The organism is Salmonella sp. SAL04213 (genome assembly GCF_046550535.1).
GTDB classification, from domain to species: Bacteria; Pseudomonadota; Gammaproteobacteria; order Enterobacterales; family Enterobacteriaceae; genus Salmonella; species Salmonella enterica.
Map to the genome: position 1 here is coordinate 115192 of NZ_JBGDXS010000004.1, position 230686 is coordinate 345877.

Below are 230686 nucleotides of genomic sequence, written 5' to 3' on the forward strand. Positions count from 1 at the left end.
TGTAAGGTCATGAGACGATCCTTTTGAAGATGATTGTCTACACCATAGCGCAAAGCGTGAGGAGACTGAATCCATCCTGCCATAGAGCCGGATGCGGCGTTGCCTTTTCGGGCCTACAAAAGCAGATGCCTCAAGATCGGGCGTCGGCGTCGCGGTCAGTTTGTTCACGGCAAGCGCGCAGGGCCCGGAGCGTACTAAATGTACGTGAGGAGCACGAACACTTCCCGGGGACAAAATGACAAGTAAGCCAGGCTGAAACAAAACCAAAAAAAAGCCAGCAAAAGCTGGCCAAAATAATACTGGAAGCAATGTGAGCAATGTCGTGCTTTCAGGTTCTCCGTAGGGGTTCCCCTGAATGCAAGGCAATAATAATCATTCTCATTCGCAGTTGTCTACTTCTTTTTGCAAAAAAAATGCGGTTGACGGAATTTTCTTTCTCAGCGAGTGTAAATACACAATTAACCCTGCAGGAGATAAGGAATGAGTGAAATAGTGATACGCCACGCTGAACCGAAAGATTACGATGCCATTCGTCAGATCCACGCCCAGCCGGAGGTGTACCACAACACGCTACAGGTTCCTCATCCTTCCCTCGAAATGTGGCAGGCGCGGCTAACCGAGCAAGCCGGGGTTAAACAACTGGTTGCCTGCATTGACGATATTGTCGTTGGCCATCTTTCTATTCAGGTCACCCAACGTCCTCGCCGCAGCCACGTGGCCGATTTTGGCATCTGCGTGGATGCCCGGTGGCACAATCGCGGCATTGCCAGCGCGCTGATCCGCACGATGATCGACATGTGTGACAACTGGCTGCGCGTTGACCGTATCGAGTTAACGGTGTTTGTTGATAACGAGCCCGCCGTGGCGGTGTATAAGAAGTACGGCTTTGAAATCGAAGGCACCGGTAAGAAATACGGCCTGCGCAACGGCGAGTACGTTGATGCGTACTTTATGGCGCGCGTGAAATAGCGCTTCCCCGCCCCACCCTGTGGGGCGAAACGTCACAAACCTTCATCACATTCCTGTTATTGCAACCTACTTCCCCTATATCAAAACAATAACCATCTGAATTTCATGGTTATTACCACTTTAAGCTTTATCACCGTTTTTTCCGTAATTTTAGCAATATTAATATTACATTTTTGTTTTTTTTTGGTTTCTGCCATCACTTTATGGTGACAATCACAACAATATACTCCTCCCGGGACTAATTTAACCACGGTGAGGTAAAAAATGAAATTCGAACGCCATCATAGAATATTGAAGGAACTCAGTATTTCGGGAGTTGTAAAAGTTTCAAATCTGGCGAAAAGTCTCAAGGTAACAAAGGAAACTATTCGTTCAGATCTCAATGAACTTGCCGGACAGGGATATCTTACTCGCTGTCATGGTGGTGCATTTATTACCCTTGATTCTCTTGATAACGTCGCAAAAAATGAAATTGCTTATGTGCTGGAAAAATATGAATCAGCGCAGAAAATAAAAAAAGGTCTCTCTGCCATGAAAAATAATGTATGTGTTATTGGCTCGTTCAATGTTGATATTATCAGTTATCTACCGAGATTACCCTCAACGGGAGAATCATTGCTGGCCGATAAATTTATTTTTTCACCCGGCGGTAAGGGATGTAATCAGGCATTAGCAGCAAGCTATGCCGACTCTGATGTGCATTTTATTACTAAAGTCGGCTCAGATCATTTTAGTGATTACGCCATTAATTTTATAAACTCATCAAAAATCCATAAAAGTGTTATCTACCAGACCAAAGAAACACAAACAGGTACAGCAACTATCATGGTGAATGGAGATACCGGAGATAACGTCATCGCTATCTACCCTGGCGCCAACATGACAATTTCCCCTGATGAAATCACCATTCAGAAAGAAGCCATTGTTCATTCAGATATTGTTCTTGTCCAACTGGAGACGAATTACGAAGCGCTGCAGCAAACAATTCGTCTCGCACAAAAAAATGACATACCGGTCATTATCAATCCAGCGCCATACAATGACATGGTTAACACCATCATTGATAACATTGACTATATTACGCCAAATGAAACGGAAGCAGGCCTGCTGGCCAATATGGCGGTTAATGATATCGAATCAGCCAAATGCGCGGCCAAAATTATTCACCAGAAAGGCGTCAAAAATACCATTATTACGTTAGGTAGCAAAGGTTCGCTTGCTTATGACGGCACACAATTCATCTATTCCCCGGCATTTCCGGCAGTTGTAAAAAATACGGCGGGAGCGGGTGATGCTTTCAATGGCGCCCTCGCATCTGGTCTTGCAAAAGGAAAGTCACTGGCATCCGCATTGTGCTACGCCAGCGCATTTGCCTCACTTGCGGTTGAAACGCCTAATGCCTCTGATATGCCGGAAAACGACTCCGTTCTTCATCGTATTCAGGGTTCACATTACAAACAAACTATTTCTACTCACTAAATCAAGGAGCAGACTATGAACAATACGCAGAAAAAACTAAAGGTGCTCTTTATTGGAGAATCCTGGCATATTCATATGATTCATTCAAAAGGTTATGACAGTTTCACCTCCAGTAAATATGAAGAAGGCGCTACATGGTTACTGGAATGCTTGAGGAAAGGCGGCGTTGATATTGATTACATGCCTGCCCACACGGTACAAATTGCCTTTCCAGAGAGTATTGACGAATTAAACCGTTACGATGTGATTGTTATTAGCGACATTGGTAGTAATACCTTCCTGTTGCAAAACGAGACATTTTATCAGCTAAAAATAAAACCAAACGCTCTGGAGTCCATTAAAGAGTACGTCAAAAATGGCGGTGGACTACTCATGATTGGCGGTTATCTGTCATTTATGGGTATTGAGGCAAAAGCCAATTATAAGAACACCGTTCTTGCTGAGGTTCTGCCAGTTATTATGCTTGATGGCGATGACCGGGTAGAAAAGCCCGAGGGTATCTGTGCTGAGGCTGTCTCACCTGAACATCCTGTTGTTAACGGGTTCTCAGATTATCCGGTATTTCTTGGATATAACCAGGCCGTCGCCAGAGACGATGCCGATGTCGTATTAACAATAAATAATGACCCATTGTTAGTGTTCGGTGAATACCAACAGGGTAAAACCGCCTGCTTTATGAGTGACTGCTCCCCACACTGGGGAACCCAGCAGTTTATGTCATGGCCATTTTATACCGACCTGTGGGTCAACACGCTTCAATTCATCGCCAGGAAATAAAAAACAATGGAGTAACGAAAGTTACTCCTTTTATAAAATATAAGGATTGATGTATGAACAAGAATAAGTACTCAACCCCCTTACTGATGCTTGCCACCATCTTAGCCGGTATGCTTTCCCCGATGCAGTCTGCCGTTAATGGGCAGTTAGGACATTGGTTACAAGACGGTAATGCTTGCGCAGTAATCTCGTTTGCCAGCGGTCTGGTCTTCATGTTTTTTATTATTATTGCGCGCAAAGAAACACGCCAGCAATTCGCCTCAATCCCTACTCTGATTAAAAAGAGAAAAATCCCGCTATGGAATTGGTTTGCAGGATTATGCGGGGCGATGGTCGTATTTTCTGAAGGCGCATCCGCCAGCGCGCTGGGCGTTGCCACCTTTCAAACGGCATTAATTTCCGCTCTGCTTCTTTCCGGCCTGCTGTGCGACCGTTTTGGCGTCGGTGTGGAGGAGAAGAAATATTTTACGCCATGGCGCATTACTGGCGCATTGTTCGCCGTTATCGCCACCATTTTTGTCGTGTCGCCACAGTGGCACTCAACCTCGTTTATCCTGCTCGCTATCCTCCCCTTTTTGGCCGGGTTACTCGCTGGCTGGCAGCCTGCGGGGAATGCTAAAGTCGCCGAGGCAACGGGCTCCATGCTGGTGTCCATTACATGGAACTTCATCGTCGGCTTTTGTGTCCTGGGCGCAGCGCTGGCGATACGTATCGCATTAGGCCATGTCACCATCCAGTTACCCGATACATGGTGGATGTATCTCGGTGGTCCGCTGGGTCTGCTGTCCATCGGGCTAATGGCGATTCTGGTGAGAGGCTTAGGGCTATTGATGCTGGGCGTAGCGTCAACAGCAGGCCAACTGCTTGGCTCAGTGCTAATTGATGAATTGATCCCTTCATTAGGCAATACGGTCTACCTGGTCACCATCATCGGTACGCTGTTCGCGTTAGTCGGTGCGATTGTGACCACCATCCCTGAATACAGAGCATCCAAAATGGCGCAAAGAATGGAGGTGTCAGAATGAAAGGTTTCCTGCAAACCGTAACAGGCCCGGTGGCGCATACGGATATGGGGCTGACGCTACCGCATGAACATCTGTTTAACGATCTGTCTTCGGTCGTAGACGAGCCACATTATGCTTTTTCACAGCAACTGGTGGGAAAGAAAGTCAGTGCTGACCTGCAGTGGGGGCTGAAACACGACCCATACTGCTGCGCCGATAACATGGACCGCAAAGAGATTGATGATGTTATCTTCGAAATCAATAACTTTATGTCTTTGGGCGGCAGGACGATTGTCGACGCCACCGGATCAGAATCCATTGGACGGGACGCCTCAGCGCTGCGAGAAGTTGCCTTAAAAACGGGTTTGAATATCGTTGCGTCATCCGGACCTTATCTGGAGAAATTTGAAAGTACCCGGATCCATAAACCTGTTGAGCTGTTAGCCTCACTCATTGATAAAGAACTGAATCAGGGTATTGGCGAGACGGATATTCGCGCTGGCATGATCGGTGAAATCGGCGTATCTCCCGCGTTTACCCAAGCGGAGCGTAACAGCCTGCGGGCAGCGTCTCTGGCACAATGTAACAACCCCCATACGGCGATGAATATCCATATGCCAGGGTGGCTGCGACTGGGTGATGAGGTGCTGGATATCGTGCTGGAAGAAATGAACGTCTCTCCGGCAAAAGTCTCGCTGGCGCATTCGGACCCTTCAGGAAAAGATGTCGTCTATCAACGTAAAATGCTCGACCGTGGCGTATGGCTTGAATTTGACATGATTGGTCTGGACATCACCTTTCCAAAAGAAGGTGTCGCGCCGGGCGTTCAGGAGACCGCAGATGCAGTAGCGAATCTGATTGCACTGGGTTACGCCGACCAAATCGTTTTAAGCCATGATGTTTTTCTCAAACAGATGTGGGCGAAAAATGGCGGAAATGGCTGGGGGTTTGTCCCGAATGTCTTCCTCGCCTATCTGGCTGCTCGCGGAGTAGACAACGATACTCTGCGCAAGCTTTGTATTGATAATCCAGCCCGATTACTCACGGCATAATCTGCAAATAGCCCGGTGTCTGACACCGGGCCTGGAATTAAAAATCAGTATCCCGCCGTTAAATCATCCACCGAACGCGGGTCAGACGCACCGTACAGTTCGCCATCCGGTCCAACCATAATACTTTGGGTGCTGCCCATCGCTTCTTTCAGCGCGACTTTCTGCCCTTTCTGTTCCAGCAACTTTAGCGTATCGGGGCTGAAGCCCTTTTCTACCCGCAGTTCGTCCGGCAACCATTGATGATGGAAACGCGGCGCGTTGGTCGCTTCGGCGACGTTCATGCCAAAATCAATGCTGTTCACTACCATTTGCAGCACAGTAGTGATGATTCGACTCCCGCCAGGACTGCCGGTCACCAGCCAGGTTTTGCCGTCTTTTACCACGATAGTGGGCGACATCGACGACAGCGGACGCTTCTTCGGACCGACCGCGTTAGCATCGCCGCCTACCAGGCCATAAACATTAGGTACACCGGGTTTAGCAGAAAAATCATCCATTTGATTATTCAGCAGAATACCGGTATTTCCCGCCACAATTCCTGTGCCGAAGGTGGTATTCAGGGTATAGGTCACCGCCACAGCATTGCCGTCTTTATCCACCACCGAGAAGTGGGTGGTCTGGTTGCTTTCATACGGGGCGAGCTTGCCCGGTTTTATCTGGCTGGAAGGTTTGGCCTTGTTGATATCAATTTGATCGGCCAGCGTTTTCGCATAGGCTTTGTGGGTCAGCGCCTGCCACGGCACTTTCACAAAGTCCGGATCGCCCAGATACTCTGAGCGGTCAGCGTAGGCGTATTTTTCCGCTTCCGCCATGATTTGCATGGCATCGGCGCTGCCAAAGCCGTACTTCTTCATGTCGAAATTTTCGAGGATATTCAGGATCTGTACGATGTGAATACCGCCCGAGGACGGCGGCGGCATGGAGAAGACCTGATACCCGCGATAGTCACCGCTGATTGGCGTACGCTCAACGGCTTTATAGCTGGCTAAATCCTCTTTGGTCATCAGACCGCCGTTCTTCTGCATTTCTCCGGCAATCTGGTCAGCAATCGCCCCTTTATAAAACGCATCCGGGCCGTTTTCGGCAATCATTTCCAGGCTTTTCGCCAGATTCTTCTGGACCAGCTTATCGCCTTTTTTCAGCGGCTCGCCGTCTTTCCAGAAAATGGCTTTGCTGTTCTCATGATTAGGGATCACTTCGCTGCCGTAAGTTTTTAAGTCGTCGGCCAGCGCATCGTTAACCACAAAACCCTCTTCCGCCAGCTTCATCGCCGGACGCACCACTTTATTCAGCGGCATCGTGCCGTATTTCTCCAGCGCCAGCGAGAACCCCGCCACGGTACCCGGCGTACCGGATGCCAGATGCGACGTCAGCGACTTTTTCGCATCGGCGTTACCCTGCTCGTCGAGGAACATATCACGGGTCGCGCCAGCAGGCGCCATTTCACGAAAATCAATCGCCGTGGTAGCGCCATCTTTAGTGCGCAGCAGCATAAATCCTCCGCCGCCCAGATTCCCGGCTTGCGGATGCGTGACAGCCAGCGCATAGCCCACGGCGACGGCGGCATCCACGGCATTACCGCCCTGCTTTAAGATATCCACGCCAACCTGCGTCGCCATTGCATCCACGGACGCCACCATCCCTTGCGTCGCCCGCACAGGATGAAAGACATCTTCTTCAACACCATAGGAGACTGGCGGCGCGACGGGAGGATTGGCCACCGCGCTAAACGTCCCCCCGGCCAGCAGAGCGGCGATCGCCACCCAGCGCATAAACGTTGGTTTCATCGTTGTTTTTCTCCAGATAAATGGGTGTATGTCCCGTTTAATCCTGGTCCACAACGCTTAAAAAATCATCATCATGGCGAAATAGAGGTACACTTAAAAAGAGGCCTCATCGGGAGGAGACGACAATGAAACGCTTACTACTTATTACGGCTTTGTTACCCTTTGCTGTATTGGCCCAGCCAATTAACACTATGAATAATCCTAATCAGCCAGGTTATCAGATCCCCAGCCAACAGCGTATGCAGACGCAGATGCAAACGCAGCAGATTCAGCAGCAGGGTATGTTGAAACAACAGATGCAAACGCAGGCGCGCAGCCAGCAGCAAAATCTACAGTCGCAGTTGAATGCCAATACGCAGCGGGTTCAGCAGGGACAGCCGGGCAACGGTATGCTCGGTCAGCAAACGCTGCCCAATACGCAGGGCGGAATGCTCAGCGGCAGCGGAAATCCGGACCGGATGCTAAACCATTCCCAGCCAATGTTGCAGCAGGACAGCGGGACGCCGCAGCCTGACATCCCGCTGAAAACCATCAGCCCTTAAAACTGACAGCCCTTAAAACTGAAAGTGAGGGCCGATGTCATCAATGCGATCGGTGCAGATACAATCCACGCCCCAGCGCAGCAGCTCTGCCGCCCGCTGGGGCTGATTGACGGTATACACCAGAATCCGCAGACCCGCGGCCTTAATCTCTTGCACTCGCGTCTCATCGAGTAATTTATGGTTGAGATGGAGGGAAACACAGCCCAGACGGGTCGTCAGTTCACGCCAGTCTTCACGCCATTTATCCAGCAGTAACCCGCGCGGCAGTTCAGGTGCTGCCGCCTGAGCCGCTTCCAGCGCCTCTATCTCAAAGGAAGAAAGCAGCGGCGGCGTCATCCCGGCCCACAGTTCGCGGGCGGCCGACGCCACGACACGTCCTGTTAGCCTTCCGCTCCCCGTTGTCGGTTTGATCTCAATATTCGCCATCATGCCGTGTTTACGGCAGCGCTCCGCCACCTGCGAGAGCAACGGCAGCGGCTCGCCTTTAAATTCGCCGCTAAACCAACCGCCAGCGTCCACACGCAATAAATCCTGCCAGTTCAACTCGCCCGCCACGCCCCAACCGTTGCTGGTGCGCTCCAGGTTATCGTCATGCAGCAGGAAAATTTCGCCGTCTTTCGACAGCTTGGCATCAAACTCAATCATGGTGTGCCCGTATCGCGCGCCCACGTCAATCGCCGCCAGAGTGTTTTCCGGCGCCAGTTTACCGCCGCCGCGATGGGCGACAATGTGGGGATAAGGCCAGTTACTCATACACGTTGTCCTGTTTCGCCATCAAAAAGATGCCGCTGATGTTCCGGCAGATGCAGCCATAGCGTACTGCCCGCCGCCGGGCGCTGCTGATGCGCCAACCGCACCACCAGTTTCTGATCGCCCCAGCGCCCATGCGCCAGATTATCCGCGCCCAGAATCTCCAGCGTGTCTACCGTTAACGGCACGCCGCCTTCCGCCTGCGAGCTTAACGCAATATGCTCCGGGCGGATACCCAGCGTCATTTTACGTCCAGCATGACCCCGATAGCCCGCACCAATCGGCAACGCCAGACCGCCAGGCAATTCGAAACGGTCGCCGGAAGCGCTGATAACGCCGTCCAACAGGTTCATCGCCGGGCTGCCGATAAAGCTCGCCACGAAGCGACTGGCCGGTTTTTCATATACCTCTACCGGCGTGCCAATCTGTTCTGCGACACCTTTATTCATCACCATCACCCGCTGGGCCAGCGTCATCGCCTCTACCTGATCGTGAGTAACATAGAGCGAGGTGGTACGAAGGCGACGATGCAGATGTTGTAACTCCAGACGCATCTGCACGCGCAGCTTGGCGTCGAGATTAGAGAGCGGTTCGTCGAATAAAAAGACTGCTGGCTCGCGGACGATCGCGCGCCCCATTGCCACGCGCTGCCGTTGACCGCCGGAAAGCTCGCGTGGACGGCGTTTAAGCAGGCCGTCCAGCTCCAGAATGCGCGCCGCCTCCCGCACGCGTTCTTCAATATGCGCTTTGCTCATACCGCGAATTTTTAGTCCCCACGCCATGTTCTCCTCTACGCTCATATGGGGATAGAGAGCATAGTTCTGAAATACCATCGCGATGCCGCGATCTTTGGGCTCCATCTCGGTGACCCGTTTGCGATCAATCCAGATATCGCCGCTGGTCACGCGTTCCAGACCGGCCACCATCCGCAACAACGTTGATTTGCCGCAGCCGGACGGCCCGACCATCACAATAAATTCGCCATCCGCCACGTCCAGCGTCAGCGGTTGAATGACCTGGGTTTTGCCGTCCCAGCTTTTGGTTACTGCCTGTAGTTTTAAACCAGCCATTTTATTTCTCACTGTCCACTAAACCACGCACAAACGCCCGTTGCATGGCTAAAACGATAACGACCGGAGGGATAAGGGTAAGCAACATTGCCGCCATCACCTGGTTCCATTGCGTGGTACCTTCGCCGGTAGCGATCATCCCTTTGATACCCGCTACGGCAGTGCCAAGATTCACGTCGGTGATAATCAACAGCGGCCACAGATACTGGTTCCAGCCGTAGATAAAGGTGATGACGAATAACGCCGCCAGGTTGGTTTTTGACAGCGGCAACACGATGTCGCGGAAAAAGCGCATCGGCGACGCGCCGTCAATACGGGCCGCCTCCACCAGTTCATCCGGAAGCGTCATGAAGAACTGACGAAACAGGAAAGTGGCGGTAGCGGACGCCATCAGCGGTAGCGTCAGACCGGCATAGCTGTCGAGCATTTTCAGGTTGGCGATCACTTCCACCGTCGGGAAGATACGCACTTCAACCGGCAGCATCAGGGTGATAAAAATCATCCAGAAGAACAGGTTACGCAGGGGAAAACGAAACCAGACGATGGCGAATGCGGAAAGCATAGATACCGTGATTTTGCCTACCGTAATGCTGAACGCCATAATGAAACTGTTAAGCATCATCAGCCAGAATGGCGCGCTATTAACACCGACGCCGTTGACCCAAATAGTTTTGATATTCTCCAGTAACTGCGTGCCGGGAAGCAGCGTCATCGGCGTCTCAAACACCGCGCGGTCGTCCAGCGTCGCCGCGACAAACGCGACATACAGCGGAAACAAAATGACCGCGATCCCCAGAATCAGCATGGTATGGCTGAATATTGTCAGCCCGCGACGATTCTCTATCATTGGTAACGCACCTTACTTTCCACATAGCGGAACTGCACCACCGTCAGAATGATGACGAGGAACATCAACACTACCGACTGCGCGGCGGACGCCGAGAGATCCAGGCCGGTAAACCCTTCGCGATAAATCTTATAAATCAGCGTCGTAGTGGCTTGTACCGGCCCGCCGGCGGTCGCGGCGTCGATCACCGGGAAGGTGTCGAAAAAGGCGTACACCAGGTTGACCACCAGCAGGAAGAAACTGACCGGCGCAATAAGCGGCAAAGAAAGCCGGAAGAAACGACGAATCGGCCCGGCGCCGTCAATGGCCGCCGCTTCCACCAGCGAGCGGGGAATGGATTGCAGCGCGGCAAAGAAGAATAAAAAGTTGTAACTAATCTGCTTCCAGACTGACGCAAATACCACCAGGAACATCGCCTGACCGCTGTTTTGCGCGTGGTTCCAGTCATAGCCGAATTCGCCGAGGAAATGGGTGATTAATCCCCGCCCCGGGTTAAACAGGAAAATCCACAATACGGCGGCGACGGCGGGCGCGACGGCATAAGGCAGCAGCATCAGCGTCTGATAAAAACGGCTGCCGCGCACCACGTAATCCACCAGGGCGGCGAAAAACAGCGAGACCAGCAGGCCGCTAAACGTGACCAGCGCGCTGAATTTAATCGTCGTCCAGAAGGCGTCGAGATAATAGCTGTCGTGAAAAAGCGCGACGAAATTCTCCAGCCCGACAAATTGGCTGGAAAAACCAAACGGATCGACGCTTTGCAGCGAATACCACAGCGCTTCGCCCGCAGGCCAGATAAAGAAAATAACGGTGATAACCAACTGCGGGGCAACCAGTAAATACGGCAGCCAGCGCGAGCGGAACACCGGACGGAATGATGACATGAAGGTTCTTTTCCTGGAAGGTGCCGGATGGCGGTGCAAGCACCTTATCCGGCCTACAAACGCTGTAGGCCTGATAAGCGCAGCGCCACCAGGCACTTATACACTTAAGATTTGCTCGCTTTCTCAAAACGACGCAGCAACTGATTCCCGCGATCCACTGCGGTATCCAACGCCTGTTGTGGGGTTTTCTTCCCGGTCCAGACGCTTTCCAGCTCTTCGTCCACGATGGTACGAATCTGCGGCATATTGCCCAGACGCAAGCCTTTGGTGAAGGGTAACGGCGGCTTATTCAACATCTGGCGAGTGGCGATATCCGCACCGGGGTTTTTATCGTAATAACCCTGCTCGCGGGTCAGCTCGTAGGCGGCGGTGGTAATCGGCAGGTAGCCGGTTTTTTGATGCCATTCAGCAGCGTTTTCCGGTTTTGCCAGGAAGTCGAGGAATTTGGCGACGCCGGTATAGGTTTCTTTATCTTTACCCTGCATAACCCATAGGCTGGCTCCGCCGATAATGGCGTTTTGCGGCGCGCCCTTGATATCAGCGTCGTACGGCATCATACCCACGCCATAGTTAAATTTGGCATACTGGCGGATATTGGCGAGCGAGCCGGAGGACGCGGTTGTCATCGCGCAGTCACCGTTATAAAACTTCTCGGTAGACTCGTCCTTACGCCCAACATAGCTAAAATCGCCTTTTTTATTCATCTCTTCCAGCAGCGCGATATGTTTCACCTGCTCTGGCTTATTAAACTCCAGCACCGCATCTGTACCGTCAAAGCCATTGTTTTTACTGGCGAAGGGAAGACCGTTCCAGGCGCTGAAGTTTTCCAGTTGGATCCAGCCTTGCCAGCCGCTGGCGTAACCGCATTTCATGCCTGCCGCTCTCAGTTTCGCGGTATAGTCAGCCAGCTCCTGCCAGGTTTTCGGCGGCTGTTCCGGATCTAAACCGGCTTTCTTAAAGGCGTCTTTGTTGTAGTACAGTACCGGCGTGGAGCTGTTAAAGGGCTGGGAGAGCAGATGCCCGCTTTTAGCATCGGTGTAGTAGCCTGCAACGGTTGGTACAAACTGGGACTCGTCAAAGTTAATACCGGCGTCTTTAAACACTTCATAAACCGGCTTAATGGCTTTCGAGGCCATCATGGTCGCTGTCCCAACCTCATAAACCTGCAATATTGCCGGCGCGTTGCCGGTACGGAATGCCGCGATCCCGGCGCTCAGGTTCTGTTCATAGTTCCCCTTATAGACCGGAACGATTTTGTAATCCGGATTGGCCTGGTTGAAACGTTGCGCCAGTGAATCAACTTCTTTGCCTAACTCCCCTTCCATTGAATGCCAGAATGGAATAGTGGTGACGGCCAACGCCTGACCCGTAAATGCCAGACTCAGCGCCAGTCCTAAAGCTGTATGTCGTAACGATATCATCGGTTATCTCTCTTTTTGTGCCGGGATGCGCGATATCACGCGTTTTATGTTCGCGGGGGTAACATGACATGCTCGAATGACAGAAAAATAACTTTTTTATTACAAAAAAAAGATAGTAAGGCGACAGAGAGATGGCAAGGCAGTGAAAGCGCCGGAAAAGAAAAGTGGGAGCTACGGCACGGATAGGTACGACATTATTCCCGGGGGCGGCGCACATGCCGTAACTCAACCAGGCGGAGCGTCGCCGGGATTAACGTCTCAGGCGCGTAAGCGAACGACAATTTGCTCCAGCGTAAGCCGCCCTGCCGCCGCATCGACTGTCATATCGACAAAATCCGGATTCGCAGCGAGTGAGATCCCGTTACGCTTTAAAAACAGCAGCGTAATAAATAAGGCGGTACGTTTGTTACCATCATTGAAGATATGCCCACGGGATATAGCGAGCAAATGCATTGCCGCCAGCAGCCACACGTCGGTCACCCCTTCATATTCGATTTGATTGAGTACCCGGTACATTAGCGCTTCCGCGCGCCCAGGATCAGGCATGCCTGTTACACCAGGCGTAACGCGGAGAAGCCTGTCGTGAAACTGAATTATCTCTTCCGCTGAGATAAGTTGTAGGGTCATTTATCCGCCAGCTCCCTGAGCTCATTGCCATGAACCGCCATAATGGCAGCAAACTCATCATCCATTCGCGCCGTCTGATAACGCTCAAACTCCTCGGCGCTGATGATCACTGCGGACTTATGCCCACGACGCGTGATGGTGACAGGGCCCCCCGTCACCGCACTTTCCAGGACTTCGGCCAGATTTTGCCGCGCTTCGCTATAGTTAACCGTACGCATAAACACCTCCCCAGTTGTACATGTTTATTGTACAACAAACATGTACAAAAAAAGAGCCATCAGGCTCTTTTGAAAAATTTTACCGCTTGCCGTTACCGGGGGCGGCGCACGCGCTTCCCCCCTGGCACAGTCTAACCGCCCAGATAGGCGCTGCGCACCGCTTCGTTCGCCAGCAGCGCATCACCGGTATCGGATAGCACCACGTGGCCGTTTTCCAGCACATAACCGCGGTCGGCGAGCTTCAGCGCCTGGTTGGCGTTCTGCTCGACAAGGAAGATGGTCATACCCTGCTCGCGCAACTGCTCAATGGTGTCGAAGATCTGCTGGATGATGATCGGCGCCAGCCCCAGCGACGGTTCATCCAGCAGCAATAGCCTCGGCTGGCTCATCAGCGCGCGGCCAATCGCCAGCATCTGCTGTTCGCCGCCGGACATGGTGCCCGCTCGCTGGATACGGCGTTCATGCAGGCGCGGAAACAGCTCGTACACCCATTTGATACGCTCCTGAAACCGATCGCGCTCGGCAAAAAAACCGCCCATCGCCAGATTCTCTTCCACCGTCATCCGCGAGAAGACGCGCCGCCCTTCCGGCACTATCGCCACCGCTTCACGCATGATTTTCGCCGTCTGCCAGTCGGTGATGTCTTTACCGTCAAACACCACCCGTCCGCTGGAGGCGCGCGGATCGCCGCACAAGGTGCCAAGCAGCGTCGTTTTCCCCGCGCCGTTAGCGCCAATCAGGGTAACGATTTCCCCCTGGTTGATGTGCAGACTGACGTCGTGCAGCGCCTGAATCTTGCCGTAGTGGGCGCTGACTTTTTCAAACGTTAACATCGTTTTTTCCATCTTATGCCTCACCCAGATAAGCGCGGATGACGTCCGGGTTGTTGCGGATCTCTTCCGGCGTGCCGTTCGCCAGCGGCGTGCCCTGGTTCACCACGTAAATGCGATCGGAAATGCCCATCACCAGCTTCATATCGTGTTCAATCAGCAAGATAGTGGTGTTGTGATGGTTACGTAGTTCGGCAATCAGCTCATCCAGCTCTTTGGTCTCTTTCGGGTTAAGGCCGGCCGCCGGTTCGTCGAGCATCAGAATTTCTGGCTGCGTCACCATGCAGCGGGCAATCTCCAGCCGGCGCTGGTCGCCGTAGGCCAGATTACTGGCCTGGCGATTGGCATGTTCCAGCAGGCCAATACGCTCAAGCCAGGTCGCCGCGCGGTCCAGCGCTTCACTTTGCGCGCGGCGGAAAGCGGGCGTTTTCAACAGGCCGGAAAAGAGGCCCGTTTTCAATTGCTGGTGCTGCGCCACCAGCAGGTTTTCAATCACCGTCATTTCACGGAACAGACGCACATGCTGGAAAGTACGTACCACGCCCATGCGGGCGATCTGCTGACCCGGCAATCCTTCCAGATGCCGCTCGCGCAACATGATCGTACCGCCTGTCGGCTTATAAAAACCGGTCAGGCAGTTAAACACCGTCGTTTTACCCGCGCCGTTAGGGCCAATCAGCGACACAATTTCCCGCTCACGCAATTCCAGCGATACATTGTTGACCGCCAGCAAACCGCCAAAGCGCATCATCAGGCCGTTAACCGCTAATAATGGCTGACTCATGCCTGCTCTCCTTTCGCCTGACCACTTTTCAGCTTCAACTGCGGACGCGTCATCGGCAGCAATCCCTGCGGGCGCCAGATCATCATCAACACCATCAAACCGCCGAGCATCAACATGCTGTATTCGTTGAAGTCGCGCATCAATTCGCGCGACACCACCAGCAGAACCGCCGCCAGGATCACCGCAAACTGCGAGCCCATTCCGCCCAGCACCACAATCGCCAGCACGAAGGCGGATTCGGCGAAGGTGAAGGATTCCGGGCTGACAAAGCCCTGGCGGGCGGCAAACAACGTCCCGGCGAAACCGGCAAACGCGGCGCTGATAGTAAAAGCGGTCAGCTTGATGCGCGTCGGGCTTAAACCTAATGAGCGACAGGCGATCTCATCCTCACGCAACGCTTCCCACGCCCGGCCCAGCGGCATACGCAGCAGGCGGTTAATGACAAACAGCGACAGGATCACCAGCAACAGGGCCACCAGATAGAGGAAAATGACCCGGTCGGATGGGTCGTACTTCACGCCAAAGAAATTGCTGAAGGTATCCCAGCCGCCTTCTCGGGTGTTGCGGCTAAACTCCAGACCAAACAGCGTCGGTTTGGGGATCTGGCTGATGCCGTTCGGGCCGCCGGTAATTTCAGTGTTGTTGAGCAACAGGATACGGACGATTTCGCCGAAGCCGAGCGTCACAATCGCCAGATAGTCGCCGCGCAGGCGCAGTACCGGGAAGCCGAGCAGGAAACCGGCGGCGGCGGAGACCAGTCCCGCCAGTGGCAGGCAGGTCCAGAAACCCAAACCGTAATAGTGGTTGAGCAGCGCAAAGGTATAAGCGCCGATGGCGTAAAAGCCGCCGTAGCCCAATACCAGCAGGCCGGACAGCCCTACCACCACGTTCAGCCCCAGACCGAGGATGATATAAATCATGGTCATAGTGGCGATATCCACGCTACCGCGCGACACCATAAACGGCCACGCCACGGCGATAACCAGTAGCGCCATCAGAAACAGCTTTTGCTTAACGGTAGAGCCATCGATCGCTGGCAGAATAAACTTCGGTCCGGAGACGTGCTTCACCGCTTTCTGGAACATCGGACGCAGCAACTGAAAGAAAAAAACCACTGCCGTACCGATAAAGATCCACTGCCAGCGGATGTCGGCGGCGGTATCCACCACCAGTTTGGTGCCGTCCAGCTCCAGTTGTACGCCCATGAAGACGCCAGCCAGAACGAAGAACATCGCCGCAGAGAACAGAGCCATCGCAATATGCATCGGTTTCATACTTTCTCTACCTCCGGACGCCCCAGGATACCGGTCGGCATCACCAGCAGTACCAGAATCAGCAGAGCGAACGACACGACATCTTTATATTCGGTACTTAAATATGCAGACGAGAGCGCTTCGGCGACGCCCAAAATCAGACCGCCGATCATCGCGCCCGGAATGCTGCCAATCCCGCCCAGCACCGCCGCGGTGAACGCTTTCATCCCGGCCATAAAACCGATGTAGGGGTTAATTACGCCATAGAACTGACCGAGCAGCACGCCCGCCACCGCCGCCATTGCCGCGCCGATAACAAACGTTAGCGCAATGACGCGGTCGGTATTAATGCCGAGCAGGCTGGCCATTTTCAGATCCTCCGCGCAGGCGCGGCAGGCGCGGCCCATCCGGGAGTAGCGAATGAAAATGGTGAGCGCCAGCATAGCCAGAAAGGTGACTATCCAGATAACCGCCTGCATGGTGGTGATGGACGCGGCAAAGTTTTCGCTGCTGCCCACAATCCACTGGCCGTTAAACAGGCTGGGTAACGCCACGTCGCGCGAACCTTCCGTCAGGCTGACGTAGTTTTGCAGAAAGATGGACATCCCGATGGCGGAAATCAGGGCGATCAGGCGCTTGGAGTTGCGCACAGGCCGGTAAGCGACTCGCTCGATACTCCAGCCGTAGGCGCTGGCAATAATAATCGCGCCGATAAATCCGGCGGCCACCAGGAGCCAACTGGTGTCTATTCCCATCATCATTAGCGCGGCGATGATCATAAAAGAGACGTAGCTGCCGATCATATACACCTCGCCATGAGCGAAGTTGATCATGCCGATAATGCCGTACACCATCGTATAACCGATAGCAATCAGCGCGTAGGTGCTCCCCAGCGTGACGCCGTTAAACATCTGCTGCAAGAAATAGAGAAACTGCTCGGACATAAGGTAACCTTTTTAAACCCGCCCGGCGTGCGGGCGGTGGGATAACTTATCTTCTGGCATTACTTCGCGACGGTTGACGAGCCGTCGGCGTGCCACTGGAAGACGCCAAATTCAAATCCCTTAAGATCGCCTTTTTCATCCCATTTCAGCGGCCCAATAACGGTATCAGCCCCGTTCGCTTTAAGATCTTTCACCAGATCCAGCGGAGCATGGCTGGCGCTACGCGTCATTGCGGTCGCCAGCGACTGGACGGCGGCGTAGGTGATCCAGACATACGGACCGCTGGGATCTTTCTTGTCGGCTTTCAGCGCCTCGACAATCGCTTTATTCGCCGGGTCCTGGTCATAACGTTTTGGCATCGTCACCAACATGCCTTCCGCCGCACCACCCGCAATATTGGACAGCGACGCGTTACCCACGCCTTCCGGCCCCATAAATTGCGTTTTCAGGCCATTAGCCCGTGCCTGGCGCAGCATCTGCCCCATTTCCGGGTAGTAGCCGCCGTAATACACAAAGTCGATATTCTCTTTTTGCAAGCGAGCAATCAGGGCGGAGAAATCTTTTTCACCGGCGGTAATACCATCAAAAAAGACAATATTGGCATTGCCCTGCTTCAGGCCATCCTGCACGGAGCGCGCCAGTCCTTCGCCGTATTGCTGTTTATCGTGAATGATAGCGATGCGCTGCGGTTTCACCGTTTCCAGGATGTATTTCGCGGCCGTTGGCCCCTGGGAGGAGTCCAGGCCGGCGGTACGCATAATGTACTGATAGCCGCGCTGGGTCAGCTCCGGGTTAGTCGCCCCCGGGGAGATCATCAGAATACCTTCATCTTCATAGATATCGGATGCTGGCTGAGTAGAAGAAGAACACAAGTGACCAATAACGTACTGAATACCGTCGTTAACGATTTTGTTGGCCACCGCCACCGCCTGTTTTGGATCGCAGGCATCATCGTACTCTACGCCGACCAGCTTATCGCCTTTAATACCGCCTTTAGCGTTGATGTCTTTAATGGCCTGGCGCGCGCCGTTAAATTCCATATCGCCCCATTGCGCTACCGGGCCGGACATCGCCCCGACTATGGCGACTTTAATATCATCTGCCATTGCCCCCTGCGAGACTGCTAATGCAACAATCCCTGCGATTATTGTTTTCGCTTTCCGTTTCATGTGCCTGTATCCCCATTCGTGATGTTATATGTTTTGTTTTTTGCTGGTTAAAAAGCAGACTGTACTTTTTATAAATGGTGCGCTTTTTACTGACTCATTAATGAGTTAGCGCAGAATTTAAAGCATAATAAGATTAAAATCTCTATTTTTCAGTCTATTAAGAAAAGATAATATTCTGCTTTTCGCTATAGATAAACAAAAAAAAGCACGCTTGTCAGCATAAAATAACGGCATATTAAGCGGAATAATTCACTAGCATTCAGGGAATTATGCTGCCTGTTTTCCATTCTCTAATGCTTCAAACTGTAATTATCGTTGTTAAAAAATTAATAACCTGGTAAATGACACAAAAAAGAGAAAGCATCTGGCCTGCCTGTTTCGGTACACTGATCGCATCTTTTGAAATCGGGACAAGCCGTCGATGAAGCTGACCATTCTTCGTTTAGAACACTTTAGCGCTCAGGATCAGATCGATCTGGGCAAAATCTGGCCGGAATATTCCGCCTCCTCATTAAGCGTAGATGAAACGCACCGGATTTATGCCGCGCGGTTTAACGAGCGTTTGTTGGGCGCCGTAAGAGTGACGCTGAGCGGAACGCAGGGCGCGCTGGATTCCTTACGCGTGCGTGAAATCACCCGTCGTCGCGGCGTCGGACAATACCTGGTAGAAGAAGTCATCCGCGATAATCCCAACGTCTCGTCGTGGTGGATGGCAGATGTCGGTGTTGAAGACCGTAGCGTGATGGCCGCGTTTATGCAGGCGTTAGGCTTTACCGCACAGCATGACGGCTGGGAGAAGCGCTAAAAGAAAGCCGGATGGCGCTGACGCTTATCCGGCCTACATGCCGGGAGAAAAGATAAAAACCACCTCGCTATTTTCCAAGAATTTCGCGTTGCAGGCAGGCGGCAAGTTATGAAATCCCCGGGAGCTTACATAAGTAAGTGACCGGGGTTGAATAACGTAGCCAACGCACCTGCAGCGCGAAAGGCGCCAGGAAAATTACTTAGCGTCCGTCGCCGTACCATTCGCATGCCAGTCAAACACGCCGAACTCAAATCCTTTCAGATCGCCTTTCTCATCCCACGACAGCGGTCCCATTACGGTGTCGACCGTGGCGCCTTTCAGGTATTTGGCGATTTCCGCCGGATCGTCGGAGTGGTTCAGCCCCGCCTGCAACGATTGCAGCGCGGCGTAGGTGGTCCACACGAATGCGCCGCTAGGATCTTGTTTCTTGGCTTTGATGGCATCCACAATCGGTTTGTTCGCTGGGACCTGATCGTAGTTCTTCGGTTTGGTGACCAGTAAGCCTTCCGCCGACTCTCCGGCGATGTTAGACAGCGAGACGTTCGCGACCCCTTCCGGCCCCATAAACTGGGTTTTCAGCCCTGCGGCGCGGGACTGGCGCAAAATCTGCCCCATTTCCGGGTGATAACCGCCGTAGTAGACAAAGTCGATATTCTCTTTCTTCAGGCGCGCAACCAGAGTGGAGAAATCTTTTTCGCCAGCGGTGATGCCATCAAAGAATACGACGTTAACGCCGCCTTTCTTCAGACCGTCCTGCACCGCGCGCGCCAGCCCTTCGCCGTACTGCTGCTTATCGTGGATAATCGCGATGCGCTGCGGTTTTACCTTCTCCAGAATATACTTTGCCGCCGTTGGCCCCTGGTCAGAGTCCAGGCCGGTCGTGCGCAAAATCAGGTTATAGCCGCGTGCGGTCAGCTCCGGCGCGGTCGCCGCCGGGGTTATCATCAGGATGCCTTCGTCTTCGTAGATATCAGACGCTGGCTGTGTGGAAGAGGAGCATAAGTGACCGATAACATACCTGATGCCGTCGTTCACCACTTTGTTAGCGACCGCTACCGCCTGTTTCGGGTCACAGGCGTCGTCATATTTCACCGCGACGAGCTTATCGCCTTTAATACCGCCTTTCGCATTGATATCGGCAATTGCCTGCTCCGCACCGGTAAATTCCTGGTCGCCATACTGCGCCACCGGACCGGACATCGCGCCGACAACCGCGACTTTAATGTCCTCGGCGAATGCCATATGGCTTAATGACAGGGCGATACATCCTGCCAATAACGTTTTACCCTTCATATTCATCCTGATAATCCCCATTATTCTGGTTGTTACGTGTGTTGTGGTGTTATTGTTCAGCACTTTATTTCGATTATTGGCTAGCTACCCGTGCTTTAGCAGCATACTCTGCTAAAACATACCCGATTTTTATTATTTTGGAATAGCTAAATTTACATCCAGATAACAGATTTGTGTCGGTGGGGGAGAGGAAGGGCCCGTAGGCCCGATAAGCGAAGCGCCATCGGGCAAACGTGTTGCCGGATGGCAGGGTAAACGCCTTATCCGGCCTACAAAAAACAAAACCCCCGAATTCACATTCGAGGGTTCATTGGCAATTCGCGAAGGTTACGCTTCGATCGCAGCGCGAAGCTTTTTCATGGCGTTCTTTTCAAGCTGGCGCACACGCTCAGCGGAGACGCCGTAACGATCGGCCAGCTCCTGCAACGTAGACTTATTGTCTTCGTCCAGCCAGCGAGCGCGGATAATATCCTGGCTACGCTCGTCGAGCCCCTGCATCGCGTCGGTCAGTCGGTTGGCGGCCTGCTCTTCCCAGTTATCGTCTTCAATGCCGTCGGCAAAGTTAGACGATTTATCCTGCAGATACAGCACCGGCGCCATTGGCTGGCTGTCGGACTCATCGTCCGAAGACATGTCAAACGTCATGTCCTGCGCCGCCATACGCGACTCCATCTCACGCACGTCTTTACTGGAAACACCCAGTTCGCGCGCCACCATTTCAACCTCATCCTGATTAAACCAGCCCAGACGCTGCTTGGTTTTACGCAGATTAAAGAACAGCTTACGCTGCGCTTTCGTGGTTGCGACTTTAACGATACGCCAGTTACGCAGCACGTATTCGTGAATTTCTGCTTTAATCCAGTGTACGGCGAAGGAAACCAGGCGCACGCCTACTTCCGGGTTAAAACGACGTACGGCTTTCATCAGGCCGATGTTGCCTTCCTGGATCAAATCCGCCTGCGGCAGACCATAGCCCGCATAGTTACGAGCAATATGAACAACAAAGCGCAGGTGAGACAGGATCAGCGTTTTAGCTGCTTCCAGATCGCCCTGGTAATGCAGCCTTTCAGCCAATGCCCGCTCCTCGTCAGCCGATAACATCGGCCACGCGTTCGCCGCCCGGATATAAGATTCCAGGTTGCCAACAGGGGCTAAAGCTAAATTTTGCATTTCTTTGGTCATTCAAATCCTCTCAATCAGTATTGCCTGGCACCGTCAGCGAGCAACAACCGTGCCAAAGCCGATGAGCAACGAGAATATCACCCACTCTTTTATCAGACAGTGATTTTATCCACAAGTTCAATGTAACACTGTGCATAATTTGCACAAATCTTGTGACATAAAGATGACGCGCGGGGAAGAGACAACAGGGACTCTTTCCCTGCGAACGGAAGCCCATTGCAGGGAAAGATTATACCACGATTTTATCAATCGGGAGTAAAGTGACGTAAATGTTGCACCGTGGCCAGCCAGGCGGCGATCCAGCCAATCATGGAACAGACCAGCAGCAGCAACAGGCACTCATCGAACGATAAACCGTTGAGATCAAACTTCGTGCCGAAGACCTGCGCCACTTCAGTCACCGCCGATGATAAACGCATCACCAAAATTTCAGACAATATCAGTGAAAGAAACGCGCCGGAAAAACCGAGCAACGCGCCGCCGTAGAGGAACGGACGCAGGATAAAGCCATCGGTCGCGCCAATCAGCTTTTGCACGTTAATGGTGTCGCGACGGGCAAAAATGCTCAGGCGCACGCTGTTGCCGATAACGAGGAAGACCGCCGCGACCATCAGCACGCCGATCATCGCCGACACGCGGCCCACCAGCCCGGTGAGCGCCGCCAGGCGCGCAAACCAGCTATCATCCATGCGGACTTCGTCAATGCCGTTAATCTGCGAGATACGGTCGCGCAGCGTATTAAGCGAGGCGGTACTCTGGAAGTCCAGCTTGGGGATCACCACCGCCACCGCCGGTAGCGGGTTCTCTTCCAGCATATCCAGCGCGCCGCCAAAACCCGACCAGTTGCGGAATTCTCCCAGCGCGTCCTCACGGGACAGGTAGTTGACCTTCTCAACGCCCTGCTCGGCCTGAAGCTGCCCAACAACCCGTGCCGCCGCGTCATCATCCAGCGTTTTTTGCAGATAAACGGTGATCTGCGGCGACGGATAGTACTGAGTCGCCGCCTGGTTGACGTTCTTATAGACCATGTAACAGACGCTGGGCAGCGTCAGGGAGATGGCGATCACCATCACCGTCAGAAACGTCGCCAGCGGTTTGCTTTTCAGATCTTGCAGCGCGCCGTGCCAGGCATAGCGCACCTGCTCATTAAAGACGTTCGTTTTACGTGAGTTCGGTTTCGGCGTCGGCTTCTGGCGTCCTGGCGCGTTGCGCCCGCCGCCTGTTCCGCCGTGAGACTTACGCAGTCGATCCAGCCGTCCGCCGAACTGCCTGATTTGGTTAATCGCGTCGCGCCTATTCATTGGCCAGGCCTCCATGCAGATGTCCATCGCTCAGGACGAGCTGCCTATAGGAACGACGGGAGATAAGTCCAATATCGTGCGTCGCCATCAGTACCGTCACCCCTACGCGGTTAAACTCTTCAAACAGACGTAAAATCCCTTCCGACAACGCGTCGTCCAGGTTCCCGGTCGGTTCATCCGCCAGCAATACCGCTGGCTTATTGACCACCGCGCGGGCGATGCCCACGCGCTGTTGTTCGCCTCCGGAGAGTTGAATCGGGAAGTTTCTCGCTTTGTCCAGTAGTCCAACCTTATCCAGCGCCGCCGACACACGACGACGGATATCATCGCCGCTGGCGCCGGCAATGATTAACGGTATCGCCACATTGTCATAGACCGTGCGATCCATCAGCAGATGGTGATCCTGGAAAATCATCCCAATCTGGCGGCGCAAAAACGGCACTTCGCGGTTTTTCAGGCGCGTAATATCATGCCCGCTGAAGAAGATTTTGCCGGCGCTGGGCCGCTCAATCCCACAGATTAGCTTCAGCAGGGTACTTTTCCCCGCGCCGGAGTGGCCGGTCAGAAACGCCATCTCGCCTGGCCGCATATGGAATGTCACTCCCTGCAGCGCTTGTCTCCCGCCGAGATAGGCCTTGCTGACATGTTCAAAGCGAATCATTGTTAATCCTCTCGGGCAAAAAGTGCCTCAATAAAATCGTCCGCCTTAAACGGACGCAAATCCTCGATACGTTCGCCCACGCCAATGTAACGGATAGGAATGCCAAACTGGTCAGCTACCGAGAAAATCACCCCGCCTTTCGCCGTACCGTCCAGCTTGGTCAGGGTAATACCGGTTAAGCCTACCGCTTCATGGAACAGTTTGGCCTGGCTTACCGCGTTCTGTCCGGTGCTGGCGTCAATGGTCAGCATAACTTCATGTGGCGCTTCTTCGTCCAGCTTTTTCATGACGCGAACGATTTTTTTCAGCTCTTCCATCAGGTGCGACTTGTTCTGCAGACGCCCTGCCGTATCGGCAATTAACACATCCACATTACGCGCCTTCGCGGCCTGGATAGCGTCAAAAATCACCGAGGCGGAGTCCGCGCCGGTATGCTGGGCGATAACCGGAATGTTGTTACGCTGTCCCCAGACCTGTAGCTGTTCGACCGCCGCCGCGCGGAAAGTATCCCCCGCCGCCAGCATCACTGATTTACCCTGCTGCTCAAACTGGCGCGCCAGTTTACCGATAGTAGTGGTTTTACCCACGCCGTTCACGCCAACCATCAGAATAACAAAAGGCGTTTTACCTTCAATATTAAGCGGTTCGTCTACCTTCGCCAGAATCTCGCCCATCTCGTCTTTCAACAGACCATACAGCGCCTCGGCATCTTTAAGCTGTTTGCGGCTGGCGCCTTCCGTCAGATTAGCGATAATCTTACGCGTGGTTTCTACCCCGACATCAGCGATGAGCAACTGCTCTTCCAGCTCCTCGAACAAATCATCGTCGATTTTCTTGCCGCGGAACAGACTGATAAATCCGGAACCGAGATTTTCTTTGGTTTTCAGCAGGCTGCGTTTCAGGCGGGCAAAGAAACCTTCTTTAGTCGGTTTTTCCTGTTCCTGAACGATCGCTTCCACCGGCGCGTCTTCTTCCGCCGGCGGAACAACCATCACCGCCTCTTCCGCCGCCTGAGCGGCCAGCGCCTGCGCTTCCAGCTCTTCGTCGGTGAATTTCGCCGCGTTTTCGCCCTCTTCTTCTACCGCGGCAATGACCTCTACGGTTTCCGCTTCGGCCTGCCACTCTTCCGGCGAGACAGCCTCGTCTTTGACCTCTTCCGGCAGCGGCAATTCCTCGCGTTCCACCGCGATCTGCGGCGCTGCCATCTCAATGGCCGTCGCGGGCTCCGGCTCTACCGGCTGCGGTTTTTCGCTCTCCTGAACTTTCTCAGTAACGTCCACCACCTCTTCCGCAAAGGCTTCTGTTTCTGCTTTGCTGTGCGCGGGCGTTTGCGCGTCTACGTCTGCCGCCGTTTCAACAGGGGGCTCAACCGGTCGTTGTTCCTCAACAATCTGCTGTTCTTCGGTCTGTTCCTGCTTCTGCTCTTTATCACCGAAGCCCAACCAGGAAAAGAAGCCACGTTTTTTCTGTTTTGCCATCTGCGACTACACCCCTCGCGGCGCTATATACATGGAAGCTAAAAAAATGATGAAATAGTCTATCACTTAACTTAATTCACATCACCGCCTGGAATAACTTGCAACAGGCGGTTCGAGCAAGAGAAATGAAAAAACCGACTCACTCTGGCAGCGGCCAAATCCGCATTATTGGCGGGCAATGGCGTGGTCGTAAATTACCGGTTCCGGACAGCCCGGGTCTGCGTCCCACCACCGATCGCGTGCGCGAAACGTTATTTAACTGGCTGGCTCCGGTAATGGTAGACGCCCATTGTCTGGATTGCTTTGCCGGCAGCGGCGCGCTGGGTCTGGAGGCGCTATCGCGTTATGCGGCCCAGGCAACGTTACTGGAAATGGATCGCGCCGTATCGCAGCAGTTGCAAAAAAATCTGGCGACGCTGAAAGCCAACAATGCTCGCGTCGTCAATACCAATACTCTGGCCTTCCTCAGCCAGCCGGGGACGCCGCATCACGTCGTCTTTGTCGACCCGCCGTTTCGTAAAGGGCTGCTGGAAGAGACGTTACAATTGCTGGAAACCCAGGGATGGCTGGCCGACGACGCGCTAATTTATGTAGAAAGCGAGGTGGAAAACGGTCTGCCGCCCGTTCCGGCGAACTGGGCATTGTATCGAGAAAAGGTGGCCGGACAGGTCGCTTATCGTCTGTATCAGCGCGACGCGCAAGGAGAAAATGATGTTGATTAATCTGGGCCGCTTATTAATGCTCTTCGTGTGGGCATTTTTGATTCTTAATCTGGTGCATCCCTTCCCGCGCCCGCTCAATATCTTCGTCAACGTGGCGTTGGTGTTCATGGCGCTGATGCACGGTATGCAACTGGCGCTACTGAAATCAACGATACCGAAAGCGGGTCCGCAGATGACGACGGGAGAGAAAATCCGCATTTTCCTGTTCGGCGTGTTTGAGCTGCTGGTCTGGCAGAAGAAGTTTAAGAACAAAAAATAACGTTTGCTGCCGGATGACGGTTTATTCGTTATCCGGGGTACGGCTAACAAACCCGACGAACCGCGTTCCCTTATAGCTCAGCGTACCTTGATCGCCCACCGTCAAAGCGTGGTACTGCTGCGCTTGTAAACGGAACGTTTTTTCCAGACCGCCATTGAGCGGCTTAAAACTGACCTCATAGCGCATACTGGTTCCCGCCGGGCTCACTTCCTGCTGGCGAGAGCGTCGGTCGTTGACCGGCTTCTCCCGTTTATTGCTGACCACGACCAGCTTTTGCTGTAACGGCGCCGCCTCATTAACGGCTTTTTCCCGCCGTTGCTGAACGAAGCGAAACGACGCGGCAACTACGATTAATGCAATGATTATAATGAAGAAAAGCGGTGGCTTACTCATACTGTTAACCTGTCAGAAAATGCGGAAATAAGCATACCCTGCCCGTTATAGTGTTGTCATCTGACCGTCACGGCCTCTACACTGAATAATAGAGCCGCAAGCATACCGTTTGCGAAAAAATAACGAATTCAAGGAATTAAGATGCTTTGGTCGTTTATCGCTGTCTGCCTGTCCGCATGGCTGTATGTGGACGCCTCCTATCGCGGGCCAGCCTGGCAACGCTGGTTTTTTAAGCCCGTCACGTTATTACTATTACTGTTACTGGCCTGGCAAGCGCCGATGTTTGACGCCATCAGTTATCTTGTGTTGGCCGGGCTGTGCGCCTCGCTGGTCGGCGATGCGTTAACGCTCTTACCGCGTCAACGCCTGCTGTACGCCGTCGGGGCATTTTTCTTATCGCATCTGCTCTACACCATTTACTTTGCCAGCCAAATGACGTTGTCGTTCTTCTGGCCGCTGCCGCTGGCGTTACTGATAGTCGGCGCGTTGCTTATCGCCGTTATCTGGACGCGACTGGAGGAGCTACGCTGGCCGGTATGTACTTTTATCGCCATGACGCTGGTCATGGTCTGGCTGGCGGGCGAACTGTGGTTCTTCCGCCCAACGGCGCCAGCCCTTTCGGCCTTTACCGGCGCGACGCTGCTGTTCATCGGCAATATCGTCTGGCTGGGTAGCCATTACCGCCGCCGTTTCCGGGCGGATAACGCGATTGCCGCCGCCTGCTACTTTGCCGGACACTTCCTGATTGTTCGCTCGCTGTACCTGTAAATAATAGCGCTTGACTCTGGAGTCGACTCCAGAGTGTATCCTCCGGTTAATGAGAAAATTATCATCAACCGGAGGACGTTATGTCGACCCCTGATACCGATGGCAAAAAAGTCCCGCCCTTTACCTCCTTCAGATTAGCCCCGGCAATACAGAAGGCCGATAGCTGCTGCTGCGAAGAACATTGCGCGTCCAGCGCGCCTGTTTCTACTGCCGTGGCAGGCACGCGCTATACCTGGAAAATCTCCGGCATGGACTGCGCCGCCTGCGCCCGAAAAGTGGAGAATGCGGTACGCCAAATTCGCGGCGTCAACCAGGCGCAAGTGCTGTTCGCCACCGAAAAGTTAGTGGTCGATGCCGACACCGACCTCCGCGCGCAAATTGAACGCGCCGTACAGAAGGCGGGTTATACCTTGCGTAGCGAAGATTCTCGCGACGCCGCGCCTGAATCTCGTCTTAAAGAGAACCTGCCGCTTATTACGCTGATCATTATGATGGCGATAAGCTGGGGGCTGGAGCAATTTAACCACCCGTTCGGCCAACTGGCCTTTATCGCCACCACCCTGGTCGGTCTGTATCCTATTGCCCGCCAGGCGCTGCGGCTGATGAAAAGCGGCAGTTGGTTCGCTATTGAAACGCTGATGAGCGTCGCCGCCATTGGCGCGCTGTTTATTGGCGCGACGGCGGAGGCGGCAATGGTATTGCTGCTGTTCCTCATCGGCGAGCGCCTGGAAGGATGGGCCGCCAGCCGCGCCCGTAAAGGCGTCAGCGCGTTAATGGCGCTTAAACCGGAAACGGCGACCCGTCTGCGCGACGGCGTGCGGGAAGAGGTCGCGATTAATACCCTGCGACCGGGCGATATTATCGAAGTCGCCGCCGGGGGGCGTTTACCCGCCGACGGTAAACTGGTTTCCGGTTTCGCCAGCTTTGATGAAAGCGCGCTCACCGGCGAGTCTATCCCTGTGGAGCGCGCAACGGGCGACAAAGTCCCGGCAGGCGCGACCAGCGTTGACCGTCTCGTCACCCTGGAGGTGCTATCTGAACCTGGCGCCAGCGCGATTGACCGTATCCTGACGCTGATTGAAGAGGCGGAAGAGCGCCGTGCGCCCATTGAGCGGTTTATTGACCGTTTCAGCCGCATCTACACGCCAGTCATTATGGTCATCGCGCTGCTGGTGACGCTTATTCCGCCGCTGATGTTCGATGGCGGCTGGCAGGAGTGGATTTATAAAGGGCTGACGCTGCTGCTCATCGGTTGCCCGTGCGCACTGGTGATCTCCACGCCCGCGGCCATTACCTCTGGGCTGGCGGCGGCGGCACGGCGCGGCGCATTGATTAAAGGCGGCGCAGCGCTGGAGCAACTGGGCCGTATCACGCAGGTCGCCTTTGATAAAACCGGTACGTTGACCATTGGTAAACCACGGGTGACGGCGATTCATCCGGCAAGCGGTATCAGCGAAGCCGAACTGTTGGCGCTGGCGGCAGCCGTAGAACAAGGCGCTACGCACCCGCTGGCGCAGGCTATTGTCCGCGAAGCGCAGACACGCGATCTGGCGATCCCGACGGCGGAATCGCAGCGAACGCTGGCCGGCACCGGGATTGAAGCGCAGGTTAACGGCGAACGTATTCTGATTTGCGCGGCGGGAAAACAGCCTGCGGCAGCGTTTGCCGGGCAAATTAGCGAACTGGAAAACGCCGGGCAGACGGTGGTTCTGGTGCTGCGTAACGAGACCGTACTTGGCGTCCTCGCCCTCCAGGATACGTTGCGTGACGATGCGCGCGACGCCATCCGCGATCTGCATCAGTTAGGCGTTAACGGCGTGATTCTGACCGGCGATAACCCACGGGCGGCGGCAGCGATTGCCGGCGAGCTGGATCTGGCGTTTAAAGCCGGACTACTGCCGGAAGATAAGGTGCGGGCAGTCACCGCCCTTAACCAACAAGCGCCGCTGGCGATGGTGGGCGACGGCATTAATGATGCGCCCGCGATGAAAGCCGCCAGTATCGGAATTGCGATGGGCAGCGGTACTGACGTCGCGCTGGAAACGGCTGACGCCGCCCTTACTCATAACCGTCTGCGCGGGTTAGCGCAAATGATTACGCTGGCGCGCGCTACCCACGCGAATATCCGGCAGAACATCACCATTGCGCTGGGGCTGAAAGCCATTTTCCTGGTGACGACGCTACTGGGTTTTACCGGGCTATGGCTGGCAATCCTGGCGGATACGGGAGCCACGGTATTGGTGACCGCCAACGCGCTACGTTTGCTGCGTAAAAACTAATCTTCTCCCACCCGGCGGCATGTCGCCGGGTTATCCCGCGATATTCCTTTCTTTGTTCATATTATTCACGCGAAAATTATTTATTTTCTATTACTTATCAAACCATTAATCAGAAATAGCGTGATTTGATGTAAGGTTAATTTTTATCCAACCGATATTGATCATACCGTCTACAAAATAAGGAATGTTAGGCACTATGAAAAATATCAAAGTCATCACCGGCGTTATCGCGACGCTGGGCATATTTAGCGCCTTATTGTTGGTGACAGGAATACTGTTTTATTCCGCCGTCAGCAGCGATCGGCTGAATTTCCAGAATGCGAGCGCGCTGAGTTACCAACAACAGGAACTGGGCGGCAGTTTTCAGACATTGATCGAAACCCGCGTCACCATTAACCGCGTGGCGATACGCATGTTAAAAAATCAGCGCGATCCCGCCTCACTGGACGCCATGAACACGCTGTTAACCAACGCTGGCGCGTCGCTCAACGAAGCGGAAAAACATTTCAACAACTACGTGAACTCCGAAGCGATCGCGGGCAAAGATCCGGCGTTGGATGCCCAGGCCGAAGCCAGCTTTAAGCAGATGTATGACGTTTTGCAGCAGTCTATCCACTATCTTAAAGCCGATAATTACGCCGCCTATGGCAACCTTGACGCGCAAAAAGCGCAGGATGACATGGAGCAGGTATATGACCAGTGGCTCTCTCAAAATGCGCAATTAATAAAATTAGCCAGCGATCAGAATCAGAGCAGTTTTACCCAGATGCAATGGACGCTGGGGATAATTCTACTTATCGTACTCATCGTGCTGGCGTTTATCTGGCTGGGGCTGCAACGCGTTCTACTCCGCCCGCTGCAACGGATTATGGCGCACATTCAAACTATCGCCGACGGCGATCTTACCCATGAGATAGAGGCTGAAGGACGCAGTGAAATGGGCCAACTGGCTGCCGGTCTCAAAACGATGCAGCAGTCGTTAATCCGTACCGTCAGCGCGGTGCGCGATAACGCAGACTCTATCTATACTGGCGCAGGCGAAATTTCCGCCGGCAGCAGCGACCTCTCTTCCCGTACCGAACAGCAGGCCTCGGCGCTGGAGGAAACCGCCGCCAGCATGGAACAGTTAACCGCCACGGTACGGCAAAACACCGATAACGCACGACAGGCGACGGGTCTGGCGAAAACCGCATCAGAAACCGCGCGTAAAGGAGGACGCGTGGTGGATAACGTAGTGAGCACCATGAACGATATCGCCGAAAGCTCGGAAAAAATCGTGGACATCACCAGCGTGATTGACGGTATCGCCTTCCAGACTAATATTCTGGCGCTGAACGCCGCGGTAGAAGCCGCCCGCGCCGGCGAACAGGGGCGAGGATTCGCGGTCGTGGCCGGAGAGGTACGCACGTTGGCCAGCCGTAGCGCGCAGGCCGCCAAAGAGATCAAAGTACTGATTGAAAACTCCGTGTCGCGCATTGATACCGGCTCTACGCAGGTACGCGAAGCGGGAGAAACCATGAAAGAGATCGTCAACGCCGTGACTCGCGTGACCGATATTATGGGCGAAATCGCCTCTGCCTCCGATGAGCAAAGCAAAGGCATTGAGCAGGTGGCGCAGGCGGTATCTGAAATGGACAGCGTGACGCAGCAAAACGCCTCGCTGGTAGAAGAATCCGCAGCAGCGGCGGCGGCGCTGGAAGATCAGGCTAACGAACTTCGTCAGGCGGTCGCCGCGTTCCGCATCCAGAAACAGCCTCGTCGGGAGGCGTCGCCGACGCCGTTAAGCAAAGGCTTAACGCCACAGCCCGCCGCAGAACAGGCGAACTGGGAAAGCTTCTAATCAGAATGCTATCTGCCGTGCGGTTAATGCGCTTTACGCAATAAATAGCGGTACGGCAGACCCTCCGTCTCTTGCGCCAGCAAATCGTGTTCCATAAAGGTACAGAACCCCGGAATATCACGCGTCGTCGCCGGATCGTCGGCGATAATCAGCAATGTTTCGCCAGTTTGCATGTTGCGCACCGTTTTGCGCACCATCATTACCGGTTCAGGGCAACGCAGCCCCAGGGCGTCAAGCGTATGGTCAGGGGAGGAAAACAGATCGCTCATCTTCGTCTCAATGGTAGAAAAACGGCGATATTTTACGCCCATCTTCGTCAGTAAGCCAGGCAGGTTAACGATTGCGTGAAAATTAGCCATTGCAATGCCAGCGCAAAACAGTATTATGCGGCGGTTCTTTATTGGGTTCCCTCACCCCATCCAACAAAAAGGTCACAATATGACTCCGTTTACACAATCACAGCGCATAAAAGCGTTGTTCTGGCTATCGCTATTCCATTTACTGGTGATCATTTCCAGTAACTATCTGGTGCAGCTCCCCATCACTATTTTTGGTTTCCACACGACCTGGGGCGCGTTTAGTTTTCCTTTTATTTTTCTCGCCACCGATCTTACCGTGCGTATTTTTGGCGCACCGCTGGCGCGCCGCATTATCTTCGCCGTCATGATCCCTGCGCTGCTGGTGTCATATGTGGTGTCATCGCTGTTCTATATGGGCGCCTGGCAAGGTTTCGCCGCGTTGGCGAACTTTAATCTGTTCGTCGCCCGTATCGCCGCCGCCAGCTTTATGGCCTACGCGCTGGGACAGATCCTTGATGTCCATGTGTTTAACCGCCTGCGCCAAAATCGTCGCTGGTGGCTGGCGCCGACCGCTTCAACGCTGTTTGGCAATATCAGCGATACCCTTGCCTTTTTCTTTATTGCGTTCTGGCGAAGCCCCGATGCCTTTATGGCCGGGCACTGGATGGAAATTGCGCTGGTGGATTATTGCTTTAAGGTGCTCATCAGCATTATTTTCTTCCTGCCGATGTACGGCGTTCTACTGAATATGTTGCTGAAAAAGCTGGCAGATAAATCTGAAATTTCCCCATTACCGGCAAGTTAAAGGTTCGTTTTCCGAGTTGTGATAAGATGAGCGAATGAGCCGTTATGGCCGTTTATCGAAAGGAAGAAGTCAATGCGCAATTTGGTTAAATATGCCGGTATTGGCCTGCTGGTTATGGGGCTTGCGGCCTGTGATAACAACGATACAAAAGCGTCGGCAGAAAGCGCCGCCGCAGAAAGCCAGGCCTCCGGTCAGCCCATCAGCCTGATGGATGGCAAACTCAGTTTCTCACTGCCGGCGGATATGACCGATCAAAGCGGTAAGCTGGGCACCCAGGCGAATAATATGCACGTTTATTCTGACCCGACGGGCCAGAAAGCGGTGATTGTTATCGTCGGCGATAATACCGATGAAGCGTTGCCGGTGCTGGCGAACCGCCTGCTTGAGCAACAGCGTAGCCGCGACCCGCAGCTTCAGGTGGTCACCAATAAGTCTATTGAGCTCAAAGGCCATACGTTGCAACAACTGGACAGCATTATCTCCGCGAAAGGCCAGACGGCGTACTCTTCCATCGTGCTGGGCAAAGTGGATAACCAATTGCTGACGATTCAGGTCACGCTGCCTGCGGACAATCAGCAAAAAGCGCAAACCACGGCTGAAAACATCATCAATACGTTGGTTATTAAGTAACCTTTACGACGATGATGCGGCCTCCGGCAGTGCAGACGGAGGCCGTTTTTTTAAGCGCCAGGTCAGCAATAGCGCCATCGCTACCAGCCCGGCCGCCGCCAGATAAATCACCGGCACGCCCGCCCAGGTCATCACCAGCCCCGCCAGCGGGCCGGTAACCCCCAAAGACATATCCATAAAGACGGTATAGGTCGCCAGCGCCGCGCCCTGGTTCTGCGGCGGCACGGCTTTGACGGCCACCACGCCCAGCGCCGGAAAGACCAGCGAAAACCCCATCCCCGTGAGTAAAACGCCGATTTTTGCCATCCACGGCATGGCTGCCGTCCCCACCAGTAACAGACCAATAATCTCCACGCCAAAGCAGATCATGGCGACATTCAACCCGCCTAAACGATTGATGCCGTTAGGGAACAGCAAACGCGTGCCGACAAACGCGACGCTAAATAACGTGAGCGCAAAAGCGGCGCCATCCCAGCCTTTAGCATCATAAAATAAGGTAATAAACGTCGCGATGACGCCAAACCCTGCCGAGGCCAGCGCCAACGCCATACCATACAGCCAGACACGCCCCAGCACCGCGCGAAACGGCAGCGGCTTGCCTTTGTTCGCCTTCACCGACGGACGTGGAAGGGCTAACAGTACCGCCAACAGCGCCACGCCCATCACCGTTAGCGCCAGTCCCTGTAACCCGCCCCAGGCATAACACAGCACGCCCAGCGGCGCGCCCATCGCCATTGCGCCGTAGGTGACGATACCGTTCCAGGAGATGACCCGACCAATATGCAACGACCCGACGACGCCGACGCCCCACAGTGTCGAACCGGTGCCGGCAAAACTTTGCCCAATCCCCAAAATCACGCGACCCAGCCCCAGTAGCAACAAACTGATCATCGGCCAGGCGCTGGCGATATCCGCCAGCAGGTAGCCGAGTCCGCTTAAAAAACAGCCGCATAAGCCAAAGACAACGATTTTTTTCGGCCCTAATACATCCGCATACCGCCCGGCATGGGGACGGCTTAACAGAGTGGCGAAGTATTGCAGGCTGATAATAAGCCCCGCCCAGAACGCGCTGAATCCCATCGCATCATGCACATAGCCGGGCAAGACGGCGAGCGGCAGGCCGATGGTCAGATAGCTGGCAAAGTTAAACATCACAATGGAGACAATACGCAGATTGAGGCGCAATCCGTTTAGCGCCGGTTCAGCGACGGGTTCGGGCATGAGTATCACCGCATTTTTACAACATGTTTTCTTTTCTATCATGGCGCGCGGTGAAAATCAGTAGTGAGATTCAGATTATCGGTATCAGGGCAGCCGCTACACTTAGAAAAAAACACAACAAGGAAAACTTCATGGCAACCGCTCAACCCGACAAAACGGGTATGCATATTCTGCTGAAACTGGCCTCCCTGGTTATTATTCTCGCCGGGCTTCATGCCGCGGCGGATATTATTGTACAACTCTTGCTGGCGCTCTTTTTTGCCATCGTTCTTAATCCATTAGTGACCTGGTTTATTCGCCGGGGCGTGAAGCGACCGCTGGCGATTACTATCGTGGTGGTCGTCATGCTGATCGTGCTTACCGCGCTGGTGGGTGTGCTTGCCGCATCGCTTAATGAATTTATCGCTATGCTGCCTAAATACAGCAAGGAGCTGACGCGTAAAGTCTTACACCTTCAGGAGTTAATGCCCTTCCTGAATTTACATATGTCACCGGAACGTATGCTCCGCGGGATGGATTCCGATAAAATCATGCTCTTCACCACAACATTAATGACCGGCGTATCGGGCGCGATGGCAAGCATTGTGCTGCTGGTGATGACCGTGGTTTTTATGCTGTTTGAGGTGCGTCACGTGCCTTATAAATTACGTTTCGCGCTAAACAATCCACAAATCCATATTGCCGGCCTGCACCGCGCCCTGAAAGGCGTCTCGCATTATCTGGCGCTGAAAACGCTGCTCAGTTTATGGACGGGCGCGATTATCTGGCTGGGACTGGCGTTAATGGGTATTCAGTTTGCGCTAATGTGGGGCGTACTGGCCTTTTTGCTCAATTACGTTCCTAATATCGGCTCGGTGATTTCCGCCGTTCCCCCCATGATTCAGGCGCTGTTATTTAACGGTTTTTACGAGTGCGTACTGGTCGGCGCGCTCTTTTTGGTGGTCCATATGGTGATTGGCAACATTATGGAGCCACGCATGATGGGCCATCGTCTGGGAATGTCCACGCTGGTGGTATTTCTTTCGTTATTGGTCTGGGGATGGCTATTAGGCCCGGTCGGGATGCTCTTGTCCGTTCCTTTGACCAGCGTCTGCAAAATCTGGATGGAAACCACTAAAGGCGGCAGCAAACTGGCGATCTTACTGGGGCCAGGCCGACCGAAAAGCCGTTTACCGGGTTGAGGCGACAGATGCTACAATCTCCTCTTCTTCATAGGCAACGTTGGTCCTGATATGTACCAGGTCGTTCTGGGAAAAGTGTCAACATTAAGCGCAGGTCAATTGCCCGACGCGTTAATCGCTCAGGCGCCGCAGGGCGTTCGCCGGGCAAGCTGGCTGGCCGGGCGCGTGCTGCTTTCCCGTGCGCTCTCGCCGCTACCGGAGATGGTGTATGGCGAACAGGGTAAACCGGCTTTTTCCGCCGGAACGCCGCTGTGGTTTAACCTCAGCCATAGCGGCGACACTATTGCTCTGTTGCTTAGCGACGAAGGTGAAGTCGGCTGCGATATTGAAGTGATCCGCCCGCGCGATAACTGGCGTTCGCTGGCAAATGCGGTATTCAGCCTCGGCGAACATGCTGAAATGGAAGCGGAACGTCCGGAGCAACAACTGGCGGCATTCTGGCGTATCTGGACGCGTAAAGAAGCCATCGTAAAACAACGCGGCGGCAGCGCCTGGCAAATCGTCAGCGTGGACAGCACGTTGCCCTCTGCCTTGTCGGTCAGCCAGTGTCAGCTCGATACGCTCAGTCTGGCAGTCTGTACCCCCACACCGTTTACGCTGACGCCGCAGACGATAACGAAAGCGCTATGACACATTAATTTTTCCCTCTGGCGGCGGACGTGTGTTACAAAATGCGGAGCTTCCCATGCGCCGACGCGCCATACCAAAAGGTTTAAGTCAGATGCAACGTGTCACCATCACCCTCGATGACGATTTACTGGAAACGCTGGACAGCCTGAGCCAGCGACGCGGCTATAACAATCGCTCCGAAGCGATCCGTGATATTCTGCGCGGCGCTCTGGCGCAGGAGGCCACTCAGGAACACGGCACACAGGGTTTCGCGGTACTTTCATATGTTTATGAACATGAGAAACGGGATTTAGCCAGCCGCATCGTCTCCACCCAGCATCATCATCATGATTTATCCGTCGCCACGCTGCACGTCCATATCAACCACGATGACTGTCTGGAGATCGCCGTTCTGAAGGGCGATATGGGCGACGTACAGCATTTTGCCGATGATGTTATCGCCCAGCGCGGCGTGCGCCACGGCCACTTGCAGTGTTTGCCGAAAGAAGACTAACGCCCCAGCGCTTTGCCGGGGGCGCTTCGCTTGCCCGGCCTACGTTCGCACGTCGTCGTTTGTAGGCCGGATGAGGCGCAGCCGCCCTCCGGCAATAATGTTTACGCCATTGTGCCAATCGTTTTTCTGAAGCGTAACAGCGCTATCAGGAAGAACACGCCGCCTATCGCCAGCAGGGTCAGGAACTGCGGCCAGACGATACTCAAACCTGCGCCGCGATAAAGAATAGCCTGGGCAAGGCTGACAAAATGCGTCGTCGGCATGGTCAGCATAATATCCTGCACCGCCTGCGGCATACTTTCGCGCGGCGTGGAACCGCCGGAGAGCATTTGTAGCGGTAACAGTACCAGAATCATTAATAACCCCAGTTGCGGCATCGAACGGGCGATGGTGCCCATAAAAATCCCAATTGAAGTGGTGGCGAACAGGCTCAGCGCCACGCCCAACATAAACAATGGGATCGATCCTTCAATCGGTACGCCAAGTACGCCTTTCACCATCAGCATCAAAGACAAACCGGAAACCACCAGCACGACCAGCCCCATCGACCACACTTTTGCCATCATGATCTCAAAGGGCGTGACCGGCATCACCAACAGATGCTCTACCGTGCCGTGTTCTCGCTCGCGGATCAGCGCCGATCCGGTCAGCACTATCGCCAGCATGGTAATGTTGTTGATAATCGCCATCACGCCGCCAAACCACGCCGGGTCCAGATTCGGGTTAAAGCGCATCCGAATCTCCAGCGACACCGGCTGAACGTTATCTCCCCGCGCGCGCGCCACAAAGCTGTTGACCTCGCCGCTAATAATATTCTGGATATAACTGTTGCCGGTAAACGCCTGACTCATGCGCGTCGCATCGACGTTAACCTGAATATCAGGCTGACGTCCGGCCAGCACATCACGCTGGAAATTCGGCGGAATATTGACCGCAAAGGTATAGCGTCCGGCATCCAGTCCGGCATCCATTTCCGTTGCCGTAATCATCTCCGGCGGCAGAAACCACGGGCGGTAAAAACTATTCACAATACGGTTCGACAACTGTGACTGATCCATATCGGCGATGGCGATAGGGGCAAGATGCAACGAACCGGGCAGGACGGTAGCGGAGGAGTAAACCGAAATCGTAAAGGCGAAGACGATCAGCGACAGCATCGCTTTGTCGCCCAGCAGACTGCGCAGTTCTTTAACGCCGAGATTATAAATATTACGTAATCCGCGCATTACCCCTCCTGTTTTTTCAGCAGCAGAATGCTCAGACCCATCACCACCGGGACGGCAATCAGTAACGGCATAAATAACGGCCAGAGATCGGACAGATCCAACGCTTTGGAAAACGTCCCGCGCGCGATCGTCAGAAAATGGCTGGTCGGGTAGATCTCGCCGATCCATCTTCCCGGTCCTTCCAGCGAAGCCACCGGATCGATCATGCCGGAAAATTGTGTTGCCGGAATGAGGGTAATAATCGACGTCCCAAAAATAGCGGCGATTTGGCTCTTCATAAACGTGGAGATCAGCAGCCCCAGACCGGTGGCGATGATGACATAAAGCAGCGCCGCCAGGGTAAGCGTGAGAAAGCTGCCTTTCAGCGGCACGCCGAACACAAAGACCGACAGCGCGCACAGTAGCAAGAAGTTCAGCATACCCAGCGCGATATACGGCAGTTGTTTACCCAGCAAAAATTCGCTGCGCGTCGTCGGCGTTACGTACAGATTAATCATCGACCCCAGCTCTTTCTCCCGCACCACGCTCAGGGCGCTAAGCATTGACGGGATCATCATGAGCAGCAACGGAATGACCGCCGGAACGATAGCGGGCAGACTTTTCACATCCGGGTTATAGCGATAGCGCGTTTCAATGTTGAGCAGCCCGGTCTGTTTAACCGGGTTCGGCTGACGACTCGCCGCCTCCTGCAGCCAGCTTTGGTGCATCGCCTGAACGTACCCCTTCACCGTCTCGGCGCGGCTGGGCATGGCGCCATCCACCCAGACGCCAATCTGCGCTGGCGTACCGCGAGCAATATCGCGACCAAAATTAGGCGGGATCTCAATGGCAACCGCCAACTCTCCCGAACGCATCCGCCGGTCAAGCTCGTCATAGCTGGCGAGCGGCGGCTGTTCGATAAAATAGCGCGATCCCGCCAGATTGAGCGACCATGCCTGGCTGCTGACGGTTTGATCGCGGTCGAGTACGGCAAAACGCAGGTTCTCCACGTCCATACTGATGCCATAGCCCATAATCAGCATCAGAATTACCGTTCCCAGCAGCGCCAGCGTCGAGCGTACCGGATCGCGGCGTAGCTCCAGCGCTTCGCGGCGACTGTAGCTGAACAAACGCCGGAAGCTCAATCCCTGCCGCGACGGTTTACCTGACGCGGCGGGCGTCTGGGATGGCGGTATTGGGGTTTCAGGCGCCGCTCCCGCAGCTTCCTGTAGCCAGGAAATAAACGCCGCCTCCAGATTGGCCGCGCCCCGCTGTTGCACCAATTCCTGCGGCGTACCGCTGGCGAGCACTTTACCGGCGTGCATCAATGACATTCGGTCGCAACGTTCCGCTTCGTTCATAAAATGGGTCGAGATAAAAATCGTCACCTTATCCTGACGCGAAAGATCGACCATAAGCTGCCAGAACATATCCCTGGCGACCGGATCAACGCCGGACGTTGGCTCATCAAGAATCAGCATTTCCGGGCGATGGATCACCGCTACCGCCAGCGATAAACGCTGGCGGATACCGAGCGGCAACGAAGCGGGGAGCGTATCTTCCACCTCCGTTAGCATAAAGCGTTCGATCATCTGCGCGACGCGCGCCGGGAGCTCCGCTGGCGGAATATGAAACAGGCGGGCATGAAGTTCCAGATTCTGCCGCACGGTGAGTTCGTTATAGAGCGAAAAAGCCTGCGACATATACCCGACCCGGCGACGGGTATCGATGTCGTTCGGGTCTACCGGCTGGCCAAATAGCCAGGCCTGGCCTTCGCTGGCGGGAAGCAGACCGGTCAGCATTTTCATGGTGGTCGATTTGCCGCAACCGTTTGAACCGAGGAAGCCAAAAATCTCGCCGCGCGGAATGCGGAAATTAACATGGTCAACCGCGACGAACTTACCGAAGCGCATGGTCAGATCTTTCGCCTCAATGGCAATCTCTTCCTGCTCAGCGTGATACGGCGGGATCACCACTGGCTTATGCGCCTGGCGCTGCGCTTCTGGCAACAGGGCGATAAACGCCTGTTCCAGCGTCGCGCTATGGGTTTTTGTCCGCAGTTGCTGCGCGCTGCCGGTTGCCAGTATCTCGCCCGCATTCATCGCCACCAGCCAGTCAAAACGCTCCGCCTCTTCCATATAGGCCGTTGCGACCAACACGCTCATATTGGTCTGCCGTTGGCGGATACTGTCGATTAGGTCCCAGAACTGAGCGCGGGAGAGCGGGTCCACGCCGGTGGTAGGCTCATCAAGAATCAGCAATTCCGGGTCATGAATCAGCGCACAGCACAACCCCAGCTTTTGTTTCATCCCACCGGACAGCTTCCCGGCAGGACGGTCACGAAACGGCGCCAGGCCGGTGCTGTTCAGCAGCTCGGTAATACGCGCTTCGCGTTCAGCTTTGTCATGACCAAAGAGACGAGCAAAAAAATCGACGTTCTCATAAACCGATAACGTGTGATAAAGGTTTTTCCCCAGCCCCTGCGGCATCCAGGCGATGCGCGGACAGACGTCGCGGCGATGTTTCGCATCGCGCATATCGCCGCCCAGGACGATAACGTTCCCTTGCTCAATCACCCGCGCGCCAGAAATCAGCGACAGCAGGCTCGACTTACCCACCCCGTCCGGACCAATCAGCCCGACCATACTACGGGCGGGAATGTCCAGCGTGATATTGTTCAGCGCGACCGTTTTTCCGTAATGCTGGCTCACCCCCTCAAGCTGCGCCACGGGAGGAACAGGCACCAGCGTCAGCGACGTCATTGCGACAGCCTCACGCTTAGAGCGTCAGGCCAGGGCACGCGCTCATCCAGACGAACCCAGGCCATTCCCGGCAAACCGGTTTTGACATATTCCAGATGCTGTCGCAGCAGCTCTGGCGGAATACGCGCTTTGACACGGAACATCAGCTTCAGCCGTTCATCGTGGGTTTCCACGGTTTTGGGCGTGAACTGCGCCACGCTGGCGACAAAACTGATCGTCGCCGGAATACGCAGATCCGGCGCGGCGTCCAGCACCAGTCGCGCGTCGCCGCCGATCTTCAACAACCCCGCCTGTTCGGTCGGCAGGAAAAATGTCATATAAACGTCGCTGAGATCGACCATGTTCAACACCCGGCCGCCAGCCGATAACACTTCGCCCGGCTCCGCAACGCGGTACTGCACGCGTCCATCGCGCGGCGCTTTTAATTCGCTGTCGTCGATGTCGGCGACAATACGCCGCTCGGTCGCCTGCGCCGCTTCCACGCGCGTTTGCGCCTGGATAATACTGGTACGCGCCGCCTCAATCGCCGCTTTTGCCGCAGATACCTGCGCTTTGGCGGTCTCCAGGGCGGCGCGCGCGCTTTCCGCCGCCGCGCGATCGTCATCTAACTGTTGTACAGATACCGCGCCACGCTGCGACAGCGAACGGGAACGCACGTGACGTTTAGAGACGGAGTCCAGCTCAGCTTCCCGCTGTTTGACGACCGACTGCGCGGCGCGCATTTCACTCTGGCGTTGCTCCAGCAAAGCACGGGCGGCGGCAACCGCGCTCTCGGCCTCTTTAATCTGCGCAATCGCCTCCAGCCGCTGCTCCTGCAGCACGCGGGTATCCATTTTCGCCAGCACCTCGCCCTGACGAACGAACTGCCCTTCCGAAACGAGGATGGTATCAATACGCCCGGCAATCTTAGTGGCAATATCCACTTCGGTGGCTTCAATTCTGCCATTGCTGGCGGCAAACCCCTCCGGTATTCCCGCAGGGCGCAGCATCCACCAGGCTATCGCGGCCACCGCCACAAGAATCCCCGCTCCCCACCACACCAGATGACGCTTCATTTTGTCCATAATCGACCCGCCGTAATCCCTGTTGTCTAACCATGCGTGTCACAAAATCCGCCGGGCGTGCGCTCAGCGGGGGTTTCCATTCGGGATAAGAATGAAAAAAGAAAAGGGGCCAGACGACGAACAGACGCCGATGAAGCGCTCGCCGTCAAAGGGAGTGAATGATGTAGGTACCCGGAAAAGAGGGAGTAATGTTGTCATCATCAGCGTTCCTGGCCGTAAATGAAACACGCATACTCATAACTGCTATAAATCGATACTAACACCTCTGTCCGGGATGTCTATTCGCTTATTGTTTGTAATGGTACTTAGCGTTTTGCCGCCAAATCCTGCGCGCAGGCCCAGGCGCTCGACCACGCCCACTGGAAGTTATAGCCGCCCAACCAGCCGGTGACGTCCATCACTTCGCCGATAAAATAGAGACCCGGCACGCGGCGCGCTTCCATAGTCCGCGATGATAGTTCGTTTGTATCCACGCCGCCCAGCGTCACTTCCGCTGTCCGATAGCCTTCGGTGCCGTTAGGCTGCACTTGCCAGGCCGTAAGCGTGTCAACCAACGCCTGCTGGTCACGAACGTTCAACTGCCTGAGCGATACATCCGGGATCTGCCCCAACTGTTGTAAACACTCCACCAACCGTTTCGGCAGATGCATCGCCAGCGTGTTCTTCAGACTCTGGTTCGGGTGCGCGTTACGCTGTTCATTGAGAACGTCTTCCAGCGAGAGGTCCGGCAATAAGTTAATGCTCACTAACTCGCCCGGTTGCCAGTAGCTGGAAATCTGTAAAACGGCGGGGCCGGACAGCCCACGATGGGTAAAAAGTAGGTTTTCCCGAAATACCGTGCCATTGCGGGCGGTAATCACGCAGGGCACAGAGACGCCAGACAGCGTCTGGAGCTGTTCTAACAGCGGCTTATGCAGCGTAAAGGGCACCAGCCCGGCGCGCGTCGGCAACACCTTGAGACCAAACTGTTCGGCGATTTTATAGCCAAACGGCGATGCGCCAAGCCCCGGCATCGACAGACCGCCGCTGGCAATCACCAGCTTTTGCGTAGTCACCGTCTCGCCGTTCAACGCCAGTACGAAACCCGACTCATCACGCTCGACGCTCAATACCTCGCTACGCAGGCGCATCGTTACGCCGCCTTTGTCGCACTCGGCAACCAGCATATCGACAATGCGTTGGGCGGAATCATCGCAAAAAAGCTGTCCCAGCGTTTTCTCATGCCAGGCTATCCCATACCTGCCGACCAGATCGATAAAGTCCCACTGGGTATAGCGGGCTAACGCTGATTTACAAAAATGGGGGTTCTGGCTCAAATACGCAGCAGGCTCAACATAAAGATTAGTAAAGTTGCAGCGCCCACCGCCGGACATGAGGATTTTACGTCCTGGCTTCTTGCCATTATCGATGAGCAGCACGCGGCTACCCGCCTGTCCTGCCTGCGCGGCGCAAAACATGCCCGCTGCGCCAGCGCCTATAATAACGGCATCAAACCTTTCCACGTCGCCTTCCTCTCTCAAATTCGGGCGGGAATTGTAAAGTTTCCTCAGTGGTCGCACCAGCGCGAAAAGCGCCTGAAAATGGTATTTATCTGAAATATATAAGATAATTCTTTAGTGATATCAAACAAAGCACGAAGTACATCAAAAAAAGTCTATATTTCACTTTGCCCGCGCCGCCAAAGTCACTGATAATGCGCCGCGTTCATGTCCTCAAAATGGCGTAACGTCCTATGCTACATTTGTTTGCTGGCCTGGATTTACATACCGGGCTTTTATTATTGCTTGCTCTGGCTTTTGTGCTGTTCTACGAAGCGATTAACGGCTTCCATGACACAGCCAATGCAGTCGCAACCGTGATTTACACCCGTGCGATGCGTTCGCAGCTGGCGGTTGTCATGGCGGCGGTGTTTAACTTTTTTGGCGTTTTGCTGGGGGGTCTCAGCGTGGCGTATGCCATTGTGCATATGCTACCGACAGATCTCCTGCTCAACATGGGTTCCGCGCACGGCCTCGCTATGGTCTTTTCCATGTTGCTGGCGGCGATTATCTGGAACCTCGGCACCTGGTATTTCGGGTTGCCGGCGTCCAGTTCCCACACGCTGATTGGCGCCATTATCGGCATCGGTTTAACCAATGCGATGATGACCGGCACGTCAGTGGTGGATGCGCTTAACATCCCGAAAGTTATCAATATTTTCGGTTCACTCATTATCTCCCCTATTGTCGGTCTGGTATTCGCCGGCGGTCTGATTTTCTTGCTGCGCCGCTACTGGAGCGGTACTAAGAAACGCGCCCGTATCCACCTGACGCCAGCCGAACGTGAAAAGAAAGACGGCAAGAAAAAGCCGCCGTTCTGGACGCGTATCGCGCTAATCCTCTCAGCTATCGGCGTGGCGTTTTCGCATGGCGCGAACGATGGTCAGAAAGGCATTGGCCTGGTCATGCTGGTGCTGATTGGCGTCGCGCCTGCGGGTTTCGTGGTCAATATGAATGCCTCCAGCTACGAAATCACCCGTACGCGCGATGCTATCAACAATGTCGAAACGTACTTTGAGCAGCGTCCTGACCTGCTGAAAGCCGTCACCGGCGTTGACCAACTGATTCCCTCTCCGGAACCGGGCGCGACTGAACCGACTGAATTCCACTGCCATCCGGCTAACACCATTAACGCGCTTAACCGTGCGAAAGGGATGCTGGCAAACGTGGAAAGCTACGACAAGTTAAGCGTTGAACAGCGTAGTCAGTTGCGTCGCATTATGCTGTGCATTTCCGACACGACCGATAAAGTCGTGAAATTGCCTGGCGTAAGCAGCGATGACCAGCGCCTGCTGAAAAAGCTGAAGACCGATATGTTAAGCACCATTGAGTATGCGCCGGTGTGGATCATTATGGCAGTGGCGTTGGCGCTGGGTATTGGTACGATGATCGGCTGGCGTCGCGTGGCGACCACTATCGGCGAGAAAATTGGTAAAAAAGGCATGACGTATGCGCAGGGAATGTCGGCGCAGATGACGGCGGCAGTCTCTATCGGTCTTGCCAGCTACACCGGTATGCCAGTTTCTACCACTCACGTACTCTCCTCTTCAGTGGCGGGAACCATGGTCGTTGATGGCGGCGGGTTGCAGCGTAAAACCGTGACCAGCATTCTGATGGCCTGGGTATTTACGTTACCGGCGGCGATTATTCTTTCCGGCGTGCTGTACTGGCTTTCCCTGAAGATTATTTAAGCCAAATGGGCCGGATAGCGCTGTCGCTAATCCGGCCTGTCAGGATGAAACGACACAGGCCTGATAGGCCGCTACAAGCGGCGTCATCCGGGAGGCTTATCTAACACGAGCGGGTCAGGAAACTGGCCCGCTTTTTTTATTCAGTGCCAAATCATGAGCGCAATCAAGCTCACCACCACCAAACCGCATAACGCGCTGGTCAGCAGAAACTGGCGGCGCACGCGTTCACAACGGCGAATAAATTCTTCATCATGATGATCGCGATAGCGCTGAGCGTAGATATACCATACCAGGCGCACCTGTTTGTTGGGCTGACCATGCGTGGTAAAGAAGCCGCCGCCATCGACATATTGATAGAGCAAAGGATCGCAACCACGAAGTACCACTAACAGTGCGCGTAGCGATGAGAAATAGCGCGCCATATTAACAATGCAAACGACACATAAAGCCCAGAATAGTGAGACGGTGCTTATCATATCTCCTCCCCGGCGACCCGCCCACGGAGTTCCTCTCCGGGACTACCGCTCCCCGATACCCTGCCAGACAATCAGTGAAAGAGTACTACGAAAGCCGTCCATATTAGCGCTCCGCATTCGAACGGCTCTTATACACATTGTAGGAGATCAGTTAATTTTTTTACCAGAAGGTTAATCACTATCAATGCAATTCCCTGAAAATTTTGTTTAACTAACTGGCAAGCAAGGCAGATTGACGGATTATCCTGGTCGCTATAATGTAAGGATAGTTATGGTAAACGGCTGAGCTAGCCCCGCGCATAGAGTTCGCAGGACGCGGGTGACGCGGCGGCATAAGAAACGCCAGTAGCTCAATGGTCATCGACAACTTATGGAAGGAGTAACACTATGGCTTATAAACACATTCTTATCGCAGTTGATCTCTCCCCGGAAAGTAAAGTTCTGGTTGAAAAAGCGGTCTCTATGGCGCGCCCCTACAACGCGAAAATCTCCCTCATCCACGTTGACGTGAATTATTCAGACCTGTACACCGGTCTGATTGACGTCAATCTGGGCGATATGCAGAAACGTATCTCCGAAGAAACCCACCACGCGCTGACCGAGCTGTCTACCAACGCTGGCTACCCTATCACTGAAACCCTGAGCGGTAGCGGCGATTTGGGCCAGGTGCTGGTTGACGCCATCAAGAAATACGATATGGATCTGGTCGTTTGCGGTCATCACCAGGACTTCTGGAGCAAACTGATGTCTTCTGCGCGCCAACTGATCAACACCGTTCACGTTGACATGCTGATTGTTCCGCTGCGCGACGAAGAAGAGTAATAATTGCCGCGCCGGCTGGCGGCTAAGACCGCATCTGGTCTATAGTCAATCAGGTTGGCCTGAACCATCAGGCAAATTCCGGCTCTCAACAACAACGCCCGCTTATGTGGGCGTTTTGTTTATCCCTCCTTCTTCGCAGTACTCAGTACATCATTCCATCACACCAAACATAATTAGTGTGATCCACTAATTAGTTTGCGTATCATTTGTATAATAACCTATTGATCAGGCTAATAACCGCAGTCTATATCAGGGTAAGTCTTTTCGGCGCGTTTTGATATACGCGCTCATACGTTTCGGGATGGCATTAAAAGGCGAAGGAATATGAATACAACTGCACCTACGGGCTTGCTGCAGCAACCTCGTCCATTCTTCATGATCTTTTTTGTAGAGTTATGGGAACGATTTGGCTATTACGGCGTCCAGGGCATCCTGGCGGTCTTTTTCGTTAAACAATTGGGTTTTTCTCAGGAACAGGCCTTTATTACCTTTGGCGCTTTTGCGGCGCTGGTTTATGGCCTGATCTCCATCGGCGGCTATGTTGGCGACCATCTGTTAGGGACTAAACGCACCCTGGTCCTGGGCGCGATTGTGCTGGCGATTGGCTATTTTATGACCGGTATGTCGCTATTAAATCCCGATCTGATTTTTATCGCACTGGGTACGATTGCCGTGGGCAACGGGTTATTTAAAGCCAATCCCGCCAGCCTGCTCTCTAAATGCTATCAGCCTAAAGATCCCCGGCTGGATGGCGCTTTCACCCTGTTTTATATGTCGATTAACATCGGTTCTTTGTTATCGCTATCGCTGGCGCCGGTGATTGCCGATAAATTTGGCTATGCGGTGACCTATAATCTGTGCGGCGCTGGTTTAATTGTTGCGCTTCTGGTGTACTTCGCCTGCCGTGGCATGGTGAAAAATATCGGTTCTGAACCGGATCATAAACCGCTACGTTTTCGCAATTTGCTGCTGGTACTACTCGGCACCGTCGTCATGATTTTCCTCTGCGCCTGGCTGATGCACAACGTTAAGATTGCCAATCTGGTGCTCATCATCCTTTCTATCGTCGTCACTATTTTCTTCTTTCGCGAAGCGTTTCGTCTGGATAAAACCGGCCGCAATAAAATGTTCGTGGCGTTTATTCTGATGATTGAAGCCGTGCTGTTTTACATTCTGTATGCGCAGATGCCTACCTCGCTGAACTTCTTTGCGATTAATAACGTGCATCATGAAATTCTTGGATTCGCCATTAACCCGGTGAGTTTTCAGGCGCTGAACCCATTCTGGGTGGTCGTGGCCAGTCCGGTACTGGCAGCGATTTACACCCGACTGGGTAGCAAAGGCAAAGATCTGACTATGCCGATGAAGTTTACGCTCGGCATGTTCCTCTGCGCGCTGGGTTTTCTGACCGCCGCCGCCGCCGGGATGTGGTTTGCCGATGCGCAAGGATTGACGTCGCCGTGGTTTATCGTGCTGGTGTATCTGTTCCAGAGTCTGGGCGAGCTGCTGATTAGCGCGCTGGGACTGGCAATGGTCGCCGCTCTGGTGCCGCAGCATCTGATGGGCTTTATTCTGGGAATGTGGTTCCTGACCCAGGCCGCCGCCTTCCTGCTCGGCGGTTATGTGGCGACCTTCACTGCCGTACCGGAAAACATCACCGATCCGTTACAGACGCTGCCAATTTATACCGGCGTCTTTAGCAAAATTGGTCTGGTAACGCTGGCGGTCACCGTGGTGATGGCCATTATGGTGCCGTGGTTAAACCGGATGATTAATACGCCAGGTACCGAACAGTAATACTCAGTGCCGGATGCGGCTTACGCCTTATCCGGCCTACAAATAATTGAGAATCGTAGGCCCGATAAGCGCAACGCCATCGGGCAATCCGTTACTCCGTCAGAGGGGTTCCGGCATAAATATCAAACCGATGCCCTTTGGTGACGATGGCGTTGGGCGTCGCGACATCCGCCAGCGGCGGCGCATAATCGGGACGTTTGACCACCACGCGTTTGGTCGCCAACTGACGCGCCGGTTCCAGCAGTCCGTCGGCGTCGAGATCCGGCCCCACCAACGACTGAAACACCCGCATCTCTTTCTTCACCAGCGCGCTTTTCTGCCGGTGAGGAAACATCGGATCGAGGTAGACCACCTGCGGGCGCGGCGTGATATCGGTTAACGCCGTCAGGCTGGAAGCATGAATCAACTGCAAACGCTCCTGAAGCCAGCCGCCAATATCCGCATCGGCGTAGCCGCGCGTCAGACCGTCATCGAGCAGCGCGGCAACCACCGGATTACGCTCCAGCATCCGCACGCGGCAACCGACGGACGCCAGTACAAACGCATCGCGCCCCAGTCCGGCCGTGGCATCAACCACATCCGGCAGATAATCGCCTTTGATACTGACGGCTTTCGCCACCGCTTCGCCGCGCCCGCCGCCGAACTTACGTCGATGGGCCATCGCGCCGCCGACAAAATCGACGAAAATGCCGCCGAGCTTCGGTTCGTCGCGCTTGCGCAGCTCCAGATGTTGCGGCGTCATCACCAGCGCCATTAAATTGTCTTCGTCATGCTCCAGTCCCCAGCGGGCAGCCAGAACAGATAAGGCGCCGTCTGTGGCGCCCGTTTCATCCATTAAGCAGATTTGCACGTAAAATCAGCCTTTAATCCCGTAATGCTCCAGCATCGCGTCCAGCTGTGGTTCACGGCCACGGAAGCGTTTAAAGAGTTCCATCGGCTCTTCAGAACCACCGCGAGTCAGGATGTTATCAAGGAACGACTGACCGGTCTCACGGTTGAAAATGCCTTCCTCCTCAAAGCGGGAATAAGCGTCCGCCGCCAGTACGTCGGCCCACAGATAGCTGTAGTAGCCTGCCGCATAGCCGCCAGCAAAGATATGGCTGAATGCATGTGGGAAGCGGCCCCATGTCGGTGACGGCACCACGGCGACCTGTTTTTTAATTTCAAAGAGCGTCTCAAGAATTTTCGCTCCTTGCTGCGGGTTAAATTCCGCATGCAGACGGAAATCAAACAGACCGAACTCCAGCTGACGCAGAATAAACAGCGCCGCCTGATAGTTTTTCGCCGCCAGCATTTTATCCAGCAGTTCCTTCGGCAACGGCTCGCCGGTTTCATAGTGGCCGGAGATAAACGCCAGCGCTTCCGGCTCCCAGCACCAGTTTTCCATAAACTGGCTTGGCAGTTCGACCGCGTCCCACGGCACGCCGCTGATACCGGAGACCCCGGCGGTCTCAATGCGGGTCAGCATATGATGCAGGCCATGACCAAACTCGTGGAACAGGGTGATCACTTCGTCATGGGTAAACAGAGCGGGTTTACCGTTCACCGGACGGTTGAAATTACAGGTCAGATAAGCGACCGGCTTTTGCAATGTGCCGTCCGCCTTACGCATCTGGCCGACACAGTCGTCCATCCACGCCCCGCCGCGTTTGTGTTCGCGCGCGTACAGGTCAAGGTAGAAGCTGCCGCGCAGCTCGTTATTTTCGTCATACAGTTCAAAGAAACGCACTTCCGGGTGCCAGACATCAACGTCAGTACGCTCTTTGGCAGTGATGCCGTAAATACGTTTCACCACTTCAAACAGGCCATTCACGGCTTTGTTTTCCGGGAAGTACGGACGTAGCTGCTCATCGCTGATGCTGTACAGGTGCTGTTTTTGCTTTTCACTGTAGTACGCGATATCCCACGGTTGCAGCTCCTCAACGCCAAATTCGGCTTTGGCGAAGGCGCGCAGCTGGGCCAGCTCTTTTTCCCCCTGCGGACGGGCGCGTTTCGCCAGATCGGTTAAGAAATCGAGCACCTGCTGCGGATTTTCCGCCATTTTGGTGGCCAGCGATTCATGGGCATAATTTTCGAAGCCCAGCAGTTGCGCCAGTTCATGGCGCAGCGCAAGAATTTCTTCCATCACCGGGCTGTTATCCCACTTACCGGCGTTCGGCCCCTGGTCGGAGGCGCGAGTGGAATAGGCGCGATACATCTCTTCACGCAACGCCTGGTTGTCGCAGTAGGTCATCACTGGCAGATAGCTCGGGATATCCAGAGTCAGCAGGTAACCTTCCTGCTCTTTGGCTTCCGCCTGGGCTTTAGCGGCGGCGAGCGCGCTTTCCGGCATTCCCGCCAGCTCGGCTTCGTCGGTGATGAGCTTCGTCCAGCCCATGGTGGCATCGAGCACATTATTGCTGTACTGGTTGCCCAGCTCAGACAGGCGAGTGGCGATTTCGCCGTAACGCTGCTGTTTCTCTTTCGGCAGGCCAATGCCGGACAGTTCAAAATCACGCAGCGCGTTATCGACCGCTTTCTTCTGCGCGGTATTCAGAGTGGCGTAATGATCGCCGTCGCGCAGGTCGCGGTACGCGTTGTACAGTCCTTCATGCTGGCCAACCCAGGTGCTGTATTCAGACAGCAGCGGCAGCGTCTGTTCGTAGGCTTCACGCAGCTCCGGACTATTTTTCACCGAGTTTAAGTGGCTAATTGGCGAGAAAATACGCCCCAGAACATCGTCGGCTTCCGCCAACGGCTGGCAGAGGTTTTCCCAGCTATACGGCGCGCCATGCGCCACAACGCCTTCTACCGCCGCCCGGCAATCGGCCAACGCTTTGGTGACCGCAGGCACCACATGCTCCGGTTTAATTGCAGAAAAAGGCGGCAGTGAAAAAGACGTTAGTAATGGATTGGTCATATGCGCAGTCCTGGTCTAAAAAAGAAATGAAGCGCTCTATCGCGCTTTCGCTATGGATCTAGAATGGGGGATAGTTGGGGGAATTTCAATGATGGTGGGCGCTCATTTCACCCGTGCAGCAACGCCAGCATCCGAACGTAGGCATTGCTGCTGAATCCAATTTTAACGACTGAAGATCAGTAGCTGTAGCGGCATAGTGACAATATCCAGCGCCAAAGTTACCGGCAGCAACACTCTGCCAAATTTTGCCCCGGACATACTGCGCTGATACTGATAGAACTCAACGGTGAAAGGATGGTAGAACGATAGCTGCTGCGTAACGCTCTGATCTTTATTTTTCTGATGGATAGTCCCCTTCAGGTCCATGACGGATAGCGTGCAATTTACCGCGCCGTCTGCACAAATAAACCCATAGCCTACCGCCGCCAGTTTGTCTTTCTCGTCCACCCAGGCGTAAGTCACATTGACTTCACCCGTAAACTCCTTCTTATCTGTATCAATCAGGAATTTAACACCATCCTTTACTCGCATTTTATCCCGGCGAATAGTCGCATCTTTTAACAGCGCCACCACATTATCGCCGCCCTGGGTCAACAGGTAGTCAAAATGTTCGCCAACAAACACCCAGCCCGTTTTCCCGTTGCTATCTTTACCTAAGGAAAGCGCGGTAACGGTATCCGATTTCCAGGTAGACTGATGACGATTGCCATCTTTATCGGTGGCAAGTATCAGCCCAAATGAAAGACAGCCCGACAGCGAACAGCAAACCAGTAATAAAAACAGCGTGCGAACGACACATTTTCCATAATGGAACATCAATGAATCCTTTCTTTTCTATTATTAGCGCTATCGTTTTAATCAAATAAACAAGGTAAAACCAGCACTATCATCATAATAAAAACGATTTCAGAATAAGACCCGACAGGGGTAAGTCAGTGGACGCGTCGCGGCATGATTAGCGTTAAATTCAGATAGGCTTTTCATGGGTGTTTTTCTGAAAACAGGGCCGTGGCATCAATCGCTGTCATTTTTGCGCAAACTGCCCATGTATAATATTCTCAACTTTTTCGTTTCTGGAATACAAGGATTGTATATGACCACGTTATTACAGGTTATTGTACTGATATTTATTGTTTTCTTTATTTTCCCTGGGCGAAAAATTTTCCGTCGGAGTAAGCATCTGCAAGATGGCCGTAAATTAATTTCATCTTCTTCGCTGATGCTGCGAAAATTTGGCAGTTCTCGCGGCTATAACGCGGATTACTACTTTGACATGCAGTACCTCTATGAAGTCGCGGACGGTATCACCACCGCGATACCACTCACCAGCATTATTGAGGCGAAACCGGGAACAACGAGAGTCAGTGGTCGTTCAGTCTGGTCAGTCGACTGGATAACAGCGGAAGGGCAAAGAAAACAGACGCGCTTCCTTCATAATTACACCCTATTCAATCAAAGTTTTGCCACCTTCCTTAAGACCGTGAAACAGGCCAATCCAGACGCCTGCATCACTTCGTTGACGTTATTTACGCTCTGACGCCACAGCCTACTTGTTTTTCCTCCTGGCCAACGGCGATAAAAGCGCAAGAGCGGTAATCTCTACGGATCTGCGGTAAACTATCGGCTAACTTGTTTACTTCCCGGAATATCTGCATCCATGCTCAGTTATCGTCACAGCTTTCACGCTGGCAACCACGCCGACGTCCTTAAACATACCGTTCAGAGCCTGATCATCGAGTCGCTAAAAGAGAAAGAAAAACCGTTTCTCTATCTGGACACGCACGCGGGCGCGGGGCGTTATCAGTTGGGCAGCGAACATGCTGAACGTACCGGAGAGTATCTGGAAGGCATCGCCCGTATCTGGCAGCAGGACGACCTGCCCGCCGAACTGGAACCGTATATTAGCGTCGTAAAACATTTCAACCGCAGCGGGCAGTTACGCTACTATCCGGGCTCCCCGTTAATCGCCCGCCAGTTGCTGCGTGAGCAGGACAGTCTGCAACTCACGGAATTGCATCCCAGCGACTTCCCACTGTTGCGCGCGGAGTTTCAAAAAGACAACCGCGCCCGCGTGGAACGCGCTGACGGCTATCAGCAACTGAAAGCCAAATTACCGCCGGTTTCCCGCCGCGGTCTGATCCTCATTGACCCACCTTATGAAATGAAAACCGACTACCAGGCGGTAGTCAGCGGCATCAGCGAGGGTTATAAACGTTTCGCCACCGGGACATACGCGCTATGGTATCCGGTGGTGCTCCGCCAGCAAATTAAGCGCATGATTCATGATCTGGAGGCCACCGGCATCCGTAAAATCCTGCAAATTGAGCTGGCGATCCGCCCGGACAGCGATCAGCGCGGAATGACGGCGTCCGGTATGATCGTGGTTAACCCGCCGTGGAAACTGGAGCAGCAGATGAACAACGTGCTACCGTGGCTGCACAGCAGGTTGGCGCCAAACGGTCACGGACACACTTCGGTAAGCTGGATCGTGCCGGAGTAATCACAGCCATCGGTGGAACCTTTCACCTTCAGGTATACAATCGCGAATATTTTGGCGGGTAGCGCAGAATCTATCCGTCCGACAACGAACATAAAGGAGCGGTCATGACCAAACACTATGATTACATCGCTATCGGCGGCGGCAGCGGCGGTATCGCCTCGATTAACCGCGCCGCTATGTACGGCCAGAAATGCGCGCTCATCGAAGCCAAAGAGCTGGGCGGCACCTGTGTTAACGTGGGCTGCGTGCCGAAGAAAGTGATGTGGCATGCCGCGCAGATTCGTGAAGCGATTCATCTGTATGGCCCGGACTACGGTTTTGACACCACGATTAATCAGTTCGACTGGAGCAAGCTGATTGCCAGCCGTACCGCATATATTGACCGCATCCATACTTCATACGACAACGTGCTGGGCAAAAATAACGTGGATGTGATTAAAGGCTTTGCCCGCTTTGTCGATGCCAAAACCATTGAAGTGAACGGTGAAACCATCACCGCCGACCATATTTTGATCGCTACCGGCGGCCGTCCGAGCCATCCGAGCATTCCAGGCGTGGAATACGGCATTGATTCCGACGGTTTCTTTGCGCTGTCTGCCTTGCCGGAGCGCGTCGCAGTGGTAGGCGCAGGTTATATCGCCGTTGAACTGGCTGGCGTTATCAACGCGCTGGGGGCGAAAACGCATCTGTTTGTCCGTAAACATGCGCCGCTGCGCAGTTTTGACCCGATGATTAGCGAAACGCTGGTTGAGGTGATGAACGCCGAAGGCCCGCAACTGCATACTCACGCCGTGCCGAAAGCGGTGGTGAAAAACGCCGACGACAGTCTGACTCTGGAACTGGAAGATGGCCGCAGTGAAACCGTTGATTGCCTGATCTGGGCCATTGGTCGCGAACCGTCGACCGACAATATTAATCTGGCGGCAGCGGGCGTGAAAACCAATGAAAAAGGTTACATCATTGTCGATAAATTCCAGAATACCAACGTTGAAAGCATTTACGCCGTTGGCGACAATACTGGCGCGGTAGAACTAACGCCAGTCGCCGTCGCCGCCGGTCGCCGTCTCTCCGAGCGCCTGTTTAACAACAAGCCGGAAGAGCATCTGGACTACAGCAACATCCCGACCGTGGTCTTTAGCCATCCGCCTATCGGCACCGTCGGGTTAAGCGAGCCGCAGGCGCGCGAGCAGTACGGCGACGAGCAGGTGAAAGTCTATAAATCATCGTTTACCGCTATGTATACCGCGGTAACGACACACCGCCAGCCGTGCCGTATGAAGCTGGTCTGCGTCGGGCCGGAAGAAAAAATTGTGGGTATCCACGGTATCGGCTTCGGCATGGATGAAATGTTGCAGGGCTTCGCGGTAGCGCTGAAGATGGGCGCTACCAAGAAAGACTTCGATAATACCGTCGCCATTCACCCGACCGCATCGGAAGAGTTTGTGACCATGCGTTAATATCTTGTGCGCCCATCTTCGAGGGTGGGCGCACAGGCCTGCATGATTAATACGTACTGAAATAACTCTGGATCAGTTCCGGATTACGCGTCTGAGTTAGTGCCGTCATCAGCAACACCCGCGCCTTCGCGGGGTTGAGCGAGTCAGACACCAGCCCTGGCTGCCCTTGCGCCATCGGCGCTGATTGCCGACGCGGGCCGCATTGCAGCGGTAAACACCACCGGTTTGTCGCTTTTCACGGTCAAATTAAGAGCCTATCCCACCAGGCGTTATTGGCGCAGCCAGTTTGGACACGGACAGCGCGCAAAAACCGGAGCGTACACGTAGTACGTGAGGATTTTGAGCACTGCCCAGGACCAAAATGGCAAGTAAAATAGCCCTAATGGGATAGGCTCTAAGAAAGTAGGCGGTTTCATCGAGCGTGTCAGTGCCATGAGTAATAACCACACCGTCAACATCGTCCCGCGCCAATAACGCATTCACCTTCTGTGAAAGTTTCAGGATAATATCGCTGGTCATATTTTCGCTACCAATATTCGCCACCTGCTCGCCGTCAACGCGAGCGATATTATTCATTTCCGGCACGGCATTTATTAATGTTTGCACGCCAAGTTCACCAGATTTATATCCGGCGGTTTGCGTATTATTGGCTGCCGTCCCGGCGATAGTACCGCCTGTCGCGAGAATAACAATATGCGGTAGTGACGTTGTGCTAAATACACAGTGGCTGATGAGCAGCAACACGGTGGCCATGAAAACTCTAATTTTCATTTTCTTCCTCTGAATTAAAAATAATAAGTGGCGTGTGCTATAAAAACATGAATAACAATCAGGCCAGAACCATTTTTCCTATTAACAGCCCGACAATGACCGAGACAATCACGTTAACTAATCCCGGACGCATAAAACTATGGTTAAGCACATATTTGCCGATACGCGTCGTACCGGTGTCGTCAAACGCCAGCGCCGCCAGACACTGTCCCGCCACCGGAATAAAGAAATAGCCGTTAACGGCAGGCCAAGAACCGATTAATGCATAAGCGGGCAACCCTAACGCCAGCCCCAGCGGCAACAGAATTAACGTCGTTGCCGCCTGGCTGCTGACCATAGCGGACACGAAAAACATCATAATGGCGATAAGCCAGGTATGCTGTTGCAATAGAGTTTGCACTTCTGCCTTAATCAACGCGATATGACCATTCACGAACGTCTCACTCATCCAGGCCAGGCCGAAGGCGCAGACAATCGCCAGCGCGCCCGCCCGAAATACCGTACCGCTGATAATCTGATCGACCTGCGGCCGACATAACAACACAATCAGGCAGGCAAAAGAGAGCATCGTAATCTGGATAGCGGCGGACATCGAAAGCGGTTGTAGCCCTTTCGCTGTTTCCACCATGGGCCGCAGCGCCGGAATCAGTCCTAACAGAACGATAACGATCGCGCTGGTCAGAAATAACGCCACCGACAATTTGGCGCGCGAAGTGACCACCGTATTTTTACTTTCTTTCTGCGCAGGTTTAATTAACCCTTCAGCAAGCCGACGTTGATATTCCGGATCGTCTTTTAACTCTTTTCCTTTATTAAAGGTCGCTATTGCCCCCATCGCTACGCCGATTAACGTGGCGGGCACGCAAATCATCATAATGGTTGAAATAGAGACGCCCAACGGCGCCATTAAACCAATCATCGCCGCCATGGCGGCAGATATAGGACTGGCGGTGATCGCCTGTTGCGATGCGATAACGGAAATAGATAAAGGACGTTCCGGTCGAATACCTGAATCCCGTGCGACTTCAGAAATAACCGGTAGCAAGCTATAAACAACATGCCCCGTTCCTGACATGAAAGTGAAGATATAACAGATAAACGGCGCTAATAACGTAATGTAACGAGGGTGGCGACGCAGAATTTTTTCCGCCAGTTTGACCAGTAAATCCAGCCCGCCGGAGGCCTGTAAAGATGCGGCCGCCAGGACAACAGAAAGAATAATCAGAATAACATCAATCGGTGGCGTAGAAGGCGTCAGGCCAAAAATAAAAACCATCACGCCGACGCCTAACCCGCCGACCATCCCTAAAAATACGCCGCCGATCCTGGCGCCTATCATCAGGGCCACAAGGATAAAACATAATTCCGTCCAAAACATACTTCCTCCTGGGTTATCTGGAGTGAGTGTCGCTTTACATTGAGGGACGTAACCTATTGTGCAAACGGTTTACCAAAACCAAATGCGCCGTAATGAGATAATACCTGCGCCGCCGATTTCCCGCCCTGCCGCATGGCGCGCAGCACGCTTTCTTTATCGGGTTCCGCCATACCCGATTGCAAAATGGAAAGCAAAAAACCGGTTAAGAAGGCGTCGCCTGCGCCCAGCGTATCGACAGGTTCGATATAAGCAGGTTGCCACTCCAGATAATCCGCGCCGGAAAAATAATAAACTTTTTCATGCCCGCAGGTGGCAATAATATGCCGACAGCCATAACGATAAAGTTTATTGAGTTTTATTTTGATTTCATCTGGCGATAACCCGCTACAGGAGACAAATCCATAATCTACCCACGGGCATACCTTTTCAAAATAGTCGTCTGTACCGCGCCCGGAAAAATCAAAAGAGAGTAAGACGGTTTGTTGTTTAATTTTCTCCAGTTCCGATTCCAGGTGGCCGTTAATACTGGAATGGACTAAGGTAAATTGTGATATATAGCGAAGATCGTCGTCAGACAGACTAAAAGGATGTTCCCGCAATACGCCGTTTTTGTTGCTGGCGACAAATTGCCGATCGCCATGCGAGAGACGGATACAGGCATACCCATTTTCGCCGGTATAATGGCGGCTGTGAGAGATGTCTATCTGTAGCTGGTGTAATACATCCTGTACGTGCTGCGCGGCGTCGTCATTGCCAAACGCCCCCATAAACGCGCTGGGGATGTCTGCTAATTTCGCATAGACAGCAAAATTTAATGCATTACCGCCGGGGTACATGATGCCGGAATGCAGGTATTTATCGACAACGTTGTCGCCAATACCCAATACGCTGATGCTCATCATTATTCCTTGTTTGTCTTTACAATAAAAAGCGTCCCTGCTTTTTTATCCATCCTGATGTAATTAATATTCCACTTTCCACATATAGCGGCGCGTCGTTAACGGATGCTGACGCGCCTCAGCTAACGCCCGATTGTAAACGGGATAAACGTTATTAAAGAGAGAGTGGTTAAAGTAATCAATAACCGTGGTTTTAATGGTCGATAGCCCCAGCTCTTTCGCATCGACAACTTCAATCCGGCGGCCATACTTTTTCAGGAAGTTTAACGCGCGTTCATCCACCGCCCGCGTATTGCCCTCGGAAAACTGGAAGAAGAAAGGCGTATTCGCATCGGTAATTTCAAAGGGCCCGTGGAAAAACTCACCGCTATGAATACAGGCGGAATGTATCCATTGCATTTCCATAAAGATACAGATGCTCTGCAGGTAGGCTGCGCCATAGCCTGCGCCGCTGGCGACGGTGTAAATGACTTTATCGTCTTTATATTCCTGCGCGAACGCCTGCGCACGCTCCGCTACCTGCTCGCAAGCGCGCCAGACGATACGGTTGATTTTGCTGACGCCATCCTGAAAATCGTCGTAGTGCGCATACCCTTCCGTCTGCTGGAGCAGTTCGACCGCACTCAGCAGGCCTTTCATCGTTTTCTCTCCGGCAATATCTTTACCGTCGCCAAACGTGTACGTTTCCACATAGTCGCAATGCGCCACCAACGGTGAATCCATTATCCAGGTTAAACCAATGACCGGCGCGCCGTGCTGACGGGCGATTTCAGCCGCTTTAATTGTCTCTGGCGTATTACCTTTGTGGGAGGCGACAACCACAACGGCATTTTCTCCCAGCGCTACCGGCGGGTTGTTAATAAATTCTCCGCTGTTATACAGACCGACAGTCAACGCTTTCGCTTCTTTTTCTAAAAATGCTTTCGCCGGATAGAACGCCGCATAAGAACCGCCGCACGCCACGTAATAGACGTGTTTAACGCCCCCTTTCTCTGCCTGGCTGGTCACAATATTGCTAACTGTCTCTTTCATACCCATCATGCTTTCCTCTGGTTCCATCAATGATACAGGCGAGGATTCGCCATAAATGACTCATAATGTATTATTATTTTTATATGACATTTAAATACATTTGATCAAGATGGAAACCAAAAAAAATCGGGATCCGCGATCTGGATCCCGATTCAGCCTGCTCTTCGTTAGCGTAATGCTGACATTATACGGTAAACCGTATTTTATCGCCGACAATCAACTGTTGCGAAACGCAGGAGAGTTCTCCTTTGTTATCAATCATTTCACTTTTTATCAGGATCAGCGGATAACCCTCGTTGACGCCAAGATAATGGGCGACTTCAAAGCTGGCATAAACCAGTTCGATCATCTTACGGGAGTGGGTAAACCATAAGTGGTGTTTCTCGCGTAAGCATTCATACAAAGAGTGATTATTAAGATCTTCGTCCAGCAAAAACGCAAAACGTGGGGGAAGATGTACGGTTTCCAGCGATACCGCCACATCGTCGGCATAGCGGATACGTTCAATGACGACCGCTTTTTCGCCATCGTTCATATTCAGTAACGCTTTTGTCTCATCGTCTACCGATTCAAAAACGGATTTGATAGTGCGTGACCCCGGGCGACGTCCCTGGGACTGGCATAACTCGCTGAAACTCATGATGCCGGTCATGCTGCGCTGAAATTTCTCACCAGAGACAAAGGTGCCTTTGCCGGAGACACGGGTCAGCAAATTTTCACGCGTCAGCGCATCCAACGCCTTACGGACCGTGACCCTGCTCACCTGCCAGCGCGCGCTCAGTTCATTTTCCGTCGGGATCTGCTGGCCTGGTTTATACTCTCCACGCGCAATGGCCTCTTTTAAGGCGGCTTCAAGCTGCTTATAAAGCGGTTTGGCGCTTTTACTGTCGGGTTGCTCGATCATTTGTATCCATTTGTATTATCATGGTGCCATAGCTTGTATTATAACTATTTACGTTACCTTTGCTTGTGAATCCACGCCATGCGGTGACGTAGTGATACCGCTATGAAACGAATGTTCTGATTTTAGGTCTGGGGCGGGCGTCATGAAAATAGGATTTTCGCAATACTATTCAGCAAGTTATGAAGTGTTTTTCTTGAGAGGTAAATTGCAAAATGTGATCTATCGCACACTTTGCCACTCAGGTATCGAAGCGAATGTCTACGCTTAATAGACAGCCGGGCAACACCCGTATCTTTTACGACGCAAGCCGGAGGTCCTTGTCATTATGCTCAACCAGAAATTAAACCCCACGCCTTCTGAAGATCTGACTATTGATGTCGATCTGCTTTATGAAACAGACCCGTGCGAGTTAAAGCTGGATGAAATGATCGAGGCGGAACCGGAGCCGGAGATGATCGAGGGGCTTCCCGCCTCTGACGCCCTGACCCCTGCCGATCGGTATCTCGAACTGTTCGAGCATGTACAGTCAACAAAACTGTTTCCAGACAGTAAAACGTTCCCGGACTGCGCGCCGAAGATGGACCCGCTTGATATCCTGATCCGCTACCGTAAGGTCAGACGCCACCGTGATTTTGACTTACGCCGCTTCGTCGAGAACCATTTCTGGCTACCGGAAACCTTATCCAGCGAGTATGTCTCTAACCCCGAAAACTCGCTCAAAGAACATATTGACCAGCTTTGGCCGATACTGACGCGCGAACCGCAGGATCATATTCCGTGGTCTTCGCTGCTGGCGCTGCCGCAATCCTATATCGTGCCGGGAGGCCGCTTTAGCGAAACCTATTATTGGGACTCTTATTTTACCATGCTGGGTCTGGCGGAAAGCGGGCGCGAAGACTTACTTAAATGTATGGCGGATAATTTCGCCTGGATGATTGAAAACTATGGCCATATTCCCAACGGCAACCGGACCTATTATCTGAGCCGTTCGCAGCCGCCGGTTTTCGCCCTGATGGTTGAACTGTTCGAAGAAGATGGCGTACGCGGCGCGCGGCGTTATCTCGACCATCTCAAAATGGAATACGCCTTCTGGATGGACGGCGCCGAATCGCTGGCGCTCAACCAGGCTTATCGCCACGTTGTGCGGATGCCGGACGGTTCCCTGCTGAACCGCTACTGGGACGATCGCGACACGCCGCGCGACGAGTCCTGGCTGGAAGATGTCGAAACCGCAAAACACTCCGGTCGTCCGCCCAATGAAGTCTACCGGGATTTGCGCGCCGGGGCGGCGTCCGGCTGGGACTATTCTTCACGCTGGCTACGCGATGCGGGCCGGCTTGCCAGCATACGTACGACCCAGTTTATCCCTATCGATTTGAACGCTTTTCTGTATAAACTGGAGAGCGCTATCGCCAATATTTCAGCGCTGAAAGGCGAACGTGACACCGAGGCGCTATTTCGCCAGAAAGCCAGCGATCGACGCGCCGCCGTAAACCATTATCTGTGGGATGATGAAAACGGCTGTTATCGGGACTATGACTGGCGACGCGAAGAAATGGCGCTCTTTTCCGCCGCCAGTATCGTGCCGCTGTATGTCGGTATGGCGAACCACGAACAGGCCGACCGTCTGGCAAATGTGGTACGCAGCCGTCTGTTAACGCCCGGCGGGATTATGGCGACCGAATACGAAACCGGCGAACAGTGGGATAAACCGAACGGCTGGGCACCGCTGCAATGGATGGCGATCCAGGGCTTCAAACGGTATGGCGACGATATGCTGGGCGATGAAATCGCCCATAACTGGTTAAAAACGGTGAACCATTTTTATCAGGAGCACCATAAACTGATCGAGAAATACCATATTTCCGGCGGTACGCCCCGCGAAGGCGGCGGGGGCGAGTATCCGCTACAGGATGGGTTCGGCTGGACCAATGGCGTGGTGCGCCGCCTGATTGGCCTTTACGGAGAGCCTTAACCTGCTCCGGCCTCAGTGAATCGCATCATAAATGGCTGACTGAATTTTCAGCCATTTTTTATTGTCTGCGCTGGGCCGGGCCTGAGCGCGCAGTCGGGCCTGCTCCGTATCGTGCTGCTGGCGCGTCACAACAGCCGGAACGGTGCAAAACGTTTGCAAATAGGTTTTATGCATCGCGGTCAGCGGCGCGCCGCTCGACATGTCATGACTTAACGTTGTGATAAATCGTCGGCAGGGTTTGACCTCATCCATCAGCGCGGGATAACGCAATAACAGTTGCAGCACCTCGGTATGTCCTGCCGCAAACGCCTGCTCCGTCCACGCGAGCTGCCAGTTCATTCCGCCCTGGAGGAACAGCGCCGTCACCCGCGTATCATTGCGCTCTATCGCCGCCCGCATGGTAAACGCATCCCAGGTAATCCCCATATGATTGAGCGTTTCCCGCGCGGAAGGCGCCTCGCGCGGCGGTTCATCCTGCGCCATTGCGGGAGTTTGCCCGTTATCGGAGCCTGGCGACGGCGAACTAAATAGCCAGAACGCGCCCGCCAGTATCGCCAGCGTCATGACGCCAACCGCGCCCCACAAAGCGCCGGAAATAAGTTGCTCACGCTCTTCAGGCGTACGCGGAGGCCGCTTACGCGGTGGTTCTATGCTCTCGCTAATCTCATGCTTATCTCCCCCGGCCTGCCGATCTTTAAGCCGCGCGGTTTCCCAGAACTGGCGCAATTCACGTTCATCCGCCAGCAGAAACGAAGCGGGATTCACGCGGGTACGTTTTTCGGCATAGGCGCGCTGGATGGGCCGAACGATTTGCTGATACTGAACGTTTAGCAGCATAAGCTGCGCTGAGGTGAGCGGCTGCCTGGCGATAACCTCGTTTCGCGCGAGGCGGCAATCATCCAGAAACATACGCAGAGTGGTGCGCGACTCGGCGAACAGCGTTAACGCTGAGGCGTCATTAAAAATTCTGACGTAATGACGGGCAAACAATTTTTTATCGACCACCATAAGCGCCAGTTCGCTGAACAACATGCCCTCCAGCGCATGTTGATCTTCTCCCTGTTTTAACCACTGGCGCAAACGGTCCGGGCCAAAATGTTGCTTGAGGTAGTGATTCAGCGACGCCCGATCCGGCCATGCGCGCGCAATAAGCGCTTTTAACGTCAGTTCTATCGCCCGAAGCTGACGCTGCGCCTCAAGATGCGCCTCCTGGTCGGGGTCTTCCAGCTCAGTTTGATACGTCAGTAGCGGCTGCTGCTGACGTAGATGTTCCAGCGAGGTGACAAAACGCAACGCGGCAAGGAGTTGATTTTCGCTCACCTCTTGCCCGCTGTCATACTGGGGAACATGCTGCTGAAGGTGACGCAGTTGCAGCATAAACTGGCTCAACTGCGCGTCATTTATCCGCAATTTTTTCGCCACCGCGCCCCAACCGCCCAGGTTAAGACGCGCCTGCTCAAGTTGTTCCATGAACCACCGGGGCTCTTTTCCCTCGGTGGTATGAATACCCAGCAGCAGCAGGATTTCTATTGATGCCTGGCGGATAATCCCCAGGCTATGTTCAAAAGGCGCGCGTGTCGCCTGCGAAGCGCTATTCGTCATTATCTTCCCTAAAAAGACGATCCCGCGACGAGATCTTCGTTTTCTTTTAATTATGTTTTTTCATAGATATAACAGATTCAGCCACATTTCAGTGACTTAATCTTAATGATTGCAAATTTATAAGAAGATCGGTTACTAACCGAAAACATCAGTTTTTCATTCTGCCAACGCGGCGTGACGCTGAACGGCATAGACCTTTTCCCTGCCTGCGTTTGGCCGTCTGACCGCTAGCCACGCGTGCAGCACACTTTATAATCGCGCTTTTTATGAGAAAGATGCCATGCCGCACATTTCATCTCGCTTTAGCTCCGCCTGCATCGCGTTTATTAAACAGTGGCAGGGTCTGTCGCTGGAAAAGTATCGCGATCGGCAGGGTAACTGGGTGATTGGTTACGGGCATATGTTGACGCCGGATGAGACGCTGACGTTCATTACGCCCGAACAGGCGGAGGCATTCTTGCTGGATGACCTCAATAGCTGCGATATGCTGCTACAGAATTGTTTGCCGGAACTTAATGATCGGTTTCAACGCGAAACGCTTATTGCGCTGATGTTCAGCATCGGACATCAGCGTTTTTTATCATTAATCAATACGGGTGATATTTCACAGCCAGAAATAAGCGGGCTGCGAATTTAACGTCGCTAATTCGATTCATTTAACATCATGGCGGCCTGGGTACGATTTTTTACATCCAGCCGCCGGTAAAGCGACTCCAGATGCGCTTTAACCGTCCCGGTACTAATATTTAACGCCCGCCCAATTTGTTTATTTGATTCTCCTGCGGCAAGCATCTGTAAAATTTCCCGCTGGCGGGCGCTTAACGCTTTTATATCACGGGACTCCAGCTCCGTTGAATTTAACCAATCCCCCGGTAAAAACATCATCCCGCGAGCGACAGCATTGAGCGCAAGGACAAAGGTTTCGGCATCAGAATCGCGTGGCACCACGGCCTGAACGTTAAATTGCATGACTTCATGCAGCCACTTTTGACTGCCATCCATCGCCGTGATAATAATCTTCACCTCCGGAAATTGCTGCGCGATTCTTTGTAACACCTCGCGGCAAAATTCAGCATCCAGGCCGCTATCCAGCATGACCAGCGCATCCGGCGCGCTTTCTATTTTTTGCCAGAGTTCTTCTGCCTGACCGACACTCTGGATACTTATTCCTGGAATGTGCTGCTGCAAACTGATTTTCATTCCATGAATAAATATTGACTGCCTGTCAAACATGATTACCTGCATTACTTTTCTCCACCTGGGTAAGATAATAGTCTCAAGATGAGGAAGGGTATTACCCGTAGGGTAAAATAAGAAGTCGCCATTTGGTATAGGCCATTTTACCGATAGTCATTGGTTGAGGAAGGGAAAGGTTATGAATATTTACAGCTTCAACATCGGGATTACAGAATTCGCTAAAATTAGCCTTTTAAAGTAAGGAATATCTTATTAGCGCGAACAGCCAAGGCTAATTTGAATATTAATTTAATGAAGAGTACGCCTGGCGCGTCACAAAGGAAATATCTGCTTTTCGTCTGATGTGTTACAAAAAATAAAGTAGCACATTTTGTTAAAAATAGCCAATCCGCCTGAAAACCGCGACGATGGGTCAATGACAATACCGTATATGTACATGCATTTCTCTCTCCCACTACACCCGCGGCTATCAGCGTGTTTTACCGCTCTCGTCCCGTTTATCGGCTTTTTGGCGCTAAAATGCCTGGCCGGAAGGCGATAAATCCGCCGCGCAACGCGATCAGACGTATTCGTCACGCAAGCAATGATTGCGAAAGGGCTTATTAGGTGCTAGAAAATCAATAAAACCAGCCGCTTCAGCGTCACTGTTTCAATAAGAACAATAATAGAGCCTGATGATGGATAAAATATATGCAATGAAATTGTTTGTACGCGTGGCGGAACGGGAAAGTTTTTCCCGTGCAGCAGAGGATATCGGCCTTCCCAAAGGCAGCGTCTCACGGCAAATACAAGCGTTAGAACATCAACTGGGCATCCGCCTGCTCCACCGCACCACCCGGCGGGTACAGCTTACTCAGGACGGAATGGTTTACTACGAACGGGCAAAAGATCTGTTGAGTAACCTGGATGAACTGGAGGGTCTTTTCCAGCCTGATCCCGCCAGTATCAGCGGCAAAATACGGGTAGATATACCGCCATGTCTCGCAAACAGCCTTATCATGCCGCGCCTGCCCACTTTTTTGCATCAGTATCCCGGCATTGCGCTGGAACTTTGTAGTAGCGATCGACAGGTCGATTTACTACGGGAAGATTTCGACTGCGTGGTGCGTACAGAGCCGCTACATGCGCCAGGGATACTGACGCGCCCGCTTGGCAAACTGAGAAGAGTGAACTGCGCCAGCCCACAATACCTGGCGCGCTTTGGGTATCCAGAAAACCTTGACGATCTCGCCTCACATGCGGTGGTGCATTATTCATTGACCCCGGGAGTTTCTTCACCGGGTTTTGCCTTTGAAACTCCCCACGGTATGCAGTGGGTAAAAACCGGCGGAATGCTAACGGTAAACAGTACGGAGACCTGGCATACGGCCTGTCTGGCAGGATTAGGAATCATTCAGACGCCGCGCATTGCTGTACGGGAGGCGTTACGCGCCGGAACGCTTATTGAAATTTTACCGCAATATCGCGCCGCTCCACTGCCGGTGACGCTGCATTATCCCCATCGCCGTAATCTTTCCCGCCGGGTACACCTGTTTATGGTATGGCTGACTGAAACCATTAAAGAGGCCGCAGAATAGCCGCATTTTCAGCATCCACCGGGGAGAAGCTATACTGACATATTCTATTAATGATGAAGGACTACCGACCTGATGACGCAGGAAAATGACGTAAAACGCCCTATTCAGGAACTGGAGCACGACCCGATACAAAAAATAGAAACGCAGCCGCATGACGCCCTGGAAAAAAACGAAAAGGCAAATCAGGCGTTGCATTCCGTCACCACCCTGATGCAAAAAATTCAGCGTCAACCAATGGTGGCCCACCTCATTCGCGCGACCGAACGTTTTAACGATCGACTGGGTAATCAGTTTGGCGCGGCTATCACCTACTTTTCGTTTCTGTCGATGATCCCGATAATGATGGTGTCCTTTGCCGCGGCAGGTTTTATCCTCGCCTCGCACCCTAATCTACTGGAAGATATTTTCAGCAAGATATTGATGAATGTGAGCGATCCTACGCTGGCGTCCACGCTTAAAAATACGATTAATACGGCGGTTCAACAGCGTACCACGGTAGGGCTGGTCGGACTGGGTATCGCGCTCTATTCCGGCGTTAACTGGATGGGCAACCTGCGGGAAGCGATTCGCGCCCAGTCACGGGACGTCTGGGAGCGCAAGCCGCAGGATCAGGAGAAAATCTGGCTCAAATATCTGCGCGATTTTATCTCGCTGATTGGATTATTAATCGCTTTAATCATTACGCTGTCCATTACTTCCATCGCCGGTTCCGCCCAGCAGATGATCATCTCCGCCTTGTATCTCGACAGCATCGAATGGTTAAAACCGGCCTGGCATTTGATCGGTCTGGCCATCTCTATTTTTGCCAACTATCTACTTTTTTTCTGGATTTTCTGGCGACTGCCTCGCCATCGTCCCCGTAAAAAAGCGTTGATTCGCGGGACATTTATCGCCGCTATCGGTTTTGAGGTGATTAAAATCATTATGACCTATACGCTGCCGTCACTGGTGAAATCGCCTTCCGGCGCGGCGTTTGGCTCCGTACTCGGTCTGATGGCCTTCTTCTACTTTTTTGCCCGCCTGACGTTATTCTGCGCGGCCTGGATAGCCACCGCCGAATACAAGGACGACCCGCGAATGCCGGGTAAAACGCAACGCTAGTCTGCGGCTTGCTGCCGAATGGCACGCACGGCGTCGTCATTCGGCCTACTGATGTGTAGACCCAGGCCGGGCAAGCAAAGCGTACCCGGCGGTACAATCAGGCACGTCCTTCCGCCTCATCTCATTGTTTCAGCATATAAATCCAGTAATTAACTTTTATTTAACCCGAAACCAGTTTTATCCACCAATTCTAAAATTATGTGAAGCATTTCATAGACGCAAAATGGCTGGCTTAAACATTATCCCCTTTTTGCGCTTTTTTTGACCATTTTTGGCTTTTGTTACACATTGAAATATAACTTTTGCTGTGCGTAATATGGCTATTCGTTCGCTAAAAATAAGAAAATAGTATGCAAGCAACCGCCACAACACTCGACCATGAGCAGGAACATGTTCCGGTAAACTCACGCAATAAAGTCGTTATTGCCTCGCTTATCGGCACCGCGATTGAGTTCTTCGACTTCTATATTTACGCCACCGCTGCGGTGATCGTGTTCCCCCTTATCTTCTTCCCCCAGGGCGATCCCACTGCGGCAACGCTACAATCGCTCGCCACCTTCGCTATCGCGTTTGTGGCGCGTCCGGTTGGCTCTGCGCTATTCGGCCACTTCGGCGACCGGGTAGGCCGCAAAGTCACGCTGGTGGCTTCGCTGCTGACGATGGGGATCTCCACGGTCATTATCGGTCTGTTACCGGGCTACGCGACGATAGGTATTTTCGCGCCGCTGCTGCTGGCGCTGGCGCGTTTCGGTCAGGGACTGGGGCTGGGCGGCGAATGGGGCGGCGCAGCGTTATTAGCGACGGAGAATGCGCCGCCGCGCAAACGCGCGCTATATGGCTCCTTCCCGCAGTTGGGCGCGCCGATCGGCTTCTTTTTTGCCAATGGCACCTTCCTGTTGCTCTCCTGGCTGCTGACCGACGAGCAGTTTATGAGCTGGGGCTGGCGCGTGCCGTTTATCTTCTCGGCGGTGCTGGTGATTATCGGCCTGTATGTGCGCGTGTCTCTGCATGAAACGCCGGTGTTTGCGAAAGTCGCCGCAGCGAAAAAGCAGGTAAAAATACCGCTGGGCACGTTGCTGACGAAGCATGTCCGCGTAACCATTCTCGGCACGTTTATCATGCTGGCGACCTACACGCTGTTCTATATCATGACCGTCTATTCCATGACTTACAGCACTGCCGCCGCGCCGGTGGGGCTTGGCTTGCCGCGCAATGAAATACTGTGGATGCTGATGATGGCGGTGATTGGTTTCGGCGTGATGGTGCCCGTCGCCGGCCTGCTGGCGGACGCATTTGGTCGTCGGAAAAGCATGGTCATCATTACCACGCTCATCATTCTCTTCGCGTTGTTCGCCTTTACCCCGCTGCTGGGTTCAGGCAATCCAGCGCTGGTATTCGTGTTCCTGTTGTTAGGCCTGAGCCTGATGGGGCTGACCTTCGGCCCAATGGGAGCGCTGCTGCCGGAGCTATTTCCGACGGAAGTGCGCTATACCGGCGCATCGTTTTCCTACAATGTGTCATCGATTCTGGGCGCTTCCGTCGCGCCGTATATTGCCGCATGGCTGCAAAGCCACTACGGGCTGGCGGCGGTAGGGGTTTACCTGGCGTCAATGGCGGCGCTGACGCTGATTGCACTGCTATTAACCCATGAGACGCGTCATCAGGCGTTGTAATAGGGCGCCGGATGGCATCATCCGGCGCTACGTTTCACGTTACTGCTTCATCTGCGTTAAAATCGTCCGGCACTGATTGGCTTCGCCTTCAGAGGGCGAAATGAGCGCCAATAGCGCGGCGGCGGGCGTTACCAACGTCGCCAGCGCTGCCGCAACCGCGCCGCGCGCAATCAGCGGGCCGGGCTTGACGCCCGCCTGCGGATTTTTAAATGTCCCGCGCACGTACAGCGGCGATCGCAGCGTAATAATACGAATCCCTTTACTTTCCGGATCAATGGTTAAATCGAGCTGTTCAGAGGCGAAGCTCGCCGTACCGGTCACGTTAATCAACGCATTTTCTGTATCAAAAGCAAAAATTTGCGGTCGCGCCACGCCGTTCGCAATATTGAGATTCGCCGCCGCGCAGTTAACCCGCACTTCGTCATCGCCAAAAATCTGCCCGACAATATAGTTGCCGACGTTCAGCCCCACGATTTCCATCAGGTTGCGGCTAATCAATCCATCATTCATCAATAATTTCAGATTGCCGTTACTGTTGCCAAGCAGCGCGGCGACCGAGTTGCCCGTCCCGCGAATATCCGCATCGCCGTTCAGCTCGCCCAGCGTTTTCTGCATCAGTTCCACATCCGGCATCAGTTCTTTAAGCTTCAGCCGACGCGCCTGTATATCCGCCCGCCCCTGCATTGGCTTTTTATCCCCTTCCAGATGGATGTTGGAGACAATACTGCCGCCTGCCAGACCAAACTTCAGCGGCTGTAGACGTAAGTCGGCGTTTTTCAGGATGATATGGGTCGAAAGATCGCTAATCGGTAGACTGCCGCCATGCTCAATACGTCGGCCTTTAAACCGGACATCGGCGTCCATGACGTCCCATTTGTCGGTTTCAAAGCGATCGTAAGGCAACACTTTATCCGCCGGCTGAACATTCTTCTCGCCTTTGCGCTGTTCAGACCGTTTCGACTGCTCAACGTCTTTCCCGGAATCCACGCCAATCAGCGGCCCAAGATCGGCCAGTCGTAACTGGCGCGATTCGACATCGCCTTCCAGTTTAGGGCGCGGTTTACCGGTGGTATAAGTGAGGGAGCCGTGGATATCACTGTCGCCAATGCGCCCGTTAAAACCGCGATAATCAAATACCGATGACTTTTCGGCGTCAATTTTCGCCACCAGTCGCCCATCGGTCTCAAACGGCGGCGTATCCGGCAGCAGCACGCCGGTTAAATCATATAAATCGCCCAGTGAATCGCCAGAGAATTTAAGCCGCAGATCGACGCCGCCCATTTTCATCGGCTCGTTCACCACGCCGCTAAAAGCCACCCGCGTGTTGCCAGAGCGGAAATCGGCCTGCACAGGAAAAGGCGTACTTTCGCTGCGTAGCGCCAGCATACCGCCTATTTTGCCCGTACCGGTCAACGGTTCCCCGTTATAACGCCCCTGCGCTTTCAGGCCGAAGACATAGTCGCCCACGGTGGATTTGTCTGCTTTGCCTTTCGTTCCCGTCACTTCGCTGAACGGCAACGGTTTGCCTAACGGATCGATCAGAATAGTGATATCCGCCTTGCTGACCTTATCATCGATCGCGATTCGCCCCTGGTCGAAGAGAATATTATCCAGCCGGAAGGACCAGGCGGAAGGTTTAGCATTGGGGTCCGTATTCTTGTCTTGCGCGAGGTTAAAGGTCCAGTTATTGGTTTTCTCGGACAGACGAATAAGACGCGCGTCGGGTTTCACCAGTTTGATCCACGGCAGCCAGACGGTTTTGGTCAGGAGCGCCAGCGGAGCAAGCGTCGCCTCAACGCGTGGCAGATGTACCATCGTAACTTCCGGAATATCCGGCGGATTGCCGAGAATGACATCTTCCGCGTGAACATGCGGCCACGGTACCCAGCTTCGCCAGCCAGTCTCCTGTTTTTGGCGTTCCCACACCACGCCTAAATCGCCGCGAATAGCGAAAGGCCGGTTCAATTCGGTAGAGACTTTCTGGTTGATGGTCGGTTTGAGGCGGTTCCAGTCAAATGTTGCGATCAACAAAATCACTATGACGATCAACAACAAGAAAGTCCCTGTGATGGCGGCGGTTATTTTGCCTGCTTTAGTCATGTGTTATTTCCTCACTTCTTCCCTTGCCTGTCCTAAAGATAGTTCAGCCAGACGAAAAAGGAGGATGACCGCGCCTCGTAATACCACGTATTACGGGAACAGTCTGGCGTTACAGGGTCAGAATCACCTCTTCGAGCGATATCAGCGGCACGGGTCGAGAAAGAAAATAGCCCTGGGCGGCAAAGGCGGGCGAACGCTGCACATCACGCCACTCTTCCAGCGTCTCCACGCCCTCGACAATAACGCCGCGGCAGTAGCGGTTCATCAGTTGCAGCAGCAGAGTGAACAGGTTGCGTCCCTCCGCGGACTGACGCAGCATGACGAACAGCTCGCGCGCCACTTTAATGTAGTCATAACGCACTTCGCTCAGCGCTGAAAAATTGGCCATGCCTGTACCAAAATCATCCAGCCACAGCGGGCCGAACTCACACATCGAGGCGAAAGAGGAGTCTTTCGGCAAACGAATATGTTCCACCAGTTCGAAACGCAGCCAGGGTAAGCGCTCCATCGCTGCCAGAATGTCCGGCTGTCGTCGCATGGCAATCAGCGTAGGGCCGTCGACATTGACCGATGCCAATAAGTGATGGCGAGTGAAAAAATCCGCTTTTTGTTCAAGCTGATGAAGTTGTTCTTTCACTACGTCAATGCGGTGTCGAACCGCTAACTCCGCGAAATAACGATCCGGGGCAATACGTCTGGAAGGGTTATCAGGATGGGTGACGACAGTGAGAAGTTCAACCGCCATCAGACGGCCATTCGTCTGGTATATCGGCTGGTAAGTATAGGCACGCTCGCATTGCAGCCAATAGCGCCGTTCCTGCAAATTCTCTATACCTGCATCAGGAACGCGTAGCTGCTGGATAACCTGCTTTATCATCTCAGTTGTCCTGTTAATGGGAGTGTGACTGTCCGGACTCGTCAAAGGTTATCGGCGTTCAGGCAGAGAACTTTACCCTCGGTCCCTGGCAAAATAAAAACAGACCCCGAAACTTGTCAAAAATACGCACTTGCTCAAAAAAATAATGGACCGATGTTTTAATATTATTGACCACTAAACATCCACAGCGCACACTAACGCTAATTTTTACAGATCAGGTTCACGACTATGTCTAAAAAGATTGCCGTGATTGGCGAATGCATGATTGAGCTGTCGCAGAAAGGCGCTGATGTTCAGCGCGGCTTCGGCGGCGACACGCTGAATACCTCCGTTTATATTGCCCGTCAGGTCGATTCTGCCGCTCTGGCCGTTCACTATGTGACGGCGCTGGGTACCGACAGTTTCAGCCAACAGATGCTGGAGGCGTGGCAGCATGAAAATGTGGATACCTCGCTAACGCAGCGGATGGAAAATCGCCTGCCAGGCCTCTATTACATCGAAACCGATGATACTGGCGAGCGTACCTTCTACTACTGGCGTAACGAAGCGGCAGCGAAATTCTGGCTGGAGAGCGAGCAGTCAGCGGCTATCTGCGAGGCGCTGGCGACCTTCGATTATCTCTACCTGAGCGGCATTAGCCTCGCGATTTTAAGCCCGACCAGCCGTGATAAGCTGCTGTCTTTATTGCGTGAATGCCGGGCCAACGGCGGGAAAGTTATTTTTGATAATAACTATCGCCCGCGTTTATGGACAAGTCGCGAAGAAACGCAGCAGGTCTATCAAAAGATGCTGGAATGTACTGATATCGCCTTCCTGACACTGGACGATGAAGACGCGCTATGGGGTCAACAACCGGTGGAAAAGGTCATTGCCCGCACCCATGTGGCAGGCGTGCAGGAAGTGGTGGTAAAACGCGGGGCGGACTCTTGCCTGGTCTCGATTCAGGGCGAGGCGCTCATTGACGTTCCGGCAGTGAAACTGCCGAAAGAGAAAGTGATAGACACCACTGCCGCAGGCGACTCCTTCAGCGCCGGTTATCTGGCCGTTCGTTTGACGGGCGGCAGCGCGACGGATGCAGCGAAGCGCGGACACCTGACGGCCAGCACGGTGATTCAGTACCGTGGGGCCATTATTCCGCACGACGCGATGCCGCAGTAAGTCATTCGCTCTTGCCCGGTGGCGCTGCGCTTACCGGGCCGACAGGCGGCAGCTTACTGTGCCGCCGGTGTCTCCGTCACTTCCGGATGCGCCTCATCTGCTTCAACAGCGGCGGCAGTAGTCGGGATCATGATTTCATCCCACGTCGCCTTTAACGCCTTCATATTAAATTCCGGCTCGCCTTGCGGTTGCAGCAAAATTAATGCCATCTCCTGCGATAGCTGCTGACGTAGATTCTGATTGAGCATATCGACGGTCAGGCTGTTGAGGAAATTCTGGCGCAGCTTCTGATACTGCTCCGGCGCGATATCCACCACCTGATTCTGCAGCGAGCGCATACGCTGTCCAGTCAAAATGTCAGTATCGGTACGCGCGTAGGTCGCGAACAGCTTTTGCAATTCGAGATTTTTCTGCGCCACCAGCGCAGTAAACTCCTCTTCCGACAAACCTTTATCGCGTACTTTCGCCAGTTCATTCGCCACCAGACTCAAATTGGTATTGAGCTTATCATTAGGTGATTCAATGTTGATGGCGCACTGCGCGCGCAGAAACAGAACCCGGCAGTCAAACCCCAGACCAATATCTTTCGCGTTATTTTTAGTAAGCTCTTGCTGGATATGCCAGAACAGCGCTTCGCGCGCCAGATCCGCCTGCCAGTAGCGCAACAGCGCCACCGACTCGCGAATCGGTTGCCACGGCGTATCCCACATAATGGAGAGACGATCCTGGCGCACCGCATCGGTCATAATGCTCACTGATTCCGCCCGCAGCGGCGAAAGCGTCGGCACCGGGGCGGGCGTTTCGCGTTTACCTTTCAGCGTACCGAACGTTTTATTGATCTGCTCGGCGACGGAGCGCGCATCAATGTTGCCGACAACAATCAGCGTCATGGCATCCGGGGTGTACCATTTTTCATAGAAAGCCTGAATTTTGGCTGCGTCTACCGGCTGCTTTAACGGTTCCGCGGGATCGTGCCCCAATAACGCCGACCCTTTCAGCCGATAACGCCACCAGCCCTCTTTAGTATCTGCTGGCCACGTCGCAACCATATCTTCGCTGCTTAACGCATGATTCACCGTCTCTGGCGTAATGGTTAATTTACCGGAGACGTTAGCCAGATAGGTCAGCGCTTCTTTCAGCAGATCGTTACGGTTATTGGGTAAACTGAGGTTATAGAGCGTGGAATCATAAGAAACAATAACGGGCGGCATGGGACGTTTCGGATCAAACCCTTGCTGCCATAAAGAACGTGCCTGTGCGGCATCCAGACCACCGCTTTGCGTCAGCGCGATACGGGGAATCGCATGGCTGAACCCGCTCTGTTGCGTACTTTCGGTGAGCGAACCGGTATTAACCTGTAGACGAACTTCAATACGATCGCTGGGGCGCTGAGGCGTAGCCAACACTTGCCACTGTAACCCATTAGCCAGCGTCCCCTGTTGCCATGCCGGATCGGGCTGGAGCGCATCTGCCTGCACATAGCCGGCAGAGGCCAACATCAACAGACTGCCCGCTAAGAGTCGAATTTTTGTGCCCTGCATGTGAACCCCTGATCAACAATCCTGGTAATAAAAAGACAGCCCCGGCAGGGATGCCTGAATATGACGTAAAAACACTTCGTGTTAGACCGCGAGAACCTAAAAATGTCACGGAAGAAGTGAAATAATCCCTAAGCATCATGCTGTATGCTTTGGGCGCAGGGGTCAATTATGCGCAAACACCCGCAGTCCTGGAAGGGACTACGGGCATAAGTGGCGAGATTAGGAGGAAATTTCGTGCGTTTTGCCATCCGGCGCACGATTATTAAGCACATCGTCCAGCTTTTGGTGATCTAACTCTTTCACCCATTTGGCAACCACCACCGTCGCCACGCCGTTACCCACCAGGTTAGTCAGCGCGCGCGCTTCGGACATAAAGCGGTCGATACCAAGGATTAACGCCAGTCCCGCAACCGGTAAATGGCCCACGGCGGAGATAGTGGCCGCCAGCACAATAAAGCCGCTTCCGGTCACGCCTGCGGCGCCTTTTGACGAGAGCAGCAGCACGACCAGCAGCGTTATCTGGTGGAAGATATCCATATGGCTGTTGGTCGCCTGGGCGATAAACACCGCCGCCATCGTCAGGTAGATAGAGGTGCCATCGAGGTTGAACGAATACCCCGTCGGGATCACCAGCCCTACCACCGACTTACGGCACCCCAGTTTTTCCATCTTATCGAGCATACGCGGCAACGCTGACTCGGAAGAGGAGGTGCCGAGCACAATGAGTAATTCTTCCCGGATATAGCGAATAAATTTAAAAATGCTAAAGCCCGTTACCCGTGCAATCGTCCCCAGCACCACCACCACGAAGAGAATACAGGTGATATAGAAGCAGATAATGAGCTGCCCCAGTTGCACCAGAGAACCGACGCCGTATTTACCGATGGTGAAGGCCATCGCGCCGAATGCGCCAATCGGCGCCAGGCGCATGATCATATTGATGATGCCGAAAATGACCTGCGAAAAACTCTCAATCACATTGAAAATGAGCTGGCCTTTGCTGCCCAAACGGTGCAGCGCAAAACCAAACAACACCGCAAACAATAAGACCTGCAGAATGTTGCCGCTGGCAAACGCGCCGATCACGCTGCCCGGTATGACATCCATCAGGAAGGCAATAATGCCCTGCTCCTTGGCTTGTGCGGCATAAACGGCCACCGCCTGCGCATCCAGCGTTGCCGGATCGACGTTCATCCCGGCGCCAGGTTGCACAACGTTGACGATGATAAGACCGATAATCAGCGCAATCGTACTGACAATTTCAAAGTAAAGCAGCGCGACCGCGCCGGTACGGCCCACCGCCTTCATGCTTTCCATGCCTGCGATGCCCGTCACGACAGTACAGAAAATGACAGGAGCGATGATCATCTTAATGAGCTTAACGAACGCGTCGCCAAGCGGTTTCATTTGTGCGCCCAGTTCAGGATAGTAATGGCCAAGGAGAATACCAATGGCGATTGCTGTCAGGACCTGAAAATAAAGACTTTTGAACAGAGAGGTTTTCATAGGGTGTCCTTGAAGTAAAAACCACAGGTCTTGTAAGGTTATGAGTAACCTGCGGCCTTAAAATAACACCCACACAACATGACAGAAATGCGCCAGGATCATAATTGAAACAAAAATGTTAAAAAGTTTGAGCTGGCTCGCACAAGCGCGACCTTTTTTAACTTTTGTAATCAGGATTTTCGTGCGACAGATACCGTTCTTCAAAGATATCCGCGGGAACGGGCCGAGCAAACAGGAAGCCTTGCGCGACGTTGACTCCAGCCTGTTCCAGCCACGCGCGTTGCGCCTCGTTCTCCACGCCCTCGGCAATCAATTGTAAATTAAGACTGCGGGCCATCAGGATAATCGCCGTCACCATACTGTGATCATCTGGTAACCCATCGACAAACATTTTATCAATTTTAAGGATATCGACCGGTAGCGACTTCATATGCTGTAACTGGCGCAGCCCCGCGTAACCCATGCCAAAATCATCCAGTGCGATACGCACGCCAGCATTACGTAACGGACGTAAGATAGCGACGGCAGCGTGCGGATCGTCGATACGGCGGCTTTCAGTGACCTCAAGAATCAGCGTACCCGGTTGAATACGATAGCGGTTTAACAATTCCAGCAGCTCCGACACCATGCCAGGGTGCATGAGCTGTAATGCGGAAAGATTGACGGAGAGCGGCAATGTCACGCCGCGCTCCTGCCAGGCGGCAAGCTGGCGGCAGGACTCTTCCAGCACCCAATGGCCCACCGTGACCATCAGGCCGCAGGATTCAATGCGCTCAATCAGCCCATCTGGTAATTCCCAGCTACCGTCCGGCTGTTGCATACGTAACAAGGCTTCGGCGCTTAATACGTTGCCGCTGCGCATCTCGACCTGCGGCTGCAGCCAAATGGCAAACTGATGGTTATCCAGCGCGGTAAGGATATCGCTCTCTTCGGTAAGGCGCTGTTGAGCGGCCTCCATCTGCGCCGGGTCAAAGAACTGGATCTGATTTTTACCTTTTCGGCGCGCGGTAAAGGCGGCGGAGACGGCGCGACCATAGAGCTCTTCGGCGGTCAGATCGCCATAATACATCGCAATGCCAATACTGCAGCTTGGGCGCAGTTGAATACCCTGGATGGGCAGTCGTTCATTAATGATAGTGAGTATTTGCTGACCTAATGTAATGGCGTGCCACGGCTCTTTAACGCCGTGGGCGATAATGGCGAAGTCATACCCGCTGACCTGCGTAAGCACCATGCGCGGCGCCAGCACCGACTTCAGCTTCTCAACCAGCGTCAGTAATAGAATCTCCCGCTGCGTTTCTTGCAGCACGCCTGCCGTGTCACGCAACGTTTCGCACGTCACGATGATAAGCGCGGTGGTCTGTTGGCGGGTGATAACCTGTTCCAGCAGCGCCATTAAAAAGGCTTTATTGGGCAGCTCGGAAACCGGAAAACGCATCGCGTTGTCCGTTTGCTCCTCGCGTTGACGCTGCATAAGCTGCTGGTTGAGGTTATAGCTGCGCACCAGCATCCCAATTTCATCATCCTGATGCAGACGCGGCAACGCCAGCTGATGTCCGATCAGCTCCTGCTGCGGAATGTCGTTCAGCTCGCGGGCGATTTTGCGCAGCGGATGCACAATCAGGCGGTTTACGCACCAGGCGATGGCCACCGTCAGGATCAGCGATAGAAGTAAGTAAATGGTCACTAACGTAGAGAGCGCGCTCATGACGAACTTGTACATACGGTACGAATCCGCCTGCAATACAAGGTAGGCCAGCGGTTGCGGATTGGCGGGACGCTCCAGCGAATAAACCGGTAAAGAAATTTGTACCGGCAGTTCGAAGAGACGCGTCACCATAACCGGGACGGGGCGTTCAGGAATGAAGCGCTTACGCAACGCCTGGAACTGATTCGGCAATACCACATCGGCGCGACTCACCACGCCCGCAGGTTTAATACTTTCCAGAATGGTTTCCGCGCCGGGGAGATCCGCTTTTAGAATCGCGGAAGAAAGAGGTTCCCGAACAGATCGCGCGATACTTTCCAGTTGCGTAGCCGTGTTGTAGCGGTTCTGCTGTACCAGATGGAACAACAAAACGGTGCAAAAGACAAAAACAAACACCATGACAACGGCCGCAACCATTGCCATCTGTTTAATTGTTAACGAGCGGCTGACGCGCAAATTGACTCTCCCTGGATATCCCGGACTGCCGCCTGAGTATACCCGATTGCAGCGGCATTAAGAGAGGCTGTATCTGAAAAGGACTTTTCTGAATAACGGTTAATGATAGCGTCTGATGGCGCTGCGCTTCTCAGGCCTACGACGCCTGTCAATTCGTAGGCCTGACGCAATGATTACCAGTCAGCGTAAGGCACCAGAGGCTGCGGCGGTAAATCCATATCCCCCTGCCAGCCCGCCGCGGAATAACGGACATACAGCAGCAGATGACTGGGGGTATAATCTTTCGCCTGCTGAATATCGACAGCCGTACCCACAAACCAGTTGGCAGTGACCCGGCGTTCAATGAGCGCCCGCGCGGTATAGCCAAATCCCTGGCTGCTGCCGCCGCCGTTGGTCTGGTCACGCGCATCCTCCTGATAATCCGCCGGAATCAAATTCATCAGCGGATAACGCGGCATGGTACGGTTGCGGGAGTGCGACCAGGATACCGAGCCGCCTAGCTCCCACGACCAGTTTTCCGTACGCTGCCGCCACATCACCGGCACCGCAAACGACAGGTATTCCTGCGGGCTATAATAACCGCCCTGACCCAGTGAATAACCGCTCAAATCTTTGTCGTAATGCCAGATCATGTTATTCAGCCCGACGGTAACGCGGCGGTTATTCTCGTTAATCACCTTATAGTAATAACCGGTCATCCAGCGCACGCGCCAGTTATCTTCCACATTTTTACCGCTCAACTGGTCGCCGCTGAGCGACGCCCAGACACCGTTTGCTTCGCCTTTATCATAGCTGAGACTGACGCCGCCGCCGTTGGCCCGCACGCCGCCCCATTTGGTGCCGGTATTGCTGCTGGCGTCCTTTTGCCCGCCAAACGCCAGCAGCGAACTGGAGATCGGGCGACGATGCGCGTTCAGGGTATAACCCAACGGCCCGATATCGTCGCTATAGCTGACGCCGCCGACCACATCAACGACATTAAAGCCCATCGGCGTCGTGCCGATATCCCAGCGCCAGGTCTCATTCTGCCAGCCGACCGCCACGCTCGCGCCCGTATCGGCCTGGCTACGATGTCCGCTGCATTTCTCCAGCGTACAGGTACCCCAGTTATTATCGTATTTTCCGTCCGCATCCGTAGAGAAACGGCCAACATCCATATTCACCATATCAGTACGAAAGAACGCCCGTCCGTCCGACCAGGGCGCATCCACCTGAAGCATCGTGGTATGCGCCTTCAGATCGGAGTAACCGCCAGTCCCGCTCGATCCCCAATAATCGTGCGCCAACGTGACATTGAGATCCTGCTGACGGTACAACTCCGCCGCATCGCTACGCACGCCGCGTTTTAGCCAGTCATCTTTTTCATCATTGCGCGTCAGGCGGGTAAAGGTATCGTTATCCAGGGGACGAACCGGCGTAATCGCCGCGGCGACCATTGCCTCTTTGTAGGTCTCCAGCGCCCGCTGCGGCTCGCCCGTTTGCGCCTGAAAAGCGGCGGCGTCACGCAATACCATTGCGCTTTCCATTGATGGCGGCTGTGCTTTTGCCTGCGGCGTAATGCGGTTAAAGGTCCGCGCCGCCGCCGTGATATCGCCAAGCTGGAGCTGCGCCAGCGCGACGCGGCGCTGCATGTTAAGAGAGGTGATTTGCGACGCAGGCAGCGCCGCCAGTTGAGCGCGCGCCGCGGCGTTATCGCCCTGTGCGATGTCGATTTCCAACCGCCCCAGCATGGCATCGACATTACCCGGTTCCCGCGCCAGAACGGCGTCATAAGCGGCGCGGGCCGCCGCATTATCGCCACGCTGCTGCGCCCAGTCCGCCAACGTTAACGCAATGCGCGTAGAGGGCGGCTGCTGACGTAACAACGCTTCCGCTTCGCGTTCTTTGCCGCTATCGCGCAAGCGGTTAGCGCTTTCCAGCACCTGGTTACTTTGCAATCGGCCCGCCAGTTCCTGAATATTGCTGTTCCACTGGCTGGTCGGTAGGGTATTGAGATGCGCCAGCGCCGCCCGGTCCCGATCGCTGCCGGAAAGATAAAGCCCATAAGCATAGACCTGTTCCGGATCGTTTGGCTTCTGCTGCGCCAGAGAGCGCATTTGCGCATCGGCCTGGGCGTGCTGCCCGGCCTGCCACAGATCGCGTGACAGTCGGTACGTCACCCACACGCTCCCCGGATCTAATGCCAGCCGACGACGGTGCAGTTCTGCGGCCTGCGCCCATTTGCCCTCGCTTTCCAGCGTTTCCGCCTGCTGCGCCAGACGGTCATTTTCCAGACTGCGTTCGATATCGTCGATACTGCGCCGCTGGCTGGCGGAAAGAGAAGCGATAAACGCGGCGGCTTTTTGCGGCGACTGCTGGCGATAAAGATTCGCCAGCCCGCGTACAGCATTGGTATTACCGCTGTCCATACGCAGCGTCTGCTGATAATAACGTTCGGCGGCGGCATTATCTTTGCGCGCCATCGCCACATCCCCCAGCCCCAGCACCGCGTAGCTGTCGGTGTTATCCACCGCTCGCGCCTGCTGATAGAAACGCTCCGCCTGGGCCAGATTATTCGCTTTTAAGGCCGCGTCGCCCTGCTGAATTAACAGCCAGTAGCGATTGACCTTCAGCAGACTCTCCCACTTATCGCGGCTGCTGCTGTGCGGCGCCATCGCCAGCGCCTTTTCAAACTGCGCGACGGCGCGGGCGCGATCGCCACGCTGTGAGTATGCCTGCCCCAGCGCGCCGACCGCCTCGCTGTCGTCCTGCCGGGCGCTCACCGCCTGCTGCAATTGCGCAATGGCCTTACCGCCTTCTCCGGCATTAACCGCCGCGATGCCCTGCGAGCGCGCACGGAACGCCGGATCGGCTAACTGTTTTTGCTGCTCGCTAAGCTGGGCGCGGGCGGCAGACACGCTATCGCCTTCGCTAAACTGCGTCAGATAGTCTTGCAACGCTTTTACGCTGGCGTCGCTCACCGGGAGATCTTTTATCTGCTGGTACCAGATGGCGGAGGCCGCGCTGCGTCCCGTACTGGATTTCGCCATCTGTTTTAGCACCGCAAATCCCTCATCGCGCCGCCCGCTGGCGAACAACAGTTGCGCCAGCGCATTTTGCAGAGCGTTATTACCCGGACTGACGGCATTGATTTTCTGTAGCTGGTTAATCGCTTCGTGACGGCGGGCGGGCAATTTCGCCACGGTCGTCCAGTATTCGACCGCCAGTTCGCCCTCCGGCGGATAACCTTTAAACAGCTTGTCGTAGCTGGCGATCGCTTGTTCAGTATGGCCGGTCGTCGCCAGTAAACGCGCCTCCTGCAAAGACTGACGTCCTTGTGGCGTGGAGAGCAGCATCGCGGTGCGGGAAGATTGATACGCCGTCGACTCCGGCGCCAGTTGCGCCAGCCGGTCAAGTAGCTTCTGCGCCCCGTCGCTGTCCCCCTGGCGCAACAGATAGCGGAAACGGGCGGCGATAACCTGTGGATCATTGGGGTCGATCAGCTCCAGGCGATAGAGCGACTGACGGACTAAGTCCTCACGGTGCGTGGCCTCGCCCAGCCGAACCTGCTCCAGCAACTGTTGCTGCGCGGAGGTCGCTGCGCCGGCAAGCGGTGTTATCGCCATACCAAGCGATAAACCCAACAATGCCCGAGAAACGCCCCTTTTGCCAGGTAAGGCGTTTCGACCGCCAGCCGGCAAAAAAGCGTGCATGAGACTTAACGTGAACTTACGCATTCCTGGCCCCAGTCAGGTAATAATTCACCTTTGACGGTGAAGCGAAAACGGTGCTGATCCCAGCCTTGGCCAAAGAGAGTCAGCACATAGTTGTAATAGGCATCGCTGCCAGGAAAATGGTCTGCGACCCGCTGTCGCTGCACGGCCTGGGCGTCGCGATTTTGCAGGAAAGGCAGTAAGGCGGCGGAAAACCCGACCGGCCCCGTCCCTTGCGCGTTCCCGCTGACGACATCCACTTTCTCCGGTGGAACGCCGTTTTTCATCGTTAACGTCGCCATCGGTTTAAATCGCGCCAGTAAACGCGCTTTTTGCGGATCGCCATCATGCATCATTCCCGCCCATAAATAGACGCGAATCGCATCGTAGCTACTGATCAGCGTCTTTTCCGCTTTCAACTGCCAGCCTTGCTTGCTTTCATAACGCACCCAGTCCGGCGAGAAACCTTTCGGCGCGGTTTCCAGCAAAAGCCGCAAATTGGTTTCCCGTAACGTCGACCACGGCGCGCCAAAACGGCTAAAGTATTGCGCCAACTGCGGCGGCAGATAGCTTGGGTTAAAACGCCAGCTATTCGCCTCGGCAAAGCCGATTTTGCCAGGTAGCAGCATTGAGCCCAGCCCCGGCACATTCACGACCTCTTCGCGGGCGATGCGTTTTAGCAACGCCGTGCCCACCTCGGTATAACGCGTCTCTTTCCACAGACGACCGGCCTCCAGCAGCGACCATGCCATCCAGATATCGCCGTCGGACGCGGAGTTGCTGTCCAGCACCGACCAGGTGTCGGGATTTTTTTGCCCCCACAGCCAGGCGGGCAGATGTTCGCGCAGCGATCCCTGCGCCAGATTGTTTTGCGTCCAGTTAAACAGTTGCGCGAACGCCGGTCGATCGTTCGCTGCCAGGGCAAAGAACATGGCGTAGCTTTGCCCTTCGGAGGTGGTAATTTTTCGCGCATCGCCCGGATCGATAACGCGTCCCTGCTGGCTAATGTAATCTTTCTTGAACTGTTCCCACGCAGGCCAGCTACAGGCCGCCTGCGCATTTATTGCCGTCAGCATGACGATCATCGTTATCCATCCGCGCAGCATAGTCATCATGCGTTACTCATGGTCAGGGTCGAGACGACGGCGACTGAGAATACGTAGCAGACGCCACAATACCCACGCCAGTAATACCACACTGAGGGCCGCCAGTACCGCCAGCAGCACCGGGTGATTCGCCAGCGCATACCACAGCCGCTCAAACCACGGCAGATGTCCGACGTAATAGATATCGCCAACGCGCAGACTGTGAACGCCGGACTCGCGGATCACCGCCACGGAACCAAACATCGCGGCGCGTTTACCGCTGTCGTTCACGGCGTCGTTCAGTAGCTGGTAGCCGCGCGGGCTGTCAGCCAGCAGAGCAATCACGCTGCGCTGATCATTAAACGGCGACTGGAAGCCCACCACCGCCGCCATCGGGCCGCTGGCGGTGACGGTGGACTGCGCATCCGCCGCGCGATCGGCCTCATCCGGCATAATCGACGGGAAAGCGGTCTGCCGCATCGGGGTTTTTACCCAGCTTTGTGTCGCCTGCACCAACAGATCGATACGCTTATCGTCTTTTAGCTTGCCCGGAATAGCGCCAATAATCAGCAGATCGGCGTCTTTGTCGGCTATCTGAGCGCTATCATCGGTGATGGTCAGATTAATTGCCGGGAAACCGGTCTGCCCGCCAATGGCGCCGACCGTATTCAGCAGCGTTTCCATTTGCGCTTCGGTTGGGGTCTTCGGCATCACCGCCAGCGTGTCAGACAAGTCGGCCATCCGGCTGAACGGGAAACCCGCATTGGCGAACGCGCGTAAATCCGGCATCGCGATAAAGTGGTAATATTTCGAAAAATCGATAGTGGAGTCATCCCCTATCACCACATGATTCGGTACCGGCTGGAAGGTAATACAGTTGTCCACCGACCCGCCCGGCATCGGGTTCATGTAGCGGAAGTCAAAACGTAGTTGGTTCATCGCCCCCAGTTTGAGCGCCGGAATAGACACATCCGTTTTACCATCCAGCAGTCCCTGAAGTACCGGCAGGCGCAACAGGAGTCGATTAGTTTCCTGCGTGCTGTTAAGACTAAAGGCTTGCAGGAACTGGTTATTCAGACTGATGTCCAGCCGTGAACTGTCTTTGGTCGGCGGCGAGGTATAACGGTAGTTGAGATCCATATCAATACCGTTGCTACGCAGCAAATAGAGGTCCGGCGGCAGATTCAAAGAAACGTTGATGGGCGCCGGCTCCAGCCCACTCGACTGGAGCTGCTCTTCATAGGTTTTCAGCTCGCCAAAAGTGACCGGGCGATCGGTACGCACCCAGTTCGGCGCATCATACGGTTTGCGCGCCAGCAGCGGTTTTACATCGTTGACCACCACGCTGGAACCACGGAAGAGAATATTCCCTTGCGCGATACCTTTTGCCGCCTGCAACAGGTCTTTATCATCACGGCCAAACACGACCAGCAACTTCACATACGGATTATCCGGATGGCTCATCATCTCGATAACCGGCGCGTTAACCGCAGGATGATCGCGCAGGAAATCGGGGCGTCGATCGTTGGTGGCGAACACGATCGCATTGCGATCCGGCAGGTGATTATACAACACCGGGAAGCGCTGACCGCGCCAGCCCGCCCGCGAGCCAAACCAGGACGCGACAATAGAAGCCGCCTGCTGCTGCGCCAGATCAGGCATATCAGCAAACACTATCGGCAACGTCACCGGACGGTTATCCCGCGGATCAAAAAACGGCACCGGGAAGTGGGACAGATCGTTATTCACCGCCAGCATGTTATAGGTCAGATCCAGGGCGCTATTTCGCCCGATGTCTAACCACAGAGTACTGCTGGCCGGGTTTTCACACACGTCGCGATAGTGGCCGACAAACTCCAGCCGCACCCGGTTAAAGTCGGTGATAAATAGCGGATTGATAGGTACCTGCGCCAGCGTCTTTTTCCCCAACTGCTCTTTTGTCACCGGCAGTACGCCCATCAGTTCATCATTGAGATAAACCTTGAGCTGCGACTGAACCGGCAGGAGCGACGGCGAGGGCGTATATTCCAGATTCAGCACCGCTTTCGACGCCACTTCATCGCTGCGCATACCAAATTCAATGCCGCCGTTAGGGTTAACGCCACGCAGCGCCATACTGCCCGGCGGCGGCGCGATTTGCGCAAAGGTCAGCTTGACCTCGCGCGAAGGCGCGGTTTGCGCCACGACGGGCGCCTCAGTTGCGGGCGACGGCGCAGGCTCGGTGGGTTCAGCATTTATCAATGGCGGCGTAGCAGGCGCCGCCGCCGTCATGAAAGCAGGAAACGCGCTTAATCCTATTACCGCCGCACACATCCAGGACAATTTTCTTTTCATCGCATTATCATCATTGTTGAGCCTGAGCCATAACCCGATCCGACGGCTGTATCGCCGCTTGCCGCTCCGGGCGACGCGGAATAAACGATACAATCCAGGCAATTAACGCCGTCAACGATCGGAAAATTACTTTTACTGAAGGCGGCGCGAACTCCGCGAGGTGGCGATATCCGCGGAAGCCCAGCTTCAGAATATCCAGCAAGCTTTCCAGCGGTTTATCTTCCGGGAAGCTATCTTGCCAAAGCGCCCACGTATCGGCGCGCGCGAAGGTACACTGCACAAAATCAATATGTTGTTTGGTGGTGAGCGGCATCAGTTGTAGCCCGACCTCATTGCCCGTTACGCGCACCACCTGCGTTGGAAAGACATATTCCTGCTGCCCGCGTTTAAGCAACAGATTCACTTTCTGCCCTTCCAGCACCTGCGCCTGACCGTTGATCTTGATGCCTAACCCGCCGTCGGAGAAGTCATGTACGGTACAGGAGAACAAATGTCCATCTTCGCGGGCGATGGCCCCCGGCATGGCAATCTCGACCCGATGCGCGCGCCTGACCTGTTTACTCTCTACCGAAACCGCAACCGCGCCGCCGAGAATGACCAGGTTATAGAAGACCCACACCAGGCTAACGATGACGGTCAGCGTTTCATTTTCCGGCCCGTAATAGTATCGCCATACGCCCGCCGCCACGCCGAGCAGGTTAAGCAAGACAAGGAAGATATACGGACGCGAGATTACCCAGTCGACGTACTTCTCCTCCACCAGCCCGCCTTTCGCCGTGACGTTAAATTTCCCTTTGTGCGGATTGATCAACGCGACCAGAGTCGGCGGTGCGATATACCATGCCAGTACCGTTTCATAGATTTCACTCCAGAAAGAGTGACGATACTTGCCCTGAATCTTCGAGTTAGTCAGGCTGGCGTGGACCATGTGCGGTATCACAAATAGCGCAATCATCAACGCAGGCGCATAAATGATATAGGCGTGCAGCAGCAGAAAAGCCAGCGGCGCGGTCAGAAAGATCAGGCGCGGAATGCCGGACAAGAAATGGAACATCGCGTTGAGGTAGCACAGCCGCTGCGCCAGTTTTAAGCCTTTACCAAACAGAGGGTTATCGAGGCGGAAAATTTGCACCATGCCCCGCGCCCAACGAATACGCTGCCCGATATGCGCCGACAGGCTTTCCGTCGCCAGCCCCGCCGCCTGCGGAATGCGCATATACGCTGAGGTATAACCTCGCCGGTGCAGCCGGAGCGAAGTATGCGCATCTTCCGTCACCGTCTCAACGGCGATACCGCCAATCTCATCCAGCGGCTTACGGCGAATCACCGCGCACGATCCGCAAAAGAAAGTGGCGTCCCACATATCGTTACCGTCCTGCACCAGTCCGTAAAACAGCGTGCCTTCGTTAGGCGTTTTACGAAAACGTCCCAGGTTGCGCTCAAACGGGTCCGGGGAGAAGAAATGATGCGGCGTCTGCATCATCGCCAGCTGTTTTTCTTTCAGGAACCAGCCCATTGTCATTTGCAGAAACGAGCGTGTCGGCACATGGTCGCAATCGAAGATCGCCACAAACTCGCCTTTCGCGTGTTTTAGCGCATTGTTGATGTTGCCGGCTTTGGCATGTTCGTGCGTGGCGCGGGCAATGTAATGCACGCCAACATGCCGGGCAAACTGACGAAATGATTCGCGCCCGCCGTCATCAAGGATCCAGATATTCAGCTTGTCCTTCGGCCAGTCAATGCCAAGCGAAGCGTAAATGGTATTTTTGACCACATTAAGGTCTTCGTTATAGGTCGGTACAAAAATATCCACCGTCGGCCACTGCGACATCTCTTTCGGCAACGGCACCGGTTGACGATTTAACGGCCACACCACCTGGAAGTACCCCAGCACCAGCACAATCCAGGCGTAGGTTTCCGCAAACAGCAGAATCAGCCCGCACACCAGACTGACCGGGTCGTCCCAATTTAGCGTCGAGGTATAGCGCCACCAGATATAACGACAGGAGACCGTTAACGACAGCACGATGAGCATCAGCGCGGAAAAGCGTCCCGGCATACGTCGTACCAACAGCGCAACGCCCCACAGCAACAGCAGAAAGATAAATTGCGATAGCGGGTTAAATGGCTGCGTAATACAGATCAGCGCCAGTATCAGTGAAAAGGTCACGATAACGCCCAGAATAAAACGCCGGGCGCCGTTGCTAAGATGTCCCAGCTCTTTTTCCTTTTCCAGATGCGTTGTCTTTTGGCGCACCCGTTCCGGTAAGGTATCCATCCATTGATGGTAACGTCCACGAACGTCCTTCAGGCGCGCAAATGACCGCCAGCGCGGTTCATGACGTTCTTTAGCCGACGAGATCATCACCAGCCAGAGGGTCTGAATGAGGTAGCGGGCCGGGTCCAGCGGGCGCGGGCGGGCGGCGTTAATATGCGGGTAAAGCGCTTTATGCCCGTCGCGAATACGCTGCCAGCGCGGATGCTCAAGCGGAAACACTATCCACGCCAGAATCATCCACAGGCAGCCGAGCGCTGCGCTAAACGGCGACGCGCCGTGGCGGCGGTAACCCTGATAGCGCTCGCTCAAACGCGCGCTAACCGGCGGGATAAGCAGCCACCGGGAAAGGGCGCTCATCGCAGGCTCCCGGCGGACGTTTTGTCGCCCGCATCATGCAGCAGGCACCAGTTCGCCAGCGTTAACACCTCTTCGGCAGCTAACGAATCGCTGCGATATTCGCCTAACGGCTGTTTCGACGCCATGCACTCCGCCATCGCCTCATCGCGATGGATCACAATGGGCAGCAACCGGCGCTGGCTTTGCAGCCAGACCTGGTACAGATCGTCCTGTAACTGACTGCCAATGCGTAAGTCATTGATCAGAATATGCGCTCCGGCAGGCAACGCCTGCTGATGAAGGCGAATATGGCAGTTAGCGTCAACCTGGGCTATCGCCAGCGTATGGTCGCAGAGGCTCACCAGCTGCCCTGTCAGCGGTGACGCGCCGTAGGGCAAGTCCAGTAAAATCCAGCTATAACGCCCGCTCGCTTTCAGCGCCTGGATAGCCGATCCGATCTCTCCCAGCGTCTCCTGCCAGGACTGCGGATTTTCCCGCTCTTGCGCGGTGAGCTGTCCAAACGGCAGTAGATCAAGCTGCGAGGTATAACGTAATCCGGCATCGCGCCAGTCCTGGCCGTCCAGCAACGATCGCGCCCAACCGCCCTGATGGACGAAGTCGACGTTAAACGACATGCGCAGCAGGTTATCGGGGCTGGCGTCAATCACCAGGACATTTTCCCCTAAGATTTGTAACGCCCAGGCGAGTGCTGCGGTGAGAGATGTGGTTCCCACCCCGCCGCGCACGCCCTGCAGTCCCAGAATCGCCATTCATGGCTTCCTTAATGAATGTGGTTGCGCAAATTCAGCCAGGAGCGGCCATCTTTTAATCGCCGCCGCCAACTGTTCGCGTTGGGAAATATCGGTGTAATCTATTTCGGGTAGTGAAAACGCCTGGCTTAATGCCAGAAAATCATTTTGAAAAGTGTAGCCCAACGTTGGATCGGACTGAGCGCCAGGTTCATTGTTATACATTCTGGTTGCTCCTTTTTAAATATTTCTCACTGGCAGCATTACGCCCCGTCGTCAATACGGGAGAACGCACATTTTTCATCTTTCCGTGACATCATTTATAATGTGTAAAAATGCAAAGCGCAGAGTTACAGGGCATCCTGCCGGACAAATTGATTCACATGCTAAATCTGATGCGTTTTAATTTCAATGTTAGGTTTATTTCTGTGCTTTCGCTAGTAAACTGATAAACAGTTAAAATAGTGACATGAGGGACACTGTGGACCCCGTATTTTCTCTCGGCATCTCATCATTATGGGATGAACTGCGCCATATGCCAACCGGCGGCGTCTGGTGGGTTAACGCCGATCGCCAGCAAGATGCCATCAGCCTGGTGAATCAAACGATTGCGTCACAAACGGAGAATGCAAATGTCGCCGTCATCGGCATGGAAGGCGATCCTGGCAAAGTAATCAAATTAGATGAATCTCACGGTCCGGAGAAAATCCGCTTATTTACCATGCCGGATTCAGAAAAAGGGCTATACTCTTTGCCCCACGATTTGCTTTGTTCTGTTAACCCGACGCATTACTTTTTCATTCTTATTTGTGCAAATAACACGTGGCGGAATATAACGTCAGAAAGCCTGCATAAATGGCTGGAAAAAATGAATAAATGGACTCGTTTTCATCACTGTTCATTGTTGGTTATTAACCCTTGTAATAATAGCGATAAACAGTCCTCGTTGTTGATGGGCGAGTATCGCTCACTTTTCGGCCTCGCCAGTTTACGTTTTCAGGGCGACCAACATTTGTTCGATATTGCCTTCTGGTGTAACGAAAAAGGCGTCAGCGCCCGACAGCAGTTATTGCTGTGTCAGCAGGACGAACGCTGGACGCTATCCCATCAGGAGGAGACGGCAATTCAGCCGCGTAGCGATGAAAAACGCATTCTTAGCCACGTCGCCGTCCTTGAAGGCGCGCCGCCGCTCTCGGAACACTGGACGCTTTTCGACAATAACGAAGCGCTATTCAACGACGCGCGCACGGCGCAGGCCGCGACAATTATTTTTTCGCTTACACAGAACAACCAAATCGAGCCGCTTGCTCGTCGCATTCATACTTTGCGACGCCAGCGGGGAAGCGCGCTGAAAATTGTCGTGCGCGAAAATATCGCCAGTTTGCGCGCCACCGATGAGCGCCTGCTGCTGGGCTGCGGCGCGAATATGATCATTCCCTGGAACGCCCCGCTTTCACGCTGCCTGACGCTTATTGAAAGCGTGCAGGGACAGCAGTTCAGCCGTTACGTACCGGAAGACATCACCACGCTACTGTCAATGACGCAGCCGTTGAAACTGCGCGGTTTTCAGCCGTGGGATATCTTCTGCGATGCCATCCATACGATGATGAGCAACACCCTGCTCCCCGCCGACGGGAAAGGCGTTCTGGTCGCGCTGCGCCCGGTGCCGGGCATTCGGGTTGAGCAGGCGTTAACATTATGTCGGCCAAGCCGAACCGGCGATATTATGACCATCGGCGGCAACCGTCTGGTGCTGTTTTTATCATTCTGCCGGGTCAACGATCTGGATACCGCGTTAAACCATATTTTCCCTTTGCCGACGGGCGATATTTTCTCTAATCGTATGGTCTGGTTCGAAGATAAACAAATCAGCGCCGAGCTGGTGCAGATGCGCTTATTGTCGCCGGAACTGTGGGGAACGCCGCTACCGCTGGCAAAACGCGCCGACCCGGTAATAAATGCCGAACACGATGGCCGCATCTGGCGTCGTATTCCTGAACCCCTGCGATTGCTCGACGACACCGCGGAGCGTGCATCATGATGACCATCAGCGATATCGTGCAAATTATTCTTTTTTGCGCGCTGATTTTCTTTCCGCTGGGGTATCTGGCGCGTCATTCGCTACGCCGTATCAGTGATACAACCCGGCTGCTATTTGCCAAACCTCGTTATGTAAAACCAGCCGGAACTCTGCGCCGCGCTACGAAAGTCAAGGCAGACAAAAAATGACTCAGCATACTCAAACTCCTTCAATGCCTTCTCCGCTCTGGCAGTACTGGCGCGGTCTTTCCGGCTGGAACTTCTATTTTCTGGTCAAGTTTGGCCTGCTGTGGGCAGGCTATCTGAATTTTCATCCTTTACTGAATTTGGTATTCATGGCGTTTCTGCTCATGCCAATACCAAAGTATCGCCTTCACCGGTTGCGCCACTGGATTGCCATTCCCGTCGGCTTCGCGCTGTTCTGGCATGATACCTGGCTGCCCGGCCCGCAAAGCATTATGAGCCAGGGGACGCAGGTGGCGGAATTCAGCTCCGGTTATCTGCTCGATCTGATCGCCCGTTTTATTAACTGGCAAATGATCGGCGCCATCTTCGTACTGCTGGTTGCCTGGCTTTTTTTATCACAGTGGATTCGGGTCACGGTGTTTGTGGTCGCCATCATGGTATGGCTGAATGTCCTGACATTAACCGGCCCGGTTTTTACGCTGTGGCCGGCAGGCCAGCCAACCGATACGGTGACGACGACTGGCGGTAATGCGGCCGCTACCGTCGCGACAGCGGGCGATAAGCCGGTCATCGGCGATATGCCTGCGCAAACCGCGCCGCCGACGACCGCGAATCTGAACGCCTGGTTGAACACCTTCTATGCCGCGGAAGAAAAGCGGAAAACGACGTTCCCGGCGCAGCTTCCGCCTGATGCGCAGCCGTTCGACCTATTGGTCATCAATATTTGTTCGCTCTCCTGGTCGGATGTCGAAGCGGCAGGCTTGATGTCACATCCGCTATGGTCGCACTTTGACATTTTGTTTAAACACTTTAATTCCGGTACGTCTTACAGCGGCCCGGCGGCCATTCGTCTGCTGCGCGCCAGCTGCGGTCAACCATCGCATACCCGACTTTATCAACCAGCCGATAATGAATGTTATCTGTTTGATAATCTGGCGAAACTGGGCTTTACTCAGCATCTGATGATGGATCATAACGGTGAATTTGGCGGCTTCCTGAAAGAAGTTCGCGAAAACGGCGGTATGCAGAGCGAACTGATGAACCAGTCCGGCCTGCCAACCGCCCTGCTGTCATTCGACGGCTCGCCGGTATATGACGATCTGGCGGTCCTGAACCGCTGGTTAACAGGGGAAGAACGTGAAGCCAATTCCCGTTCCGCGACGTTCTTTAACCTGCTGCCGCTGCACGATGGCAACCATTTCCCCGGCGTCAGCAAAACGGCGGATTATAAAATCCGCGCGCAGAAACTGTTCGATGAACTGGACGCCTTCTTTACCGAACTGGAGAAATCCGGGCGTAAGGTGATGGTAGTCGTCGTACCGGAGCACGGCGGCGCGCTGAAGGGCGACAGAATGCAGATCTCAGGCCTGCGCGATATTCCCAGCCCCTCCATCACTAACGTCCCGGCGGGCGTGAAATTTTTTGGCATGAAAGCCCCGCATGAGGGCGCGCCGATTGATATTAACCAGCCGAGCAGCTACCTGGCTATTTCCGAACTGGTCGTACGCGCCGTGGACGGTAAGCTCTTTACCGAAGACAGTGTGAACTGGAACAAGCTGACCAGCAATCTGCCGCAAACCGCGCCGGTTTCAGAAAACGCTAATGCGGTGGTGATTCAGTACCAGGGTAAGCCCTACGTTCGTCTGAATGGCGGCGACTGGGTGCCTTACCCGCAGTAAACCGAAAAAGGCCGCAAGGTTTCCCCTGCGGCCTGGTTCGGGCGCATGTTGCCATTACGGCGGACAGACGCTCAAAACGCGTTACTTCCTGTCACGTAGCCAGTTGACGATCACACTGGCGATAATGCCAGCAATGATCGGCGCCGCCAGATCGTGCCAGAAGGCCACGCCCAACTGCGTAAGCGTCATATAGCCGCCTTGTTGCAATGGCAACCGTTCGCGGCTATCCTTGATGTGTTGAGGTTCAAGTTAGCCCCCGTCAGGTTGCCAGGTTTATACCAGTCAACGTGCGGGGGTTTTCTCTATCCAGCAACCTATGCCGCCGGGGATCAAGCCCCCGCAACATTGCGCCTCACCGGGTAAACCCGGCTTGCTGCTGATATTACGGCAAAATCCCCGTCCCGGCACGGCGCTAACGTGCAATCTGCGTGACGCTTCGCAGACGATTACTTTTATTTGCCAGAATACATTCAGCATTTCTGAGGCTGGCAGTCAGCCGCTCAATTCTGTAAATTATGCCTCCTCGCGGCCAGTCCCGGTGATACCGAAACCCTCGTTCAGCATCCTGCGTCTATGACATATTCGCCTGTTGCGCCAGAGGAATGGCTAAAAGCAGGTATTACCGACGAACTTATCCGTCTTTCAGCGGGACCTGAAGATCCCGACGATATTATTCATGACCTTGAACGCGCCAGCAGAAAAGCAGCATTCTGACGATTGCTCGGCGAACCGCTGTCACCGGTTTGCCGCATCGGGTATCAAGGCACTATAGCCTGGTTATAGGCAGCATTCTTTATGAAAGAGCTGCGTATATTTTGGGCAGGGGGCTCTATGCAGGACGACACATTACCATTAAATAACAGTAACGCTACGACCACACCGCTTTCAACGAGATTACCGTTTACAAAATATGATTTTGGCTGGGTGCTCTTGTGTATCGGTATGGCGATCGGCGCCGGTACCGTCTTAATGCCAGTGCAAATCGGTCTCAAGGGGATCTGGGTATTTATTACCGCTTTTATCATCGCCTATCCCGCTACCTATATTGTGCAGGATATTTATCTAAAAACGTTATCTGAAAGCGAAACCTGTGACGATTATACGGATATTATCAGTCACTATCTTGGCAAAAACTGGGGCATTTTTCTCGGTGTAATCTATTTTCTTATGATTATCCACGGGGTGTTTATTTATTCCCTGTCGGTGGTGTTTGATAGCGCCTCCTATATCAAAACCTTCGGCCTTACTGAGGCCGATCTTTCGCAGTCTATTATCTATAAAGTCGCGATTTTCGCCGTGCTGGTGGCGATTGCCTCCGGCGGGGAAAAGTTATTATTTAAAATTTCCGGCCCGATGGTGGTGGTAAAAGTCGGGATCATTCTGATATTCGGTTTCGCTATGATCCCACACTGGAATCTTGATAATATTTCCGCCTTTCCCGCCGCATCGGTTTTCTTTCGCGACGTACTGCTCACTATCCCATTTTGCTTCTTTTCTGCGGTCTTCATTCAGGTGCTAAACCCAATGAACATCGCCTATCGTAAGCGCGAACCTGACCGTGTGCTGGCCACCCGGATGGCGATTCGCACGCATCGCATTAGCTATATTACGCTGATTGCCATTATTCTCTTTTTCTCGTTCTCGTTTACCTTTTCGATTAGCCATGAAGAGGCGGTATCAGCGTTCGAGCAGAATATTTCCGCCCTTGCACTGGCAGCTCAGGTAATCCCTGGCCATATCATCCACATTACCTCTACCATCCTCAATATTTTTGCCGTACTTACCGCGTTCTTTGGTATTTATTTAGGTTTTCACGAAGCGCTTAAAGGTATTGTACTGAATGTATTGAGTCGTATTATGGATGTCAAAAACGTCAACCCACTGTTACTGACATCTGGAATCTGTGTCTTTATCGTGGTTACTCTGGTTATTTGGGTTTCGTTTCGCGTCTCAGTATTGGTCTTTTTCCAGTTAGGCAGTCCGCTTTATGGCATTGTCGCGTGTATTATTCCCTTTTTCCTGATTTATAAAGTAGCGCAACTGGAAAAATTACGCGGCCTGAAAACCTGGCTTATTCTGTTATATGGAATATTGTTGTGCCTGTCGCCGTTATTAAAATTGATTGAATAAGTCGTACCGGAGAGCCATGCCCGGTGGCGCTACGCTTACCAGGCCTACAGGTACGGTGTAGGCTTGATAAGGCGCAGCCGCCATCCGGCATAAAACGCAATTAACTCAGCGGTTTCTGCGGATTTTCATCCTGATCGACGGCAAAGCAGGCCACCAACTGGCCGTCGTACTCTTTAAGCTGCGGCTGTAACTGCGTACAGGGTCCGAAGCGACGGCTGCAGCGAGCGTTGAAGGCGCAGCCCGGCGGCGGGTTCAGCGGACTCGGCAACTCGCCGGTCAGCTTAATCCGCTCACGGCGATCGTCCGGATTCAGCCGCGGCGTGGCGGAGAGTAACGCCTGGGTATAGGGATGACGTGGATTGTTAAAAATCTGCTCTTTGGTCCCTTTCTCCACGCAGCGGCCTAAGTACATGACCATCACTTCATCGGCGATGTGTTCCACCACCGACAGGTCGTGCGAGATAAAGACATAAGACAGCCCCATATCCTGTTGCAAATCCATCATCAGGTTCAGCACCTGGGCGCGCACCGACACGTCGAGCGCGGAGACCGGTTCGTCGGCAATCACTACGTCCGGATCAAGCATCAGACCGCGGGCGATAGCGATACGCTGACGCTGGCCGCCGGAGAACATATGCGGATAGCGGTCGTAGTGCTCGGTTTTCAGCCCCACCTTCGCCATCATCGCCAGCGCTTTTTCACGACGCTGCGCTTTACTCAGGCTGGTATTGATCAACAACGGCTCTTCCAGAATTTGCCCCACTTTCTTGCGTGGGTTCAGGGAACCGTAGGGGTTCTGAAACACAATCTGAATTTTCTGCCGCCGTAGTTTCTGCGCGTGCGGATCGTGTTTGAGCAGATCCTGCCCCTGGTAATAAAGCTCGCCGCCGGTTGGCGTTTCAATCATCGTCAGCAGGCGACCCAGTGTGGATTTTCCACAACCGGACTCCCCCACTACGGCCAGCGTTTTACCGCGTTCGAGATTAAACGACACGCCGTCCAGCGCTTTTACCAGCCGTTCCGGAGAAAAGATCCCCTTCTTCACCGGATAGTGTTTTTTCAGGTCGATAGCCCGCAACAGCGGCTGTTGCAAGGTGGCCTCATGCGTGCTCATAGTGTGGGCCTCCCGGCATCATCGAGTGGGTAATGACATTTTGACTGACGTCCATCGTCCAGTTGGTTGAGAGCAGGTTCTTCCGCACGACATCTGTCCGTGGCGTAGGGGCAGCGCGGGTTAAGCAGACAACCCGTCGGTCGGTCATATTTCCCCGGCACCACGCCCGGCAGCGACGCCAGACGCGCTTTATCTTGCGCAAACTCTGGTAACGCACGTAGCAATGCCTGGGTATACGGATGACGCGGCGCGCGGAAAATATCCTGCGCAGCGCCGGTTTCGACGACCTGCCCGGCGTACATGACGATAATTTTGTGCGCCGCTTCCGCCACCAGCGCCAGGTCATGGGTAATCAGCACCAGCGCCATGTTCTCTTTTTGCTGCAACTCCAGCAGCAGCTCAATGATTTGCGCCTGAATGGTCACATCCAGCGCCGTGGTCGGTTCATCAGCAATTAACAGCTTTGGTCGACAGGCTATGGCCATCGCAATCATCACGCGCTGACTCATGCCGCCAGAAAGCTGGTGCGGATAGACATCCAGACGAGAAGCCGGATCGGGAATACCCACCTGGTTCAACAGGTCAATCGCTCGCTGACGACGGGTTTTCTTGTTCCCGCCCTGATGTACCTTGATGGCTTCCATAATCTGAAAGCCAACGGTATAGCAAGGATTGAGGCTGGTCATCGGGTCCTGGAAAATCATCGCCACTTCAGCGCCCACCAGGTTGCGACGTTCCTTCTCGGAAATGCGCTTCAGATCCTGTCCGTTAAAGAGCAGGTTTTCCGCCATCACGCGGCCTGGGTAATCGATAAGCCCCATAATCGCCAGCGAGCTGACGGATTTGCCGGAACCAGACTCGCCGACAATACCGACCACCTCACCCTGCTTCACGCTGTAGCTAATGCGGTCGACGGCTTTGAACGGTGTCCCTTCGTCGCCGAAGTGCACCGATAATTGATCTACATTTAATAACGCCATCTCGAACCTCTTACTGCTTCAGTTTGGGATCGAGCGCGTCACGCAGACCGTCACCCATCAGGTTAAATGCCAGTACCGTCAGCAGAATCGCCAGCCCCGGGAAGGTCACGACCCACCAGGCGCTTTGCGCGAACTGCAATACGTCAGAGAGCATGGTGCCCCATTCGGGCGTTGGCGGCTGTGCGCCCATCCCCAGGAAGCCGAGGGCGGCCATATCGAGAATGGCGTTAGAGAAACCGAGCGATGCCTGAACGATCAGCGGCGCAAGGCAGTTCGGGAAAATATTGACGAACATCTGACGCATCGCGCCTGCGCCCGCCACGCGGGAGGCAGTCACATAATCGCGGTTCACCTCTACCAGAACCGCCGCACGGGTTAAGCGGACATAGTGCGGCAGCGCCACAAACGTCAACGCCAGCGCAGCGTTGCCGATGGAGGGGCCGAAGATCGCTACCAGCACCAGCGCCAGCAGCAGGCTCGGCAGGGCCAGCATAATATCGACCACGCGCATGATGATGTTATCGACCAGACCGCCGAAGTAGCCCGCGACCAGGCCGAGAATAATCCCCATTACCAGCGACAGGACGACCACCAGACAGCCGACCAGCAGTGACAAACGCGCGCCATACATCAGGCGCGAGAGGACATCGCGACCAACATCATCCGTTCCCAGAATATGCGCCCAACTGCCGCCTTCCTGCCAGACCGGCGGCGCCAGCAGCGCATCGCGGAACTGCTCTGCCGGGTTGTACGGCGCAATAAAGTTGGCAAACACCGCAATCAGGATCACGATGAGAACATACGCCAGCCCGACGACCGCGCCTTTATTGCGTTTGAAATAGTGCCAGAACTCCCGCAATGGCGTCATGGGCGCCGGTGCGGCATTAACATTATTTTCAGTAACCTGTGACATGATGGCCCCTTACTTCTTATGCCGAATACGCGGGTTCACCACGCCGTACAGCAGGTCTACCAGCAGGTTAACGAGAATAATCATCGTCGCTACCAGTAACACGCCGCCCTGCACTACCGGATAATCGCGGCGTTGCAGCGCATCGATCAGCCAGCGCCCCAGACCGGGCCACGAGAAGATAGTTTCTGTCAGAATCGCGCCCGCCAGCAGCGTCCCGACCTGCAGGCCGATCACGGTAACGACTGGCAGCATGGCGTTACGCAGAGCATGGACGATAATGACGCGCATCCTGGTCAACCCTTTGGCGCGTGCGGTACGGATGTAATCCTCCCCCAGCACTTCCAGCATCGACGAACGGGTCATACGCACAATGACGGCCAGCGGGATTGTGCCGAGCACCATCGCAGGCAGGATCATATGCACCAGCGCATCAATAAAGTTACCCTCTTCGCCCCAGATAGCGGTGTCGATCAGCATAAAGCCCGTCAACGGATTGGTATCATCAAGGAACACCATATCGCTCACGCGCCCGGAAACCGGCGTCAGGTTCCAGTGGACGGAGACCAGCATGATCAGCATCATGCCCCACCAGAAGATAGGCATAGAGTAACCGGTCAGCGCCAGGCCAACGGCAGTGTGATCGAAGATAGAACCGCGCTTCACTGCGGCCAGCACGCCCACCGGAATCCCCACGGCGACGGCAAAAATCATGGCGCAGACGCCAAGTTCCAGCGTCGCTTTAAAGCGAGGTACGAACTCCTCCCACACGGGAATTCGGCTTTTCAGCGAGATGCCTAAATCGCCATGCATCACCCCCCAGATATAATGGAGGTACTGCTGCCACATCGGTTTATCAAGACCGAGTTCAGCCAGCAGTTGAGCATGACGCTCAGGGGAAATACCTCGCTCACCCGCCATGATCATCACCGGATCGCCGGGGATCATGTGGACAAAGGCAAAGGTGAGAAGGGTAATACCGATAAACGTCGGGATAACGAGTCCCAAACGTCGGAGAATGAACTGCAACATAACCCGAATTCTCTCTCATGACGCACGGCCTGGAACCGTGAGTCTGTATTGCTCACAAATCTTATCCCACGCAAACTGCATCGCGGATAAAGCATTACGCCGGATGGCGCTGCGCTTATCCGGCCTACACAACACCGGGGCGCAGCGCTCTTTTAATTATTCGACAGAGACGTTTTCGAAGTGATGTTTGCCTAATGGATCAACCACATAGCCTTTAACTTCTTTACGCACTGGCTCATAAACCGTGGAGTGAGCGATGATTAGCGCTGGCGCCTGGTCATGCATCACAACCTGGGCCTGTTTATAGAGCTCAATACGCTTGTTATGGTCGTCGGTCGCACGCGCAGGCTGAATCAGGTCTTCAAACGGCTTATAACACCATTTTGAATAGTTGGAGCCTTGCTGGGCGGCATCGCAGCTGAACAGCGTGGCGAAGAAGTTATCCGGATCGCCATTATCGCCGGTCCAGCCCATCATCACCGTCTGGTGCTCGCCATCTTTAGCGCGCTTGAGGTATTCGCCCCATTCATAGGTGACAATTTTGGCCTGAACGCCAATCTTCGCCCAGTCCGCCTGGATCATTTCCGCCATACGACGCGCATTCGGGTTATAGGGACGCTGTACCGGCATCGCCCACAGATCGATGGTGAAGCCTTTTTCCAGACCGGCTTCTTTCAGCAGCGCCTTCGCTTTTTCCGGATCGTAGCCGTAGTCTTTAATATCGTCGTTGTAGCCCCACATTGTCGGCGGGATCAGGTTTTTCGCCGCAACGCCCGCGCCCTGATAAACGGCTTTGATGATGGCCTCTTTATTCACGGCATAGGTCAACGCCTGGCGAACTTTGACATCATCCAGCGGTTTTTTCTGTACGTTATAGGAGAGATAACCCACGTTCAGACCAGCCTGCTCCATCAGGTTGATGTTTTTATCTTCTTTCATGCGCGCAATATCCGCCGGGTTCGGATACGGCATCACCTGACATTCGTTCTTCTGCAGCTTGGCGTAACGCACAGAGGCGTCAGGGGTGATGGAGAAGACCAGACGGTCGATCTGCGGCTTCGTGCCCCAGTAGCCGTCAAAAGCTTTGTAGAGAATGCGGGAATCTTTCTGATATTGCACCAGTTGGAACGGGCCAGTGCCGACCGGGTTCAGATCCACTTTTTCCGGCGTACCGGCTTTCAGCATGTTGTCAGCATATTCTTTGGAAAGAATAGAGGCGAAGTCCATGGCTAAATCGGCAAGGAACGGCGCTTCCGGACGCGTCAGCACAAACTGCACCGTGTGATCGTCTACCTTCTTCACTTCGCTAATCAGATCCGGCAGCCCCATGCCTTCAAAGTATTCATAGCTGCCGCCAGACACTTTATGGTACGGGTTCTGCTCGTTTTTCTGCCGGTCAAAAGAGAACACGACATCATCGGCGTTCAGCTCGCGCGTGGGTTTGAAATCCTTGCTGGATTGCCATTTCACCCCTTTACGTAGGTGGAACGTATAGGTTTTACCGTCTTCGCTGATATCCCACTTCTCAGCAAGACCCGGGATCACTTCCGTGGTGCCGGTTTTGAATTCAACCAGACGGTTATAGATAGGTACGGAGCTGGCATCATAGGTGGTGCCAGACGTAAAGAGCTGTGGGTTAAAGCCTTCCGGCGAGCCTTCTGAACAATAAACCAGGGTTTTGGCCTGCACGCTTGCTGCAACGGTCATGGCCACCAGGCTCAAACCAAGCTTCAGCATCCCTGACTTCTTCAAGGAAATACTCATTCTTCTGCTCCAATTGTGATGTATGTTGTTTTGCCCTTTGCAAAGGCTTTTACCGCCCGGCCTTTTTTGTTTTTTACCTGGTCAGGTCAGTAGTGAGAGGTGGGGATTCCGTTCGCATAATCGACTGAGTTGCAGTGCGGATTCTCCATAAAATGCCCCTCATTCCCTACAATCTGTCAATAGAATGTCAAAACGTCAATACAGGTAACCAGCTTTTACAACAACGGTGAGAATTAACAAACAAAGATTAAAAAAAGTTCAGAAGGGTATTTTCAGCAGGGAAATTTGTGCTATGGGCAGAAAGGCAGAGTTATTCACTTAATATTTTGCAACAGTTAGTGATTAACAATTAGCCATTAATTGAAAAATTTCTTTCGATATGTTGATTATCTGAGCGATTAATACCACTAACGCTAAAACGCACAGGCGAAAATGCTGAGGTTATCCATAAGCCGTGTGCAAAAAAGAGTTATACGGACATTGAAAAACACCATCGAATATGTCACAAAATTGTAAATAAGTAGGCCGTCGTGCGGCCTACCGCGATCACAAAAACTAACTTTTGACCCTGGCCTGCGTGCGCTTTTCGCTCCAGTTAAACAACGAGTTCACCAGAATCGCCGTCAACGTCCCCGCTGCCATGCCGTTGCCAAAGACCATCTGTACGCCCGCCGGGAAATTCTGATACAGGCCGGGAACCAGTATAGGTAGCATTCCCATGGCCAGCCCCATCGCCAGCGCGTAGGTTTTACCCGGCGTATGCAGTGGCTCACGCGCAATCATATCAATGCCGATAACCCCGATAATGCTGAAGACAATCACCGCCGTACCGCACACCACCGAACCTGGCAGACAGGTCGCCAGACGTACCAGCGGCGCGAATATGGCAATCAGGATTAACAATCCTCCGGCAGCCGCAGTCACGAAACGCGATTTCACATTAGTGGTGCGTACCACCCCAATATTTTCGCCGGAAGTGATAATTAAGGAGGTGCCAAAAATCCCCCCCAGCAGCGACATTACCGCATCACCACGAATGGTACGTGGAATCGCCTGTTGTACATTTTGCGTGGAATTGACTATTTCCGCGGTCGCAATCGTTTGCCCGGTTGCTTCAGCCATAGAGATGACCGCGTAAATCAGTAAAGGCAGCGAGGCGGAGAGATCAAAAATCGGCCAGCCGAACGGCAAAAGCTGTGGGAAACTAAACAGCGGCCCGTGACTAACACCGCTAAAATCGGTGCTGCCCAGCGCCATTCCCAGCAACGTTCCCGCTAAAAGGCCGAACATCACCGCCAGCTGGCGCAAAATACCGCTAAACGCCAGCGCGAAAATCAGCGTTATCAGGATAGTCCCCAGCGATAAAATGATACTGGTTGGATGAGCGAAGTCGGCGCTCCCTGGCTGGCCAATGATCAACCCGCCGTACAGGCGAATAAGGTTAATCGACACCATTAGCAGCATGATGCCGATGATAAAGGGGGGAAAATGGTGCAGGCAGCGGCGGAAAATCGGCAACGCGATAAAGTAGAACAGCGAGGTCAGAATTACGGCGCCAATCGCGGTCTGGATATTGGTCTGTAAAGCGATCGCAACGAAAATCGCAATCGGCGCGCCCCCCGGTACCATAATAAACGGCAAACGCGCGCCCACCCCTTTCACACCCAGGCTTTGCAAAATAGCGCCCAGACCGCACATCAGAAAGGTCGCGCTAAGTACCGAGGCGGTCACCGTATCGGTAAAGTGGAGCGCTTTGGCGATCAGAAAGACGGAGGTAATGGGGGTGGCGGCAACGACCAGCACATGCTGAAGCGCCAAAAGTAAGGTGGTTTGCCAGGGTAATGCATCGTTATCCGGCGTAGTAAGGCCAGGTTGCGGCATGATTAACTCCCATAAAACATCAAAAAAATAACCGCCAGCGCGGGCTGGCGGTCTGTATTATTTTAACCAACTAATGGCATCAGCGGCATAGCGATGCGCACGGAAGGCGCTGTTCTGTTTTCCAGGAATAATGCCTTTACTGAGGTGCTCCGGATATTCATTAAAGAACGGAATGATATATTCCCATACCGTTTCGCCTTCCGGAGTAACTTCAAACAGGCGGCCAAACGCCGATTCACAGATAAAGGTGTTGCCGTTCGCCAGCCGCTGCGCGCTCCCCATATACGGCGAGAAAAACGCCGGCGGGAAGATATCGCGATACTGCCAGGTAATCGCTTTGGTCTGCGGATCGAACTCCAGCACCGTGGAATGCGGCGAGGTGACGCCGGGACGCAGGTTGCCGTTATCGAAAACCAGAATCGACCCGTTCTCCATCTCAACCGGCGTGTGCTGCTGCGCTACGACTTCCGGCCCTGCATGCCAGATAACCTTCCCGCTCTCTTTATCCACGGCAATGACGCCGGAAGTGGTACGCAGGCTCATCAGCACCAAGCCATCACGGGTGACGGACAGGCCGTTAATCATCGGCCAGTGGCGGCGGTCGAAAATATCATGAATCGGGAAATCTTCCGGATTCAAATGCTCCCAGGCGCGCCATTCCCAGACCACTTCACCGTCGCGATTGACCTCTTTGACGACGTCGCTCTGAATGATGCCGTCCGGCGCATCGCGGCGCGGGTCGCCGCCGGTAACACGGGCGGCGATATCGGCAGGCAACGGCGACGCGGCGGTATACAGCAGATTACCGTTCGCCAACCATTGCGCATCATGGTGATGGTAAATATCTTCGTAATGCCAGACGATTTCGTTATCCGGCGTCACTTCGTAGAAGTCGCCGCCGTGCCAGAGATCCCACGCCTGATAGAGGTTCGCTGAAGTGCGGTGGCTGCCGTTATAACCCAGATTACCGTTCGGCAGCAGCACCGCATCACGCCCGGCGCGAACCGGAAGCTGCCACTGATGCGCGACTTCGCCCTGCTCGTCCACCAGGTAAACCCGCCCTTCGGCGGTTTGCGGCGCAAAAAGCGTATAGCCGCCAAAGCTCTTCGCATTATCAGCGTAGATAAGGCCCGCCGGACGGCGTCCAAGGGTGAAAGTCGAATCCTGAGTTAAGTGTGCCACATCGCCTCCTGAGGAATAAATTTGCGCCAAAATACCCCATTAAAACGTTTTAATGAAGAGTTTTTTACGATCCTCACCGAAAAAAAGCAAACGTTACCGTCTGGTAAATATGCTACCCTGTGCGCAAATTTTCGCAGGTCAGGAAGCAGATGGCTGTTCAAAATAAAAAACGAGCAAAGTTGATTGATGTTGCCCGCCATGCAGGCGTGTCGCCAGGGACGGTATCCAATGCCTTGCACAACACCCGCTTTGTTGAGCCGCAGACGCGACGGCGTATTGAAGAGGCCATTGTTGCGCTCAACTACACGCCGAATATTCGCGCCCGCCAGTTACGAACCGGCAAAACCAATACCATTGCCTTGCTCTCTTCGGTGCCGCTGGCGATTGCCTCCGGCGCATCACGACTGGGATTTATGATGGAGGTGGCGTTAACGTCCGCGATGATGGCGCTGGAAAAACAGCATGCGCTGATTCTGGTGCCGCCGGGGGCAAATCCACTGGATGCCGTCAGCTTTGACGCGGCGATCCTGATTGAGCCGGCGGAGAACGACCCGCAGCTCCAGGCGCTGGCGCAAGCGGGCATTCCCTGCGTCACCATTGGCCGCACGCCGGGCACCGACACGCCTGTGCCGTGGGTTGAGCTGCACTCGGCGGCAACAGCACAGCTTCTGCTCGCTCATCTGGAGGCCTCCGGCGCCAGCAAATGTGCGTTATTTGTCGGTAACACACGGCGAACATCAGTTCTGGAGAGCGAAGCGGCTTACCAGCGCTGGTGCGCGGGGCGCCAGGACCCCGTCGTCTACTCTCTCAATGAAAGCGAGGGTGAAAATGCCGGCTACCAGGCCGCGCAGCAGCTATTACAGGCGCATCCCGACGTTGACGGCGTGCTGGTGCTGATCGACACCTTTGCCAGCGGCGCGGTACGCGCTTTTCAGGAACAGGCAGTCGCTATCCCAGAGAGGATGCGCGTGGTCACCCGCTATGATGGTATCCGCGCGCGCGAATCGCTGCCGCCGCTGACGGCAGTGAATATGCATCTTGATGAGGTGGCCCGACAGGCAATCACGCTATTATTTGATTTGCTGGCGGGCAAGAAGGTCAGCCACAGCGACGGGATCATGCCTGAACTGGTGGTGCGAGCGTCAACCTGCCGGTGATAGAGGATGGCTCGCCCTGCGGGCCGTTGCTGACGCAACGTTTTCTCGCTTCGCTCGGGTCGAACCTCTTGCCCCCGGAGGTTCTCATCCTCGTCAGGCTTCAGATACAAAAAAACCCTGCTCGTTGAGCAGGGTTTCTGAATTTGGTCGGTGATAGAGGATTCGAACCTCCGACCCCTTCGTCCCGAACGAAGTGCGCTACCAGGCTGCGCCAATCACCGAATGCGGGCGCATCTTACTGCTCAGGCGCACGCCCGTCAATCCCTTAGTCGCAAAATACAATTCAATCGGCGAGAAAGTCGGCAGACAACCTACTTCGCGGCGACTTTCTGCGCATCGGGAATATGGCACCAGTTGTTGTTCTGGTTAATGCCGCCATCCGGCGATGTATACCCCAGGCAGCCCATTATCGTATCGTACAGCTCCACATGACGACGCGGCACTTTGATCTCCGCCTGTTGTTTCAGGTGAGCGAACATCTGCGCATGTTGCGGACTGGCAAGATATTTATCCGACATCCATACCAGCATCGGAACACGGAATTGCTCCGGCGGCGCCATATTGCGCGGCGTACCGTGCAAATGTTCGCGTTCGTTAATCGACTCGCCGTGGTCAGCCGCGTAGAACACAATCGCTTTTTTATCACGTAGCTGATCGAACACACTGGTAATAAAGTGATCCACATAGGTCACGGAGTTATCGTAAGAGTTGATCATCTGCGCTTTCGTGCAGCCGCTATCGACCCCAATACATTCGGGCTTCCACTGAGCGTAGCTGCGCGGATAACGTTGCGTATAGTTAAAATGCGACCCCTTAGTATGCAGGATAATCAGATGCTTACCCTCCGGGTTCTGGGCAAGCGAGTTCTGCATCTCATCAATCAACAGCATGTCATCAACCGTTTTACCACGGTTACGCGGCTCGGCGCCGATCTGCTCGCGGTAGGAGATATTATCCGCCATGGTATTGCTATAGAACCACATCTCGCTCTGCATGGCGTACAGATCGGAACTGAATCCGAGCTGTTTGAGAACGGCAAACACATTCTGCTCTTTTAAGGTACGCTGCGGGTTATTATCCGCCCCGCCTTCCCGTACAAACATACAGCGTAAAGAAAGCTTCGTCGCGGTATCGCAAGAATAGCCGCGGAACGCCGCCAGATTTTTTTCCTGCGCCAGCTTCGGCGTGGTATTACGCTCGTAGCCGAAAATCCCCATGTGATCCCAACGGGTCGTCTCACCGATAATGAAAACGACGTAGGTGTCATCCCCATCCTTCGGCGCAACATAGGTAAATTTCCTGGCCGGGTTTATTAACGAATTATTGTCCGACGACTCATCTACCTGCGCCCAGGCATACAGCCCTAACGCAGATAACCAGTTTGAAGGCAGATAGGAGTTCGCCACCACGCCGCCATAGCTGGGTAAGTCGATACCTGTCGCCCGTTCAACCTTTTTTTGCTGTACATCCAGCAGGCGGATAGGCGCCCACACCATTACGCCTGCGAGTACCACTACAGCGGCGCTGCGAAAACGCTGCCCCGGCGTACGTAGCTGGCGCAACAACGTGTAGCGACAGTGGTTACTCCAGATAAAGATGAGCGGAAGCACGCTCACGGCAATTAGCCACAATACGAAGTGCAGCCCCACCACCTCTTTCGAGAGATCGATATCGGTGGTCATAACAGACGCAATAATGCCGTAGCCAATCACCACGTTCAGGAAGGTCATGTAATAACTGGCGCCAGCGGAAAACAGCACCACCAGCGTGGCCAGCACGCGCCAGACGCGTCGGCCAAACAGTGAAAGAAGACGAAGTAAGAAGAAAGTGACCAGCACCGTGGCGCCAAGTTCGACAACTGCGGAGAGGCCTTTCCAAATGGTAAATTCTTGCGCATAACTGCCGAAACGGCGGTAAAACACGGCGCAATTCATAAACAGACCGATATAGAGCGCAAGCAAGAAACTAAGTTTCTGTTGCGTCATCGATTTAATGTATCTCATGCAAACAAACCCTGGGAATCGGGATAAAAACGACCTGTACAACGATTCTTTAATCAAACAGGTAAATATGCGGCTAACGCAGATGTAAGAAAGTCTACAAGCACGGTTAAGTAGACCACAAGCAGAGGGGAAAGTGGCAACGGAGAGTGTGATCGGAGAAGATTTTTACAAAAAATCACTAAAAATGGAAAAGGGCCAGCGAACTGGCCCTCAGTGATTATTCGTATGTGACGCTAAAATTCACCGTCGCATTCGCTGGGCCAACGGTGGCATCCGGCTTAACAGGCACATAGCTGGCGATATAGTTCAGCTTGTTCGTACCATCAAACCAGACAGTGTGTTCGACAGGCGTAGAGTCGGTACTGGAGGGGTATTGTTGCTCCCCACCAGATGTTTTAATTTTTAACGCCACGCCCGTCGCGCCGCCGCTATCCAGGGCAAAAAGCGAGGGGTCAGTCGGGTCTGGAGAACCGTCCATCGTAACGCTGGCCTTTGTGGCATACGCGCAATCTTTTAAGCCGATGCTAAAGTTTTTCTGGTTCAGCTCTTTACCCACTTTTACCGGGCGCTGAAGCACCACAGTCTCCATATTGACGTCGATACTGTCGTTTTCCAGTTCACAGGTAGCCGCCTTAATAGTAATGGTAAAGTGGATATCACCAGCAGAACCGATATTCGACGGTGCCGCCATCGCGGAAGTGGTAAGCAGTAAACACGCTGGCATCAAAGCATGAAGGTTTTTCATCCTGCTTACTCCACATCAATACGCATGGTGGCAATTCCCTCGAAATCCCCGGCGGCCGGCAATTTGCCGGTGGTACTGATGGGGTAAGCCGAAATGGTTGTTGAGGCGGTACGGTGCGTGTCGTCAACAAGACCCGATACGCTCAGCTCCTGATTAACACTGGCGTCATTTGGCACCAAAATTTTACCGTTAGCACCCTCAATGATGGCACCGATATCCGGGTTGCCCATGTCGATGGCATTCGAATCATTAGCGTTTGGCATTCCCTCAATACGCAGGAAGATCTTTACGCCATCGGAAATATTGGTGCATTTAAACTGCAGCTCTTTGGTGAATTTCGTGGCGTTCTTTGCAACTTGTCCTTTGCGATCTTTAAAATCAGTGGCCTTAAATTCCCCAAACGGAATTTCCAGCGTGCTGCCGCTGGAGAGCTCACAGCCCTGTGGAACAATGATGCTCCCACTTAAATATACGGATGCCAACGGACTGGCATTATAAACGTCTACTTTGTGGGTTCCAAACAAGTCCAGTATCTTTGTACTCGGTATTTGCAGTTCACCGACAAATGGATGATTAATATAAAGAGATAATTTTCCTTTGCTTCCTGTTGTAAACCGTACATCACCCACAGTGCAGCCTGCTCTGGCGGCGGACAGATTATCTAAATTAGAAAATGGCGCTGTTTTATAATCCTGATAGTGTCCCTGAACCCAAACATCGACTGAAATCTGGATATTATTATTGATAATAAAATATTGGCGTTCGCCTTCGCTGTGGCCAGGAGCGAGGGGGGAAGTAGCTTTATAATATGTCGATGCCGTAGCAGTCCCCTCTGGACATTCACAAACAGCATCGTAATCCCCCCCTAAATCCCACGACCAAAAATCACGGAAAACCATACCTGAGGCATTCTTGGACGTATCGGTGATGGTTTTGTTCAGCGTGGCCGAAAAAACATGAGTCCCGCCGTCAGGCGTACACGCCCCCCAATCCGCTGCCGCCAGCGCCTGGCCAGAAAACAGCACCGACCCGCCCAGCAGGCCCGCAAACATCATCAACTTTTTCAACATAATCGTTTCCTTCCCTGTTACCGGCAGACGGCATTCGCCATCACCACGCCGGTATTATCCTGTTGTTCCGGCAGCGTAAACGCCACGCGGCATTGCTGTGCCTGGTCTTTACCCCAGTTCACCTGAAGGGCACCTTTCTCCGGCATCCCGCTGATATAAAGCTGACCGTCTTCACCCACAATGCTGCTGGACTCTTTTGTGGTATCCAGCAGCGTGGCGGTAGCACCAAACGGCACCGCTTTGCCATTGGCCTGCGTCAGGTTCATCAGCACGCGATAGCCCACTCGGGTATCGAAGCGGGCACGAACAATCGCGCCGCGCGTCGGCACTACGTTGACGGAGGCGGTATCCAGGTCAACCTGGTTGTTCAGGCTGTCGCTTCGCAGTGAGACTTCCGTTTCACGGTACGGAGTGAGATAAGGCACGACCGCATTACCCATCCAGTCCACTTCCACACCACCGTTGTTGATCACGTGCGCGCCGCGCGCCCCCGGCGCGGAGATAATGGCCATAGATTCACCCAGCGGTTGAGAAAGAGTGATACCTTCGCTATGGGCTATTACACCGCCGCGCAAACCGTAGTTCACCTGCTGGCCGTCACGGTTGTAGTTGTAACCCAGACTGGCGCTACCCACGCCGCCCTGGTAATCCAGGTTCACGCTGCCGCTGTTACCCACGCCGTTGCTGCCGTAGCCTTCCTGCACGCTATAGTTCAGGTTGTGGTCTTCCAGCGCGGTGCCGCTCACCCCTAACTGCTGGTTGGTTCGACCATGCTGATCGGTCGTGAGGTGGTAGTTACTCCACACGCGTCCCAGTGGAATCGACATGGAGAATGACAGTAAACGATCGCTCTCATCCCACTCCGGGCTTTTCGTCCAGGTGTAAGCAATGCTGTAGTTCACGCGGCCAATACGGCCGTTATAACCGGCATTCAGCGAACGCTGTTTACCTTCATCGTTCCAGTAGTCCTGCTGCGTGACGTTAAAATAGACCGAGCCCCAGGCGCCCAGTTGCTGCGTTACGTTGCCCTGAATCTGACTACGTTTGTGATACTGGCTATAAGAGCTGTCCGCATCGCTGCGCACATCCGTCGCTTCCTGGAAGGTGTAATAGCCGCTGGTCGAATACTTGTAACCCAGCAGACGGAAATCGGTACCGCTGTTAAAGCTCTTGGAGTAGAGGAAACGATAAGACTGACCTTCCGAATTCTCCTCATTTGCCAGCTTGCTTTTTGCCTGGGTTACATCGATGGAGATCGCGCCGATATAGCCGAAGTTTTTACCTAATCCTCCCGCCAGCGAGTAATAGTCGTCAGAGAAGATCGCACCACCGTAAACGGTAAAGCCATATGGCAGACCGTACATGGCATCAAGCTGCCCGAATTTCGGCTCGGCGCTGTTATAGTTCCCGGCACGGTATTCCCCAGCGGAAAGGCTGTACTTGAGATGGCCTTCACGCTGGAGGAGCGCCACCGAGGAGAACGGCTGAACGAACTTCTGCTCACTGCCGTCCGATTCTTTAATGGTGACCGTCAGGTCGCCGCTGTTTGAGGTTGGATACAGGTCGTTAATTTCAAACGCACCCGGCTGAACAAACGTACGGTAAATAACGTAGTTGTTCTGCTCAACGGTGACTTCGGCGTTACTTTTGGCAATACCCCGGATGACGGGCGCAAACCCGCGCTGGCTGTCAGGCAGCATCTCTTCGTCAGAAGTTAACTGCACCCCGCGCATCTGAACGCTGTCAAAAATATCACCGGCGGTGGAGGTATCCCCCAACGTCAGCTGTGATTTCAGCGGCACAATGGCGCGGCTTAGGGATGTGCCAATGTTATCCCATGTGTTGTTACCGTCGTTTCGCGTCCAGGTACTATAGTTACGTAATCGCCATGCCCCCAGGTTCATACCGCTGCGCAGGTTCAGATAGTAGCTGTCGCTGTTGTAGTTGGTCTCACTGTCGTGCGCGTCATAGCTGGCGTTGCTGCCGGAGAAGTTATAATCCACCAGCAGGGCATTCACCCCTTCGTCCCACTGCGATTCTGGCACCGTACCGCGCGCTGTCTGCTTCATCGCAGCCTGCGGGAAGCTCATGATCAGGGTCTGGTCTGCAAAATCGAAATGGCTGGCGGCCTGGGGAATAATGTCGTCAAAAGCAACACAGGCTTCAGGCGGGGCCATTTTCAGCGCCGGGAAGCTATCAATACGCACGCCCATATCTTCAAGCTGCACGCGGCTTAAGCACGGCACCAGGGATTCACCCATTTTTGCGCGCTGCGCCTCTGTCGCTGCCTTAAACTCCAGGGTGCGAGACTCCATTTTTTTTTCGTTGACCACCACCGAGACGCGGTATTTACCTGGCAGGTGTTCAGCTTTATTGGATTCATACATTGAAAGGTCAACGTGCTGATCAATACCCGGCACATCCTCCAGAAAGCGCGGGTTAAATGTTCCCGCATACGCGGGGAGCGTACTCGCTATCATCAGCGCAAGCGCAGACTGCGTAAAACGCGAGGTCTTATTGCCCAGAGGAAGATGCGTCCATGTCATAGTAATAATCCTTTAAAACGTGTTAGTTAACGCGCTGTGTCAACATGTCGCCAGCCGTGCCAAAGTCATTAATAATGTTGTATTTAACTTCGCTTACCTTGCCGGTGCCGGCTGGCAATTCAATATTCAATGAGCCTTTTGCCGGAACCATTCCCGTTTTTTCAATATCACGGCCGTTGGCATAAAATTTATTAAACGTCAGGTTAAAGGCAGATGGATTTTCCACTTTGATCTGGTTAGCCCCTGCGCTGGTGAACTGCAGTTTGTTCCAGCCGTCCATGCTATTGCCTTTCAGGCCCGCCGGACGATAGAACAGTTTTAAGCGGGTACGTACGGCGATCTGCAGTACGTTTTTAGCTTCCGCGTCTTCACTTTTGGCAGGAATAGCTTTTACGTTAATCCAATAAACGGACTCGCGATCCTGCGGTAACGTGCTCGTCGTATTAACAATACGTAAAACGTTATTTTTAGTCGGGCTTAATTTAAATAACGGCGGAGTGATAATAAAGGGCGTCTTTTTATTACCGTTAGCATCATCAATCCATGACTGAATGAGAAATTCATCCGTGGTGCTTTTATTATTTACCGTAAGAGAAGCTTCCTTTCTACTACCGTCATAAATAACACGTGTGCTGCTTAATGCCACGCCACCGGCAAAACTGTTTTGAGCAATCAGCGCCAGCACCAGTGCTGTGCAAGATATCAAACGTGAGCGGTTCATGATTCTCTTCCTGAGCCTCCGCTGGAAAAAATGGCAACGGGATTTCCGTTGCCATTATGATTGACTGTATTAACGAAAATTCGATTATTCGTAGGACAGGTTGAAGTCCACTTCTGCGTTACCGTAACCAGTGGTTACAGTATCTTTTGTTGCAACGTAGTTAGCGGTGTAGTACAGCACTGTCTGACCAGCAGCCAGCGTAGTGGTGGATTTACCGGTGTTCATTTCAACAAGCTTGTTAGCGTTGTCGTAGATACCGATGCCCACGCCAGTTGCCGCACCTGCTTCAGTGTTAACAGAAACCAGTGTCGCGTCGTCTGCATCTCCAACGCCAGCGAAGCTCACGTTAACTTTGGTTTGAGAGGTGATGTCACAGTCTTCCAGTTTGATTTGGAAAGGCTTGGAAACAGATTTATCGCCAATGGCTTTGAAGATATTTTTCTTCACCTGACCCAGCACAACTTCCTGGTTCTGAGAGTCAGTAGAAACAACGCATGGCGCGTCAACGATTTCACCGGTGAATTTAATGGTGCCGTCACCAGATTCAGCAGCGAAAGCAGAAGTGGAAACTACAGCGAGAGCAGACAGAGCAAAAACAACTTTTTTCATTAAAAACTCCATTTATGACGGTAGATAACAGAACGCATCCTTAGGGTTATCTGCATTCTGTGAGGAAATGGAGTGTATAGAGGTGGGTATTGGATACTATAATTAGTATATATAAAAATATTTTTTAGTTAAGCTTAAAAAAAATAGAAATCAATATGTTACAAATGTAACGTACATAAATGTAAATTTTTATTAAGAATAAATTAATATAAATAATATATTATTTCTTCCTATTCATAAATAAGTTAAATGCATTCCTTATTTATTAGACGTTTTTTTAACTCCAATTGATTAGGTATTTGTGCTAAATAAAAATAAAGAGCACCAAATGGGTGCGCTGTACGCCTGGTGTTGCATGTGTTACGCAGACGCTTCGCTAACCCCCTCCCGCTGCGGCTGGCGAATAGTGGTGGAAACTGCCAGCAAGATGATTAACAGCGCAAAGATAACGCAGAAGGTTAGCACCCTACTTCCGCCACAAGCTCTGTTATCACAGCGTTTCGATGGTAATTTTTAAGTTAAAACCTGGCGCTCACCCCCAGGGTATACAAATAATCGCTATCCGTAGCGCTATTTTCCGCCTGGGAAAACGCCGCATACGCCGCCATGTGTGGGTTAAGTAACACGTCCGCGCCTACGGTGACATCCAGCCAGTTTCCCGCCTGATTTCCTGCGGTCATACGACTCAACCCGGACTGCGCTTTCCAGATATTTTCCCCAAACTGTTGGTTATAGCTGATTTGCGCCCAGGGACGGACATCGCCGAACTGCGAGTTTACCCGCCAGCCTAACGTACTGACGCTGGCGTGCCATAACGGATCGGTAAGTGCTAATGTCGTCGCGCTATCGCCATATTCGTTATACATTGATGACGTCGAACCGTCGTAATGCAACGCCGCGACCGGCCCAGTGGTCACGCGTCGGGAAAGCGGAAAATTCCAGCCCATACTGATACCGCTGGTCGCATCAAGCGGGGTTTCATCCGCCAGGCTAAGCACCGGACCCACCGTATTTTGCGTAGACTGAATACGTTCGGCCAGTATGTCGTTGTAATTCGGTTGGTGATCGCTGTCCCAGGTATAGCGTTCCGTCGTATGCCCCGGAGCCGCTTCAGCGATATATTCTTGTTGCCAGGCATACGTGGTATTGATAAAAAACGAGCAGGCCATAAGGCCCGCCAGACAACGCAATGTCCGGCGACCACGGCGTTTTCTTACAATCATCAACGCGACTCCAGAGTAGAGCCGAATTCGGCGATATTATTGTCATTGAATGAAGGATGTCGGGCATCAGCCCTGTATTAACTATTGTCCTTTTAGCGGGCCCGTCAAGGCGGGTTGAAGGAAATTTTCGCGGTAACCACAATAACGAGGAAGTCTATGCAGCGTTGCGGCTGGGTCAGCCAGGACCCCCTTTATATTGCCTATCATGATAACGAGTGGGGCGTACCGGAAACTGACAGCAGAAAGCTGTTTGAAATGATCTGTCTTGAAGGTCAACAGGCCGGTTTATCCTGGATCACCGTGCTTAAAAAGAGAGAGAACTATCGCGCCTGTTTTCATCAGTTTGACCCGGTACGCATCGCAGCTATGCAGGAGGAGGATGTTGAACGCCTGCTGCAGAACACGGGCATCATACGACATCGCGGTAAAATTCAGGCCATTATCAGTAACGCCCGCGCCTGGCTTGCGATGGAGCAAAACGGCGAGTCTTTCGCCGATTTTGTCTGGTCATTCGTTGATGGCCAGCCGCAGATCACCCAGGCGGCCAGCCTGGATGAGATCCCTACCTCAACACCTGCGTCCGATGCGCTTGCTAAGGCATTGAAAAAACGCGGTTTCAAGTTTGTCGGTACGACTATCTGTTACTCCTTTATGCAGGCGTGCGGACTGGTCAACGACCATATTACCGGCTGTTTTTGCCATCCGGGAGAAAAACATGATTCGCAAATCCCAGAGTGAAGACATGGCGTCTATTCTGGCGCTGTGGATGAAAAGTACCATTTATGCCCATCCCTTTATCGAAGAACGTTACTGGCACGAGAGCGAAGCAATCGTACGCGACGTCTATTTACCCGCCGCGCAAACCTGGGTATGGGAGGAAAATGGACAACTGAAAGGCTTCGTCAGCGTACTGGAAGCCCGTTTTGTCGGGGCGCTGTTTGTCGCCCCCGACGCGTTAAGACACGGCATTGGCAAAGCGCTTCTGGAATATGTCCAGCAACGTTTTCCTCTGCTGAGCCTTGAGGTTTACCAGAAAAATCAATCCGCCGTAAACTTCTACCATGCGCTTGGTTTTCGTATTGAAGATAGCGCCTGGCAGGAGGATACCGCCCACCCCACCTGGATTATGAGTTGGCAGGCGGATCAAACGCCGTAAGCGGCAGCGCCGGGCCGGTATATTTCTCAAACCAGACCAGCGCGGTGTTGCCCGCACAACCGTTCCCCAGCCGGGAACTGGGAAGATCTTTTGTCAGGACGTTTACCGCGCCGTTTTTGCATATGCCGCCTGCGGTAGGTTCAGGGTCCGGCCATGCGCCTTCGTGAATACAGATCACGCCAGGCCGAATTCCGTCGGTAACGACCGCGCCCGCCAGAACCTGCCCGCGATGATTCCAGACGCGTACCGTATCGCCATCGACGATTCCGCGCGTTGTCGCATCCTGCGGATGAATCGTCACCGGTTCGCGTCCGGCTACCGCATACCGCTCCCGTAATGAACTGTAGTTGAGCTGGCTATGCAGACGATGCGCCGGATGCGCGGAAAGTAGCTGAACCTGCCCCGCATCGGCGTTCCCGTGCCACTCATCCGGCACCAGCCACATCGGATGACCGGGACAATCCGCGTAACCATAGCTGGCAATGCGCGTAGAATAGATTTCGATTTTGCCGCTGGCCGTTTTTAGCGGATGGTTATCAGGATCGCGGCGAAAATCCGCGAAGCGCACAAACTGCGCGTTGGCGGGATTTTCCGGCATCTCCAGTAAACGGTTAGCCTGCCAGAATGCGGCAAACGGCGGCAGCGTCACCCCCTGGCTGGCGCCACGCTGGGCGGCAATATTGTAGAAAGTCTCCAGCCACGCCAGCTCGCTTTTTCCTTCGGTGAACCGAGCGTAACCACCGTCTTCCCACCGTTCGCTCAGTTCAGCAAAAACGTCAAAATCATTCCGCGCCTCCCACCGGGGCGACACGACCTGCTTCATCGGCGCCAAATGTTGATTGCTATAGTCGCCGGTCATGGTTAAATCGTTACGCTCATAGCTGGTGGTCGCAGGCAGAACAATATCCGCGTGTTTCGCGGCGGCCGTCCAGAAACATTCCGAGATAACGACCAGTTCCGGTTTTTGCCACGCGCGAATCAGACGGTTGGTATCCTGATGATGAGTAAAGTTCGCGCCGCCCGCCCACCAGATAAAACGAATATCCGGGAAGCGGCGATCCATCCCATTGTGTTGGTAAAACCCACCGGGGTTTTCCAGCGCCTCGACAATACGCGCCACCGGTATTTTATCTACCGCATCGACCCCGCCAGGGATACTTCCCTGCATCGAGGCTAACACGGCGGCGCGGCGCGTCGGGTTTCCGCCGTTAGCAAAATGATAAGAAAAACCAAACCCGCCGCCAGGCGTACCAATTTGCCCCAGCATTGCGGCCAGCGTAACGATCATCCAGTGCTTTTGCTCGCCGAACTGCTGACGCTGCATTCCCCAACCGGCCATCAACATGGTGGTGTGATGATGAAATATTTCCGCCAGTTCACGAATTTTCACCGCAGAAACGCCGCAAATTTCTGCCGCCCATTCCGCTGTTTTGGCCGTACCGTCGGTCGTGCCCAAAAGATAGTCGGCGAAGCGGTCATAACCCGTCGTGCAGCGGGCAAGGAACGTTTCATCCTGCCAACCGTTTTCCACCAGCGTATGGGCGATCCCCAACATTAACGCCACATCGGTGCCCATATGTGGGGCGATCCACTCCATCTTATCGCCAAAAAAGTCGACGCTTTCCGATCGCATCGGATCGATGCAGATCAGGCGCTTGCCGCTTTGTCGCAACGCCGCAAAATAGTCGAGCCCCTGTTCATCCGAGGCATTCCAGGCAATTTTCAGAGTATTCAGCGGATTCGCGCTCCAGAGCACCACCACCTCGCTGTGTTCCAGCACCACCGGCCAGCTAGTCTGCTGCTGGTAAACCTCGTTGCCACCCACCACATAAGGCATGATAGCCTGCGCCGCGCCGGTGGAATAATCGCCAAGATGGCCGGTATACCCTCCCGCCAGCGCCATGTAACGCTGCAATAGCGTAGCCGCTTTATGCAATACGCCGTTCGAACGCCAACCGTAGGAGCCGGCGAAGATGGACGATGGCCCATAACTTTCGCGAATACGTTTGTGCTGAGCGTGGATCAGATCCAGCGCGTCATCCCAACTTACGCGAACAAACTCATCCTGCCCGCGTATGCCTTGCGGCTTATCGGGAGAAGCCAGGAACCCTTTACGCACCATCGGGAAGCGAACCCGCGTTTTACTGTGCACCTGGTCATGCACAACGGTTTGCAGGGAATTTTGGTGTGCCGTCGGGAGTTCGCCATACGAGGCAAAAATGCGTTCTCCGTCGGTTTCAACGCGGACTGGCCCCCAGTGTGCGGCGGTCAATACCGAATGACGCGATGGTGCGTGGGTCAAGGTTCGCTCCTGAATTATTGGGATTATTTATTTTGCCGATCAATGTTACTTACAAATTTCAGAGTTTTCCCTGGAATTTTCTTCATGTGCAGACGTCATAATCAACCGCCACGGTCGCTGTGGTAAAAATAAAAAAGTGATAAGGATTTAAGATGAAAAAACGTGTATTTGTGATTGCTGCCATCGTGAGCGGCGCCCTGGCAGTATCTGGCTGCACAACAAACCCTTACACCGGCGAACGCGAAGCAGGTAAATCCGGCATTGGCGCGGGTATTGGATCGCTGGTCGGCGCAGGCATCGGCGCACTCTCCTCCTCCAAAAAAGATCGCGGTAAAGGCGCGCTGATTGGCGCGGCGGCTGGCGCGGCGCTGGGCGGCGGCGTGGGTTACTACATGGACGTACAGGAAGCGAAACTGCGTGACAAAATGCGGGGCACAGGCGTTAGCGTGACGCGAAGCGGCGATAATATCATTCTGAATATGCCGAATAATGTCACCTTCGACAGCAGCAGCGCGACGCTGAAACCGGCAGGCGCTAACACGCTGACCGGCGTGGCAATGGTGCTGAAAGAGTATCCCAAGACCGCCGTCAATGTGGTGGGCTACACCGACAGCACCGGTAGCCACGATCTGAATATGCGTCTGTCGCAGCAACGTGCTGACTCCGTCGCCAGTTCGCTGATCACCCAGGGCGTCGACGCCAGCCGTATCCGTACCAGCGGAATGGGTCCGGCGAACCCGATCGCCAGCAACAGTACGGCAGAAGGTAAGGCGCAAAACCGCCGCGTCGAAATTACCTTGAGTCCATTGCAGTAAACTACCGTACCGGGTAAAGCGGTATGCTTTACCCGGCCTGCACTATTCCCTCTCCAGACCGGATACACGTCGCATCATTCGGTATTCATTCATCATTTACCACGACACGGCTGCCGACAGCGGGGAAATTGGCTGGTCGATGATGGCTAAACGGGTTAATAATAAGCCTGTTCCGGTTGGCGCATGCCGCGCTTACCTTTTGATTTACGGAGAGTCGCATGAAGCCGTCCATCATTCTCTACAAAACCCTGCCTGATGATTTGCTGCATCGCCTGGAGGCGCATTTTACCGTCACCCAGGTACCGAACCTGCATCCGGAAACGGTAGCGCGACACGCGCAGGCATTTGCCAGCGCGCAAGGCCTTCTGGGCGCCAGCGAAACCGTTAACCGCGCGCTGCTGGAAAAAATGCCGGCGCTACGCGCGGCGTCGACCATCTCGGTGGGATACGATAATGTCGAAGTGGACGCCCTTACTGCCCGCAAAATAGTCCTGATGCACACGCCTGCCGTTTTGACGGAAACCGTTGCCGATACAGTGATGGCGTTGATGCTGACCACTGCCCGCCGCGTGGTGGACGTCGCAGAACGGGTTAAAGCGGGTGAATGGACGGAAAGCATTGGCCCGGCGTGGTTTGGCGTCGATGTGCATCACAAAACACTCGGTATCGTTGGGATGGGGCGTATCGGGATGGCGCTGGCGCAGCGAGCGCACTTTGGGTTTACCATGCCGGTTCTCTATCACGCTCGTCGGCGGCATCAGGAGGCGGAAGACCGGTTTAACGCCCGCTACTGCGATCTGGATACGCTGTTGCAGGAGGCTGATTTTGTCTGCGTGATCCTGCCGCTAACGGCAGAAACGCGACATCTGTTTGGCGCAACACAGTTTGCCAGAATGAAATCGTCCGCCATTTTTATTAATGCCGGACGCGGTCCGGTGGTCGATGAAAACGCGCTGATTGCCGCGCTGCAAAACGGTGAAATATATGCGGCAGGTCTGGATGTCTTTGAGCATGAACCGCTATCCGTGGATTCGCCCCTGCTGAACATGCCTAATGTCGTCGCGGTGCCGCATATTGGCTCGGCAACGCATGAGACGCGCTACAACATGATGGCCTGTGCGGTGGATAATTTGATTGATGCGCTGCAGGGAAAAATAGAGAAGAACTGCGTCAACCCGCAGGCGGCGGGATAACGCTACAGGCCCGATAAGCGCTGGCTTGCGCTTATCGGGCAGACTGTCATTACTGGGTCGCGTTTACCGCCGCCGTCCAGGCCTGATTAAACGCCTGATGCTGCGAGGCCAACGGCCCAATCAGCGCATTATATTGGCTGGCCTGCTGTGAGGTCGGGAACTGAATGCCGTTCGCGACAAAGCTCACCTGCTCGCCCTGTTGCGCAATATAATCGCCCACTTGTACCAACTGCTGCGTAAAGATCTGCGCCGCCGGGATCAGCGGCTGCAAAGCATCTGCCGGCACGGTGACCACTTTTTTGTAGACCTGATCAAACACAGGTTTCAGGTCATCGGCCTGCTTTAACGCGCCATGCGCGGCATCAGCCTGCAGTTTTGCATTCTGCAACTGTTGCGCCAGCACGCCTAACGAACCATTTGCCTGCCGCAGCGGCTCGCGTTGCGTCATATAATCCTGCGGAACGCGGATGGCGTTAACGCTATCGACCACCGGGCGCAGACCGGAATCCATCGCCTGGTTTACCTGCTGCGAGTAGCCATACAGTATCGCGTAATCAGACACGAACGGACCAAACTGTTTTTTCTGATCGGCCGTCAGCGTTGGTAAACGCTCTCCGCTACGCATTGCTGTATTCTGCAGGAAATCGACAAACGCTTTGCGCTGATCGCCTTCTTTATCAAAACACCCGCTCAGGCTAAACACCATTAATAACGCCACAACAGGCGCAAACCAGCGAGAGCAGGACTTACCTGTCGCCATTGTTAATACTCCTTTCACCCAAAAATGCGCACAACGACACCTGCGTGCCTGACGGCTTACAAGGATAGTCCAGGTCAGGCTTGCAGGATACCCTTTCCACGCGATCTTGTAGCGGAAAATTATGTTTATCTGCATCAATGCTTAATTTGTTATTTTATTGTTAATTTTTGGCCTGACACTGCGATAAAAAACGCGGCAAGAAAGCTTTCCAGCGGGGGATGTAATATTTTTTTAATCTTTACAATTATTTTCTGAAAGACGGATATACCTTCCTGGATCAAATTGTTAGCGTCCTAAAAGTCGCGTAGCGTAAGGCATCGAAACGAATCGATAGCGCTTCCTGGCGGCGCGTCGCCCCCCACCCGCAAGTTTCCCGACTATTCTTAAGAGGCTTCGATGCACTTCACGATCCCGCTGTGTGATTTACAGGAGTTCTCAATGGAATATAAAGATCCGATGTTTGAGCTGCTGAGCAGCCTGGAACAAATTGTTTTTAAAGATGAAACGCGAAAGATCACCCTGACGCAAAAACCCAATCCTTTTACCGAATTTGAACAGTTACGGAGAGGGACGGGACTAAAAACAGATGAATTCGCCAGAGCGCTGGGCGTAACGGTTGCCATGGTTCAGGAATGGGAATCGAAACGCGAAAAACCCACGCCAGCAGAGCTTAAATTGATGCGCCTGATACAGGCAAACCCACGTTTAAGTAAGCAATTGATGGAGTAATTTTTACCCCTTTCTGTTTTAACGGTCCTGCGTAAGGACCGTTTTCCCCGCCCGATTCCTGACCTGGAGAAATAAAGTAAAATAAAAGTTGCATCGTCCGGCATTACATGAGTTAATGTGCTCAACGGTTTGACGTACAGACCATTAAAGCAGTTTAGTAAGGCAAGTCCCTTCAAGAGTTATCCATTAGATACCCCTCGTAGTGCGCATTTCCTTAACGCTTAAAAAATCTGTAAAGCACGCCATAACGCCGAAAGGCACACTTATTTTTTAAAAGGTAATACACTATGTCCGGTAAAATGACTGGTATCGTAAAATGGTTCAACGCTGATAAAGGCTTCGGCTTTATTACTCCTGATGACGGTTCTAAAGACGTGTTCGTACACTTCTCCGCTATTCAGAACGATGGTTACAAATCTCTGGACGAAGGTCAGAAAGTTTCCTTCACCATCGAAAGCGGCGCTAAAGGCCCGGCAGCTGGCAACGTAACCAGCCTGTAAGCTTAAAAAGCTCAGAATTTTGAATCCCTGCCTGATGGCGGGGATTTTTTTTATTCCAATTCCCCCCTCTCCCCCCAGCATAACTTTGCATTACTTTACCCTGTGTCCCTTTGACCTTTCCCTTAGGGGAACCCCTATAGTAGGCAAGGAGATTGTTCACAAGGAATTGAAGTTATGTCGAAATCATCATGGTTATTATTTTTGGGTTTATGCGCCAGCGGCTCCGCGCTTGCGGCATCCTCAGAATCCGCTTTTCTGGCGCAACATGGGCTGGCGGGAAAAACGGTTGAGCAGATCGTGGATTCGATTGATCAGACGCCGCAGAGCCGTCCTTTGCCTTACTCCGCGTCGATTACCAGTACCGAACTCAAATTATCTGACGGAGAGCAGATTTATACGCTGCCGTTAGGCGACAAATTCTATCTCTCTTTTGCGCCCTATGAATGGCGGACACACCCCTGTTTTAACCACAGCCTTTCCGGCTGTCAGGGAGAAATGCCGAATAAACCGTTCACTGTAAAAGTGACAGACAGTAAAGGCGCTGTCATCGTACAAAAAGAGATGCAAAGCTATCGAAACGGATTTATCGGTGTTTGGCTACCGCGCAATATGGAAGGAACGCTCGAAGTAAGCTACAACGGTAAAACGGCGTCACATGCCATTGCCACCAAAGATGACAGCCAGACCTGTCTGACGGAATTACCATTACGTTAAAAAAATGCCCGATAACATAATGGGTTATCGGGCCTATAAAACGCCAACAAGATAAAATTAACAGGGTGCCTTGAGAATGCATAACGCCACAAGAATGGCAGAGGTGGGCTCACTTTGTACTGACCCCAAAACCTGGACAGATTAACCGAAGCATCAGCGAAAGAGTCCATTTAATACATGGGCTCTTTTTTGTTTCTGGCTATAACTAAATAACATTGTCCGCAATCGGATTATCCATTCCGTTGCTTTCTTGCATCACGCGGATTCCTGTCTCATCAATATCTTGTTCGTCGTATTCTTCCTGAATTTAACCTTAGACGTTCTATCAAATTATCGCTTATAGCGATTTGAACATAACAGTCTTTGCATTCTATTGAGGGAGCCTAAGGAACAGTGTTCGCTGCTGAGTTTGTGATGATTTGAAACCATGGTGAATGTAGAAATTTTTGACTTCTTCGGTAAGTGCATGAACCATGATTGCACGTACACCAATATTCTCGGCAACCCGATAGCAACGAAGCACTGCATCATGAAGTAAATCAGCCCCAAGCCCTTTTCCATGGAATGAGAGATCGACAGCAAGACGGGCAAGTATAATGACAGGGATGGGATCTGGCATGTTACGCCGAAGGTTGCCTGTCGCTTCTGTATGGTTGACGCTACCGGTGGCCAGAGAGTAAAAACCGGCTACTTGCTTCGTGTCTTTCTTGCACACCACAAATGTTCTGGCCGCTCCGAGAGCCTGGTTTTTGAGGCCCTTTTGCTTCAACCAGTCATCGAGCACAGCTTCACCGCTGACGAACTCAGCTACCTGATGAAAAGCGGACAAAGGTTCTGGTGCTGTTACACGTCCCACTGAGGTTTCCTTGCCAGCAGTTTTTCGATAACGGGATCATCTGCGACCGGTGCATCAAGCAGATTAATGAACTCCTCATATTGCTCATCGTTAAAGTTAAATACACGGCGGTCAAGGATCACATTCTCGGCAGCCCGGCAGGCCGTTTCCAGAATGAAATCTGTACGTGACTTGTGAAGGATTTCCGCAGCTGCATCAATGAGCGCCCGCTGCGATTCCTTAGCTCTAAGGTTAAGTTGAACATCTGATTTCATGAGACACCCCTTGTATAGCATTTGCTTTACAATGATAGCACAACCACCATGTATAGCAAACGGTATACATCAAGTCGTCGTTTTTCATTTTTTGAATACTGATGTTCGCTTTGTGCCAGAAGCGGACGTTTGTGACCAGTTAATCATGCCAGCAAGATCTTAACGAAGGCATCCCAGCGGCCTTCGATATTGTCTTTGTTGATAGGGAGCAGCGTTTTGCGCATCGTTATCCCATCAATGGCCGCGAGATCTGCGTCTTTTTTTACCAGGTCTGGCGCGAACCAGAGTTTAAGCGTGTGTGGATCGATGGCGCATAGTCCCGCGTCAAAGAGCTTGTGGATATCAGCGCGCAGCAGCAGACCGTTTTTAAAGCTCGCGCCACCTTTGCGAGCGTGGGCTTTAAGGTGCGCGGCTTCACAGCGTACCGCAATGGCATTCGTGTAGACGCAACGGCCACCGCAGTTAAGCATCACATCTTCACGGAATTTCCCCTGATCACGACGGCGACGGCCATAGAACGGTACATCTTCTTTGTGTTCGCGTTCTTCAGCCAGCGACCGTTCGGCTTGCGGTTCTTCAGCCTGGGGTTCTTCGACCACCACGGGTTCAGGTTCGACCGCTTTCGGTTCTTCCCAAGTTCCCAAGAACATGGCAACGCGCTGGGGCATTTTGACACGATTCAAAATCCCAAGGTGCGCTTTTTCCCAGGCCAGGAATTCTTCCAAGCGACTCGCTGGGCAACCATGTTTAAGCGCCGGATGGGGGGATTCCTTTTTGACTGGAGCGGGCGCGGGAGCAGATACAGTCGTGCTGCTACTGCCTGTGCTGTAGCTGCTACGGCCACCCACATGGCGTTTAACCGAATTTCCTTCAACCAGGATTTGCTTGCCCTCGTCGATCTGACGCTGGAAGAACGCCTCAATTTGGGTGTAGTTCAGCTTGAAGTGGCGCATAACTGCGCCACGGAAAGCCAAACGAACTTCTTCGTTACGATTTGGCGGGCAGGCACGGTCAACGCGCTGGGAAGCATAGGTATCATTCCCCCAGGCTTGCGTACCGTAACGGCTAAATATGACCGTCCAGTTTTTCCCCGATTGGCTGCGATAAACCTTACCATCGCAGACGAACACGAACGGAGACGAAATAATAAACCCGTGAACTTCCATAGTCATTTTAATCCACCTCAACCAGCTTTTTTTCCAGTCCACCCCTTCGAGATCGACCTTGCCAACTTATTCCTGCCAACAATTGCCGTAAGGATAAATGTAGTGACCTGTATTTGAAATCGGTTCGACCTGCATTTACGATTAGCTGATCGCCCACCCGCAATATCTGCAACTGAAAATCGTGGCTGTTGGGTTCCACAAAACGTTCGATTTCTGGATACTTTGCCAGTCGGCGAGCGGGGCTGATGGGCGCTGGTGCTCTGAGTGCAGTTAGTCATTACAGGAATCAAAGACCAGAAACAACGATGACCGCTGAGTTAATGGAACAACCGCTGGTCACAAATAAAGTGGGTTCGTCAAAATGAAATGCAGGTCGAAGTGTTCGAATGTAGGTTCATTTGTAGTTAATCCGGGTTTGGTCACCCGGATAGATGCAGGTATTGTGGGCAAAAATGACGCGATAAATGCGGGCCTGAGCATTTATAAATGCAGGTCACTACAGTTACTCGCTCAAAGCAGCTTGTAAAATTCTGGCTCCCTAAAAAACAGGCTTGACGCGGGATAACTTTCGTTTTCCAAGCGGCCCCTTATAGGCCGCAGAAAAATCTGGGGTGCCGGCGTAGAACCCCTATTGCGTGATAGCATGTACCTAGAGTTATACGTCAGCGAGACATCTCCTTTACGGCAAGTTGCAGAGATCTTCTTTTCTGATATTACTCACGAATTATTTTTGACCTGTTACGAAGAGAACATTCCTCTGGAAGTAATTGAAAAATTGATTTCGAAGGCAAGAACATCTCTTCCACCAGTGGCGTCAGAACAATAAACAGCCACATAGTGCTGTGCTGCTTGCATATCAACTTTTACTCCTCGCTCATATAAGACCTTCGTCCTGCCCGTCAAGTGCCGTGAGTAGATTGTGCGAGCGTATGGATACACTAGATACCTAAAGGCTCTTGAGTAGACCCACAAACATTGTCTGTCGCTTGGGTTGAGCATAAAATACCCATTTAATTTTATGTGGGTATTTGTATGGAATACGTGGCTTTTGGTGATGAGAGTGGTACGACAGGGAGTGACCGCTGTTATGGCATTGGTTTGCTGTGTGTGCGTAAAGACACGTTACACATCTTCAATGAGCGCGTCCAGAAATTAAAAGATAAGTACGGGATTGTCGGTGAGTTGAAGTGGTCCAAGATTAAGAACAGTGCAGGGCAGGCAAACATCTGCATTGAGCTGCTGGCTATGGTGCTCAAGAACTCGTGCTGCTTCCACTCAATTGTTGTAGTTAAGAACATTTACAACAACTGGCAGACGGACAGGGAGTTGGCTTTTTACCAGACGTACACAATGCTCGTTAAGAACGTTGCTAAGCAGATTAAGAGTGACGTTGAGGTGATCATCGACCAGAAGATTGATAAATACAAAAAGAACGATGAAGTGACAGGTATTGTTGCTAACAACATGCTGGCTAGGGCAGGGATGAAGAAGCTGATTAAGTCTGTGACGATGCACGACTCTAAGCATCATCTTGGATTACAGGTTGTCGACATTCTGACCGGAGCTGTGAATTCTGGGTACTTAAAGTACCTTAATCCTCGGCTAGAACTATCAGTGGCTAAGGAGCTTGCCTTTGAACGTATGGCTGCTCTGCTTGGCTGGGATTTTTTCCATTACGATACATTCCCGAATAAGGATTTTAATATCTGGCATTTCCCGCAAGAAATGCGAGCTATGCCGGGTTCAAAGAGTATTCGACCTGATTACAGCGTTCCATTGGTTAAGCGGGAAGAGCTGTCCTAACCTTGACTTCAAAAATCGATTGTTTATGCATAGGCCGACCAGATTTAAAGGATAGGTGTCAACCGATACTGTAGTAGTGCACTAAATTTGGCCACTGGAACAAATATTTAAATGTCCGCTTCACGCCCTGAGACATTTGCGTGAGCGTATCTACCGACGTTCAGGTTTCCTGATAGCATCCCTGTACAGACCTTGTTAATTTCTGCCTGGATAGCTCGTTAGGTGGTATTCAACCGGGCTGAGTCCGTTAAATCTAAGGCTAATTCGTCGGGGATTGTAGTATCGTATGTAATCCTCAATAGCTATCTTAAGTTCATCAATATCCTTAAATTTACTGGTGTAAAAACTTTCTGATTTTAAAGTCCCGAAAAAACATTCTGCACAGGCATTATCAAGGCAGTTGCCTTTGCGGGACATACTTTGGATGATGCCAAACTCTCGTAACTGATACTGGTACCATCAATGACGGTATTGCCAGCCCTGATCTGAATGAAGAACCGGATTGGTACCCGCATCAAGTCTGGCAAATGCCTTCATGAGTATGTCATCGATCATCGGCATGGTTGGACATTCTGAAATACTGCAGGAGATCGCTTCGTTATTGAAGAGATCAATAATGGGCGCAGTGCACTTTTGATTTATATACCCTTCATACTTCAAGTTGCTTATGTGTTGGCTACGGATTACTCGGCCCATCCATGGGCCTCGCCCTGACGGGCCGTCGCACGCGACGTTCAAATCTGCTCCCGGCAGATTTGTCGCTCACCCCAGTCACATAGTTATCTATGCTCCTGGGGACTCACTCCCTTGCCGCCTTTAAGCAACTCGAATTATTTTGGGTATAGTCAGGTGGGGATTTTCTCTGTCTGCCTTTTGGTGAATACCTGAGACAAACAGTCTCAAGCACCCGCAGCTATTCTAACGCCAATATCCGTACCGCCAGCGTTAATGTATTCCTGAAATATTTTTTGCCAATCAATAGAAATAACCGCGTCTATGAGTTACAGAATTATTAGCGAATCGACTGATACTATTTATGTTATAAAAAAACCTGCCCGAAAGCAGGTTTTTTTTTAATTAACTGAACGCTTATTGTAGTAACGAAATATCCGCAACCTGCAGGAACAGTTCGCGTAGTTTCGACAACAGCGTCAGGCGGTTGATACGGATATCTTTCTCTTCCGCGTTAACCATGACATTTTCGAAGAATTCATCCACCGGCGCGCGCAGAGCAGCCAGCTCAATCAACGCTTCCTGATAACGACCATCGGCAAAGTACGGCTGAAGCTTATCACGCAGCACAACCAGATGTCTGGCCAACTCAATTTCCGCCGCTTCTTTCAGTACGGAGGCGTGGACGATATCGTTCAGCGGCTCAGTGGCTTTCGCCAGGATGTTGGAGACGCGCTTGTTCGCCGCCGCCAGCGTAGAGGCTTCTTCCAGGGTGCGGAAATGAGACACCGCCTTCATGCGGGCATCAAAATCTGCCGGACGGGTCGGACGACGCGCCAGTACCGCCTGGATGGTGTCGACGGTGTAACCTTCATCCTGATACCAGGCGCGGAAACGACCCAGCATAAAGTCGATCACATCATCGACTACGTTGGCATTGGTCAGCTTGTCGCCATACAGACGCGCCGCTTCTTCAGTCAGCGTTTGCAGATCAAGGTTGAGGTTCTTCTCAACGATAATACGCAGCACGCCCAGCGCGGCACGACGCAGCGCAAACGGGTCTTTGTCGCCTTTCGGATGCTGGCCGATACCGAAGATACCCGCCAGAGTATCCATCTTGTCAGCGATCGCCAACGCACAGGCTACCGGGTTAGACGGCAGGTCATCACCGGCAAAGCGCGGCTGATACTGTTCGTTCAGCGCCACAGCCACATCTTCCGCTTCACCATCGTGACGCGCGTAGTGCATCCCCATCACGCCCTGGGTGTCGGTAAACTCGAAGACCATGTTGGTCATCAGGTCGCACTTGGAGAGCAGGCCCGCACGAGTGGCGTGGTTGACGTCAGCGCCAATCTGACCAGCAATCCAGCCCGCCAGCGCCTGAATACGGTCGGTCTTGTCGCGCAGCGTGCCCAGCTGTTGCTGGAACAGCACGGTTTGCAGACGCGGCAGATGGTCTTCCAGACGTTTTTTACGGTCGGTATTGAAGAAGAATTCAGCATCTGCCAGACGCGGACGCACCACTTTCTCGTTACCGGAGATAATTTGTTGCGGATCCTTCGACTCGATGTTGGCGACGAAGATAAAGTTCGGCAGCAGCTTGCCCGCGTTGTCATAAACCGGGAAATACTTCTGGTCGCCCTTCATGGTGTACACCAGCGCTTCGGCAGGCACGGCGAGGAATTTCTCTTCGAATTTTGCCGTCAATACCACCGGCCATTCCACCAGCGAGGCCACTTCTTCCAGCAGGCTTTCGCTCAGGTCGGCATTACCGCCAATCTTGCGTGCTGCTTCTTCGGCGTCCGCTTTGATTTTGGCTTTACGCGCTTCGTAGTCCGCAATGACTTTACCGCGCTCCAGCAGAATTTGCGGGTACTGGTCAGCATTGTCGATAGTAAACTCCGGCTCACCCATAAAGCGGTGGCCGCGAATGACGCGGTCAGACTGAATGCCCAGGATGGTCGCCGGAATCACTTTATCGCCCAGCAGCAGAGTCACAGTGTGCACCGGACGCACGAAGTGGACGTCAGACGCGCCCCAGCGCATCAGTTTCGGGATCGGTAGTTTCGCCAGCGAGGTGGCTACCATGTTCGGCACCAGCGCTTCGGTACTTTCGCCCTTCACGTGGGCGCGATACAGCAGCCATTCGCCTTTGTCGGTCTTCAGACGCTCGGCCTGATCAACGGTGATCCCGCAGCCGCGCGCCCAGCCTTCTGCCGCTTTGCTCGGTTTGCCTTCGGCGTCAAACGCCTGAGCAATCGCCGGACCACGTTTTTCGACTTCGCGATCGGGCTGAGATTCAGCAAGATTCGCCACTTTCAGCGCCAGACGGCGCGGGGCGGCAAACCATTCAACGTTACCGTGCGCGAGGCCGGCGTTATCCAGCTCCGCAGTGAAGTTCGCAGCAAAGGACTCAGCCAAACTGCGCAGTGCTTTTGGTGGCAGCTCTTCAGTGCCGATTTCCACCAGAAAAGTTTTCTCAGACATGGCCGCCTCTTACTTGTCTTTGTTGCACATCGGGAAGCCGAGGGCTTCACGGGAAGCATAATAAGCCTCTGCCACTGCTTTGGTCAGGGTGCGAATACGCAAAATGTAGCGCTGACGTTCGGTGACGGAGATAGCTTTACGCGCATCCAGCAGGTTGAAGCTATGGGCGGCTTTCAGAATACGCTCGTAGGCCGGCAACGGCAGCGGGTTTTCCAGCGCCAGCAGCTGCTGGGCTTCTTTCTCATACTGCTCGAAGCAGGTGAATAAGAAATCCACATCGGCGTATTCAAAGTTATAGGTGGACTGCTCCACTTCGTTTTGATGGAACACGTCACCGTAGGTGGTTTTACCCAGCGGGCCATCGCTCCAGACCAGGTCGTAAACGCTGTCCACGCCCTGGATATACATCGCCAGACGTTCCAGACCGTAGGTGATTTCACCGGTCACCGGCTTGCACTCCAGGCCGCCGACCTGCTGGAAGTAGGTGAACTGCGTCACTTCCATGCCATTCAGCCACACTTCCCAGCCGAGTCCCCAGGCGCCCAGCGTCGGGTTTTCCCAGTTATCTTCCACGAAACGGATGTCGTGAATGGTCGGGTCCATACCCAGCTCTTTCAGAGAACCGAGGTACAGCTCCTGAATGTTGTCCGGAGACGGCTTAATCACTACCTGGAACTGATAGTAGTGCTGTAAGCGGTTCGGGTTTTCGCCGTAGCGGCCATCGGTCGGACGACGAGAAGGCTGCACATAGGCAGTCGCCATCGGCTCTGGCCCCAGCGCGCGCAGGCAGGTCATTGGATGAGAAGTTCCCGCGCCGACTTCCATGTCCAATGGTTGAACAATGGTGCAGCCCTGGCGAGCCCAGTAATCCTGTAAGGTCAGGATCAAGCCCTGGAAGGTCCTGGTATCAAACTTTTGCATATTATTTCGTGCTGGATACGTGTGGATTTAAAGGAAGGAGCCAGTATACCCGCTGGATGCGAGATATACAGTATGAAACCGGTTTGTTTAGCGAAAATTGCCGGATTTCGCGGCATCACACCTCACCAGGCGCGGCTTTTACCGCATAGAAAGATGTAAAAACTGCCCATCTGCATCAAAAGAGCAGACAAAACTCTCTTTACGGAAGGTATTACCACGCATCTCATAGCTCCCCTGAAACTGCTCGAAGCCGGTAACAGCAATTTTCTGTGCGCCAGTGTTGTAACGCTGCGCCGCCTGGGCTTTACACAATGCTTCCATATCCAGCGTGCGTGTTGGGCTCACTTTACTCTGCTGGGCTTTTTGCGTCGGTGGCGGTGTCGCTGTGCATCCCACCAGAGCGATGGCTATCATCACAGAACAGAAATACTTCATTATCATTTTTATTACCGTCTGGTTTGCTGGTCAGTCTTATTATTAAGGTTTGTGGGTAGCAGACACATTGTGCGAATCTCCTTACGCCATCACAAGATGTAGCGTAGAAAGTCGGATTTTTCCAGTGAGCCACCGCGCTGGAACTCTATTGAAACGGAAGCTGAGGAACTGATGCAGCCTAAAATTAACTGGATTGATAACCTGCGAGGGATCGCCTGTTTAATGGTAGTGATGATCCATACTACAACGTGGTACATCACCAACGCCCACAGCGTCAGCCCGCTAAACTGGGATATTGCGAATGTCCTGAATTCGGCTTCGCGCGTTAGCGTTCCCCTGTTTTTTATGATTTCAGGCTATCTTTTTTTTGGCGAGCGCTGCGCGCAACCGCGGCATTTTTTACGTATCGCCCTCTGCCTTATCTTTTACAGCGTTGTCGCCCTGGCTTACATTTCACTTTTTACTTCGATCAACGTCGAGCTTTCGCTAAAAAATGCGCTGCAAAAACCCGTGTTTTACCACCTGTGGTTTTTCTTTGCGATTGCGGTGATCTACCTGGTATCGCCATTAATCCAGGTAAAAAACGTGAGCGGCAAAATGCTCCTGATGCTGATGGTGATCATTGGTATTATTGCTAACCCAAATACTGTGCCGCAAAAAATCGGCGGCGTTGAATGGTTGCCCATCAATCTGTATATCAACGGCGACACGTTCTACTACATTCTCTACGGTATCCTGGGCCGCGCCATTGGAATGATGGAGACGCAAAAGTCATCGCTGACGCTTATCTGCGCTGCCCTGTTCATCATCGCGGTATTTGTTATTTCTCGCGGCACATTGCATGAATTACGCTGGCGCGGAAATTTTGCCGATACCTGGTATCTGTATTGCGGTCCCATGGTGTTTATTTGCGCCGTCTCACTGTTCACGATAGTTAAAAATAAGCTGAATGCGCGGACGTTACCTGGACTGGGACTTATCTCCCGCCACTCGCTGGGTATTTATGGTTTCCACGCGCTGATTATCCATGCGCTACGTACTAATGGTCTGGAGTTAAAACGTTGGCCGCCGTTAGACATCGTGTGGGTTTTTGCCGCGACGGTGACAGGAAGCCTGCTACTTTCCATGCTGTTACAGCGTATCGATAAACGGAAATGGGTTAGCTAAACGACAATGATGGCTCCGGCCATCATTCATCATCACTGTAGGAAGCGTAAAGATCGGTTCCATATATACTGACCCCCAGCGCCACCAGACACAGTATTTTCAGCGCGCCCGCCAGCGCCAGGTTAAATACGCCGACCGCGACCATGCCGATGCCAAGCAACAGCAAAGATTTGCAACGAGAAAGCAAGCGGCCATTTCCCGTGTGTTCCTGGCGAATTAAGACTGGAAAACCACACATGACGATTGCCGCAAAAAAATATCCCTTTTCGCTTAATGTATGACAGCCTGGCCACAGTCCCACCAGGTATACCACTGCACCGACAACTAACATTCCCAGGCCGAATATCCGTTTCCTGCGCGCAACGTGATCGTCCATCTCACTCTCCTTGTGGTTGTGTGAGACACATTAAGCGAAGAAATAGCGATGAAAAAGGCGCCTGCTCAGCAATAATATAAAAATCAGAAAACACACATACTTACTTCGATATAATTCAATAGAATTAATATTTACGGGAAATGCCTTTCAGCCAAAACCGAAAGGCATTCTGACTTATGACATCAACGGCAACAGCTGCTGATAGAGTCGACGGAAGGTTTCACGACGTTGTTGATAAACCGCATGACGCTGCGCATCGGGATAATGCGCCTGCTCCAGCGGCAACTGCGGCAATACATCGGCGAGCGGAGTCTGTTTATTCACCGCAATTTGCGCCAGACGCGCCGCGCCCAGCGCTGGCCCCACATCGCCGCCAGTACGATAATCAAGCTGTAGCCCGCTAATATCAGATAGCATCTGACGCCAGTATTCGCTGCGCGCCCCGCCGCCGATAAGCGTCACGCTGGCGGATTTGACGCCGCAGGCGTGAACCACATCCATGCCATCCGCCAGAGCATATCCCACGCCTTCCAGTACCGCCCGCGCCAGTTCCGCCGGGCCATGCTGATGGGTTAAACCAAAGAAAACGCCTTTTGCCTGCGGATTATTGTGCGGCGTGCGCTCGCCGGACAGGTACGGCAAAAACCAGATCGGATCGGTATGCTCATCCGCCAGCTGCGCGGCGGCAATCAGCGTCGGGACGTTCTTCTGCCCGGTGAGTTTAGCCGCCCAGTCCAGACAAGAGGCGGCGCTCAACATTACAGACATTAAATGCCAGCGTTCCGGCAGCGCATGGCAAAAACTGTGTACTGCGCTCTCCGGTTTACTCAGAAAGCCGTCGCTGACGGCAAAATAGACGCCCGATGTTCCAAGTGAGAGCATCGCCTGTCCGGCATCGATCATTCCTACGCCGACCGCGCCAGCCGCATTGTCGCCGCCGCCCGCCACCACAGGTACTGCTGGCATTCCCCATGCGCTGGCTACCTCTGGCAGCAACGTTCCGGTAATGTCACTACCTTCAAATAACGCTGGCATCTGCTGTCGGGTTAAATGACAGGCGTTGAGCATAACGTCGCTCCAGTCGCGCTTTTTCACGTCCAGCCACATCGTTCCCGCCGCATCCGACATATCGCTGGCAAAGACGCCCGTCATTCGCAGCCGCAGAAAATCTTTCGGCAGCAGAACTTTGTCTATCTGGCGGAAAATATCCGGTTCGTGGCGCTGCACCCAGACTAATTTGGGCGCGGTAAAACCGGGCATCATCAGATTACCGGTTATCGCACGCGACTGCGGCACCTGTTTTTCCAGCCAGGCGCACTCTTCGCTACAGCGTCCGTCATTCCATAAAATCGCTGGTCGCAGGACCTGCTGACGGCTATCAAGCAATGTCGCGCCATGCATTTGTCCGGCGATGCCCAACGCCCGGACGCCACTTAACGACTGTTGCCGACCTAAACCTTTAACCGCACGATCCGTCGCCTGCCACCACTGCTCTGGTTCCTGTTCCGACCATAAGGGATGCGGACGCGATACGGTCAGTTTTTCAGTATGCGTAGCCAGCACATCGCCCTGCTCATTCAACAGGATAGCTTTTACACCCGATGTACCAAGATCGATCCCGATATACATAGTGTGGGTTCCTTTACTGAAAGCGCCCGGCAGCGCTACGCTTACCGGGCTAATCACGACTACAGGCCGGGCTAACGCGGAGTCGCCCGGTAGATAGGGTTATTTATCAAACAGATAACGGTTAACCAGATTTTCTAACAGCTCCTGATGACCGCTTTGATGTACTGGCGCCAGATTATGCTGCTCCGCATACTGCGCCAGTTCGCCTAAGGAGAGTTGTCCTTTCAGAATCTGCTGCCCCAGCTCGCCATTCCAGCCGGCATAGCGCTTCGCCACGCGTTTATCCAGCTCGCCGTCTTCAACCATACGCGCGGCGATTTTCAGCGACAACGCCATCGTATCCATCGCGCCGATATGACCGTAGAACAGATCGTATTTATCGGTGCTCTGGCGACGAACTTTGGCGTCGAAGTTGAGACCGCCCGTCGTGAATCCGCCCGCTTTCAGGATTTCGTACATCACCAGCGCGTTCTCTTCAACGCTAATCGGGAACTGATCGGTATCCCAGCCCAGTTGCGCATCGCCGCGGTTGGCGTCAACGGAGCCAAAAATACCCAGCGCGATAGCGGTCGCGATTTCATGGTGGAACGAATGGCCCGCCAGCGTCGCGTGGTTCGCCTCAATGTTCACTTTGATCTCTTTTTCCAGGCCGAACTGTTTGAGGAAGCCATAGACCGTTGCAACGTCATAATCATACTGATGTTTTGTCGGTTCCTGCGGTTTCGGTTCAATCAGCAGCGTGCCCTGGAAACCCATTTTATGTTTGTGCTCGACCACCATTTGCATAAAGCGGCCAATCTGTTCGCGTTCCTGGCGCAGATCGGTATTCAGCAACGTTTCATAACCTTCGCGCCCGCCCCACAGGACGTAATTTTCGCCGCCCAGTTTATGCGTGGCGTTCATTGCCGTAACCACTTGCGTCGCTGCCCAGCTAAAGACTTCCGGATCCGGGTTAGTGGCGGCGCCTGCGCCATAGCGCGGGTTGGTAAAGCAGTTCGCCGTTCCCCACAGCAGTTTTACGCCGCTCTGTTCCTGTTTCGCCGCCAGCACATCCACCATCTGCGCGAAGTTGTTTTTATATTCTTTCAGCGACGCGCCTTCCGGCGACACATCCACGTCATGGAAGCAATAAAAAGGCACATTCAGTTTGTGGAAAAATTCAAACGCCACGTCCGCTTTGCGTTTCGCCAGCTCCAGCGCTTCGCCCGGTTGCTGCCACGGACGATTAAACGCGCCTACACCAAACATATCCGCGCCGTTCCAGCAGAAGGTATGCCAGTAACAGGCCGCGAAACGCAGGTGATCTTCCATACGTTTACCTAAAACCAGCTCGTCGGGATTGTAATGACGAAATGCCAGCGGGTTAGTCGATTGAGGGCCTTCATAGCGAACACGATCGAGTTGGTCAAAATAAGCCTGCATAGTGAGCTCCATAATCAGATAAGACGGCAAGTAAACGACATAACGTCATACTGGAATTTCCTGATTTATTGCTCAATTACGTTATTTCACACCGCTATTAAGAGAATCCCCAAATGTGCTCTGGCTCTCAAAAAAACGCTGAAAACCACAGAAGAAAAAAGCGATCGCGATCGAATCCTGGCAAATAAACAAAAAACCGTAATATATAGATAAGAAATGACAATTGTCATCCGCCGTTTGCTGTGATGAATTTCGCATAACGTTTCAGGCGCAAAATAATTTGTCATCATTCGCCAGACCGTTATGTCAGCCGTTTTGATAGTATCCATGAGTCCAGGTTCACTTTTGCAGGATATATCCTCATGTTTGATAAACGTCACCGCATCACTCTGTTATTTAACGCGAATAAAGCCTATGACCGTCAGGTAGTGGAGGGGGTGGGTGAATATTTACAAGCCTCGCAATCCGAATGGGATATATTTATTGAGGAAGATTTCCGTGCCCGTATCGATAACATTAAAGAGTGGTTAGGCGACGGCGTTATTGCCGATTACGATGATGACGATATCGCGCAATTATTAGCCGATGTCGACGTACCCATTGTCGGGGTCGGCGGTTCTTACCATCTTGCTGAAAATTATCCCGCCGTTCATTACATCGCCACCGATAATCATGCGCTCGTTGAAAGCGCTTTCCTGCATTTAAAAGAAAAAGGCGTTAACCGCTTCGCGTTTTACGGTTTGCCCGACTCCAGCCGCAAACATTGGGCGGCGGAACGGGAATACGCCTTTCGCCAGCTGGTCGCCGAGGAAAAATACCGCGGCGTAGTCTATCAGGGACTGGAAACCGCGCCGGAAAACTGGCAGCACGCGCAAAATCGCCTCGCCGACTGGCTTCAGACGCTGCCGCCGCAAACCGGCATCATTGCCGTAACGGATGCCCGTGCCCGCCACGTATTGCAGGCCTGTGAACATCTGCATATTCCGGTGCCGGAAAAACTTTGCGTTATCGGTATTGATAACGAAGAGTTAACCCGTTATCTGTCACGCGTGGCGCTTTCCTCCGTCGCGCAGGGGGCGCGGCAAATGGGCTATCAGGCGGCGAAACTGCTGCACCGTTTGCTGGCGCGCGAAGAGATGCCGTTACAGCGCATTCTGGTGCCGCCGGTGCGCGTCATTGCGCGCCGCTCGACAGACTATCGCTCCCTGACCGATCCGGCGGTTATCCAGGCGATGCACTTTATTCGTAACCATGCCTGTAAGGGCATTAAAGTCGAGCAGGTGCTGGACGCGGTTGGGATTTCACGTTCAAACCTGGAAAAACGTTTTAAGGAAGAAGTTGGCGAGACGATACATGCGCTGATCCACGCCGAAAAGCTGGAAAAAGCGCGTAGTTTGTTGATTTCCACCACGTTGGCGATAAACGAAATTTCGCAAATGTGCGGCTACCCGTCGCTGCAATATTTCTATTCGGTGTTTAAAAAGGAGTACGTCACTACGCCTAAGGAGTATCGCGACCAGCATAGTGAAGCGTTGTTGTAGTTTATCCAGCCTACAGACGCCTTGTAAGCCGGATAGCGTAGCGCCATCCGGCACACAGAATTACATATGCGCGGCGATCAGACGCTGGTTGTCCTGGTACATCGCGAACAAGTAGTTGTTATAGCGCGACCCCTGGGTAGAGTAACCCTTCAGCTTATGAATCATCGCCGTGGCGGTGACTTCCTGATCCGCCTTACGCAGTTGGGCGCGCGACTTGCGGAAAGAAGAATAAGCCGGATGCGTGTTCAGGTTGGCGACATACGCGCTCACCGACTCCTCAACCGACGCGAATTGCGAGTAACCTTTCACCTTACCCGGCGTATTGGTACAACGCCCTTTCGTGCACTTCATGCCGAACAGGTTATTGTTGCTACGCGCCAGTTTAGAGGTTCCCCAGCCGCTTTCCGCCGCCGCCATCGTCGCCACCATGCTGGTTGGGATAATGTCGACGCGCTCCAGCAACGTATTCCACGGAATACGACGCGTGTTGCCGGACCAGCTCACTTTATAGCGCTTCGCGATATCTTTCATACGCGCGCGCTCAGACGGCGACCAGCGGTTCTGGTACTGTTTTGAGATCAGCCAATTACGGTCCGCGGTAATCGCGGCATTTTGGCTGGTGATGTAAGGCATAACGGTCCGGAGAAACGCTTTTTTTCTGGGGGTTCCGGAAGGGTATTTTCGCAAATCAGGAAGTGAACTGCTCTTTGCACTATTGCGAGAATACTCTTGTTTACTGCTAACCTGTTTATAACTTGTCTCAGTTATGTGGGACTTTTGACTCGTTTGTGTTGCGTGCGTCTTTGCCAGCACCTCACCCGAAAATGCGATGGTGAGTAACATAAGAATCATTGCCCCATATCGTCGCATGGGAGTCAATATCATTAGGTCTCCTGGTCGGATTGATACATTCCAACACCTTTTATTTTTCACGAAGTTAAGGTTTGAACCCCAAATTCTAGCAAAAATAGGCTTAAAAAGCACCTCAGGGAATAGTCTTAATCCGAAACTATGTCAACTATTAACGATAACAGGCAGCAATAATGCCAATAAAATGTGGTGCTTATCGCAAATAGAGGCGTTTTTTTGCGCCTCGTCGCTCACCCTCGCGCCTCCTCCTGCGCGACTCTCTGCTGGGGAGGAGTTCATTCGCCTAAAAACCAGGCAAGCTGATGAATATTGCCCACAAAGGATAGCGTGATGAAACTTGCCGCCTTCGCTCTGACGCTGATACCCGGTATCGCGATCGCCTCATCATGGACCTCGCCCGGTTTTCCGACGTTCTCGACGCAGGAAACCGGGCGCTTTACCAGCCATGCTGCATTAACAAAAGGTACACGCGCGTTAACGCTCCATATTGACCAGCAGTGCTGGCAGCCCTCCGGCGCCATAAAACTCAACCAGATGTTGTCGTTAAAACCCTGCGAAGGCGCGCCGCCGCAATGGCGTTTGTTTAAAGATGGCGACTATACGATAACGGTAGATACCCGCTCCGGTACGCCGACCCTGCTGTTATCGATAAAAACTGAACCTGAACGCACCGCGCAGCTCGCCCGTCAGTGTCCCGTCTGGGATGGTTCGCCGCTCACGCTGGATGTCCACCAGACCTTTCCGGAAGGGACGGTAGTGCGCGATTATTACAGTGGTCAAACCGATACCGTCCAAAACGGGCAAATCACGCTGCGACCTGCCGACAGCCACGGGCTTTTATTGCTGGAACGCGCGGAAACCCATGCATCAGCGCCTTTTAACTGGCGCAACGCCACCGTTTATTTTGTGCTTACGGATCGCTTTCGCAATGGCGAGCCAACCAACGACCACAGCTATGGTCGCCATAAGGATGGTATGCAAGAGATTGGCACTTTCCACGGCGGCGATTTACGTGGGTTGACGAGTCAACTGGACTATCTACAGCAATTAGGCGTGAACGCCTTGTGGATAAGCTCGCCGTTTGAACAGATCCACGGCTGGGTCGGCGGCGGAGCAAAAGGCGATTTTCCTCATTACGCCTATCACGGCTATTACACTCAGGACTGGACGACGCTGGATGCCAATATGGGCAGCGAAGCCGATCTCCGCGCGCTGGTCGACGGCGCGCACCAGCGCGGCATCCGTATTTTATTTGACGTAGTAATGAATCATGCCGGTTACGCCACGCTGGCGGATATGCAGGAGTATCAGTTCGGCGCGCTCTATTTATCCGGCGCGGAACGGCAAAAAATTCTCGGCGATCGCTGGACAAACTGGCGACCCGCCGCCGGACAAAGCTGGCACAGCTTTAACGACTACATCAACTTCAGCGACAGCGCCGCCTGGGAAAAATGGTGGGGGAAAAAGTGGATTCGTACCGATATTGGCGACTACGACAGTCCGGGATTTGACGATTTAACCCTGTCGCTGGCCTTCCTGCCGGATATAAAAACGGAATCTACCACGCCTTCCGGCCTACCCGTGTTCTATGCCAACAAACCCGATACTAAAGCAAAGTTCATTGAGGGCTATACGCCACGGGATTATCTGACTCACTGGTTAAGCCAGTGGGTGCATGATTACGGCATTGACGGGTTCCGGGTCGATACTGCCAAAAACGTTGAGCTTCCTGCCTGGCAACAGCTAAAAACCCAGGCCAGCGCGGCGTTACGTGAATGGAAGCAGGCCAATCCGGACAAAGCGCTGGATGATAGCCCGTTCTGGATGACTGGCGAAGCGTGGGGCCACGGCGTCATGAAAAGTGATTATTATCGCTATGGTTTCGACGCGATGATCAATTTTGATTATCAGGAGCAGGCGGCGAAAGCGGTCGATTGCCTGGCTGAAATGGGGCCAGTCTGGCAGCAGATGGCGGATAAAATGCAGGATTTCAACGTATTAAGTTACCTCTCCTCGCATGATACGCGCCTTTTCCGTGAGGGCGGTGATAAGGCGGCGGAACTGCTGCTGCTTTCGCCGGGCGCGGTGCAGATCTTTTACGGCGATGAATCCGCTCGTCCCTTCGGCCCCACCGGCTCCGACCCGCTGCAAGGCACCCGTTCAGATATGAACTGGCAGGACGTGAGCGGAAAGTCAGCCGCAGCCGTCGCGCACTGGCAGCGTATTAGCCAGTTCCGCGCCAGACATCCCGCCATCGGCGCAGGCCAACAAACCACGCTGACGCTAAAACACGGGTACGGTTTTGTACGCCAGTACGGCGACGATACGGTGATGGTCGTCTGGGCGGGCCGCCGCTAATCGTGGCGCTACCGGTCTCCTCGCGTACCGGTAGCCCCTTCAAAATAAAAAACTAACCTGATAAAAATTTGTAGCATAAAACATCAACACTACCGCCTGACCCCCATTTGCGCCCCGCCATTTGTAGCGTTATGGTTATCCACTTTGACAGACAGTTCGATAGATCACCCGTTATGACATTTTCACTTTTCGGCGATAAATTTACCCGCCATTCAGGCATTACCCGCCTGATGGAGGATCTCAACGACGGCTTACGCACGCCAGGCGCCATCATGCTTGGCGGCGGTAACCCGGCACATATCCCTGCAATGCAGGATTATTTCCAGACGCTACTGACAGATATGGTAGAAAGCGGCAAAGCCGCTGATGCGCTTTGTAATTATGACGGTCCCCAGGGAAAAACGGCGCTACTGAATGCACTGGCCGTACTGCTACGTGAAACGCTGGGATGGGATATCGAACCACAGAATATTGCGCTGACAAATGGCAGTCAGAGCGCGTTTTTCTACTTATTTAATCTCTTCGCCGGACGTCGCGCCGACGGCAGTACGAAAAAGGTACTATTCCCGCTTGCGCCGGAATACATCGGCTATGCGGATTCCGGTCTGGAAGACGACCTCTTCGTTTCGGCGCGCCCGAATATTGAGCTGCTGCCGGAAGGCCAGTTTAAGTATCACGTCGATTTTGAGCATCTGCACATCGGCGAAGAAACGGGGATGATTTGCGTCTCGCGCCCGACCAACCCAACCGGTAACGTTATCACCGACGAAGAGCTGATGAAGCTGGACAGACTGGCGAATCAGCACAACATCCCACTGGTGATTGATAACGCTTACGGCGTACCGTTTCCGGGCATTATCTTTAGCGAGGCGCGCCCGCTGTGGAATCCCAATATTATCCTATGCATGAGCCTCTCGAAGCTGGGGCTGCCCGGTTCCCGCTGCGGGATTATCATCGCCAATGATAAGACGATTTCCGCCATTGCCAACATGAACGGCATCATCAGCCTTGCGCCCGGCGGCATGGGTCCGGCGATGATGTGCGAAATGATTAAGCGTAACGATCTGCTGCGGCTGTCGGAAACGGTTATCAAACCTTTCTACTATCAGCGCGTTCAACAGACTATCGCGATCATTCGTCGCTATTTATCCGAAGAACGCTGCCTGATTCATAAACCGGAAGGCGCAATATTTTTGTGGCTGTGGTTTAAAGATCTGCCGATTACCACCGAGCTACTCTATCAACGCTTGAAAGCGCGCGGCGTGCTGATGGTGCCGGGCCACTATTTCTTTCCCGGACTGGATAAACCCTGGCCGCACACACACCAGTGTATGCGGATGAACTACGTGCCTGAACCGGATAAAATCGAGGCGGGCGTAAAAATTCTGGCAGAAGAGATAGAACGCGCCTGGCGTGAAGGCTGACGGCTATTCCGGCCATCATGCAGGCCGGAACGACGTTCAGAAAGGTTGAGAATAGAGGCGCTGGCGCTGCACGTGTGCTGCGTCAACGCACTGTAACGCACTGGTCGGGCAGGCTTCCACGCACGCCGGCCCCGCTTCCCGATGCCAGCAAAGATCGCATTTAATCGCCTGCGCGCCTGACGCGGACGCCACCACGGTCATCGCACCAAACGGGCAAGCCAGCATACAGCTTTTACAACCAATGCAGCGCGATGGCGTCACGAAGATATGCCCCCGGTCACGGCGAATCGCCTGTACCGGGCAGACATTCGCGCACGGCGCGTCCTCACACTGATGGCAGACCGTGGCCGTGGTGAAGCTATCCTCTTTTATCACCCGGATACGCGGCACAAAGTCCGCCGTCATCACCGCCGCGCTATTCTGCTGTTCCTGATGCGACACCACGCAGGCGACCTCGCAGGTACGACACCCGATACACGCCGACGCATCCGCCATAATAAACCGGTTCATTGTTCTCCCCCTGCGTTAAAACGCCAGAATGCCAGAGAGCCATTCCCCGCCGCTTTGATCCCACTACGCAAACGGACAAATTTTGTCAGATGCCTGATAAAACCTGGCGAGCTGTCTTATTCGCGAACGGTAAATCCCAGCTCATTAGAGATAGCCTGTGCGGTTTCACGCAACGGTTTGAGCAGATTTTTCTCGCCGATCTGTTTTAGCCGTGACGTCGACAGTGAAATAGAAATGGCGTAAGGCACTCGATGGTGAATATCAAACACAGGCACAGCAATACAGGAAACGCCCAGTTCATTTTCTTCGCGATCCATCGCCATGCTGGTTTCACGAATTTGCGCCAGCTCATCGTACATTGCTGGTAAATCGGTAATGGTATTACGAGTCAGCGGCTGGATCTGATCTTTATGGCTTTCCCAGTAAGACGCCACATAATCCGGCTGACCAAACGCCATATAAATTTTCCCCATCGCCGAGCAGTACAGCGGCATATGCTGGCCAATGTAGGCACGCGTGCGCAGCATACCGGTGGTCGGTTCCAGCTTATAAATCAGGATAGCGTGGTCATCTTCACGGCTGGAAAAATTCACCGTCTCGCCGGTGGCCAGGTTGAGCGCCTCAAGGTGCGGTGCCGCAACGTGGATGATATTCAGCGATGACAGGGCTTTTTGGCCGACGGCAATAAACTTTGTCGTCAGACGGTAGCTCCCGGCCGCCGGCGCTGGCGTCACGTATCCGCAGGATTGAAGCCCCTGCAACAAACGATGGACGGTACTCTTGTTCAACCCCGCCAGCTCCGACAGGTGCGCCAGTGGGCAACCGTTCGGGTAGTTACTCAAAATTTCTATCAACATCAGGCCACGAAACAGGCTCTGACTCCCCGCAGGCTTCTCTTTATCGTTGTTCTGGCTCATCAGAAAACTCTCTCCTTTCTTGGGCGATCAGATGGTAGCTCAAAGTGTGTTGCAGTTCACGATATCAGCATAAAAAACATAACCCAATGATTTTAATCGTTTTTAAAAACCTTCTCTGGCGTTGCCATGTCAATTTTTGATCTATATATTTGGAACTAGATTTCGCATTATGAAATTTATCGACAAAAAAACATACTAAAATTTCTAACAATCGACCAGGAGAACAGGGATGAAAGTAACTTTCGAAGAGTTAAAAGGGGCCTTCTACCGCGTCTTGCGGTCGCGGAATATTGCGGAAGATACCGCCGACGCCTGCGCGGAAATGTTCGCTCGCACCACTGAGTCCGGTGTCTATTCCCACGGCGTGAACCGCTTTCCCCGCTTCATTCAGCAACTGGATAACGGCGACATTATTCCTGATGCTAAACCGCAGCGAGTTACCAGCCTCGGCGCCATCGAACAGTGGGATGCTCAGCGCGCTATCGGCAACCTGACGGCGAAAAAGATGATGGACCGGGCCATCGAGCTGGCTTCCGATCATGGTATTGGCCTGGTGGCGTTACGTAATGCTAACCACTGGATGCGCGGCGGCAGCTACGGCTGGCAGGCGGCGGAAAAAGGCTATATCGGCATTTGCTGGACCAACTCCATCGCCGTCATGCCGCCGTGGGGGGCGAAAGAGTGCCGTATCGGTACCAATCCGCTGATCGTCGCCATCCCGTCTACGCCGATCACGATGGTGGATATGTCGATGTCGATGTTCTCCTACGGAATGTTAGAAGTTAACCGTCTGGCGGGCCGCGAACTGCCGGTGGATGGCGGTTTCGACGATAACGGTCAGTTGACCAAAGAACCGGGCGTTATCGAGAAAAATCGCCGCATTTTACCGATGGGTTACTGGAAAGGATCTGGTCTGTCGATTGTGCTGGACATGATTGCCACCCTGCTTTCCAACGGCTCTTCCGTTGCCGAAGTGACCCAGGAAAACAGCGATGAATATGGCGTTTCGCAGATTTTCATCGCCATAGAAGTGGATAAGCTGATCGATGGTGCAACCCGCGACGCCAAACTGCAGCGGATTATGGATTTCATCACCACCGCTGAACGCGCCGACGACAACGTCGCGATTCGGCTGCCCGGCCACGAATTTACCAAACTGCTGGATGACAACCGCCGTCACGGTATCACCATTGACGACAGCGTCTGGGCTAAAATTCAGGCGCTGTAAGGAGCCACATCATGATTTTTGGACATATCGCGCAGCCTGATCCGTGCCGGTTACCGTCGGCCATAGAGCAGGCGCTCGATTTCCTGCGCAATACGGACTTTCGCACGCTGGAACCTGGCGTAGTGGAAATCGACGGCAAAAATATCTTCGCGCAGATTATCGATATGACCACCCGCGATGCTGCTGAAAATCGTCCGGAAGTCCATCGCCGCTATCTGGATATTCAGTTTCTGGCATGGGGTGAAGAGAAAATTGGGGTTGCCATTGATACCGGTAATAATCAAATCAGCGAGTCATTATTAGAACAGCGCGATATTATTTTTTATCACGACAGTGAACATGAATCATTCATTGAAATGATACCGGGAAGTTATGCCCTGTTTTTCCCGCAGGATGTTCATCGTCCAGGTTGTAATAAAAGCATTGCTACGCCGATACGGAAAATAGTCGTAAAAGTCGCCATAGACGTTTTATAAAATAGAGTTTACTGGAGCACAAAATGAAAAATAATACCGGTTATATTATCGGTGCGTACCCTTGTGCACCCTCATTTCACCAGAAGAGTGAAGAGGAAGAGACGGAATTCTGGCGGCAACTCTCTGATACTCCGGATATCCGGGGGCTGGAGCAGCCTTGTCTTGAACATCTTCACCCGCTCGGCGACGAGTGGTTATTGCGCCATACACCGGGAAACTGGCAAATCGTGGTCACCGCGATAATGGAAACCATGCGCCGCCGTAGCGAAAACGGCGGTTTTGGATTAGCGTCCAGTGACGAGGAACAGCGTAAAGCCTGCGTGGAGTACTATCGTCATCTGCATCAGAAGATCAATAAAATCAATGGGAACAATACCGGCAAAGTTATAGCCCTTGAGCTTCATGCCGCTCCTCTGGCGGGCAATCCGAACGTGGCGCAGGCAACCGACGCCTTTGCGCGCTCATTAAAAGAGATTGCCAACTGGGACTGGTCCTGCGACCTGGTGCTTGAACACTGCGACGCGATGACCGGCCCCGCACCGCGCAAAGGATTCTTACCGTTAGTAAACGTACTGGAAACTATTGCCGACTATGACATAAGCGTCTGCATTAACTGGGCGCGCTCCGCTATTGAAGGGCGGGATACCTCTCTACCGCTGATCCACACGCAGCAGGCCAAACAGGCTGGAAAACTCGGGGCGCTGATGTTCTCCGGTACAACGCTGGATGGAGAATACGGCGAATGGCAGGACCTCCATGCTCCGTTTGCACCTTTCTGTCCACAAAGCCTGATGACGGAGAAACATGTTCAAGAACTGATTACCGCCGCCGCTCCCGAACTGTTGCAGTTTACCGGTATTAAATTGTTGGAAATCAATGCCAGCGCCGATATTAATCACCGCATAAATATATTACGCGATGGTATTAACATGATGAAAAAGGCCACACGCCGCTAACCTGAATTAAACATCATCACCTTAATTCTCGGCCTGCAACTCAACGTTGCGCCGACCTAATATAAACCAAACATAAGAAATTAAGTTCCACTATTCAGCATCGAAAGAAATAAGTTTCTATAACCTGATGGAGTCGTTATGAAGCGGGTACTTGAGGGCATACTTGCGGTATTAATTGCCGTACTTTCCTGCATTGTATTTATTAACGTTATTTTACGTTACGGTTTTGAGAGCAGTATTTTGTCGGTAGATGAACTATCACGTTATCTATTTGTATGGCTGACGTTTATTGGCGCCATCGTTGCATTTATGGATAACGCTCACGTTCAGGTCACTTTTGTGGTGGAAAAACTTTCGCCAACGAATCAGCGTCGTCTCTCGCTGCTGACGCATTCACTGATTTTATTGTTATGCATCGCATTAGGCTGGGGCAGCCTGCAAAAAGCGTTGCAGGACTGGAGCGATCACTCGCCAATCCTCGGTTTACCGATCGGCCTGATGTATATCGCCTGTCTGCCCACAAGCGTTGCTATCGCGTTAATCGAGCTGCGTCGGCTTTATCACTTAATAACGCGTAACGATTCCTTTCAACAACCACAGCAAGGAGCCTAATCATGGCCGTGGTGATATTTCTCTGCTGCCTGCTCGGCGGGATCGCGATAGGTTTACCCATCGCCTGGTCGCTGCTGCTTTGCGGCGCTGCTCTGATGGCATACCTGGATATGTTTGACGTGCAGATTATGGCGCAAACTCTGGTTAACGGCGCGGACAGTTTCTCCCTGCTGGCCATTCCCTTTTTTGTTTTGGCCGGTGAAATCATGAACGCGGGCGGCCTGTCAAAGCGAATTGTCGACCTGCCGATGAAGCTGGTCGGCCATAAGCCCGGCGGCCTGGGCTACGTGGGCGTCATTGCGGCAATGATTATGGCCAGCCTTTCCGGCTCTGCGGTAGCAGATACCGCTGCGGTCGCCGCGCTGCTGGTGCCGATGATGCGCTCCGCAAACTATCCGATCAACCGCTCCGTTGGGTTAATCGCTTCCGGCGGGATCATTGCGCCAATTATTCCCCCCTCGATTCCTTTTATTATCTTCGGCGTTTCCAGCGGCTTGTCGATCAGCAAGCTGTTTATGGCCGGGATCGCACCGGGCATCATGATGGGCGCGGCGCTTATGCTCACCTGGTGGTGGCAGGCCGGGCGATTAAATCTCCCTTCTCAGCCTAAAGCAACACCGCGTGAAATCTGGCAATCATTGGTTTCAGGTATCTGGGCGCTGTTTTTACCGGTGATTATCATCGGCGGCTTCCGTTCCGGACTTTTCACGCCAACGGAGGCAGGGGCGGTCGCCGCGTTTTACGCCCTCTTTGTCGCCGTGGTTATCTATCGGGAATTAACGTTTTCCAGTCTCTACCACGTGCTGGTCAATGCCGCCAAAACGACGTCAGTCGTCATGTTTCTGGTGGCCGCGGCCCAGGTATCCGCCTGGCTGATTACGATCGCGGAATTACCCATGATGGTGTCAGATTTGCTGCAGCCGCTGGTCGACTCTCCGCGACTCTTATTTATCGTCATTATGATCTCAATTATGGTCGTCGGTATGGTGATGGATTTGACGCCAACGGTGTTAATTCTTACCCCTGTATTATTGCCATTAGTTAAAGAAGCCAATATTGACCCGATTTATTTCGGCGTCATGTTCATTATTAACTGCTCTATTGGATTAATCACACCGCCCGTTGGCAACGTCCTCAACGTTATTTCCGGGGTAGCAAAATTGAAATTTGATGACGCGGTAAGAGGCGTATTCCCTTACGTTGTCGTCCTGATGTCGCTGCTGGTTTTATTTATTTTTATTCCCGAGCTAATTATCACACCGCTTAAATGGATTAATTAAAGGATAATATTATGAAATTACACGTTATTGCTCGTTCATTATTGATAGCTGGTCTGACGGTTTTCAGCGTGTCGTCTCTGGCGGCGCAATCTTTACGTTTTGGTTATGAAACACCGCAAACTGACTCCCAACATATTGCCGCGAAAAAATTTAACGAACTATTAAAAGAAAAAACTAACGGCGAATTAACGCTAAAACTCTTTCCTGACAGCACATTAGGTAACGCCCAGGCAATGATCAGCGGGGTGCGCGGCGGAACCATTGATATGGAAATGTCCGGTTCGAACAATTTCACCGGCCTGGCCCCTGTATTCAACTTACTTGATGTCCCCTTCCTGTTTCGCGATACCGCGCATGCGCATAAAACGCTCGACGGCAAAGTCGGCGATGAACTGAAAAAATCACTCGATTCAAAAGGGTTAAAAGTCCTCGCCTACTGGGAAAACGGTTGGCGCGACGTCACCAACTCCCGCGCGCCGGTAAAAACGCCGGGCGATTTGAAAGGCTTAAAAATCCGCACTAACAACAGCCCAATGAATATCGCGGCCTTTAAAATCTTCGGCGCGAACCCTATTCCGATGCCATTCTCCGAAGTCTATACCGGCCTCGAAACCCGTACGATTGATGCCCAGGAGCACCCTATCAACGTCGTGTGGTCAGCGAAATTCTATGAGGTACAGAAATACCTCTCCCTCACTCATCACGCCTATTCGCCTCTGCTGCTGGTGATCAATAAAGCCAAATTCGACGCTTTAAGCCCGCAGTTCCAGGAGGCACTGCTGAGTTCCGCCAAAGAAGCGGGTGACTACCAGCGCAAACTGGTCGCCGAAGATCAGCAAAAAATTATCGATGGCATGAAAGAAGCCGGAGTTGAAGTCCTGACCGATATCGACCGTAAAGCCTTCAGCGATGCGCTGGGCAGCCAGGTGCGCGATATGTTCCTGAAAGACAACCCGCAGGGCGCCGATCTCCTGAAAGCCGTGGACGAGGTGCAATAAGTCATGAGCAACTACTGGCTGGGGTTAGATTGTGGTGGGAGTTGGCTAAAAGCCGGGTTGTACGATGGCGCAGGCCGGGAAGTAGCGGTGCAACGCCTGCCGCTGCACGCTTTAAGCCCGCAGCCAGGCTGGGTTGAACGCGATATGACCGAACTGTGGCAACAGTGCGGCTCGGTCATCAGCAAACTGCTGACGCACACGGGGGTGAGCGGCTCACAAATCCGCGGTCTGGGTATTTCCGCTCAGGGTAAGGGCCTGTTCCTGTTAGATAAAAGCGATCGGCCATTAGGTAAAGCGATACTCTCTTCCGACCGTCGCGCCATGGAAATTGTCCAGCGCTGGCAAAAAGAAGCGGTTCCGCAAAAACTCTACCCGCTGACCCGGCAAACCCTGTGGACCGGGCATCCAGTCTCCCTTTTACGCTGGGTAAAAGAGAATGAGCCGCAGCGCTACGCGCAGATAGGCTGCGTCATGATGACGCATGACTATCTGCGCTGGTGCTTAACCGGCGTGAAAGGCTGTGAGGAGAGCAACATCTCCGAGTCCAACCTCTACAACATGGCGACGGGCCAGTACGACCTGCGTCTGACCGAGTGGCTGGGCATCAGTGAAATCGACAGCGCGCTGCCCCCCGTGGTGGGTTCAGCCGAAATATGCGGGGAGATCACCGCTCAGGCAGCCGCCATCACCGGTCTGGCGGCGGGTACCCCCGTCGTCGGCGGCCTGTTTGACGTGGTTTCCACCGCCCTTTGCGCCGGTATTGAGGATGAATCAACGCTCAATGCGGTGATGGGTACCTGGGCCGTCACCAGCGGCATCGCTCACGGTCTGCGCGACCATGAGGCCCATCCTTACGTCTATGGCCGCTACGTCAATGACGGGCAGTATATCGTTCACGAAGCCAGCCCGACCTCCTCCGGCAACCTTGAATGGTTTACCGCCCAGTGGGGCTACCTCTCTTTTGACGAGATCAATCAGGCGGTCGCCAGCCTGCCGAAAGCCGGTAGCGACCTCTTTTTTCTGCCGTTTCTCTACGGCAGCAATGCCGGACTGGAGATGACCTGCGGTTTTTACGGCATGCAGGCGCTGCACACCCGCGCGCACCTGCTGCAGGCGATTTATGAAGGCGTGGTCTTCAGCCATATGACCCACCTCAACCGCATGCGTGAACGTTTTACCGACGTTTGCGCCCTGCGCGTTACCGGCGGCCCGGCCCACTCCGACGTCTGGATGCAGATGCTGGCGGACGTCAGCGGTTTACGCATCGAGCTGCCGCAGGTGGAGGAGACCGGCTGCTTCGGCGCGGCGCTGGCAGCCCGCGTCGGCACCGGCGTATATCGCGATTTCCGCGAGGCCCAACGCGACCTGCAGCACCCGGTGCGCACGCTGCTGCCGGACATGACCGCACACGCCCTCTACCAGCGCAAATACCGCCAATACCAGGATTTGATTGAAGCACTACAGGGCTATCACGCCCGTATTAAGGAGCACGCATTATGAGCCGACCATTACTGCAACTGGCGCTCGACCACACCAGTCTGGAAGCAGCCCAACGCGATGTCGCCCTGCTACAGGATCATGTCGATATCGTTGAGGCCGGAACCATCCTTTGTTTAACCGAAGGCCTTAGCGCGGTGAAAGCCCTGCGAGCGCAGTGCCCGGAAAAAATCATCGTCGCCGACTGGAAAGTGGCCGATGCCGGTGAAACCCTGGCGCAGCAGGCTTTTAGCGCTGGCGCTAACTGGATGACTATCATCTGCGCTGCGCCACTCGCGACCGTCGAGAAAGGCCATGCCGTCGCGCAATCCTGCGGCGGTGAAATTCAAATGGAACTGTTCGGCAACTGGACGCTGGACGACGCCCGAGACTGGTATCGCGTCGGGGTTCGCCAGGCGATTTACCACCGCGGACGCGATGCGCAGGCCAGCGGGCAGCAGTGGGGCGAAGCGGACCTGACGCGTATGAAAGCGTTGTCCGACATCGGCCTTGAACTATCGATTACCGGCGGCATTACCCCAGCGGATCTGCCGCTGTTCCGCGACGTTAACGTTAAGGCATTTATCGCCGGACGTGCGCTGGCAGGTGCCGCCCATCCGGCGCAGGTCGCCGCCGAATTCCACGCCCAAATTGACGCCATTTGGGGAGAAAAGCATGCGTAATCATCCATTAGGTATTTACGAGAAAGCACTGGCGAAAGATCTCAGTTGGCCAGAGCGGCTGGTGCTGGCAAAAAGCTGCGGTTTTGATTTTGTCGAGATGTCGGTGGACGAAACGGATGAACGCCTTTCGCGCCTCGAATGGACCTCGGCTCAGCGCGCATCTCTGGTGAGCGCGATGCTGGAAAGCGGCGTCGCCATCCCGTCGATGTGCCTCTCCGCCCATCGTCGATTCCCTTTTGGCAGCCGCGACGAAGCGGTACGCCAGCGGGCGCGTGAAATCATGACCAAAGCCATTCGCCTGGCGCGCGATCTCGGTATCCGCACCATCCAGTTGGCAGGTTACGACGTCTATTACGAAGAGCACGACGAAGGCACCCAGCAACGTTTCGCCGAAGGGCTGGCGTGGGCGGTGGAACAGGCCGCAGCGGCGCAGGTGATGCTGGCGGTGGAAATCATGGATACCGCGTTTATGAACTCCATCAGCAAGTGGAAAAAGTGGGACGAGATGCTTTCGTCACCGTGGTTCACCGTTTATCCAGACGTCGGCAACCTCAGCGCCTGGGGGAACGACGTGACCGCCGAGCTGAAGCTGGGGATTGACCGTATCGCCGCAATTCATCTGAAAGATACGCTGCCGGTGACCGGCGATAGCCCCGGCCAGTTCCGCGACGTGCCGTTTGGCGAAGGATGCGTTGATTTTGTGGGCATCTTCAAAACGCTGCATGAGCTGAACTATCGCGGTTCATTTCTGATTGAGATGTGGACAGAGAAAGCCAGCGAGCCGGTGCTGGAAATTATCCAGGCCCGCCGCTGGATTGAATCACGGATGCAGGAAGGAGGTTTCACATGTTAGAGCAACTGAAAGCCGAGGTGCTGGCGGCAAACCTGGCCCTCCCGGCGCACGGGCTGGTCACCTTTACCTGGGGCAACGTCAGCGCGGTCGATGAGACGCGCAAACTGATGGTCATCAAGCCTTCCGGCGTTGAATATGAGGTGATGACCGCCGACGATATGGTGGTGGTAGAGATCGCCAGCGGTAAGGTCGTTGAAGGCCATAAAAAACCGTCGTCCGATACCGCGACCCATCTGGCGCTCTATCGCCGCTATCCGCAGATCGGTGGGATCGTGCATACCCATTCCCGCCATGCGACGATCTGGTCGCAGGCCGGGCTCGATCTGCCCGCCTGGGGCACCACCCACGCCGACTATTTCTATGGCGCGATCCCCTGTACCCGACTGATGACCGTTGAGGAAATTAACGGCGAGTACGAGTATCAGACCGGCGAGGTGATTATTAAAACCTTTGAAGAGCGCGGTCTGGATCCGGCGCAAATCCCGGCGGTATTGGTTCATTCACACGGCCCGTTTGCCTGGGGTAAAAATGCCGCCGATGCCGTCCACAACGCCGTGGTGCTTGAGGAGTGCGCCTATATGGGGCTGTTCTCGCGCCAGCTGGCTCCGCAGTTGCCGGATATGCAGCCGGAATTGCTCGATAAACACTATCTGCGTAAACACGGCGCGAATGCCTATTACGGGCAGTAATGCCGGCAGCCACAGCCTGTGTCAGATGGCGGCTGCGCCTTATCCGACCTACAAGATTTGCAATATCAATACGTTGTGATGAACTCTTGTAAGCCCGATAAGCAAAGCGCCATCGGACATTCAGTTTGCAACCGCTTTGTCAGAGGGCCAAAGATTATACTCAAGAATTAACGTGTTCCTTACTGTAGCGCCGCTTCCAGGCGGTAGGCGTCAGGCCGGTGTGCTTGCGGAAGATCTGGCGAAAGTAACCAACGTCATTAAAACCGCACCGCTCCGCCACCTCTTTTAACGAACGCGCGTCGCTAATCAGCAACTTTTCCGCCTCGCGCACCCGCTGGCGGTGGATGGCTTCCGTTAGCGTAAGGTGAAATACCCGCCGATAAACGCGTCCCAGATAATCCACATTGCAATGCAGTTCTTTCGCCAGAACCGAGCTGGAAAGCGGCAGGTGATAGTGCGTTCGAATCAGCTGCTGCACTTTCCAGGCCAGCGACACGCCAGCGGCCTCGGCGTTTTCATTCTGCCGGGCGTCAACAGTGAGCTGCTGCAAAATCAGCAGCACGATGAACTCCAGCGCCGGGCTGCGCTGGTGCTTTTCCTGCTCGTTCATAAACTGGCGAAAAAGCGCAATCAGCGCCTGCGGATCGGCAACCTGGGTATGCTGCGGCACGGAAAGATGCGTCAGCCAGCGCGGGTCGCTGTCAGGCGCTTTGACCTCAAAATGGAGCCAGTAAAATTTAAGATCGGCGGGAAACTCCTCAACGCCAATATGGCGGCGATGCGGCCAAAGCAACAGGCTTTCCCCGGCTTCGACACAGAAAACACATTCTTCTTCCTGAATTTTCAGGCAGCCTTTTTCCACAAATATAATTTCCCACGATTGCAGACGCCTGGCAGGATGACGCCCAATGCCGCGAGAAATAAATAATCCGCCGTTTTGGACTTTAATCGGTAATGTCATGGATAATTCGAGCATTAATAGGTCATTTCCCGCTCATTTAGCACCGTATTTCATATTAGCTTTTGATTATTAACTAAAAATAGTCATTTCACTCGATCCATCTCACATTTTTAAATACGGGTCGGAATCGTCATCTTTTTTTACTCTTTTATCGCCTTGTCGCTCACCGCTATCCGGGCAAAATGAATCAAGTCATAACGCGAAAATAAAAATTACTGCCATAAAATACCCCGTCAGCGAGGAATATCTATGACCTCTACAGCCTTAAGGAGCACGAAATGAACGTACTGGAAGTCGATCTGCATAAACTGACGGTCAGCGATCCGTTCCTCGGACAGTATCAACAACTGGTTCGCGATGTGGTTATTCCTTACCAGTGGGATGCGTTAAACGATCGTATTCCAGAGGCTGAACCCAGCCATGCCATTGAAAATTTCCGCATTGCCGCAGGCCAGCAGACGGGCGACTTTTACGGCATGGTCTTTCAGGACAGCGACGTGGCGAAATGGCTGGAAGCGGTTGCCTGGTCACTGTGCCAGAAGCCCGATCCCGCGCTTGAGAAAACCGCCGATGAGGTGATTGAACTGGTGACCGCCGCGCAGTGTGACGATGGCTATCTCAATACGTACTTTACGGCAAAAGCCCCGCAAGAACGCTGGAGCAACCTGGCGGAGTGCCACGAGCTTTATTGCGCCGGGCATCTGATTGAAGCGGGCGTCGCCTTCTTTCAGGCCACCGGCAAGCGTCGGCTGCTAGACGTCGTTTGTCGCCTGGCCGATCATATCGACAGCACTTTCGGCCCTGGCGAAAATCAGCTGCACGGCTATCCGGGCCACCCGGAAATTGAGCTGGCGCTGATGCGTCTGTATGAGGTAACAGAGCAGCCGCGCTATATGACGCTGGCAAGCTACTTTATCGGGCAGCGCGGCGCCCAACCGCACTTCTACGACGAAGAGTACGAAAAACGCGGCCAAACCTCTTACTGGCATACCTACGGCCCGGCGTGGATGGTCAAAGACAAAGCCTACAGCCAGGCGCATCTGCCAATTTCGCAGCAGCAGACGGCCATTGGCCACGCGGTACGTTTTGTCTATCTGATGACTGGCGTGGCGCATCTCGCTCGCCTGAGCAACGATGAAGGCAAACGCCAGGACTGCCTGCGCCTGTGGAAAAATATGGCGCAGCGTCAGCTGTATATCACCGGAGGCATCGGTTCCCAGAGCAGCGGCGAAGCCTTTAGCAGCGATTACGATTTACCGAATGATTCGGTCTATGCGGAAAGCTGCGCTTCAATCGGCCTGATGATGTTCGCCCGCCGGATGCTGGAAATGGAAGCCGATAGCCAGTACGCCGACGTGATGGAGCGCGCGCTGTACAACACCGTCCTCGGCGGTATGGCGCTGGATGGCAAGCATTTCTTCTACGTCAACCCGCTGGAAGTGCATCCAAAATCGTTAAAATTCAACCATATTTACGATCACGTTAAGCCCATCCGCCAGCGCTGGTTTGGCTGCGCCTGCTGCCCGCCGAACATCGCCCGCGTGCTCACCTCCCTTGGTCACTACATCTACACGCCGCGTGCGGATGCGCTGTACATCAATATGTACGTGGGTAACAGCATGGAAATACCGGTTGAAAATGGCGCGCTCAAACTGCGAATCAGCGGGAACTACCCGTGGCATGAGCAGGTGAAGATCGCCATCGACTCTGTGCAGCCGGTACGTCACACGCTGGCGCTACGTCTGCCGGACTGGTGCCCTGAGGCAAAAGTGACGCTCAACGGGCTGGAAGTGGAGCAGGATATTCGCAAAGGTTATCTGCATATCCGTCGGACCTGGCAGGAGGGCGATACGATAACCCTGACGCTGCCGATGCCGGTTCGCCGCGTGTATGGCAATCCGCTGGCGCGTCACGTCGCCGGTAAGGTCGCCATTCAGCGCGGGCCGCTGGTCTATTGCCTTGAGCAGGCCGATAACGGCGAAGAACTGCATAATCTGTGGCTACCGAAAGAGAGTGAATTCCGGGTCTTTGAGGGCAAAGGGCTTTTTGCGCATAAGATGCTGATTCAGGCTGAAGGCGAGAAGCAAAGCGCCCCAGATGCGCAGCATCAGGCGTTGTGGCACTACGATAACGCGCCGTCATCGCGCCAGCCGCAGACGCTAACCTTCATTCCGTGGTTTAGCTGGGCCAACCGTGGCGAGGGCGAAATGCGGATTTGGGTTAACGAGCGGTAATACTGTGCCGGATGGCGGCTGCGCCTTATCCGGCCTACAAGATTTGCAATATCAGTATATTGCGATGAATTTTTGTAGGCCTGATAAGCGAAGCGCCATCAGACATTACCACCAGGCTAATATCAACGCGGTAGGCCCGATAAGCGCAGCGCCATCAGACATTACCACCAAGCTGATATCAATGCGGTAGGCCCGATAAGCGCAGCGCCATCGGGCATTACCACCAGGCTGATATCAATGCGGTAGGCCCGATAAGCGCAGCGCCATCGGGCATTACCTCTTGCGTCAGAACAGCCCCAGCGGCTTATCGGAATAGCTCACCAGCAGGCACTTGGTTTGCTGGTAGTGTTCCAGCATCATCTTATGCGTTTCGCGCCCGATGCCCGACTGCTTATAGCCGCCGAACGCCGCATGTGCCGGATAGGCGTGATAGCAGTTGGTCCATACGCGCCCGGCCTGAATGCCGCGCCCCATCTTATAGGCCAGATTGCCGTTGCGGCTCCAGACGCCAGCGCCCAGGCCGTATTGGGTATCGTTAGCGATTTCCAGCGCCTCCTCCATGGTTTTAAAGGTGGTTACCGCCAGCACCGGGCCAAAGATCTCCTCCTGAAAGACGCGCATATTATTCTTACCAAACAGAATGGTAGGCTCAAGGTAATAGCCCTCTTTAAGTTCGCCATCCAGTTCCTTGCGTCGCCCACCGGTCAGAATATCGGCCCCCTCTTTTTTACCGATATCGATATAATTGAGGATAGTCTCAAGCTGGCCGTGGGAAACCTGCGCCCCCATCTGTGTACCGCTATCTAGCGGGTTCCCGCTGCGAATGCTCTCTACCCGGCGAATAGCGCGCTCCATAAAGCGCTCATAGATGGACTCCTGGACCAGCGCACGGCTTGGACAGGTACACACCTCGCCCTGGTTAAAGGCAAACAGGGCAAATCCCTCCAGCGCTTTATCAAAGAACGCATCTTCCTCATCCATCACGTCAGCGAAGAAGATATTGGGCGATTTACCGCCTAACTCCAGCGTCACCGGAATAATATTCTGCGTGGCGTACTGCATGATCTGTTGACCCACTTCCGTCGAACCGGTAAACGCCACCTTCGCGATACGTTTCGAGGTCGCCAGATATTCGCCGATCTCGCCGCCCGCGCCGTTCACGACGTTGACGACGCCCGGCGGTAACAGATCGCCAATGACTTCCATTAACAGCAGAACGGAAAGCGGCGTCAGGCGTGCCGGTTTAAGCACCACGCAGTTACCCGCCGCCAGCGCTGGCGCCATTTTCCAGCTTGCCATCAACAACGGAAAGTTCCACGGGATTATCTGCCCCACGACGCCAAGCGGTTCGTGAAAATGGTAGGCCACGGTTTCGCTATCAACTTCGCTGATCCCGCCCTCCTGCGCACGTATACAGGAGGCGAAATAGCGGAAATGATCGATCGCCAGCGGTACGTCGGCGGCGCTGGTTTCACGAATCGGTTTACCGTTATCCCAGGTTTCCGCTGTCGCCAACAGTTCGAGGTTTTGTTCCATCCGATCGGCGATCTTAAACAAGATAGCGGCACGGTCTTGTACTGACGTATGCGCCCACTTATCTTTCGCCTTATGCGCGGCGTCGAGCGCTAAATCGATATCTTTTTTACCGGAGGAAGCGACTTCACATAGCGGCTGGCCGGTCACTGGCGTCAGGTTTTGATAATATTCGCCGTCGGCGGGCGCAACCCAGTCACCGCCAATAAAATTGTCATAGCGGGCTTTTAACTTCAGTGGGTACCCGTATTCACCTGGCTGAATACGTGTTGAAGGGGGATTGTTCGTCATGACCAACTCCTTATTGTAAAGGTACTCCACAAGGGTAGACGGTACTGGTGAATTTTTCGCCAATGGTTTCCCGCTTTACGACAGCAATCACGAATTACTTTCCTTTACGTTTCTCCGTCTGGTTTTAGCCATACTAAACAGGTGCCTGTTTAACGTACGGAGAACACTATGCAGCAATATATCGGTATTGATGTGGGAGGAACTCACGTCAAATATGGCGTGATTAACAGTGACGGCGAAGAATTAACCCATCATCAATTCGATACGCCAGAGGACGCCTCCACGTTTACCCGCAAATGGCAGGATGTGGTGGCGCGTTGCCAACAGGACTATGACATTGCGGCAATCGGGGTCAGTTTCCCCGGCCATATTAATCCCCATAACGGTCATGCGGCAAAAGCGGGCGCGCTGGCTTACCTGGATGACGTCAACCTGATGGAGTTGTTCAGCGGGCTGACCGCTCTGCCGCTGGTCGTGGAGAACGACGCGAACTGCGCGGCGCTGGGCGAAATGTGGCGAGGCGCCGGGCAGCATTATGACAATCTGGTCTGTATTACCATTGGAACCGGCATTGGCGGCGGTATTATCGTCGGACGAGAACTGTATCGCGGCGCGCATTTTCACGCCGGTGAATTCGGCGTCATGCCGGTCGGGAATAATGGCGAAAGTATGCATAAAATCGCGTCAACCAGCGGATTAATGGCGTCGTGCCGCCAGGCGCTGGCGCTGCCCGCCGAAGAGATGCCGCCTGCGGATGTGATCTTCGAACGAATGGCGACCGATGTTCATCTGCGTGAGGCGGTCAATGACTGGGCGCGTTATCTGTCACGCGGCGTTTACAGCGTGATCTCTATGTTTGATCCGGGCGTGGTGCTGATCGGCGGAGGAATAAGCGAACAGGAAAAGCTCTACCCGCTCCTGACGCGGCATCTTGAAACGTTTGAAATGTGGGAGGCGCTCCAGGTACCGATTCAGCCCTGCCAACTGGGAAATCAGGCGGGCAGGCTGGGCGCCGTCTGGCTGGCGCAGCAACAGCTCGCTCGAAGCTAACGAGTTACGCCTTATCCGGCCTGCATCGTCTACGCAGGCCCGGTAAGCGTCCGCGCCACCGGGCAAAGACGTTACATCGCCGCGCGATAAATTTCCACAATCTCATCGTGAGTCGCCTGAATAAGGCGCAAAGAATACGGGTGAAATTATCCTGATAACAGGTTCACGCTGGCTATTTTAAGAAGCCAGAAAAATAAAAAGCACATCTGGTTCATTTCCTGATGTGCTTTTTATAAAGCAACGCAATAATTGTATTGCTTCATTTGTTATTTAATTTAACCATTTCATTCTTTTTGCGGAAATAATAACGCATCACGTAATAAATGATCATTCCCACGACGTCGTGTAAATCCAATCCGGTCAAAATATTCAAGGATCTGAATGGCCAGTTTCCGCCCTACATTCAGCCTGTCGCGAAAATCCGCCGCACACGTTGATCCTCTCTCTTGATCCAGCTCGCGGATCATATTGGCGAAAGCGACTATCCGATCGTTACGATAGTACCGATCTTTTACGATCGCGGTAATGATGCCTTGCTGTGCCGCCTGCCGCAGCACCAGCCGCATCAATTGTTCTTCCGTTCCGGTCTCTTTCGCCAGATCGCGTACCCACCAGGGCTCATCGCCAAATAGCGGTTCGACTTTTTGCCAGACGGCCTGCTGCTCATCGCTAAATCCTGCTTTATGATCCGGCAGATGCAACCAACCGTGATGGCTATGAATCAGGCCGTCGTCGCGCATCCGCTCGATCAGCATCAGGACCAGCGCTTCATCCTCCATTGGCAGGGCCATGCGACGTAAACGCTCGCGTCCCGGCCCCGGTTCATCGCGGTGCTGTTCGTGGTAGGTCGCCAGCGTATCAAGAATCTTACGCTGCCAGCGGGCGGCGACGGGCGCGCTTAACAGATTGTCTCCGGCCTGGATAAAACCATGTTGCTCAATAAGCTGACGCATACCGAGAGGATTAAGCTGACGCGCCCAACCGAAATCCGGCAGGTTGACGGCGCCGCGTTCCAGATGAATGGCCAACGCCGCGCTATCGTCCTGCGCGGCGGCAAGCGTTGAAAGCCAGTGCAAATAATCTGGCTTACGTTTACCGCGACGTGGCGCCTTAAGCGTCACCACGAGTGCGCCGGCAAGGGTGGCGCGTGCGGAAATATCACGCAGCACCAGTCTGTCATTATCGGCCAGCCACAACGGCGTATCAAAGATCAGCTCGGCCAGCCCGCCTTCCAGCAAAGAGACGCGACCGGTCACATGGCTGGCGGCATGGTGAATATGTAGCGGCTGCCATTGGGAAAGCGGCGCATGAAGCGCCAGAGAAACGATCACCCGGGAAAAAGCCTCCCCCACCGGCGCATCGGAAAGCAGCCAGTCGCCGCGGTTAAGCTGCTCCTTCTCCGCATCGCCCGCAATATTGAGCGCAATACGTTGCCCGGCATACGCATGGTCAGTGGGCTGATTTTGCGCGTGTAGACTTCGTACGCGCATCGGCGTATTTACTCCGGTTAACCACAGCGTATCACCTACCTTTACCTCTCCGCTCAGCGCCGTTCCGGTCACCACCAGTCCCGCCCCTTTCACCGTAAACGCACGGTCGATAGCCAGACGGAAACGATGCTGCGCGGCGTGCAAACGTGCAGGAAGCTGCTGTAAATGAGCGCGAAGTTCTGCAATACCGCGTCCTTCATTGGCGGCGGTGACAAATACAACGGTATCGGCGAAGCCATAGTTGTCGAGCGCCGCCAGTACCTCTTCACGTACTTCACCGATACGCGCCTCATCCACGCGATCGGCTTTGGTCAGCGCGACGGTGAGCTGGAGATTGCCCGTCAGTTGCAGGATCTGTAAATGCTCGCGCGTTTGCGCCATGACGCCGTCATCACAGGCGACCACCAGCAAAGCGTGATCAATACCGCCTACGCCCGCCAGCATGTTAGAGAGGAATTTTTCATGTCCAGGCACATCGATAAAGCCCAGCACACGACCATCCGGCTGCGGCCAATAGGCGTAGCCCAGATCGATAGTCATCCCGCGTTTTTTCTCTTCCGGCAGGCGATCGGCATTGACTCCGGTAATCGCCTGGAGCAACGTCGTTTTACCGTGGTCTACGTGTCCGGCAGTTGCAATAATCATTTCAGCATCATCTCCATAAACCGGCTTTCGTCTTCAAGACAGCGCATATCCAGCCATAAACGGCCATCATAAATTCGGCCAATGACCGGTACAGGCAGCGTGCGCCAGCGGGCCGCCAGTGCCTCCAGCCGACTACCACGCCCGTCGTGCGGGGTAAAGGTCATGGCGGCGCTGGGAAGGCGGTCTACTGGTAATGAACCGCTGCCGATTTGCGACAGGCAGGGTTTAACCTCCAGCGCAAATTCATCGCCGTAACGTGCCGCCAGCCGCGCCTGTAACCGCTGCGCTTGTTCGCGAATCGACGCTTCATTGCGGGTTAACAGACGCAGGGTGGGTAATTTCTCCGCCAACGCTTCCGGGTGCAGATACAGACGTAACGTTGCCTCCAGCGCCGCCAGCGTCATTTTATCCGCGCGCAGAGCGCGTTTCAGCGGATGGCTTTGCAGTTGGGCAATCATCGCTTTTTTGCCGACGATAATCCCGGCCTGCGGCCCGCCCAGCAACTTATCGCCGGAGAAGCTTACCAGGCTGACGCCTGCGGCAATGAGCTGCTGCGGCATCGGCTCTTTGGGTAAGCCATATTGACTTAAATCCACCAGCGAACCGCTGCCCAGATCCGCCACCACCGGAATATCCAGCTCTCGCCCGATTTCCGCCAGTTCCGCTTCCTCTACCGTTTTGGTAAAGCCCTCAATGCTGTAATTACTGGTATGCACCTTCATCAACAGCCCGGTATTTTCATTTACCGCCTGACGGTAATCTTTCGCGTGCGTCCGGTTGGTGGTGCCCACTTCATGCAGCGTACAGCCCGCCTGGCGCATAACATCCGGAATACGAAACGCGCCGCCGATTTCGACCAGCTCGCCACGCGAAACCACCACCTCTTTGCCGCTGGCGGTCGCCGCCAGCATCAGCAATACCGCCGCCGCATTGTTATTGACGATACAGGCGTCCTCCGCCCCGGTGATACGGCATAACAGCGTCGCCAGCGCCCGGTCGCGATGCCCCCGCCCGGCGCCATCTAAATCGTATTCCAGCGTCACCGGCGCGCGCATCGCCTGCGTTACCGCCTCAATCGCTTCTTGCGCCTGCAATGCGCGGCCAAGATTGGTGTGCAACACCGTCCCCGTCAGGTTAATCACCGGGCGCAGCGCGCTTTGCGCCGCATTTTCCAGCCGGAGTTTCGCCTCTTGCGCCCAGTCTGCGTACCAGTCGGGAAGCGTTTGCGTATTCCGGATGACGTCGCGCGCGTCGTCAAGCATCCGCCTAAGCAGATCAACCACCTGGGTATGGCCATACCGATCGCGCAGAGAAAGAAAAGCGCTATCGTGCAATAAGCGATCGATAGCAGGAAGCTGGCTGTAGAGTGTACGCGTTTCGCTTGTCATGAAAATGCCTGGCTGTTGGTGGCCCTCTCCTGGCGGGAGAGGGATATCGACATAAGGGGGATTGTAACGTGAGTTTGCTCAGGCGGACATAATGCGCGTCAAGCCTTTGGCGCTTCGGTGCGGGCAAAGCTTTCGCGTTGAAAAAGCGTTTCGACCAGTTTGACCAGGTGGGGGCGGCTAACACACCAGCCAGGCGCGACCCGGCGGAAGTTGAGATAGCCTACCGCACAGGCAATCGCGATAGTCGCCAGATTGACCGTATCCGTTTTTAGCGTCCCGTCGCTCAGATAACTTTCGAGCATATCCAGGCTGCGGTTGATTTTTTCCCGCTGGCGCAGCAGTTCCGTTTCCGATTGTTGCGCCGCCGGACGCGCCTGTTCGCGTACAGAAACCAACGCTGCATCCATAATGCCGTCAGCCAACGCTTCAAGCTGGCGAACTTTAAGCGCTGCCATCGGGTCACGCGGGAGCATCGCTGGCGCGATATCCAGCAGCTCAATATATTCCGCGATGATCGGCGAATCGAACCAATACTCGCCTTTCTCCGTCACCAGCGCTGGCACCTTACCCAGAGGGTTGTATTGCGCCACGCCGTTATCCGCCTCGTAGGGTAGTTCATTAATAAATTCGAAGGTAATGCCTTTTTCGAGCAGCAGAACAGAGATTTTGCGCACAAAAGGGCTGGTGTAGCTACCGATGAGTTTCATGCCGTGTCCTTTTTGCCAACCAGTAAAAATCATAGTATGGCTCAAATAAGACGAAAAGAGACGCAAAAGGAGGTTGCTGAATGACATAACGTGAGTGAGCTCGCGACAAAATGTTTGCCGGATCGTATTGGCGTTACCCGGGCTTAAAATTTCTTGTGAAGAGGATCACAAAAATTCAACAAAGCACCAAAATAAAAATGTGAAATATCTCACATAAAATGGTCTTTTAAGGGCTAAAAATTAGATTCGTTGTTTTTTTACACAGCCACTTTGTGATCAATATCACATCAATTACCTCTCTACCCCCTATATTTATGTGACACAAATCACATAAATTGTCCCTGTCTGGACAGTTGAACGATTCAGTGCCAGATTGCGCAGTATCTACACTACAGGGTCCGGCTACCTCTGCCGCTACATTAACAAACCTCGGGCTTTCAGCCTGCGCGACAGCAACATAAGAAGGGGTGTTTTTATGTCATCCGATATTAAGATCAAAGTGCAAAGCTTTGGTCGATTCCTCAGCAATATGGTGATGCCTAATATCGGCGCGTTTATCGCGTGGGGTATTATCACCGCATTATTTATTCCAACAGGGTGGTTGCCTAACGAAACGCTGGCGAAACTGGTTGGTCCGATGATCACCTACCTGCTGCCGCTGCTCATCGGTTATACCGGCGGTCGTCTGGTTGGCGGCGAGCGCGGCGGCGTGGTGGGAGCTATCACTACCATGGGCGTTATTGTCGGCGCGGATATGCCGATGTTCCTCGGCTCAATGATCGCCGGTCCATTAGGCGGCTACTGCATTAAGAAATTCGACAGTTGGGTAGACGGTAAGATCAAATCCGGTTTTGAGATGCTGGTGAACAACTTCTCCGCTGGCATTATCGGTATGATCCTCGCCATCCTGGCGTTCCTCGGTATTGGTCCGGCGGTTGAAGTCCTGTCCAAAATTCTGGCGGCGGGCGTTAACTTCATGGTGGCGCACGATATGCTGCCGCTGGCGTCCATTTTTGTTGAACCGGCGAAAATCCTGTTCCTCAATAACGCGATTAACCACGGCATCTTCTCACCACTGGGTATCCAGCAGTCCCATGAGATGGGTAAATCCATCTTCTTCCTGATTGAAGCTAACCCGGGTCCGGGGATGGGCGTCCTGCTGGCGTACATGTTCTTCGGTCGCGGCAGCGCTAAACAGTCTGCGGGCGGCGCGGCAATTATCCACTTCCTGGGCGGTATCCATGAGATCTACTTCCCGTACGTGCTGATGAACCCACGTCTGATCCTGGCCGTTATCCTTGGCGGTATGACCGGCGTATTCACCCTGACCATCCTGAACGGCGGTCTGGTTTCTCCGGCTTCTCCTGGCTCGATTCTGGCGGTACTGGCGATGACGCCAAAAGGCGCTTACTTCGCTAACATCGCTGCCATCGTGGCGGCAATGGCAGTCTCCTTCGTGGTTTCTGCAATTCTGCTGAAAACCAGCAAAGTGAAAGAAGAAGATGACATTGAAGCGGCCACCCGTCGTATGCAGGACATGAAAGCGGAATCTAAAGGCGCCTCTCCGCTGGCGGCTGGCGACGTGACCAACGACCTGAGCCATGTGCGTAAAATCATCGTGGCTTGCGATGCCGGTATGGGTTCCAGCGCGATGGGCGCAGGGGTACTGCGTAAGAAAGTACAGGATGCGGGCCTGAGCCAGATCTCCGTCACCAACAGCGCCATTAACAATCTGCCGCCGGATGTGGATCTGGTCATTACTCACCGTGACCTTACCGAGCGCGCGATGCGTCAGGTACCGCAGGCGCAGCATATTTCGCTGACCAACTTCCTGGATAGCGGCCTGTACACCAGCCTGACCGAACGTCTGGTTGCCGCACAGCGCCACAATACTAATGAAGAGAAAGTACGCGACCATCTGAAAGACAGCTTTGAGGAGGGTGATAACAACCTGTTCAAACTGGGTGCGGAGAATATCTTCCTGGGCCGTAAAGCCGCTAACAAAGAAGAGGCGATTCGCTTTGCCGGTGAACAACTGGTGAAAGGCGGCTATGTTGAGCCGGAATACGTCGAGGCGATGCTGGACCGCGAAAAGCTGACGCCGACTTACCTCGGTGAATCCATCGCAGTACCGCACGGTACAGTGGAAGCGAAAGATCGCGTGCTGAAAACCGGCGTGGTGTTCTGCCAGTATCCGGAAGGCGTACGCTTCGGTGAAGAAGAAGACGATATTGCCCGTCTGGTCATTGGTATCGCCGCACGTAACAATGAGCACATCCAGGTCATCACCAGCCTGACCAACGCGCTGGATGATGAATCCGTAATCGAACGTCTGGCGCACACCACCAGCGTGGATGAAGTGCTGGAACTGCTGGCAGGTAAAAAAGCTTAACAGTTAAGTATCCCCAAAATAGTTCGAGCTGCAGGAAGGCGGCAACGCAGTGAATCCCCAGGAGCGTACATAAGTACGTGACTGGGGTGAGCGAGGAGAGCCAACGCATCTGCAGTTCGAAATATGAAGGCGATACCCTCTCCCTTGTGGAGAGGGTTAGGTTGAGGGAAAAGCCTCACCCCAGCCCTCTCGGGTAAAAACATTAATGAAGGTTAATACTATGAAAGCATTACATTTTGGCGCAGGTAATATCGGTCGTGGCTTTATCGGCAAACTGCTGGCTGACGCGGGGATACAACTGACGTTTGCGGATGTAAACCAGGTCGTACTCGATGCCCTGAATGCCCGTCATAGCTATCAGGTTCATGTTGTGGGTGAAAATGAGCAGGTGGATACGGTTTCCGGCGTCAACGCTGTCAGCAGCATCGGCGATGATGTTGTCGACCTGATTGCCCACGTTGATTTAATCACTACTGCCGTGGGTCCGGTTGTGCTTGAGCGTATCGCTCCGGCCATCGCTAAAGGGCTGGTAAAACGTAAGGCGCAGGGCGTGGATGCCCCGCTGAATATCATCGCCTGTGAAAATATGGTGCGCGGCACCACGCAGCTGAAAGGCCACGTAATGAACGCGCTGGCGGATGGCGATAAAGCCTGGGTTGAACAGCACGTCGGTTTTGTCGATTCCGCCGTTGACCGTATTGTGCCGCCATCTGCTTCTGCGACCAACGATCCGCTGGAAGTGACGGTAGAAACCTTCAGCGAGTGGATCGTCGATAAAACTCAGTTCAAAGGCACACTGCCAAACATCCCGGGGATGGAGTTAACGGATAACCTGATGGCATTTGTCGAACGTAAACTCTTCACGCTGAACACAGGTCATGCTATAACCGCGTACCTCGGCAAATTAGCCGGTCATCAAACCATTCGCGACGCCATTCTCGATGAGAGTATTCGCGCGGTGGTGAAAGGCGCGATGGAAGAAAGCGGCGCGGTGCTGATCAAACGCTACGGTTTTGATGCCGACAAACATGCGGCATACATTCAGAAAATCCTCGGTCGTTTTGAAAACCCGTATCTGAAAGATGACGTCGAACGCGTAGGTCGTCAGCCGCTACGCAAACTCAGCGCGGGCGACCGTCTGATCAAACCACTGCTTGGCACCCTGGAATATGGTCTGCCGCATGTGAATCTGGTCAAAGGGATCGCGGCGGCGATGCATTTCCGTAGTGATGAAGATCCGCAGGCGCAGGAGTTGGCGGCTCTGATTACCGAAAAAGGCCCGCAGGCCGCGCTGGCGCAAATTTCCGGGCTGGATGCCAATAGCGATGTGGTGGCGGAGGCGGTTAACGCATATAACGCGACCAAATGACGCAGAATCCGGCGCAGGTTAGCCTGCGCCCAAATAACAGATTGTCAGATATGCAGGCAATAATGGAACAAACCCAGGCCTTTGAAAATCGTGTGCTTGAGCGTCTGAATGCTGGCAAAACCGTACGGAGCTTCCTGATTACCGCCGTCGAGTTATTGACCGAGGCGGTGAATATTCTGGTGCTCCAGGTGTTTCGCAAAGACGACTATGCGGTGAAATACGCTGTGGAACCGTTGCTGGACGGCGACGGGCCGCTGGGCGATCTTTCGGTACGTCTGAAACTTATCTATGGTCTGGGCGTACTCAGCCGCACCGAATATGAAGATGCGGAGCTGTTAATGGCGCTGCGCGAAGAGCTGAATCACGACGGCAATGAGTACGCCTTTACCGACGATGAAATCCTCGGGCCGTTTGGCGAACTGCACTGCGTCATGGCGCTACCGCCGCCGCCGCATTTTGATACGTCCGACGCGGCGCTATACGCCATGCAAATTCAGCGCTACCAGCAGGCGGTGCGTTCGACGATGGTTCTCTCTCTGACCGAGCTGATTTCTAAAATCAGCTTAAAAAAGGCCTTTCAAAAGTAAATCCCGCCGTTAACCTCTTTCTTCTTCTTTTGGTCGGTACAGCCGTCGGTAATATTCCAGACGCTGCAAATAAATGGGCGCGCTCTCCGACGGCACTTCGGAAGGAACATAATCACGCGGCGGCGTTTTATTCAGGTATTCACGGAACGCCTGGCTGGACGCCATAAAATCGACGGCTTTATCAATAAGAAGTGGTACGTTCTCACCTATTTTTGCCATGATAGATCCTCCATGTGGGACCCGCGTCTGACTCCCGCGGTCGCTTATTTGAGTTTAGGATCAATTTAGCGTTGTCATTGAGGAAAATGTGCTTAATCGCTTTTCTTGCCGACAAAAGGGCGCTTCATCTTTTCTTTCGACAAAAAGGATTTTATTCTCAACGAGATAATTAAATAGTGAGCAGTGTAATACTTGCCATAATTGATTATCTTTACGTCATGAGTTGTGAAGAATCACTCACTGCGCGCATACTATAAGGTATCTATCCCATTTCTATCAGAAGCTATCCCATGAAAGAAGTCGAAAAAAACGAAATTAAACGCCTGAGCGATCGTCTTGACGCTATTCGCCACCAGCAGGCAGGTCTCTCTCTGGTTGAATCCGCCGATAAATACGCGGAGCTGGAAAAAGAAAAAGAGACGCTGGAAGCAGAAATTATCCGTCTGCGCGAAGTACACAGCCAGAAACTGAGTAAAGAAGCGCAGAAGCTGATGAACCTGCCGTTTCGCCGCGCGATCACTAAAAAAGAGCAGGCCGATATGGGCAAACTCAAAAAAAGCGTACGCGGCCTGATCGTGGTCCACCCGATGACGGCGCTGGGCCGGGAAATGGGGCTCAAAGAGATGACAGGCTTCGCGAAGAGCGAGTTCTAAACCTTCCGCATCACAGGCTCTCAGGACACCCGTTGTACGGAGGGTGTCTTGAGAGCATCGGGCTATATTCCGAATTTTTCCTGGAAGTATTTACACCGCTTATATACAAGTTCATTTTTAACGGTAGTCCCTGCTTTTTCAGGATGAAAAATTCCACTATCATGCCTGTTTGTATTTATACAATGAATTTTTTTTCATCCTCTTTTCTTATATCCCGCAGAATATGATTGACCCGCAAAATTAAATAACATTATCATCCCTGAAAAAAATCCCCATACATAAATATTATAATTATATTTTTATAAAGCATTGCTATGAGTAATTGATAAACAACGTCGGGTATTTGCGCATTTCTATAGAAACAATGAATGTTTTAATTATAACCATATATTAATGGCTATTGGCAATGCTCGCAAAATGATAAGTTAGCTGTATAAATAACAGGTTAACTATTTATATTATATAAATTATTAACAAGGATATTTTATATGCACAAAAATGGAAAATTTATCCCCCTGCTTGCTTTGGGATTCACATTCTTTTTATCTGGTTGTGACTACTTTGCAGATAAACACCTTGTTGAAGAGCTGAAAAAACAACAAAAAGAACAAGAAACAAAGATAAACCTGTTAGAAAAACAACAAAAAGAACAAGAAGCAAAGATGAATTTGCTAGAAAAACAACAAGCTACGGTTATCAACACGACTCAAAAGGTCGCCGAAGTCGTTGGCCGCGTTGAACGCAAACAACGGCTATTCGACTATACAGAACTGGACCCATCACAAACGCACTATTTTATTATTAACAACGGCAATATCGGATTAGCCGGGCGTATTCTATCTATTGAACCAATAGATAATGGAAGTGTTATTCATCTTGATTTAGTTAACTTACTCAGCATTCCCGTATCAAACCTTGCGTTTAATATGACATGGGGTACGAAAAAACCTTCCGAGGCAAAAGATCTGCCTCGCTGGCGACAACTCCTGCTCAACACAAAAATGGATTCGACAATCGAACTCTTACCGGGAGCATGGACAAACGTCACGCTAACATTAAAAGGCGTATCGCCCAATAATCTTAAGTATCTAAAAATAGGTATTAACATGGAGAATGTCATATTCGACAGCATACAGCCTATTAATGATACGAAAAAGAAGCCAAAAAAATAATAGCCATTGATACAATTATTTTAGAAAAGGAAAGCATTTATTCATGAACAGAATATTTAGAGTCCTCTGGAATGCCGCTACGGGAACATTTGTTGTCACCAGCGAAACCGCAAAAAGCCGCGGCAAAAAAAGCGGCCGCAGAAAGCTGGCGGTTTCCGCACTCATCAGTCTTAGCAGCATTATGGTTTCTGCGGACGCACTGGCCAATGCTGGGAACGATACAGGGAAAGGGATCGGCACTGAGAATGGATGGATAGCCATTGGCGAAGGCGCCGAAGCTGATTCAACAATAACAACTAAAGAAAAGGTCGCAGAAGATCCGTCCAAAGGATATGTAGCGGGTGCCGGTATTGCAATAGGTTACTATAGTAAGGCATCTGGGGCTTCCAGCACTGCGTTGGGCGGATATAGCCTTGCTGAGAGTATAGGCTCAGTGGCGCTAGGGGCAGGTGCACATACCACTTCTACGGCTAAATACTCTATGGCAGTAGGTACAAACGCAGTTGCCTCAAATCTTTACGCCATCGCACTGGGAACAAATGCAAATGCCTCAGGGAAAAATTCAATAGCGCTTGGACGCGATACCGTATCATCAGCAGAAAGAAGCCTGACGGTAGGATTAGGGGCGAATGCCGCATCTCTGGATAGCATGGCTTTCGGTTACAATACATCCGTAACGTCAGATGCGGCAAATGGCATTGCCTTCGGTAGTGGGGCGGTAACCTCTGCAAAAAATTCCGTCGCGATAGGGAGCAATTCTACAGCGACCGAAGAAAACGTAGTTTCTGTAGGGAGTGATGCCCTAAAGCGCAAAATTGTCAACGTTGGTAACGGAGCCATATCAGAAAGCAGCACCGACGCCGTTAACGGCTCTCAGCTATTTGCAACCAACGCCAATGTGACGCAGAACACCACTGATATTGCTGCCAATACCGACAGCATTAACCAAAACACAACCGATATCGCCACCAACACCACCAATATCAACAGCCTGAGCGACTCCGTCACCACGCTCACCGACGATGCCCTGTTGTGGGATGCAGCCTCTGGCGCATTCAGCGCTAACCACAACGGAAGCGACAGCAAAATCACCAATCTGGCGGCGGGTACCCTGGCCGCAGACAGCACCGACGCCGTTAACGGCTCTCAGTTGTTTGATACAAATGAGAAAGTGGATAAGAACACTGCTGATATCGCCACCAATACCGACAGCATCAACCAAAACACTGCCGATATTACCGCTAATACCGACAGCATTAACCAGAACACAACCGATATCGCCGCCAATACGACCAGCATCAATCAGAACACCACTGATATTGCCACCAACACTACCAATATCAACAATCTGAGCGATTCCATCACCGGCCTTACCGATGATGCCCTGCTTTGGGATGCTGACACTGGCGCATTCAGCGCTAAGCACAACGGAAGCGACAGTAAAATCACCAATCTGGCGGCGGGTACCCTGGCTGCTGACAGCACCGACGCCGTTAACGGCTCTCAGTTGTTTGCCACCAACGAAAATGTGTCGCAGAACACCACTGACATCGCTGCCAACACCACCAGCATCAATCAGAACACCACTGATATCGCCACCAACACCACCAGTATCAACAGTCTGAGCGACTCCGTCACCACGCTCACCGATGATGCCCTGCTTTGGGATGCGACCTCTGGCGCATTCAGCGCTAACCACAACGGAAGCGACAGCAAAATCACCAATCTGGCGGCGGGTACCCTGGCTTCGGACAGCACCGACGCCGTTAACGGCTCACAATTGTTTGCCACCAATGAAAATGTGTCTCAGAACACCACTGATATCGCTGCCAACACCACCAGCATCAATCAGAACACCACTGATATCGCCACCAACACCACCAGTATCAACAACCTGAGCAACTCAGTTACCACGCTCACCGACGATGCCCTGTTGTGGGATGCAGTCTCTGGCGCATTCAACGCTAACCACAACGGAAGCGCCAGTAAAATCATCAATGTCGCCGCCGGGGACCTTTCTGAGGACAGTACAGACGCGGTGAACGGCTCCCAGTTGTATGAAACCAACCAGAGGGTGGATCAAAACACCTCTGCTATCGCAGATATTAATACGTCCATCACCAATCTTAGCTCTGACAACCTGAGCTGGAATGAGACAACGAGTTCGTTCTCTGCCAGCCACGGAAGTAGTACGACAAACAAAATCACCAACGTTGCTGCCGGAGAGCTGTCTGAAGAAAGTACCGACGCGGTTAACGGATCGCAGCTGTTCGAAACCAATGAAAAAGTGGATCAGAACACGACCGATATCGCCGCCAATACCACTAACATCACTCAGAACAGCACCGCGATTGAGAACCTGAATACTTCTGTCTCCGACATTAATACGTCCATTACCGGCCTCACTGATAACGCTCTGTTATGGGACGAAGACATCGGCGCTTTCAGCGCAAACCACGGTGGAAGCACCAGTAAAATAACCAATGTCGCCGCCGGGGCGCTTTCTGAGGACAGTACAGACGCGGTAAACGGCTCACAGTTGTATGAAACCAACCAGAAGGTGGATCAAAACACCTCTGCTATCGCGGATATCAATACGTCCATCACCAATCTTGGTACCGATGCACTGAGCTGGGATGACGAAGAAGGCGCGTTCAGCGCCAGCCACGGTACCAGCGGCACCAATAAGATAACCAATGTAGCAGCAGGTGAAATCGCCAGTGACAGTACTGACGCCGTTAATGGCTCTCAGCTTTATGAAACTAACATGCTGATTTCTCAGTATAATGAATCTATTAGCCAACTAGCCGGCGATACCAGCGAAACCTATATCACGGAAAATGGTACCGGCGTGAAATACATCCGTACGAATGATAACGGGCTTGAAGGCCAGGATGCATACGCAACGGGTAACGGCGCAACGGCAGTAGGTTACGACGCCGTCGCCTCTGGCGCTGGCAGCCTGGCTCTTGGCCAAAACAGCAGCAGCACCATTGATGGCAGTATCGCTTTGGGCAGTGGCTCCACCTCTAACCGCGCTATTACAACCGGTATACGAGAAACGAGCGTAACAAGCGATGGCGTCGTCATTGGCTACAATACAACAGACAGAGAGTTGCTGGGCGCGTTGTCATTGGGGACGGATGGAGAAAGCTATCGTCAAATTACCAACGTTGCTGACGGCTCTGAAGCGCAAGATGCGGTAACAGTTCGTCAGTTACAAAATGCCATTGGTGCGGTCACTACTACACCGACCAAGTACTACCACGCAAACTCAACGGAAGAAGATTCACTGGCTGTCGGAACTGACTCACTGGCAATGGGTGCGAAGACCATCGTCAATGCTGATGCAGGTATTGGTATTGGTCTGAATACACTGGTGATGGCTGATGCCATCAACGGTATTGCTATCGGTTCTAACGCACGCGCCTACCATGCAAACAGTATTGCAATGGGTAATGGTTCTCAGACCACTCGCGGCGCACAGACTGACTACACCGCCTACAACATGGACACACCGCAGAACTCTGTCGGTGAGTTCTCTGTCGGCAGTGAAGACGGTCAACGTCAGATCACTAACGTCGCGGCGGGTTCGGCAGATACCGATGCCGTTAACGTTGGTCAATTGAAAGTCACCGACAGCCGTGTTGCCGCGAATACCGAAAGCATCAATAACCTGAACACGCAGGTGAGTAGTCTTGATACTCGCGTCACCAATATTGAAAACGGTATTGGCGATATCGTCACTACCGGTAGCACCAAGTACTTCAAGACCAACACCGATGGCGTAGATGCAAATGCCCAGGGTGCGGACAGCGTCGCGATTGGCTCTGGCTCTATTGCTGCCGCTGAAAACAGCGTGGCGTTAGGCACAAATTCCGTCGCAGATGAAGCTAATACTGTGTCTGTCGGCTCTTCTACTCAACAACGCCGTATTACCAACGTTGCCGCAGGGGTGAACAACACTGACGCGGTTAATGTGGCGCAACTGAAAGCCTCAGAAGCAGGCTCCGTGCGTTATGAAACCAATGCAGATGGCTCGGTTAACTATAGCGTGCTCAACCTGGGAGACGGGAGTGGCGGTACCACTCGGATCGGCAATGTTTCAGCGGCGGTGAATGATACGGATGCGGTTAACTATGCGCAATTGAAACGCAGCGTCGAAGAAGCAAACACCTATACCGACCAGAAAATGGGTGAAATGAACAGCAAAATCAAAGGCGTAGAAAACAAGATGAGCGGCGGTATCGCTTCAGCGATGGCGATGGCCGGTCTGCCACAAGCCTACGCCCCGGGCGCCAACATGACCTCGATTGCTGGCGGTACGTTTAATGGTGAAAGTGCCGTCGCCATTGGTGTCTCCATGGTAAGTGAAAGCGGGGGCTGGGTGTATAAATTGCAAGGAACCAGCAACAGCCAGGGCGATTACTCTGCGGCCATTGGCGCGGGCTTCCAGTGGTAATGAAGTAACAACACTCCCGACATCAAAGGCAATGGCATAATGCCATTGCCTTTTCACTTCCCTTTGCTGTCCTCTCCCCTCAATTGGCCCTACCAATTTTAGCCCGTTACCACAGCCTACTCACATTTCACTAAATTAACTCTACAATACCGTTGCCAATAAATAACATCTGGTTAACTATTTGTTGTCATTATCCATACACAACAATATTGGCAGGACCACTTTTACACATAATGTGACTTCAACGAGATGAGCAAAGATTCATCCCATTATGCGTGTGGTTCTCAGGAGACCTGCAATGAACCTCTGGCAACAAAACTATGACCCGGCGGGTAATATCTGGCTTTCCAGCCTGATCGCATCGCTCCCAATCCTGTTCTTCTTTTTCGCCCTGATTAAACTCAAGCTGAAAGGCTACGTTGCCGCTTCGTGGACGGTGGTTATCGCGCTCGCCGTTGCGCTGCTGTTCTATAAAATGCCGGTCGATCACGCGCTGGCATCGGTCGTGTATGGCTTCTTCTACGGGCTATGGCCGATTGCCTGGATAATCATCGCCGCGGTCTTCGTCTATAAAATTTCGGTCAAGACCGGGCAGTTTGACATTATTCGCTCGTCAATTCTGTCGATTACCCCCGATCAACGTCTGCAAATGCTGATTGTCGGCTTCTGCTTCGGCGCGTTCCTTGAAGGCGCGGCGGGTTTCGGCGCGCCGGTGGCGATAACCGCCGCGCTGCTGGTGGGTCTGGGCTTTAATCCGCTGTATGCGGCAGGGTTGTGCCTGATTGTAAACACCGCGCCTGTCGCCTTTGGCGCGATGGGGATCCCGATTCTGGTTGCCGGACAGGTCACGGGCCTGGACAGCTTTGAGATTGGCCAGATGGTCGGTCGTCAGTTGCCGTTCCTGACGATTATCGTGCTGTTCTGGATTATGGCTATTATGGATGGCTGGCGCGGCGTGAAAGAAACCTGGCCTGCGGTGATGGTCGCTGGCGGCTCGTTTGCTATCGCCCAGTATCTCAGCTCCAACTTTATCGGGCCGGAACTGCCGGACATTATCTCTTCGCTGGTGTCTCTGGTGTGCCTGACGCTGTTCCTCAAACGTTGGCAGCCGGTGCGCATCTTCCGCTTCGGCGATATGGGCGCGTCACAGGTCGATCAGACGCTGGCCCGTACCCGCTATACGACAGGACAAATTGTTCGCGCCTGGTCGCCGTTCCTGTTCCTGACCGCCACGGTCACTCTCTGGAGCATACCGCCGTTCAAAGCGCTGTTTGCCCCCGGCGGCGCGCTGTATGACTGGGTAATTAACGTTCCGGTACCGTATCTCGATAAACTGGTCGCCCGTATGCCGCCGGTCGTACACGAAGCGACCGCTTACGCGGCGGTGTATAAATTTGACTGGTTCTCCGCCACCGGCACGGCGATCCTGTTTGCCGCGCTGTTGTCTATCGTCTGGCTGAAAATGAAACCCTCAGCCGCAATCCAGACCTTTGGCAGCACGCTGAAAGAGCTGGCGTTGCCGATTTACTCCATCGGCATGGTGCTGGCGTTCGCGTTTATCTCGAACTATTCCGGGCTTTCCTCCACGCTGGCGTTAGCGCTGGCGCACACCGGCAGCGCCTTCACGTTCTTCTCGCCGTTCCTCGGCTGGCTGGGGGTCTTCCTGACCGGCTCGGATACCTCATCTAACGCGCTGTTTGCCTCTCTACAGGCTACCGCGGCGCAGCAAATCGGCGTCTCTGATGTGCTGATGGTGGCGGCGAATACCACTGGAGGCGTAACCGGGAAGATGATCTCACCGCAGTCTATCGCCATCGCCTGCGCGGCGGTGGGGCTGGTAGGGAAAGAGTCCGATCTGTTCCGTTTTACCGTCAAACACAGCCTGATCTTCACCTGTATGGTGGGCGTGATCACTACGCTTCAGGCCTATGTTTTAACCTGGATGATTCCGTGATTGTGATGCCAAAACGCCTGTCAGACGAGATTGCCTCTCGCGTGCGGGCGCTGATTGAAGAACAAAACCTGGAAGCGGGCATGAAATTGCCCGCCGAGCGCCAGTTGGCTCTACAGCTTGGCGTATCACGCAACTCTTTACGCGAAGCGCTGGCGAAGCTGGTCAGCGAAGGCGTGCTGGTGAGCCGTCGCGGCGGCGGGACATTTGTCCGCTGGCAGCACGAAACCTGGTCTGAACAGAATATCGTACAACCGCTGAAAACCCTGCTGGCGGACGATCCGGACTACAGTTTCGACATTCTGGAAGCCCGCCACGCCATTGAAGCCAGTACGGCCTGGCACGCCGCCATGCGTGCCACCGCTGCCGACAAAGAGAAAATCAGACTCTGCTTTGATGCGACGCTCAGCGAAGACCCGGATCTCGCCTCCCAGGCCGACGTGCGCTTTCATCTGGCGATCGCGGAAGCCTCGCACAATGTGGTGCTGTTGCAAACCATGCGCGGTTTCTTCGACGTCCTGCAATCCTCCGTCAAACAGAGTCGCCAGCGTATGTATCTCGTTCCGCCCGTATTCTCAAAGCTGACGGAACAACACCAGGCGGTGATGGACGCCATTCTGGACGGTAACGCCGAGGGTGCGCGTAAAGCGATGATGGCGCACCTCAGTTTTGTCCACACTACGATTAAACGATTTGATGAAGACCAGGCCCGCCAGGCGCGTATTACCCGCCTGCCCGGCGACCATAATGAGATGACCAGGGAGAATAAATCATGATTATTTCAGCAGCCAGCGATTATCGCGCCGCAGCTCAGCGCACGTTGCCTCCTTTCCTCTTCCACTACATCGACGGCGGCGCGTATGCGGAATATACCCTGCGCCGAAATGTGGAAGACCTGTCGCAAGTCGCTCTGCGCCAGCGCGTGCTGAAAAATATGTCCGATTTAAGCCTGGAAACGACCCTGTTTAACGAAACGTTGTCGATGCCGGTGGCATTAGCGCCGGTAGGCCTGTGCGGCATGTACGCCCGTCGCGGCGAAGTACAGGCCGCCGCCGCCGCAGACGCAAAGGGCATTCCGTTCACCCTTTCCACCGTCTCCGTCTGTCCGATTGAAGAAGTTGCACCAACCATTAAGCGCCCGATGTGGTTCCAGCTTTATGTACTGCGTGACCGGGGCTTTATGCGCAACGCGCTTGAACGTGCGAAAGCGGCGGGCTGCTCCACGCTGGTCTTTACCGTGGATATGCCGACGCCGGGCGCGCGCTACCGTGACGCCCACTCCGGGATGAGCGGCCCAAACGCGGCCATGCGCCGTTACTGGCAGGCGGTGATGCACCCTAAATGGGCGTGGGATGTCGGCCTGAACGGTCGCCCGCATGATTTAGGCAATATTTCCGCCTATCTGGGTAAACCGACCGGCCTTGAGGACTATATCGGCTGGCTGGCAAATAACTTCGATCCGTCCATCTCCTGGAAAGATCTGGAGTGGATACGCGAATTCTGGGACGGCCCAATGGTGATCAAAGGGATCCTCGATCCAGAAGATGCCCGCGATGCGGTACGTTTCGGCGCTGACGGTATCGTGGTGTCGAATCACGGCGGCCGCCAGCTCGATGGCGTGCTCTCTTCCGCCCGCGCCCTGCCCGCCATTGCCGATGCGGTGAAAGGCGATATCGCCATTCTGGCGGATAGCGGGATTCGTAACGGGCTGGATGTCGTGCGTATGATTGCGTTGGGGGCCGATACCGTACTGCTGGGTCGGGCCTATCTCTACGCGCTGGCGACGGCAGGAAAAGCGGGTGTCGCCAATCTGCTGGACCTGATCGAGAAAGAGATGAAAGTCGCCATGACCCTGACCGGCGCGAAATCCATTAGCGAAATCAGTGGCGATTCACTGGTGCAGGAACTGGGGAAAAGTTTGCCCGCCGCGCTGGCGCCAATGAGCAAAGGCGATGCCGCCTGAACGCCTGGCGCGTGAGAGCCCGGTAAATTTCTGCTATTCTGCCCCCCGCATTTAAGGGGGCATCATGCTTAACATCGTACTCTTCGAACCAGAAATCCCGCCGAATACCGGCAACATCATTCGTCTTTGCGCCAATACCGGCTTTCGTCTGCACATCATCGAACCGATGGGGTTTACCTGGGATGATAAGCGCTTACGCCGCGCAGGGCTGGACTATCACGAATTCGCCGCGGTTCAGCGCCATCACGATTATGCCGCCTTTGTCGCCGCCGAAAACCCGCAGCGCCTGTTTGCGTTGACGACAAAGGGCACGCCCGCCCATAGCGCCGTAAGCTATCAGGATGGCGATTATTTGATGTTTGGCCCGGAAACGCGCGGCCTGCCCGCCAGCATTCTCGATGCGTTGCCTAAAGAGCAGAAGATTCGCATTCCGATGATGCCGGATAGCCGTAGCATGAACCTGTCGAATGCGGTGTCGGTGGTGGTGTATGAAGCGTGGCGCCAGTTAGGATATCCCGGCGCGGTATTGCGGTCGTAATATATTCAATGCCGGATGGCGGCTAACGCCTGATCCGGCCTGGCCGATCCCGATGGCATGTTCCCGTTTATGCGGACTCTCGCTCAATCAAATGAAAGCCAATATCCACAATAGCTTCTGCGCACGGTTTCTGTTCAATACGATCGGCCAACAGCGTAGCGGCGCGCTGGCCAATGGCGCGTCTGTCAACGCTTACGGTAGTAATTGATGGTCGATTGCTGGCGGCAAAATCAAGGTCGCCAAAACCAATAACCGCTAAATCATGCGGAATGCGCATACCACGGCTTTCCGCCTCCATCATCGCCCCCTGTGCCAGGGTATCAGAACTGCAAACAATGACATCAAACGTCCCTTCGTCAAAAAGCTGGCTTAAACCGCTGCGCCCCAGCGAAAGCGATGCCGGAAGGGGGACATCTACCTGCGGTACGGCATGAATAGCGTGGCGTTGAAGAACACTACATAACCCCTGCTTACGTTGCGCGGCTCGGCGATCGGCGGTCCACAACAAGCCGGGACGACGATAGCCCTTACTCAGAAGATACTCCCCCGTCGCCTGCCCGACTTTTTCATGGGAAAAACCGACCAGCATATCAAGCGGCGTGGGCGTTAAGTCCCAAATTTCCACCACCGGAATAGCCGCGTTCAGGATGACCTTTTTCAGTTCTATCGTGTGATGGATCCCGGTAAGCACCACGCCATCGGGGCGGCGGGAAAGCAGTGTCGCCACCAACTCCGCTTCCGTTTGTTCGGTATATCCCGCCACGCACAGCAATATGTGATATCCGCGTCGGGCCAGTTCATCGCTCAGCGACTGGATGGTATCGACAAACATGTTGTTGTTAATTTGCGGCACGACGACAGCGATTAATTTACTCCGTCGCGACGCCAGACCACCGGCTAACGCGTTGGGTATGTAGCCTGTGACGCGAACCGCCTGCATGACTTTCTCAACCGTTTTGGGGCGAACCAGTTGTGGCGAATTCAATGCCCGGCTGACTGTCATCGGAGACAGCCCGGCGCTACGTGCTACATCTTCCAGCGTCGGCGCACGAGGTGATTTGGTTCTCTTCACGTCTGATGCCCCTGCAAAGATTGGCTGATTTATCCGCGCATTATTCATCATGCCTGCGGCTATTGCCAGCTTCGCATCAGGAAAGGCCGTAAATACAGTAGCTTATCAAGCTCAGTCATTACAAAATGATAGCGACATCATTTTGTATTATGCATTTCCCCAGATATTTTTGGATCGTGATCCATTTTGCAATAAATCCTGCTTTTTATACGACATATGTGATCAAATGTTCAAATCAACATCAACTTTCTGGATCCTGCGTTCGCTTAATAATAAAAATGTTAGCGCAATCATTTTGTGATCATCAGGAGAAAAAAAATGGCTTTAAGCGCGAATTCCGACGCCGTAACGTATGCAAAAGCGGCGAATACCAGAACCGCGGCAGAAACCGGCGATCGTATCGAATGGGTGAAGCTATCACTGGCTTTTCTACCGCTGGCGACGCCAGTGAGTGACGCGAAGGTACTGACCGGTCGCCAGAAACCTTTGACCGAAGTGGCAATCATCATTGCCGAAATCCGCAGTCGCGATGGCTTTGAAGGCGTTGGTTTTAGCTACTCCAAACGTGCTGGCGGCCAGGGTATTTATGCTCACGCCAAAGAGATAGCCGATAATCTACTGGGCGAAGATCCCAATGATATCGACAAAATATACACCAAGCTGCTGTGGGCCGGAGCCTCGGTGGGGCGTAGCGGGATGGCGGTACAGGCTATCTCCCCTATCGATATCGCCTTATGGGATATGAAGGCTAAACGTGCCGGTCTGCCCCTGGCAAAACTGTTAGGCGCGCACCGCGACTCCGTTCAGTGTTACAACACCTCGGGGGGGTTCTTACATACACCGCTCGATCAAGTGCTGAAAAATGTGGTGATTTCCCGCGAAAATGGCATTGGCGGTATTAAGTTGAAAGTCGGACAACCCAACTGCGCTGAGGATATTCGCCGCTTAACCGCAGTACGTGAAGCGCTTGGGGATGAGTTCCCGTTAATGGTTGACGCTAACCAGCAGTGGGATCGCGAAACGGCTATCCGCATGGGGCGTAAAATGGAACAGTTCAATCTTATCTGGATTGAAGAACCATTAGATGCTTACGACATCGAAGGCCACGCCCAGCTTGCTGCCGCGCTGGATACGCCTATCGCCACCGGGGAAATGCTGACCAGTTTCCGGGAACACGAGCAGTTGATTCTGGGCAATGCCAGCGATTTCGTTCAGCCAGATGCGCCGCGTGTCGGCGGTATCTCTCCGTTCCTGAAGATTATGGATCTGGCGGCGAAACACGGGCGTAAGCTGGCGCCGCACTTTGCGATGGAAGTACACCTGCACCTTTCCGCAGCGTATCCCCTGGAGCCGTGGCTGGAACATTTCGAGTGGCTGAACCCATTATTCAACGAGCAACTTGAGCTGCGCGATGGCCGCATGTGGATTTCCGATCGTCATGGTCTGGGTTTCACGCTCAGTGAACAAGCGCGCCGCTGGACACAATTAACATGTGAATTTGGCAAACGCCCTTAACCCGACTGGCGGGAATCCGTCCCGCCTCTCTTACCTTACAGGATGCATTCTGCCCTTATCTGAGGAGTAGATAATGAACACAATAATAAAGCGCACAAAAGTGCGTCATACCATTCTTATATTTTTATTTCTTGCTACCGTATTTAATTATGCGGATCGCGCAACTCTATCCGTAGTTGCCCCAATAATGAGTAAAGAATTAGGTTTTGATCCGGAAGCGATGGGCCTGGCCTTCTCCTCATTTGGTATTGCCTATGTCATTATGCAACTACCCGGCGGTTGGCTATTAGACCGCTACGGTTCACGACTGGTTTACGGTTGCGCATTGATTGGCTGGTCGTTAGTAACCATGTTTCAGGGAACGATCTATTTGTATGGCAGCCCATTAATTGTACTGGTTATTCTACGTCTGCTGATGGGCGCGATTGAAGCGCCTGCCTTTCCGGCGAACAGTCGTTTAAGCGTACAATGGTTTCCCAATAATGAACGAGGTTTCGTTACTTCAGTTTATCAGGCTGCGCAATATATCTCGCTGGGCATTATCACCCCGCTAATGACGATCATTCTGCATAATTTAAGCTGGCATTTTGTCTTCTATTATATTGGCGCTATTGGTGTGATGCTCGGTATATTCTGGTTAATGAAAGTCAAAGATCCGATGCACCACCCAAAAGTTAATCAAGCGGAAATTGACTATATTCGTAGCGGTGGTGGCGAGCCCTCTCTGGGCTGTAAAAAGGAGCCGCAGAAAATAACGTTCGCGCAGATTAAAACCGTCTGTGTTAACCGGATGATGATCGGTGTTTACATCGGGCAATTCTGCGTCACCTCTATCACCTGGTTCTTCCTGACCTGGTTCCCGACCTACCTGTACCAGGCGAAAGGCATGTCGATTCTGAAAGTCGGTTTTGTGGCCAGTATTCCAGCCATTGCCGGTTTTATTGGCGGCCTGCTCGGCGGCGTGTTCTCCGACTGGCTACTCAAACGCGGCTATAGCCTTACCGTCGCGCGGAAACTGCCTGTTATCTGCGGTATGTTGCTCTCTTGCGTAATTGTGATCGCCAACTACACCTCTTCAGAATTTGTGGTCATTGCGGCGATGAGTCTGGCCTTTTTTGCCAAAGGGTTTGGTAACCTGGGCTGGTGCGTACTCAGCGACACCTCGCCAAAGGAAGTTCTGGGTATTGCCGGCGGCGTATTTAACATGTGCGGCAATATGGCAAGCATCGTTACGCCGCTGGTCATCGGCGTGATTCTTGCCAATACTCAGTCGTTCGACTTTGCCATTTTATACGTTGGCTCGATGGGACTTATTGGTCTCATTTCATATCTGTTTATCGTCGGCCCGCTGGATCGCATCACGCTGACATCATCCGCAGCCTGATTGTCCACATTGCGAATTCTTCGCTCCGCTGTTCCGGGATTGCACTCCATCGGAACAGCGTTTTTTAGTTGTACCGCGCAATTCAGATGCCGTCGCCATACTCAAACGTATGGTGTAGCCCGTTGAAATGCTGGTCCATATCCATCGACGGCTTATCGCTGCCCGGCTTGCCGACAATACGCGCCGGAACGCCTGCGGCGGTAGTGTGCGGCGGGACAGGCTGTAAAACGACGGAACCTGCGCCAATTTTCGCGCCGCGCCCCACCTCGATATTGCCGAGAATTTTCGCGCCCGCGCCAATCATCACGCCTTCGCGGATTTTAGGATGACGATCGCCGCTCGTTTTCCCGGTACCGCCCAGGGTGACGGATTGCAGGATCGACACATCATCCTCAATAACCGCCGTCTCCCCCACCACAATACCGGTGGCATGGTCGAGCATAATCCCGCGGCCAATTTTCGCTGCCGGGTGAATATCCACCTGAAACGAGACCGAAACCTGATTTTGCAGGAAGATAGCCAGCGCGCGGCGACCTTTATTCCACAACCAGTGACCAATGCGGTAGGCCTGTAGCGCATGAAAGCCTTTCAGATATAACAGCGGCGTGGAGTATTTATCCACCGCCGGATCGCGAGTGCGCACGGCCTGAATATCGCAGGCTGCCGACGCGATCATTTCCGGGTCGGCGGCATAGGCTTCTTCAACTACTTCACGGATAGCGATAGCGGGCATGATGGGCGAAGCCAGTTTATTTGCCAGCATATAGCTCAGCGCACTGCCCAGATTTTCATGCTTGAGTAGCGTGGCGTGATAAAAACTGGCCAACATAGGCTCACAGTCAGCTAAAGCGCGGGCTTCAGCTTTAATATTCTTCCAGACGATTTCCAGTTCTTCACACGGCATGGCTTACTCCAGACGGGCAGAAAACGACCAACCCGTTCTGTGCGGGTTGGGTCGTTTATGCAAACAGTTCCTTACGGCTAGTGGCGACTCAGCTCTTCCTTGCGGGCGCGACCTAATAACGTTAATGCTGCCTCGCGCGCGTTTTTTCCGCAATACAATACTTGATAAATTTCCTCGGTTATTGGCATTTCAACACCAAAACGGTGCGCCAATTCACGAACTTCTTTCGTATTGCGATAGCCTTCGACCACCTGGCCAATCTTATCCTGCGCGCCTTTAACGTCCATGCCCTGGCCAAGCATCATGCCAAAACGACGGTTGCGCGACTGGTTGTCGGTACAGGTCAGCACCAGATCGCCTAAACCCGCCATCCCCATAAAGGTGGCGGGATCGGCGCCAAGCGCTGCGCCAAGCCGCGACATTTCGGTCAGCCCACGCGTGATTAGCGCCGTGCGGGCGTTCGCGCCGAAGCCGATGCCGTCAGACATCCCCGCGCCAATCGCAATCACGTTTTTCACCGCGCCGCCAAGCTGCACGCCGATAAAATCCGCATTGATATAGACGCGAAAACTTTTTCCGCAGTGCAACAGTTGCTGGAGATCGTCGGCAAAGGTCTCATCGGTTGAGGCCAGCGAGATTGCCGTCGGCAAACCCGCCGCCAGCTCTTTAGCGAACGTCGGGCCGGAAATCACCGCCAGCGGGATTTGATCGCCTAACGCCTCGCGAGCGACATCCTGCAACAGGCGCCCCGTTTCCGCTTCCAGGCCTTTGGTCGCCCATACCAGACGCGCATCCGGACGCATCAGCGGTTTAATCTGCCGCAGCACGTCGCTGAAAACATGGCTTGGCACCACCACCAGAATGTTACGACTGGCCGCCAGCGCGGTTGCTAAGTCGCTTTCCAGGTGTAACGTATCGGGAAAAGGCACATCGGGAAGGAACGCGACGTTGCAGCGATCGTGCTCCAGGGTCGCGATATGTTTTGGGTCGTGGCCCCACAGGACAACCTGGTGGCCGTTTCTCGCCAGAGTGATGGCAAGAGCGGTGCCGTACGAGCCGGCACCGATGACTGTCATTGACGCATTACTTTGGTTCATCAGGCATCCTGATGTTCTTCAGTACCTTCGCCAGCCTGCTGCTGCAAATAGTTCATGAACAGCGCATCAAAGTTGACCGGCGCAAGGTTCAGTTGCGGGAACGTACCGCGTGAAACCAGGCTGGTGATGCACTCGCGAGCATACGGGAACAGAATGTTCGGGCAGTATGCGCCCAGGCAATGCGCCATCTGAGTACCTTCAATACCGCTGATGGAGAAAATACCGGCCTGCTGAACTTCGCACAGGAACGCGGTTTCTTCCCCCAGGGAAGCCGTTACGGTAACACGCAGCACAACTTCATAAACGTCATCCGCCAGTTGGGAAGATGCCGTATCAAGATCCAGTTTAACCTCTGGCTGCCAATCTTTCTGGAAAACATGCGGTGCGTTTGGCGCTTCGAAAGAAACATCCTTGGTATAGATACGTTGGATCTGGAAAGCCATTTCAGTGTTATTTTGTTCTGACATGTGTAAAACCCTTTAGTGTTGTCCTTAAATACTTGAGTACGCCTTAACGCAACAGCGGATCCAGTCCACCACGCGCATCCAGCGCATACAAGTCGTCACAACCGCCAATGTGCTGTGCATCAATAAAAATTTGCGGAACCGTCGTTCGGCCACTACGTTTGATCATCTCTTCACGCTTCACGGCGTCGCCGTCAATCGCAATTTCCTGGAAACTCACGCCCTTGCTGTTTAACAGCGCCTTTGCACGATGGCAAAACGGACAGGTTGCTTTGGTGTAGATTTCAATATTGGCCATGACTTCGCTCCTGTTTTTTACCCGATGGATTTCATGTCGACGCAAGGGCAAGTCATTCCCCTTACGTCATGAAAACGACGGGTAATCACTTACCGCGCACCAGAGGCAGATTCTCGCCGCTCCAGCCTGCTACGCCTTCTTTCAACACAAAGACCTTTTCAAAGCCGGCTTTTGTCAGCGCGTTAGCGGATTCCTGGCACTGCATACCTGAACCGTCGACCACGATAATCGGCTTGTCTTTGTGCTTTTCCAGTTCGCCAACATTGTTGGCTTTGATTTCGCTCGGCAGCAAATTGGTCGCGCCAGCGATATGGCCTTTACGGAAATCGTCACGTTGACGTAAATCCACAACAACGGCGTCCTCTTTGTTGATAAGGCGCGTGGCTTCGCCGCGTGTAATCACCTTAACTTTTGAAGTCAGACCTTTGAACGTGGTAAATAAAACCGCCACCAGTAACGCAATCCAGGCGATACTCAGTATGGGATGACGGCCAACAAATTGCATAATTTCTTGCATGGGGGGTAACAACTCCCGACGTAGTGATTAAAAAACCAGGAAAGGAGTATACCTGTGCAGTGGCGCAAATACAGCCAGAGCGTGCACTGGAATGCATTTTTGCGGGGCGCTACGAAAAAAAATCACGCTATTACTTGCCTTCTCACGCCAGCGCGATCCCTTTCTTTGATCTTCTGAGGCTATTTTATCGATTCAGCTGTAGTAAAATTACGCAATTATTTTGTCTATTGAGTATGAGGTTGTCGCAATGTCGGTTTCTAAAAAACCTATGGTACTGGTGATTCTGGATGGCTACGGCTACCGTGAAGAACAGCAGGATAACGCTATCTTAAACGCCAAAACCCCGGTGATGGATGCTCTGTGGGCAAAACGTCCGCATACCCTGATCGATGCATCCGGTCTGGAAGTGGGTCTGCCTGACCGCCAGATGGGCAACTCCGAAGTGGGCCACGTTAACCTGGGCGCAGGCCGCATCGTTTATCAGGACCTGACGCGTCTGGACGTTGAAATTAAAGAACGTACTTTCTTTGCTAACCCAGTCCTGACCAATGCGGTAGACCAGGCGAAAAACGCCGGTAAAGCGGTTCATATTATGGGTCTGCTGTCCGCGGGCGGCGTCCACAGCCACGAAGATCACATTATGGCGATGGTGGAACTGGCCGCAGAGCGCGGCGCAGAAAAAATCTATCTGCACGCCTTCCTCGACGGTCGCGACACGCCGCCGCGCAGCGCTGAAGCCTCGCTGAAAAAATTCGAAGACAAATTCGCCGCGCTGGGCAAAGGCCGCGTGGCGTCTATCGTCGGTCGTTACTACGCTATGGACCGCGACAACCGTTGGGATCGCGTGGAAAAAGCGTATGATCTGATGACCCTGGCCCAGGGCGAATTCCAGGCGGATACCGCTGTGGCTGGCCTGCAGGCCGCTTACGCTCGTGATGAAAACGATGAGTTTGTCAAAGCGACCGTTATCCGCGCCGAGGGCCAGGCTGATGCGGCGATGGAAGACGGCGACACGCTGATTTTCATGAACTTCCGCGCTGACCGCGCGCGCGAAATTACCCGCGCTTTCGTTAACGCTGATTTCGACGGCTTTGCGCGTAAGAAAGTGGTTAATCTGAACTTCGTGATGCTGACCGAATACGCCGCCGACATCAAAACTGCCGTTGCCTACCCACCAGCGTCGCTGGCGAATACCTTTGGCGAATGGATGGCGAAAAACGACAAAACCCAACTGCGTATTTCCGAAACGGAAAAATATGCGCACGTAACCTTTTTCTTTAACGGCGGCGTAGAAGAACCGTTTGCTGGTGAAGAGCGCATTCTGATCAACTCCCCGAAAGTGGCCACTTATGACCTGCAACCGGAAATGAGCTCTGCAGAATTGACTGAAAAATTGGTCGCGGCGATCGAAAGCGGTAAGTACGACACCATCATTTGTAACTATCCAAACGGCGATATGGTCGGTCATACCGGCGTGATGGAAGCCGCCATCAAAGCGGTGGAAGCGTTGGATAACTGCATTGAACAGGTAACAAAAGCGGTTGAGTCCGTTGGTGGACAACTGTTGATTACCGCGGACCACGGCAACGCGGAGCAGATGCGCGATCCGGCGACCGGTCAGGCGCATACCGCCCACACCAACCTGCCGGTGCCGCTGATTTATGTCGGCGAGAAAAACGTGAAGGCGGTCGAAGGCGGCAAACTTTCAGACATTGCGCCTACCATGCTGTCGCTGATGGGGATGGAAATCCCGCAAGAGATGACTGGTAAGCCGCTGTTCATCGTGGAATAATCCCTCCCCATGAGGGGAAAGGCGATTAACACCATTCAACAGGCCGTGAAACCAAGAACGTTTTCAGTCAGGCCTTTGTTCTACGCCAGCGTACTTAGCGCTGGCGTATTGTTGTGCGCCTTTTCCGCCCACGCGGATGACCGTGATCAACTCAAATCTATTCAGGCCGATATCGCCGCGAAAGAACGCGACGTACGCCAACAGCAGCAACAGCGCGCCAGCCTCCTGGCACAACTGAAAGCCCAGGAAGAGGCCATCTCGGCCGCAGCGCGTAAGCTGCGCGAAACGCAAAGCACTCTGGATCAGTTAAACGCGCAAATTGATGAGATGAACGCCTCAATTGCCAAACTGGAGCAGCAAAAAGCCAGCCAGGAGCGTAATCTTGCCGCGCAGTTGGACGCCGCTTTCCGCCAGGGCGAACACACCGGCATTCAGCTTATTCTTAGCGGAGAAGAAAGTCAGCGTGGGCAACGCCTGCAGGCCTACTTCGGCTATCTGAACCAGGCGCGCCAGGAGACTATCGCCGAACTGAAACAGACTCGCGAACAGGTCGCCACGCAAAAAGCCGAGCTGGAAGAGAAGCAAAGCCAACAACAAACGTTGCTGTATGAACAGCGCGCTCAGCAGGCGAAGCTGGAGCAGGCGCGTAATGAACGTAAGAAAACGCTTGCCGGACTGGAGTCGTCTATTCAGCAAGGCCAGCAACAGTTAAGCGAACTGCGCGCCAACGAATCACGCCTACGCAACAGTATCGCGCGGGCGGAAGCGGCGGCCAAAGCGCGAGCGGAGCGTGAAGCCCGCGAAGCGCAGGCGGTACGCGATAAGCAGCAGGAAGCCTCGCGTAAAGGCAGCACCTATAAGCCGACGGAAAGCGAGCGTTCGCTAATGTCCCGCACCGGCGGTCTGGGCGCGCCTCGCGGTCAGGCATACTGGCCGGTACGCGGCCCGATATTGCATCGCTATGGCGAACGGCTGCAGGGTGAGCTACGTTGGAAGGGGATGGTGATCGGCGCGTCGGAAGGCACCGAGGTCAAAGCCATCGCCGACGGCAGGGTGATTCTGGCGGACTGGCTGCAAGGTTATGGCCTGGTGGTGGTCGTGGAGCATGGTAAAGGCGATATGAGCCTTTACGGCTATAACCAGAGCGCGCTGGTCAGCGTAGGCGCGCAGGTGCGCGCCGGACAACCTATCGCCCTTGTGGGCAGTAGCGGCGGTCAGGGCAGACCTTCGCTTTATTTCGAAATTCGTCGCCAGGGTCAGGCCGTCAATCCACAGCCGTGGTTGGGAAGATAAGTTTTGCCTCAGTTTCGTCGCTCCATTCTCACGCTGGCCACTTTGCTGGCGTTTGCACATCCCGTTTTCGCTGGCAAGCTCGCCATCGTGATTGATGATTTTGGCTATCGCCCGCACACGGAAAACCAGGTTCTGGCGCTGCCGCCAAACATTTCCGTCGCCGTACTGCCCAACGCGCCGCACGCGCGCGAAATGGCAACTAAAGCGCACAACAGCGGGCATGAGGTATTAATCCATCTGCCGATGGCGCCGCTAAGCAAACAGCCGCTGGAGAAGGATACGCTGCGACCAGATATGAGCAGCGATGAGATCGAGCGCATTATCCGCGAGGCGGTAAACAACGTGCCGTATGCCGTCGGGCTTAATAACCACATGGGCAGCGCAATGACTTCCAGCCTGTTCGGTATGCAAAAAGTTATGCAGGCGCTGGAACATTACAATCTCTATTTTCTCGACAGCATGACGATTGGCAATAGCCAGGCGATGCGCGCGGCATCCGGTACGGGTGTGAAAGTGATCAAGCGCAAAGTGTTCCTCGACGATACGCAAAACGAGGCGGATATTCGCCGTCAGTTTAATCGCGCTATCGAACTGGCCCGTCGCAACGGTTCCGCTATCGCGATTGGACATCCGCATCCCGCAACGGTTCGCGTGCTGCAACAGATGGTTTATCGCCTGCCGGCGGATATCACCCTGGTACGCCCAGGCAGCCTGCTCAACGAACCGCAGGTAGATACGTCCCGACCTGATTTGATGCCGCAGAAAATTGACGCGCCGCGCAATCCCTTTCGCGGCGTGAAGATGTGCAAGCCGAAAAAACCGCTGCAACCGGTCTACGCTACGCGCTTTTTCAGCGTCATCGGCGAGAGCATTACGCAAAGTTCCGTGGTTGTCTGGTTTCAGCACCAGTGGCAAGGCTGGGGGAAAATCGCCGCGCCTAAAAACGTGAGCGCTAAGACAGATTGAGCGCCTTACGGGCCATACGACGGTGCGACAAGGTTTTGTCGCGCCATTGCCACAGCCGGAAAGACCAGAGCAGCGTCTGATAAGCCGCTTTCGCGCTGCGGACGTTAGCCATCATCCGTCTATACATGCCAGAAGTAAAAATTTCGGCAATCATACGCTGGCGGGTCAAAATATCAGGCTCTTTACGTACCGCATGACAAACGCGTAACGCTTCCCAGGTAATTTGCTGGCGAAACTCCGGGTAAATCGGAATACGCCGGGCATAATCACGATTGAGCTTTTCTAATAACCGCGTAATTTTAATATAATGCCGCTGATAATTAAGATTTTTATTGCCTTGTCTTTGCAAACGGCTTACCGAATTATCATGCAGGAAATATTTATATAATGATTGTTCGGTATAACGTACGCGCGTGGCATTAAACATAACTTCCGTCGACCATAATATGTCCTGATGATGTAGTCCGGGAACGAAAGTAATATTGTTATCGGTAATTAACGCACGTCGATAAACGCCCATCCAGACAACATGCGTCCAGCGCCGCGAGGCCAACGCCATACGCAACCAATCCGGTCCGCTTAATACCCCGGTGGAGCGCAGACGATCGGTCGGAATAGATTGCCAGGCGTGCCCGGTTTTTCGGACGCACCAGTCCGCGTTGCACTGCGCAACGTCCAGATCATCGTTAAGCGCCATGGTCATCAGCGTTTCATACATCTTCGGGTAGACCAGGTCATCTGCATCGACAAAGGCGACATAATCGCCGGTCGCTGCTTGCAGGCCAAGATTACGGGCGACAGATGCGCCAGCATTGGCCTGATGAAGCAGTCGAACATGCGGGTAATGTTCCGCGTAATGTTTTGCTATCTCAACGGAATGATCCGTCGATCCATCATTCACAATAATAATTTCCAGCGCCGACCACGTTTGCGCGATTAACGACGCCATGCAAGCATTAAAATCCGCTCCCGCATTATATAACGGGATAATGATACTCACTTTGGTTTTACTATTTTTCATAACGATTACCAGAAAAACCTTAATTTACCCTGCCTTTATACTGTGGCTCTATTAAGAAACTATTAAGTCGCCATAATTAATTTTTACAGTAAAAAACAAGCACAAAACTCAGAGTAGAGCGTGACGTTAGCGAGTAAAATAAGAGTAAAGCGCAATTACGAATGCTTGATGTCTATGACAATTCTTTACGGCTTTCCAGATTTTCCCTAACAAAAAAGGTTGGTGAATGACACCAACCTTTTACGATGAAACGTATAGAGACCCGATAAAATTATCGGGTCTCTATACATATTAATCCCAGCTCAGAATAACTTTTCCTGACTGGCCTGAACGCATGGCGTCAAAACCTTTCTGGAAATCATCAATAGAGAAACGATGGGTGATAATCGGTGACAGATCCAGACCGGACTGGATCAGCGCCGCCATTTTGTACCACGTTTCGAACATCTCACGACCATAAATACCTTTAATGAACAAGCCTTTAAAGATAACTTTTGTCCAGTCGATAGACATATCTGATGGCGGAATCCCCAGCATCGCAATACGACCGCCGTGATTCATGGTGTCCAGCATGGTACGAAACGCCGGCGGCGCGCCGGACATCTCCAGACCCACATCGAATCCTTCGGTCATTCCCAGCTCCGCCATGACGTCGTTCAGGCTCTCTTTCGCGACGTTGACCGCGCGGGTGACGCCCATTTTACGCGCCAGCTCCAGACGGTATTCATTAACGTCAGTAATCACCACATGACGCGCGCCGACATGTTTCGCCACCGCGGCGGCCATTACGCCGATTGGCCCCGCCCCCGATACCAGTACATCTTCGCCGACCAGATCGAAAGACAACGCCGTATGCACCGCATTACCAAACGGGTCGAAAATAGAGGCTAAATCATCAGAAATGTTATCCGGGATTTTAAACGCATTGAACGCCGGGATGACCAGGTATTCCGCGAAGCAGCCGGGACGGTTGACGCCCACGCCGGTGGTGTTGCGACACAGGTGAGTACGACCGCCACGGCAGTTGCGGCAATGACCGCAGGTGATATGACCTTCGCCGGAGACGCGATCGCCGATTTTAAAGCCTTTCACTTCCTGACCGATGCCGACCACTTCGCCGACATATTCATGCCCCACGACCATCGGAACCGGGATGGTTTTTTGCGACCAGTCATCCCAGTTATAGATGTGAACGTCAGTACCGCAGATGGCTGTTTTACGGATTTTAATCAGCAAATCGTTATGGCCGACTTCCGGTTCCGGAACGTCGGTCATCCAGATGCCCTCTTCCGCTTTCAGTTTGGATAACGCTTTCATCTTACATCCTCAGGCAATCACGCCCAGTTGTTTACCAATACGCGTGAACGCGTCTACCGCACGCGTAATTTGCTCAGGCGTATGCGCCGCAGACATCTGGGTACGAATACGCGCCTGACCTTTTGGTACGACCGGATAGAAGAAACCGGTAACGTAAATGCCCTCTTTTTGCAGTTCGCGGGCAAATTTCTGCGCGACAACCGCATCTCCCAGCATTACCGGGATGATGGCGTGATCCGCGCCTGCCAGCGTAAATCCCGCGGCAGACATCTGCTCACGGAACTGCCGGGCGTTCGCCCACAAGCGATCGCGCAGTTCTGCGCCCACTTCCACCATCTCTAACACTTTAATAGAAGCCGCCACAATCGCCGGCGCCAGTGAATTGGAGAACAGATATGGGCGGGAACGCTGACGCAACCACTCAACGACCTCTTTACGCGCCGCGGTATAGCCGCCGGATGCGCCGCCTAACGCTTTGCCCAGCGTACCGGTAATAATATCTACGCGGCCCATTACGTCGCAGTATTCATGGGAACCACGACCGTTTTCGCCGACAAAGCCTACCGCGTGAGAATCATCAACCATCACCAGCGCATCGTATTTATCGGCCAGATCACAGACGCCTTTCAGATTGGCGATGACGCCATCCATTGAGAACACGCCGTCGGTGGCGATCAGGACATGACGCGCGCCGGCCTCACGCGCCTCTTTCAGCCGCGCTTCCAGCTCAGCCATATCGTTGTTGGCATAGCGATAGCGCTTCGCTTTACACAAACGCACGCCGTCAATGATAGACGCGTGGTTCAGCGCGTCGGAAATAATAGCGTCTTCCGCGCCCAGCAACGTCTCAAACAAGCCGCCGTTAGCATCGAAACAGGAGGAATACAGAATCGCATCTTCCATGCCGAGGAAGCTTGCCAGCTTTTGCTCCAGCGCTTTGTGGCTGTCCTGGGTGCCGCAGATAAAACGCACGGACGCCATACCGAAACCGTGGCTGTCCATGCCCGCTTTTGCGGCATTAATCAGCTCAGGGTGATTCGCCAGCCCGAGATAGTTATTGGCGCAAAAGTTAATAACGTGGCTTCCATCCGCCACGGTGATATCCGCCTGCTGCGCAGACGTAATAATGCGCTCTTCTTTAAACAATCCTTCCGCTCGGGCGGTTTCCAGATCGTTGGTTAACTGTTTGTAAAAATCCCCACGCATTGCGATTCTCCAGACTGGGCAAATTTCAGCACATATTACCCAAAGCGATACGTTGATACGAGATGACGCGTCATCACTTCTTTAAAATGCAGCATAAATCACGCGTATCCTCACGGGTTATCAGTGAATGGATGAATAGTGTTATGATAAGAGCATTCATGTCTGAGACAGTCTCTGACACCATAATTCAAAGGTTACAGTTATGATCATCGTTACCGGCGGCGCGGGCTTTATCGGCAGCAATATCGTTAAAGCCCTGAATGATAAAGGTATCACCGATATTCTGGTGGTGGATAACCTGAAAGACGGCACCAAGTTTGTAAACCTGGTGGATCTGAACATTGCTGACTATATGGATAAGGAAGATTTCCTGATCCAGATTATGTCCGGAGAAGAGCTCGGCGATATCGAAGCTATTTTCCATGAAGGCGCCTGCTCTTCCACCACCGAGTGGGACGGCAAGTATATGATGGATAATAACTATCAATACTCCAAAGAGCTGCTGCACTATTGTCTTGAACGCGAAATCCCGTTCCTCTACGCCTCTTCTGCCGCCACCTATGGCGGTCGCACGTCTGATTTCATCGAATCGCGCGAATACGAAAAACCGCTTAACGTTTACGGCTATTCTAAATTCCTGTTTGATGAATATGTGCGCCAGATCCTGCCAGAAGCGAACTCGCAGATTGTCGGTTTCCGCTATTTCAACGTCTATGGACCACGTGAAGGCCATAAAGGCAGCATGGCAAGCGTGGCATTTCATCTGAATACACAGTTAAACAACGGCGAAAGCCCGAAACTGTTTGAAGGCAGCGAAAACTTCAAGCGCGACTTCGTTTACGTGGGCGATGTGGCCGCCGTTAACCTGTGGTTCCTGGAAAGCGGTAAGTCCGGCATCTTTAACCTGGGCACAGGCCGTGCGGAATCTTTCCAGGCCGTCGCCGACGCGACGCTGGCATACCATAAAAAAGGCAGCATTGAATACATTCCGTTCCCGGATAAGCTGAAAGGTCGCTATCAGGCGTTTACGCAGGCGGATTTAACCAATCTACGCAACGCGGGCTATGACAAACCCTTTAAGACCGTCGCCGAAGGCGTCACGGAGTATATGGCCTGGCTGAACCGCGACGCGTAAGTATGAAAATTTTGGTCATTGGCCCGTCCTGGGTGGGCGACATGATGATGTCGCAAAGTCTCTATCGCACGCTTAAAGCGCGCTATCCCCAGGCGATAATCGACGTGATGGCGCCAGCCTGGTGCCGTCCGTTGTTATCGCGTATGCCGGAAGTTAACGAGGCGATACCCATGCCGCTGGGCCACGGCGCGCTGGAAATCGGCGAGCGCCGCAGATTGGGCCATAGCCTGCGAGAGAAGCGCTACGATCGCGCCTGGGTGCTGCCAAATTCGTTTAAATCGGCGCTGATTCCTTTCTTTGCCAATATCCCGCACCGTACCGGCTGGCGCGGCGAAATGCGCTATGGCCTGCTGAACGATGCGCGCGTCCTTGATAAAGACGCCTGGCCACTGATGGTGGAGCGCTACGTGGCGCTGGCCTATGACAAGGGCGTGATGCGCACGGCGAAAGATCTGCCGCAGCCGCTACTCTGGCCACAGCTCCAGGTTAGCGAGGGTGAAAAGTCGTTGATGTGCAGCGACTTTTCACTATCTTCTGAACGTCCTCTGATCGGCTTTTGCCCCGGCGCAGAATTTGGCCCGGCAAAACGTTGGCCGCACTATCACTACGCCGAACTGGCAAAACAGCTCATTAACGAAGGGTATCAGGTCGTACTGTTTGGCTCGGCAAAAGACCATGAAGCCGGAAATGAGATCCTGGCGGCGCTGAATAGCGAGCAGCAGGCATGGTGTCGCAACCTGGCGGGGGAAACCCAGCTGGAACAGGCCGTCATTCTGATAGCCGCCTGTAAAGCCATCGTCACCAACGATTCCGGGCTGATGCACGTCGCGGCGGCGCTCGACCGTCCGCTGGTCGCCTTGTATGGCCCAAGTAGCCCGGATTTCACGCCGCCGCTGTCTCATAAGGCCCGGGTGATTCGTCTCATTACGGGTTATCACAAAGTGCGTAAAGGTGATACGGCGCAAGGCTATCACCAGAGCCTGATCGATATCACGCCGCAGCGGGTTCTGGAAGAGCTTCATTCGCTGTTGTCGGAAGAGGGCGTTTAATGCGGGTTTTGATCGTTAAAACATCATCGATGGGCGACGTATTACATACCCTGCCTGCGCTTACCGACGCGCAACAGGCGATTCCGGGGATTCAATTTGATTGGGTTGTCGAAGAAGGGTTTGCACAAATTCCGTCCTGGCACAGTGCTGTCGATCGCGTGATTCCCGTCGCTATTCGCCGTTGGCGCAAAGCCTGGTTTTCCGCGCCCATTAAAGCGGAACGCACAGCCTTTCATCGGGCGGTATGCGCATACCAATACGACGCTGTGATTGATGCGCAGGGGCTGGTAAAAAGCGCGGCGCTGGTGACGCGTCTGGCGCATGGGATAAAGCACGGTATGGACTGGAGTACCGCCCGCGAACCGCTGGCCAGCCTGTTTTATAACCGTAAACACCATATCGCAAAGCAACAACATGCGGTTGAACGGACGCGCGAGCTGTTCGCCAAAAGCCTGGGATACGATAAACCACAGTCGCAGGGCGATTATGCCATCGCAAAACATTTTCTGCATTGCCAGCAGGCGGTTAGCGATCCGTATGCGGTGTTTTTACATGCCACGACCCGCGATGATAAACACTGGCCGGAAGCAAACTGGCGCGAGCTTATCGGCCTGGTGGGCAACACCGGATTACGGATAAAACTTCCCTGGGGCGCGCCTCATGAGGAGGCCCGTGCTAAACGACTGGCCGAAGGCTTTGACTATGTGGATGTGTTACCGCGCATGAGCCTGGAGGAGGTCGCCAGAGTGCTGGCTGGCGCAAAATTTGTCGTATCGGTTGATACCGGCCTGAGCCATCTCACCGCCGCGCTCGACAGACCGAATATTACGCTATATGGCCCAACGGACCCTGGGTTAATTGGAGGTTATGGGAAGAACCAAATGGCATGCTGCTCACCAGAACAGAACCTGGCGAATTTAGATGCCACAAGCGTATTTGGAAAGATTCATTAAAGAGACTCTGTCTCATCCCAAACCTATTGTGGAGAAAAGATGCTAACCACATCATTAACGTTAAATAAAGAGAAATGGAAACCGATCTGGAATAAAGCGCTGGTTTTTCTTTTTGTTGCCACGTATTTTCTGGATGGTATTACGCGTTATAAACATTTGATAATCATACTTATGGTTATCACCGCGATTTATCAGGTCTCACGCTCACCGAAAAGTTTCCCCCCTCTTTTCAAAAATAGCGTATTTTATAGCGTAGCAGTATTATCATTAATCCTTGTTTATTCCATACTCATATCGCCAGATATGAAAGAAAGTTTCAAGGAATTTGAAAATACGGTACTGGAGGGCTTCTTATTATATACTTTATTAATTCCCGTACTATTAAAAGATGAAACAAAAGAAACGGTTGCGAAAATATTACTTTTCTCCTTTTTAACAAGTTTAGGACTTCGCTGCCTTGCAGAGAGTATTCTATATATCGAGGACTATAATAAAGGGATTATGCCATTCATGAGCTATGCGCATCGACATATGTCCGATTCCATGGTTTTCTTATTTCCAGCATTATTGAATATTTGGCTGTTTAGAAAAAATGCACTTAAGTTGGTTTTTTTGGTGCTTAGCGCTATCTATCTTTTCTTTATCCTGGGAACCCTATCGCGAGGGGCATGGTTGGCGGTGCTCATAGTAGGTGCGCTGTGGGCAATACTGAATCGCCAATGGAAGTTAATAGGAGTCGGTGCCATTTTATTAGCCATCATCGGCGCTTTGGTTATCACTCAACATAATAACCAATCAGATTCAGAACATTTACTGTATAAATTACAGCAGACAGATAGCTCATCTCGTTATACTAACGGAACCCAGGGCACCGCGTGGATACTGATTCAGGAAAACCCGATCAAGGGCTACGGCTATGGTAATGATGTGTATGATGGTGTTTATAATAAACGCGTTGTCGATTATCCAACGTGGACCTTTAAAGAATCTATCGGTCCGCATAATACCATTCTGTACATCTGGTTTAGTGCAGGCATATTGGGTCTGGCGAGTCTGGCCTATTTATATGGCGCTATCATCAGGGAAACAGCCAGCTCTACCTTCAGGAAAGCAGAGATAAGCCCCTACAATGCTCATCTCTTGCTATTTTTATCTTTCGTCGGTTTTTATATCGTTCGTGGCAATTTTGAACAGGTCGATATTGCTCAAATTGGTATCATTACCGGTTTTCTGCTGGCGCTAAGAAATAGATAAAAAAACGCGCTGATACTTATTACGGTATCAGCGCGTTTTTCATCATCCGGGCTCAATCACTTATCAAACCAGCTTTTCATTTGTTCCTCGAAAAGCTGCGCTACATTTTCCCAACTATATTTTGAAAACACCAGGGATTTTGCTTTTTCGGCAATCTGGTGGCGTTCCTCATCAGCAAGCGCACGGTTAATATCATTAATTATACTGTCGCTCGACATAGGCTCTGCGAGGTGATAGCCCGTTATGCCATCTAACAAAAATTCGCTAATCCCCCCTTTTTTGCTGGCAAGAACCGCTTTTCCTGCTGCCATCGCTTCTACAGCCACCATGCAAAATGCTTCTTCAACCTGAGACGGCACAATAACCAGATCGGCTATATGATAGAAGTTATGCATCTGGTCGGGAGATTGCCCCCCAGCCATAATACAATCCGTTCCAATCTCTTTTGCGGCGTCCAGTACTTTCTTTTGATACTCTGCTTTTTCACCCTTGCGGCTTGCATAAGGATCGCCAACAACGACAAGTTTAATATTACTTCTTAAGGTACGTAATTGTTTGAACGCCTGCAAAAGCAACAGGATGCCTTTATCAGGCGAAATTCTCCCGGCATATAAGAGAACGGTGGCATCTTCCGCAATATTTAATTGCTGACGAAGATTATCTTGTGGGTTTCTTTTATAAGTCTCAGCACAAAAACCATTAGGTACAATACTAACAGCAGCGGCGGGCAATCTTTCTTCATAAAACGCTTTAAGAAACTGACTGGGTACGATAATTTTTGCATCCTTATCAGGAAGTTCTGGTTCAAATGCGTTATGCATGTGCATAACCAGTTTTGCATTCGGATTGCGCTCTCTGATCTGCCGATACAGTTTCATACTATTATGAATAACAATGACGCTATCTTCCTGGGTAGTCACTTTATCTCTAATATTAAGGATGCGCTGGGAATAGGGTAATGGGTCGAGACGAGTCCATTTCTGAAAAAGACGCTTATAAACTTTACTAAACCCAATGTAATGAATATCACAGTTATCGTTTATTTTATTATATTCAGGATAGCCAGCATTCTTTATACAAGCAATAGCATTCGGTATTGATAGTCGTTTTGCAACCTGGTAAATCCAGGTTTCTACCGCAGCCGCGCCACGTGGAGGAATTGAAAATATAGGAGTAACAGTAAATATGATTTTTTTAATCATAATAGCTATAATCCAGAATAGTTAACTTTATAGAAAAAGAAATGTTATAGAAAAAGAAATGCGTGCCGAAGCAACGCAAAATAATGATTTATCTAGTATCTAGACAATTTTATCGTAATATATTTCATCCTCAAGTTCCGAGGCTGTAATATATGGAATAATATCGTAATGAATTGCAGTATCATCTGATAAATTAAAGATATTTAAATCACTCACATTTTTTCTCATAAAAGTAAAAAATGGCAGTATTTTAAACAGGTCTTTACTAAGCTCAGATGGCATAGGGCTGGTAGATTCGTCATAGAAACGTGGGCAACTCCCTGTTAAGTCAAGCCCAGAACATATAATACGACCATACTTAAGGGAATAGGCAACCTGAATAGCGGTATAAGCAATAGTATGGCAAGAGCAATACCCGATGCTGATATCCTTGCAAAATCCAGCCAGTCGTCCTCTTTTCGAAAGAGGAACTGAAATAAGTAATGCTTTATGAACCCGCTTGAGGATATTAAATTTAATTTTCTTTAAAAAGCCCCCTTTTTCTCGGCGATAAAAGGAGCGAATAATTAAACAGTTCTCTTCAATATATTTTTGATCATCCACTGAAGCCTGTTCGTACACATCAAGATTGACGATAGTGAACTGACTGTTACGGCTAAAGTTATAAAAATCTTCGCGCCGACGATGGAGGAAGCGAACATCCGTCAGAAGGTACAAAAATGGCTTGACGTTATTGTTTAGCAAATATTGAACAGAACCATTGACTGCAATGACATCTTTCATTCGTAACAAGGACAGCGGCGTCTTTCTGGACGTAGGACCAGAAAGAAAAATAATACAATCTTCAGCCGTTCTTTTCGCAATAAGTTGCAGAACATCGGCGTGAGTTATGAAGTTAACGCTGCCCATAAAAAACTCGTATGTTTATCATGCAACCTATAAATAAATGTTATATTCAATAACTAATATTACATCTCAAATTCTCTCAAGTATGTCATAACGCTGCAGCAAATAAAAGTCAGTCAGCCCCTTAAATTAAACCAAACGTGCTACATTGATCAGCGCTTTTCCTTACCCTTAATACGACGAAGGAAATTTCGAAGTTTTTTCTTATAAATCAATAAGTAAAATCCGATATCTCTCACATTATTTTTGATACCATAATGTCTTTCTAAATCAATACGATCCTTTGCTTTTCGTTGTCTGGAAGGTCTTTTTCCGGACAAATCGATAATCCTGATCTCATTGCCTTGCAGGATAAAGTTACCTTTATGGGGATCGCCCGAAACCATACCATGCTGATGCAGAGAATATATCGACTGTTTGATTTTCCCTCTCACCTCGTCAGAAATTTCTGGCATATCAACAAGTTCAATACCTTCAATATACTCAATTATCATCACGTATGTTTTTACATAGCGTAATGTTTTAATTTCCGCCAGCAGGTAAAAATCGTTAAGCGCTGCAAACCCTTCACGCCGCACACGATCTGTCTGATGAAAAAGCTTTTCGTAGTAATCTCCTTTTACTAACGATTTGAAAAAGCGTTCAGTATTTTTTACTTTTGGGCTAAACACTTTGAGAATATATTTTCCGTAGTCTGTATTAATCAATACAACTTTTGTATCTTCTATATTACGGAAGACTTTAATAACCTGATGATTATAAGATAGAAAATCTTTGAATATCTCAATGTATTTTTCACCGTCTTTTTTGACAAAGACGGTATAGTTTTTAACCTTTTTTTCAATAATCATAATGGAGATTTAGGGAAGAGAATTATTTGTGGAAAAGTTTACGATAAAGATATGCGCTTCCAGCCAGAAGGCCTTTAAAATAATGACCTTGCACGAGAAGATGTTTATATCGCTTCTTAAATTCGACTATGGTACGCGCATCTTTTGCGGGAAAATCTTTCCAGGGCGAGTTCAGTCGTGCATTTTTATAATAGATAACTGAAGGATAGTTTGCCCAAGCATGCCATGGTTTTGTAGCGCCCGTATAATGAATTAAAATAGTATTATCATTAATTATATTTCTATATTTTTTATGTGACTTATCTTTCAACTCACTTTTAATAGTATAAATAGTATTATACGGTCGCGGTAGAAAAATGACTTTATCCTGTAGGAGAATATTCAAAACATCCTGATCGGGATATTTAAAAGAGTCAGCTTCTTTACCTGCCAGAAGTAAAAATGCCTTTTCAGTTAAGGCATTCTCTTTCCATAATTTCAGGTTAACAAAAACCACGCCGGAGTTAAAATAACCACCTTGTAAATTAAATGCTCTTAATCTCTCATTTACCTTATTCTGGATGGAATCAACATCTTTTACGACCGCAGCAATCTTCTCTGTCAAATCAAGCTGTAGAAGATCTTGCAAAGATCCTTTGCATACAACATCGGCATCCAAATAAAGTAGTGTATTTACCTTCTTGCTGAGATAATCGAAAGCAAATAAACGAAAATACATTGCTCTCGACCATACTTTAGTTTGAGGCAATACCTCAAGGCTTTCTACTTTAATAAGATAAAGAGAAATTTTTATGTGATGCTGTACGGCTAAACGCTCTATATATTTTACAAAACACGGGGAGTATGAATCACAAATAATGTGAAAAGCGAGCGGGATATTATTGTTTAATACAACTGAAGCGATTGATACCCCCACACCATCAAGATAGTTTTCATCAACCCCATAAGAAATGTTTAATACGTTATCATCATTATTATTATTACTTTCATCAAAAACTTTATATTCAGCTATTTCTATCTCAGGAAATGAATCCATTACATCACCTATGGGTTTTATTCAAGAAGTTTACGTTTAAAGTAGGCTATATAATAATTTATACCCGAAGTATAATGCTTCTGATTAAACATATGCTTTGCCGCATAACGTAACTGATGGCTAGTGACTGGATTTAAAAGTGCACAATGAGACCATGGTGAGTTGCTCTTAGCCTGTAAAAAATATTGTGACACAGGGTAAGCCCCCCAACTATGCCAGGGCTTCGTTGGTCCGATATAATGAACAAATACAGTCTCAGCATCGACTGGATTAATAACTGAATCTTTTAATTCATAGTTAAGACTAAATTGTGTATTAAATTTTTTATCAACAAAACGCGCTTTATTCACTAACAATATATTTAATACATCCTGATCAAGGTGCGTTATGCGCTGTACTACCTCCGGATCTTTTAGCATTTCAATCGCTTTTTTAGAGATATTTTCTGCGGTCCAAAGAGGTATGTTAATTAAAATAAAACCGGCATTAAAATAGCCAGAAACCAGCCCAGGCGTTGCCAGGCTAACCGAGCGCTTAGTCCACCATTCCAACTCGCCTTCAGCAACGACAGCCGCAATCTCATTTTCAGCGAAATTAAGATCAATAAGTTCCTGAATACTCCCCTTACATGCAATATCTGCATCCAGATAAAGTACTCTATCTGTTTTATCTGAAAAATAATCGGCGATAATGAATCTAAAGTATGTTGCATAGGTCCAGTTTTTGGTACTGGGTAGCGATTTTAAGCGCTCACAGTCGATTAGGTAAACAACAATCTGCGTAGCGTACTGTTTTGCTAATGCCTCAAATCGCTGCTGGTCTTCAGAGCCAAAGAAATCGGTAAAAACATGGAAAGCTAACGCCTTCTCTGGGTTAGCGAGGAGAACCGATGCAATAGAGACACCACAGCCAAAAAGAAAGTTTTTATCAATCCCATAAGCTATATTAAATTTAGCAGCATCACTATGTTGTGCATAGTTATAATCTAAAGTCTGTTGAATGACTTCTTCTTCAAAATATTTTCTGCTCATAGTGATCACTTTTGTAATTTCGAGAATATCGCATTATTAAAATTTTTAAAATATAGCACATCGTAAAATCTCTCAATCGTGCCGGGAATAATATCATGCTGATATTTTACCTCACCAGAAATAACACGATTAAGGTGTCCTACAAAATCATCTATAGCCCCCGGGGTGTAAAGCTCACCATTCAAACCGGGTTTAATCATATCGCGCGGGCCAGACATACAATCAGAACTAATACATGGAATTCCATATGACATTGCTTCCAGCAGGGTCATGGGAAATCCCTCAAACGCAGAGGTAAGTAGTAACGCGGTGACATTTTTTATTTTTTGCTGTACGACTTGCCACGGCGCGCTTTGCCAACCATACCAGATCACACGCTGCTCAATACCAAGCTCCCGACTATAGGCCTGGCACTTTTCAAAATCTGAGCCATCACCAATAATATGTAACTGCCATTCCCCTGTCGTACGAGCTAAGCCATCAAATAAATCTTTAACTCTTTTCTGCCCTTCAAATTTAAGACGCCCTACATAGAGAAATACAGCGGGTTTATCACGCTCAGGCGGCGGCACAATGATTGTTTTAATAGAGACAGGATTATAAACGACGCTAATATCTTGCGCTGAGATACCCCGTGCCATCATCTGTTCTTTAATACCACTACTGATGGCCAGATGATAATCCGCGTACGTTATACATTCTGCATGTTTTTTATGGTCGAGCGAAAAATGCGGCCACGAGAAAATAGTAAACTGTTTACCACTTTTCTTTCGTGCTTTATTGGCATAAAGACATGAGATGACATCAATACATATCACAATATCTGGTGACGTTTCTTTCAGCCACTGACTAAAATTATAAACATGCTTAGCTCGACGAAGGAAACTTAATTTTATATTTGAGAATGATTGCGCATATTTAATCTCTTTTAGCCATGCTTTATCCATTTTGTCATTACGACAAAAGAAAAACATTTCACAGTTGATTTTCGGAGAGCTATTTTCAAACGTATAGATAACGTTGCTAATAACGGTTTCCATCCCTCCAAAACCGGATACCGCTTCGCCAATAAAAGCTATTTTCATATATACCCCAGAGTTAAAACCTTAATCTAAAGACTTTAGATATTAAATAGCAAAAATAGTAATATAACCCTATAGAGTAATTTTTACCTGACATCTCTCTTTTGCTTTAAGGCGTAGTCAATATCTTTATTATTTTCGACAATGGAATATATTGCCACACCTGCTGGCATTATAAAACCATGATCAAAGCAAAGAGCAATGTCCAGTCTTCTTCCAAAAAAATCATCATGTTGAATTATGTTTTTTTGGTTTGAAATATAACTTTTAATGTCAGACATTCTGTCTATCCTTGTCTCACTCATAAATTACTCACTGAGTGCATAATTATTATAATTACAGATTTTTTCTTATTGTTCTTTCTTTAATTCGAGCGGCTTTAACATCTGCCTGATGAATCAACCCCGATTCTTTTTGCAAAATCTCTCGCAGGGGAAGAGAGAAATACTCACGCATAAACCGGAATATATCTCGCTGAGTCAGGCCAATATTCATTGAAGAAAAATAAAGCCCAATTAAATCTTTGTCACGCCAGCGAAGGGGAACGTGCTGGCGTATCTGCGCGCGATGCAGGTCGATTACGGAGATTTTTAAATCCTCTTCGCGACCAGTGAAAGGTAAATGCAGAAGAAAGTGGCAAATATAACAGTCGCGATGATTAATTCCCCCGGCGTGCATTTTACGTACCATAGTCGCAACACGCTTAATGATCATCCACTTCACCTGCGCGTCCGGTGGATTAACAGCCCAGTCAGCACAGTAGTCTTCAAGGCTAATGGTAGGCGTTAAATCTTCGGTGATAATAAATGATGTTCTGGTTAGCGGGTTTACGCCTTTTTCACCAAAACCAACGCCGTGCATCGTATCAACGCCCAGCTCATGTAGACGATGAATGGCGTGCCATTCTCTGTCAGCGCCCAGAACAGGCATACGTAACGAAATCAGGTTCTTCACAATTTCTTTCAGCGAAGTGCCTTTATGCCACTTCAGGAAGTAACTTTTGCCGTCCAGCTCAAACCGCAATGTTCGACGCGTCTCCAGCTCTCTGAACACTTCGCCCTGTAACGTTTTCACTTCCTCAAAAGCATCTTTACCGCGCCATAGTGTGGTTAACGGCGCTTTCAGCTCAACCATCTAAATCACCTGTAATAATATCTGCAGCCTTCTCCGGTAAGCTGTATAAATCCTGGGTATCAGCATAATACCGCGCATTTTCAGCCCAGGCGTTGCGTAAGGAAGGCTGTGTCAGCGCTTTGAGTAAAACCTCATTTAACGTATCCTGGCGGAATGGTTCAGTCATCGCTTCGCCACAGTTTGCATCCACAATATAATGTGCATAACCGCACACCGCTGTTGTCAGCACCGGCAAACCAGCAGTAATGGCTTCCAGCAAAACAATACCAGCAGCTTCCTGATAGGCTGGATGCAGTAAAAGGTCGGCTGCCGCCATTAACTCCGCGATATCATTACGTCCAGAGAAAAAATGTACATTCGTGCCGACGCCGCTTCTTTCAGCCAGTGCTGCAAACTTCTTCGGCTTATCCTGCCCGACAACATAGAGCACCGTATTTTGCCGTAAAGATTCGGGTAGCGATGCCAGCGCTTCAATAGAGCGATCCACACCTTTACGGGTAAAGTCAGATCCTACTTGCAACAGTAATTTTTGCTGTTCTGAGATACCATTTTTCTGACGATAAATTTGACGACTGTTCGGGATCTGTTGGCTATATTTTCTGTCCGGGTAAATCCCCGGAGGAAGAATATGGAAACGCTCCGCTTCAGTCTGATAATGTTTTTGGAAGTCAGCAATCTGCTTATTCGTCAGCATTAATAGTTGCGTCGGCTTGCCGTGTTCAAACGTGGCGCGTTCAAAAGCAGCATAATGCCGATAGCGTGATGTCAGGCGATAGAAAAAACCTTTTTCCTGTGCGACTTTTTCGGCATAACACACGTCTGCGGCGTAATACACATCAAGGCCAGGCATCTTATTGAATCCAACCACCCGATCGACAGGGTGGTCGCGCAAATGGTGTTGCACCCAGGCATAATATTCTGCGTTACGACCGTGGTTCGTCCGGGATTTAACCGGCACGCGGATTAATTCAAAATTATCCGGGCATTCCCCTTCCCATGACTGAGTATAAACACGAACCTGATGACCTCGCGCCGCCACGGTTTGGGCAATGCGCATAAAATCACGCTGCAGACCGCCAAAAGGAAAATATTTATATAAGCAAAAGGCAACTCTCATAGCAGGCTGTCCAAATCTATGGCGCGTGCCTCATGCGGCAGCATTTTTTCCGTCGCGGCGATAACATCTTCAGCCGGAATCACGGAAAGGTATTTTTTATTGCGATCAAGCTCATGCCGTTCAGGCATCGGCTGATAATTTCCTGCCCAAAACTGAATGATGTCGTCGGTCCAGGGACGCCAGAACACATGATCCGTCGCGCCGAACAGGCAAATGACCGGCGTTTTGACTGCTGCGGCAATATGACCAGGGGCCGAATCAACGCCGATAAAGAGATCCGCATGGTCAATCAACGCGCCCAATTCAGGAAAGCGAGTTTTACCCGCCAGACCAGTAACCGGTTTTGTTTCACAGCCGCGTGCAATAGCATCCACGCAGGCCATCTCGTCTGCGGCCGGGCCTGACGTCAGTACAACTTGATAACCGCGGCGCTGCACTGTATCAATAACCTGAGAGAATTTATCATTATCCCAGCACTTAAATAACTGCCGTGCCGTAGGCTGAATAACAACATATTGTCGGGTCACACCAAGTTGTTTGAGCTGTTGTCGCATGTTTTCCCAATGTTCCGGGCGATAGCTCATGGTGGTTTCCGTGACATACTGTTTTAGCGCTAACGGCTTTAGCGCGGATAATGTGCGCTCAACAGCATGTTCTCCCGCATAAGGTACTAAATGCGTAAAGCTTTTTTTCCATAAAGCAGACTGACGATTACCGAAATCCTGCGAGATTTTTATTTTTGCGTTTAAAAAACGCACAATAAGCGCCACGCTCCACTGATCGGTGAGATTGACGACCAGATCATACGAGTTAGCACGCAATTTTTTGATTAACGATAGCGCGTTTTTGATCTTCTCTTTTGTTCCTGCGCCTTTGTTACTGATGCCGTAGAGTGCATTAATCTCCGGATTTTCCGACAATATCGGTATGGTGTTCTGGTAAAGAAGCACATCGATTTTTGCATCGGGATAATTCTGCTTCAGCGTGCTGATGACAGGAGTGGTAAGTAACATGTCTCCATGAAAACGCATTTTTATAATCAGAATTCTTCGAAATGGCTTTTCCACAAGCGACTCTTTGGTTGAAATTGTCCGGATAAATAAGCAGAAAAAAGCACGCTACCGCCCCAGGCTTCACAGCAACCCGATGGCTAATACCGCACTCATTTTAGATGCGCTAGTGTAACACTTCTTTCGCAGCAATCCGATACGAATAATTTTTATACACAATCATTTTTTTAATCATAAATTCAAAGAGATATTAATTTATCCCTCTCTTATGAATGGTCATTCCCATTGTCTGGGGCGACAAGGGCGGCAAATTTCAATGGATTGCGTAAAAATGCAAAAATAATGGGGTTCAGCGCCTGGAATCCTCGCTTCTGAGCCAATTTGGCGCAAAAATGGGAAAAGTAATGGTAAAGCCCAGGCTAAATACATAGAATCCCCAGCACATCCATAAGTCAGCTATTTACTATGCTCGAATTGCTTTACACCGCTCTTCTCTACCTTATTCAGCCTCTGATCTGGATACGGCTTTGGGTGCGTGGACGTAAAGCGCCGGCCTATCGTAAGCGCTGGGGTGAACGCTACGGATTCTACCGCCGTCCGTTGAAACCGGGCGGAATCATGCTGCATTCCGTCTCGGTGGGCGAAACTCTGGCGGCCATCCCATTGGTCCGCGCTCTACGTCATCGCTATCCCGATCTGCCTATTACCGTAACGACCATGACGCCGACCGGCTCGGAGCGCGTCCAGTCCGCCTTTGGCAACGATGTTCAGCACGTTTACTTGCCTTATGATTTACCCGATGCGCTCAATCGTTTCCTCAATAAGATTGATCCTAAGCTGGTATTGATCATGGAGACTGAGCTCTGGCCAAATCTGATTGCTGCGCTACACAAACGTCATATTCCGCTGGTTATCGCTAATGCGCGGCTTTCCGCCCGCTCCGCCGCGGGTTATGCGAAGCTTGGCAAGTTTGTCCGTACGCTCCTGCGCCGTATCACCCTGATTGCCGCGCAAAACGAAGAAGATGGCGAACGCTTTGTGGCATTGGGCGCGAAGAACAATCAGGTCACGGTCACCGGCAGTCTGAAATTTGATATTTCAGTTACGCCGCAGTTGGCGGCTAAAGCCGTTACGCTACGCCGCCAGTGGGCGCCGCACCGTCCGGTCTGGATTGCCACCAGCACCCACGATGGCGAAGAGAGTATCGTTATCGCCGCTCACCAGGCGTTATTACATCAATTCCCGAATTTATTACTGATTCTGGTGCCCCGCCATCCGGAGCGTTTCCCGGATGCTATCAATCTTGTGCGTCAGGCAGGGTTAAGCTACATCACTCGCTCTTCGGGCGAAGTGCCGTCCGCCAGCACCCAGGTCGTGGTAGGCGATACCATGGGCGAATTAATGTTGCTCTATGGCATTGCCGATCTCGCCTTTGTTGGTGGTTCGCTGGTTGAACGCGGCGGTCATAACCCGCTGGAGGCCGCCGCTCATGCGATTCCGGTACTGATGGGTCCGCATACCTTTAACTTTAAAGATATTTGCGCCCGTCTGGATCAGGCGAGCGGACTTATCACGATTACCGATGCGGCTACGCTGGCAAAAGAAGTTTCCTCTTTACTGACCGACGCTGATTATCGTAATTTCTACGGACGTCACGCAGTTGAAGTGCTGTATCAAAATCAGGGCGCGCTCCAGCGTCTGCTGCAACTGCTGGAACCTTATCTGCCACCGAAAACGCATTGAGGACTGTCATGCAAAAACGGGCGATTTATCCAGGCACGTTTGATCCGATTACTAACGGTCATCTCGATATTGTGACGCGCGCAACGCAGATGTTCGACCATGTCATTCTGGCTATCGCCGCCAGCCCCGGCAAGAAACCCATGTTCACCCTGGACGAACGTGTGGCGCTGGCGCAAAAAGCGACCGCACACCTGGGTAACGTAGAGGTGGTAGGCTTTAGCGACCTGATGGCCAATTTCGCCCGCGACAGACAGGCGAATATCCTGATTCGTGGTCTGCGCGCGGTGGCGGATTTTGAATATGAAATGCAGTTGGCGCATATGAATCGCCATCTGATGCCGCAGCTGGAAAGCGTTTTCCTGATGCCGTCCAAAGAGTGGTCGTTTATTTCATCGTCGCTGGTCAAAGAAGTGGCACGCCATCAGGGCGATGTGACCCACTTTCTGCCGGACAATGTGCATCAGGCGCTAATGGATAAGTTGAAATAAGTTTCCTTCCTTGCCGGGCCTGGCGTTTTACTTCTGACAGTGACGGCAATAGAACGTCGCACGCTGTGCGTGTTTCGTTGCGACTATCGGCGTACCGCATACCCGACACGGCTCGCCTTTGCGCCCGTACACCTGCAACTCCTGCGCAAAATAGCCCGGTTTCCCATCGCTTTGCAGAAAATCCTTCAGCGTTGTCCCGCCTTGTTCAATAGAGCGCAGCAAAACGGCTTTAATCACCCGCGCCAGCAGGTCGCACTCCTCTGTCGAGAGTGACGACGCCAGGCGGTCAGGGTGAATACCAGCGGCAAACAGCGACTCGCTGGCGTAGATATTCCCCACGCCGACCACCAGCTTGTTATCCATCAGCCAGGGTTTAATCGCCGTCTTCTTCTTCGCGCATTTCTGCCGCAAATATTCGCCATTAAACTCATCGCTTAGCGGCTCCGGTCCCAGATGCGCCAGTACGTTATGCCCTTCCAGCTCTTTGGTCCATAACCAGGCGCCAAAGCGGCGAGGATCGGTATAACGTAGAATTTTGCCATTGCTCATCACCAAATCGACATGGTCGTGCTTTTCCGCCGGCAGCGCTTCCGACAGTATCCGCAAGCTTCCCGACATCCCCAGGTGAATAATTATCCAGCCGTCAGGCAGCTCCAGCAGTAAATATTTAGCACGACGCTGAACGCTAAGGACGGGTGTATCGCTCAGACGATAAATTTCATCTGAAACCGGCCAGCGCAGACGGCCGTTACGGATATGGGCGTGCAGGATAGTAGCGCCAACTAAATGGGGTTCAATACCCCGGCGGCTGGTTTCAACTTCGGGTAATTCAGGCATAACGTCTCCGGCTGTGTGGCAGGTCTCATTAATATGGGGACGGCCAGAAAACAAAAAACCCCGCCGAAGCGAGGTTTTTGTTACATCAAAGCGAGAATTATTTGATTTTCGCTTCTTTGTAGATCACGTGCTGACGAACAACTGGATCGAATTTTTTCAGTTCCAGTTTTTCCGGTTTAGTACGTTTGTTCTTCGTAGTGGTATAGAAGTGACCAGTACCAGCAGAAGAAACCAGCTTGATTTTCTCACGAATACCTTTAGCCATGATTTATTTCCTCTTAGTACTTAGTACTTTTCGCCACGGGCACGCAGTTCAGACAGAACTGTTTCGATGCCTTTTTTATCGATGATACGCATACCTTTAGCAGATACACGCAGGGTGACAAAACGCTTCTCGCTCTCAACCCAGAAACGGTGAGAGTGCAGGTTAGGCAGGAAACGGCGTTTAGTCGCGTTCAGTGCGTGGGAACGGTTGTTACCGGTCACCGGACGCTTGCCAGTAACTTGGCAGACTCGGGACATGTCTATTCTCCAAAAATCAAATTAGCTCGAGCTTCGTATGGGGTATCGGCGCCTCGTCAGGCTTTACAGCCTGGTCATCGCGCAGTTCTATTGAACTCTCGATTGCCAGGCCCAAATGCCAAACCCGAGATTCTCAAAGGTGGCGTAGTATACGCTGACCCGGCGATATGCTCAAGTCCCGAACAGACAAAGATCCCGATGGATCGCGCAAAGAATCTTAAATCCAGCCGCGTTCGGCAAAAGAAACGTACTCTCCGCGCCCAATTATCAGGTGATCGAGCACCCGGATATCCATAAACTGGCAACACTTTATCACGCGCTCAGTGATAAGTTTATCTGCTTTACTTGGCTCTGCGCAGCCTGAAGGGTGATTATGCGCCAGAATGACCGCTGAAGCATTGAGTTTAATCGCTTCCCGAACAATCTCACGCGGATGCACCTCTACGTGGTTAAGCGTGCCGGAAAACAGGCGGCTGTGCTGAAGCACCCGGTGCTGGGCATCAAGGAAGATCACCAGAAAGATCTCACGCTCTTCGCCCGTCAGTTGGCTTTGCAGAAATTCCCGCGTCATTTCCGGACTCAGCAACGCACTTTCCTCATTCATGCGCACGCTGTAATAGCGCCTTGCCAGCTCAGCAATGCCTTTCAACTGCGCGAATTTCGCCAGGCCGATGCCGTTTACGCCACGAAACTGCGCAAAGTCCGCCGACAGCAGGCCATACAGCGACCCAAAGTGCTGCAATATCTCTTTTGCCAACGTCATAACATCTTTTCCCGGCGTGCCGGTACGTAAAAAAAGCGCCAGCAACTCCACGTCGCTGAGGGAAGCAATGCCGGATCTGAGCATTTTTTCACGCGGTAATAATTCGTCCAACGTATCCATACGCGCACCTCCTTTTTTAAGGAAGCGGCATAGTGGCACAGCCTTTGGGAGAGATCGACGCCCCGATTTTGTTCTTGCGTAGCGCCTCGCAAAGTGGAGCGCAGGCAAAGACACGACGCCGTAGAGATTGTGATAAAATAGCCGCCTTTCAAAGTCACCCAACAGGAAAGACATGATGAGCCTGGCCGGTAAAAAAATTGTTCTCGGCGTTAGCGGCGGTATCGCTGCGTATAAAACGCCGGAGCTGGTGCGCCGTTTACGTGAGCGCGGCGCTGACGTGCGCGTGGCAATGACCGAGGCGGCAAAAGCCTTTATTACCCCCCTGAGCTTACAGGCAGTGTCGGGCTATCCCGTATCCGACAGTCTGCTTGACCCTGCCGCTGAAGCCGCGATGGGGCATATCGAGTTGGGGAAATGGGCCGACCTGGTGATTCTTGCCCCCGCGACCGCCGACCTGATCGCCCGTGTAGCATCGGGTATGGCTAATGATTTAGTCTCCACCATTTGCCTGGCGACGCCAGCCCCGGTGGCCGTGCTTCCGGCCATGAACCAACAGATGTACCGCGCTGCCGCCACGCAACATAATCTGGAGGTGCTCGCCTCTCGCGGCCTGTTCATTTGGGGGCCGGATAGCGGCAGTCAGGCGTGCGGCGACGTAGGCCCAGGCCGAATGCTGGACCCATTAGTTATCGTTGATAAGGCCACCGCGCAAATCGCTGCCGTCAACGATTTGCGACATCTTAATATCATGATTACGGCAGGCCCGACGCGCGAACCGCTCGACCCGGTGCGTTATATTTCCAACCACAGCTCAGGTAAAATGGGCTTCGCTATTGCGGCGGCCGCAGCGCGTCGCGGCGCAAATGTCACGCTGGTCTCCGGTCCCGTTTCGTTACCAACGCCGCCTTTTGTAAAACGGGTTGATGTCATAACCGCGCTGGACATGGAAGCCGCTGTTCAGGCCGCCGTTCAACAGCAGCACATTTTCATTAGCTGCGCCGCCGTGGCTGACTATCGCGCAGAGACTATCGCCAGTGAAAAAATCAAAAAACAGGCGGCGCAAGGTGATGAATTACTAATAAAAATGGTCAAAAACCCGGACATTGTCGCCGGGGTGGCCGCACTCAGTGACAATCGACCCTACGTTGTTGGGTTTGCCGCGGAAACGAATAATGTGGAAGAATACGCCCGGCAAAAACGTATCCGTAAAAACCTTGACCTGATTTGTGCAAATGATGTTTCACTTTCAAATCAAGGATTTAATAGCGATAAAAACGCTTTACACCTTTTCTGGCAGGATGGAGATAAAGTCTTACCGCTTGAGCGAAAAGAACTCCTGGGCCAATTATTACTCGACGAGATCGTGACCCGTTATGATGAAAAAAATCGACGTTAAGATTCTGGACCCGCGTGTTGGTCAGCAGTTTCCGCTGCCGACTTATGCTACTTCTGGTTCTGCCGGGCTTGACCTGCGCGCCTGTCTCGACGACGCCGTAGAACTGGCGCCTGGCGCAACGACGTTGGTGCCTACCGGATTGGCCATTCATATCGCCGATCCATCACTGGCGGCAGTCATGTTGCCGCGTTCTGGCCTGGGCCATAAACATGGTATCGTGCTGGGCAACCTGGTCGGGCTGATTGATTCCGATTATCAGGGGCAACTGATGGTTTCGATCTGGAACCGTGGTCAGGACAGTTTTACCATTGAACCGGGCGAACGTATCGCGCAAATGGTGTTTGTTCCGGTCGTTCAGGCCGAATTTAATCTGGTGGAAGCATTTGACGCCACCGAACGTGGCGAGGGCGGCTTCGGTCATTCTGGCCGTAAGTAAATTTTACGCATCCCCATAACGTCATAATACTGCCGCAAGCGCTGAGTTTGCGGTTATAGCGTGGGTGCTCGCCTGGCAAGTGCTTATTTTCAGGGGTATTTTGTAACATGGCAGAAAAACAAACTGCGAAAAGGAATCGTCGCGAAGAAATACTTCAGTCACTGGCGCTGATGCTTGAATCCAGCGATGGAAGCCAACGCATCACGACGGCAAAACTGGCGGCTTCGGTCGGCGTTTCCGAAGCGGCGCTATACCGCCATTTTCCCAGCAAGACCCGCATGTTCGATAGCCTGATTGAGTTTATCGAAGATAGTCTGATTACCCGTATCAATCTGATTTTAAAAGATGAAAAAAACACCAGCACGCGTTTGCGCCTGATTGTGTTGCTGATTCTGGGTTTTGGCGAACGCAACCCTGGCCTGACGCGCATTCTTACCGGGCACGCGCTGATGTTTGAACAGGATCGCCTGCAGGGGCGCATTAATCAGCTTTTTGAACGCATCGAAGCGCAGCTCCGCCAGGTGCTACGAGAAAAAAGAATGCGTGAAGGCGAAGGCTACACGACGGATGAAAATCTGCTGGCAAGCCAGCTGTTAGCCTTCTGTGAAGGTATGCTTTCACGGTTCGTGCGTAGCGAATTTAAATACCGCCCAACGGACGATTTCGACGCCCGCTGGCCGCTCATTGCCGCTCAGCTACAGTAACGCTGACTGGATAGTGGCTCACGCCTTATCCAGGCGACAGAAACATAGGCCCGGTAAAGCACCACCGGGCAATTCGCTTACACGCCAAATTCTTCCCGGTATGCTCGCACAGCCGCCAGATGCTCAGCCATATCAGGTTTTTCTTCCAGATAGGCAATCAGGTCTTTCAGCGTAATGATGGAGATAACCTTACAGCCATAGTCGCGCTCCACTTCCTGAATCGCGGAAATCTCGCCGCGGCCACGTTCCTGACGATCCAGCGAAATCAGTACGCCAGCCAGCGTAGCCCCGTGCGCCTGAATAATCTCCATCGACTCGCGAATCGCCGTACCTGCGGTAATCACGTCATCCACCAGCATCACGCGGCCCTGTAGCGCGCTGCCCACCAGACTCCCGCCTTCGCCATGATCTTTTGCCTCTTTGCGGTTAAAGCAGTACGGCAGGTCTTTATCGTGATGTTCCGCCAGCGCAACCGCCGTCGTCGTCGCGATCGGAATACCTTTGTACGCGGGGCCAAACAGCAGATCAAATTCAATACCGGAATCCACCAGCGCTTCGGCATAAAAACGGCCTAACAACGCCAGGTCGCGCCCGGTATTAAACAGCCCGGCGTTGAAGAAATAGGGGCTTTTGCGCCCGGATTTCAGCGTAAACTCGCCAAACTTTAGTACCTGCTTGTTAAGCGCAAACTCAATAAACTGGCGCTGATACGGTTTCATGGATTCGCTCCTTTTCTTACTTTCATCATTTACGAAATTTACGGACAAAAAAAAGGCGACTTTTCAGTCGCCTTAAAATCAATTTTCTAACGCCGCCTTCTGCGTCGCCACAATGGATTCAATTCCCCCTCGGGCAAGCGCCAACAAAGTGAGAAGTTCTTCATGGCTGAACGGCTCGCCTTCCGCGGTACCCTGTACTTCAATAATGCGGCCGTCTTCAGTCATCACGACGTTCATGTCGGTTTCTGCGGCGGAATCTTCAACATATTCCAGATCGCAGATCGCTTCGCCGTTAACGATGCCTACAGAAACCGCCGCCACCATGCCTTTCATCGGATTGGTTTTCAGCTTACCGTTGGCAACCAATTTATTCAGCGCATCCGCCAACGCCACGCAGGCACCGGTAATAGACGCTGTACGCGTACCGCCATCGGCCTGGATTACATCGCAGTCCAGCGTAATGGTAAATTCGCCGAGCGTTTTCAGATCGACCGCCGCACGCAGCGCACGCGCGATCAAACGCTGAATTTCCATAGTACGACCGCCCTGCTTACCCTTTGCCGCTTCGCGCGCATTACGGGTATGGGTAGCGCGAGGCAACATGCCATACTCTGCGGTGATCCACCCCTGGCCTTGTCCTTTCAGAAAACGTGGGACACCTTCTTCAATGGAGGCGGTGCACAACACTTTGGTATCTCCAAATTCGACCAGTACCGAGCCTTCAGCGTGTTTTGTATAGTTACGGGTCAGGGTTACGGGACGCACCTGATTAGCGCTACGGCCTGCTGGACGCATATTGAGATCTCCGGCTTAAAACGAATGTGGCTGCGCATTATACGGACTTCCGATGGTTATTCCTATCCTGACAAGGCCTGGATAGCTATAATCCCCTCATCTCTCCTTTAAAAACGGGAACATCTATGATCCGCAGTATGACCGCCTACGCCCGGCGTGAAATCAAGGGTGAATGGGGTAGCGCGACCTGGGAAATGCGCTCGGTAAACCAGCGTTATCTGGAAACTTACTTTCGTCTGCCGGAACAGTTCCGTAGTCTTGAACCCGTCGTGCGCGAACGCATTCGTACACGCCTGACGCGCGGCAAAGTCGAATGTATGCTGCGTTTTGAACCCGATGCCAGCGCGCAAGGCGAGCTTATTCTGAATGAAAAGCTCGCGAAACAATTAGTTAGCGCCGCAAACTGGGTCAAAATGCAGAGCGACGAAGGGGAAATCAATCCGGTTGATATTTTGCGCTGGCCAGGTGTCATGGCGGCGCAAGAGCAGGATCTGGACGCGATTGCCGCAGAAATTTTAGCCGCGCTGGACGGTACGCTGGATGACTTTATCGTCGCGCGCGAAACGGAAGGCCAGGCGCTGAAAGCGCTGATTGAACAACGTCTGGAAGGCGTCAGCGCCGAAGTAGCGAAAGTCCGCGCGCATATGCCGGAAATCCTGCAATGGCAGCGTGAACGCCTGGTCGCGAAGCTGGAAGATGCTCAGGTTCAGTTGGAAAACAACCGTCTGGAGCAAGAGCTGGTGATGATGGCGCAGCGCATTGATGTGGCGGAAGAGCTGGATCGTCTGGAAGCGCACGTCAAAGAGACTTACAACATTCTGAAGAAAAAAGAGGCGGTGGGTCGCCGTCTGGACTTTATGATGCAAGAATTTAACCGTGAGTCGAACACCCTGGCCTCCAAATCCATCAACGCTGATGTAACTAACTCCGCTATTGAATTAAAAGTGTTGATCGAGCAAATGCGCGAGCAAATCCAGAATATTGAATAATTCTGGCGCTCAATATGTCACAGAGCCCGCCTTATGCGGGCTCTCGCGTTTATCGGTAGTACGTTTTTAATTTCCGGCGAATAGCGTCGATAAGGCGCCGCTTCCACTCTACCGTCGAAGCCCGATACTGCATAAAAATAGCGCCTTCCGCCTGCTCCCCGGCAAGCGGCAGGACAAAAAGACCGCGCTTATCGGATAAATTTTCATACCAGGGGCGCGGTACAATCGCCATTAGCGGCGCCGACTGGACAGCAGGCGCCAGTTGACTGTAATCATGACAAACAAACGTCAGCGGACGTTCAAACCCGGCACGAGCCTGCTGCCTGTCCAGTTCGTTGTTCTCTTTTGTCCACGGCAAACAGTAAATGTGTTGATAATGCTGTAGATCAGCAAAATTCAACGCTGTGGCATTCTCCAGACGTGAACGCAATGGCGCGCCATAAACCGCGATCAAACGCGTCGTCCCCACCCGCTCGTAATGCAGAGCGCTGACCTGCTTTTGATGGTCGCCAATTGCCAGCACCAAATCAACCGAGCTATCCAACAGTTCATCACGCCAGGGTCGGCGGGCAAAAGGAAGGCACTCGATCACCGCCTGATGAAGATGACCTTTCTCTGCGAGAACGGGCGTAAGCAGCGCGTTCAATGCGGGAGGAAGTACCACCCGAAAACAACGGGAGCCGTTCTCTTTATCGCCAAACAGCTCCTCATTAAGCGAAACAAACACAGGCACCAATTTGTCACGCAGCGCCTGCGCATAAGGCGTAGCAATCTGGCGGTTCCCTTCCCGTCGAAACAACGGATCGTTTAGCGCATCGCGCAATCTCATTAGCGCATGACTTACCGCAGAAGGCGACAAAGCCAGCTTTTGCGCCGTTTTCCCCGTAGAGCTCGTCTCCAGCAGCACATAGAGTACTTTTAACAGGTTCATATCCATTTGCAGCAAGTTCATTAAACGTCTCTCTTATTGAACCTGGCTAAATTACTGCCAGGTATACTGCGGGCGCTTCAATCAGGAGAACATTATGAATCGCTATGCATTATTCTTTGTATGTATATTTTCAACATCAGCACTTCCTGCCATGGCGGCATTAGATCCTTCACAACCGTTATCACCCGCGCCTCCGTTATCACTGTTTAAAGCGTGGGCTAAGCCTATAAAGCCGTTTCAAATCACAGAAGGCGTGTGGTATGTCGGCACGAAAAATCTCTCTTCTATTCTGCTGACCACTCCGGCAGGGCATATTCTTATTGATGCGGGGTTGGATGAAAGCGCACCGCAAATTAAAGCGAATATTGAAGCGGCAGGATTCCGCCTCACAGACATACGCTATCTATTGAACAGCCATGCGCGGCTGGATCAAGCGGGGGGCATGGCACGTTTGAAAGCGTGGAGCGGCGCACAATTGGTCGCCAGCCAACCCAACGCCGATCAGATGGCGAGGGGTGGACGAGAGGATTTTGCGCTTGGCGATGCGCTCCCCTTCCCGCCCGTCACCACTGATAAAATTATCCACAACCAGGAAAGCATCAGCCTCGGAGGGATAACCGTGACAGCACTATTCACGCCTGGACATCTACCCGGCTCAACCTCCTGGCGCGTAACGCTTCGCAACGGCAAGACGCTAATTTACGCAGATAGTCTCGCCACGCCCGACTATCTGCTGATTAACAACAAAAATTACCCTGACCTGGTTACTGATATTCAGGGTAGCTTTAAGACACTGGCCGCCCAGCATGTTGATATCTTTATTGCCAACAAAGGTGACCGCTTCGGGCTACTGGAGAAACGACAGCAACTTCGCAACGGCGATACACAGGCATTCTTTGATTCCAATGGCTTGCAACAGTATGTGGAACGCTCGCGCCAGCGCTTCATCACACAACTTACCGCACAGCAGCCACAATGAAATGACTCACTGGCGGCGCGTCCAGGGCGCCGTTCAGGTAATTTATCTAAGTCAAAACAGAAAAACCTCGCATACAATAAACCACAAAAATTGCTTTCAATTTATTGATATTTATAATAAATAATTATTAATCATAAATTTAAAATCATTACTAAAATTTATTAATCGTGTAATGCCTTAGAAAATCTCAATCGTGATACAGCGCACAAATCGTTAATCTTCGCCCCCAGTAAATTAGGGGGAAATCATGCTGTTGCACGTTCTTTATTTAATTGGCATCACTGCCGAGGCCATGACGGGCGCACTCGCTGCGGGTCGTCGTCGCATGGATACATTCGGCGTAATTATTATTGCTACCGCCACCGCCATTGGTGGAGGCTCGGTTCGCGACATTCTGCTCGGTCACTATCCGCTGGGTTGGGTGAAGCATCCCGAATATGTCATTATTGTGGCGACTGCCGCTGTATTGACCACCATTGTTGCCCCCGTCATGCCCTATTTACGCAAGCTTTTCCTGGTACTTGACGCGCTGGGGTTGGTGGTTTTCTCTATTATTGGCGCTCAGATAGCCCTTGATATGGGCGAAGGGCCAATTATCGCCGTGGTAGCCGCCGTCACTACCGGCGTCTTTGGCGGCGTGCTCCGCGATATGTTCTGCAAACGCATTCCACTGGTGTTTCAAAAAGAGCTATATGCCGGCATTTCGTTCGCCTCGGCGGTGCTCTATATTGCGCTGCAACATTACGTCATGAATCCGGATGTCGTCGTTATCTCTACGCTACTGTTTGGCTTTACAGCAAGGTTATTAGCGCTACGTCTTAAACTTGGCCTGCCGGTATTTTATTACCGCCATGAAGGGCACTAAGACCCAAATCCTGGAATATGCTGAGCAGCCAGCCATCTGCTCAGCGTTTTGATCTGCGGATTATCCCGCCAGTCGATGACTCTCCCGGCACGACGCTCGCCCGTCGCTGGCAACTGCCGCCAGTGTTGCTCTGTTCGCATTAATAACTGCTCCCATGAACGATCGCCGCTGGCCTGTAATGCGGCCTGCGTTAAGGGGATATCCATCGCCATGATCCAGCGGGTAAACGGCTGCCGGCGCGCCAGGTTAAATTGCCGCCATATCTGCTCGCTTTTTCCTTTAGCAAAGCCTGGCGTGTTGGCTATTTGCGCTGACGTCAGGGTAAGCCAGGAGAAGATATGCTCAAAGCGATGCGTCTGATGCAAAGCCCGCCAGCTGGCTTCACCCATTCCGTCCAGACCCAACGCCGACCGTGACCCCAGCCATACCAGCCTGGAGATAAACTGTTCCTGACATGTTGCCGACGCGTAAAAGCAGGTCAGCGAGTTGAAATGGCTATCAGGCGGTACAGGCTTACTCCGCTCACGACTCCGCCAGACGACCTCATCAAGCCGGGGAATGCCTTGCCCGGCCAGACTCACCAGGATCTGATCGCCCGGCGCGATATCCCACGCTTCCCAGCGTTTCACAGAACCGATATTGACCCGCTGAACCCGCTTATCATCCAATATAACGGGGACAAGCGACGCTACTACGGTAATTTTGCCGCTTTTCCCCACCGAGAACTGAATAGCGCTCACTTGCGCGACCTGCGCTACTGGCGGATATTTCCATGCTGCCAGCCAGTCGCCCTGCCCGGGTCGCCAGTGTTGTGACGCAGGTTCTTTAGCCATGCGTATCACTACGCCATCCGTTACAAAGGGTAATGCTGACGTCAGCCATGACTGGCGCGCCCGTTCGACCTCGCTGGCATTTTTTACCGCCAGGGTATATTTATTCGTCAGACTGAATCCAGCCTTAGCAAGTTGGCTTAATCTTTCGGGCATATTTGCCGGACCGTCCGGCCACGCCCAAATAAAAATACCCAACGAATTTAGCGCGGAGGCGTTATCCTGGCGCATTAACATTCCTGCGACTTTCGAGCGCGCATTCATCCCGCCCATCCGTTGCTGGATATGCCCCTCGCGCTGTAGAAAGATTTCGCCCTGCAACACCGCGTTAGCTAGCGCGCCTTGTGTTGTCTGCGGTATAGAGGGGATCAGGCGAATTTTTGGCGTCCAGTCCTCGCCTTGTAGTCCGTTACCCCGGCTGATAGCCCTGGTCAGTTTACCGTTTTGATAAACCAGCGTTACCGCTACGCCATCCACTTTTGGCTGTACCCAAAGCTCGCTGCGCCCGCGCATCCACTGTTCTACCGCCTGTCGGTCCGCGAGTTTACGTACGCCCGTGTGCGCAACAGGGTGCATTGTTGTACCGTTTAACGGCGGTGAAACCGGAGTAGATGAAACATCCTGACCAACACAGCGTTGCCACTGAACCAGCCTTGCGCTGAGTTGGTCGTACACACTATCGTCAACCGCGCTAACCCCTTGTTTCCAGTAGATGTCATTCCAGTCAGCGAGCTGTTGCTGTAAACGGGCGATTTCTTCAGCGGCCCTTGCTGGCGGCCAGGCCGGGCAAAGCGCCCCACTCTGCGAATGCCACAATAAAATTCCCCACGCCATACTTTTCCATAATCTCATCACGACCTCCTGCGCACATTGCCCGGCAGGTATAGCGCTTTAGTGAATAAAAACCGACAGGTAAAAATGCATCATCCGAGCCGCTTTCCAGATTTTTTGGTGGGTTGCTGCAACGACGCGATAAAAGCGGAAAAAGGGACGCAAAATGCAATAATCTGGCGCAAAAAGTGTGACAAAGACTACGTCGCATAACGGCGATGTGTATAATAAGCCCGTATCAAGGCTCTATTTCGATAATCACAGACGTAAGATACTCATGGCTCAAGGTACGCTTTATATTGTTTCTGCCCCCAGTGGCGCGGGTAAATCCAGCCTGATTCAGGCTTTATTAAAAACCCAACCGTTGTATGACACTCAGGTTTCCGTTTCACATACCACGCGCGCGCCGCGTCCGGGTGAAGTGCACGGTGAGCACTATTTCTTTGTAAATCATGATGAGTTTAAAACCATGATTGGCAGGGAGGCGTTTCTGGAGCACGCGGAAGTGTTTGGCAATTACTACGGCACTTCGCGCGAAACCATTGAGCAAGTGCTGGCAACCGGCGTTGATGTTTTTCTGGATATCGACTGGCAGGGCGCCCAGCAAATTCGCGAAAAGATGCCGCAAGCACGCAGCATTTTTATTTTGCCGCCGTCAAAGATCGAATTGGATCGCCGTTTACGCGGCCGCGGGCAAGATAGCGAAGAAGTCATTGCCAAACGAATGGCGCAAGCGGTTGCAGAAATGAGCCATTACGCCGAATATGATTATCTTATTGTGAATGACGACTTTGATACCGCGTTAAGCGACTTGAAAACCATCATTCGCGCTGAACGTCTGCGTATGAGCCGCCAAAAGCAGCGTCATGACGCTTTAATCAGCAAATTGTTGGCAGACTGAACCCACTTTCAGTATCATGCCCAGTCATTTCTTCACCTGTGGAGCATTTTAAGTATGGCACGCGTAACTGTTCAGGACGCTGTAGAGAAAATTGGTAACCGTTTTGACCTGGTACTGGTCGCCGCGCGTCGCGCTCGTCAGATGCAGGTAGGCGGAAAGGATCCGCTGGTACCGGAAGAAAACGATAAAACTACCGTTATCGCGCTGCGCGAAATCGAAGAAGGTCTGATTAACAACCAGATCCTTGACGTCCGCGAGCGCCAGGAACAGCAAGAGCAGGAAGCCGCTGAATTACAAGCCGTTACCGCTATTGCTGAAGGTCGTCGTTAATCACAAAGCGGGTCGCCCTTGTATCTGTTTGAAAGCCTGAATCAACTGATTCAAACCTACCTGCCGGAAGACCAGATTAAGCGTCTTCGGCAGGCGTATCTCGTTGCACGTGACGCTCACGAGGGCCAGACACGTTCAAGCGGTGAACCCTATATCACGCACCCGGTAGCGGTGGCCTGTATTCTGGCCGAGATGAAACTCGACTACGAAACGCTGATGGCCGCTCTGCTGCATGACGTGATTGAAGATACCCCCGCCACCTATCAGGACATGGAACAGCTTTTCGGTAAAAGCGTTGCCGAGCTGGTAGAGGGGGTGTCGAAACTTGATAAGCTCAAGTTCCGCGATAAGAAAGAGGCGCAGGCCGAAAACTTTCGCAAAATGATTATGGCGATGGTGCAGGATATCCGCGTCATTCTCATTAAGCTTGCTGACCGTACCCATAACATGCGCACGCTGGGCTCGTTACGCCCGGATAAACGTCGTCGTATTGCCCGTGAAACGCTGGAAATCTACAGTCCTCTGGCGCACCGTTTAGGTATTCATCACATCAAAACCGAGCTGGAAGAGCTGGGCTTTGAAGCGCTGTATCCCAATCGTTACCGCGTCATTAAAGAAGTGGTAAAAGCGGCGCGCGGCAACCGTAAAGAGATGATCCAAAAAATCCTCTCTGAAATCGAAGGACGTTTGCAAGAGGCGGGAATTCCGTGTCGCGTTAGCGGTCGCGAAAAACATCTTTACTCGATCTACTGCAAAATGGTGCTCAAAGAGCAGCGTTTTCACTCGATCATGGACATTTACGCTTTCCGCGTCATCGTTCATGACTCCGATACCTGCTATCGCGTACTCGGCCAGATGCACAGTCTCTATAAGCCGCGTCCGGGACGGGTGAAAGACTATATTGCCATTCCCAAAGCGAACGGCTATCAGTCTTTGCACACCTCAATGATCGGCCCGCACGGCGTTCCTGTTGAAGTCCAGATCCGTACCGAAGATATGGATCAGATGGCGGAAATGGGGGTCGCGGCGCACTGGGCGTATAAAGAACACGGTGAGACCAGCACCACGGCGCAGATCCGCGCCCAGCGCTGGATGCAGAGCCTGCTGGAGCTACAACAGAGCGCCGGTAGTTCGTTTGAATTTATCGAAAGCGTAAAATCCGATCTCTTCCCGGATGAGATTTACGTTTTCACCCCGGAAGGACGCATTGTCGAACTGCCCGCTGGCGCTACGCCGGTGGACTTCGCCTACGCCGTGCATACCGATATCGGCCACGCCTGCGTCGGCGCGCGTGTCGACCGGCAGCCTTATCCGCTGTCGCAGCCGCTTAGCAGCGGTCAGACCGTCGAAATTATTACCGCGCCGGGCGCGCGTCCCAACGCCGCCTGGCTGAACTTTGTCGTCAGCTCTAAAGCGCGCGCTAAAATTCGTCAGTTGCTGAAAAACCTCAAACGTGATGACTCCGTAAGCCTGGGCCGTCGTCTGCTTAACCATGCTTTAGGCGGCAGTCGTAAGCTGGCGGAAATTCCGCAGGAAAATATTCAGCGCGAACTGGATCGAATGAAGCTGGCAACGCTTGACGATCTGCTGGCGGAGATCGGTCTCGGCAACGCGATGAGCGTAGTGGTCGCGAAAAATCTGCAGCAAGGCGAAGCCGTGGTGCCGACCGTTGCGCAATCGAATCACGGCCACCTGCCGATTAAAGGCGCGGATGGCGTGCTTATCACCTTTGCGAAGTGTTGTCGTCCGATCCCAGGCGACCCGATCATCGCTCACGTAAGCCCAGGTAAAGGACTGGTGATCCACCACGAATCCTGCCGTAATATCCGTGGATACCAGAAAGAGCCAGAGAAATTTATGGCGGTCGAATGGGACAAAGAGACGGAGCAGGAATTCATTACCGAAATCAAGGTGGAAATGTTTAACCATCAGGGCGCGCTGGCTAACCTGACGGCGGCGATTAATACCACCACCTCCAATATTCAAAGCCTGAATACTGAAGAGAAAGATGGTCGCGTCTATAGTACCTTTATTCGCCTTACCGCACGCGATCGCGTACATCTGGCGAATATCATGCGCAAAATCCGCGTGATGCCAGACGTTATTAAAGTCACCCGTAACCGAAACTAGCGCTATGAATCCAAAACGTTATGCGCGTATATGCGAAATGCTCGCCAGGCGTCAGCCTGATCTCACGGTCTGCATGGAGCAAGTCCACAAACCTCATAACGTTTCTGCAATCATTCGTACCGCAGATGCCGTTGGCGTCCATGAAGTCCATGCCATCTGGCCTGGTAGCCGGATGCGCACCATGGCTTCCGCGGCGGCGGGCAGCAACAGTTGGGTACAGGTGAAAACTCACCGTACCATTGGCGATGCGGTAGCCCATTTGAAAGGTCGGGGAATGCAGATTCTGGCAACCCATCTTTCTGATAAGGCCGTAGACTTTCGCGAGATTGATTACACGCGCCCGACCTGTATTCTGATGGGTCAGGAGAAAACCGGTATTACGCAGGAAGCATTAGACCTGGCGGATCGGGATATCATCATTCCGATGATCGGTATGGTACAGTCGCTGAACGTTTCCGTCGCCTCCGCGCTCATTCTTTATGAAGCCCAGCGCCAGCGTCAGAACGCGGGCATGTATCTGCGTGAAAATAGCATGTTGCCGGAAGATGAACAGCAGCGCCTGCTGTTTGAGGGTGGTTATCCGGTGCTGGCGAAAGTCGCTAAACGTAAAGGTCTGCCTTATCCTCGCGTCAATCAGCAGGGCGAAATCGACGCCGATGCTGACTGGTGGGCGACGATGCAGGCGGCAGGGTAATCACCATGTCAGGCCGCTTGTTAGACGCTGTTCCGCTCAATTCCCTGACAGGCGTCGGCGCAGCGCAAAGCAGTAAACTGGCGAAAATTGGCCTGCATACCGTGCAGGACCTCCTGCTCCACCTCCCTCTGCGTTACGAAGACCGTACCCATCTCTACCCTATTGGCGAACTGCTGCCTGGCATCTACGCCACCGTTGAAGGTGAAGTGCTGAACTGCAATATCACTTTCGGCGGTCGTCGGATGATGACCTGCCAGATTAGCGACGGTTCCGGCATTCTTACCATGCGCTTTTTCAATTTTAACGCGGCGATGAAAAACAGCCTGGCGACGGGGCGACGTGTGCTGGCCTACGGGGAAGCGAAGCGCGGCAAGTATGGCGCAGAGATGATCCATCCGGAATATCGCCTGCAGGGCGATCTCAGCACGCCGGAACTTCAGGAAACGCTCACCCCCGTCTATCCGACCACCGAGGGCGTGAAGCAAGCGACACTGCGCAAGCTTACCGATCAGGCTCTGGAGTTGCTCGACACCTGCGCCATTGCCGAACTACTGCCGCCGGAACTGGCGCAGGGTATGATGAGCCTGCCGGAGGCGCTACGTACCTTGCATCGCCCGCCGCCGACGCTCCAGCTCGCCGATTTAGAAACCGGCAAACACCCAGCGCAGCGGCGGCTTATTCTTGAAGAGCTACTGGCGCATAATCTCAGTATGCTGGCGCTTCGCGCAGGCGCGCAGCGTTATCACGCTCAGCCGCTAAGTACCAACAACATATTGAAAGACAAGCTGCTGGCGTCGTTGCCGTTTAAACCCACCAGCGCGCAGGCGCGGGTGGTAGCAGAGATCGAACGTGATATGGCGCTCGATGTGCCGATGATGCGTCTGGTTCAGGGCGACGTCGGCTCAGGGAAAACGCTGGTTGCGGCGCTTGCCGCCTTGCGCGCTATTGCCCACGGTAAGCAGGTGGCGCTGATGGCGCCGACCGAATTGCTGGCTGAACAGCACGCAAATAATTTCCGCAACTGGTTCGAACCGTTGGGCGTTGAAGTGGGTTGGCTGGCCGGTAAGCAAAAAGGTAAAGCGCGTCAGGCGCAGCAAGAGGCTATTGCCAGCGGTCAGGTGCAGATGATTGTCGGCACCCACGCTATCTTTCAGGAACAGGTGCAGTTTAACGGGCTGGCGCTGGTGATCATCGACGAACAGCACCGCTTTGGCGTCCACCAGCGTCTGGCGCTGTGGGAAAAAGGCCAGCAGCAGGGCTTTCACCCACATCAGTTGATTATGACCGCAACGCCCATTCCGCGCACCCTGGCGATGACTGCCTACGCCGATCTCGATACCTCGGTGATTGACGAGCTCCCGCCGGGCCGTACCCCTGTCACTACCGTTGCTATTCCGGATACCCGTCGCCATGAAATCATTGATCGTGTGCGCAACGCCTGCACAACCGAAGGCCGTCAGGCCTACTGGGTCTGTACGCTGATTGAAGAGTCTGACCTGCTGGAAGCGCAGGCGGCGGAAGCCACCTGGGAGGAGCTCAAGCTGGCGCTGCCGGAGTTGAATATTGGCCTGGTACACGGCCGCATGAAGCCCGCCGAAAAACAGGCGGTGATGCAGGCCTTTAAGCAGGGTGAACTGCATCTGCTGGTCGCCACTACGGTGATTGAGGTGGGGGTCGATGTTCCTAACGCCAGCCTGATGATTATTGAAAACCCGGAGCGACTGGGCCTGGCGCAGTTACACCAGCTCAGAGGGCGCGTTGGCCGTGGCGCGGTCGCGTCGCACTGCGTGCTGCTCTATAAATCGCCGTTGTCGAAAACGGCGCAGAAGCGTTTACAGGTATTGCGCGACAGCAACGACGGCTTTGTGATTGCACAAAAAGATTTAGAGATTCGCGGCCCGGGGGAATTACTGGGCACGCGCCAGACGGGTAACGCCGAATTTAAAGTAGCTGATTTGCTGCGCGATCAAGCCATGATTCCCGAAGTTCAGCGTATTGCCCGTCATATTCACGAACGTTATCCGCAGCAGGCACAAGCGCTGATTGAGCGCTGGATGCCGGAAACCGAACGTTATTCCAACGCCTAATCCTATTCGCCGCGCGACAGAGCCGACAGAAGATCCTCAATCTGGATAGCGATAACGTCCTGGGCTGCCAGGGCATCGCGCGAGATACGCGTTGCCATCGCACTCTCCGGCTCGTCCCGCAGCATTTCCGCCGCCTTCTGCACCCCGTCGAGGATCATCTCCGACGTTAACTGCCGGGTTAAAAACGCCAGATTATTTTCCAACCACGGTTCTTCCGTCGCACCTAATGGCGGTTGCCACTGCCACGAGCCTTCTGGCCAAAGCGGGTTAACCTCTACCGGATAAATTAAATGTGCGGTGTACTGCAACGCGCATACCGCTTTACCCGGCGTATCCAGTAACCACCACTGATTCCAGAGCGAACGGATAAACGGCGCAATGCCGCCGAGAGCATTGAAGGTATCCAGCCAGGTCAGCGGAGAGTTGAAACCGCGCTCGTGATTGATTCGCACCAGCATGGTCTCCAGCAAAAAATGCCGTACCTGCTGACGCTGAGCGGCATCCATCATTTCCCGCCAGAGATAAGGCCGCCGTAACGCGCGCAGGAAAGACTCCTCGAAGTGATCGCCATAGCCATGGGTTAACAGCGTTTCGCGCCAACAGGCAAGGCACAGCGGAAACAGATAACGAAACAATTCCGGCTGCATCGGCTCGTGGTAAACCAGATTCAGCACATAATAAACGCTCAGATGCCAATCGGTAATCTGCCGCCAGTCCGTCGCCGCCAGCGCCTGCAACTCAGCATCGGCATAGTCAAACTCCGCTTCCCACACGTTAAGAACCGGCGGCTCATCGCCAAAAATATGACGGCAGCGTTCACGCAGGGTTTCAGGTTGACGGCAACGTTTTTTCATCTTTATCCGGCAAACATTGGCAGCATCAGGTACAGCTTGATCACCAACGCATTGACGATATCGATAAAGAACGCGCCGACCATCGGCACCACCAGGAACGCCATATGCGAGGGGCCAAAACGGTCGGTAATCGCCTGCATATTAGCAATGGCGGTCGGCGTTGCGCCAAGGCCAAAACCACAGTGACCCGCCGCCAGCACCGCCGCATCGTAGTTTTTCCCCATCATGCGCCAGGTGACGAAGATCGCGTACAGCGCCATGAAGATGGTTTGTACCACCAGAATCGCCAGCATCGGCAGCGCCAGTGACGCCAGTTCCCACAGCTTCAGGCTCATCAGCGCCATTGCCAGGAACAGTGACAAACTCACGTTCCCCAGTACCGAAACAGCACGCTCAAATACGCGATAAAAACCCACCAGCGCCAGGCCATTGCTGAGGATCACCCCAACAAATAGCACACAAACGAAGACCGGCAGTTCAAGCACCGTTCCCGCCAGTAGCTGCGCTACGATTTTGCCCACGGTCAGACAGATAGCAATCAGGGCGATGGTTTCGATTAGCACCAGAGAGGTGATCATACGGCCCACATCCGGCTTTTCAAAGGCTGTCGGCACGGCCTGATCGTCAGGCATTCCATCCGGCGTGGTGGAGTGTTTCACCAGATAACGCGCTACCGGACCGCCAATCAACCCGCCCAGCACCAGGCCAAAGGTTGCACATGCCATCGCAACTTCGGTGGCATTGGCAAAACCATAACGTTCGACAAACAGTTTACTCCACGCCGCGCCGGTACCGTGTCCGCCGGACAGCGTAATTGACCCGGCAATCAGCCCCATTAACGGGTCCAGCCCCAACAGACTCGCCATGCCGATACCGATGGCATTCTGCATCAGCAGTAATCCGACCACGACGACCAGGAAGACGCCAACAACGCGTCCCCCCTTGCGCAGGCTGGCAAGGTTAGCGTTAAGGCCGATCGTCGCGAAAAACGCCAGCATCAACGGATCGCGCAGGGTCATATCAAAGTTGACCTCCCAACCGACGCTTTTTTTCAGTACCAGCAGAGCAACCGCGACCAGTAACCCCCCTGCCACCGGCTCCGGAATCGTATATTTCTTCAGTAAGGAGACAGACTGGACCAGCTTGCGACCCAGTAGCAGCACCAGCGTGGCGGCGACAAGGGTCGATAAGGTATCGAGTTCAAACATTTAAAGCTCCTGTAGTGCGCTGTGACACGTGCGCACAAATCATTTCCTGAGTCAGTTTTTTAGCTCTTTGCGAGTCTTCGGCATGGATTTTAAGCAGAAAAAGGCAAAAAGTTATATAAAAAGGTGCATTTATCTTTTTTAAATATTAAGAATATTCGCTCGCAATCGTTTGCTTTTACCACCTGGTCAGATAAAATCACCGCTTTTCCACCACGAGAATGTCCCTGATGTCCGTTAACGCCATCGAGCCGGCAGATGCGCAACCGGTTGCGCAGACGCAAAACAGCGAATTAATTTACCGTCTTGAAGATCGCCCGCCGCTCCCTCAAACCCTTTTTGCCGCTTGTCAGCATCTGCTGGCTATGTTTGTCGCGGTAATCACGCCAGCGCTGTTAATCTGCCAGGCGTTGGGTTTACCGGCGCAGGATACGCAGCACATTATCAGCATGTCGCTGTTCGCCTCCGGCGTAGCCTCTATTATTCAAATCAAAGCGTGGGGGCCGGTAGGATCGGGGCTGTTATCCATCCAGGGAACCAGTTTTAACTTTGTCGCCCCGCTGATTATGGGCGGTACCGCGCTGAAAACCGGCGGCGCGGATGTCCCGACGATGATGGCGGCGCTGTTCGGCACGCTGATGCTGGCAAGCTGCACCGAGATGGTGCTTTCTCGCATTCTACATCTGGCGCGCCGGATTATCACGCCGTTAGTCTCCGGCGTCGTGGTGATGATTATTGGCCTGTCGCTGATTCAGGTGGGGCTAACTTCCATCGGCGGCGGCTATGCCGCCATGAGCGACAACACCTTTGGCGCACCGAAAAACCTGCTGCTGGCCGGCGTCGTCCTGGCCATTATTATCCTGCTGAATCGGCAGCGTAATCCCTACCTGCGCGTGGCTTCTTTGGTTATTGCCATGGCGGCAGGCTATCTTTTGGCCTGGTTTATGGGCATGTTGCCTGAGAATAACGCGCCGGTCTCACAGGACATCCTGATGGTGCCGACCCCACTGTATTATGGTCTGGGCATTGACTGGAACCTGTTACTGCCGTTGATGCTGGTCTTTATGATTACGTCGCTGGAGACCATCGGCGACATCACCGCCACCTCTGATGTCTCCGAGCAGCCGGTATCCGGCCCCTTGTACATGAAACGGCTAAAGGGCGGCGTACTGGCTAACGGCCTGAACTCATTTGTTTCAGCGGTATTTAATACGTTCCCGAACTCCTGTTTCGGTCAGAACAACGGCGTCATTCAGTTGACCGGCGTCGCCAGTCGCTATGTGGGATTTGTCGTCGCGCTGATGCTGATTGTGCTCGGCCTGTTCCCGGCGGTAAGCGGTTTTGTGCAGCATATCCCGGAACCGGTGCTCGGCGGCGCCACGTTAGTGATGTTCGGCACCATTGCCGCCTCCGGGGTGCGTATTGTCTCGCGTGAGCCGCTGAACCGCCGCGCGATTCTGATTATCGCCCTGTCGCTGGCCGTGGGTCTTGGCGTTTCGCAACAGCCGCAGATCCTGCAGTTCGCGCCGGAATGGGTGAAAAATCTGCTCTCATCCGGAATTGCCGCTGGCGGCATCACGGCTATCGTGTTGAACCTGATTCTCCCGCCGGAAAAACCGTAAAAACCCTGCGGCGGCGACACGATTCGCCGCTGCTGTAACGCTCTTTCACCATTCCTGTCTTGAGGATTGCACGCAAATCGTGCATAAATCCCCTATGTGCATTTCACGGGATGGAAGACCATGAAATTGATTGGGAGGTTGCTTCTCTACGTGCTGATCGCCTGTTTAGTGGTGATTTTCGGCTTTTATTTTCTGCTGCAAACGCGCTGGGGCGCAGATCATGTCAGCAACTGGGTATCAGAGAACAGCGGTTATCACCTCACATTCGACGTGATGGATCATCGTTTTTCCGCCCCATCCCATCTTTTACTGGAGAATGTGACCTTTGGTCGTGATGGTCAGCCTGCAACCCTGGTCGCGAAAACCGTAGATATCGGTCTGAGCATTCGCCAGTTAACCGCGCCGCTGCATGTCGACACGATTCTGTTACAGGACGGCACGCTGAATATTTCAGTGCAAACCGCCCCTTTCCCGTTTGAGGCCGACCGCCTGCAACTTCGCAATATGGCGCTCAATAGTCCCGGCAGCGAATGGCGGTTGAGCGCCCAGCGCGTTAACGGCGGCGTTATGCCCTGGCGCCCCGAAGCCGGTCGGGTATTAGGCAATAAAGCCCAGATCCAACTGAGCGCCGGTTCGCTAACGTTAAACGACGTTCCCGCCACTAATGTGCTTATTGAAGGCAGTATCGACCATAATCAGGTGATGTTAAACACCGTC

At 52.8% G+C, this 230686-nt stretch carries 203 protein-coding genes, 1 tRNA gene, 1 other RNA gene and 6 pseudogenes (2 of these 211 running past the window's edge); 94 read left to right on the forward strand and 117 right to left on the reverse strand.

Annotated elements, in window-relative coordinates:
* A protein-coding gene (locus ACLJPQ_RS12360) for an oxidoreductase (protein WP_001728080.1) crosses the window boundary here: on the reverse strand, positions 1-11 show its beginning. Its footprint begins 1027 nt before the window's first position; only the first 11 of its 1038 coding nucleotides appear in the window; its start codon is at positions 9-11; the stop codon falls past the left edge of the window.
* 469 nt (positions 12-480) lie between these two features.
* On the opposite strand from ACLJPQ_RS12360, the gene yhhY reads away from it, so the two are divergent.
* The 5 genes from yhhY to ACLJPQ_RS12385 all read left to right on the forward strand — a co-directional run bounded on the left by yhhY (position 481) and on the right by ACLJPQ_RS12385 (position 5281).
* On the forward strand, positions 481-969 hold the full coding sequence (gene yhhY, locus ACLJPQ_RS12365) for an N-acetyltransferase (RefSeq protein ID WP_001290278.1): 489 nt from the start codon (positions 481-483) through the stop codon (positions 967-969).
* Between the two features lie 264 nt (positions 970-1233).
* On the forward strand, positions 1234-2448 hold the full coding sequence (locus ACLJPQ_RS12370; protein WP_000667440.1) for a PfkB family carbohydrate kinase: 1215 nt from the start codon (positions 1234-1236) through the stop codon (positions 2446-2448).
* Positions 2449-2463: 15 nt separating this feature from the next.
* Positions 2464-3225: a glutamine amidotransferase gene (locus ACLJPQ_RS12375; RefSeq protein WP_001066509.1), complete on the forward strand. Its 762-nt coding sequence runs from the start codon at positions 2464-2466 to the stop codon at positions 3223-3225.
* Positions 3226-3278: 53 nt separating this feature from the next.
* On the forward strand, positions 3279-4250 hold the full coding sequence (locus ACLJPQ_RS12380) for a DMT family transporter (RefSeq protein ID WP_080185092.1): 972 nt from the start codon (positions 3279-3281) through the stop codon (positions 4248-4250).
* On the forward strand, positions 4247-5281 hold the full coding sequence (locus tag ACLJPQ_RS12385; RefSeq protein WP_000675710.1) for a phosphotriesterase: 1035 nt from the start codon (positions 4247-4249) through the stop codon (positions 5279-5281). Before ACLJPQ_RS12380 ends, ACLJPQ_RS12385 begins: the two co-directional genes overlap by 4 nt.
* Positions 5282-5325: 44 nt before the next feature.
* On the opposite strand, the gene ggt is transcribed toward ACLJPQ_RS12385, so the two are convergent.
* Complete coding sequence (ggt, locus tag ACLJPQ_RS12390; protein ID WP_000805100.1) at positions 5326-7068, reverse strand: gamma-glutamyltransferase; 1743 nt, start codon at positions 7066-7068, stop codon at positions 5326-5328.
* A gap of 125 nt (positions 7069-7193) precedes the next feature.
* Between ggt and ACLJPQ_RS12395 the strand changes: the two genes are divergently transcribed.
* Positions 7194-7610, forward strand: a complete 417-nt coding sequence (locus tag ACLJPQ_RS12395) for a DUF2756 family protein (protein WP_000826041.1) — start codon at positions 7194-7196, stop codon at positions 7608-7610.
* 12 nt (positions 7611-7622) lie between these two features.
* Here ACLJPQ_RS12395 and ugpQ read toward each other — a convergent pair whose 3' ends face one another.
* The 12 genes from ugpQ to livK form a co-directional block, all read right to left on the reverse strand.
* Positions 7623-8363: a glycerophosphodiester phosphodiesterase gene (ugpQ, locus tag ACLJPQ_RS12400; RefSeq protein ID WP_000073554.1), complete on the reverse strand. Its 741-nt coding sequence runs from the start codon at positions 8361-8363 to the stop codon at positions 7623-7625.
* Positions 8360-9430 carry a sn-glycerol-3-phosphate import ATP-binding protein UgpC gene (locus ACLJPQ_RS12405; protein WP_000907842.1) on the reverse strand — a complete coding sequence of 357 codons (1071 nt, stop codon included), beginning with the start codon at positions 9428-9430 and terminating at the stop codon, positions 8360-8362. The genes ugpQ and ACLJPQ_RS12405 overlap by 4 nt, the downstream gene beginning before the upstream one ends.
* A 1-nt stretch (position 9431) precedes the next feature.
* Positions 9432-10277: a sn-glycerol-3-phosphate ABC transporter permease UgpE gene (ugpE, locus tag ACLJPQ_RS12410; RefSeq protein WP_000572196.1), complete on the reverse strand. Its 846-nt coding sequence runs from the start codon at positions 10275-10277 to the stop codon at positions 9432-9434.
* Positions 10274-11161 (reverse strand): sn-glycerol-3-phosphate ABC transporter permease UgpA, encoded by an 888-nt coding sequence (ugpA, locus tag ACLJPQ_RS12415; protein ID WP_000094074.1) that lies wholly within the window; start codon positions 11159-11161, stop codon positions 10274-10276. Before ugpA ends, ugpE begins: the two co-directional genes overlap by 4 nt.
* Before the next feature lie 104 nt (positions 11162-11265).
* On the reverse strand, positions 11266-12582 hold the full coding sequence (gene ugpB, locus ACLJPQ_RS12420; protein ID WP_000624747.1) for a sn-glycerol-3-phosphate ABC transporter substrate-binding protein UgpB: 1317 nt from the start codon (positions 12580-12582) through the stop codon (positions 11266-11268).
* Positions 12583-12840: 258 nt separating this feature from the next.
* Positions 12841-13209, reverse strand: a complete 369-nt coding sequence (locus ACLJPQ_RS12425; RefSeq protein ID WP_000174964.1) for a type II toxin-antitoxin system death-on-curing family toxin — start codon at positions 13207-13209, stop codon at positions 12841-12843.
* Complete coding sequence (locus ACLJPQ_RS12430; RefSeq protein ID WP_001520924.1) at positions 13206-13427, reverse strand: type II toxin-antitoxin system Phd/YefM family antitoxin; 222 nt, start codon at positions 13425-13427, stop codon at positions 13206-13208. Before ACLJPQ_RS12430 ends, ACLJPQ_RS12425 begins: the two co-directional genes overlap by 4 nt.
* 131 nt (positions 13428-13558) lie before the next feature.
* Entirely contained in the window at positions 13559-14272 is a 714-nt protein-coding gene (livF, locus tag ACLJPQ_RS12435) for a high-affinity branched-chain amino acid ABC transporter ATP-binding protein LivF (protein ID WP_000416114.1), read from the reverse strand.
* Position 14273: 1 nt separating this feature from the next.
* Complete coding sequence (gene livG, locus ACLJPQ_RS12440; RefSeq protein ID WP_000082080.1) at positions 14274-15041, reverse strand: high-affinity branched-chain amino acid ABC transporter ATP-binding protein LivG; 768 nt, start codon at positions 15039-15041, stop codon at positions 14274-14276.
* Positions 15038-16315: a branched chain amino acid ABC transporter permease LivM gene (gene livM, locus ACLJPQ_RS12445; RefSeq protein WP_080185093.1), complete on the reverse strand. Its 1278-nt coding sequence runs from the start codon at positions 16313-16315 to the stop codon at positions 15038-15040. The genes livG and livM overlap by 4 nt, the downstream gene beginning before the upstream one ends.
* Complete coding sequence (livH, locus tag ACLJPQ_RS12450) at positions 16312-17238, reverse strand: high-affinity branched-chain amino acid ABC transporter permease LivH (protein ID WP_000003005.1); 927 nt, start codon at positions 17236-17238, stop codon at positions 16312-16314. The genes livM and livH overlap by 4 nt, the downstream gene beginning before the upstream one ends.
* Positions 17239-17297: 59 nt before the next feature.
* Positions 17298-18407 carry a high-affinity branched-chain amino acid ABC transporter substrate-binding protein LivK gene (livK, locus tag ACLJPQ_RS12455; protein WP_000822976.1) on the reverse strand — a complete coding sequence of 370 codons (1110 nt, stop codon included), beginning with the start codon at positions 18405-18407 and terminating at the stop codon, positions 17298-17300.
* A 421-nt stretch (positions 18408-18828) separates the two neighbouring features.
* On the opposite strand from livK, the gene panM reads away from it, so the two are divergent.
* Positions 18829-19212 carry an aspartate 1-decarboxylase autocleavage activator PanM gene (gene panM, locus ACLJPQ_RS12460; RefSeq protein WP_000778873.1) on the forward strand — a complete coding sequence of 128 codons (384 nt, stop codon included), beginning with the start codon at positions 18829-18831 and terminating at the stop codon, positions 19210-19212.
* A complete protein-coding gene (locus ACLJPQ_RS12465; protein WP_078061201.1) occupies positions 19190-19324 on the forward strand; it encodes a hypothetical protein in 135 nt (44 codons plus the stop codon). Before panM ends, ACLJPQ_RS12465 begins: the two co-directional genes overlap by 23 nt.
* An 83-nt stretch (positions 19325-19407) precedes the next feature.
* Here ACLJPQ_RS12465 and livJ read toward each other — a convergent pair whose 3' ends face one another.
* From livJ to ftsY, 5 genes are all read right to left on the reverse strand, one after another.
* Positions 19408-20511, reverse strand: coding sequence for a branched chain amino acid ABC transporter substrate-binding protein LivJ (gene livJ, locus ACLJPQ_RS12470; protein WP_020437707.1), 1104 nt, complete (start codon positions 20509-20511; stop codon positions 19408-19410).
* A gap of 321 nt (positions 20512-20832) precedes the next feature.
* A complete protein-coding gene (gene rpoH, locus ACLJPQ_RS12475; protein WP_000159621.1) occupies positions 20833-21687 on the reverse strand; it encodes an RNA polymerase sigma factor RpoH in 855 nt (284 codons plus the stop codon).
* Positions 21688-21932: 245 nt separating this feature from the next.
* The gene (gene ftsX / locus ACLJPQ_RS12480) at positions 21933-22988 is read right to left on the reverse strand and encodes a permease-like cell division protein FtsX (protein ID WP_023241885.1); all 1056 of its coding nucleotides are present in this window, start codon (positions 22986-22988) and stop codon (positions 21933-21935) included.
* Positions 22981-23649: a cell division ATP-binding protein FtsE gene (gene ftsE / locus ACLJPQ_RS12485; RefSeq protein ID WP_000617729.1), complete on the reverse strand. Its 669-nt coding sequence runs from the start codon at positions 23647-23649 to the stop codon at positions 22981-22983. The genes ftsX and ftsE overlap by 8 nt, the downstream gene beginning before the upstream one ends.
* A gap of 2 nt (positions 23650-23651) precedes the next feature.
* On the reverse strand, positions 23652-25127 hold the full coding sequence (ftsY, locus tag ACLJPQ_RS12490; RefSeq protein ID WP_001118697.1) for a signal recognition particle-docking protein FtsY: 1476 nt from the start codon (positions 25125-25127) through the stop codon (positions 23652-23654).
* Positions 25128-25252: 125 nt separating this feature from the next.
* On the opposite strand from ftsY, the gene rsmD reads away from it, so the two are divergent.
* Both rsmD and ACLJPQ_RS12500 read left to right on the forward strand, forming a co-directional pair.
* The gene (gene rsmD, locus ACLJPQ_RS12495) at positions 25253-25849 is read left to right on the forward strand and encodes a 16S rRNA (guanine(966)-N(2))-methyltransferase (RefSeq protein WP_000743275.1); all 597 of its coding nucleotides are present in this window, start codon (positions 25253-25255) and stop codon (positions 25847-25849) included.
* The gene (locus ACLJPQ_RS12500; RefSeq protein ID WP_000906757.1) at positions 25839-26108 is read left to right on the forward strand and encodes a DUF1145 family protein; all 270 of its coding nucleotides are present in this window, start codon (positions 25839-25841) and stop codon (positions 26106-26108) included. Before rsmD ends, ACLJPQ_RS12500 begins: the two co-directional genes overlap by 11 nt.
* Before the next feature lie 21 nt (positions 26109-26129).
* On the opposite strand, the gene ACLJPQ_RS12505 is transcribed toward ACLJPQ_RS12500, so the two are convergent.
* Positions 26130-26501 (reverse strand): DUF2500 domain-containing protein, encoded by a 372-nt coding sequence (locus ACLJPQ_RS12505; RefSeq protein ID WP_080185094.1) that lies wholly within the window; start codon positions 26499-26501, stop codon positions 26130-26132.
* Positions 26502-26642: 141 nt separating this feature from the next.
* On the opposite strand from ACLJPQ_RS12505, the gene ACLJPQ_RS12510 reads away from it, so the two are divergent.
* The 3 genes from ACLJPQ_RS12510 (at position 26643) to tcp (ending at position 31388) form a co-directional block, all read left to right on the forward strand.
* Positions 26643-27269: a lysoplasmalogenase gene (locus ACLJPQ_RS12510; RefSeq protein WP_079944862.1), complete on the forward strand. Its 627-nt coding sequence runs from the start codon at positions 26643-26645 to the stop codon at positions 27267-27269.
* An 80-nt stretch (positions 27270-27349) separates the two neighbouring features.
* Positions 27350-29548, forward strand: a complete 2199-nt coding sequence (zntA, locus tag ACLJPQ_RS12515; RefSeq protein WP_017441614.1) for a Zn(II)/Cd(II)/Pb(II) translocating P-type ATPase ZntA — start codon at positions 27350-27352, stop codon at positions 29546-29548.
* 196 nt (positions 29549-29744) lie between these two features.
* Positions 29745-31388 (forward strand): methyl-accepting chemotaxis citrate transducer, encoded by a 1644-nt coding sequence (gene tcp / locus ACLJPQ_RS12520; protein ID WP_000789682.1) that lies wholly within the window; start codon positions 29745-29747, stop codon positions 31386-31388.
* A 23-nt stretch (positions 31389-31411) separates the two neighbouring features.
* On the opposite strand, the gene tusA is transcribed toward tcp, so the two are convergent.
* Positions 31412-31657 carry a sulfurtransferase TusA gene (gene tusA / locus ACLJPQ_RS12525; protein WP_001541054.1) on the reverse strand — a complete coding sequence of 82 codons (246 nt, stop codon included), beginning with the start codon at positions 31655-31657 and terminating at the stop codon, positions 31412-31414.
* A 169-nt stretch (positions 31658-31826) separates the two neighbouring features.
* Here tusA and ACLJPQ_RS12530 point away from each other — a divergent pair, with 169 nt between their 5' ends.
* Together ACLJPQ_RS12530 and ACLJPQ_RS12535 are read left to right on the forward strand one after the other, a co-directional pair.
* A complete protein-coding gene (locus tag ACLJPQ_RS12530) occupies positions 31827-32492 on the forward strand; it encodes a 7-cyano-7-deazaguanine/7-aminomethyl-7-deazaguanine transporter (RefSeq protein ID WP_000187489.1) in 666 nt (221 codons plus the stop codon).
* 72 nt (positions 32493-32564) lie between these two features.
* Positions 32565-33122: a DcrB family lipoprotein gene (locus tag ACLJPQ_RS12535; RefSeq protein WP_001245277.1), complete on the forward strand. Its 558-nt coding sequence runs from the start codon at positions 32565-32567 to the stop codon at positions 33120-33122.
* 3 nt (positions 33123-33125) lie between these two features.
* Here the strand turns inward: ACLJPQ_RS12535 and ACLJPQ_RS12540 are convergent, their stop codons facing one another.
* The gene (locus ACLJPQ_RS12540) at positions 33126-34385 is read right to left on the reverse strand and encodes an MFS transporter (protein WP_001576500.1); all 1260 of its coding nucleotides are present in this window, start codon (positions 34383-34385) and stop codon (positions 33126-33128) included.
* Between the two features lie 89 nt (positions 34386-34474).
* Between ACLJPQ_RS12540 and ACLJPQ_RS12545 the strand changes: the two genes are divergently transcribed.
* The 3 genes from ACLJPQ_RS12545 to nikR all read left to right on the forward strand — a co-directional run bounded on the left by ACLJPQ_RS12545 (position 34475) and on the right by nikR (position 36647).
* Positions 34475-35524 carry an AI-2E family transporter gene (locus tag ACLJPQ_RS12545; RefSeq protein WP_000179594.1) on the forward strand — a complete coding sequence of 350 codons (1050 nt, stop codon included), beginning with the start codon at positions 34475-34477 and terminating at the stop codon, positions 35522-35524.
* A 51-nt stretch (positions 35525-35575) separates the two neighbouring features.
* Positions 35576-36154: a 4'-phosphopantetheinyl transferase AcpT gene (acpT, locus tag ACLJPQ_RS12550; RefSeq protein WP_000285379.1), complete on the forward strand. Its 579-nt coding sequence runs from the start codon at positions 35576-35578 to the stop codon at positions 36152-36154.
* Positions 36155-36245: 91 nt separating this feature from the next.
* Positions 36246-36647 (forward strand): nickel-responsive transcriptional regulator NikR, encoded by a 402-nt coding sequence (nikR, locus tag ACLJPQ_RS12555; protein WP_001190057.1) that lies wholly within the window; start codon positions 36246-36248, stop codon positions 36645-36647.
* A 101-nt stretch (positions 36648-36748) separates the two neighbouring features.
* On the opposite strand, the gene ACLJPQ_RS12560 is transcribed toward nikR, so the two are convergent.
* From ACLJPQ_RS12560 to ACLJPQ_RS12575, 4 genes are all read right to left on the reverse strand, one after another.
* Positions 36749-37873 (reverse strand): ABC transporter permease, encoded by a 1125-nt coding sequence (locus tag ACLJPQ_RS12560; protein WP_001214764.1) that lies wholly within the window; start codon positions 37871-37873, stop codon positions 36749-36751.
* Positions 37873-40614, reverse strand: coding sequence for a ribosome-associated ATPase/putative transporter RbbA (gene rbbA, locus ACLJPQ_RS12565; protein WP_080185095.1), 2742 nt, complete (start codon positions 40612-40614; stop codon positions 37873-37875). The genes ACLJPQ_RS12560 and rbbA overlap by 1 nt, the downstream gene beginning before the upstream one ends.
* The gene (locus ACLJPQ_RS12570) at positions 40611-41678 is read right to left on the reverse strand and encodes an HlyD family secretion protein (protein WP_000359834.1); all 1068 of its coding nucleotides are present in this window, start codon (positions 41676-41678) and stop codon (positions 40611-40613) included. Before ACLJPQ_RS12570 ends, rbbA begins: the two co-directional genes overlap by 4 nt.
* Positions 41679-41983: 305 nt before the next feature.
* Entirely contained in the window at positions 41984-43180 is a 1197-nt protein-coding gene (locus ACLJPQ_RS12575; protein ID WP_000439234.1) for an NAD(P)/FAD-dependent oxidoreductase, read from the reverse strand.
* 230 nt (positions 43181-43410) lie between these two features.
* Between ACLJPQ_RS12575 and pitA the strand changes: the two genes are divergently transcribed.
* Positions 43411-44907 (forward strand): inorganic phosphate transporter PitA, encoded by a 1497-nt coding sequence (gene pitA / locus ACLJPQ_RS12580; RefSeq protein ID WP_000902764.1) that lies wholly within the window; start codon positions 43411-43413, stop codon positions 44905-44907.
* A gap of 140 nt (positions 44908-45047) precedes the next feature.
* Here the strand turns inward: pitA and uspB are convergent, their stop codons facing one another.
* Positions 45048-45383: a universal stress protein UspB gene (gene uspB / locus ACLJPQ_RS12585; RefSeq protein WP_000626193.1), complete on the reverse strand. Its 336-nt coding sequence runs from the start codon at positions 45381-45383 to the stop codon at positions 45048-45050.
* Positions 45384-45770: 387 nt separating this feature from the next.
* On the opposite strand from uspB, the gene uspA reads away from it, so the two are divergent.
* Positions 45771-46205: a universal stress protein UspA gene (gene uspA / locus ACLJPQ_RS12590; protein WP_000323565.1), complete on the forward strand. Its 435-nt coding sequence runs from the start codon at positions 45771-45773 to the stop codon at positions 46203-46205.
* Positions 46206-46529: 324 nt separating this feature from the next.
* On the forward strand, positions 46530-48002 hold the full coding sequence (gene dtpB, locus ACLJPQ_RS12595) for a dipeptide/tripeptide permease DtpB (RefSeq protein WP_001098270.1): 1473 nt from the start codon (positions 46530-46532) through the stop codon (positions 48000-48002).
* Positions 48003-48093: 91 nt separating this feature from the next.
* On the opposite strand, the gene rsmJ is transcribed toward dtpB, so the two are convergent.
* The 3 genes from rsmJ to ACLJPQ_RS12610 all read right to left on the reverse strand — a co-directional run bounded on the left by rsmJ (position 48094) and on the right by ACLJPQ_RS12610 (position 51717).
* Positions 48094-48852: a 16S rRNA (guanine(1516)-N(2))-methyltransferase RsmJ gene (gene rsmJ, locus ACLJPQ_RS12600; protein ID WP_080185096.1), complete on the reverse strand. Its 759-nt coding sequence runs from the start codon at positions 48850-48852 to the stop codon at positions 48094-48096.
* 6 nt (positions 48853-48858) lie between these two features.
* Positions 48859-50901: an oligopeptidase A gene (gene prlC, locus ACLJPQ_RS12605; RefSeq protein ID WP_000184178.1), complete on the reverse strand. Its 2043-nt coding sequence runs from the start codon at positions 50899-50901 to the stop codon at positions 48859-48861.
* A 162-nt stretch (positions 50902-51063) separates the two neighbouring features.
* Complete coding sequence (locus ACLJPQ_RS12610) at positions 51064-51717, reverse strand: hypothetical protein (protein ID WP_080090802.1); 654 nt, start codon at positions 51715-51717, stop codon at positions 51064-51066.
* 277 nt (positions 51718-51994) lie between these two features.
* Here ACLJPQ_RS12610 and ACLJPQ_RS12615 point away from each other — a divergent pair, with 277 nt between their 5' ends.
* From ACLJPQ_RS12615 to gorA, 3 genes are all read left to right on the forward strand, one after another.
* A complete protein-coding gene (locus ACLJPQ_RS12615) occupies positions 51995-52438 on the forward strand; it encodes a hypothetical protein (protein WP_000209570.1) in 444 nt (147 codons plus the stop codon).
* A gap of 120 nt (positions 52439-52558) precedes the next feature.
* On the forward strand, positions 52559-53401 hold the full coding sequence (locus tag ACLJPQ_RS12620; RefSeq protein WP_000954233.1) for a 23S rRNA (adenine(2030)-N(6))-methyltransferase RlmJ: 843 nt from the start codon (positions 52559-52561) through the stop codon (positions 53399-53401).
* Positions 53402-53505: 104 nt separating this feature from the next.
* The gene (gene gorA / locus ACLJPQ_RS12625; protein WP_080185097.1) at positions 53506-54858 is read left to right on the forward strand and encodes a glutathione-disulfide reductase; all 1353 of its coding nucleotides are present in this window, start codon (positions 53506-53508) and stop codon (positions 54856-54858) included.
* A 46-nt stretch (positions 54859-54904) separates the two neighbouring features.
* Here the strand turns inward: gorA and ACLJPQ_RS12630 are convergent.
* From ACLJPQ_RS12630 to ACLJPQ_RS12660, 7 genes and pseudogenes are all read right to left on the reverse strand, one after another.
* Positions 54905-55030 (reverse strand): annotated as a pseudogene (locus ACLJPQ_RS12630) (asparginase); the annotation flags it as partial.
* A pseudogene (locus tag ACLJPQ_RS12635) lies at positions 55026-55109 on the reverse strand (asparaginase domain-containing protein); the annotation flags it as partial. The pseudogenes ACLJPQ_RS12635 and ACLJPQ_RS12630, both read right to left, overlap by 5 nt.
* A 148-nt stretch (positions 55110-55257) precedes the next feature.
* A pseudogene (fraE, locus tag ACLJPQ_RS12640) lies at positions 55258-55629 on the reverse strand (fructose-asparagine asparaginase); the annotation flags it as partial.
* Between the two features lie 58 nt (positions 55630-55687).
* Entirely contained in the window at positions 55688-57007 is a 1320-nt protein-coding gene (locus tag ACLJPQ_RS12645; protein WP_000498935.1) for an anaerobic C4-dicarboxylate transporter family protein, read from the reverse strand.
* A gap of 53 nt (positions 57008-57060) precedes the next feature.
* Positions 57061-57906 carry a fructose-aspartate kinase gene (fraD, locus tag ACLJPQ_RS12650; RefSeq protein ID WP_000028430.1) on the reverse strand — a complete coding sequence of 282 codons (846 nt, stop codon included), beginning with the start codon at positions 57904-57906 and terminating at the stop codon, positions 57061-57063.
* A 63-nt stretch (positions 57907-57969) separates the two neighbouring features.
* Complete coding sequence (gene fraB / locus ACLJPQ_RS12655) at positions 57970-58947, reverse strand: 6-phosphofructose-aspartate deglycase (RefSeq protein ID WP_010989080.1); 978 nt, start codon at positions 58945-58947, stop codon at positions 57970-57972.
* A gap of 175 nt (positions 58948-59122) precedes the next feature.
* Positions 59123-59842, reverse strand: a complete 720-nt coding sequence (locus tag ACLJPQ_RS12660) for a GntR family transcriptional regulator (protein ID WP_000572565.1) — start codon at positions 59840-59842, stop codon at positions 59123-59125.
* Positions 59843-60167: 325 nt separating this feature from the next.
* Between ACLJPQ_RS12660 and ACLJPQ_RS12665 the strand changes: the two genes are divergently transcribed.
* On the forward strand, positions 60168-61817 hold the full coding sequence (locus tag ACLJPQ_RS12665; protein ID WP_000934257.1) for an alpha,alpha-trehalase: 1650 nt from the start codon (positions 60168-60170) through the stop codon (positions 61815-61817).
* A 12-nt stretch (positions 61818-61829) separates the two neighbouring features.
* On the opposite strand, the gene ACLJPQ_RS12670 is transcribed toward ACLJPQ_RS12665, so the two are convergent.
* Entirely contained in the window at positions 61830-63419 is a 1590-nt protein-coding gene (locus ACLJPQ_RS12670; RefSeq protein WP_000185003.1) for an STY4199 family HEPN domain-containing protein, read from the reverse strand.
* Positions 63420-63699: 280 nt separating this feature from the next.
* Here ACLJPQ_RS12670 and ACLJPQ_RS12675 point away from each other — a divergent pair, with 280 nt between their 5' ends.
* Entirely contained in the window at positions 63700-64056 is a 357-nt protein-coding gene (locus ACLJPQ_RS12675; RefSeq protein WP_001120252.1) for a glycoside hydrolase family protein, read from the forward strand.
* Positions 64057-64061: 5 nt separating this feature from the next.
* Here ACLJPQ_RS12675 and ACLJPQ_RS12680 read toward each other — a convergent pair whose 3' ends face one another.
* Entirely contained in the window at positions 64062-64664 is a 603-nt protein-coding gene (locus ACLJPQ_RS12680; RefSeq protein WP_001196081.1) for a response regulator transcription factor, read from the reverse strand.
* A 629-nt stretch (positions 64665-65293) separates the two neighbouring features.
* Here ACLJPQ_RS12680 and ACLJPQ_RS12685 point away from each other — a divergent pair.
* The 3 genes from ACLJPQ_RS12685 (at position 65294) to ACLJPQ_RS12695 (ending at position 68967) form a co-directional block, all read left to right on the forward strand.
* Entirely contained in the window at positions 65294-66193 is a 900-nt protein-coding gene (locus ACLJPQ_RS12685; protein ID WP_000358046.1) for a LysR family transcriptional regulator, read from the forward strand.
* 72 nt (positions 66194-66265) lie between these two features.
* Positions 66266-67294, forward strand: coding sequence for an inner membrane protein YhjD (yhjD, locus tag ACLJPQ_RS12690; RefSeq protein WP_000191227.1), 1029 nt, complete (start codon positions 66266-66268; stop codon positions 67292-67294).
* A gap of 350 nt (positions 67295-67644) precedes the next feature.
* Positions 67645-68967 carry an MFS transporter gene (locus ACLJPQ_RS12695; RefSeq protein WP_080184970.1) on the forward strand — a complete coding sequence of 441 codons (1323 nt, stop codon included), beginning with the start codon at positions 67645-67647 and terminating at the stop codon, positions 68965-68967.
* 39 nt (positions 68968-69006) lie between these two features.
* On the opposite strand, the gene ACLJPQ_RS12700 is transcribed toward ACLJPQ_RS12695, so the two are convergent.
* Complete coding sequence (locus tag ACLJPQ_RS12700) at positions 69007-71067, reverse strand: AsmA family protein (RefSeq protein ID WP_017441623.1); 2061 nt, start codon at positions 71065-71067, stop codon at positions 69007-69009.
* A gap of 109 nt (positions 71068-71176) precedes the next feature.
* A complete protein-coding gene (gene pdeH / locus ACLJPQ_RS12705) occupies positions 71177-71944 on the reverse strand; it encodes a cyclic-guanylate-specific phosphodiesterase (RefSeq protein WP_080184969.1) in 768 nt (255 codons plus the stop codon).
* Positions 71945-72172: 228 nt separating this feature from the next.
* Here pdeH and ACLJPQ_RS12710 point away from each other — a divergent pair, with 228 nt between their 5' ends.
* Positions 72173-73102: a sugar kinase gene (locus tag ACLJPQ_RS12710; protein ID WP_000037576.1), complete on the forward strand. Its 930-nt coding sequence runs from the start codon at positions 72173-72175 to the stop codon at positions 73100-73102.
* Positions 73103-73155: 53 nt separating this feature from the next.
* On the opposite strand, the gene ACLJPQ_RS12715 is transcribed toward ACLJPQ_RS12710, so the two are convergent.
* The 9 genes from ACLJPQ_RS12715 to bcsR form a co-directional block, all read right to left on the reverse strand.
* Positions 73156-74643, reverse strand: coding sequence for a M16 family metallopeptidase (locus ACLJPQ_RS12715; protein ID WP_001163186.1), 1488 nt, complete (start codon positions 74641-74643; stop codon positions 73156-73158).
* A gap of 219 nt (positions 74644-74862) precedes the next feature.
* The gene (gene dctA / locus ACLJPQ_RS12720) at positions 74863-76149 is read right to left on the reverse strand and encodes a C4-dicarboxylate transporter DctC (RefSeq protein ID WP_000858228.1); all 1287 of its coding nucleotides are present in this window, start codon (positions 76147-76149) and stop codon (positions 74863-74865) included.
* Positions 76150-76306: 157 nt separating this feature from the next.
* On the reverse strand, positions 76307-78313 hold the full coding sequence (gene hmsP / locus ACLJPQ_RS12725) for a biofilm formation regulator HmsP (protein WP_001266356.1): 2007 nt from the start codon (positions 78311-78313) through the stop codon (positions 76307-76309).
* A gap of 173 nt (positions 78314-78486) precedes the next feature.
* Complete coding sequence (bcsC, locus tag ACLJPQ_RS12730) at positions 78487-82029, reverse strand: cellulose synthase complex outer membrane protein BcsC (RefSeq protein WP_001225183.1); 3543 nt, start codon at positions 82027-82029, stop codon at positions 78487-78489.
* Positions 82011-83120 (reverse strand): cellulose synthase complex periplasmic endoglucanase BcsZ, encoded by a 1110-nt coding sequence (gene bcsZ, locus ACLJPQ_RS12735; RefSeq protein WP_000988806.1) that lies wholly within the window; start codon positions 83118-83120, stop codon positions 82011-82013. The genes bcsC and bcsZ overlap by 19 nt, the downstream gene beginning before the upstream one ends.
* Before the next feature lie 3 nt (positions 83121-83123).
* On the reverse strand, positions 83124-85424 hold the full coding sequence (gene bcsB / locus ACLJPQ_RS12740) for a cellulose biosynthesis cyclic di-GMP-binding regulatory protein BcsB (RefSeq protein ID WP_000823812.1): 2301 nt from the start codon (positions 85422-85424) through the stop codon (positions 83124-83126).
* 10 nt (positions 85425-85434) lie between these two features.
* The gene (gene bcsA, locus ACLJPQ_RS12745) at positions 85435-88059 is read right to left on the reverse strand and encodes a UDP-forming cellulose synthase catalytic subunit (RefSeq protein WP_058653081.1); all 2625 of its coding nucleotides are present in this window, start codon (positions 88057-88059) and stop codon (positions 85435-85437) included.
* Positions 88056-88808 (reverse strand): cellulose biosynthesis protein BcsQ, encoded by a 753-nt coding sequence (gene bcsQ, locus ACLJPQ_RS12750; RefSeq protein ID WP_076933327.1) that lies wholly within the window; start codon positions 88806-88808, stop codon positions 88056-88058. Before bcsQ ends, bcsA begins: the two co-directional genes overlap by 4 nt.
* Positions 88809-89012 carry a cellulose biosynthesis protein BcsR gene (gene bcsR / locus ACLJPQ_RS12755; protein WP_000282616.1) on the reverse strand — a complete coding sequence of 68 codons (204 nt, stop codon included), beginning with the start codon at positions 89010-89012 and terminating at the stop codon, positions 88809-88811. It lies immediately after the preceding gene.
* 244 nt (positions 89013-89256) lie between these two features.
* On the opposite strand from bcsR, the gene bcsE reads away from it, so the two are divergent.
* Genes bcsE through bcsG form a run of 3 tightly spaced genes read left to right on the forward strand, consistent with a single transcriptional unit; the run spans position 89257 to position 92692 of the window.
* Positions 89257-90828, forward strand: coding sequence for a cellulose biosynthesis c-di-GMP-binding protein BcsE (gene bcsE / locus ACLJPQ_RS12760; RefSeq protein ID WP_001205769.1), 1572 nt, complete (start codon positions 89257-89259; stop codon positions 90826-90828).
* Positions 90825-91016 (forward strand): cellulose biosynthesis protein BcsF, encoded by a 192-nt coding sequence (gene bcsF / locus ACLJPQ_RS12765; RefSeq protein ID WP_000988321.1) that lies wholly within the window; start codon positions 90825-90827, stop codon positions 91014-91016. Before bcsE ends, bcsF begins: the two co-directional genes overlap by 4 nt.
* The gene (gene bcsG, locus ACLJPQ_RS12770; protein WP_000192022.1) at positions 91013-92692 is read left to right on the forward strand and encodes a cellulose biosynthesis protein BcsG; all 1680 of its coding nucleotides are present in this window, start codon (positions 91013-91015) and stop codon (positions 92690-92692) included. The genes bcsF and bcsG overlap by 4 nt, the downstream gene beginning before the upstream one ends.
* Positions 92693-92773: 81 nt before the next feature.
* Here bcsG and ACLJPQ_RS12775 read toward each other — a convergent pair whose 3' ends face one another.
* Positions 92774-92881, reverse strand: a complete 108-nt coding sequence (locus ACLJPQ_RS12775) for a type I toxin-antitoxin system toxin Ldr family protein (RefSeq protein WP_001537650.1) — start codon at positions 92879-92881, stop codon at positions 92774-92776.
* A 372-nt stretch (positions 92882-93253) separates the two neighbouring features.
* On the opposite strand from ACLJPQ_RS12775, the pseudogene ACLJPQ_RS12780 reads away from it, so the two are divergent.
* Both ACLJPQ_RS12780 and ACLJPQ_RS12785 read left to right on the forward strand, forming a co-directional pair.
* Positions 93254-93406 (forward strand): annotated as a pseudogene (locus ACLJPQ_RS12780) (PLP-dependent transferase); the annotation flags it as partial.
* 117 nt (positions 93407-93523) lie between these two features.
* Positions 93524-94822 carry an aromatic amino acid transport family protein gene (locus ACLJPQ_RS12785; RefSeq protein ID WP_001150163.1) on the forward strand — a complete coding sequence of 433 codons (1299 nt, stop codon included), beginning with the start codon at positions 93524-93526 and terminating at the stop codon, positions 94820-94822.
* A gap of 100 nt (positions 94823-94922) precedes the next feature.
* On the opposite strand, the gene dppF is transcribed toward ACLJPQ_RS12785, so the two are convergent.
* From dppF to ACLJPQ_RS12820, 7 genes are all read right to left on the reverse strand, one after another.
* A complete protein-coding gene (dppF, locus tag ACLJPQ_RS12790) occupies positions 94923-95936 on the reverse strand; it encodes a dipeptide ABC transporter ATP-binding subunit DppF (protein WP_000103563.1) in 1014 nt (337 codons plus the stop codon).
* Positions 95933-96916 (reverse strand): dipeptide ABC transporter ATP-binding protein, encoded by a 984-nt coding sequence (gene dppD, locus ACLJPQ_RS12795; RefSeq protein ID WP_001196509.1) that lies wholly within the window; start codon positions 96914-96916, stop codon positions 95933-95935. Before dppD ends, dppF begins: the two co-directional genes overlap by 4 nt.
* Before the next feature lie 10 nt (positions 96917-96926).
* Positions 96927-97829, reverse strand: coding sequence for a dipeptide ABC transporter permease DppC (dppC, locus tag ACLJPQ_RS12800; RefSeq protein WP_000084690.1), 903 nt, complete (start codon positions 97827-97829; stop codon positions 96927-96929).
* A 9-nt stretch (positions 97830-97838) separates the two neighbouring features.
* Complete coding sequence (gene dppB / locus ACLJPQ_RS12805; protein WP_080184968.1) at positions 97839-98858, reverse strand: dipeptide ABC transporter permease DppB; 1020 nt, start codon at positions 98856-98858, stop codon at positions 97839-97841.
* Between the two features lie 156 nt (positions 98859-99014).
* Positions 99015-100622, reverse strand: coding sequence for a dipeptide ABC transporter periplasmic-binding protein DppA (gene dppA, locus ACLJPQ_RS12810; RefSeq protein WP_000028047.1), 1608 nt, complete (start codon positions 100620-100622; stop codon positions 99015-99017).
* A gap of 555 nt (positions 100623-101177) precedes the next feature.
* A complete protein-coding gene (locus ACLJPQ_RS12815) occupies positions 101178-102503 on the reverse strand; it encodes a uracil-xanthine permease family protein (protein WP_001136079.1) in 1326 nt (441 codons plus the stop codon).
* 57 nt (positions 102504-102560) lie between these two features.
* On the reverse strand, positions 102561-103685 hold the full coding sequence (locus ACLJPQ_RS12820; RefSeq protein ID WP_080184967.1) for an aryl-sulfate sulfotransferase: 1125 nt from the start codon (positions 103683-103685) through the stop codon (positions 102561-102563).
* A 149-nt stretch (positions 103686-103834) separates the two neighbouring features.
* On the opposite strand from ACLJPQ_RS12820, the gene ACLJPQ_RS12825 reads away from it, so the two are divergent.
* Positions 103835-104842, forward strand: coding sequence for a substrate-binding domain-containing protein (locus tag ACLJPQ_RS12825; RefSeq protein ID WP_039519735.1), 1008 nt, complete (start codon positions 103835-103837; stop codon positions 104840-104842).
* Here the strand turns inward: ACLJPQ_RS12825 and ACLJPQ_RS12830 are convergent.
* From ACLJPQ_RS12830 to ACLJPQ_RS12870, 9 genes are all read right to left on the reverse strand, one after another.
* Positions 104833-104951: non-coding RNA, RtT sRNA (locus ACLJPQ_RS12830), on the reverse strand. The two genes, ACLJPQ_RS12825 and ACLJPQ_RS12830, sit on opposite strands and share 10 nt — an antisense overlap.
* A 35-nt stretch (positions 104952-104986) precedes the next feature.
* A tRNA-Pro gene (locus tag ACLJPQ_RS12835) sits at positions 104987-105063 on the reverse strand.
* Between the two features lie 90 nt (positions 105064-105153).
* Positions 105154-106845 (reverse strand): kdo(2)-lipid A phosphoethanolamine 7''-transferase, encoded by a 1692-nt coding sequence (gene eptB / locus ACLJPQ_RS12840; RefSeq protein ID WP_001269263.1) that lies wholly within the window; start codon positions 106843-106845, stop codon positions 105154-105156.
* 217 nt (positions 106846-107062) lie between these two features.
* Entirely contained in the window at positions 107063-107590 is a 528-nt protein-coding gene (gene lpfE / locus ACLJPQ_RS12845; protein WP_000792959.1) for a long polar fimbrial protein LpfE, read from the reverse strand.
* Between the two features lie 5 nt (positions 107591-107595).
* Positions 107596-108660, reverse strand: a complete 1065-nt coding sequence (lpfD, locus tag ACLJPQ_RS12850; RefSeq protein ID WP_000914405.1) for a long polar fimbrial protein LpfD — start codon at positions 108658-108660, stop codon at positions 107596-107598.
* Positions 108661-108677: 17 nt separating this feature from the next.
* Positions 108678-111206 (reverse strand): outer membrane usher protein LpfC, encoded by a 2529-nt coding sequence (gene lpfC / locus ACLJPQ_RS12855; protein ID WP_000220316.1) that lies wholly within the window; start codon positions 111204-111206, stop codon positions 108678-108680.
* A 22-nt stretch (positions 111207-111228) separates the two neighbouring features.
* Positions 111229-111927, reverse strand: coding sequence for a long polar fimbrial chaperone LpfB (gene lpfB, locus ACLJPQ_RS12860; protein ID WP_001082125.1), 699 nt, complete (start codon positions 111925-111927; stop codon positions 111229-111231).
* An 84-nt stretch (positions 111928-112011) separates the two neighbouring features.
* Positions 112012-112536: a long polar fimbria major subunit LpfA gene (gene lpfA, locus ACLJPQ_RS12865; protein ID WP_001518613.1), complete on the reverse strand. Its 525-nt coding sequence runs from the start codon at positions 112534-112536 to the stop codon at positions 112012-112014.
* Between the two features lie 518 nt (positions 112537-113054).
* Positions 113055-113759, reverse strand: a complete 705-nt coding sequence (locus ACLJPQ_RS12870) for an autotransporter outer membrane beta-barrel domain-containing protein (RefSeq protein WP_000637073.1) — start codon at positions 113757-113759, stop codon at positions 113055-113057.
* 156 nt (positions 113760-113915) lie between these two features.
* On the opposite strand from ACLJPQ_RS12870, the gene tag reads away from it, so the two are divergent.
* Positions 113916-114497: a DNA-3-methyladenine glycosylase I gene (gene tag, locus ACLJPQ_RS12875; RefSeq protein ID WP_076933331.1), complete on the forward strand. Its 582-nt coding sequence runs from the start codon at positions 113916-113918 to the stop codon at positions 114495-114497.
* Positions 114475-114915 (forward strand): N-acetyltransferase, encoded by a 441-nt coding sequence (locus ACLJPQ_RS12880; protein WP_000619902.1) that lies wholly within the window; start codon positions 114475-114477, stop codon positions 114913-114915. Before tag ends, ACLJPQ_RS12880 begins: the two co-directional genes overlap by 23 nt.
* Here the strand turns inward: ACLJPQ_RS12880 and ACLJPQ_RS12885 are convergent.
* The gene (locus ACLJPQ_RS12885; RefSeq protein WP_080184966.1) at positions 114884-117217 is read right to left on the reverse strand and encodes a molybdopterin guanine dinucleotide-containing S/N-oxide reductase; all 2334 of its coding nucleotides are present in this window, start codon (positions 117215-117217) and stop codon (positions 114884-114886) included. The two genes, ACLJPQ_RS12880 and ACLJPQ_RS12885, sit on opposite strands and share 32 nt — an antisense overlap.
* A 152-nt stretch (positions 117218-117369) precedes the next feature.
* Between ACLJPQ_RS12885 and ACLJPQ_RS12890 the strand changes: the two genes are divergently transcribed.
* Together ACLJPQ_RS12890 and ghrB are read left to right on the forward strand one after the other, a co-directional pair.
* Positions 117370-118032 carry an OmpA family lipoprotein gene (locus ACLJPQ_RS12890; protein ID WP_000747548.1) on the forward strand — a complete coding sequence of 221 codons (663 nt, stop codon included), beginning with the start codon at positions 117370-117372 and terminating at the stop codon, positions 118030-118032.
* Between the two features lie 218 nt (positions 118033-118250).
* Positions 118251-119225 carry a glyoxylate/hydroxypyruvate reductase GhrB gene (ghrB, locus tag ACLJPQ_RS12895; protein WP_023216229.1) on the forward strand — a complete coding sequence of 325 codons (975 nt, stop codon included), beginning with the start codon at positions 118251-118253 and terminating at the stop codon, positions 119223-119225.
* 49 nt (positions 119226-119274) lie between these two features.
* On the opposite strand, the gene ACLJPQ_RS12900 is transcribed toward ghrB, so the two are convergent.
* On the reverse strand, positions 119275-119985 hold the full coding sequence (locus ACLJPQ_RS12900) for a DUF3053 domain-containing protein (protein ID WP_000190524.1): 711 nt from the start codon (positions 119983-119985) through the stop codon (positions 119275-119277).
* A 438-nt stretch (positions 119986-120423) separates the two neighbouring features.
* On the opposite strand from ACLJPQ_RS12900, the gene ACLJPQ_RS12905 reads away from it, so the two are divergent.
* The 3 genes from ACLJPQ_RS12905 (at position 120424) to cueP (ending at position 121928) form a co-directional block, all read left to right on the forward strand.
* Complete coding sequence (locus tag ACLJPQ_RS12905; protein WP_000455790.1) at positions 120424-120714, forward strand: HTH-type transcriptional regulator; 291 nt, start codon at positions 120424-120426, stop codon at positions 120712-120714.
* 287 nt (positions 120715-121001) lie between these two features.
* Entirely contained in the window at positions 121002-121214 is a 213-nt protein-coding gene (cspA, locus tag ACLJPQ_RS12910; protein ID WP_000014594.1) for an RNA chaperone/antiterminator CspA, read from the forward strand.
* 174 nt (positions 121215-121388) lie between these two features.
* Positions 121389-121928: a copper-binding periplasmic metallochaperone CueP gene (gene cueP / locus ACLJPQ_RS12915; RefSeq protein ID WP_080184965.1), complete on the forward strand. Its 540-nt coding sequence runs from the start codon at positions 121389-121391 to the stop codon at positions 121926-121928.
* Positions 121929-122298: 370 nt separating this feature from the next.
* On the opposite strand, the gene ACLJPQ_RS12920 is transcribed toward cueP, so the two are convergent.
* The 3 genes from ACLJPQ_RS12920 to ACLJPQ_RS12930 form a co-directional block, all read right to left on the reverse strand.
* Positions 122299-122784, reverse strand: coding sequence for a GNAT family N-acetyltransferase (locus ACLJPQ_RS12920; RefSeq protein ID WP_080184964.1), 486 nt, complete (start codon positions 122782-122784; stop codon positions 122299-122301).
* Positions 122772-123059, reverse strand: coding sequence for a DUF1778 domain-containing protein (locus ACLJPQ_RS12925; protein WP_000965889.1), 288 nt, complete (start codon positions 123057-123059; stop codon positions 122772-122774). The genes ACLJPQ_RS12920 and ACLJPQ_RS12925 overlap by 13 nt, the downstream gene beginning before the upstream one ends.
* 122 nt (positions 123060-123181) lie before the next feature.
* A complete protein-coding gene (locus ACLJPQ_RS12930) occupies positions 123182-124210 on the reverse strand; it encodes an HNH endonuclease signature motif containing protein (RefSeq protein WP_023196719.1) in 1029 nt (342 codons plus the stop codon).
* Between the two features lie 1026 nt (positions 124211-125236).
* Here ACLJPQ_RS12930 and ACLJPQ_RS12935 point away from each other — a divergent pair.
* Complete coding sequence (locus ACLJPQ_RS12935) at positions 125237-126007, forward strand: DUF3800 domain-containing protein (protein ID WP_000456879.1); 771 nt, start codon at positions 125237-125239, stop codon at positions 126005-126007.
* A gap of 195 nt (positions 126008-126202) precedes the next feature.
* Here the strand turns inward: ACLJPQ_RS12935 and ACLJPQ_RS12940 are convergent.
* The 4 genes and pseudogenes from ACLJPQ_RS12940 to ACLJPQ_RS12955 all read right to left on the reverse strand — a co-directional run.
* A pseudogene (locus tag ACLJPQ_RS12940) lies at positions 126203-126631 on the reverse strand (transposase); the annotation flags it as partial.
* Between the two features lie 465 nt (positions 126632-127096).
* Positions 127097-129166 (reverse strand): glycine--tRNA ligase subunit beta, encoded by a 2070-nt coding sequence (gene glyS / locus ACLJPQ_RS12945; RefSeq protein WP_080184963.1) that lies wholly within the window; start codon positions 129164-129166, stop codon positions 127097-127099.
* A 9-nt stretch (positions 129167-129175) separates the two neighbouring features.
* Positions 129176-130087 carry a glycine--tRNA ligase subunit alpha gene (gene glyQ / locus ACLJPQ_RS12950; RefSeq protein ID WP_001168551.1) on the reverse strand — a complete coding sequence of 304 codons (912 nt, stop codon included), beginning with the start codon at positions 130085-130087 and terminating at the stop codon, positions 129176-129178.
* A 138-nt stretch (positions 130088-130225) separates the two neighbouring features.
* Complete coding sequence (locus tag ACLJPQ_RS12955; RefSeq protein ID WP_000605590.1) at positions 130226-130528, reverse strand: YsaB family lipoprotein; 303 nt, start codon at positions 130526-130528, stop codon at positions 130226-130228.
* Between the two features lie 165 nt (positions 130529-130693).
* Between ACLJPQ_RS12955 and ACLJPQ_RS12960 the strand changes: the two genes are divergently transcribed.
* Positions 130694-131689, forward strand: a complete 996-nt coding sequence (locus ACLJPQ_RS12960; RefSeq protein ID WP_080184962.1) for an acyltransferase — start codon at positions 130694-130696, stop codon at positions 131687-131689.
* A gap of 22 nt (positions 131690-131711) precedes the next feature.
* On the opposite strand, the gene ACLJPQ_RS12965 is transcribed toward ACLJPQ_RS12960, so the two are convergent.
* The 3 genes from ACLJPQ_RS12965 to xylA all read right to left on the reverse strand — a co-directional run bounded on the left by ACLJPQ_RS12965 (position 131712) and on the right by xylA (position 135116).
* The gene (locus ACLJPQ_RS12965) at positions 131712-132065 is read right to left on the reverse strand and encodes a YiaA/YiaB family protein (protein ID WP_000340935.1); all 354 of its coding nucleotides are present in this window, start codon (positions 132063-132065) and stop codon (positions 131712-131714) included.
* 174 nt (positions 132066-132239) lie between these two features.
* Positions 132240-133694, reverse strand: a complete 1455-nt coding sequence (xylB, locus tag ACLJPQ_RS12970) for a xylulokinase (RefSeq protein WP_024156872.1) — start codon at positions 133692-133694, stop codon at positions 132240-132242.
* 99 nt (positions 133695-133793) lie between these two features.
* A complete protein-coding gene (xylA, locus tag ACLJPQ_RS12975; RefSeq protein WP_001149561.1) occupies positions 133794-135116 on the reverse strand; it encodes a xylose isomerase in 1323 nt (440 codons plus the stop codon).
* Positions 135117-135478: 362 nt separating this feature from the next.
* Between xylA and xylR the strand changes: the two genes are divergently transcribed.
* Positions 135479-136657 carry a D-xylose utilization transcriptional activator XylR gene (xylR, locus tag ACLJPQ_RS12980; RefSeq protein ID WP_000459824.1) on the forward strand — a complete coding sequence of 393 codons (1179 nt, stop codon included), beginning with the start codon at positions 135479-135481 and terminating at the stop codon, positions 136655-136657.
* Positions 136658-136717: 60 nt separating this feature from the next.
* On the opposite strand, the gene ACLJPQ_RS12985 is transcribed toward xylR, so the two are convergent.
* Entirely contained in the window at positions 136718-137542 is an 825-nt protein-coding gene (locus tag ACLJPQ_RS12985) for a protein bax (RefSeq protein WP_001575119.1), read from the reverse strand.
* 315 nt (positions 137543-137857) lie between these two features.
* On the opposite strand from ACLJPQ_RS12985, the gene ACLJPQ_RS12990 reads away from it, so the two are divergent.
* Both ACLJPQ_RS12990 and avtA read left to right on the forward strand, forming a co-directional pair.
* A complete protein-coding gene (locus ACLJPQ_RS12990) occupies positions 137858-139885 on the forward strand; it encodes an alpha-amylase (RefSeq protein WP_080184961.1) in 2028 nt (675 codons plus the stop codon).
* A gap of 173 nt (positions 139886-140058) precedes the next feature.
* The gene (gene avtA, locus ACLJPQ_RS12995; RefSeq protein WP_000144379.1) at positions 140059-141309 is read left to right on the forward strand and encodes a valine--pyruvate transaminase; all 1251 of its coding nucleotides are present in this window, start codon (positions 140059-140061) and stop codon (positions 141307-141309) included.
* Positions 141310-141345: 36 nt separating this feature from the next.
* Here avtA and ACLJPQ_RS13000 read toward each other — a convergent pair whose 3' ends face one another.
* Together ACLJPQ_RS13000 and yiaJ are read right to left on the reverse strand one after the other, a co-directional pair.
* Positions 141346-141819: a 4Fe-4S dicluster domain-containing protein gene (locus ACLJPQ_RS13000; RefSeq protein WP_001078809.1), complete on the reverse strand. Its 474-nt coding sequence runs from the start codon at positions 141817-141819 to the stop codon at positions 141346-141348.
* Between the two features lie 116 nt (positions 141820-141935).
* On the reverse strand, positions 141936-142736 hold the full coding sequence (yiaJ, locus tag ACLJPQ_RS13005) for an IclR family transcriptional regulator YiaJ (protein ID WP_000081338.1): 801 nt from the start codon (positions 142734-142736) through the stop codon (positions 141936-141938).
* Between the two features lie 229 nt (positions 142737-142965).
* On the opposite strand from yiaJ, the gene yiaK reads away from it, so the two are divergent.
* The 10 genes from yiaK to araD all read left to right on the forward strand — a co-directional run bounded on the left by yiaK (position 142966) and on the right by araD (position 151987).
* A complete protein-coding gene (gene yiaK / locus ACLJPQ_RS13010) occupies positions 142966-143964 on the forward strand; it encodes a 3-dehydro-L-gulonate 2-dehydrogenase (protein WP_000869008.1) in 999 nt (332 codons plus the stop codon).
* An 11-nt stretch (positions 143965-143975) separates the two neighbouring features.
* Positions 143976-144440, forward strand: a complete 465-nt coding sequence (locus tag ACLJPQ_RS13015; RefSeq protein WP_000576056.1) for a YhcH/YjgK/YiaL family protein — start codon at positions 143976-143978, stop codon at positions 144438-144440.
* Between the two features lie 23 nt (positions 144441-144463).
* A complete protein-coding gene (locus ACLJPQ_RS13020; RefSeq protein ID WP_047606889.1) occupies positions 144464-145396 on the forward strand; it encodes a DUF4862 family protein in 933 nt (310 codons plus the stop codon).
* 138 nt (positions 145397-145534) lie between these two features.
* Entirely contained in the window at positions 145535-146008 is a 474-nt protein-coding gene (gene yiaM, locus ACLJPQ_RS13025; protein ID WP_020899370.1) for a 2,3-diketo-L-gulonate TRAP transporter small permease YiaM, read from the forward strand.
* Between the two features lie 2 nt (positions 146009-146010).
* The gene (yiaN, locus tag ACLJPQ_RS13030; protein ID WP_000301822.1) at positions 146011-147288 is read left to right on the forward strand and encodes a 2,3-diketo-L-gulonate TRAP transporter large permease YiaN; all 1278 of its coding nucleotides are present in this window, start codon (positions 146011-146013) and stop codon (positions 147286-147288) included.
* 11 nt (positions 147289-147299) lie between these two features.
* Positions 147300-148286, forward strand: a complete 987-nt coding sequence (gene yiaO, locus ACLJPQ_RS13035; protein WP_000766337.1) for a 2,3-diketo-L-gulonate TRAP transporter substrate-binding protein YiaO — start codon at positions 147300-147302, stop codon at positions 148284-148286.
* A gap of 3 nt (positions 148287-148289) precedes the next feature.
* On the forward strand, positions 148290-149786 hold the full coding sequence (locus ACLJPQ_RS13040; protein ID WP_080108743.1) for an FGGY-family carbohydrate kinase: 1497 nt from the start codon (positions 148290-148292) through the stop codon (positions 149784-149786).
* On the forward strand, positions 149783-150445 hold the full coding sequence (gene ulaD, locus ACLJPQ_RS13045) for a 3-keto-L-gulonate-6-phosphate decarboxylase UlaD (protein WP_023181759.1): 663 nt from the start codon (positions 149783-149785) through the stop codon (positions 150443-150445). Before ACLJPQ_RS13040 ends, ulaD begins: the two co-directional genes overlap by 4 nt.
* Positions 150438-151298, forward strand: coding sequence for an L-ribulose-5-phosphate 3-epimerase (locus ACLJPQ_RS13050; RefSeq protein ID WP_023206929.1), 861 nt, complete (start codon positions 150438-150440; stop codon positions 151296-151298). Before ulaD ends, ACLJPQ_RS13050 begins: the two co-directional genes overlap by 8 nt.
* Positions 151292-151987, forward strand: a complete 696-nt coding sequence (gene araD / locus ACLJPQ_RS13055) for an L-ribulose-5-phosphate 4-epimerase (RefSeq protein WP_000893169.1) — start codon at positions 151292-151294, stop codon at positions 151985-151987. The genes ACLJPQ_RS13050 and araD overlap by 7 nt, the downstream gene beginning before the upstream one ends.
* 160 nt (positions 151988-152147) lie before the next feature.
* On the opposite strand, the gene ACLJPQ_RS13060 is transcribed toward araD, so the two are convergent.
* Positions 152148-152963: a helix-turn-helix domain-containing protein gene (locus ACLJPQ_RS13060; protein WP_000891816.1), complete on the reverse strand. Its 816-nt coding sequence runs from the start codon at positions 152961-152963 to the stop codon at positions 152148-152150.
* 263 nt (positions 152964-153226) lie between these two features.
* Between ACLJPQ_RS13060 and ACLJPQ_RS13065 the strand changes: the two genes are divergently transcribed.
* On the forward strand, positions 153227-155182 hold the full coding sequence (locus tag ACLJPQ_RS13065) for a glycoside hydrolase family 127 protein (protein ID WP_080184960.1): 1956 nt from the start codon (positions 153227-153229) through the stop codon (positions 155180-155182).
* Positions 155183-155467: 285 nt separating this feature from the next.
* Here ACLJPQ_RS13065 and aldB read toward each other — a convergent pair whose 3' ends face one another.
* A complete protein-coding gene (gene aldB, locus ACLJPQ_RS13070; protein ID WP_000183988.1) occupies positions 155468-157006 on the reverse strand; it encodes an aldehyde dehydrogenase AldB in 1539 nt (512 codons plus the stop codon).
* Between the two features lie 168 nt (positions 157007-157174).
* Here aldB and ACLJPQ_RS13075 point away from each other — a divergent pair, with 168 nt between their 5' ends.
* On the forward strand, positions 157175-158056 hold the full coding sequence (locus ACLJPQ_RS13075) for an ROK family protein (protein WP_080184959.1): 882 nt from the start codon (positions 157175-157177) through the stop codon (positions 158054-158056).
* Between the two features lie 284 nt (positions 158057-158340).
* Here the strand turns inward: ACLJPQ_RS13075 and selB are convergent, their stop codons facing one another.
* The 3 genes from selB to ACLJPQ_RS13090 all read right to left on the reverse strand — a co-directional run bounded on the left by selB (position 158341) and on the right by ACLJPQ_RS13090 (position 162286).
* On the reverse strand, positions 158341-160191 hold the full coding sequence (selB, locus tag ACLJPQ_RS13080; protein WP_080184958.1) for a selenocysteine-specific translation elongation factor: 1851 nt from the start codon (positions 160189-160191) through the stop codon (positions 158341-158343).
* The gene (gene selA, locus ACLJPQ_RS13085; RefSeq protein ID WP_080184957.1) at positions 160188-161579 is read right to left on the reverse strand and encodes an L-seryl-tRNA(Sec) selenium transferase; all 1392 of its coding nucleotides are present in this window, start codon (positions 161577-161579) and stop codon (positions 160188-160190) included. Before selA ends, selB begins: the two co-directional genes overlap by 4 nt.
* Before the next feature lie 98 nt (positions 161580-161677).
* Positions 161678-162286 (reverse strand): glutathione S-transferase, encoded by a 609-nt coding sequence (locus ACLJPQ_RS13090; protein WP_000766681.1) that lies wholly within the window; start codon positions 162284-162286, stop codon positions 161678-161680.
* Between the two features lie 475 nt (positions 162287-162761).
* Here ACLJPQ_RS13090 and mtlA point away from each other — a divergent pair, with 475 nt between their 5' ends.
* The 3 genes from mtlA to mtlR all read left to right on the forward strand — a co-directional run bounded on the left by mtlA (position 162762) and on the right by mtlR (position 166634).
* Complete coding sequence (gene mtlA, locus ACLJPQ_RS13095) at positions 162762-164678, forward strand: PTS mannitol transporter subunit IICBA (RefSeq protein ID WP_000093290.1); 1917 nt, start codon at positions 162762-162764, stop codon at positions 164676-164678.
* A 220-nt stretch (positions 164679-164898) separates the two neighbouring features.
* Positions 164899-166047, forward strand: a complete 1149-nt coding sequence (gene mtlD, locus ACLJPQ_RS13100; protein WP_000645395.1) for a mannitol-1-phosphate 5-dehydrogenase — start codon at positions 164899-164901, stop codon at positions 166045-166047.
* Positions 166044-166634 (forward strand): mannitol operon repressor MtlR, encoded by a 591-nt coding sequence (gene mtlR / locus ACLJPQ_RS13105; protein ID WP_000193201.1) that lies wholly within the window; start codon positions 166044-166046, stop codon positions 166632-166634. The genes mtlD and mtlR overlap by 4 nt, the downstream gene beginning before the upstream one ends.
* Before the next feature lie 9 nt (positions 166635-166643).
* Here mtlR and ACLJPQ_RS13110 read toward each other — a convergent pair whose 3' ends face one another.
* Positions 166644-166853 (reverse strand): hypothetical protein, encoded by a 210-nt coding sequence (locus ACLJPQ_RS13110; protein ID WP_001062558.1) that lies wholly within the window; start codon positions 166851-166853, stop codon positions 166644-166646.
* 290 nt (positions 166854-167143) lie between these two features.
* Here ACLJPQ_RS13110 and ACLJPQ_RS13115 point away from each other — a divergent pair, with 290 nt between their 5' ends.
* The 7 genes from ACLJPQ_RS13115 to trmL all read left to right on the forward strand — a co-directional run bounded on the left by ACLJPQ_RS13115 (position 167144) and on the right by trmL (position 177592).
* The gene (locus ACLJPQ_RS13115; RefSeq protein ID WP_000665687.1) at positions 167144-167506 is read left to right on the forward strand and encodes a YibL family ribosome-associated protein; all 363 of its coding nucleotides are present in this window, start codon (positions 167144-167146) and stop codon (positions 167504-167506) included.
* A 488-nt stretch (positions 167507-167994) separates the two neighbouring features.
* Positions 167995-168678: a DUF3251 domain-containing protein gene (locus ACLJPQ_RS13120; RefSeq protein WP_000549449.1), complete on the forward strand. Its 684-nt coding sequence runs from the start codon at positions 167995-167997 to the stop codon at positions 168676-168678.
* Between the two features lie 43 nt (positions 168679-168721).
* The gene (gene sadA, locus ACLJPQ_RS13125; RefSeq protein WP_080184956.1) at positions 168722-173140 is read left to right on the forward strand and encodes a trimeric autotransporter adhesin SadA; all 4419 of its coding nucleotides are present in this window, start codon (positions 168722-168724) and stop codon (positions 173138-173140) included.
* Positions 173141-173438: 298 nt separating this feature from the next.
* Complete coding sequence (gene lldP, locus ACLJPQ_RS13130) at positions 173439-175094, forward strand: L-lactate permease (RefSeq protein ID WP_001055304.1); 1656 nt, start codon at positions 173439-173441, stop codon at positions 175092-175094.
* The gene (gene lldR / locus ACLJPQ_RS13135) at positions 175091-175867 is read left to right on the forward strand and encodes a transcriptional regulator LldR (protein WP_001650988.1); all 777 of its coding nucleotides are present in this window, start codon (positions 175091-175093) and stop codon (positions 175865-175867) included. The genes lldP and lldR overlap by 4 nt, the downstream gene beginning before the upstream one ends.
* A complete protein-coding gene (gene lldD / locus ACLJPQ_RS13140) occupies positions 175864-177054 on the forward strand; it encodes a quinone-dependent L-lactate dehydrogenase (protein ID WP_000586988.1) in 1191 nt (396 codons plus the stop codon). The genes lldR and lldD overlap by 4 nt, the downstream gene beginning before the upstream one ends.
* 64 nt (positions 177055-177118) lie before the next feature.
* Positions 177119-177592, forward strand: a complete 474-nt coding sequence (gene trmL, locus ACLJPQ_RS13145; protein WP_000932335.1) for a tRNA (uridine(34)/cytosine(34)/5-carboxymethylaminomethyluridine(34)-2'-O)-methyltransferase TrmL — start codon at positions 177119-177121, stop codon at positions 177590-177592.
* A gap of 67 nt (positions 177593-177659) precedes the next feature.
* Here the strand turns inward: trmL and ACLJPQ_RS13150 are convergent, their stop codons facing one another.
* Entirely contained in the window at positions 177660-178664 is a 1005-nt protein-coding gene (locus ACLJPQ_RS13150; RefSeq protein ID WP_001805166.1) for a LacI family DNA-binding transcriptional regulator, read from the reverse strand.
* A 318-nt stretch (positions 178665-178982) separates the two neighbouring features.
* Here ACLJPQ_RS13150 and ACLJPQ_RS13155 point away from each other — a divergent pair, with 318 nt between their 5' ends.
* Positions 178983-180179 carry an L-talarate/galactarate dehydratase gene (locus ACLJPQ_RS13155; RefSeq protein ID WP_001218249.1) on the forward strand — a complete coding sequence of 399 codons (1197 nt, stop codon included), beginning with the start codon at positions 178983-178985 and terminating at the stop codon, positions 180177-180179.
* A gap of 73 nt (positions 180180-180252) precedes the next feature.
* Positions 180253-181563, forward strand: coding sequence for an MFS transporter (locus tag ACLJPQ_RS13160; RefSeq protein WP_001092104.1), 1311 nt, complete (start codon positions 180253-180255; stop codon positions 181561-181563).
* Between the two features lie 82 nt (positions 181564-181645).
* Here ACLJPQ_RS13160 and cysE read toward each other — a convergent pair whose 3' ends face one another.
* The 5 genes from cysE to ACLJPQ_RS13185 all read right to left on the reverse strand — a co-directional run bounded on the left by cysE (position 181646) and on the right by ACLJPQ_RS13185 (position 184843).
* Positions 181646-182467, reverse strand: a complete 822-nt coding sequence (gene cysE, locus ACLJPQ_RS13165) for a serine O-acetyltransferase (RefSeq protein ID WP_001112114.1) — start codon at positions 182465-182467, stop codon at positions 181646-181648.
* A 77-nt stretch (positions 182468-182544) separates the two neighbouring features.
* On the reverse strand, positions 182545-183564 hold the full coding sequence (gpsA, locus tag ACLJPQ_RS13170; protein WP_001076596.1) for an NAD(P)H-dependent glycerol-3-phosphate dehydrogenase: 1020 nt from the start codon (positions 183562-183564) through the stop codon (positions 182545-182547).
* Positions 183564-184031 (reverse strand): protein-export chaperone SecB, encoded by a 468-nt coding sequence (secB, locus tag ACLJPQ_RS13175; protein ID WP_000003370.1) that lies wholly within the window; start codon positions 184029-184031, stop codon positions 183564-183566. The genes gpsA and secB overlap by 1 nt, the downstream gene beginning before the upstream one ends.
* 43 nt (positions 184032-184074) lie before the next feature.
* Positions 184075-184326, reverse strand: coding sequence for a glutaredoxin 3 (gene grxC / locus ACLJPQ_RS13180; RefSeq protein WP_001273795.1), 252 nt, complete (start codon positions 184324-184326; stop codon positions 184075-184077).
* An 85-nt stretch (positions 184327-184411) separates the two neighbouring features.
* Positions 184412-184843, reverse strand: coding sequence for a rhodanese-like domain-containing protein (locus ACLJPQ_RS13185; protein ID WP_001156179.1), 432 nt, complete (start codon positions 184841-184843; stop codon positions 184412-184414).
* A 247-nt stretch (positions 184844-185090) separates the two neighbouring features.
* Here ACLJPQ_RS13185 and gpmM point away from each other — a divergent pair, with 247 nt between their 5' ends.
* The 3 genes from gpmM to ACLJPQ_RS13200 are packed head-to-tail and all read left to right on the forward strand — an operon-like array spanning position 185091 to position 188894.
* Entirely contained in the window at positions 185091-186635 is a 1545-nt protein-coding gene (gene gpmM / locus ACLJPQ_RS13190; protein WP_000116576.1) for a 2,3-bisphosphoglycerate-independent phosphoglycerate mutase, read from the forward strand.
* A 33-nt stretch (positions 186636-186668) separates the two neighbouring features.
* Positions 186669-187928 (forward strand): murein hydrolase activator EnvC, encoded by a 1260-nt coding sequence (gene envC / locus ACLJPQ_RS13195; RefSeq protein WP_058814511.1) that lies wholly within the window; start codon positions 186669-186671, stop codon positions 187926-187928.
* 3 nt (positions 187929-187931) lie between these two features.
* Positions 187932-188894: a divergent polysaccharide deacetylase family protein gene (locus ACLJPQ_RS13200; RefSeq protein ID WP_001135509.1), complete on the forward strand. Its 963-nt coding sequence runs from the start codon at positions 187932-187934 to the stop codon at positions 188892-188894.
* Here the strand turns inward: ACLJPQ_RS13200 and ACLJPQ_RS13205 are convergent.
* The 3 genes from ACLJPQ_RS13205 to kbl form a co-directional block, all read right to left on the reverse strand.
* On the reverse strand, positions 188881-189915 hold the full coding sequence (locus ACLJPQ_RS13205) for a glycosyltransferase (RefSeq protein WP_000798190.1): 1035 nt from the start codon (positions 189913-189915) through the stop codon (positions 188881-188883). The genes ACLJPQ_RS13200 and ACLJPQ_RS13205 overlap by 14 nt on opposite strands.
* 291 nt (positions 189916-190206) lie before the next feature.
* A complete protein-coding gene (tdh, locus tag ACLJPQ_RS13210) occupies positions 190207-191232 on the reverse strand; it encodes an L-threonine 3-dehydrogenase (protein ID WP_000645990.1) in 1026 nt (341 codons plus the stop codon).
* Positions 191233-191241: 9 nt separating this feature from the next.
* Complete coding sequence (gene kbl / locus ACLJPQ_RS13215) at positions 191242-192438, reverse strand: glycine C-acetyltransferase (RefSeq protein ID WP_001213792.1); 1197 nt, start codon at positions 192436-192438, stop codon at positions 191242-191244.
* Positions 192439-192640: 202 nt separating this feature from the next.
* Here kbl and rfaD point away from each other — a divergent pair, with 202 nt between their 5' ends.
* Genes rfaD through rfaL form a run of 4 tightly spaced genes read left to right on the forward strand, consistent with a single transcriptional unit; the run spans position 192641 to position 196829 of the window.
* Entirely contained in the window at positions 192641-193573 is a 933-nt protein-coding gene (gene rfaD / locus ACLJPQ_RS13220) for an ADP-glyceromanno-heptose 6-epimerase (protein WP_000587771.1), read from the forward strand.
* A 2-nt stretch (positions 193574-193575) separates the two neighbouring features.
* Positions 193576-194622: an ADP-heptose--LPS heptosyltransferase RfaF gene (gene rfaF / locus ACLJPQ_RS13225; protein WP_000699196.1), complete on the forward strand. Its 1047-nt coding sequence runs from the start codon at positions 193576-193578 to the stop codon at positions 194620-194622.
* Positions 194622-195575, forward strand: a complete 954-nt coding sequence (gene rfaC / locus ACLJPQ_RS13230) for a lipopolysaccharide heptosyltransferase RfaC (protein WP_001264614.1) — start codon at positions 194622-194624, stop codon at positions 195573-195575. The genes rfaF and rfaC overlap by 1 nt, the downstream gene beginning before the upstream one ends.
* A gap of 39 nt (positions 195576-195614) precedes the next feature.
* Entirely contained in the window at positions 195615-196829 is a 1215-nt protein-coding gene (gene rfaL, locus ACLJPQ_RS13235) for an O-antigen ligase RfaL (RefSeq protein ID WP_000958454.1), read from the forward strand.
* Positions 196830-196885: 56 nt separating this feature from the next.
* Here the strand turns inward: rfaL and ACLJPQ_RS13240 are convergent, their stop codons facing one another.
* The 10 genes and pseudogenes from ACLJPQ_RS13240 to rfaQ all read right to left on the reverse strand — a co-directional run bounded on the left by ACLJPQ_RS13240 (position 196886) and on the right by rfaQ (position 206255).
* Positions 196886-198031, reverse strand: coding sequence for a lipopolysaccharide N-acetylglucosaminyltransferase (locus ACLJPQ_RS13240; RefSeq protein WP_000591816.1), 1146 nt, complete (start codon positions 198029-198031; stop codon positions 196886-196888).
* Between the two features lie 99 nt (positions 198032-198130).
* Entirely contained in the window at positions 198131-198940 is an 810-nt protein-coding gene (waaZ, locus tag ACLJPQ_RS13245) for a 3-deoxy-D-manno-oct-2-ulosonate III transferase WaaZ (RefSeq protein WP_000536017.1), read from the reverse strand.
* 149 nt (positions 198941-199089) lie between these two features.
* Positions 199090-199788 (reverse strand): lipopolysaccharide core heptose(II) kinase RfaY, encoded by a 699-nt coding sequence (rfaY, locus tag ACLJPQ_RS13250; RefSeq protein ID WP_000582820.1) that lies wholly within the window; start codon positions 199786-199788, stop codon positions 199090-199092.
* Positions 199789-199810: 22 nt separating this feature from the next.
* Positions 199811-200824, reverse strand: coding sequence for a lipopolysaccharide 1,2-glucosyltransferase RfaJ (gene rfaJ, locus ACLJPQ_RS13255; RefSeq protein ID WP_000376872.1), 1014 nt, complete (start codon positions 200822-200824; stop codon positions 199811-199813).
* Between the two features lie 17 nt (positions 200825-200841).
* A complete protein-coding gene (gene waaO, locus ACLJPQ_RS13260; protein ID WP_000088475.1) occupies positions 200842-201855 on the reverse strand; it encodes a lipopolysaccharide 3-alpha-galactosyltransferase in 1014 nt (337 codons plus the stop codon).
* A 5-nt stretch (positions 201856-201860) separates the two neighbouring features.
* Entirely contained in the window at positions 201861-202940 is a 1080-nt protein-coding gene (gene waaB / locus ACLJPQ_RS13265; RefSeq protein WP_000683990.1) for a lipopolysaccharide 1,6-galactosyltransferase, read from the reverse strand.
* A gap of 116 nt (positions 202941-203056) precedes the next feature.
* Positions 203057-203218, reverse strand: a pseudogene (locus ACLJPQ_RS13270) (glycosyltransferase family 8 protein); the annotation flags it as partial.
* A gap of 55 nt (positions 203219-203273) precedes the next feature.
* Positions 203274-204071, reverse strand: a complete 798-nt coding sequence (rfaP, locus tag ACLJPQ_RS13275; RefSeq protein ID WP_000229825.1) for a lipopolysaccharide core heptose(I) kinase RfaP — start codon at positions 204069-204071, stop codon at positions 203274-203276.
* Positions 204064-205188, reverse strand: a complete 1125-nt coding sequence (locus ACLJPQ_RS13280; protein ID WP_023993466.1) for a glycosyltransferase family 4 protein — start codon at positions 205186-205188, stop codon at positions 204064-204066. Before ACLJPQ_RS13280 ends, rfaP begins: the two co-directional genes overlap by 8 nt.
* Positions 205185-206255, reverse strand: a complete 1071-nt coding sequence (rfaQ, locus tag ACLJPQ_RS13285; RefSeq protein WP_080184955.1) for a lipopolysaccharide core heptosyltransferase RfaQ — start codon at positions 206253-206255, stop codon at positions 205185-205187. The genes ACLJPQ_RS13280 and rfaQ overlap by 4 nt, the downstream gene beginning before the upstream one ends.
* Positions 206256-206663: 408 nt before the next feature.
* Here rfaQ and waaA point away from each other — a divergent pair, with 408 nt between their 5' ends.
* Both waaA and coaD read left to right on the forward strand, forming a co-directional pair.
* Positions 206664-207941: a lipid IV(A) 3-deoxy-D-manno-octulosonic acid transferase gene (gene waaA, locus ACLJPQ_RS13290; RefSeq protein ID WP_000891582.1), complete on the forward strand. Its 1278-nt coding sequence runs from the start codon at positions 206664-206666 to the stop codon at positions 207939-207941.
* 8 nt (positions 207942-207949) lie between these two features.
* Positions 207950-208429 (forward strand): pantetheine-phosphate adenylyltransferase, encoded by a 480-nt coding sequence (coaD, locus tag ACLJPQ_RS13295; protein ID WP_001171884.1) that lies wholly within the window; start codon positions 207950-207952, stop codon positions 208427-208429.
* A 27-nt stretch (positions 208430-208456) separates the two neighbouring features.
* Here coaD and mutM read toward each other — a convergent pair whose 3' ends face one another.
* The 4 genes from mutM to radC form a co-directional block, all read right to left on the reverse strand.
* Positions 208457-209266, reverse strand: coding sequence for a bifunctional DNA-formamidopyrimidine glycosylase/DNA-(apurinic or apyrimidinic site) lyase (mutM, locus tag ACLJPQ_RS13300; RefSeq protein ID WP_001114516.1), 810 nt, complete (start codon positions 209264-209266; stop codon positions 208457-208459).
* Between the two features lie 97 nt (positions 209267-209363).
* Positions 209364-209531 carry a 50S ribosomal protein L33 gene (gene rpmG, locus ACLJPQ_RS13305; RefSeq protein ID WP_001051798.1) on the reverse strand — a complete coding sequence of 56 codons (168 nt, stop codon included), beginning with the start codon at positions 209529-209531 and terminating at the stop codon, positions 209364-209366.
* A 20-nt stretch (positions 209532-209551) separates the two neighbouring features.
* Positions 209552-209788 carry a 50S ribosomal protein L28 gene (gene rpmB, locus ACLJPQ_RS13310; protein ID WP_001519051.1) on the reverse strand — a complete coding sequence of 79 codons (237 nt, stop codon included), beginning with the start codon at positions 209786-209788 and terminating at the stop codon, positions 209552-209554.
* A gap of 217 nt (positions 209789-210005) precedes the next feature.
* Positions 210006-210671, reverse strand: a complete 666-nt coding sequence (radC, locus tag ACLJPQ_RS13315) for a RadC family protein (RefSeq protein WP_000380129.1) — start codon at positions 210669-210671, stop codon at positions 210006-210008.
* Between the two features lie 175 nt (positions 210672-210846).
* Here radC and coaBC point away from each other — a divergent pair, with 175 nt between their 5' ends.
* From coaBC to slmA, 3 genes are all read left to right on the forward strand, one after another.
* Positions 210847-212067, forward strand: a complete 1221-nt coding sequence (gene coaBC, locus ACLJPQ_RS13320) for a bifunctional phosphopantothenoylcysteine decarboxylase/phosphopantothenate--cysteine ligase CoaBC (protein ID WP_161976247.1) — start codon at positions 210847-210849, stop codon at positions 212065-212067.
* Complete coding sequence (dut, locus tag ACLJPQ_RS13325) at positions 212045-212503, forward strand: dUTP diphosphatase (RefSeq protein WP_000976078.1); 459 nt, start codon at positions 212045-212047, stop codon at positions 212501-212503. Before coaBC ends, dut begins: the two co-directional genes overlap by 23 nt.
* Positions 212504-212610: 107 nt before the next feature.
* Positions 212611-213207, forward strand: a complete 597-nt coding sequence (gene slmA, locus ACLJPQ_RS13330) for a nucleoid occlusion factor SlmA (RefSeq protein WP_000818607.1) — start codon at positions 212611-212613, stop codon at positions 213205-213207.
* A 77-nt stretch (positions 213208-213284) separates the two neighbouring features.
* Here slmA and pyrE read toward each other — a convergent pair whose 3' ends face one another.
* Together pyrE and rph are read right to left on the reverse strand one after the other, a co-directional pair.
* Entirely contained in the window at positions 213285-213926 is a 642-nt protein-coding gene (gene pyrE, locus ACLJPQ_RS13335; protein ID WP_000806167.1) for an orotate phosphoribosyltransferase, read from the reverse strand.
* Between the two features lie 78 nt (positions 213927-214004).
* Positions 214005-214721 (reverse strand): ribonuclease PH, encoded by a 717-nt coding sequence (rph, locus tag ACLJPQ_RS13340; protein WP_001247078.1) that lies wholly within the window; start codon positions 214719-214721, stop codon positions 214005-214007.
* A 125-nt stretch (positions 214722-214846) separates the two neighbouring features.
* Here rph and ACLJPQ_RS13345 point away from each other — a divergent pair, with 125 nt between their 5' ends.
* Positions 214847-215710, forward strand: a complete 864-nt coding sequence (locus tag ACLJPQ_RS13345) for a YicC/YloC family endoribonuclease (protein ID WP_000621352.1) — start codon at positions 214847-214849, stop codon at positions 215708-215710.
* Between the two features lie 49 nt (positions 215711-215759).
* On the opposite strand, the gene ACLJPQ_RS13350 is transcribed toward ACLJPQ_RS13345, so the two are convergent.
* Positions 215760-216662 (reverse strand): LysR family transcriptional regulator, encoded by a 903-nt coding sequence (locus ACLJPQ_RS13350; protein WP_080184953.1) that lies wholly within the window; start codon positions 216660-216662, stop codon positions 215760-215762.
* A gap of 73 nt (positions 216663-216735) precedes the next feature.
* Between ACLJPQ_RS13350 and ACLJPQ_RS13355 the strand changes: the two genes are divergently transcribed.
* Positions 216736-217620: an HARLDQ motif MBL-fold protein gene (locus ACLJPQ_RS13355; protein ID WP_080184952.1), complete on the forward strand. Its 885-nt coding sequence runs from the start codon at positions 216736-216738 to the stop codon at positions 217618-217620.
* 247 nt (positions 217621-217867) lie between these two features.
* Complete coding sequence (locus tag ACLJPQ_RS13360) at positions 217868-218485, forward strand: trimeric intracellular cation channel family protein (RefSeq protein ID WP_000924334.1); 618 nt, start codon at positions 217868-217870, stop codon at positions 218483-218485.
* Here the strand turns inward: ACLJPQ_RS13360 and ligB are convergent.
* Entirely contained in the window at positions 218482-220167 is a 1686-nt protein-coding gene (gene ligB / locus ACLJPQ_RS13365) for an NAD-dependent DNA ligase LigB (RefSeq protein WP_080184951.1), read from the reverse strand. The two genes, ACLJPQ_RS13360 and ligB, sit on opposite strands and share 4 nt — an antisense overlap.
* Positions 220168-220423: 256 nt before the next feature.
* On the opposite strand from ligB, the gene gmk reads away from it, so the two are divergent.
* The 5 genes from gmk to recG are packed head-to-tail and all read left to right on the forward strand — an operon-like array spanning position 220424 to position 226288.
* The gene (gmk, locus tag ACLJPQ_RS13370; RefSeq protein WP_000046966.1) at positions 220424-221047 is read left to right on the forward strand and encodes a guanylate kinase; all 624 of its coding nucleotides are present in this window, start codon (positions 220424-220426) and stop codon (positions 221045-221047) included.
* A 54-nt stretch (positions 221048-221101) separates the two neighbouring features.
* Positions 221102-221377, forward strand: coding sequence for a DNA-directed RNA polymerase subunit omega (gene rpoZ / locus ACLJPQ_RS13375; RefSeq protein WP_000135058.1), 276 nt, complete (start codon positions 221102-221104; stop codon positions 221375-221377).
* Between the two features lie 18 nt (positions 221378-221395).
* The gene (gene spoT, locus ACLJPQ_RS13380) at positions 221396-223507 is read left to right on the forward strand and encodes a bifunctional GTP diphosphokinase/guanosine-3',5'-bis pyrophosphate 3'-pyrophosphohydrolase (RefSeq protein WP_000280481.1); all 2112 of its coding nucleotides are present in this window, start codon (positions 221396-221398) and stop codon (positions 223505-223507) included.
* Between the two features lie 4 nt (positions 223508-223511).
* Complete coding sequence (gene trmH, locus ACLJPQ_RS13385; protein ID WP_001068436.1) at positions 223512-224201, forward strand: tRNA (guanosine(18)-2'-O)-methyltransferase TrmH; 690 nt, start codon at positions 223512-223514, stop codon at positions 224199-224201.
* Positions 224202-224206: 5 nt separating this feature from the next.
* The gene (gene recG, locus ACLJPQ_RS13390) at positions 224207-226288 is read left to right on the forward strand and encodes an ATP-dependent DNA helicase RecG (protein WP_000016748.1); all 2082 of its coding nucleotides are present in this window, start codon (positions 224207-224209) and stop codon (positions 226286-226288) included.
* A gap of 2 nt (positions 226289-226290) precedes the next feature.
* Here recG and ACLJPQ_RS13395 read toward each other — a convergent pair whose 3' ends face one another.
* A complete protein-coding gene (locus ACLJPQ_RS13395; RefSeq protein WP_000745470.1) occupies positions 226291-227142 on the reverse strand; it encodes a hypothetical protein in 852 nt (283 codons plus the stop codon).
* Positions 227143-227144: 2 nt separating this feature from the next.
* Positions 227145-228350: a sodium/glutamate symporter gene (gene gltS / locus ACLJPQ_RS13400; RefSeq protein ID WP_000462251.1), complete on the reverse strand. Its 1206-nt coding sequence runs from the start codon at positions 228348-228350 to the stop codon at positions 227145-227147.
* Positions 228351-228577: 227 nt separating this feature from the next.
* Between gltS and xanP the strand changes: the two genes are divergently transcribed.
* Positions 228578-229969, forward strand: a complete 1392-nt coding sequence (gene xanP / locus ACLJPQ_RS13405) for a xanthine/proton symporter XanP (RefSeq protein ID WP_000115428.1) — start codon at positions 228578-228580, stop codon at positions 229967-229969.
* Between the two features lie 120 nt (positions 229970-230089).
* On the forward strand, positions 230090-230686 hold the start of the coding sequence (locus ACLJPQ_RS13410) for an AsmA family protein (RefSeq protein WP_023181612.1). The gene runs 1113 nt beyond the window's last position; only the first 597 of its 1710 coding nucleotides appear in the window; its start codon is at positions 230090-230092; its stop codon lies off the right edge, out of view.

Excerpts from the sequence above, each read along its gene's own strand:
- mtlD (WP_000645395.1), top strand. The coding sequence starts at position 164,899 with ATGAAAGCATTACATTTTGGCGCAGGTAATATCGGTCGTGGCTTTATC.
- dppC (WP_000084690.1), bottom strand. The coding sequence starts at position 97,829 with ATGTCACAGGTTACTGAAAATAATGTTAATGCCGCACCGGCGCCCATG.
- mutM (WP_001114516.1), bottom strand. The coding sequence starts at position 209,266 with ATGCCTGAATTACCCGAAGTTGAAACCAGCCGCCGGGGTATTGAACCC.
- ACLJPQ_RS12465 (WP_078061201.1), top strand. The coding sequence starts at position 19,190 with ATGACGGCTGGGAGAAGCGCTAAAAGAAAGCCGGATGGCGCTGACGCT.
- eptB (WP_001269263.1), bottom strand. The coding sequence starts at position 106,845 with ATGAGATACATTAAATCGATGACGCAACAGAAACTTAGTTTCTTGCTT.
- lpfC (WP_000220316.1), bottom strand. The coding sequence starts at position 111,206 with ATGACATGGACGCATCTTCCTCTGGGCAATAAGACCTCGCGTTTTACG.
- trmL (WP_000932335.1), top strand. The coding sequence starts at position 177,119 with ATGCTTAACATCGTACTCTTCGAACCAGAAATCCCGCCGAATACCGGC.
- ACLJPQ_RS12385 (WP_000675710.1), top strand. The coding sequence starts at position 4,247 with ATGAAAGGTTTCCTGCAAACCGTAACAGGCCCGGTGGCGCATACGGAT.
- ACLJPQ_RS12890 (WP_000747548.1), top strand. The coding sequence starts at position 117,370 with ATGAAAAAACGTGTATTTGTGATTGCTGCCATCGTGAGCGGCGCCCTG.
- xylR (WP_000459824.1), top strand. The coding sequence starts at position 135,479 with ATGTTTGATAAACGTCACCGCATCACTCTGTTATTTAACGCGAATAAA.
- rph (WP_001247078.1), bottom strand. The coding sequence starts at position 214,721 with ATGCGTCCAGCAGGCCGTAGCGCTAATCAGGTGCGTCCCGTAACCCTG.
- ACLJPQ_RS13020 (WP_047606889.1), top strand. The coding sequence starts at position 144,464 with ATGAAAAATAATACCGGTTATATTATCGGTGCGTACCCTTGTGCACCC.
- ftsE (WP_000617729.1), bottom strand. The coding sequence starts at position 23,649 with ATGATTCGCTTTGAACATGTCAGCAAGGCCTATCTCGGCGGGAGACAA.
- rfaP (WP_000229825.1), bottom strand. The coding sequence starts at position 204,071 with ATGGTTGAGCTGAAAGCGCCGTTAACCACACTATGGCGCGGTAAAGAT.
- ACLJPQ_RS13050 (WP_023206929.1), top strand. The coding sequence starts at position 150,438 with ATGCGTAATCATCCATTAGGTATTTACGAGAAAGCACTGGCGAAAGAT.
- recG (WP_000016748.1), top strand. The coding sequence starts at position 224,207 with ATGTCAGGCCGCTTGTTAGACGCTGTTCCGCTCAATTCCCTGACAGGC.
- dtpB (WP_001098270.1), top strand. The coding sequence starts at position 46,530 with ATGAATACAACTGCACCTACGGGCTTGCTGCAGCAACCTCGTCCATTC.
- glyS (WP_080184963.1), bottom strand. The coding sequence starts at position 129,166 with ATGTCTGAGAAAACTTTTCTGGTGGAAATCGGCACTGAAGAGCTGCCA.
- tcp (WP_000789682.1), top strand. The coding sequence starts at position 29,745 with ATGAAAAATATCAAAGTCATCACCGGCGTTATCGCGACGCTGGGCATA.
- lpfB (WP_001082125.1), bottom strand. The coding sequence starts at position 111,927 with ATGAACCGCTCACGTTTGATATCTTGCACAGCACTGGTGCTGGCGCTG.
- lldP (WP_001055304.1), top strand. The coding sequence starts at position 173,439 with ATGAACCTCTGGCAACAAAACTATGACCCGGCGGGTAATATCTGGCTT.
- ACLJPQ_RS12900 (WP_000190524.1), bottom strand. The coding sequence starts at position 119,985 with ATGGCGACAGGTAAGTCCTGCTCTCGCTGGTTTGCGCCTGTTGTGGCG.
- ACLJPQ_RS12510 (WP_079944862.1), top strand. The coding sequence starts at position 26,643 with ATGCTTTGGTCGTTTATCGCTGTCTGCCTGTCCGCATGGCTGTATGTG.
- rfaL (WP_000958454.1), top strand. The coding sequence starts at position 195,615 with ATGCTAACCACATCATTAACGTTAAATAAAGAGAAATGGAAACCGATC.
- trmH (WP_001068436.1), top strand. The coding sequence starts at position 223,512 with ATGAATCCAAAACGTTATGCGCGTATATGCGAAATGCTCGCCAGGCGT.
- ACLJPQ_RS12645 (WP_000498935.1), bottom strand. The coding sequence starts at position 57,007 with ATGTTTTGGACGGAATTATGTTTTATCCTTGTGGCCCTGATGATAGGC.
- yiaK (WP_000869008.1), top strand. The coding sequence starts at position 142,966 with ATGAAAGTAACTTTCGAAGAGTTAAAAGGGGCCTTCTACCGCGTCTTG.
- sadA (WP_080184956.1), top strand. The coding sequence starts at position 168,722 with ATGAACAGAATATTTAGAGTCCTCTGGAATGCCGCTACGGGAACATTT.
- ACLJPQ_RS13040 (WP_080108743.1), top strand. The coding sequence starts at position 148,290 with ATGAGCAACTACTGGCTGGGGTTAGATTGTGGTGGGAGTTGGCTAAAA.
- bcsC (WP_001225183.1), bottom strand. The coding sequence starts at position 82,029 with ATGCGTAAGTTCACGTTAAGTCTCATGCACGCTTTTTTGCCGGCTGGC.
- livK (WP_000822976.1), bottom strand. The coding sequence starts at position 18,407 with ATGAAACGGAAAGCGAAAACAATAATCGCAGGGATTGTTGCATTAGCA.
- ACLJPQ_RS12965 (WP_000340935.1), bottom strand. The coding sequence starts at position 132,065 with ATGGACGATCACGTTGCGCGCAGGAAACGGATATTCGGCCTGGGAATG.
- ACLJPQ_RS12990 (WP_080184961.1), top strand. The coding sequence starts at position 137,858 with ATGAAACTTGCCGCCTTCGCTCTGACGCTGATACCCGGTATCGCGATC.
- ACLJPQ_RS13185 (WP_001156179.1), bottom strand. The coding sequence starts at position 184,843 with ATGCAAGAAATTATGCAATTTGTTGGCCGTCATCCCATACTGAGTATC.
- bcsB (WP_000823812.1), bottom strand. The coding sequence starts at position 85,424 with ATGAAAAGAAAATTGTCCTGGATGTGTGCGGCGGTAATAGGATTAAGC.
- ACLJPQ_RS12570 (WP_000359834.1), bottom strand. The coding sequence starts at position 41,678 with ATGGACAAAATGAAGCGTCATCTGGTGTGGTGGGGAGCGGGGATTCTT.
- ACLJPQ_RS12785 (WP_001150163.1), top strand. The coding sequence starts at position 93,524 with ATGCAGGACGACACATTACCATTAAATAACAGTAACGCTACGACCACA.
- ACLJPQ_RS12670 (WP_000185003.1), bottom strand. The coding sequence starts at position 63,419 with ATGACGAATAGCGCTTCGCAGGCGACACGCGCGCCTTTTGAACATAGC.
- coaBC (WP_161976247.1), top strand. The coding sequence starts at position 210,847 with ATGAGCCTGGCCGGTAAAAAAATTGTTCTCGGCGTTAGCGGCGGTATC.
- ACLJPQ_RS13345 (WP_000621352.1), top strand. The coding sequence starts at position 214,847 with ATGATCCGCAGTATGACCGCCTACGCCCGGCGTGAAATCAAGGGTGAA.
- rfaC (WP_001264614.1), top strand. The coding sequence starts at position 194,622 with ATGCGGGTTTTGATCGTTAAAACATCATCGATGGGCGACGTATTACAT.
- tag (WP_076933331.1), top strand. The coding sequence starts at position 113,916 with ATGCAGCGTTGCGGCTGGGTCAGCCAGGACCCCCTTTATATTGCCTAT.
- slmA (WP_000818607.1), top strand. The coding sequence starts at position 212,611 with ATGGCAGAAAAACAAACTGCGAAAAGGAATCGTCGCGAAGAAATACTT.
- bcsG (WP_000192022.1), top strand. The coding sequence starts at position 91,013 with ATGACTCAGCATACTCAAACTCCTTCAATGCCTTCTCCGCTCTGGCAG.
- panM (WP_000778873.1), top strand. The coding sequence starts at position 18,829 with ATGAAGCTGACCATTCTTCGTTTAGAACACTTTAGCGCTCAGGATCAG.
- ACLJPQ_RS13360 (WP_000924334.1), top strand. The coding sequence starts at position 217,868 with ATGCTGTTGCACGTTCTTTATTTAATTGGCATCACTGCCGAGGCCATG.
- lldD (WP_000586988.1), top strand. The coding sequence starts at position 175,864 with ATGATTATTTCAGCAGCCAGCGATTATCGCGCCGCAGCTCAGCGCACG.
- kbl (WP_001213792.1), bottom strand. The coding sequence starts at position 192,438 with ATGCGTGGGGATTTTTACAAACAGTTAACCAACGATCTGGAAACCGCC.
- ulaD (WP_023181759.1), top strand. The coding sequence starts at position 149,783 with ATGAGCCGACCATTACTGCAACTGGCGCTCGACCACACCAGTCTGGAA.
- acpT (WP_000285379.1), top strand. The coding sequence starts at position 35,576 with ATGTACCAGGTCGTTCTGGGAAAAGTGTCAACATTAAGCGCAGGTCAA.
- livF (WP_000416114.1), bottom strand. The coding sequence starts at position 14,272 with ATGGAAAAAACGATGTTAACGTTTGAAAAAGTCAGCGCCCACTACGGC.
- secB (WP_000003370.1), bottom strand. The coding sequence starts at position 184,031 with ATGTCAGAACAAAATAACACTGAAATGGCTTTCCAGATCCAACGTATC.
- cueP (WP_080184965.1), top strand. The coding sequence starts at position 121,389 with ATGTCGAAATCATCATGGTTATTATTTTTGGGTTTATGCGCCAGCGGC.
- dppB (WP_080184968.1), bottom strand. The coding sequence starts at position 98,858 with ATGTTGCAGTTCATTCTCCGACGTTTGGGACTCGTTATCCCGACGTTT.
- rfaY (WP_000582820.1), bottom strand. The coding sequence starts at position 199,788 with ATGATTATTGAAAAAAAGGTTAAAAACTATACCGTCTTTGTCAAAAAA.
- ACLJPQ_RS12955 (WP_000605590.1), bottom strand. The coding sequence starts at position 130,528 with ATGATAATGAAGTATTTCTGTTCTGTGATGATAGCCATCGCTCTGGTG.
- ligB (WP_080184951.1), bottom strand. The coding sequence starts at position 220,167 with ATGAGATTATGGAAAAGTATGGCGTGGGGAATTTTATTGTGGCATTCG.
- bcsQ (WP_076933327.1), bottom strand. The coding sequence starts at position 88,808 with ATGGCGATTCTGGGACTGCAGGGCGTGCGCGGCGGGGTGGGAACCACA.
- ACLJPQ_RS12530 (WP_000187489.1), top strand. The coding sequence starts at position 31,827 with ATGACTCCGTTTACACAATCACAGCGCATAAAAGCGTTGTTCTGGCTA.
- ACLJPQ_RS13120 (WP_000549449.1), top strand. The coding sequence starts at position 167,995 with ATGCACAAAAATGGAAAATTTATCCCCCTGCTTGCTTTGGGATTCACA.
- ftsY (WP_001118697.1), bottom strand. The coding sequence starts at position 25,127 with ATGGCAAAACAGAAAAAACGTGGCTTCTTTTCCTGGTTGGGCTTCGGT.
- dppD (WP_001196509.1), bottom strand. The coding sequence starts at position 96,916 with ATGGCGTTATTAAATGTAGATCAATTATCGGTGCACTTCGGCGACGAA.
- ACLJPQ_RS12960 (WP_080184962.1), top strand. The coding sequence starts at position 130,694 with ATGCAGCCTAAAATTAACTGGATTGATAACCTGCGAGGGATCGCCTGT.
- yiaM (WP_020899370.1), top strand. The coding sequence starts at position 145,535 with ATGAAGCGGGTACTTGAGGGCATACTTGCGGTATTAATTGCCGTACTT.
- livJ (WP_020437707.1), bottom strand. The coding sequence starts at position 20,511 with ATGAATATGAAGGGTAAAACGTTATTGGCAGGATGTATCGCCCTGTCA.
- yiaO (WP_000766337.1), top strand. The coding sequence starts at position 147,300 with ATGAAATTACACGTTATTGCTCGTTCATTATTGATAGCTGGTCTGACG.
- glyQ (WP_001168551.1), bottom strand. The coding sequence starts at position 130,087 with ATGCAAAAGTTTGATACCAGGACCTTCCAGGGCTTGATCCTGACCTTA.
- lpfE (WP_000792959.1), bottom strand. The coding sequence starts at position 107,590 with ATGAAAAACCTTCATGCTTTGATGCCAGCGTGTTTACTGCTTACCACT.
- ACLJPQ_RS13355 (WP_080184952.1), top strand. The coding sequence starts at position 216,736 with ATGAATCGCTATGCATTATTCTTTGTATGTATATTTTCAACATCAGCA.
- ACLJPQ_RS12825 (WP_039519735.1), top strand. The coding sequence starts at position 103,835 with ATGGCTGTTCAAAATAAAAAACGAGCAAAGTTGATTGATGTTGCCCGC.
- ghrB (WP_023216229.1), top strand. The coding sequence starts at position 118,251 with ATGAAGCCGTCCATCATTCTCTACAAAACCCTGCCTGATGATTTGCTG.
- rpmG (WP_001051798.1), bottom strand. The coding sequence starts at position 209,531 with ATGGCTAAAGGTATTCGTGAGAAAATCAAGCTGGTTTCTTCTGCTGGT.
- ACLJPQ_RS13160 (WP_001092104.1), top strand. The coding sequence starts at position 180,253 with ATGAACACAATAATAAAGCGCACAAAAGTGCGTCATACCATTCTTATA.
- uspA (WP_000323565.1), top strand. The coding sequence starts at position 45,771 with ATGGCTTATAAACACATTCTTATCGCAGTTGATCTCTCCCCGGAAAGT.
- fraB (WP_010989080.1), bottom strand. The coding sequence starts at position 58,947 with ATGATGGGTATGAAAGAGACAGTTAGCAATATTGTGACCAGCCAGGCA.
- waaB (WP_000683990.1), bottom strand. The coding sequence starts at position 202,940 with ATGAAAATAGCTTTTATTGGCGAAGCGGTATCCGGTTTTGGAGGGATG.
- yiaJ (WP_000081338.1), bottom strand. The coding sequence starts at position 142,736 with ATGAGCCAGAACAACGATAAAGAGAAGCCTGCGGGGAGTCAGAGCCTG.
- gpsA (WP_001076596.1), bottom strand. The coding sequence starts at position 183,564 with ATGAACCAAAGTAATGCGTCAATGACAGTCATCGGTGCCGGCTCGTAC.
- ACLJPQ_RS12620 (WP_000954233.1), top strand. The coding sequence starts at position 52,559 with ATGCTCAGTTATCGTCACAGCTTTCACGCTGGCAACCACGCCGACGTC.
- ugpA (WP_000094074.1), bottom strand. The coding sequence starts at position 11,161 with ATGTCATCATTCCGTCCGGTGTTCCGCTCGCGCTGGCTGCCGTATTTA.
- ACLJPQ_RS12710 (WP_000037576.1), top strand. The coding sequence starts at position 72,173 with ATGTCTAAAAAGATTGCCGTGATTGGCGAATGCATGATTGAGCTGTCG.
- ACLJPQ_RS12615 (WP_000209570.1), top strand. The coding sequence starts at position 51,995 with ATGACCACGTTATTACAGGTTATTGTACTGATATTTATTGTTTTCTTT.
- bcsF (WP_000988321.1), top strand. The coding sequence starts at position 90,825 with ATGATGACCATCAGCGATATCGTGCAAATTATTCTTTTTTGCGCGCTG.
- ACLJPQ_RS13205 (WP_000798190.1), bottom strand. The coding sequence starts at position 189,915 with ATGAAAAATAGTAAAACCAAAGTGAGTATCATTATCCCGTTATATAAT.
- ACLJPQ_RS13395 (WP_000745470.1), bottom strand. The coding sequence starts at position 227,142 with ATGAAAAAACGTTGCCGTCAACCTGAAACCCTGCGTGAACGCTGCCGT.
- tusA (WP_001541054.1), bottom strand. The coding sequence starts at position 31,657 with ATGAGCGATCTGTTTTCCTCCCCTGACCATACGCTTGACGCCCTGGGG.
- rsmD (WP_000743275.1), top strand. The coding sequence starts at position 25,253 with ATGAAAAAACCGACTCACTCTGGCAGCGGCCAAATCCGCATTATTGGC.
- rfaD (WP_000587771.1), top strand. The coding sequence starts at position 192,641 with ATGATCATCGTTACCGGCGGCGCGGGCTTTATCGGCAGCAATATCGTT.
- ACLJPQ_RS13115 (WP_000665687.1), top strand. The coding sequence starts at position 167,144 with ATGAAAGAAGTCGAAAAAAACGAAATTAAACGCCTGAGCGATCGTCTT.
- ACLJPQ_RS12370 (WP_000667440.1), top strand. The coding sequence starts at position 1,234 with ATGAAATTCGAACGCCATCATAGAATATTGAAGGAACTCAGTATTTCG.
- ACLJPQ_RS12505 (WP_080185094.1), bottom strand. The coding sequence starts at position 26,501 with ATGAGTAAGCCACCGCTTTTCTTCATTATAATCATTGCATTAATCGTA.
- cspA (WP_000014594.1), top strand. The coding sequence starts at position 121,002 with ATGTCCGGTAAAATGACTGGTATCGTAAAATGGTTCAACGCTGATAAA.
- ACLJPQ_RS12425 (WP_000174964.1), bottom strand. The coding sequence starts at position 13,209 with ATGACCCTACAACTTATCTCAGCGGAAGAGATAATTCAGTTTCACGAC.
- ACLJPQ_RS13240 (WP_000591816.1), bottom strand. The coding sequence starts at position 198,031 with ATGATTAAAAAAATCATATTTACTGTTACTCCTATATTTTCAATTCCT.
- waaZ (WP_000536017.1), bottom strand. The coding sequence starts at position 198,940 with ATGGGCAGCGTTAACTTCATAACTCACGCCGATGTTCTGCAACTTATT.
- waaA (WP_000891582.1), top strand. The coding sequence starts at position 206,664 with ATGCTCGAATTGCTTTACACCGCTCTTCTCTACCTTATTCAGCCTCTG.
- ACLJPQ_RS13075 (WP_080184959.1), top strand. The coding sequence starts at position 157,175 with ATGCAGCAATATATCGGTATTGATGTGGGAGGAACTCACGTCAAATAT.
- ACLJPQ_RS12610 (WP_080090802.1), bottom strand. The coding sequence starts at position 51,717 with ATGTTCCATTATGGAAAATGTGTCGTTCGCACGCTGTTTTTATTACTG.
- gorA (WP_080185097.1), top strand. The coding sequence starts at position 53,506 with ATGACCAAACACTATGATTACATCGCTATCGGCGGCGGCAGCGGCGGT.
- ggt (WP_000805100.1), bottom strand. The coding sequence starts at position 7,068 with ATGAAACCAACGTTTATGCGCTGGGTGGCGATCGCCGCTCTGCTGGCC.
- dppF (WP_000103563.1), bottom strand. The coding sequence starts at position 95,936 with ATGAGCACGCATGAGGCCACCTTGCAACAGCCGCTGTTGCGGGCTATC.
- ACLJPQ_RS12815 (WP_001136079.1), bottom strand. The coding sequence starts at position 102,503 with ATGCCGCAACCTGGCCTTACTACGCCGGATAACGATGCATTACCCTGG.
- xylA (WP_001149561.1), bottom strand. The coding sequence starts at position 135,116 with ATGCAGGCTTATTTTGACCAACTCGATCGTGTTCGCTATGAAGGCCCT.
- gltS (WP_000462251.1), bottom strand. The coding sequence starts at position 228,350 with ATGTTTGAACTCGATACCTTATCGACCCTTGTCGCCGCCACGCTGGTG.
- gmk (WP_000046966.1), top strand. The coding sequence starts at position 220,424 with ATGGCTCAAGGTACGCTTTATATTGTTTCTGCCCCCAGTGGCGCGGGT.
- pdeH (WP_080184969.1), bottom strand. The coding sequence starts at position 71,944 with ATGATAAAGCAGGTTATCCAGCAGCTACGCGTTCCTGATGCAGGTATA.
- ACLJPQ_RS12405 (WP_000907842.1), bottom strand. The coding sequence starts at position 9,430 with ATGGCTGGTTTAAAACTACAGGCAGTAACCAAAAGCTGGGACGGCAAA.
- rfaF (WP_000699196.1), top strand. The coding sequence starts at position 193,576 with ATGAAAATTTTGGTCATTGGCCCGTCCTGGGTGGGCGACATGATGATG.
- mtlR (WP_000193201.1), top strand. The coding sequence starts at position 166,044 with ATGACGCAGAATCCGGCGCAGGTTAGCCTGCGCCCAAATAACAGATTG.
- ACLJPQ_RS12660 (WP_000572565.1), bottom strand. The coding sequence starts at position 59,842 with ATGATCGAGCAACCCGACAGTAAAAGCGCCAAACCGCTTTATAAGCAG.
- ACLJPQ_RS13060 (WP_000891816.1), bottom strand. The coding sequence starts at position 152,963 with ATGCTCGAATTATCCATGACATTACCGATTAAAGTCCAAAACGGCGGA.
- ACLJPQ_RS12870 (WP_000637073.1), bottom strand. The coding sequence starts at position 113,759 with ATGATTGTAAGAAAACGCCGTGGTCGCCGGACATTGCGTTGTCTGGCG.
- yiaN (WP_000301822.1), top strand. The coding sequence starts at position 146,011 with ATGGCCGTGGTGATATTTCTCTGCTGCCTGCTCGGCGGGATCGCGATA.
- livH (WP_000003005.1), bottom strand. The coding sequence starts at position 17,238 with ATGTCCGAGCAGTTTCTCTATTTCTTGCAGCAGATGTTTAACGGCGTC.
- ACLJPQ_RS12545 (WP_000179594.1), top strand. The coding sequence starts at position 34,475 with ATGGCAACCGCTCAACCCGACAAAACGGGTATGCATATTCTGCTGAAA.
- bcsZ (WP_000988806.1), bottom strand. The coding sequence starts at position 83,120 with ATGATGACTATGCTGCGCGGATGGATAACGATGATCGTCATGCTGACG.
- zntA (WP_017441614.1), top strand. The coding sequence starts at position 27,350 with ATGTCGACCCCTGATACCGATGGCAAAAAAGTCCCGCCCTTTACCTCC.
- yhjD (WP_000191227.1), top strand. The coding sequence starts at position 66,266 with ATGACGCAGGAAAATGACGTAAAACGCCCTATTCAGGAACTGGAGCAC.
- tdh (WP_000645990.1), bottom strand. The coding sequence starts at position 191,232 with ATGAAAGCGTTATCCAAACTGAAAGCGGAAGAGGGCATCTGGATGACC.
- pitA (WP_000902764.1), top strand. The coding sequence starts at position 43,411 with ATGCTACATTTGTTTGCTGGCCTGGATTTACATACCGGGCTTTTATTA.
- ACLJPQ_RS12880 (WP_000619902.1), top strand. The coding sequence starts at position 114,475 with ATGATTCGCAAATCCCAGAGTGAAGACATGGCGTCTATTCTGGCGCTG.
- ACLJPQ_RS12695 (WP_080184970.1), top strand. The coding sequence starts at position 67,645 with ATGCAAGCAACCGCCACAACACTCGACCATGAGCAGGAACATGTTCCG.
- ftsX (WP_023241885.1), bottom strand. The coding sequence starts at position 22,988 with ATGAATAGGCGCGACGCGATTAACCAAATCAGGCAGTTCGGCGGACGG.
- bcsR (WP_000282616.1), bottom strand. The coding sequence starts at position 89,012 with ATGTATAACAATGAACCTGGCGCTCAGTCCGATCCAACGTTGGGCTAC.
- ACLJPQ_RS12930 (WP_023196719.1), bottom strand. The coding sequence starts at position 124,210 with ATGACTATGGAAGTTCACGGGTTTATTATTTCGTCTCCGTTCGTGTTC.
- mtlA (WP_000093290.1), top strand. The coding sequence starts at position 162,762 with ATGTCATCCGATATTAAGATCAAAGTGCAAAGCTTTGGTCGATTCCTC.
- avtA (WP_000144379.1), top strand. The coding sequence starts at position 140,059 with ATGACATTTTCACTTTTCGGCGATAAATTTACCCGCCATTCAGGCATT.
- araD (WP_000893169.1), top strand. The coding sequence starts at position 151,292 with ATGTTAGAGCAACTGAAAGCCGAGGTGCTGGCGGCAAACCTGGCCCTC.
- dctA (WP_000858228.1), bottom strand. The coding sequence starts at position 76,149 with ATGAAAACCTCTCTGTTCAAAAGTCTTTATTTTCAGGTCCTGACAGCA.
- ACLJPQ_RS12935 (WP_000456879.1), top strand. The coding sequence starts at position 125,237 with ATGGAATACGTGGCTTTTGGTGATGAGAGTGGTACGACAGGGAGTGAC.
- ACLJPQ_RS13110 (WP_001062558.1), bottom strand. The coding sequence starts at position 166,853 with ATGGCAAAAATAGGTGAGAACGTACCACTTCTTATTGATAAAGCCGTC.
- ACLJPQ_RS13090 (WP_000766681.1), bottom strand. The coding sequence starts at position 162,286 with ATGAAACTCATCGGTAGCTACACCAGCCCTTTTGTGCGCAAAATCTCT.
- ACLJPQ_RS12500 (WP_000906757.1), top strand. The coding sequence starts at position 25,839 with ATGTTGATTAATCTGGGCCGCTTATTAATGCTCTTCGTGTGGGCATTT.
- selA (WP_080184957.1), bottom strand. The coding sequence starts at position 161,579 with ATGACAAGCGAAACGCGTACACTCTACAGCCAGCTTCCTGCTATCGAT.
- rpoH (WP_000159621.1), bottom strand. The coding sequence starts at position 21,687 with ATGACCAAAGAAATGCAAAATTTAGCTTTAGCCCCTGTTGGCAACCTG.
- ACLJPQ_RS12925 (WP_000965889.1), bottom strand. The coding sequence starts at position 123,059 with ATGCTATACAAGGGGTGTCTCATGAAATCAGATGTTCAACTTAACCTT.
- ACLJPQ_RS12700 (WP_017441623.1), bottom strand. The coding sequence starts at position 71,067 with ATGACTAAAGCAGGCAAAATAACCGCCGCCATCACAGGGACTTTCTTG.
- ACLJPQ_RS12560 (WP_001214764.1), bottom strand. The coding sequence starts at position 37,873 with ATGCGCGGATTACGTAATATTTATAATCTCGGCGTTAAAGAACTGCGC.
- rpoZ (WP_000135058.1), top strand. The coding sequence starts at position 221,102 with ATGGCACGCGTAACTGTTCAGGACGCTGTAGAGAAAATTGGTAACCGT.
- lpfD (WP_000914405.1), bottom strand. The coding sequence starts at position 108,660 with ATGTTGAAAAAGTTGATGATGTTTGCGGGCCTGCTGGGCGGGTCGGTG.
- ACLJPQ_RS13350 (WP_080184953.1), bottom strand. The coding sequence starts at position 216,662 with ATGAACTTGCTGCAAATGGATATGAACCTGTTAAAAGTACTCTATGTG.
- rfaJ (WP_000376872.1), bottom strand. The coding sequence starts at position 200,824 with ATGGATTCATTTCCTGAGATAGAAATAGCTGAATATAAAGTTTTTGAT.
- ACLJPQ_RS13065 (WP_080184960.1), top strand. The coding sequence starts at position 153,227 with ATGAACGTACTGGAAGTCGATCTGCATAAACTGACGGTCAGCGATCCG.
- xylB (WP_024156872.1), bottom strand. The coding sequence starts at position 133,694 with ATGTATATCGGGATCGATCTTGGTACATCGGGTGTAAAAGCTATCCTG.
- ACLJPQ_RS12905 (WP_000455790.1), top strand. The coding sequence starts at position 120,424 with ATGGAATATAAAGATCCGATGTTTGAGCTGCTGAGCAGCCTGGAACAA.
- rbbA (WP_080185095.1), bottom strand. The coding sequence starts at position 40,614 with ATGACGTCGCTGACGCTGGTGCCTGTTCCTCCCGTGGCGCAGCTTGAG.
- bcsE (WP_001205769.1), top strand. The coding sequence starts at position 89,257 with ATGAGGGACACTGTGGACCCCGTATTTTCTCTCGGCATCTCATCATTA.
- gpmM (WP_000116576.1), top strand. The coding sequence starts at position 185,091 with ATGTCGGTTTCTAAAAAACCTATGGTACTGGTGATTCTGGATGGCTAC.
- ACLJPQ_RS13000 (WP_001078809.1), bottom strand. The coding sequence starts at position 141,819 with ATGAACCGGTTTATTATGGCGGATGCGTCGGCGTGTATCGGGTGTCGT.
- prlC (WP_000184178.1), bottom strand. The coding sequence starts at position 50,901 with ATGACCAATCCATTACTAACGTCTTTTTCACTGCCGCCTTTTTCTGCA.
- ACLJPQ_RS12430 (WP_001520924.1), bottom strand. The coding sequence starts at position 13,427 with ATGCGTACGGTTAACTATAGCGAAGCGCGGCAAAATCTGGCCGAAGTC.
- ACLJPQ_RS12685 (WP_000358046.1), top strand. The coding sequence starts at position 65,294 with ATGGATAAAATATATGCAATGAAATTGTTTGTACGCGTGGCGGAACGG.
- cysE (WP_001112114.1), bottom strand. The coding sequence starts at position 182,467 with ATGCCGTGTGAAGAACTGGAAATCGTCTGGAAGAATATTAAAGCTGAA.
- xanP (WP_000115428.1), top strand. The coding sequence starts at position 228,578 with ATGTCCGTTAACGCCATCGAGCCGGCAGATGCGCAACCGGTTGCGCAG.
- ACLJPQ_RS12380 (WP_080185092.1), top strand. The coding sequence starts at position 3,279 with ATGAACAAGAATAAGTACTCAACCCCCTTACTGATGCTTGCCACCATC.
- ACLJPQ_RS12535 (WP_001245277.1), top strand. The coding sequence starts at position 32,565 with ATGCGCAATTTGGTTAAATATGCCGGTATTGGCCTGCTGGTTATGGGG.
- bcsA (WP_058653081.1), bottom strand. The coding sequence starts at position 88,059 with ATGAGCGCCCTTTCCCGGTGGCTGCTTATCCCGCCGGTTAGCGCGCGT.
- yhhY (WP_001290278.1), top strand. The coding sequence starts at position 481 with ATGAGTGAAATAGTGATACGCCACGCTGAACCGAAAGATTACGATGCC.
- uspB (WP_000626193.1), bottom strand. The coding sequence starts at position 45,383 with ATGATAAGCACCGTCTCACTATTCTGGGCTTTATGTGTCGTTTGCATT.
- ugpB (WP_000624747.1), bottom strand. The coding sequence starts at position 12,582 with ATGATATCGTTACGACATACAGCTTTAGGACTGGCGCTGAGTCTGGCA.
- ACLJPQ_RS12775 (WP_001537650.1), bottom strand. The coding sequence starts at position 92,881 with ATGACGCTTACGCAGTTGGGCGTGGCCTTCTGGCACGATCTGGCGGCG.
- dut (WP_000976078.1), top strand. The coding sequence starts at position 212,045 with ATGATGAAAAAAATCGACGTTAAGATTCTGGACCCGCGTGTTGGTCAG.
- ACLJPQ_RS12395 (WP_000826041.1), top strand. The coding sequence starts at position 7,194 with ATGAAACGCTTACTACTTATTACGGCTTTGTTACCCTTTGCTGTATTG.
- waaO (WP_000088475.1), bottom strand. The coding sequence starts at position 201,855 with ATGAGCAGAAAATATTTTGAAGAAGAAGTCATTCAACAGACTTTAGAT.
- coaD (WP_001171884.1), top strand. The coding sequence starts at position 207,950 with ATGCAAAAACGGGCGATTTATCCAGGCACGTTTGATCCGATTACTAAC.
- ACLJPQ_RS12665 (WP_000934257.1), top strand. The coding sequence starts at position 60,168 with ATGCTCAACCAGAAATTAAACCCCACGCCTTCTGAAGATCTGACTATT.
- livG (WP_000082080.1), bottom strand. The coding sequence starts at position 15,041 with ATGAGTCAGCCATTATTAGCGGTTAACGGCCTGATGATGCGCTTTGGC.
- rpmB (WP_001519051.1), bottom strand. The coding sequence starts at position 209,788 with ATGTCCCGAGTCTGCCAAGTTACTGGCAAGCGTCCGGTGACCGGTAAC.
- nikR (WP_001190057.1), top strand. The coding sequence starts at position 36,246 with ATGCAACGTGTCACCATCACCCTCGATGACGATTTACTGGAAACGCTG.
- ugpQ (WP_000073554.1), bottom strand. The coding sequence starts at position 8,363 with ATGAGTAACTGGCCTTATCCCCACATTGTCGCCCATCGCGGCGGCGGT.
- aldB (WP_000183988.1), bottom strand. The coding sequence starts at position 157,006 with ATGACGAACAATCCCCCTTCAACACGTATTCAGCCAGGTGAATACGGG.
- ugpE (WP_000572196.1), bottom strand. The coding sequence starts at position 10,277 with ATGATAGAGAATCGTCGCGGGCTGACAATATTCAGCCATACCATGCTG.
- lpfA (WP_001518613.1), bottom strand. The coding sequence starts at position 112,536 with ATGAAAAAAGTTGTTTTTGCTCTGTCTGCTCTCGCTGTAGTTTCCACT.
- selB (WP_080184958.1), bottom strand. The coding sequence starts at position 160,191 with ATGATTATTGCAACTGCCGGACACGTAGACCACGGTAAAACGACGTTG.
- dppA (WP_000028047.1), bottom strand. The coding sequence starts at position 100,622 with ATGAGTATTTCCTTGAAGAAGTCAGGGATGCTGAAGCTTGGTTTGAGC.
- ACLJPQ_RS12375 (WP_001066509.1), top strand. The coding sequence starts at position 2,464 with ATGAACAATACGCAGAAAAAACTAAAGGTGCTCTTTATTGGAGAATCC.
- ACLJPQ_RS12715 (WP_001163186.1), bottom strand. The coding sequence starts at position 74,643 with ATGCAGGGCACAAAAATTCGACTCTTAGCGGGCAGTCTGTTGATGTTG.
- ACLJPQ_RS12985 (WP_001575119.1), bottom strand. The coding sequence starts at position 137,542 with ATGATATTGACTCCCATGCGACGATATGGGGCAATGATTCTTATGTTA.
- ACLJPQ_RS13015 (WP_000576056.1), top strand. The coding sequence starts at position 143,976 with ATGATTTTTGGACATATCGCGCAGCCTGATCCGTGCCGGTTACCGTCG.
- ACLJPQ_RS13280 (WP_023993466.1), bottom strand. The coding sequence starts at position 205,188 with ATGAGAGTTGCCTTTTGCTTATATAAATATTTTCCTTTTGGCGGTCTG.
- fraD (WP_000028430.1), bottom strand. The coding sequence starts at position 57,906 with ATGAGCATCAGCGTATTGGGTATTGGCGACAACGTTGTCGATAAATAC.
- ACLJPQ_RS12680 (WP_001196081.1), bottom strand. The coding sequence starts at position 64,664 with ATGCAGGTAATCATGTTTGACAGGCAGTCAATATTTATTCATGGAATG.
- livM (WP_080185093.1), bottom strand. The coding sequence starts at position 16,315 with ATGAAACCGATGCATATTGCGATGGCTCTGTTCTCTGCGGCGATGTTC.
- ACLJPQ_RS12540 (WP_001576500.1), bottom strand. The coding sequence starts at position 34,385 with ATGATAGAAAAGAAAACATGTTGTAAAAATGCGGTGATACTCATGCCC.
- ACLJPQ_RS13155 (WP_001218249.1), top strand. The coding sequence starts at position 178,983 with ATGGCTTTAAGCGCGAATTCCGACGCCGTAACGTATGCAAAAGCGGCG.
- pyrE (WP_000806167.1), bottom strand. The coding sequence starts at position 213,926 with ATGAAACCGTATCAGCGCCAGTTTATTGAGTTTGCGCTTAACAAGCAG.
- radC (WP_000380129.1), bottom strand. The coding sequence starts at position 210,671 with ATGGATACGTTGGACGAATTATTACCGCGTGAAAAAATGCTCAGATCC.
- grxC (WP_001273795.1), bottom strand. The coding sequence starts at position 184,326 with ATGGCCAATATTGAAATCTACACCAAAGCAACCTGTCCGTTTTGCCAT.
- ACLJPQ_RS12675 (WP_001120252.1), top strand. The coding sequence starts at position 63,700 with ATGCCGCACATTTCATCTCGCTTTAGCTCCGCCTGCATCGCGTTTATT.